The following is a 227,282-nucleotide window of genomic DNA, read 5'->3' as shown; positions in this document are numbered from 1 at the left end:
GGTCCCGGACGCCCGGCCCTCACTGGTCAGCGCTTCAGACGCATCTGCGCGGTGTACTTCTGACACCGGAACAGGCCGCCTACGAACAAGCCCGACTTCTGGTCAACCAGCGCTTCGACCACATCCGTCCGCAGGCGATCGCCTACCCGGCCGACGCCCACGACGTCGTCGAAATGCTGCGGTTCGCCCGCACCACCGGTGTCTCCCTTGCGCTGCGCTCCGGAGGACACAGCTACGCCGGCTACTCCACCGGACCCGGACTTGTCATCGACACCAGCTCCCTGAGCAGCGCCACGGTCCGCGACGGCCGGGCACGCTTCGGCGCCGGCGTCAAAGGCGGGCAGGCCCACCAGACGCTGGCAACGGCCGGAGCCGGCCTGCCGCTGGGCCGCTGCCCCACCATCGGCCTGGCCGGCCTCACCCTCGGCGGCGGACTGTCCGCCTTCACCCGAGCCTGGGGACTGGCCTGCGACCACCTGCAAGAAGCCGAGATCGTCACCGCTGACGGCCGCATCCGCCGCGTCCACGCCGACTCGCCCTGGCCCGACGACGGCCTGTTCTGGGCTCTGTGCGGGGGCGGCGGAGGCAACTACGGCGTCGTCACCGCTCTTCAGTTCGCCACCGAGGACATCCGTGACCTCGCCTTCACACGGTTCCTGGCCAGCTGGCCCACCAGCGCAACCTCGGCAGTCCTGAGGGGCTGGACGCTGTGGAACGCGGACCCGGCCACACCACGGACGATCACCTGCGCCTTCGAGCAGCTCAGCGACTCCGGCATGCCCGCGCAGCCCACCGTGACCGGAACCTTCATCGGAACACCAGACGACCTCGATCCGCTCCTGGACCGGCTGACCGCCACGGTAGGCCGGCCCGAGACCGGCCGGGTGACCGTTCCCTGCGACTACCCGCGGGCCGCCTGTGAAGCGGACCGCTGGGGCGCCGGCACCTTCGGACCGCGCGTCGCCTTCGCCGCCAAATCCCACATCGTGCGCCAGCACCTGAGCCCGGCAGCGGCCACCGACATGGCCTCGGCTCTCGAGCAGCTGCACGCCTTCACCGGCGTGGGCGGCGCCAGCGGCCTGCTCATCGACGCCCTCGGCGGCGCCGTCAACGACCGGCCCCCCGAAGCCACCGTGTTCCCACACCGCAACGCCGTCGGCGTCGTCCAGTACCACTCCTACTGGCACCAGCTCACCGACCGTGCCCATGTCGATCGCAGAACCGGCTGGCTACGCGACGTCCACACCGCCATGCAGCCCCACCTCGGAGCCGGCGGCTACACCAACGGCATGGACCCCGAACTCACCGACTGGCCCACCGCATACCACGGCCGCAACTATCCGAAAATGCAGCACGTCAAGGCCATCAGCGATCCGGAAGGGCTGTTCACGTTCCCTCAAGCCGTCACCGGACCATGACCACGGATCGGCCGCGCGGCAAGCCGACAGTCCGCGGCCTACGGGCAGTCTCTGCAACACAGCCACAGGTCGGCGCATCGATGCTCCAGACCAGCGGTCGGTCGGCGACGCCGACAAGCCATCGATCACCGGCGGCAATCCGTTCTCTCACTTCTCTCACGTACTCACGTCTCCCGATCCGCAGCACGGGAGCGCGGCGAATTCGTGCGTCGCGTCCCGCAGCGCTCGCAGGGCACTGCGGGACGGCCCCCGCCGCACGGCGGATTCGCTCCCAGGCTCGTGACCGGCGAAGCTGGTCGGACAACGTGGCCATCGTGGTGGTCGGGGCGTCCTTCGTAGCCACGGCACCGTAGCTGGCCAGGGCGGGCCCGTTCCTGGTGCGCGGGATCGTGCCGTAGCCCTCGGCCGGTGGCAGGTGAACCGGCATCGTGCAGCGGGTGGTGCGTTCCACGAGCGTACCGATCGCCGACCGGTTCAGCCCGATGACCAGGTCACCTTCCCAGCGGCCGGGCACCGCACGGTCGGCTGCTCCAGCGGGCCGCTGGCTGATCGTCACCTCCGTGGTGTCGCGGCCACCCGGCTTGTTGCGCGCGCTCACCGACGTGGATCCTCCCCCAGTTGGACGTTCCGGAGGTCTACTCCTCCCACGTGCGCGACGTCTCTGCTGCCGTTCCGGTCGTCGGACCGGGTCTGTTCGCACGGCGAGGCTCCCCCGCGGGGAACTTCCCGCTGCTCATACCAGCGGATCGTGGTTGACCCAGATCACCTTGTATGGGTGGCGGGACTGCCAGCGCTTGATGAGGTCAACGGCCCCCGGCATCGTGAAGGTGGCGTTCAGGGCGTCGAGGTCGGCCAAGCGCAACTGCACGACAGCGGAGGCGACGGCAACCGGAGCATGGTCGTCCCCCGGGACACGGATGTGAGGCTGGGCCGCGACCGACTCGACCAGGCCGGAGCCCATCACGAGATCCTCGAACTCGGTCAGGTACTGCTTCAAGTCACTGTCAGGAATCGGATTTTCGAACGATACGATCGTCGTGTGGTGAATCATGCATTCAGTGAACAGGTATTTTCTGGGCGCGTCCAAGATCTACTGGATCTCGTTCGATGCCTGGGAGGAATGGATTGCGCGATAGGCTCAGAGCATGGCCGATCTGGAGACCCGCGAGCTGGAGTACTTCGTCGCCGTGGCCGAGGAACTGCACTTCGGTCACGCGGCAGCCCGCCTGGCGATAGCGCAGCCAGCCCTTTCCAAGGCAGTGCGGCGCCTGGAGAACCGACTCGAGGTCAAGCTGCTGGAGCGCTCGAGCAGGAGCGTCCGCCTCACTCCAGCGGGCGAAGCACTTCTGGAGCACGGTCGACATGCGCTCAATGCCATCGGCGCGGCCGCCGAGAAGACCCGACGGGCACCCGACCGGCAATCCCATCTGCGTCTGGTGATCAAACCCGGTGGTGACGCGAACCTGTTGTCCGCCATCCTGGCCGCCTATGCCGGCCGGCCCGAAGCCCGCCAGGTGGACATCGTCTTCGGCGGAGCAACCGACCGGGCCGACTACGTCCGGGACGGCCGCGCCGACCTGGGACTGCTTTACGTTCCGTTTGACGACATGACCGGCCTGGACCACGAAACCCTCCAGGTCGAAGGACGGGTGGCAATCCTCCCGCCGGATCACCGGCTTGCCTCTCAGACAGCGGTCACCCTCGCCGATCTCACCCGTGAAGCTCTGCCCCGTTGGAAAGGCGTGCGTTGGACCGGAGTACCCGAAACGGAAGGGGGGCCCGAGGTCGCGGATCTGGCCGAAGCCCTGCAAATGATCAGGCTGGGACGCACGATCGCGGTACTTCCCAACTCACTGGCGCAGCCCTTGCAACCCGACCTCGTCTACCGGCCGGTGACGGACGCCCCCCACAACGAACTCGTGCTTGCGTGGTCGCAGGACGACCGCCGCCGCCTGGTTGCGTCCTTCGTTACCGCCGCCGTGGACGCGGCGCGTGCCGCAGGAACGACATGAGAACCGCGCCCCAGGTCGCCGCCCGAATCTCCTCGCTGGAGGCCCTGTCCCGGCCCGCCGGGCCGGGACCAGCGGTGATCGCACGACGGCTGGCTGCGGCACGGAGCGGACGGTATTGCTCCCTGCTCAACTGACAGGCCACCGTACAACTGTCCGAAGTGGAAGGGCAGTTCCACCCCAGAGGGTGCACGGTGACCTTGCCCCAGCATGATCTACTTCGCCTGCTTGAGTCAGTACGTTCGGTCGATGGTCTTGGACTCGTCCGCGAGGTCGCCGAGCGGCTGCTGCAGGAACTGATCGAAGCCGAGGCCACCACAAAGATCGGCGTCGCGTAGGGGGGAGGACACACAGACGCCCGCACCACCTGGCGCAACGGGCGCTGGGAGAAGACGGTGACCACGCAGGCCTGCGCTTGTGGCTGCGGGTGCTTGCCTCTCCGCAGGACGCGGTGTTGATCACGCGGAAGGAGAGAACTGTTCGCGCACTTATCCGGGACCGAGGGTGGTGTGTGGCTGGCCCGCCGCGACAACGGTCGGCACGGTCTCGTTGCCGTCGTTGGCTGCTCTCACCGCTGCGGCTCCTGCCGTGTCGCGCCAGATGTTGACCCAGTGCGACTGGCGGGCGCTGCGGCCCAGCCGGATGCGCAGTCGTATGCAGCACTTGCAGCCCGGCCGCCAGAAGACGACCGGTCGGCTGTCAGCACCGTGGTCGACGTCGTCCGGGTACCGTGCGAGGAGCGCTCCCACATAGCCCGTGATGCGCGACACCAACGCTGCGACGGCCGCGTCCGACTCCGGGTAGTGCTCGTAGAAGTGTTCGTAGACCGCGCCCGTTCTCGCGCACCAACTCGTAAGCGGCGAGAGCGCGGCAGGTCTCAGAACGCGTGATTCAATGCCCGCATGGAGGCGAACGGTACACGGTTGGGACCCTTGGAACTGGTCAGTGGGCGTTGGGCAGTCGGGGATGCCGCACGCCCGGACACCCATTGGGTGGAGTTGCGCCCAGACGGGCTCCACCAGCGCGAGCCGGGCTCCGAGGGGCAGTTGATCCCGTGGTCAAGGATCATGACCGGCATCTGGCTCACTTGGGGCAAGCACTCCCGGAACACGAACACCAGGGGCATGTACACGGTCAAGGGAATGGTTGCTGAGCGCGACGGAGGCTGGATGCACATGACGCTTCGCCACCCGTACGAGGACCACCAGTTGCGCTTCGACCAGCACGCGCGCCCCTACCGGGCGGTGGATGCCCTCCGGCTGGAGAGTCTGCTGCGGCAGCTCATCGACGAGGGGCAGCTACACCTCCTCGGCGACCCAGAGTGGGTGGGCCGCGCTGTGGCCCACCTGACCGGCGGGAAGAACAGCTGGCTCACGCAGCGTGGGCTGCGGCGGGTGGCGACCGAGGCCATAGCAACAGCCGGCCCAGGCAGCGTCTGACGGCCCGCCGTCGCCAACGGCCTGACCTCCCAAAGGGGGAGCATCAGGGCCGCCGGCGGCCATCTGCCGGTGTCGGCGGCCCTGCGGGTCCCGGCCGGGGGGTGGTGGCCTACGGGCGCTGCTTCACCCGGTCGACGATCCCCCAGTCCACTACGTGCGACAGCTGGATGTACTTCTTTCCGGAAGTCGAGGTCCGCTCGTCGCGGAATCCCAGGAACTCGTAGGACACCGGGTCGAAGATCAGGTACTTGTTTTCGTAGGACCCACGCCCGGTATGGGCGATCCCCACCCCGGTCCGCCCGGCGGAGTCCTTCACTCCCGGGATGGTCTTGACGCCGGGCACACGGGCCAGCGCCTCGTACGCTGCGGGGCGCAGCCCCTGGGGCAGCAGCGGGTTCTTCAGGAGCTCACCGAGCAGCCAGTAGGCCTCGTACCGCTCGAGCTTGTCGAGATCGCTGATCGACCTGCCGTCGGGACTGGAACCGAGGGAGATGATGGCCATGACGAGCTGTTCCGGGTCCTGGGGCAGCGTCTTCAGCTCGGTCCACTGCCGGGGCGGCCACACCCCGCCGCCCTTCTCCGCGGGCTGCTCCCACATCTCGCGGCCCAGTTCCATGGCCAAGGAGGGCTTGGAGACGTCCACCGAGTCCCACATCTCGTCGGTGTAGGTCTTGACCTTGCCGGTCTTCTGCTCCGTCTCCTTGATGATCCGCTTCGAGTAGATGAACTGGTCACCGCGCGGCGCCACCGGCTGCTTCTCCTGCTCGCGTTCCCACGCCGCCGCACCGTTCAGCACCGTCGCGGCGGCGTTCTCCACCCGCAGGGTGCTCGCGCCCGGCGTGCCGTCCTCGCCGGAGCCGTTCGTGCCGAACAGGACCGCAGTCCCCGTGACGGCCGTGGCGACCACTGCGGCCGCAGCGAGACGCAGTGCATCGCGGCGACCCGGGTCGGCGGTGACGCGCTGGTCCGCGTGGGCCATCGCGTTGAGCAGCTGGTGCCGGGCCCGGTCCCGGGCCGGACCGGTGAGGGGGGCCGCGTCCGCGTCCCACTTCCTCAGGAGTTCGAGTTCGTCATTCATGGTCGGATACCTCTCGCAGTGCCGTCGGATCGGATCCGCCCAACGCTTCGCGCAGTTTGCTGCGAGCCCGGTGGAGCCGTGATCTGACCGTGCCCACCGGGATACCGAGGGCCTGGGCAGCCTCCCCGTAGCCGAGATCCCCCCAGGCCACCAGCAGCAGCACGTCCCGGTGCCGAGCGGGCAGCGCGGCCAGCGCAGCAGCCAGTTCGCGGCGTACGGCCCTCGCCACCACCCGGTCCGCAGCCCGGTCGGCCAACGGCTCGTCGTGATCGGCGAGGGCCGGTACCCGGGCCATGGCCCTGAACCGGCGGGCCTCAGCCCGCCGGTGCCGGCCGACCAAGTTCGTCGCTATGCCAAGCAGCCAGGGCCGGGCATCGGCGCCGGCGCTGCGGGCCGGGTCGTAGCGATGCCGCTGCTGGAACGCGGTGGTGAAGGTCTCCGCCACGAGGTCATCGGCGACCTCACCGCCGAGGCGGCGGGCCACATAGCGGTGCACGGCGTCGGCGTGCCGGTCGAAGAGTACGGCGAACGCCTCGGGGTCATCCCGGGACCGCGCGATCACTGAGGCGTCGCTCTCCGCATCGGCACGCGCGGCGCCGATGCCGACGCCTGGTCCGACGGTCATCGGGGCTCCTCTCGTCCAACGGACGATGCTCGAATACTCGGGCTTTCACCAGTCCTTCGCCCTTCGCGCCGAAGCGGTTCCCTCAGCGCCCCGGGGCGACACCATCGCCTGCGGTCACATCCACATGCCGATCGTCCTCCTCGCCCACGGCCGGCTGGTGTGCAACCGCTGGCAGCATCGGCAATGCCCCACGGACGGACCGGAACGCACTGGGATCTGCTGGGTCTGGGCATCGAACTCCGCACCACGCACTTCGACATCGAGGCCGCAGCTACCCGACTCGCGCCTCACCGACGGAAAACGGACTCGGCGCAGGTAGGCGGCGCGTTTGCGGAGCGGCCAGCGAGTGAAGGGCTGGCCGAGCTCGGCGGGGCGGGTGGCGGCCGTCTGGATGACGTGGTTCTCGTCGGCAGGGGTGAGCAGGCGGGGCGGCCTCCCGCCCCTCGAGGGTCTGCACGGACGCGTCATCCACATCGGCCGACAAGCCTTACGGTGCCTGCTCCTGCGCTGCGGCATCACCTTCCAGCCCACCTAAACCTGGAAGAAGTCGTCCGACCCCAACCCCGACCCCGAGCGCGACGCCAAACTCGACCGTATCGAGCAGGTGCTGAAACGCTTCCCGGACCGGATCTTCACCTTCGACACCTTCGACGAGTTCGGGCAGTTGGGGATCCGCCCTACCGCAGAGTCATGCTGGGCCGAACGCGGCAAGCCCGACCGGCTCCCTGCGTCCTGCCATCGGACGCACGGCGTCACCTACTTCGACGGCTGTTACTCCTCGGCGACGACCGTCTGTGGGGCGCTAACCGCCGTCGCAAGGGCACCGACACCCTGGCCGCGCTGAAGTCGATCCGTGCCGCCCGACCCGACGGCGCCACGATCTGCGTCATCATGGACAACCTTGGCGGCCTCCAGCGTGGCCCTCCGCAGGCGATGGCCTATCTGGTCGGCGGGCTGCGGGACCATCGCACCTATACCGCGTCAACGGAAGTGCCCACGGAATGAGCGGAAAGAGTACACGCGATCCGCAACAACGGACGCAGCGCGGGTTCCTGGCCTACCGAGGTCGCTCCGCGGGATCGGGATTCCAGCCATGACCGCCTCAAGAAGGCTGGCGCGTCGCCAGCCTGCCCCGTGGTGACGTGAACGGACAGAGGTCGTGCCTGGTTGCCGCTGGCCACGCAAATCTTAGTACCCAAGCCACCGCGGGAGCGTCCGAGCGCGTGATCCTCGGGCTCAAACCGGCCGGGCGTCCCTTTTCCTGGCACCGACCGAATGCTGGTGAGCGCGGCAGACGGTGGAGGCCACCGAGTCTGTCCAGCCCACCTCCTCATCGGCATCCACGACTGCAAGGACCACTGCGAGGACCCGTTGCCATGTGCCGTCCACACCCCATCTGATCAGGCGTTTGTGTGCAGTCTAAAAGGGTCCGAGCTCCTCTGGCAGGTCGCGCCAGGGCGAGCAGGTGCGGTACTTCCACGCGCTGGCTTCCAGGGGCCGACGGCGGTCGGCCGCCGTCGTCCGAGGTGTACGGTCGACTCCTCGCACGTCAGGGACACAAAAGAGGGAGCCCGACAGGTCCCTCGCCGGTTGACCGGGGCCGGGCCGATTCGGAGCACCATCTGATCACCGACGGGCACGGCCCCCGCTCGCCGCTCTAGACGAGTCATTCCGATGTGATCAGTGGTCGTAAGCGATCAGAGACCGCCTGACCGGCTGTCCGGTCTTGTGGTTGTCCCAGATCGCCGCCGCCAGCGCGAGGACACGCTGGGCAACGCGATCGGCGACGCCCTCGAAGGTCCGGCCGCCGTGCTGTTCCAGGTCGAGCTGGCCCTTGAGGGTGTCGTTCACCGACTCGATCAACTGCCGCACCGACTTCAGCAAGGACTCGCCCTTGCGACGCTTCTCCCGCTTGAACGACGGCCGCAGCAACACCGCCCCGCCCAAGGCCAGGTCGGCCTCGAACTTTTTGGAGGCGAAGCCCTTGTCTGCGATCAGCAGTAGCCCGGGCCGGTCGGTGACCGCGTCCGGCTCGCGGTCCAGCATGGCCGTCAGCACCTCGCGCTCGTCCAGCTTCGGGTTCGCCAGGGCCCACAGGATCGGCATCCCGGTCGGGGTGCACACCAGATACAGCCGCAGGCCCCAGAAGAACCGTGAACGATCTTGGACGCCCCGTCTGCGTTCTCGGATGTGACTGAGCAGCACAGTTGGCCACCGCGCTTGTGAGTTGGCCAAGCTGAGTATGCATGACAGCGGTCTTACTGGTCGGTCACGAGGTTCGATGGAGCGCACGGCACCCCAGCCCTCGTTGGGCACGTCGGCAGCGGAGGGGGATGGGCACGCTCGTACTGCTCGTGCCAAGCAGTGATCGTGAAGATCAGTGCAATGGCTGCGATGAGCAGTTGGACCGCTCCGGCAAACGGATGCGCCAAGTACAGGACGATTCCGGCGATCACGAGTACGGCCAGTGTGAACCCGCCAAGCCAAAGGATCGGAACCCAGTCCATGGGGGGCGTCCCGGCCCGCTCGTCTGCACGGCCCCATCCGCGGATTCCCAACGTCAGCGCCAGCAGGAAAGCGACCGGGATCTCGATGAGCAGCGCGATCAGGGTCAGGCAGCCACCCGCGAACCCGTCACCTCGCGAGTCCGGAGGCTGCCCGGACTGACAGCCGTTACCTGGCATGCGCGGTGTACGCGAACTCGGCTCGAAGGGCATGGTCACACGCTCGTACGACGCGCCGTGCAGTCCTTGCGGCGTCCGCGACGACGCTCGGCGTGGCTTACGCCGACGATGACAGCACGCCGGCAGCCCCGGCTGCGGCCACCGACGAGATGCCCCATGCCGTGGAGGACTTCAACTACCCTGGCGCATCCCGAATTCACGAGGAGACGGGTGCCCTCCTCAAGCGCGGTGACGGTCACATCGTGATGACTTCCTGCGACGGCAGTGAAGATATCTGGATCATGAGCCGGACTGGGCAGCAAGATTTTTGCTTCGACATCACAGCCAAGCCCGCCTTCCTCACCGTCGAGATACCCAAGGCGCACGGAATCTGGACCTCGGCCGACCCGGTGAAGACCACTGTGCGTGAAGACGACGGCACCACTACCGTCATCAACGCCCCCGCCAATGACTTCACCGGGTATGGAGAATCCGGCGCCTCTGGGGAACCAACCATGCTCATCGAACTGCGCATCAGCTAACCTCTGTCATCCTGAATACCTTTCAGCCAAACCGCGACGAGCGAGGCCCCCGGGCTGTTGGTCGAGATGTCTGACATCTCCATCACGCTGTTCGGGGACCTCGTCGGCGACCGGCCAACCGGCCGGCATGTGCGTCCCGGTTCCGGCGATTGGTGTGGTCGCGGGCCGCCTTCCGGGCTCAGCTTCCTGGGCCTGGGTCCCCAGCCGCACACGCCCGAATGGGGGACCGTGCTCTCCGGGGGGGTCCACCTGGCGCGCAGTCCCGGGCCGCTTATCGGCTTCCTCCTCCAGGACGCCTGGCCTCCCTCGATCCGCTGCGCCGCGTCGGCGCCGAGATCGCCGAGCCCGTGCGCACCCACCGGTTGCCGCCCCGCGCGGAACTGGGGCCCCGCGTCCGGTCATTGCTCGCCGACGCCGGATGCCACAGCTCCAGGGACTCCGGGGCGCGCTGTTGGGGCCGCGGCGCGCGAGCACCTTCGTCCTGTCTGTGTCGATCCCCGTGCAATGTGCGCGGCCTTGCCGGCAGCCGTCCCCGCCCAGAGCTCGAGCACCCGAGCCGCCCTCGCCGATCGGCTGACTGGTCTCTGCAGACGAAAACGCCGACGTGCCCATACAGAACGACCTCCGTTCGTTCATTCCAATGAGCGGCCGAGTCGTCGCAGGGCACTGGGTAGCCAGTCGGTCAAAGCCACGACCACGGCCTGAACGAGCCAAAGGCACCCCCAGGCCCCTGGGTCTCCCGATTGTGCGAAGGACCGCAATCGGCCCGCCAACAAGTTGGAGGGGCTTGCCAGTTGGACCCTAGGAGCGGCAGGTGGCCCGATGGGGGCGAACGCTGGTTCTGTCCGGTGAGCTTCCGCAGGGGGTGTTGTCGGTGGGTGCTGGCAGAGTGCGTGTATGACGGGATAGCGAGAGCGCCCGTATGCCGCGGACCCTCAGGGGGTTGCCGGCAGTGGCGCAAGAACTGCTGTTGGATACGGACTGGGCTTCTCACCAGCACGCCTACGGCTCGGGCGAGGACATACCAGTCTCTCTGTGCTCCCTCGTGGACGAGGATGCCGAGGTGCGTTCCCGGGCGCTGGCCGCGTTGGACATGAGCGTGCTGCACCAGGGCTCGCTGTACACGGTCACCGCGCCCGCGGCACTGTTCGTCGCCGCGATCCTCGACCATCCCATGGGCGTCACCGAGCACGAGGGACACTTCCCGTGGGCTGACGGGCCGCCGCGTAGTTTGCGCGCCGCTCTGCTCGGCTGGCTGGGTCAGGTGGCTGAGTCGGCGGCCTACGGGGAGGATCCGGCGCGGGATCGAGCCAACTGGGAGTGGCAGCCCTGGGACAAGGACCCGCGCGGCGAGCGCGACCCCGACGAGCTCGCCGCGCTGCAAGCGTGCCGGGACATTCGACCCGCCCTGTACGACGCCGTCGAGCCGTTCCTCTCCTCCTCCGACCCCCACGTCTGTGAGACCGCGCTCGGCGCGGCGATTCCGCTCCTGTACGCCCCGGCCCTCGCCGACCGGATACCGCGTGCCGCCGCGCTACTGAGGGCCCGGCTGGGCTCCATGACGGGCCGACGGGAGCGAGCGGCCGTAGCGCGGGCGCTGAGCCTCTGGGGGACGGACACCTCCGACCTGCTCGCCGACTCCGACCCGGCCGTGCGGGTCTGCGCAGCGCTCGGTCCCGTCCGCATCGATCGGCCTCGCGCTCTCGCCGTGCTCCTCGACGCGCTGAAAGACCCCCGCACGACAGACGGATGGTTCCCGGAGCCGCTGCGGGGGGTCGACGGGCGGTTCCGGTTCACCGTGCTGCGTTCCGCGCTCGACCTGGCCTCGTCGTTCGAGGAGGTCGCGCCCGTGGCCATCGCCATGGTGACCGGCGGCCACAAGTCCATCGTCGACCATGAAAGCGGGCCGATCCTGTTCAGAGCCTTCCCCGGGGGCTACGACCCGACCCGCTCGCTCACCTCCGCCCAACGTGCGCTGCTGCGGGCGTTCGTGCACACCGACGAGGCGACGGGCAGCGTCCGCGGCAACTGGTTGTGGTTCCGCGCGACGGGGCTGCCAGAGAACCGGGAGGGCATCGCTGCGTTGCTGTGCGGGGACCGCCGCCGCTCCACATACCCATGACCTCCCCGCCTGACGCTGAGCACCGAAGCCGCCCACCCGGGCCGCCTACGGGGCTCAGTCACAGTGGCCTTGTCCGCGAGGCGACGAATGCCGTGTGCCGTCCGCGCTGATCTGGTCAATCTCTACTGTTTCGGTCCGCGCTCGGATATCGGACATCGGAAGGGCTCCGCCGCAGACAGGTCGCCGAGTCCGGAACAGGGCGTGGCCGCCCTCGCCCTCAGGGACGAACTCCTCGTGGTCGACTTTTAAGCCCGCCTGCGCCAGCCATGGGCGCGTCGTGGAGGTGTGTCCCGGGGGCGGGCTCCACCCCATCGGGTCGCCCCCCGAGCGGCCGATGCCGCGCCGGCGTTGTGCGGGGGCGAAGACCCTGCGCAGTTCGGCCACGCCGGTGAAGGTGGCCGACGCCGGTTCGGAGTCCAGGTTGCCGGCGTCCGCGAGGAGGCGGGGCGATGGTCGTTTTCCCGATGCAGTCCTGTCCGACGACGCCTTCCAGCTGGGTGGGGCGCAGGCGGTCGGCGAGTGTCCGGGCAGGCTCGTCGTCGAAGAGCGGCAGGGTCGCTTCGGTCGGTTCCGTCGGTCTCTCGGATCCGGGAAGGGCGGCGGAGGCACAGGTGTGTGTACGTGGGTTCGCGAACGGGACGCTGTCCGAGAGGAGTTCAGCCGTTCTGCGCGCTCATCGGGCTGTGGGGCGGTCGCGCCGGGGCAGCCGCCCGACGGCCAGGTCGTAGGAATCCTCGACCGCGTCGGTGACCAGCCGCTTGGTGATGCCAGGGCCGGGACCGAGCGAGATCCAGTGTCGTTTGTCGAGGTAGCGGCCCGGTGTGATCGAGGCATAGCCGTGTTTCAGCGTGCGGGAGTGTTCGGGTTCGCTTTTGACCGTGATGATCTGTTCGTCCGGGTCGTCGGTGACGATCAGGAACACTCTGCCCGCAACCTTGTACACGTCGAGTCCGGGGGTGAAGGGGTATCCGTGGCTGACGTCGGGGAGAGCGAGGGCCGTCCGGCGGGCGGTGTCCTGGAGCCGGTCACCGGCCGCGCTCACCGGGCCGCCCGCATGCCGGTGCCGTAGGTGTGCGGGTCTACGGGCTGTTCCGCCTTGGGCAGGAGGACGACGACGAGCCGGTAGGAGTCGGTGACGAGCTCCCTGACGAGCTCCATGTCGACGCCGTCCCCGCTCTCCAGCGTGATCCAGTGCTTCTTGTTCATGTGGTAGCCGGGGGTGATATGGCTGTACTGCTCCCGCAGGGCGTGAGCCTCGCCGGGGTCCGCCTTGAGGATGACGACGGGACGCCCGGGGACCTCGGTCATCAGCATGAACACCTTGCCGCGTACTTTGAAGACCTCCCAGTCGTCGCCGAAGGGATGCTCAAGCTGGGCTCCGGGAAGCTCCTCGGCGCAGGCGGCTGCGGCCCTGTGCAGGGTCGTTCCGTTCATGGACGTCTCCTCCCTCAGATGGGCGCGGGCTGGGCACCATGTGACGCGAGCGCGCCGCGCGGTCGCGGCGGCACCTCCCACTCTCTCCCCGAAACCGAAATGAGGCGCGTTAGACTGCGGACACGTGATGGTCGACAAGCGACACCTCAGCCTGAGCGGTCAGGCGGGACCCGCCACGGTTCCGCTGTACGCTTTCCAGCCCCCGGTCGGCACTCCGTACGGCCTGGAGGTGAACACCATCGAGGATTTCTTCGTCCAGCACGACGACTGGCCGTGGAACCCTCCCCGGCCGGGCCGCGCCACCTTCCACTACCTCATCGCGGTCACCGAGGGCGAGCTGCGGCACGATGTCGACCACGTCACGCGGACCGTCGCCCCCGGCCAGTGGCTCTGGGTGCGTCCGGGACACACGCTGTGCTGGCATCCGCCCGGCTCCGCCCGGGGCCCGTTCATCCTGTTCGAACCGGATGTACTACGGCCGGACATCGCCCGTCTGCTGGCCCCGCTCACCGCGCATGACGCCCCGGCCGTGCTGAGCCCGCACGCCGGTGACTCCGCCTGGCTCCAGCAGTCGGCGTTCCAGCTCCTGGACGAACACCGCGCACTGGGGCGCCGCCCCCTCGACATCCACCACGCCCTACGCCGCAGCCTGCTCGAATCCCTGCTGCTGCGCCTGGCCAACGCCCCGGGCATCGCCCCGACCGGCACAGCCACGACCGGCACGAGCCGCACCGACAGGTACGGACGCTTCCTGGACGCCCTGGAACTGCACTTCCGTGAGCTGCACCACGCCGCGGACTACGCCGAGTTGCTCGGCTGTTCGGTCCGCACCCTCAGCCGCGCCGCCCGGGACGCCACCGGCAAGGGGGTACGCGAACTCATCGACGAACGACGCCTCCTTGAAGCTCGGCGCCTGCTGGGAGGTGCCCGGTGGGAAGCCCGGGCCGTGGCCGCTCACCTCGGCTTCACCGACCCCGCGAACTTCGGCCGCTTCGTCCGCGACCGCACCGGTCTCGCCCCGGCCGCCTTCGCTGCCCGCGAGGCGAGGACCGGCGCGTGACGCGAACGCGGCGGACGCCCGCTCGCCCGTCAGGAGGCGATGGCTGTCGTCGCCGCCCGCGGGAACGCCCAGCGGGAGTACCCGATGTGTCACTCGCCGTCGAGCGCCGGAACACCTTGGTGGCGTTCCAGGTGCGCAGGTGCCGTTCGTTGCCGTCGGCGGCGAGAGCGTAGGTGTTCGGGTCGTAGGCCAGGAGCGTGAATTCACCACTGCCGGTGACGCTCATCGCCGGGTTGAGGTACTTGCTGCGGACGATGCGCGGGTTCGAGCGGAGCGAGTCGCTGTGTGCGATGGCCTTGCCGCTTGTCGCGTCACACGATCGGTTCTCAGCCGTCCACGACGACGACGTGCTTGCCCGGCATGGTGCCTGACTCGAGGTCGGCCTGGGCGTCACGGACCTGTTCCAGGCCGTGGTAGACCTTCGCGACCGGAACCTTGAGGTGTCCTGCGGCGATGGCCTGGAGCTGCTGGGCGAAGACGTCGGCCGGGAGGTCGGCGGCCTCACCGCCGTAGGAGGTGAGGCGTACCCCGCCCGGGATCATGAACGGGGTGAAGTCGGGGATGGACCACTGGCCCGCCAGGGCTCCGGTGAAGCAGACCGTACCGTGCAGGCGGACGGTGCGGAGGGTGTCGGCGAGGACCGAGCAGCCCACCAGCTCCAGTGCGGCGTCCACTCCGTCCGGCACCAGCTCGCGCACCTGGCCGGCGAGGGTGCCGTCGTCGACGAGGGGATGGTCGACGCCCGCTGCCCGCAGTTCTCCGGCCCGGCCGGGGCTGCGGGTGGTGGACAGTACGGTCGCTCCGAGGTCTTTTGCGATCGTGGCCGCGCTCAGCCCGACCGTGGAGGTGCCGCCGCGGATCAGCAGCGTCTGCCCGGACTTGAGGTCCAGGCCCCGAGTGAGGGATCCGTAGGCGGTCTGGAACATCTCGGGCAGTGCGCCGACCACGTCCCACGGGAGGGCGGTCTCGAACGGGATGACCTGCGCCTCCGGGACGGTGACGTACTGGGCGTACGCGCCGTCGTAGGAGCGGCCCATACCGCCCATCATCGTGGCTACCTGCTGGCCCGGCCGCAGTCCGCTGTCCTCGTCGGCGACATCGACCACGCCGACGCCCTCGATGCCGGGTACACGCGGGTAGGTGACCACCGCGTCCGACTCGCCCTTGCGGGTGATGACCTCGGACTCGTTGACGCCGAACGCCTTGACCTTGATCCGTACCCAGCCGGGTTTGCGGACGGGTACCGGCACGTCCTCGATCTGAAGTGCGTCCAGGCCGCCGGGCCGGGTGACGATCACGGCCCGCATCGTCGCCTGTGCGGCGCCGCCGGCTGCTGACGACTGACTCATGTGACTCATGCCGAGTTCCTCACTCTGTTCGTCCCCCTTGGTGCGCTGTTCCGTGTCGCCTGCCGGCCGTCAGGGGCGCTCGATGCCCGCCCACAGGTCCAGGGCGGCCTGGTAACGGGCGGTGATCCCGAAGGGAGGATTGCCGACCGTTCCGAGGTGGGCCGGTCCGTGACGGCGGGCCACCGGCGGAAATGCTCGCCGGTGGCGAAGTCGAGCACGATGTCGCGGATACGGCCTGCTCCGCGCTGCGGCCAGGCCGTTCTTCGCCGACCAGGGCGTACATCTCAGTGCCGTGTGCGGCGGGCGCGGCCTCGGCGGGACCGATCATCAGAAGACGGGCACCGCCGCCCGCGGCGGCGTGGGCGAGGGCACCGCGGGCGGTGGGGAGCGCGAAGAGGTAGTCCGGTACGAGCGCGGCACGGACCTCGGTCGGAGTGCGGCCGTCCTGATGGTAAGCGTCGATGAGCCTTCTCGCTCGGGAGCGGGGAGTGCGCCACCCCGCGACCTCGTCGACTGCTTCACCCACCGCCACGCTCGAGGGCGTAGCGGAAGACGCCCGGACTGGTGCCGTGTGGCTCGCTCGCCTGTCTTCGCGATCACGGGGCCGATGCCTCGCTGCCAGGGCGGGCGACGGTACGTGTCGTGGTCGTAGCCGCGGTCGGCCAGGAGTGCGTCGGGGCGTCGGCGGGAATCTTGTCGAGGAGCGGCACGAGTTGGGTGAGGTCGTCCGCGGTCTACTCCGGTCAGCTCCGGTCAGTGACACCGCGAGTGGGATGCCCTGCCCGTCGACGATGTGGTGGTGTTTGCCCGGCCGTGCGCGGTCGATTCGCCCAGCAGCAGCTGGTGGAGCTGGCACGCCGGCGTCGTTCCAGGCGGCGAGGCGCCGCCAGTAGGTCATGCCCGAGCCGAGGCCGACAGTTTCATGATCAGCAGCTTGCCGAGGCTGGTCGGGTCGCCCTGCCGGGCGCGGTGGCCTCCGCGCACAGAGCGACAGCCCGCAGAACGGGTTACGGCAGGCTGAGGCCCTTGCGCGAGCACCCGGACCACCCGCGCGTCCTCGCCACCTTCTTCAACCATGCGCCCAGTGGGTCACGAGCTGCTGCCGAAGAACGTCGAAGGCAGCCGCGCCAAGCTGAAAGGGCTGGTCAAGCTCGACATTCTCGCCGACGTCGGCACCGGCAACTTCATGAGGAGGTCATGGCCGGACATCTACGGCCGGCAGTCTCTGGCCACTATCTGGTGTGCGTACTGGTCGTCAGGACCGATGTCTTGGACTGCCTTCTGGGCTTCTTGCACCCGACCCGTCTCGCACATCAGTCGAACGAGGACGTACAAGGCGCCGCGGTCGCCGTCTTCGGCGCGGTCACGCAGCGCCGCCTCCATGCCCCGCTCTCGAAGCGATCTGTTGAGTCTTCGACGTGCGTGGCTATCGGTGAGGGCGCGCTCCGTAAGCTCTGCTACCCGTTCCGCCCGGGCCAGCAGGTCCATATGCCACAGATGATTGTCGTGCATGTCTGGATCGTCGGAGAAACACTCGGCGTGGGCGCTTACCAGCGCGATCGCCACATCCCATTCTGGGAGCTGTTCCGCCGCCCGAGCTCGCTCCAACCAGTCCACAGGACCAGTATCCCCCGTCGCCCCACCGGACAGCGCGTTCGAAGTAACCGCTGATGAACACCAATTCAAGGCAAGTCACGGCCCAAGGCTCCCAAACCGACCTCTCAGGGGCGCCTTTGCTACGAAGCGCGGCGAGAGGGGGTGGGGATCGTGGCTGCCGTGTCAGCCGGCCGGTCCCTGCGGTCCGCATGGAGGTGGCAGCACCAGGACACCCGCCGACTCGTAGCCGGGGTATGTCCGCACCCGTGATTGCCACCGTGCATCACACACCCCGCCGGACGGAAGGCCGCGCCCGTCCGGCTCCCATCAGGCACTGGCCGTGATCCGGTCACCGGCAAGGAGGTCACCTGCCGCAGCAACGGCCCTCACTCCATGTACGTCTGCATTGTCGGTGCCTGCCACGGTTGTCAAGTAAGGTCCGGGACAAGACCCGTATCCTTACTCTATGGATACACCGAGTGTAGTCCTTGAGGTTCACGTCAGACCGTCACTCAGCGCGCTCTGGTTCCACCGGATGTTCACCAGGCCAGTGGTGCAGGTCGACGCGCAGGAGCACACCGGGAGTTGGGGTGTGATCGAGGTCCCTGTAACGGCCGGGGGACATAGCATCAACGTCTTCTTCCGCTATCGGGGGCAGAGCCGGACTCGACTCGGCGAGGGCAGCCGGGAGTTCGCTGTCGGGCCGGGTGACGGACGCTTGGTCATCACAGCCGTGCTTGGCCCACTCAACGGCAGCAACTTCCGTATCGCGGAGCCCGTCTCTTCCTGATCCTTGCCGTGGGTGACGCCGTCCTCGCGGGCGGATGAGATGTGCAGGTCGTCGGCTGCTGCGAACGAGCGCAGCTGGGTCTGGGTCCAGGTGCTCATGATGGTCTCCGGTACGGGGCGGGGGTGACCCGGCGCGGTGGTGCGGTGAAGCGTGTGTGCCGCGTCCCGGGCCGGGCGCCCCCGTTGGGGGGGGTTCAGTGGGTGGTGTATCCGCCGTCGACGGGCAGTGCGACGCCGATCACGAAGCTGGCTCCGGGGCTGCACAGCCACAGCGCAGCGGCGGCGACCTCCTCGGCCTGGCCGAGGCGCCCGATGGGCTGCTCGTTCATGATCGCGGCCATGGCCTCGGCCTGCCCTTCGAGCATGTCGGCGACCATCGGGGTCTCGATCACGCCGGGGCAGACGGCGTTGATGCGGATGCCCTTGGGCGCGTACTCGACCGCGGCGCTCTTGGTCAGGCCGATCACACCGTGCTTGGAGGCGTGGTAGGCGGCGCGTTCGGGCAGGCCGACCAGTCCGCCGAGGGAGGAGCAGTTGACGATCGCGCCGGAGCCCTGGGTGCGCATCTGGCGCAGTTCGTGCTTCTGGGCGGCCCACACGCCGCGCAGGTTGACGCCGTTGACCAGGTCGAAGTCCTCGGCCGTCTCGTCGGCGGCGTCCGAGGGCGGGACCTGGATACCGGCGTTGTTGAAGGCCATGTCCAGGCGGCCGTAGGTGTCCACCGCGCTCCGGACCATGGCGGCGGCCTGGTTCTCGTCGGTGACGTCGCACACCACACCGATGGCCTGGTGTCCGGCGTCGGTGAGCTCCTTCGCCGCCGTCTGCACGGCGGCCTCGTTCACGTCGGCCAGTACGACGGCTGCGCCGGCCTGGGCGAAGGCACGGGCGGCGGCCAGTCCCATGCCGGAGGCCGCGCCGGTGACCAGGGCGACCTGGCCTTCGAAGTTGTATTGCGGGTTCATGCTCAGGGTTCCCATCTCTGTGGCAGGCGGGCCCGACGTTCGGGGAACCGCCTCGTGCGGGGGGGGTGTGTGACAGTGCGTTCTCGCCACGCCGGAAATGCCCGCATGCTCTCTTCCGTAGGCGCGGGAGGGTGTGCGGGGGCTGGATGGTTCCGGGCGCCCCGGCGAATGTCAGGAGGTACGGGCGGGGCGGCGCTTCGGGCTGCTTGTCCTCCGCCATCACTGACTCCTTTCCGCGCGAAGGCCCGGCTCGTTCCCGCACTCGCAGGGAAGGGCACCGCCTTCCATTTCGCCTTCCCTGTGCGGTGTGTGCCACCTGACGCAGAGGCGGCCGTCTGCTGGCTTGATTTCGATGAAACGGCAGGTCACGCGTGTGCGGAAGGGCCCGCTGTTACGTGTACTGGCAGGGCACCCCTCACTTGCTGCGATCGTCGTAGCCTCGAAGACATGGACAACCGCAGCGAGGTCCGCGAGTTCCTCACCAGCCGTCGTGCGAAGATCACGCCGCAGCAGGCGGGCCGGCCCGCCGCAGGACACCGGCGGGTCAAGGGGCTGCGCCGCGAAGAGGTCGCGATGCTCGCCGGGGTGAGCGCCGAGTACTACGCCCGCATGGAACGCGGAAACCTCTCCGGCACCTCCGAGGCCGTCCTGGACTCCCTGGCACGGGCGCTGCAGCTCGACGAATCCGAGCGCGCCCACCTCATGGATCTGGCCCGGACCGCCGGCACGACCCGCCGGCCCGCACGCCGCCGCACGGCACAGCCCATCCGGCCCCGCCGGTCAACATGGCCCGCTACCAGTTTCTCAACCCCGGCGCCGCGCAGTACATGTCCGAACTGGAGCAGCAAAGGCCGCGGCCGCAGCTCTCCTGCGCACCGAGGCCGGGCAGGATCCGTACAACCGTGACCTGAGCGACCTGATCGGTGAACTCTCCACCCGCAGCGAGGACTTCCGTTCGCTGTGGGCCGCGCACAACGTGCGCCTGCACCACACTGGCGTCAAGCGCTTCCGCCACCCCGCCGTCGGCGACCTGGTCCTCGCCTTCGAAGCCCTGCCCGTACCGACCGATCCGGGTCTGACCCTCACCGCCATGAGCGCCGAACCCGGCACGACGTCGGCCGACGGACTCAAACTGCTCGCCAGCTGGGCCGCCACACTCGACGGGGCCCACGAACCGAAGGGCGAACCCAGCCACTGCCAGGACGCCGCATGCCGGCCCTGAGCACTCGCCCGGCAGCAAGATGGGAGACGCCGGGGCACGACCACGCTCCGCCATGCCTCGATCCTTCGCCTGGATCGCCGGCGAGCGCTCCAGGTACCGCACGGGACCGTCCCAGGGTTCGGCTCCGCGAGGGCCTCGACGAGGACCGCCGGTAGGCCGTGCCCACGCCCACGCCGGTGTAGTGGGCGACGTCGTTGAGCGTTGCCTCGAGCCCGCTGTCTCAGCCGGCTTCCTCGCCCTCGCGGTCGGACTCGGCCCCGTCGGGCTGCTGACCCGGATCGTCTCCGACCTGCGTTTCGGCTGAGCCTTCAGCCGCGCTCCGTACCGCGCGGCGGGTCCTCACCGGGGCCCTTGAGGTCGAAGGCCGTCGAGGAGGATGTCCAGGAGGCGATCGGCTGTGACCGCAGGGCCCGACTGGTGCGCGACGGTGAAGATCCCGATGAGGCTCGCTGCGATCTCTTCGGCGGTGACGTCGGGCCGCAGGTCTCCGGCGGCGCGACCGGCGTCGAGGATCGTCGATATGGCGTTCAGAAGGTTGTCCCTGGTTTGGGCGTGGCCGACCGCGCCGGACTCGATCAGGGTCAGCAGGGTGTCGAGCATGCCGTTCTTCGTCGCGATCCAGTTGCCGAAGAGGTCCATCCAGCGTCGCATCGCAACCGCAGGGGTCTCGGCCGCGAGCAGGTCCTCGGCGCCGTTGGTGAGGCGGACGACTTGGTCGCTGTAGACGGCCTCCACGAGGGACTCGCGCGTCGGGAAGTGGCGGTAGAGCGTCGCGATACCGACACCGGCCTCGCGAGCGATAGCGCGCATGGACGTCTCGGCGTCGGCCGAGGCGAGCATGCGGGTGGCGACCTCGAGCAGTTGTTCGCGGTTGCGGGCGGCGTCGGCCCGTGTCGCACGCGACCTGGGACTCGTCAAACGGATCACGCTCCGGTTATGCTGGATGTCATAAACGGAGCATAGTCCGTTTGAGGTGGCTCACGAACACGACGAAACGAGTAGGACATGCAGCGACATGGCGACACACTCCGAGACGGCGCGAGCAGGGCTGTCCTGCTCGACTCGTTCGGCGGCCCGGAGGTCCTGACACTCAAGGACGTACCCGAACCTCAGGCGGGCGCCGGTCAGATCCGTGTCCGCGTGTCAGCGGCCGGGCTGAATCCCATGGACTGGTTCATGACCGCCGACCCCGAGACGGCGGCACGGTTCGGCCTGAGCCTGCCCTGCGGCTTCGGGACCGACTACTCCGGAGTCGTCGACCAGGTCGGGGCCGACGCGAGCGGCTACGCATTGGGCGACCGCGTGTTCGGCACGGCCCTGTCCCGGGCGGTCGCCGACCACATCGTCCTCGACGCGAACGGGAACATCGCCAGCGGCATCGCCCACCGCACCCCGGACGGCGTCGACGACCGTACCGCCGCCACGCTTGCGATCGCGGGCAGCACCGCGTCCGCCGCCCTCGACGTCCTCGGCCTCGGTCCGGGCGACACGGTCCTGATCGGCGGCGCGGGCGGCGGGGTCGGCGTGTTCGCCGTGCAGCTGGCACGCATCGCGGGCGCGCGTGTCATCGGTACCGGCTCGCCGTCGTCGGCCCAGTACCTGCGAAGTCTCGGCGCCGAACCGGTCGCTTACGGCGAGGGCCTGGCCGGCAGAGTCCGCGACCTCGGTGCGGGCACTGTCACCGCGGCCCTGGACCTGCACGGCACGGACACGGTGCACGTCGCACGCGAACTGGAGGTCCCGGACGACCGTATCTGCACCATCGCGGGCCAGGTCCACGGCATTCCCGCTGCCAGCGGCGCCAACGCCGCGCCCGGCGCCCTGGAGAGCATCGCGCGCCTTGTCGAGGCAGGCCGCCTGCGTGTACCCATCGCGGCGGCCTACCCCGTCGAGGACATCCGCGCGGCCGTCGAACTCCAGGCAGCCCGACACGTCCGCGGCAAGGTCGTCATCGACCTCTGAGGTGCCCGGCTGCGGGCATCCGGCGCAGGGTGAGAACGTACGTCGTGGGGCCGCCGGTCGCCGCCGCTGCACGACGACTGCGGTCCGGGGCGGCTGAACGCCGTCACGCGCGCACGGCTCCACCGGAGGAAGCCCCGGCACCGGAGAACCCCCGCGATGATCGTCGTGAGAGGGCATCGGCGGCGGCCCTTCGCGATCACCGGGCAAAATCCGCGCGCCCTACCCGAACCCGCCCTCTACGATCACCTGGCACGACTGCTGGAGGGGCGGTAATGCTTGACGACATCGAGAACGGCGCAGCGGCAGCGACGCGGCTCGCGGGAGGTGCGCCGCTTCACAGCACGCTTGACGTCGCCAGCCCCGCCGACTGGCTCGCGCTGGACGCGGGAGTGCGCGAGGTGACCTGGCACCACGCCCGGTTCCTGCCCGGGTGGGGGTACTCGGCCTCACTGCCCGCGGACGTCCCTCAGCTCGGCGAGTCCCGGCTCGCACTCGCCCTCTGCCACCGCGACGGGCGGATCCGCGGACCCGGATGCGAAACTGCGCACCTGGGCCGCGCGATCAGCACAGCGCTGGCATCCGTCGCCGGTCGCGTCGCACGGCAACGCGGAGGTGCGTGAACTGCTCGACCGGAGCCAGCACCTCTTCAGCGACGACACGCTGCGCCGGCGCAAGTGGGAAGCCGGGCTGCACAGCTGAGACCGCACCACGTGGCAGCACTCTGCTCGACGCTCACCGCCCGGCAGTCCGGGCGACAGCACGCCTGCCATGGCGACAACCATCGTGCGCCGGTTCGTTCTTCGATTCCGGTGATCGGCCGGGACAGGGTCCGGTCGGTCTGGGCGCACTGGCACGCGTGCCGACCGCAGCGGGAACGCCCGGCGGGATCAGATGCCCATGGAGGCCATCTCGATCGGGGAGCGATAGTTGGCCGCGGCGGTGACGACGCACGCGCGGTACGTCCGGTCGTTCTTGACTACGAGGAAGTAGTCGCGCAGGTTCTTCCAGTAGTTGACCAGATAGCCGAGTCCGGGCACGAAACCGGCCGGGCGCGGCACGAGCGCGAACGCCTCGCTGCACTTGAGGATCTCGCCGGTGGCCGTGGACAGGACGTCGGCCACTTCGGCGTTCATGTTCCAGCCGGCTGCCAGTTCGGGCGTCCAGATGGCGCCGGCGATCGCCCGCAGTTGCTCCTGCTCCTCGAGGCTCGGGTCGCTCAGCGCGATCGCCCGCGCGGTCACCGGCGCACTGGCCGACGGTCTGTCGGCGGCTGCCGCGGCCGGTCCCGTCCAGGCCGCCGCGACCACGATCGCTGTCAGCACGACTGCGACCCGGGTCTCTCGGCTTCCTCTGCGCCCGCTGCCTGATGTCACCATGTGCCCCTCCCGTGGGATGAGTGCCCCCGGCGCGGGGCCGTACGAAGGTGACATGGAACAGACAAGACGGTCAACGGTGACAATGCGCCACGCGGCTTCGCTCACGTCGACACGGTCTGCCTGGACTTCCCGCGCGGCGACGGACGGCGTCACCCATCCCGAACCGGTCGACCTCGCCTTCGGCACCCGCACCTCGCTGCGCTCGGCGTGCGGGCCGGCGTCTCGATCGCCGAACGGAACCGCCGCCGGATGGCGACGCTGAGGCCGTTACCAGCAGCCGGAGGCGGTTCGAGCCGACCCACCGGCCCACGGGTCGCGGCCACCGGTTCGGTGCGATCACCGCCAGGATCGCAACGGGTCCGCCCGCCACCGTGGCAGGCGTAGTCCCCTGCCGGGCAGACCAGGGCGCGTCGGTCCGTCAGGTCCGGGTTGTCGCGGTCACGGCTCGTCCAGCCGCTCGCTCCACCGCTGAGACGCCGTCCCTCATCGACACGTTGCCGTCCGACAGCACGGCGACGAGGTAGTGGTGTCCGTCCACGGTGACCCGGCCGACGCTGTTGACATCCCAGAGCCCGGTGGTCGTGCGCTGCAGCCAGCCGTTCTTCAACGCGTAGTCCGATCGGGAGACCGCCGAGACTCCCCACGCCTGATCGTCCGCGACGCGGGTCATCAGGGTCCGGATGTAGGCCCGGGAGTCCTTGTTCAGCGGAGAGTCGGTCTTGGGCTTCGTGGCACCGTCGAACACGGAGAACAAGAGCCTGATCTGGTCACTCGCCGTTGTCTGGGTCAGCCCCCACTTCGTGCCGGGGCCGCCCTTGGTCGAGGTCAAACCTATGCGCTTGTTGGCCTCTCCGAGGCCCGAGGCCCCGCCGATCTCGCGCCACAACGTGTTCGTCGCCGCGTTGTCGCTGTTCCGGATCATCGGTTCGGCCAGTGCACGTTCTGGGGCGGTGAGGTGCCTGCCCTTGTCCTGGGCCTGCAGCAGCAGTGTCGCCAGAATGTCCACCTTGACGATGCTGGCGGTGTCGTACGGGGCGTCCTCGCCGTCCAGCAGCGGCTTCCGGCTCCCGCCGTCGAGACTGAGGGCCGCCGCTGTCACGCGTACCTTGCTCGGGCGCTGCTTCGTGGCGTTCACACCGGCCGTGGCGTGGGACTGCGCCGACGGCGAGGGCGCGGGCGCGGCGACCGCCGGCGCCACGTGCATCCCGCCCAGGGAGACGAGGGCCGTCACCGAGGCCAGAAGCACGCCGGCGCAGGCACCGGCACGGCTGCTGGCCCTTGACACGCACTTCGAACGCGGAATGTGACGCGGATACGACATCGCAAGCAGACCTCGGCAATTGGATCACAGAATTGAATTCAAATGCCGAGAATATGAGAAATTCGGGCCATGAGAAGTGGCCCCGGTCACTGCGATCCGGTTGAGCACGGAATTGTGAGCAAGTCCATAGCGTCCTGTCCGGCGTCGACGCGGCCGCCGGGGCGTCGTCCACCGACTACGTGGGCAGCTCGACGCGGCGCGAGCCGCGGTGACACAGATCGTCAACTGATCGGTTCTCACGGGGCTGGTCGCCGCGATCTTGCTGCGTAGGGTTTCAGGCAGGCGGGGTGCGGCATTCGCTCACTCCGCCCGCTGTCGCGCCGAGTGTTCAGGCGCATCCCCGAGTGGAGGAATCACATCCATGCGCGCCCTTGTGGTCGATCACGGCGAATCCGGCCCCGTCCGCTTCGCCGATGTCGATGACCCAGTGCCGTCCAGTGACGAGGCGTTGGTCGAAATACGGCACATCGGTCTCAACTTCGGAGAGCTGAATTACGTGGACCAGTGGCCGGCCGGCGCTGTGCACGGTCATGACGCGGCCGGCGTCGTGGTGCGCGCCGCGTCCGACGGGTCGGGGCCACCGGAAGGTACGCGTGTCGCCCTGGGGATGACTTCCCACGCGTGGGCGGAGCGGGTGGCGGTCAGCCCCGCCTCGCTCGGCACGGTCCCGGAGTGCGTGGATCTGGCGGACGGTGCCGCGCTGGGGATCGCCGGGGCCACGGCACTGCGGGTGCTGCGCAAGCGTTCCCTGCTGGCGCGCGATGTGCTGGTCACCGGTGCCAGCGGGGGCGTGGGGCACTTCGCCGTCCAGTTGGCGGCGCTGGCGGGTGCCCGGGTGACGGCCCTCGTGGGTTCGCCGAACCGGGCTGCCGGGCTCCGCGAACTCGGGGCTGACAAGGTGTTGTCCGACCTGGCCGAGGTCGAGCACCGGTTCGACCTCGTCCTGGACACGGTCGGCGGGCCGCTGGTCGCCCGCGCGTGGAACCTCCTCGCCGAGGGCGGCACCGTCCATCTCGTCGGCTACTCCTCGGGGCAGGACACCACGTTCCCGTCAGGGGCCTTGTTCGGCTTCGGAGAACCCCGCAGCATCGCCACCTTCGGCGACATGACGCCGACCAGCGAGGAGCTGACGGACCTGCTGGACCTCATGGCCGCCGGGAGGCTCTCGGCACCGGTCGGACTGCGAGGCGACTGGCGGGACGTGGGCGACGCCGTCCAGGCGCTGTTCGCGCGGAGGGTGCACGGGAAGATCGTTCTTGACGTGCTCTGACGCGCGTCGACGAGGATGGGGCGATGGACGTACTAGCAAAGGCCCTGCGTGTATCGGGTGCGCGAGGTGCGCTCGGGGTCGTGCTGAAGGCCGGAGGAACCTGGGGGCTGCGGCTGGACCCCTGTCACGGAGCGGCACTGCATGTGGTATCCCGTGGCACGATGTGGCTCCATGTCCCGGGTGAGGAACCCTCGAAGGTGCAGACGGGAGACGCCGTCCTGTTGTCGCCGGGCACCTCCCACGGGATAGCCGGCGGCTCCGGTGCGACGATGGGTCCCTGTGACCAGGAGGCGACGATCCGGGCCCTCACGGACGGCAGCGCCCTGCAGTTGGGCTCGTCGCCGGCGCAGACGGAAGTGCTCGTCCTGCGCTACGAGCAGGATCCGGAGGTGAGTACACCGGTGCTCACCTCCCTCGCCCGGCCGATGCACGTGACGAGCCGGGAGAACGCACAGTTCAGAAAGACCGTCGAGCTTCTCACGGCGGAACTCGCGCAGCCGCAGATCGGCACCACCGCCGCCGTCAACAGCATCGTCGATCTCCTGCTCGTCCAGTTCGTACGCGTCTGGTTGGCCCGCCACCCGGAGAAGCGGTCCGGCTCATGGCTGGGCGCGATGCGTGATCCGGTCGTGCGCGACGCCCTGGCATGTGTCCACGCCCGGCCGGAACACCCCTGGACCACCGAGTCCCTGGCGGCCGCGACGGCGGTCTCCCGGACTACGCTGTCCAGGCACTTCCGGTCCGCCCTCGGACAGACCCCGGGCGCGTACGTGACGCAGTGGCGCATGGACCTGGCGTCCGTCCGGCTCCGCGACACCGACGAGCCGGTCGAGTCGATCTCCGGCGCGGTCGGCTACGCCTCTCCGCACGCGTTCAGCCGCGCCTTCCGACGCGCCCGCGGCCTGCCCCCGGGCGAGTACCGTGCTCGACTGCGCGCGTCGTCGCGGGTACGCGATCACCGACAGACCTGAGCACGAGCGCGGGTCGGGGGGCGCGGCCATGCTTTCGTCGGACAGCTCGGACGGCACGGACATGGCGGTGATCAGGCGATGTCACGGTGTTGACGGTGCGGTGGCGCGCAGGAACGCGTCGGTGAGGATCTCGCAGGTCGCATCGAGGTCGGGCAGGTCCAGCTCGGACGACTGGCCCAGGGTGGCGCGGACCATCAGGTGGAAGACCAGTGGCCCGATCATCTGGTGCAGGAGCAGGGGGATGGGCAGCTCGCGCAGGCGGCCGGCGGCGATCTGCCGATGCCGGCGACGCCGATCAGGGATTCCAGGCCCAGGAAGGTGTCGGCGCCGTCGTCGCCATGTTCCTGGGCAACCCGCTCTCCGGCCTGACCTCCGGCCCCCACTGGCTGCCCGATGCCTGGGCGACCTTCGGGCAGCTGCTGCCCCGGGCGCCTCGGGCAGCCTCCTGCGTGCCAACGCCTTCTTCGACGGCACCGGCGCCCCCTCCCCCGCGCTCACCCTCGCCGCCGGGGTCGCCTTCGGTCTGCTAGTCATCCTCGTCGCCGACCGCCGCGGACTCCGCTCCTCCCGCCCCGTCGACCACAACTGACTCCTCCCGGGGGCCGCTGGCTGCGGCCGCCCGGGAAATCACCGTCGCACCCATCCGTATCGGTGGATGCTTGCCAAGAGCTGATGAATCGGAGGTTCCTGCGGTGAGCGAGCAACTGCCCGGCGGCACCGAACTGTCGCCCGACGAGGTCGAAGCCCTTCACACCAGGTGGTCATCCTGCTGGACCCCGAGTCGGGTCGCGCAGCAGTTGGCCGGGATCGGCACACCCTGGTACGTGGCCGCGGGATGGGCACTGGACCTGTTCCGCGGTCGGCAGACACGCGCGCACGGGGACATCGAGATCGCGATTCCGGCCGCGAGCTTTCCCGAGGTGCGCGATCGCTTCCCCGGGTTCGTTCTCGACGCGGTGGCCAACGGCCGGATCTGGGAGGACGCGGCACCGCAGGTGCTGGGCGCCGTACACCAGACCTGGGTACGTGATCCCGCCACCGGCAACTACCTGCTCGACGTGTTCCGCGAACCGCACGACGGCGACACCTGGATCTTCCGCCGCGATGAGAGGATCCGGCTCCCCTACAGCGAAATCGTCCACCACACCCAGGACGGCATCCCGTATCTCGCACCCGAACTGGTCCTGCTGTTCAAGGCCGGGCACCCCCGCCCGAAGGACCGGGCGGACTTCGACGCGTCCGTCCCGCACATGACCTCGACCCAGCGCGAGACCTTGGCCGCGCTGCTCGCCCGAACACACCCGGGGCATCCCTGGCTCACGGACCTGTAGATCCCGCTTCCATCGGCTGACGGATCGAGTCGCGGCCGGATCTGAAGTCGCCGCACGCGCTTCGGTCCGGTCCTGTGGCAACACCGGCCTGGCCCCCGGTTGAAGCCGATCCGCTCCTACGACCGCGGGGTGCTGTCCGAGCGCCACGCGGTGAGACGAGGGTGCCCCGGCAGTTCGGCGCGGCCGGTGGCCCACAGCAGGGTGAGCCAGGGGTCCGCGCCGACCGGAGCCTCTGGAAACAGACGGGCGAGCAGCCGCGAGCAGAGCGCGGAGGGCGGGCTCCAGGCAAGCCCGAAGCCTTCCGCCACATCGTGCATGTGCACCAGTGTTTCCTGCAGCCCCAGGGCCGCGAAACCTTCGGGGTCGGACACCCCGGCGGCGTGGTGGGCGCGGACCCGGGCCGGCGTCGTACGCACCATGGCGACCAGCAGCGCGCCGCACGCCTCCAGCACCTGCACCAGGCCGGCCGGGCCCGCGTCGCGCTCCGCGTGGACGAAGACCGGGGGGCCGTCCGGCCTCTTCCGGCTCAACGCGAAAGGCACATGGGTGTCCAGAGGCGGGCTCTGCGGTCCCAGTTGCACGGCGTAGTACAACAGGTCGTTGGCGAGGTGCTCGACGGTCTCCCAGCAGTCCCACTCCAGCGAACCTGCCTTGCCGTCCCATCCGTTCGGGGGTGCGTCCCGAAGGACGCCCACGGCGAGCCGCACGGCGAGATCGACGTCGTCCGCGGTGACGGGAGACACGACTGATCCGGAATCGACTGATCGAGACATGACAGCACCGTATCGCGAGGGGGATGGCACCGAGCACCGTGTCGGCCGGTGTCAGCCCCAGGTCTTGGCTGCCGGTTCCTTGATGGTGCGGTTGATCCGGTTGAAGAAGTTGGTCAGCGCGATCTCCAGGTTGATCGCGCCGAGCTGCTCTTCGGTGAAGTGGATGGTGGCCCCGTCCCAGATCTCGTCGGTCACGCCCGGCGCACCGTCCTGCAGCCGCGTGGCGGCCTCGGACAGTGCCAGGGCCGCGCGTTCCGCGTCGGTGTAGAACGGTGCCTCGCGCCACGCAGCGACATGGTGCAGCCGCTCGTCGGTGTCACCGGCCCTCTTCGCACCGGCGACACTGGCGTAGACGCACGCCGAGCAGCCGTTGATCTGACTGACGCGCAGGTGGACCAGCGCGAGCAGCTTCGGGTCGACGCCTCCGGCGGCGATCGCCTTCTGGAGGTGCTGGATCGCGGTCCACACGTCCGGGTTACTCGGGTTCTTGTTCTTGAGGCGGTTTTCCATGGGGAGTGTTCTCCTTCATCCAGTTACGTCGCCACGCTCGTGCGCGTCATCCCTATGACGGAGCAGCTTTCACGGAGGTAACAACATGGCCGGCACTCATCCCACGGACCCGATCGTCGATGCCTTCGAGTCCCACCGTGACCGGCTCCGCTCCGTCGCCTACCGCGTGCTCGGGTCGCATGCGGATGCGGAGGACGTGATCCAAGAGGCGTGGCTGCGTCTGTCCCGCCAGGACGCCGACACCATCGACAACCTCGGCGGCTGGCTGACCACCGTGGTCGGCCGCATCAGCCTCGATGTCCTGCGGTCGGGCCGGACTCGTCCAGAGGTCTCCTTCGACGCCCGGCTGCCCGAATGCGTCGTGACGCTCGACGACGCTCCGGGTCCGCAGGATCTCGCGGCACTCGGGGACTCCGCCGGCCACGCTCTCCTCATGGTCCTCGACGCGCTGCGTCCCGAGGAGCGACTGGCGTTCGTGCTGCACGACGTCTTCGCCGTGCCCTTCGCGGAGATCGGCGGCATTCTCGGCAAGTCCGCCGACGCGACGAAGATGGCCGCCAGCCGCGCCCGCAGGAAGGTACAGGCCGCCGAGCGGCCGGCAAGGGCGGGGCGGCAACAACGTGAGGTGGTGCGGGCGTTCCTGGCGGCGGCACGCGACGGCCGGTTCGAGGAGTTGCTGCGACTTCTGCACCCGGACGTGCGCTTCACCGTCCGGACTCCGGAAGGCACGTTCGTCACGCTCGGGGCCACCGAGGTCGCCACCCGCGCGCGCGTGGCCGGCAGCTCGGCACGAGGACATGCGGCGACCGTCAACGGCCGCCCCGGCGTGCTCTCCTGGAGCGAGGACGGCACTCCGCTCTCCCTTCTTGTCTTCACGGTCACCGACGCCCGCATCACCGGGATCGCCGCCGTGGTCGACCCGGCCGAGCTGGCTCTCATGGGGCTGCCGGATCCGGTGTGACGCCTTCGGCGGGCTGCGACCCGGAGGGTCGCACCATGAGCAGGGGGCGTCCAACCGGTTGTACGAAGCGGCATTTCCTGCCCTCGTCCAGGGGCCGCTACGGTCCGATTCATGGATCAGACTCTTCCTACCGCAGAGGACATCACGGCCGCCTTGCGTGCCGGTGAAGTGACCTCGGCAGAAGTGACCGACGAGGCGATCGCCCGAATCGAGCGGGACGACAAGGCGATCAATGCCATCTGTGTACCGGACTTCGACCGTGCCCGGGCCGCTGCGCGCCGCGCCGACCAAGCGCGCGCCCGGGGGGAGGACAGGCCACTCCTCGGCGTTCCGGTCACGGTCAAGGAGTGCTACGACATCGCCGGGATGCCGACGACTTGGGGCATGCGGCAGCACCGGGACTACATGCCGGCCGAGGACGCGGTGCAGGTGTCACGGCTCAAGGCCGCGGGTGCGGTGGTGCTCGGCAAGACCAACGTGCCCTTCGGGCTGCAGGACATCCAGAGCTTCAACGAGATCCATGGCACCACCAACAACCCGTGGGACCACGGCCGCACCTCGGGTGGATCATCCGGCGGCTCGGCGGCGGCCCTGGCATCCGGGTTCGGCGTACTGTCCATCGGTTCCGATCTCGCCGGTTCGCTGCGGACACCCGCACACTTCTGCGGCATCTACGCACACAAGCCGACGCTCGGACTGGCGGCGACCCGCGGGATGGTCCCGCCGCCCGGGCCGGCCCTCCCGGTCGAGCACGATCTCGCCGTCGTCGGTCCGATGGCGCGCAGTGCCCGCGACCTCTCCCTCCTGCTCGACGTCATGGCCGGACCGGATGCGCTGACGCTGGGCGTGGCGCACGACCTGGCCCTGCCGCCCCCGCGCCACGAACACCTCCGCGACTTCCGGGTCCTCGTCCTCGACGAGCATCCGTTCATTCCGACCGGGTCTGCCGTGCGGGCGGGCGTGCAGCGCGTGACCGACGCGCTCGTCGACGCCGGCGCCCGCGTCGAACGGCACAGTCCGCTGCTGCCCGATCTGACCGAAGGGGCTCTGCTCTACACGCAGTTGTTGTTCTCCGGTTCCGTTGCGCGCTTTCCCGTCGAGTCGTACGAGCAGTTGCGGGTGCGGGCCACCGGACTGAGCGCGGACGACCTGAGTCTCGACGCGGCACGGTTGCGGGCCATGGTGTTCAGCCACCGTGACTGGATCGAGGCGAACAGCCGTCGCGAGGTCCACCGCCATGGCTGGCGGCGGCTCTTCGGGGAGTTCGACGCCGTGGTGTGTCCCATCACGCCCACTCCGGCGTTCCCCCACGACCACAGTCCCGATCCGCGAGAGCGCCGGATCGACATCGACGGCGTCGAGTACCCGTACTTCGACCAGCTTGTCTGGGCCGGTGTGGCCACCATGCCCGGCCTGCCCGCCACCGCCGTACCCGCGGGCCGGTCGCCCGAGGGGCTGCCGGTGGGGGTGCAGCTCATCGGCCCGATGTTCGAGGATCGCACCCCGCTGCGGCTGGCCGAACTGCTGGAGCACGAGATCGGCGGCTTCCGGGCGCCGAGGTAGGGCGTAACCACCTCGCCGGTCCTCGCGTGCGATCGCCGCCGTGCCGGCTCGCACGGCCAGCACGGGCTCGGCCGAGGCAGGCTCCGACTCCCCCACCGGGTCCGCGACGAACCGCATCAGGTCGGCGACCGCGAAGGCACCGACTCAGGCGACCGGGCCGGGCCCCCGTGGCCAGCACCCTGGTACGGGTCCGGTGCGGAACGTCGGGATGGCCGACCGGGGTCCGGGCGGCCGTCCGGGCGGAGACCCCGGCGAGCCGAGCGGTCCGGACGGGGTCAGTCGTGCCGGGCTGCCCACGTGCGACGGTGTCGTCGCTCGGAGTCCAGCCTGGCAAGACCCATTGGCATCGATAACATCCTCTGCCATAGTTCCCGCCAACACCTACCTCGAGTGAGCGGATCTCACTCGCCCATGCAGTAGCCGACATCGAGGAGACCGAGCGGCAGCGGGATGGCAGCGATAACACCTCGCGGAGGAAGGCGTCGGGAACCGGACGCCGGAACCGTAGGCGTGGTGCCGCTTGTCAAGCGCTCGGCCCCTCGTGACCCGGTACCTCATCCCACCCGAGGAGGAAGTCAGCCAGTGGACACCAAGGCACCCTCGCCCTCTCGCCCACCCGGACGCACCGGCCGCAGACGAGTGCCCCATCCCGGCGCCGTCGTCGCGGCGCTGGGCCTCACCATCGGCATGCTGTCGACCGCCGCCGTCCCCGCGGGCGCGGCCCCGCCCCGAGCCGTCTCCGCCCCAGCGCCGGCCGGGACGCCGGTGGAGCTGAGCCGGGGCGACCTGACCGTCACGGTGGCGAAGGAGTTCCCCCGGATCATCTCCTACCGGTTGGGGCAGCGCGCTCTCGGCGGTCAGGCGACCGCGCTGGACAGCTTCACGGTCAACGGCGAGGTCCACCGTGCCTCCACCACCATGAAGGCGGAGGGCAGCAGGGCGACCTACACCTCGATCTTCGAGGACCTGCCCGGTCTCACGATCACCTCCACGATCACCGTCACGAAGGACACGACGGTCGTCTTCGCCGTCGAGAAGGTCTCCGGCAAGGCCGCTTCGACCGTGCGCACCCTGGCGATCCCCGGTCAGTCCCTGGTCTCCGTGGACTCCTCCGACCCGGGCGCCAACCTCGCGCGGACGAAGATCTCCACGGATTCGACGACGACCGCCGACCGCTTCATCCCGATCACGGCGGACACGTCCCCGGACAAGGAGCCGGTCGGCACCCCGTACGCGTTCGTCGGCAACACGCAGCTCTCGGCGGGCATCATCACCAACGCGACCGAGGACTCGCCGCAGGACGACAACACCAACTGGAACACCCGACTGCAGTCCCGCATCGTCGACGCGGGCGACGGCCGGCGCCGGGCGGAGCTGTCGGTCGGCACCTACACCTACCACCCGGCCGGGGCCACCGACCCCCGGGTCGACACCTACGAGCTGCCCCGGGCCACCGTGGTCCTCGCCGCCGACGCCAACAGGGACGGCTCGGTCGACTGGCAGGACGGCGCCATCGCCCACCGGGAGCACATGCGCGGTCCGCTCGGTGCGGAGCGGGTGCCCGAGCGCGTGGTCCAGCGGATCCCGTTCAACTTCGCCAGCCAGGCCACGAACCCGTTCCTGAAGACGCTGGACAACACCAAGCGCATCTCCATGGCCACCGACAACCTCGGCCAGTGGGTGCTGGAGAAGGGCTACGCGAGCGAGGGTCACGACTCCGCCCACCCGGACTACGGCGGCAACGAGAACGTCCGCGCGGGCGGCCTGGAGGACTTGAACCGGCTCACTCGGACCGGCGCGCACTACAACGCGGACTTCGCCGTGCACGTCAATGCCACGGAGGCCTACGCACAGGCGAAGACCTTCAGCGAGGACATGGTCGCGGGACAGGCCGACGGCTGGGACTGGCTCAACCAGGCCTACCACATCGACCAGCGCAAGGACTTGGGCACCGGCGCCGTCCTCGACCGGTTCAAGCAGCTCCGCAAGGAGTCGCCGGGCGTGAAGACCGTCTACATCGACGCCTACTACTCCAGCGGCTGGCTGGCCGACGGTCTGGCCGCCGGACTGCGCAAGATGGGCTTCGAGGTCGCCACCGAGTGGGCGTACAAGTTCGAGGGGTCCTCGGTCTGGTCGCACTGGGCCGCCGACAAGAACTACGGCGGCGCCACCAACAAGGGCATCAACTCGAACATCATCCGGTTCATCGCCAACGCCGACCGCGACGTGTGGAACATCGACCCGCTGCTCGGCGGCGCCAACGTCGTCGAGTTCGAGGGATGGACCGGTCACGACGACTGGAACGCCTTCTACCGCAACATCTGGACCGACAACCTGCCGACCAAGTTCCTCCAGCACTACCAGGTGATGGACTGGGAGCCCGGCACGTCGGCGAAGCTCACCGGTGGTGTGGGCGTGGTGTCCGTCGACGGTGAGCGGCGGATCTCCATGGGAGACGCCGAGGTCCTCCGGGGCGACACCTACCTGCTGCCCTGGGGCGACTCGAAGAAGGACGACGGCACTTCCTCGCCCGGCGACGCCGACAAGATGTACTTCTACAGCGGCTCCGGCGGAGAGCACACCTTCGAACTGACCGAGCAGTTCGCGGGCAACAAGAACTTCACCCTCTACGAACTCACCGACCAGGGACGGGCGGAGAAGACCCGGGTGAAGGCCCGCGACGGACGGGTGACCCTCACCGCCGACAAGGGGCAGCCCTACGTCCTCGTGCCCAACGGCGGCAGGGCGCCGCACCGCACCGCCCACTACGGCGAGTACACCGGGCTGTCCGACCCCGGCTTCAACGGCGGGAATCTGGACGACTGGAAAGCACGGGGAGGCGCGGAGATCGTCCGGGCCGACAACGGCGACAACGTGGTGCGCCTCGGCGACGGTGCCTCCGGCATCTCGCAGCGGGTCCGCGGCCTGACCCCGGGCAAGCGGTACTCGCTCGGTGCGGACGTCGAGATCGGCCCCGGGGAGCGCCGGGCCACGACGCTTCGGGTGCGCGGCGGCAAGGACACGGCGACGAGGACCTTCGACATCACACCGGCGCGCAACAGAATGGCCGCCGACGAGAAGCGGGACACGTACTCCCAGCGGGCCTCGGTCTCCTTCACCGCGCCGCGCGGTGGCACGGTCACCGTGGAGCTGGGCGCAGTCCCGGGCAGCGCCCCGGTCGTGCTGGACGACGTACGCGTCATGGCGGACACCACCGCGCCCCTCCCCCGCGGCAAGGACGGCACCGTCATCGCCCACGACGACTTCGAGGGCAACCAGCCCGGCTGGGGTCCGTTCGTCAAGGGCGACGCCGGGGGCGTCACCGACCCGCGCACGAGCATCAGCGACCTGCACGCGCCCTACAGTCAGAAGGAGTGGAAGAACACCTACTCCCCCTACGACTCCGGCACGTTGAAGGGGAAGGCGGTCGACGACGTACTGGCCGGCCGGCACTCGCTGAAGTCGCACTCGGAGAACACGGGGCTGGTCCACCGCACGATTCCCGCCACGGTGCCGTTCGAGGAGGGTCACACGTACCGGGTGTCCTTCTCCTACCAGACCAACATCGAGGGACAGTGGGCCTGGGTGACGGGCGCGGACCGGGTCGCGGACGGCGCGACCACCTCCCGGGACATCACCCGTGACGTCCTGGATCCGGCGCTGGACACGGCGGCCTACTCCCGTGAGATCGTCGCCGGCTGCGGGGACACCTGGGTCGGGCTGCGCAAGCTCGGCAGTGCCCGGGGCACCGACCTGGTCATCGACGACTTCACCGTGACCGACCTGGGCAAGGCGGAGACCGGGCCCGCCTGCGCCGGTCTCACGGCATCGGAGGGCGCCGAGCTGAGCCCGGGCGTACCGGGCGAGTACGTCACGACGTTCACCAACCACGAGTCCGCCGACGTCGTCAACGTCGGCATCGCGATGAAGGGCCTGCCCGAGGGCTGGAAGGCCGAGGTGAAGGAGAAGGACGGCAACCTCTTCGAGGGCGTGAAGCCGGGCGCGACCGTGCGCACAGCCTGGCTCCTGACCCCGCCGGCCGGCTCGGCGGAGACCTCCCCCGCCTGGAAGGTGACCGCCGCCTACGCCCACGGTGGAGACACCAAGACCGTCTCCGCCGACGCGCGGGCCGCGGTGACCGACGAGCCCGTCGTCCCACCGGGGTCGACGACCGCGACCGCCGACTCGGAGAACACCTCCTCGGGGGACGGCGAGGGGCCGGTCTCCAACGTCCTCGACGGTGACGCCGGCACCATCTGGCACACCGACTACACCGCGTCCCAGGCGCCGTACCCGCACTGGGTGACGCTGAAGCTCGACGGCGCCGCCGACGTCGACGGGTTCGGATACCTGGGCCGGCAGAGCGGCGGGCAGAACGGACGCGTCGGCGACTACGAGGTCGCCGTGTCGGACGACGGCAAGGACTGGACGACGGTGGCCGACGGCACGCTGAAGGACGTCCCGCAGACACAGCGGGTCTCCTTCGACCGGGTGCGCACCTCCTACGTCCGGTTCACCGCACTCAACGCGCTCAACGCTCAGCCCTACGCGGCCGCGGCGGAGATGCGCGTGTACGGGGTGCCCGTGGACCTTCCGACGGGCTACCCGCCGGGCGAACGCCCCGCCGACAACCGCTAGTCGACGACCGCAGGCCGACGGCGGTGCGCTCCCCCGAGGCAGGGAGTCGCACCGCCGTCGGCCGAGGTTCCGGGCGGGGCGGAGACGTCAGTCGAAGGTCTCGACGTACTCCTCGGGTGGTCCGAGCTCCGGGCGGTCGTGGAGGGTGACGCGGTCACCGAGGCGTTCGAGTTCCAGCACGGTCAGGGTGTTGTCACCTGGCCCCAGGAGCGGGCCGGGCAGGTAGAGGGTGGTCTGCGGACCGATCTCCCAGTAGCGGCCCAGCAGGGTGTCGTTGACCCAGAGGAAGCCCTTGCCGAATCCGGGCAGGGCGACCCACGCGTCGGCCGGTTCGGTCACGGACAGGACCGCGGTGGCGAAGCCCGCCCGGCCGTCCGACGGGGCCGCGGCCGCGGCGCGGGCGACATCCCGTGACGTCCACCGGTCGAGCGGCAGCGGGCGCATCGTCCAGCCGTGCACCAGTCGGCGCTCCACCCGTACGCCGCCGAGGATGCCCTTGCCCTGGCCGAGCAGCGGACCGTAGTTGATCCGCCCCTGGTTCTCCACCAGCAGGGCCAGCCGGACGCGTGCTCCGGTGCCGGGGACGGTGAACGAGGCGCTCTCACGGTCCAGTACGGCGACGGGGGCGTCGTCGACGAACACCTGCGCGCGGTCGTGCAGGCCCGTGACGGTCAGTTCGTGGTGTCCCGGCGGCAGCAGCGGTGTGGCCTCGTAGAGCACCAGGCCGGAGGCCAGGGAGAGTTCCTCGAAGCTCAGGGGCAGGGGTGCGTGAACCGGCCGGGCCGTCGCGCGCAGCGCGCCGAGCAGGGACGCGTGCCGGGCGACCGGGAGTTCGCGGGACGTCAGCAGCGGCGGGTCGGCCGGCAGGGGGCGCGGGGTTCCCGCGCCGTCGAGCGCGGTCAGCTTCTCCCGCAGGGCGAAGAACTTGGGTGTCAGCGCGCCGTTCTCGGCGATGGGGGCGTCCGAGTCGTAGCTGGTGACGGTCGGCTGGATGCGGTCGCCGTCGTGGTTGGCGCCCGCCCACAGGCCGAAGTTGGTGCCGCCGTGTGCCATGTAGAGGCTCACCGAGCCGCCCTCGTCGAGGATGTCGCCCACGGTCTCCGCCGCGCCGGGCGCCGGCCGGACGTGGTGCTTCTCGCCCCAGTGGTCGAACCAGCCGTTCCAGAACTCCGCGCAGAAGAAGGGCTCCCCGGGACGGCGGGAGCGCAGCAGTTCCGCGGCCTGGGCGGGGCGCGAGCCGAAGGTCGCCGCGGCCAGTTCGCCGGGCAGCGCGCCGCCGTCCTGCATCAGCGGAGTCGGCCCGTCGGCGGTGTAGAGCAGTTCGCGGACGCCTCGGGCGACGAGGGCGTCGCGCACGTGGCGGACGTAGGCGTGGTCGTCGCCGTAGCTGCCGTACTCGTTCTCGATCTGCACCGCGACGACCGGTCCGCCCCGGCCGGCCTGGAGGTCCGCGATGCGCGGGATCAGCTCGTCGAACCAGCGGTCGACCGCTTCCAGGAACGGGCCGTGGGAGGCGCGCAGGCGCATGCCGGGGGTTCCGGTCAGCCAGGCGGGCAGGCCGCCGTTGTCCCATTCGGCGCAGATGTAGGGGCCCGGCCGCACGACGACGTCCAGGCCTTCCTCCTGGGCGAGCCGGACGAACCCGGCCAGGTCGCGGGGGCCGTCGAAGCGGATGTCGCCCTCGGTGCGCTCGTGGAAGTTCCACGGGACGTAGGTGTCGACCGTGTTCAGGCCGAGGGCCGCCAGCCGCCGGAGCCGGTCGGCCCAGTGCCCCGGATGGACCCGGAAGTAGTGCAGCGAGCCCGCCAGGAGGCGGTGCGGGCGTCCGTTGCGCAGCAGGGCGCCGTCGGCGTGGGTCAGGGCGGCCGTCGCGGGCGCGGCAGCCGGAGAGGACGTGGTCATTTGACGGCTCCAGCGGTCATGCCCGCGCGCCAGGACCTCTGGAGCGCGAGGAAGGCGATCAGGAGGGGGACGACGGACACCAGCGACCCGATGACGACCAGTGGCGGCGGCACCGCGACGTGGCTGGCGTTCCAGCCGACCAGGCCCACGGTAACCGGCTGCAGGCGGTCGTCGCCGAGGACCATCGCGGGCAGCAGGTAGTTGTTCCAGATTTCCACGAACTGGAACAGGAAGATCGTCACCAGGGCGGGCAGCATCATCCGTACGCCGATGGTCCGGAAGATGCGGAACTCGCCGGCCCCGTCGAGCCGACCGGCCTCCAGGACCTCGTCGGGCACGGTCTGTGCGGCGAAGACCCGGGAGAGGTAGACCCCGAACGGGCTGACCACGCTGGGCAGCAGGACGGCCAGGGGGTTGTCGATGAGGCCGACGCCGGAGAACATCAGGTAGAGCGGCAGCGTGAAGAGCACCTTGGGGATGAGCACCGCCGCCAGTACCACGCCGAACAGGAAGCCGCGGCCGGGGAAGCGGTACTTGGCGAGGGCGAAGCCGGCCAGCGCGGAGAACGCGGTGCCGAACAGGGCGCCGACGCCGCAGTACAGGACGCTGTTGAGCATCCAGCGCCAGAAGATGCCGCCGTCCTGGCTGCTGAGGCGGGCGATGTTGTCCAGCAGGCCGAAGCCGTCGAACCACAGGCCGGTGCCGGTGAACTGGTCGCCGAAGGGCTTGGTGGCGGACACCAGCAGCCACCACAGGGGGAAGAGGAAGTAGAAGGCGGACAGGACGAGAAGTGTCGTGACCGTCATCCGGCTGGGCAGGTCGGTGTCACGCCGTGCGCGGGCGGCGGGCGTGCTGGTGCTCTTCCTCGTGCTCGTGCTCGTGCTCGTGCTCAGGAGGCTCATTCCTGCTCTCCCCGGCTGGTCAGTTTGAAGAACGCGAACGACACGACGCCCACGAGTACCGCCAGCAGCACCGACTGGGCCGCCCCGTACGGGTAGTTGCCGGCCGCGACCGCGTTCTGCGCGGACATGATCGGGGTGAAGGCCGACGACACGGCACCGTCGGAGACCGGCTGGAGCACCGCCGGCTCGTTGTACAGCTGGGCCGAGCCGATGATGGAGAACACCGAGGTGAGCACGAGCGCGCCGCGCACGGCGGGCACCTTGATGCTCCAGGCGATCCGGACGGCCGAGGCCCCGTCCACCTTGGCGGCCTCCAGCACCTCCGCCGGGATCGACTGCAGCGCCGCATAGATGATGATCATGTTGTAGCCGGTCCAGCTCCACGTGACGATGTTCGCCACCGACCACAGCACCAGATCGCCGTCGAAGAACGGGATGCTGATCCCGACGGGATCCAGCAGCCGGTTGATCGGGCTCGACTGCGACGAGTACATGAACGACCAGACCAGCGCGGCGCTGACGCCGGGGATCGCGTACGGCAGGAAGCTGGACAGTCGGAAGAAGCCCTTGCCCCGCGCGGACCGGGAGTCGATGAGCAGGGCCAGCAGCAGCGCCGCGCCCAGCATGAGCGGCACCTGGACCACGCCGAAGAGCGCGACGCGGCCGAGGGAGTCCAGGAAGGCGCCGTCGTCGAGGGCGCGCGCGTAGTTGGCGAGCGGGTCGAAGACCTTGGTCGGCGCGGTCAGCCCCAGCCCCGACCTCTTCACGGTGTAGAGGCTCTCGAACGCCGCGTAGACGATCGGTGCGATGTACATGGCGGCGAACAGGACGACGAACGGGGCGCAGAAGAGGACCGGGCTCAGCCACGGTCGTGAACGGCGCCGCGGGTGGCGCGGTTTCCCCTCCGGCGGCTGTGTACCGGTCGGACGGCTGCTGCTTCGGGAGTCCGCCAATGCGGCGGCGTTGGCCACGGGTGCTTCCTCACTGTGGTGCGGTGGGGCGGGATTCGGGCCGGCCGTCCGGCGGTCCGGCCCGATGCGGGGCGACTACTCGGTGATCTGCAGGCCCTGCTTCTTCATCTCGCTCACGGTCTTGTTCTGAGCGGTGCCCAGGGCGGCGGTGATCGTTCCGTTGCCGGCCCAGGCCTTGCCGAGCCCGTCGTTGAGATCGGCGGTCGTCTTGGTCATCAGCGGGCCCCAGGTCCAGGACGCGTTGACCCGGCCGGAGGCCTCGGCGAACACGCCGTAGATCTTCTGGCCGCCGAAGTACGGGTCGGCGGCAGTGAGTTGCGGCAGATCGAGGAGGCTCTTGGCGGCCGGGTACAGCGCGGCCTTGTCGACGAGGCCGCCGAACGTCTCGCGGTCGGTGCCGAGCCAGTGGGCGAACTCCCAGGCGGCTTCGGTGTTCTCACAGCCCTTGAGGACCGCGGTGGACGACCCGCCCGCATTGCCGACCTGCTTGTCCCCCTTGCTCCACTGCGGCAGCGGCGCGACCGCCCACTGCCCGGACCCGCTCTTGGCGCCGCCCTTGATGACACCGGCCTGCCACACGGCACCGACGACCGTGGCGATGTCGCCGTTGCCGAGGCCCGTGTACCACGCCTGGTCGTACATGGGCGCGTCGCTGATCAGCCCCTTGCCGACCAGGCCCTGCCAGTAGTCGGCGACCCTTTTGTTGGCCTCGGAGTCCATGGTGACCTGCCAGGCGTCGCCCTCGGTGCCGAACCAGGACGCGCCGGTCTGCCAGGCGAGGCCCGCGTAGTCGTAGTCGAGGTAGGGCGCCGAGACGTACCGCTTCGGGTCCGACTCGTGAATCTTCTCGGCCGCCGTCTCGTACTCGTCCCACGTGGTGGGGGGCTTCAGGCCGAGCGAGTCGAAGACCTTCTTGTTGTAGAAGAGGGCCATCGGGCCGGTGTCCACGGGCGCCGCGTACACACGGTCCGCCAGGGTGACCGACTTCCAGGCGGCTTCCTGGTAGTCGTCCTCGTCGGCGGCGGCGTGATCGGTGACGTCCGTGAGGGCACCCTGCGCGGCGAAGCTGGGCAGCGTCTCGTACCCGACCTGGGCCAGGCACGGCGCGTTGCCCGCCTGGACCGCGTTCAGCATCTTCTCGTAGCCGCCCTTGGCTCCCGGCTGAACGGACTGGTACGACACCTTGATGTCGGGGTGGGTCTTGTTGAAGGCCTCGACCGCGTCCTCGTAGCCCGGAGCCCAACCCCAGAATGTTATCGATGCCTCGCCGGACGACGAGGCGGAGTCCGAACCGGAGTCCGAGCAGCCGCTGACGGCGAGCGACAGGACAAGGGCGCCCGAAACTCCCATGAAACGGGCGGTGGAATGCTGCACAGCTCCTCCTTGAGCAAGGGTGGCGCGGAGGAGACTGGTCTCCGCACAGCCGAGAGGTCGGCGACACGCAGTCACCGCGGGAACCCGGGTCGACTGTCGGTAGCTGGAACTATGGCAGAGAATGTTATCGATGCCAATGGTTGGCCGCGGAGTTCGTCACCGCTTGTCGGCGCCCCCGGGGCACCGTGCGAGAGGATTCAGTGCGGCCCATGATCCAGCCGTGCCCCCACCCGCGCCGCCGTCTCCCGCAGCCAGAGGTGCGCGGCGTCGTGCGTGTGCACCGGATGCCACCACAGCGCCTCCTGCAACGGGACCGCCTCGTACGGAGGCTCCACGACCCGCACGGGGGCGATCGGCGCGAGCAGGCGGGCGAGCCGGGACTGGACCATGGCGATGCGCCGGGTGCCGGCCACCAGCAGCGGCAGCAGCTGGAAGCTGTCGACGGACACCTCCGCGCGCGGCTCCACGCCGAGCATCCCGAGCTGGCGCACGGCGGGTGCGTCGTACGTCCGCTGGTAGGTGACCCACGGCAGGTCCGCCAGGTCCTGTCGGGTGAGCCGGTCCGAGACGGACGGGTGGTCGTCGGCGACCACGAACACCCAGCGGTCGTCGTAGAGGTCGGTGGCGGGGAAGCCGCTGATGACACCGTGCGGCATGAGCAGCCCGTCGACGGCACTGAGCAGGGTGGCGGTGTCGTCGACCACGGTCGGCGGGGTCTGTGCGAAGCGCAGCCGGATCCCGGGGGCCTCCTCGTGGACGACGCGGGCGAGTTCGGCGCCGAAGACGGAGACGGCGTAGTCGGAGGCCACCAGCGTGAACTCCCGGCTCTCCTCGGCCGGGTCGAACTCGGCCTGGCTGGAGAAGAGGCGCTCGAGGACGTCGTAGGCGGTCGACGTGCGGTCGAGCAGCACCCGGCCGAGGGCGGTCAGCTCGTAGTGGCCGCCGACACGGGCGAGCAGGTCGTCGTCGAAATGGCGGCGCAGCCGGGACAGCGCGGCGCTCATGGCGGGCTGGCTGAGTCCGACGCGCTGCCCGGCGCGCGTGACGTTGCGCTCCTCCAGCAGGGCGCGCAGGGCGACGACGAGGTTGAGGTGCAGGCGCGCCAGATTCACCGACTTCTCCTTGCTGTACGGCGCCGGGCGACGCCGACCAGGAGAAATCCGTCTCGTGGATGGCCATTATCCACACAATCGATTTCCCTGATCACCGGGGGCGGGTCCAGATTAGTCCCACCGCAATCAGGAGGACATGTCCGTGAAACCAGCTCCCGCGCCCGCGCCCTTCGCCGGTCCCTTCGCCCTCGCGACGCTCTCGGCTCCGGGCGGGCCGGCGTTTCCCGCTCTGGTCACCGCCGACGGGCTCGTCGTGGACCTGCGTGTCGCCCTCGACGACGATCGGCTCACCGTCCGGCGGCTCCTGGAGGGCTGGCCGGAAGTGCTGCCGCGGCTGCGCGCCCTGGCCGAGGACAGCGACGTGGGGCGCGGGGTCCTGGCGGAGTTCCGGGTGCACGCCCCGGTCGAGCCGCGCCAGGTCTTCCAGTCCGGCGCCAACTACCGCCAGCACGTCATCGACTTGCACGTCGCCCACCGTGCGGCCGGTGACGACCGCCCCGAGGACGAGCGTCGCGCCGAGGCCGCCGAGATCATGGACCGGCGGGCGGACGAGGATCTGCCGTACGTCTTCCTCGGCCTGCCGAGCGCCGTCACCGGTCCCTACGACGACGTCGTACTGCCCTCGTGGGCGGAGAAGCCGGACTGGGAGCTGGAGTTGGCGGCCGTCATCGGGCGCCCGGCGCACGGTGTCCGCGTCGAGGAGGCACTGGAGCACGTCGCCGGCTACACGATCGCCAATGACCTGACCGACCGGGCGGCCGTCTTCCGCCGGGACATGCCGCAGATCGGCACGGACTGGCTGCGCAGCAAGAACGCTCCCGGATTCACGCCGCTGGGCCCGTGGATCGTGCCCGCCGAGTCGGTCGCCGACCCGGGCGATCTGCGTCTGGTGCTCAAGCTGAACGGCGACACCATGCAGGACGAGTCCACCAAGGACATGATCTTCAACGTGGCACGCATGGTGTCCTACGCCTCCCAGAGCGCCCGCCTGCTGCCCGGCGACCTGGTGCTGACCGGCTCCCCGGCGGGCAACGGCATGCACTGGGGGCGCCTGTTGCGCGACGGCGACGTGATGGACGCCTCCATCACCGGCCTCGGCGCACAGCGCACCCGGTGCGTGGCGGAGGTGACGTCTTGACCGCCGGGTCCCTGGACCGCGACGACCCCGAGGGCATGATCGCCGAGGCCGCCCGGGCGTACTCGAACTGGGGCCGGTGGGGCGAGGACGACCGGTTGGGCACCCTCAACTTCCTCGACGCGGCCAAGCGCCGCGCGGGCGCGGAGCTGATGCGTCGGGGCGTCAGCTTCTCCCTCGCGCAGCGGTTCGACATGGACGGCCCGCAGCGGGGCTGGCGGCGGCGCACCAACCCGGTGCACACCATGCTCGACACCGGCACCGACGCGGCCCTCGGCAACCAGGGCTTCCCGCACGGGCTCGGTGGCGCCGACGACGTCATCTCCATGCCCCTGCAGTGCTCCACGCAGTGGGACGGGCTCGGCCACATCTTCGATCACGGCAAGGCGTGGAACGGGCGCCCTGCCGAACAGGTCGTCACCTCCGACGGCGACCTGGTCACCGGCATCGAGCACATGGCCCCTCACGTCGCCGGGCGCGGCGTCCTCCTCGACGTGGGACGCGTCGTGGGCGGGGACGGCGAGCTGCCGGACGGCTTCCCCATCACCGAGGCCCATCTGACCGCGACGGCCGAGGCGCACGGGCTGACCGTCGGCCGGGGCGACATCGTTCTCGTGCGGACGGGCCGGCTCAGCCGCGCCCGGCGCGAGGGCTGGGGGGAGTACGCGGGCGGTCCCGCACCGGGTCTGTCGTTCACGACGGCAGGCTGGCTGCACCGTACCGAGATCGCCGCGATCGCCACCGACACCTGGGGTTTCGAGGTCCGGCCGAACGAGTTCGAGCACGCCTTCCAGCCACTGCACCAGGTGGCGATCCCCAACATGGGGCTGCTCATCGGCGAGATGTGGGACCTGGACGCGCTGGCCTCGGACTGCGCGGACGACGGCGTGTACGAGTTCTGGCTCACGGCCGCTCCGCTGCCCATCACCGGCGCCGTAGGCTCGCCCGTCAACCCGATCGCCGTCAAGTAGTCCTCACCCTCCTCGAGGGGCAAAGGAGTTCTTCCATGAGCACACCCCGCACCGTCCTGGTCATCGGCGGTGGCGCCGCCGGCAACGCCGCCGCGATCCTGCTGCGCCGCGCCGGAATCGCGGTCGATCTGATCGAGGCGAAGGACGACTGGAACGCCACCGCGGGCTCCGGCATCACCCTTCAGGGCAACGCCCTGCGCGTGCTGCGCGAACTCGGCGTGTGGAACCGGGTGGAGAAGTCCGGCTACGGCTTCGACGCGGTCGGCATCACCGCCCCCGACGGCACCGTCCTGCACGTCGCCGAGGACCTGCGCACCGGCGGCGACGACCTGCCCGCCACCGTCGGCATGCGGCGCCCGCGACTGCAGCGCATACTCGGGGACGCCGTCCGCGAGAGCGGCGCCGACGTCCACCTGGGGGTGCGTGCCACCTCCCTGGACCAGTACGGCGACGGGGTCGCCGTCCGCTTCAGCGACGGCACCGAGTCCCGCTACGACCTGGTGGTCGCCGCCGACGGTCTCGGCTCCACCACCCGCGCGGCCATCGGCATCGCGGACGCGCCGGAGCCCACCGGCATGGCCATCTGGAGGATCGAGGTGCCCCGGCCGGCCGGTGTGACCCGCACCGACCTCGCCTACGGCGGCCCCGCCTACATCGCCGGCTACTGCCCGACCGGCGAGAGCACGCTCTACGCGTACGTCGTCGAGGCCCACCGCGACCGGTCCTCCATCCCGGCCGGCTCCTACGCCGACGAGATGCGCGCCCTGGCTCAGCACTACGGCGGCCACTGGCCCGAGATCACCGCGCACATCACCGACCCGTCCCGGGTCAACTACACGTGGTTCGACCGGATGCTGGTCGAGGGTTCCTGGCATCGCGGCCGGGTCGTCCTCGTCGGTGACGCCGCGCACTGCTGCCCGCCCACGCTCGCCCAGGGAGCGGCCATGTCGCTGGAGGACGCCTGGGTGCTCGCCCGGATGCTGTCCGCCACCGACACCTGGGACGACGCCCTCCTTCAGGGGTACTACGAGCGACGCGTCTCGCGTGTGCGTCCCGTCGTGGAGGCCTCCGTCCAGATCGGCCGGTGGCAGCTCGACGGCGTCCGGGACGCCGACGTGCCCGGCCTGATGGGCCGCACCATGAACATGCTGCGGGAGCTGCCGTGACGACACCGCCCACCGTCGACGTGCACGCCCACGTCCTGCTGCCCGGGATCGAGGCGCTGGTGGACGGCCAGCCGGCCCTGGCCGGGGCGCGAGCCCTGGACGCCCGCCGCAACGGTCCGGACGCGTCGCGGGTCAACGGCCCGATGATCGGGGCGCGGATCCCGCGCCTCACCGATCCGGCGGTCCGGCTCGCGGCGATGGACGCCCAGGGTGTGGACGTCCAGTTGGTCAGCCCCTCCCCCTCGCACTACCACTACTGGGCCGACGAGGAGACGGCCGAGAAGGTGTACCGGCTCGCCAACGAGGCGACGGCGTCGCACTGTTCGGCCGACGCCGACCGGCTGCGGGGGCTCGGCCTGGTCCCCCTGCAACACCCCGGGCAGGCGGCGCGCGCCCTCGACCACGCGCTCGAGCAGGGCCTGGCCGGCGTGGAGATCTCCAGCCACGCCCCGGGGCGCGAACTGTCCGACCCGGACTACGAACCTCTGTGGGCCAGGGCGGCGGAGGCCGGGGCGATCGTCTTCCTCCACCCCTTCGGCTGCACCCTCGACGAGCGCCTCGACCGGTGGTACCTGTCCAACTCCGTCGGCCAGCCCACCGAGAACGCCGTCGCCCTCTCCCATCTGATCTTCTCCGGTGTCCTGGACCGCCACCCCGGCCTTCGGATCGTCGCGGCGCACGGCGGCGGCTACCTGCCCGCCCACATGGGACGCGCCGACCACGCCTGGAAGGCCCGCTCCGACGCCGGGTCCGGTTGCGCCCGCCTGCCCAGCAGCTACCTCAAGCGCCTGTACTTCGACTCCCTGGTCCACGACCCGGACGTCCTGCGGGAGTTGGTTCGCGTGGCGGGCGCGGACCGGGTGCTGCTCGGCTCCGACTTCCCCTTCGACATGGGCACCGAGGACCCCCTCGGCGCGCTGAGCGCCGCCCACCTGTCCGACGCCGACTTCGAGGCCGTGCGCGGCGGCACCGCGGCCGCCCTCCTCCGAAAGGACTGATCCGTCATGAACAGCCGTCTGCTCACCCACCTGCGGCACGTCGACCTCGCCGTGCCGGACTACGACAAGCAGCTCGACTTCTACTCCGGCGTCTGGGGCCTGACCAAGGTCTCCGAGGACTCCGGCATCTCCTTCCTCGCCGCCGAGGGAAGCCCGGAGAACTACGTCGTCCGGCTGCGCAGGGCCGACGAGAAACGTCTCGACCTCGTCTCCTACGGGGCCGCGTCCGCCACCGACGTCGACACCCTCGCCGAGCGGCTCCTCGCGGGAGGAGTCCAGCTGATCTCGCGGCCGGGCACGGTGGACACCCCCGGTGGTGGCTACGGCTTCCGGTTCTTCGACGTCGACGGCCGCACGGTCGAGGTGTCGGCCGACGTGGAGGTGCGCCGGCATCGCAGGATCGAGGAGAAGGAGTCCGTCCCGGTCAAGCTCTCCCACGTCGTCCTCAACTCCCCCGACCTGAACCGGACCCGGCAGTGGTACGAGCGTCACCTCGGGTTCGTCCTGTCCGACACCCTGTCGTCGCCGCACATGGGCGAGGTCATGCACTTCATGCGGATCTCGAACCAGCACCACTCCATGGCCGTCGCGCAGGGACCGCACACGTCACTGCACCACGTCTCGTTCGAGATGCGCGGTCTGGACGAGTACATGCGCGGCTCGGGGCGGGTGATGCGCGCCGGGCACCGGAAGATCTGGGGTCCCGGCCGGCACATGGCGGGCGACAACACCTTCACGTACTTCCTCGACCCCCACGGCAACACCGTGGAGTACACGACCGAGCTGGAGCTGCTCGACGAGGACACCTGGCACCCCCACATCTACGACTTCTCGCGGCCCGAGGTCACCGACCAGTGGGGCACCGCCAACCCGATGAACGAACTGGTCGCCAAGGAGTCGTTCAACGACCCCGACCGGGGCGTGTTCGTCGCCCCGCCGGTCTGACCCCCGCCCGTGCCCGTGTCCTGGAGCCCACATGCGATTCGCCACCTACGAACACCAGCACCGCACCCGCGCCGCCGTCGTCGAGGCGGACGGCACCCTCCACCCGCTGGCCGGCAACACATCGCTCACCGAGCTGGTGCGCTCCGGCGGCGGTCTGCCCGCCCTGCTCGCCGCGGGGACCGCCGCGCTCGGCGTCCCGCCCGGTCCGCACGTCTCCCAGGTGCGGCTGCTGCCGCCGCTCCAGCCCGCCTCCGTACGCGACTTCGTCACCTTCGAGGAACACGTGGAGGGCGTGCGCCGCTCGGTGGACGGCGTCAGCGGCGTACCCGACCAGTGGTACGCGGCCCCCACCTTCTACTTCACCAACCCGCACGCCATCTACGGGCCCGGCGACGCCGTTCCGATGCCGCCCGGCTCCGCAGTCCTCGACTACGAGCTGGAAGTCGCCGCCGTCATCGGCCGCGAGGGTCACGACCTGACCCCCGGGCAGGCCCGCGACCACATCGTCGGCTACACCGTGTTCAACGACTGGTCCGCCCGCGATCTCCAGTCCGCCGAGATGAAGGTCGGCCTCGGCCCCTGCAAGGGCAAGGACACCGCCTCCACGCTCGGCCCCTGTCTGGTCACCGCCGACGAACTGGAGCGGTACCGGGACCCCGACGGCTTCCTGCGCCTGGCGCTCACCGCCGAGGTCAACGGGCAGGTCGTCGGCGAGGACCTGCTCTCCCACATGAGCTGGACCTTCGAGGAGATGACCGCCTACGCCTCGCGTGGCACCCGCGTCGTACCGGGCGACGTCCTCGGCTCCGGCACCTGCGGCAACGGCGGCTGCCTCGCCGAGCTCTGGGGCGTACGCGGCGAGGGGGCACCGCCGCCGCTGCGGCCCGGCGACACCGTCACCCTCACGGTCGAGGGCATCGGGGCGGTCTCCAACACGGTGACCACCGGCGTCGACCCGGTGCCCCTGCCCACCGGGCGGCGCCGCTCCCGGGGGCGGCCGTGACCGGCCCGCACCCGGGAGGCGGCCCGGGGTGAGCCTGGGCTCACACGCGGTCGGCCGCGATCAGGACGTACTGGAAGGAGCCGTCGCGGTAGGACTCGATGAACGCCTCCTCGATTCCGGTGACCAGTGAGGACGTGGCCCGCAGCTCCCAGTAGGGCAGTGTGTCCGGGGTGAGGTCGACGATGGTGTGCGGCACCAGCCGGTTGTCGGCCATGGCGCGCAGGTACTCGCGGCGGGAGTGGATGTTGCACTCGAAGTGGGCGTTGATCTGGGAGACCCACTTCGACGGCTGGCCGTAGCGGGGGTTCCAGCAGCCGGTGATCGTCACGTACCGGCCGCCGACCTTCAGGAAGCGGGAGTGCTCGCCGAACAGGTCGTGGAGGTCGACGTACATGGTCGACTCGTTGTTCCAGGAGGCCGTGACGCTGCCCTTGTCGAAGGGCGTGTCGAGCATGTTGCACACGCGGGAGCGGACGTGGTCGTCGATGCGCAGCTCTCGAGCGCGCCCGTTGCCGAAGTCGGCCTGGCCGGTGGACAGGGTGACTCCCTCGACCCGGCAGCCGAAGCGGCGGTGGGCCATGACCATGGATCCGCCCCGTCCGCAACCGGCGTCGACGAGGGTGTCGCCGGGGCCGACCGGGCCGAGGTGGTCCATGAGGAACTCCGCCTGTGCGGACTCCAGCCGGTGCAGCTCCGCGACGACCTTCTTCTCGTACTCGCTGTGCGCCGGGTCGCCGAGCGCGGCGTGGTCCACGGCACCGATGCCGTAGTGGTGGTGGTAGAGCCCGTCCACGTCACCGAGGCGGAGGTTGACCGGCCGTGCCTCGTTGTTCCAGTAGCGTGCGATGTCCTCCTGGTAGGGCGTCGCCGGGGCCGGGATCTTCGCGGTGGCGGTGGGGATGGAGGTGGTCTCAGTGGTCACAGATATGTCCGTTCGTTACCAGAAGTCGGGCAGGCTGTAGCGGTAGGTGTTGGTCCGGTGCCAGTCGTGGTTGCCGTCGACCCAGGCGGCGACTCCCTTGAGGAAGCGCAGCACGGGGGGCAGGGGGCAGGCTTCCGCGAGATCGGCCGCGGCGGCCTCGAAGGCGTGCTGGAGTTCGTTGTGGACCTCGACGGCCTTGAGGTAGGCGTCGCGTTCGCAGAGCTGCTCGCGTTCCGCGATCACCACCGGAAGGTTCAGGTGGCGGCCCGGGCTGTTGAGTTCCTTGGTGTAGGAGTAGAGGTCGTTGACGATGGTGGTCGCGTTGCCGGCGAGGGCGATCACCCGTTGCATGTCCGGTTGGGCGTGCAGGTCCGCGGGCAGTTCGTAGCCCCCGACGCTGTCGGTGATCGTGGGGCAGGGGCGGAAGTTGTTGAACTGGCGCATCGCCAGGTACTCCCACACCTCCGGCACGTGTCCGGTCTGCGCCCAGGCGGCCTCGGCGAGGTAGCCCATGTGCAGCCGGGCCATGTCGTGCCGGTAGCGGTCGGCCTGGGAGGGGGTCGCCGCGCGGACGAAGTAGTCCATGGCGCTGTCGTAGGCACGGCGCGGAGCGTCCGAGCTGAGGGATTCCCGCCAGGCCGGTGTGTACTCCGCGGTGGTGTGGAAGTGGTCGATCGCCGTGTGCGCGAGGAGGAGGCGCCCGCCGAGCCCGACGGGTGACCCGCCGTGGTCCTCGCAGTAGCAGTCGTCCACCGCGTTTTCCGCGACCATCAGCCGGGTGGCGAGCATCAGGTGGTCGACGGTCGGGGCGTCGGGATGGCAGCCGACCATGTAGCGGCCGACGGAGAAGCCGTCGAACTGCCCCTCCCACTCCTCGGGGTAGAGCTGGACCTCGTCCTCGGCCCAGCGCTTGATCCGGTGGCTGACCTCCTCGACGCGGACGGGGTCGGGCTCCGGGACGGGGTGGTGGTAGAGGCCGGGGACGGCGCGTCCGGCGGCGGGCGGAGCGGCTGCCGGGGGCGCCGGGTCCGGTCGCTGTCCGTAGGTGTCGGTCAGGGCGAGCGAGGTCGTGCCCGGTCCGGTCGGTCCGCGCAGGATCCGCTGGAGGGCGGAGTCCGCCGCGGTCGTGTCCGGTGCCGCGGGGGCGGGCGTCGGGGACGGTGCCGGGGGTGGTGTCGGGTCGGGGATCGCGACCGGCGGGTGCAGTGCGGCCAGGAAGTCGGAGGCGGCCGACGTGGCCGAAGGGCCGGGGGGCGCCGGGGCGGGGATGTCCGGTGTGGCTGTGGGCGGCGTCGGCCCCTGCTCAGGGGGCGATGTTCCGAGGGGCCCGGGCTCGGGCATCGGCGGCTCCTTGCTGCGGTGGGGTGGGGGCTCTGTCGTACGTGGGGCGTGCCGGACCTGTCCCGCGGGAGCGGTTCGGGGCGTCAGCGCCGCACGGGGGCGGCGATCTGTACGTTCTCCATCACGCCGAGGGCGTCGGGGAGGAGCACCGCGGCGGAGAAGTAGGTGCTGACGAGGTAGGAGATGATCGCCTGCTCGTTGATGCCCATGAAACGCACGGCGAGGCCCGGTTCGTACTCGTCCGGCAGTTCGGTCTGCCGCAGGCCGATGACGCCCTGGTTCTTCTCACCGGTGCGCATCGCGATGATGGAGCTGGTCTGTTCCCTGCTGATCGGGATCTTGTTGCAGGGAAGGATGGGGACGCCGCGCCAGGCGGGGACGGATTGCCCGCCGAGGTCGACGTGGTCGGGGTAGAGACCGTAGGCGTTGAAGCCGCGTCCGATGGCGGCGATGGTCCTGGGGTGGGCGAGGAACAGCTTGGTGCCGCGTCGGCGGCAGAGCAGTTCGTCCATGTCGTCCGGGGTCGGCGGGCCGGAGCGGGTCTGGATGCGCTGCTTGAAGTCGGCGTTGTGCAGCAGCCCGAACTCGCGGTTGTTGACGAGTTCGTGTTCCTGGCGTTCCCGCAGGGCTTCGACGGTGAGCCGGAGTTGCTCCTCGCTCTGGTTCATCGGACCGTTGTAGAGGTCGGCGACCCGGGTGTGGATCCGCAGAACGGTCTGTGCGACGGAGAGCTCGTACTCGCGGGGGTGCGGTTCGTAGTCGACGAAGGTGCCGGGCAGGTCGGGTTCGCCGACATGGCCGGCCGACACGGCGATCTCGGCCTCGCCGTGCTTGTTCTGCCGCTGCCGCGCACGGGAGTCGAACTCGTCCACCTGTGCCCGCAGTTGCGGGGCGGAGTCCCGGACCGCCGCGAAGTCGGCGCGGGTCAGGGTGAGGAGGGTGCCGGAGGTCTCGGCGGTGTAGGTGGAGTCGTGGCGGGCGTCGGGGTCCGACAGCGCGTTCTCGCCGAAGTGGCCGCCGTCCGAGTGCACCGCGATGGAGGTCCGTCCGCCGTACTTGCCCTCGGAGGTCTGGCTCACCCGGCCGTGGGCGATGAGGTGGATCCGGTCCGCGGGGCTGCCGCGTTCGGCGAGGACTTCGCCCGCCGTGAAGTCCCGCTGGGTGCAGCGGTCGGCGAGGGCGGTGAGGACGTCCGTGTCCGTGAATCCGCGCAGCAGGGACAGCTCGGTGAGCTCCAGGGGGATCACCCGGACCGTGGCGCCCTCCTGGACGAACTCGACGCGCCCGTCGCCGAGGGTGTGGCGCAGCCGTCGGTTGACCCGGTAGGCGCCGCCCGCGGTCTCGACCCAGGGCAGCATGCGCAGCAGCCAGCGGGAGGTGATCTCCTGCATCTGCGGCACGGACTTGGTGGTGGTGGCGAGGTTGCGGGCAGCGGCGGTGCTGAGGGCCTGCTGCGGCGCCTCGGGTGGGGTCTGGGCTTCCGGGACGCTGTCGACGGACATCGGGAGGCGTTCTCCTTGCACGACGGGTCGACCGACGCACACGGGTGCGCCGACCGGGAGACAGGGAGGAGTGGACATCGGGCCGCCGGAGGATCGCGGGATCGCTCCGCCCGCAGAAAGCTAACTGTTGGACCGGCTGTATCCACCAAGGTGCCGTGATGCTTACCCCGAAGCAGTGACAATCGGTTGAATGTGGTTTATCGGCCGCCTGGTGCCATCGCGTTGGCAGCAGCGGAGGGGCGGCCGTTGTCCCCTGTGTTGAGAGACTTCAGCCATGGGATCTTGGGGAGCCTTGGGGCCGGCGTTGTTGTCTCTGGCCGGTGTCGCGCTCGGCGCGGGCGGATCACTGTTCGGTCAGTACCTCGTGTCGCGAGCAGGCGCTCGCCAGTTCGAAGCACAGGCGTCGGCCGCGCACCGGGCGGAGGTCAAGAGTGCGGTCCTGAAGTTCCTGGGAGTCGCGGCGCAGGTGGAGAAGGCGGCCCTCGCCGGCTCGCGAGTTGCAGGTGCCGCGGCCGATGCCGATGCCGAGCTCGGCCGGCTCGTCGATGATCTGTGGCTGGCGCAGGCGGAGATCGACCTGGCGGCCAGGGGCGAGTCCCTGCGAGGCGCCGCCTACCGTTATGCGGCCCCCCTCGCGGAGGCGGCCAGGGACGGGGTGTCCGACGGGTCCGCGCTGCGCGGGCCGCAGGCGCGGTTCTTCGATGCGGCGTACGACGACATGTGGCCCGGTCGTCAGCGGGAGACCGGTGGTTCCGCGGCACCTCGGTGAGCGGGTGCGGGGTACGGGGTGCGGCGGATGGAACGGCCTGTCGTGACGACCGGTGTGAGGGACGAGAGCAGGGACTCAGCGATCCTCCGGAGGCTCCGCGGGAGTCTTGTCGGAGACGGGAACGAGCGCGGCGAGGAAATCGTCGAACGCCCGATCGGCTCGCGGAACATCTCCTGTGGTCTCGATGTCCATGATGAGTCCGCGGACGACGGCGAGTACGAGGGTGGCGAGTTCGGGACGGCCGACGCTGCGCATGCCGTCCTCCAGCGGCTGCAGCCAGTCCGTGGTGGACTCGCGGCGGAAGTCCGGCCAGAGCTGCTGCTCGGCGTCCTCGCGGAGTCTGCCGAACATGGTGAGGTACGGCCGGCCGGACGGGCCGGTCATGACCTGCCAAGCCCGTCGCAGCGTGCTCGGATAGGGCTCGCCCGGCCGCGGGGCGACCAGTTCGCCGAAGAAGTCGCGCTGGCGTCTGCGTGCCCGTCCCAGGGTTTCCCGCAGCAGTGCGTCCCGGGACCCGAAGTGGTAGATCAGCATCCGGGCAGAGGTGCCGGAGGCCGTCACGAAGGGCTCAAGGCGGTGGGGAAGCCCGTGCGTGAGGGCGTGGTCGACGCAGGCGTCGAGGATTCGGTCGCGTATCTCGGGCTGCTTGTGTCGACCCATCGCCGCACTTTTTCACGTAACCAACGTTACGTCTACCGTGGAGGCGAGGAGCTTGGCACTCGGATCGAGGAGCAAGAGATGCGTATTGTGTTCGTGCATGGAGCGTGTGTTCGTGACGGGTCGTGGTGGTGGCACCGGACCGCCTCGGTACTGCGGGAGCACGGCATCACCAGTGTTGCCCCGGCGCTTCCGAGCTGCGGCGAGGGTGACCGGCCGGCCGGGCCGGAAGGTCCCGGGCTGCCCGAGGACGTCGCCGCGCTGCGTGCGGTCCTCGTCGAGGGGGACGAGCCGATCGTGGTGGTGGCGCACAGCTACGGCGGGATCGTCGCCGCCGAGGCGGCGGCGGGTGTGGAGACGGTGCGCCACATGGTGTTGGTGTCGAGCTACTTGCCCGAGCCCGGCGAGTCCCTGTCGACGTTCGGAGCCGACGCGCCCCCACCGTTCCTGGACTTCGATCCCGACGGCGGTACGTTCGGCGCCCGGCCGGAGCTGTTCGCCGAGACGTTCGCCCAGGACTGCCCGGCGGACATCGCCCGCGACGCGACGGCCCTCCTGGTGCGGCAGACGCTCGCCGTGACCCAGCAGCCCGTGCGGGCGGCGGCGTGGCACGACGTGCCCACGACCTACGTGGTGTGCACCGAGGACCGCGGTACCCCGGTGGCCGCGCAACGTGAGTTCTCCCGCCGCGCCGACAAGGTCGTCGAGGTGGAAGCGGGCCACCACCCGTTCCTGTCGCAGCCGGGGGCCGTCGCCGACATCGTCGCGAACCTGTCGTCACCGTGACGGCGGGCCTGGGACGTGCCGCCCGGATCGCCCGCCGGTTCGCCGCCGAGGCCCCGCGCCGAGGAAGGTGGGCCACAGCGGTGCCGTTGCCCGGGGTCTCTGGTCAGGCCGGGGGGAAATCCGCGGTGAGGTGGGCCAGCAGTCGGCCGGGGGCGTCCTCCTGGAGCAGGTGGCCGGCGCCCTCGATCCAGTGGAGTTCGGCGTGCGGAACGCGTTCGTGCAGCCACTCGGCGTACTGGGGAGGGAGGATGCGGTCCTCGCGGCCCCAGACGAGCCTCACCGGAAGCGTCATTGTGCCCAGCAGGTGCTCGTACGCCGCGGTGTCCGACTGCCTGATCTGGCTGTACTGGCGGTAGAACGCGGCCTGCCCGGCACTCCCGCGCCACGGTGCGAGGAACATGTCGAGGACTCCCGGTCGCAGGCCCACGTGCGTGGCGTGCCGCAGGTGACTGGCGACGAGCGCTTCGTGCGCGTAGTCCGGAAGTCTCTCGAAGACGTCCCGGTGCTCCAGGAAGAGCCGGAAGAGGCCGCGCTCCCACGCTCCGCCGCTCACCGCGTCGAAGAGGGTCAGATCCCGAAAGCCCCGCTGCTCCAGCAGCAGGGTGCGAAGTGCCACCGCCCCGCCGATGTCGTGGGCGACCACGCTGGGGCGGGGCAGTTCCCAGTGGTCGAGGAGCCCGGCCAGATTTCTGGCGTGCGCCGCCAGGCTGAGGTCCTGCCCCTCGCGCTGGTCCGACTGGCCGAAGCCGAGATGGTCGAAGACGTACACCGTGCGGGTACGGGCGAGGGCCGGGGCGATGTCCCGCCAGAGTAGGGACGAGTACGGGGTTCCGTGCACCAGGACGACCGGGTCTCCGCTGCCGAGGACGCTCCAGCGCACCACCCCGTCAGGCGTCTCGAATTCCTCGCCGAGTGTCCAGTCCGTCCCTGGGCTGCTCTTCTGCCTCATGAGGAGCATGTTTCCCCCGGGCCACGCCCTATGCCTCTCCGCCCGCCCGCGCGTGGTGCCGGTCGACGACGGCGTCGACGATGGCGGCCACGTCCGCGCGGTCGGTGGGACGGGAGTCGACGGAGTTGTGGATGGAGAGTCCTTCGATCAGGGCGTCGAGGGCGCGTGCGGTCAGCGGGTCGAAGTGTCTGGCCAGGGAGTTCCGGCTGGCGCGCATCCAGGACCGCATGACGGCGCGCACCTCGGGATGGCGGGTGGCGAAGGCGTAGAGCTCGTAGCTGAGCAGGAGGTTGTGGTCGGTTCCCCAGACCTTGCCGCAGATGATCTCGACGACGGCCTCCTGAGCCTCCTGGCGGGTCCGCGCGGCCTCCAGCAGGGCGCCGTAGCGGGTGGAGACGGACTCGGCGTGCCGGGTGAAGGCGTCGGTGAGCAGGTGCTGCATGTCGTCGAAGTAGTAGGTGAGTGATCCGAGCGGCACGCCCGCCGCCTCGGCGATCTTGCGGAAGGTCACTTTGATGGCGCCGTGCTCGGCGATGACGTCGAGCGCGGCGTCGAGGATGCGTTCGCGGCGCCGGGGGTCGTTGGGGCCGCGGGTGCTGCCTGTCATCGCCGTCGTCTGCCCTGTCTTCTCGGACTCCCACCGGGTGTGTACATTTGTGCATACTCGGTGGGTGCGGATTCGTTGCCTGCTTGCCCCTCCATTGTGTTGCCCCTCCATTGTCCCCAACGCCGGCGGAGCCCCTCCTTGACAGACCGCGCCATACGCCGACGCCGTCGGGCACTGTTCCTGTTCTTCTTCCTCAACGGCATCGCCATGTCCTCCTGGGTCACACGCACGCCGGACATCCGCGACCATCTGGGCGTGTCCACCGGGCAGATGGGGCTGGTGCTCTTCGGCCTGTCCGTCGGCTCGATGTCCGGCATCCTGTGTTCCGGCCGTCTGGTGTCGCGCTTCGGGACCAGACCCGTGACGGCACTCTCCACCCTGTTGATCATCGCGAGCGTGGTCGTCGTCGGGGTGGGCAGCGCCCTCGTCTCCGCCTCACTGGTCACCGCAGGGCTGTGTGTGTTCGGCGCGGGGATGGGCGCGGGCGAGGTCGCGATCAACGTGGACGGTGCCGACGTGGAACGGCTCACCGGCTCGGCGGTGCTGCCCACGCTGCACGGATGCTTCAGCCTGGGCACCGTCGTCGGTGGCCTGGCCGGCATGGCGGCCACCGCTGCGGCGTTCCCGGCCCACTGGCACCTGTTGGCCGTGGCGGCGGTGGCGGCCGCGATCTTCGCGTACGCCATCGGCGCCGTCCCCGCCGGGACCGGAACCCGCACCGCGTCGCCCGCTTCCGACCCCGCGCAGCGCCCGAGGCCGCGCCTGTGGAGGGACCGGACGCTTCTGATGATCGGAGCCGTCGTCCTGGCCATGGCGCTCGCGGAGGGCGCCGCCAACGACTGGCTGCCGCTGCTCATGGTCGACGGCCACGGGCTCGACGCGACCGCCGGCTCACTCGTCTACGTGGGGTTCGCCGCGGCGATGACCCTGGGGCGCTTCAGCGGCACGTTCTTCCTCAGTCGTCACAGCCGGGCCACCGTGCTGCGGGCCAGCGCGCTCTCCGGAGCCGTCGGCCTGGCCCTGGTCATCTTCTCCGACAACACCGTCGTGGCCGCGGCCGCCGTCCTGTTCTGGGGACTGGGCGCGTCCCTGGGCTTTCCGGTGGCCCTCTCGGCGGCGGGCGACTCCGGACCCGACGAGACCGCCCGGGTCGGCCTGGTGGCGACGATCGGCTATGTCGCCTTCCTGGTGGGGCCGCCCACTCTCGGTTTCCTGGGCGATCACTACGGGCTGCGCGCGGCGATGGTCGTGGTGCTGGCGTTCGTCGCCATGGCCGCCCTCGCGGCCCCCGCCGCCGGCCGCCGCACGTCCCGGCGCCGTGCAAGCAGTGCCGACCTGCCCGTCGAACTCGCCGTGAAACAGCCGAGTCGGAGCCCCGAGGAATGATCCTTTGACCAGCTCACGTCGGCGAACCGAGCGACTCGGCCCGCTCCTCACCCGGCTGGGACGGCCGGTGCCCGCGGCCGTGCTGCTCGCCGCCGCGCTGCACACCACCTGGATGCTGCTGCTCGCCAACGGCGGCGGTGACCTGGCGGCCCAGGACGCCTGGACCGCGTTCGCCGCCAACCACCCGGACTCCGCCTACAACTTCGCCTGGTTCGGCGGCATGCATCCCGCCTCCTACAGCGTCCTGTCCCCGTACGTGATGCATCTTCTCGGCGTCCGCACGACCATGGCCGTGTCCGGCACGGTTTCGGCCGCCCTGCTCGCCCTGCTGCTGGTGCGCAGCCGGGGGGTACGCCGGCCCCTGTGGCCCGCGCTGTACGGCGCCTTCGCCCTCACCTGCAACGCGGTGTCGGGCCGGGCGACGTTCGCGCTGGGCACCATGTTCGGTCTCGCGGCGCTGCTGGTCGTCTTCGGCGACGACTCCTCGGGGGCCGCGACGTCCCGGCGGCCGCACCGGGTCGCGGCGCTGCTCCCGGCAGCGCTGCTGGCCGCTCTGGCGACCATGGCCAGCCCGGTGGCCGGTCTCTTCGTCGGGATCGTCGCCGGGGCACTGTGGCTCACCCGGCGGCGTGCCGTTGCGTACGCCCTCGGGGTCGCGCCGCTCGCCGTCGTCGGTCTGACCTCGTGGCTCTTCCCCTTCTCCGGGGAGATGCCCATCAACGGGTGGACAGCGGCACTGTCCCTGCTGTGCGGTCTGGCGCCGCTGGCCTTCGTGCCGGCCCACTGGCGCACGGTCCGTGTGGCGGGGGTGCTGTATGCCGGGGCAGTGCTGGGCGCTTGGCTGATTCCCTCCCAGGTCGGCAGCAACATCACTCGCCTCGGCATGCTCTTCGCCGGCGTCGTGTTCCTCGCCGCGCTGCCGGGGATCCGGCTGCCTCGCCCGGCCGCGCTGCGTACGACGGCGCGCAAACGCGTCGCGCTGATGGCGGCGATCTGCGCGGCGACGGTCTGGCAGGGCACCGGGGCGGTGGCCGATGCCGTGCGCACCGCGCCCACCGAGGCGTGGTCCGAGGACCTCGAACCGCTGTTGCACCAGTTGGAACGCGTCGAGGTGCGGAAGAAGGGAAGACTCGAAGTCGTGCCGGCCGGCAGTCACCGGGAGGCCTCGGCGCTCCCCGAGTACGCGCACCTCGCACGCGGCTGGAACCGCCAGGCCGACCTGGGACGCAATCCCGTCTTCTACGACGGCACGCTCACGGCGGACAGCTACCGCGCCTGGCTCGACCGGTGGGCGGTTCACTACGTGGTCCTGCCGTCGGGCCCGCTGGACTCGGCCGGCGGGCAGGAAGCGCGACTGATCCGGCAAGGGCTGCCCTACCTGAAGCAGGTGTGGTCCGACGCGAACTGGAAGATGTACGCCGTGCGGAAGCCGACCCCGCTGGCCGAACCGAACGCCACCCTCGCGGACGCCGCCCAGGACCACGTCACGGTCACGGTGGACCGGGCGGGACCGGTGCGGCTGCGAGTCCCCTACTCGCCCTGGCTGGTCCTGGTCGACAGCCGTGGCCACCGGATCGAGGGGACGGATGCCGCGGAGGGCACCGGCGGACCCGCCCGCACCGGGGGTTGCCTGAAGAAGGAGGAGCAGGAGACCGACGGCGGCGGGCCCCAGGACACCTGGACGGTCCTCCTCGCGCCCCGGGCCGGCACGTACCGCATCGAGGCCGACTACGCACTCCCCCGCGGCACCCCCTGCCCCGAGGAGTCCGGAACCGGGTGAGTGCCGCCACGGCGTGCGGACATGGGCGAAACCCCCGGCCCAGGCGCTTCGCAGCGGTGGGGTGTGCACGGTCGCTGTGGACGGCGCGGCGCTCGTGCGGCTAGTCCACGTCGGGCAGGTGATGCGACTCCAGGGCGTGCATGGCGTGCGACGCGTTGAACGGCAGGATCGTGACCGCGACGTGGGGCAGTTGTTCCAGCGTCCTCGACATCTTCTCGCCGGTGCCGCGGTGGAGGAGTTTGCCGAGGGCGTTGGCGTACATCCGCCGGGGCACGAGCACCGTCAGGGAGGTGTCACCGTCCTGGGTGGTCCGGACGGCCAGTTCCCGCATCGCGTGGCGCAGCCGCCGGTCGGGGCAGTCCACCAGTTCCAGTTCGACCGAGGTCGCGGACGTCGACGCCCAGAGGGCCGACAGCCGGCGGGCGTGGGCCTCGTCGATGGCGAAGTGCACCGCGCGGACGGTGTCAGGTCTCAGCTCGTGGGCGTACCGCAGGGCTTTCAGCGTGGCCAGGTCCAGTGTCTCGACCAGGACGAACACCTGGTGGCGGCGGGTACGCGGCCGGTCCGCGCCGGTGGGCAGCCGCTCCAGGGCGGCGGCCTCGCGCCGGTACTCGCGGTTGATCCGGATCAGGGTCCAGACTCCGAGTGGGAAGACCACGACGACCAGCCAGGCGCCCTCGGTGAACTTCGTGACGGCGAAGACCAGCACGACGGCGGCGGAGACGACCGCCGCGAGTGCGTTGACCCCGATCTTCACCCGGCGCAGTGGCTCCCGTCTGCGCAGGTGGTAGGCGGTGAGGCCGGACCCGGCCATGGTGAAGGCGGTGAACACGCCGATCGCGTAGAGGGCGACCAGCTTGTCCACGTTGGCGCCCGTGACGAGCAGCAGGGCCAACGACAGGGCGGAGAGCGTGACGATGCCGTTGGAGAAGGCCAGCCGGTGCCCGCGCCGGGTGAGCAGCCGGGGCAGGAACCGGTCCTGTGCGACGAAGCTGGCCAGGAACGGGAAGCCGGTGAAGGGGGTGTTGGCACCGGTGTAGAGGACCAGCGCGGTCGCCAGCTGGACGAAGACCAGGCCGGCCGTCCCCAGCGTGTCGTTCCCGAACGCGAGTCTCGCCTCCTGCGCGATGACGGTCGGGGTCCCGTCGGTGTACGGGACGGCGTGGGTGTAGTGGGCGAGGGCGGAGACGCCCAGGACCAGGACGGCGAGCACGCAGCTCATGGCGACGAGGGTGTGCCGGGCGTTGCGGCCCTGGGGTTCGCGGAAGGCGGAGATCCCGTTCGAGATCGCCTCGAGCCCGGTGAGGGACGAGCCGCCGTTGGCGAAGGAACGCAGCACGATGAAGAGCGACGCGCCGTGGAGCCAGCCGTCGCCGGGAGTCCCCGAGGGCACGACGCCGGGCGCGTTCAGGTCGGCGTGCGGCAGCTCGCCCGTCAGTCCGCGCACCGCGGCGACGAGGAAGACCAGGCTCATCGCGGCGATGAAGAGGTACGCGGGCAGCGCGAACATCCGGCCGGCCTCGCGGACTCCGCGCAGGTTTCCGTACGCCAGCAGGACGATCACCGCCACGGAGACCGGCAACTGGAGGTGGTCGAGCCCTGTCCAGCCGTTGCCGACCAGGTGGGCGAGCGAGATCAGCGCGCTCGTGCCGGCCGACACCTGGACGGCGACGGTGACGACGTAGTCGACCAGCAGGGCCACGGCGGCGACCTGCGCGACGTTCGGCCCGAAGTTCTCCCGGGCGACGACGTAGGAGCCGCCGGCCCGGGTGTAGATCGTGACGACATCGCTGTAGCAGAGCGTGAGAAGCAGCAGCACCAGCAGGATCGCACCGGTCACCGGGATGACCATGGTGAAGGCGGCTGCTCCGACGACCGGCACGAGGACCCGCAGCATCTCCTCGGAGCCGTAGGCCGACGAACTGATGCAGTCGGACGCGAGTACCCCGAGGGCCGTCCGGTTGTCCAGCTTCTCCTCGCCGGCCCGCTCGGTGGTGAGCGGTGTGCCGAGGAGTCGCCGCTTGACGCGGTACATCGGCCGATCAAGAGTCATGCGTCCATGAGAACGGGCGGCTGCTGCCGAACTGGGCAGCCACCGCCGACGGGTACCACGCATGCCCGCGGGACCCCGCTTTCCGCGTGGCACGGTGAAGGCCCCGACCGGTGGGTCGCATACCGGTCGGGGCCTTCGCCGTGCGGGGCGGGCGGCTCAGCGGGTGGGCAGGGCGTCCGCGCCGTGACCGGTGTCCGTGGTGGCGGTGCCGGCCGGGGCCGGCGGCCGGTTGCCGCGGGCCCTGCGTACCGCGTAGGCGAGCAGGACCACGGCGAGGCTGCCGATGCTGGTGAGCAGTTGGGTGCGCTGGTCGCCGATGACGGCCATGGCCACCAGGACGGCGGCGAAGCCGGCCATCACCACCCAGGTCAGGTAGGGGAAGAGCCACATGCGCAGGGACAGCCGTTCCGGGGCCTCGGCTTCCAGCCGGCGGCGCATGCGCAGCTGGGACGCGCCGATCATGAGGTACATGAAGATGGCGATGGCGCCGGAGGAGTTCACCAGGTAGGTGAAGACGGTGTCCGGGGAGAGATAGGCGAACAGCACCGAGACCCAGCCGACGACGGTGCCGGCGAGGATGGCGCGGGCCGGGACGTTGCGCTTGTTCGTCGCCACGAGCCAGGCCGGTGCGTCGCCGTGCGTGGCGAGGGCGCGCAGCATGCGCGAGGAGACGTAGACCGAGGAGTTGAGCACGCTCAGCACCGCGGTGAGGATCACGACGTCCATCACGACGCCCGCGCCGGGCAGACCGATGATGTTCCAGGCGGCCACGTAGGGGCTGGCGAGGACCTTGGCGCTGTCCCACGGCACGATGGTGACGACCAGGACGATCGAGCCGACGTAGAAGAGGATGATCCGCCAGATGATGCCGGTGGTGGCGCGGGCGACGGAACGTTCCGGTTCCTTGCTCTCGGCCGCGGCGATGGTGACGATCTCCGCTCCGCCGAAGGCGAAGATGACCACGACGATCGCGGAGAAGATCGCGGTGAAGCCGTTCGGGGCGAAGCCGCCGTGCGCGGTCAGGTTCGAGAAGTCGAACGACGCACCCGGCCAGCCGCCGAAGACGTGGAGTCCGCCGACGACGAGGAAGGCGACGATCGCGGCGACCTTGACGGAGGAGAACCAGAACTCGAATTCGCCGAACGACTTCACCGACAGGAGATTGGTCGCGGTCATCACGACCATGAGGCCCATCGCCAGCACCCAGAGGGGCAGTCCGATCCACGCGTGCAGGATCGCCGCCCCCGCGACGGCTTCGACGGCCACGATGATGACGTAGTAGTACCAGTACAGCCAGCCGATGGTGAAACCCGCCCACGGTCCGATGGCGGTGCGCGCGTAGTCGGCGAAGGAGCCCGAGGACGGCTTCGCCACGACCATCTCGCCGAGCATCCGCATCGTGCACAGGACGAGGGCGCCGGCCAGGCAGTACGACACGATCGCGGCGGGTCCGGCGGTCTTGATCACCGAACCGCTGCCGACGAACAGGCCGGCGCCGATCGCGCCGCCGATCGCGATCATCGCCATGTGGCGGTTGCGCAGCGAGCGGCTGAGTTCCGGTTGCGCGCTCTGCGGCTCTCGGTGCGGTGCGGGGGATGTCATGGCAGCTCCAGTCCTGGGCAACGGGTGAGGCGGGCGCGGAGGGGTCCCTCCCGCAGAGGGGGTCCGGCGGCGGAGGTGGTGGGTGCGGCGGTGGCCCGGTCGGGGCCGCCACGCCGTGGCGTCACGTCCAGTCGCCCTCGCGGCCGCCGCCGATCACCCAGGTCAGCGCGCGGAAGCGGCGCAGCGCCTCCCGGGCGTCGGGGGTCTCCATGCGGACGGTCCGGGGGCCCGCCTGTTCGACTCCGGTCAGTGCGCAGGCGCGTTGGACGAGGTGTCGGCTGTCGACGTCGACCTCCACCACGTGCGGCGTCGGGCGTGCGGTGGGGCGGGGCGGGGCGGCGGAGAGGGCCGCGGCCGCCTCCCCGCGGATGTCGGCGGTCGTGGCGGCCGGCGTGCGGCAGATCGCCGCGTGACGCGAGATGGCCGTCTTCACGGTGACGGTCCGGCAGCCCGGGGCGTACCGGGCGGCGTCGTGGCAGGTCACGTCGTCGCCGGTGACCAGGACCACGGGAGAGCCGGACTCGGCGGACACCAGGGCGTTGAACTCCCCCTCGCCGACGGGTTCGCCGTCGACGCGCACGCCGAGGACGCTGTTCGACAGGTAGGTGTGGGCGAGGACGCCCTCCTCCCCCGCGCCGGTGTGGTAGCCGACGAACGCCACGGCGTCGACGCCGGTCTCCAGGCCCTGCATCATGCCCAGCGGCTTGTGCCGGCCGACGATCAGGACCGCCCGGGGGTCGAGTTCCTCGATGAGTATGTTGTCCATGCCGCAGTGCGCGTCGTTCACGACGACTTCGTCGGCACCGGCGTCGGCGAACCCCGCGACGGCGGCGTTGACGTCTGGGTGAGCAGTCGGCGGAACCGTTCGTAGCGTGGCGTTCCCGCCTCGACGTCCGCCGGGAGGACGGTGCCGGTCGCTCCTTCCATGTCGGCGGATATCAGGACGCGTGTCATCCGGTCACCTCCTTCGGCGCTGCCGCGGTGCTGCCTGAGCACAGCGCCACCAGGGCGTTCGCCTGGGAGAGCCCGCTCTCCTCGACCACACCGCGCACGCTCTGGGCCTCCCGCACGAGCGCGAGGGCGATCTGGCCGCCGGAGTCCGTCCGATAGCCGTACACAGCGGGTCGCGGCAGGGAGTTGTAGGAGAAGTGCGAGGAGAAGTAGTACGCCCCGGTGTCGTACAGCGCCACCACGTCGCCCGGTTCGACGGCCGGCAGTTCGCGCCCGGTCGCGGTCAGGTCGCCGGCGAAGCAGCACGGGCCCGCGATGTCGACGATCTCGGTGGGGCCCTGCTTGGGCCGGCCCTCGGCGTCGAACACTCCGACGCGCAGCGGCCAGGCGTCCGGCATGAAGACGGTACGGGTGGCTACCTGGGCGCCGGCGTGGGTGACCGCGATCCGCCGGCCGCCGGCCGACTTGGTGTATTCGACGACCGAGCCGATGGTGCCGCTCTTGGCGAGCAGGGAACGGCCGAACTCGGTGATCAGGGCGTAGCGGCCGTCGAAGAGCCCGGGGGCGGCGGCGCGCAGCTCGGCGACGTAGTCGGCGTACGTCGGGCGGTCGTCCTCGCTGTCGAAGTTGACGGGCAGGCCGCCGCCGATGTCGAGTCCGGTGATCTGGGCGCGGCCCAGTTCCGTGTTGATGCGCTCGGCCAGCTCGTACGCCGCCCGCACCCCCTGGGCGATGAGGGGCAGCGGGCAGCCCTGGGAGCCGACGTGGGCGTGCAGCCGGTTGAGCCACGGCCGGCGCGCGAAGGCCTCGATCACCGCGTCGACGGCTCCCTCGTCGCGCAGTGCGACGCCAAACTTCGATGTGGCGGTCGCCGTGCTCATCGCACCGATGGCTCCCGCCCCCACCTGGGGGTTCACTCGCAGCCCGATGGGACCGGCGGGCTCCCGGCCGGCCAGCAGGCCGTCGACGCGGGCCATCTCCTGGAAGTTGTCCAGGTTGATCGCGATGCCGTGGGCCAGGGCGAACTCCAGCTCCTCGACCGTCTTGGCGGGGCTGTCGAAGACCAGTCGGTCGTAGGTGAATCCGGCCGCCAGCGCCTGCTCCAGTTCTCCGGGCGAGGCCACCTCGCAGCCCATGCCCGCCTCGGCGAGCAGCCGCAGCACCGGGACCAGCCCGCACGCCTTCGCCGCGAACGTGTGCTGCACCGCCGCCGGTCCCTCGAACGCCTCGTTCAGTGCGTCGACGGCGGCCAGCACGCCGTCGACGTCGAGGAGACCCACCAGGGGCGCCTGCGGGCCCAGCAGGCCGTCCTCGACGGCTCGTGCGAGCGCGGCCTCACGGGCCGTGCCGCGCTGATGGGGGGAACCGGAAGTCACTGCACCACGCTCCAGACGCGTCGGTCGTGCCCGGCGCTCGTCGAGCGGCCGGGCGTTGTCCTGTGTCACAGCTTCGGTCCGCGCGGCCCGCCACGTCTTCGTCCCACACGACCATGGATGAGTTCGCTTCCTGTGTGACACGACAATCAAACGATCTTGAACGTGGGTGGGGCCGCCGCGCCCAGAAAGACCGATGCGCTCACTCCGTGCGTCGCGCGAGCCTCAGTCCGATGTCCGCCAGGAGCCGCAGCGTGGGGTCGGCCACGTCGACGCCGAACAGCTCACGGGCCCGCCGCAGCCGGTAGCGCAGGGTGTTCGGATGCACGTTCAGCCGCTGGGCGGCCGTACCCGTGTCACCGAACGCGTCGATGTGGGCGGCGACCGACGCGCCGTACTCGGAGCCGTGCGCGCGGTCGTGCTCCAGCATCGCGTGCACCGGACCCGACAGGCTCTCCCACAACGGCGCGACACGGTCGAGCACCCGCAGCACCGACACCTCGGGGACCAGTTCGCCGAACGCCGCCACCGCGGAGACCACCTCCGCGGCCGGCAGCCGTGCGGCCCGCTCCCGCAGCACCCGCACCACCAGCTCGGCGGCCTCGCGCGAGGCGGGCAGCCCCGACAGGTCCGCGGTCACCGGGCCGACGCCCGCGAACACCACGCCGCGCGGCACCGAGCGGGCCGTCGCCAGCAGGGCACGCGCCGGGTCCGCCTCACCGTCCCCCGCCGGGAGCAGCACGTACAACCGCCGTCCCGACCGCGCCGTCACACAGCCCGGCCGGTACGCCGCCGCCTGCAGCGCGAGTACGTCCAGCACCCGCTGCTCGGCGGCGCCCCCCGCCGCCGGGGCGGGCACCACGTTCAGGTCCCGGCTGTCGTACGCCTCCGCGACCATCACCGTGTACGGGCGGTCCGGCGCGACCCCGGCGTCATGCGCGACGCGAGCCGCCTGTCCGCTCCCGTCGAGAAGTGCGTGCACCGCGCCCTCCCGGGCCCTGGCCGCGGCCCTGCCCCACGTCTGGTGGTGGGACAGATGCGGCACGGCGGCACGGGCCGCCGTGTGCAGCGCCGCCGCCGCGTCCTCGGCCAGCGGCCGGCCGTCGGCGGCGGCCCAGAGCGATCCGAGGATCTCCGACCCGTGGCGCACCGCGACGGCCAGCCGTTCCGCGTACCGGTCGTCCGCGGGCAGCCGGACCACGCCGTCGGTGCTCCACAGGGCCTGGAAGAAGCCGCTCTCCCGCAGTTCGTGCACCCGCCAGCGCGGGACCTCCTGCCCGAGGATCGTCAGCCTGCGCATCGGGTCGGGCTCATGGTCCATCCGGGAGTAGGCCAGCACCCGCGAGCGCGGGTCCTCGATCGTGATCGCGCCGCCGACCAGGGACGCCACCGTGTTGGCGAGCCCGGGCAGGTCGCCCAGCCGCAGCCCCTCCACCCCGGTCGTGCCGGTCGGGGCGCTGTGCGCCAGAGCGGTGCGCAACTGGCCGAGCACCTCCGTCCACCCCTGCCCCGGCCGCCGGGTGAGCAGCGCCGTGCGCCCCGAAGCGGCCGCCTCCAGCAGCGCCGTCCGCGGCCCGTGCGCACCCCGCCTCAGCACCACCGCGGCGGCTCCGGCCCGGTCGGCACCGCGCAGCACGTCGAGCGCGTCCGGGGAGGCGACGTCCACGCCGACCGCGAGCAGGATGAGTCCGGACGCCGCCCACGCGCCGTCGTCCCGCTCCTCCCCCGGGTCGTGCAGCACCACGTCGGCCACCGGCACACCGGGGCCGCGCGGCGCCACGACGACATCGAGCATCCCGGGGGCGATCAGGCCGAGGATCTGCTCCAGCGACGGCCCGCCGTCCTGCCGGACGGGTTCCTGTGTTGCCATGGGTCCATCATGGTCGCCCGCCGGCCGCTGCGGTCGCCCGCCCTCGGCGGGTGGTCGTGCGGCCGGGCCGGAGTCCTTCCCATTCCGGCCCCGGCCTCCTGCCGCGCCCCCTAGACTGCTGCCCCACACGGGTGCCGGCCGGAGGGGAAGCTGTGCCACGGTCCGACGCGGCGGTCAGGACTCGTACCCGCCTGCTGCTGATGTACAACCTCACGCCGCAGGCGCGCGTGCCCGACGACGCGCTCCGTCCGCTGACCGAGGCGCTCGGCCTCGGCCGGTTCGCCACCCACGTCGAGGCCGCCGGACAGCTGCTGCCCCGGCTGGTGCTGCACGAACGTGTCTCCGAGATCACGTTGCCGCCGAACGCGGCCCGGGTCGACGGTGCGACGGTCACCCTGGCCGTCACGCCCCGCAGGGACCCGCTGCTCTTCGTGGACGTCGAGATCGCCGAGGGCGCGGACGACCCGGACGTGATCGCCGAGACCCTGTACGCCACCTGGCAGGACCGCTCCGCGATACGCGTCGCAGGGGTGCCGATGTGCGCATGGCTCGACGAGCGTCTGCGCGCGTACGACGGCGCTGACGACCGGCCCGCCGGCCGGCCGGCGCTCGAGTTCGGCCGCAACGTCCACCAGAGCGTCTTCCCCGGAGCGGCACTGGCACGAGGGCTGTTGGCCGAGCACAGAGTCGGCGACGCGGTCGGCCGGGAGGTGGTGACCATCGTGCTGCGCGGCACGCTGGACAGCGGCACCGGCGCCACGCTGGGCATCCGGCGGCCCGAGACGTTGAACAACGCCGGGCAGACCATGGTCGCGCACGGCAGAGGCGTGTCGTTGATCGTCGGGTACGCGCCCGCGACGGAGAACGCGTTCGCGCTGGCCGCTGCCGGCATCCTCACCGCGGTCGCGTCCGTGCACCGCGTCCGGCGGCAGGCGTTCGAGGCGCTGGAGCTCGACCGGGACGCGGCGGTCGAGACGACGGACGACGCCCGTGCCCTGGTCGCGCAGCTCTCGCGCAGACTCAATGATCTCCAGCTCGACCTGAGCTTCAGCGTCGAGGCGTACGCCGACACGATCCTCATACCGGAGCTGCTGGTCGAGAGCTTCCACTCCTCCTTGCGCGACGTCTCGTCGCTGGCGGACGCGCTGGCCAACACGTCCCGCATCGTCGAGCGCGTGAACGCGGTACTCGCGACGCGCCGCGTCGATCTGGAGACGGCGTCCCAGCAGTACGCCGAGGACCGGGACCGGGTACTGGCCGCGGTGATCGCCGTCGGTTCGCTCCTCGCGCTTCCGCCCGCGCTGCTGCTGGCGTACTTCGGCGTCAACAGCAGCGACGTGGATGCGCGCCGGTCGATCCTGGACCTGCACCATTACGGTGTCGCGTACGCGATCGCCTGGTTGCCGTTCCTGCTGCTGATCGTGGTCGGCCTGGTCGCGCGCCGCCGCATATCGCTGCGCCTGTCCGCCCCCGGCGCCGTCACTCCCGAGCGGAGGCGACGGCGTTCCCCCTTCGGACGGGCCCGGCGACGCGGCAGGTGACGGGGGCGCGGTCAGGCGGCGCAGTCCGGGCAGATGCCGCGGTACGTCACTTCGACCTCGGAGACCGTGAAGCCGAATGACTGGGAGGGCGGGAGGTCCGAGAGCGGGTCGCCCGTCGGGTGCACGTCGCGGATCGAGCCGCAGCGCGCGCAGAGCAGGTGATGATGGGGGCGGTGCGCGTTCGGGTCGTAGCGCTTGGCGCGGCCGTCGGTCGACACCTCGAGGACCTCGCCGCGGTGCACCAGTTCACGCAGCGTGTTGTACACCGTCGCCCGGGAGATCTCGGGCAGCCGCTGCGCCGCTCGGGCGTGCACCTCGTCGGCGGTCAGGTGGACGTGGTCCCCGTCGAGGACCTCGGCGACCACGCGCCGCTGCGCGGTCAGGCGCCAGCCGCGTTCGCGAAGCCGCCCCAGGAGATCACTCATGCGCAGCACCTTAACAGTCTTCGACGTCAGTTCAAGAGCGGATATCGCTCTAGATGGCACCTTGCCTTAGATCGAGTCCAATGTAGGGTGGTGCCGGAACACGCGCGGGGCGGCTTCGCCCCGGGCTGTCGGCCGGCCGGGACCGTCAGGCCCTGAGCGCATGCGAAGAACCACACCGAGGAGCAAGCCTTGCCTGAGAACAACCAGAAGCCGCTGACCACGGTTGCCGGTGCACCGGTTCCGGACAACCAGAACTCCCTGACGTCCGGCCCGCGCGGACCGATGCTGCTGCAGGACGTGTGGTTCCTGGAGAAGCTCGCCCACTTCGACCGCGAGGTCATCCCGGAGCGCCGGATGCACGCCAAGGGCTCCGGCGCGTTCGGCACCTTCACGGTCACTCACGACATCACGCGCTACACGAGCGCGAAGATCTTCTCCGAGATCGGCAAGAAGACTCCTCTGTTCACCCGGTTCTCCACGGTCGCGGGTGAGCGCGGCGCCGCCGACGCCGAACGCGACATCCGCGGTTTCGCCGTCAAGTTCTACACCGAGGAGGGCAACTGGGACCTCGTCGGCAACAACACCCCCGTGTTCTTCTTCCGCGACCCGCTGAAGTTCCCGGACCTCAACCACGCGGTGAAGCGCGACCCGCGCACCAACATGCGCAGCCCGGAGAACAACTGGGACTTCTGGACCAACCTCCCCGAGGCGCTGCACCAGGTCACGATCGTGATGTCGGAGCGCGGCATCCCGGCCTCGTACCGGCACATGCACGGCTTCGGCTCGCACACCTACAGCCTGATCAACGCCGAGGGCGAGCGGTTCTGGGTCAAGTTCCACCACCGCACCCAGCAGGGCATCAAGAACCTCACCGACGCCGAGGCCGAGGCCCTCGTCGGCAAGGACCGCGAGTCCCACCAGGGCGACCTCTTCAACGCGATCGAGGACGGCGACTTCCCGAAGTGGAAGCTGTTCATCCAGGTCATGCCGGAGGCCGACGCGGAGAACTACCGCTTCCACCCCTTCGACCTCACGAAGGTCTGGTCGAAGAAGGACTACCCGCTGATCGAGGTCGGCGAGTGGGAGCTCAACCGCAACCCCGACAACTACTTCGCGGACGTCGAGCAGGCCGCCTTCAGCCCGGCCAACGTGGTCCCGGGCATCAGCTTCTCCCCCGACAGGATGCTGCAGGGCCGGCTCTTCTCCTACGGTGACGCCCAGCGCTACCGCCTCGGCGTCAACCACCACCAGATCCCGGTCAACGCCCCGAGGAACCCGGTGAACTCCTACCACCGCGACGGCGGCATGCGCGTCGACGGCAACCAGGGAGCCACCCCGGGCATCGAGCCCAACTCCTACGGACGCTGGCAGGAGCAGCCCGCCTACCGCGAGCCGAGCCAGGCCGTGGGTGCCGTCGCCGACCGGTTCAACTACCGCGAGGACGACGACAACTACTTCGAGCAGCCCGGCAACCTGTTCCGGCAGATGAGCTCCGAGCAGCAGCAGGTTCTCTTCGAGAACACGGCGCGCGCGATCAACGGTGCCTCGGAGCAGACCATCGAGCGGCACATCCACAACTGCACCCAGGCCGACCCGGCCTACGGTGCGGGCGTCCGCAAGGCGATCGAGGCCCTGGCGGCCGGCAACCTCTGACCCGGCCGGTCAGCGAGACGCGGTTCGCCCGTACCGCGCCGGCGTGGGCACACGTGATGTGCCCACGCCGGCGCGGGCGTGCCGCCACGGAGAGACTTCATGGACATGCACAGCAGTGGTGGGCTGACTCCCGAGCAGACGGAGCGCGTCGTGGCCATCGCCATGGATCTGGCCCGGGAGGGCAGCACCGAACAGCTGGCGGAGTTCCTGGCGCACGGGCTGCCCGTGGACGTACGCGACCCGGCGGGCAACACCCTGCTCATGCTCGCCGCGTACCACGCTCACGCCGACACCGTGCGGGCCCTGCTCCGGCACGGCGCCGACCCGGACCTCCGCAACGACCGGGACCAGTCCCCCATCGCCGGCGCCCTGTTCAAGGGCGCGGACGACGTGGTGACCGTGCTGCGCCGGGCCGGCGCGGACCTGGACTCCGGTACGCCGACCGCGCGGGCAGCCGCTTCCATGTTCGGCCGGGAGCACCTGCTCGCGTCCGCGCAGTGATCGCCACGCACGCGAGCGGTGCCCACGCTCAGGCCGACCGCAGGCAGAACGGGTGGCCGGCGGGGCTGGCGTAGACCCTGCCGCCCTTCCGTACCGCGGGGTCGACGTCCTCGGTGGGATCGAGCCGGCGTGCGCCGGCCGCGAGCGCCGTCGCGTCCGCCGCCGCGAGGTCGTCCGTCGTCAGATCGACGTGCATCTGCTGCGCGCCGCCCGCCGGCCATGTCGGCGGCAGCTGCTCGGGCGCCCGCTGGACGACGATCACCGGGAAGCCGTCCGCCCGGAGGAAGTGATGGGTCTCGGTCCTCGTGACCGAGCCGCCCAGCATCCGGTGCCAGAAGGCACTTTCGGGTTCCGGTTCGGCCGCGTCGATGATCACGGCGCCGAGGCTGATGTTCATGGTCGTCTCCGATGTTCGATGTTGGTTGTTCGTCGTTCGTCGTTCGCTGTCCGGGCGGGGCTCACACGACCGGGATGATGCCGCCGTCGACCCGGAACTCGGCTCCCGTCAGCCACTTCCCGCGCCCGGACGCGAGGAACGCGATCATCTCCGCCACGTCCTCGGGATCGCCGGGCCGGCCCATCGGCACGTTCAGATGGTCCGCGATCTGCTGTTGGACCTGCTCCAGCCCGGTGCCCTGCTGGTCGGCCATCGTCTGAAGATGCCGGACGGCACCCTCGGTGGCCACGAAGCCCGGCAGGACGCACACCACGCGCACTCCGTGCTCGCCCACCTCGGTCGCCAGCTCGCGGCTGTAGGCGTTGAGCGCCGCCTTGGCCGCGGCGTAGGACGCCTCGGTGCGCTGCGGCAGGCGGCTCGCGATCGACGAGACGTGCACGACCACCCCGGAACCCCGCTCGACCATCCCGGGCACCAGGACCCGGTCCAACCGGACGGCACTGAGCAGGTTCATCGCCAGGTCCGCGCGCCACGACTCGTCCGACCGCCGCAGGGTCGGCGCCGGGGCGCTCGCGGCACCCGCGTTGTCGACCAGGACGTCCACCCCGCCGACGCTGTCGAGGACGCGTCGGCCGAGTTCCGCCACGCCTTGCTCGGTGGCGAGGTCCGCGGGGATGTACGTGGCCGGCAGGTCCTGCGGGGGCGCGCTGCGCGAGGCCGTCAGCACCGTCGCGCCCGCGGCGGCGAACCGGCGGGCGGTTGCCTCGCCGAGCCCGCGGCTGCCACCGGTGACCAGCACGCGCAGGCCGTTGAGCCCTTCTTCCACGACTGTCATGGGAGTACCTCTCCAGTAAAGTGAACCTGACTCCGGATACTCTAACCTGAACCTGGTTCACCATAGGGAGGCCCCCCTTGCCGTCATCACGTCCGCTGCGCTCCGATGCGCGGGGCAACCGCGAGGCACTCCTCACCGCGGCGCGGGAGGCGTTCCTCACCGGGGACGCCGACGCCCACGTGAAGGAGATCGCCCGGCAGGCCGGGGTGGCGGTCGGAACGCTCTACCGCCACTTCGACACCCGTGAGGCCCTCGTGGAGGCCGTCTACCGCCAGGAGGTCGACGAACTGTGCGCCGCCCCGGGGGAACTGCTCGACCGGCACGCCCCGGACGAGGCGCTGCGTCGCTTCCTGCTGCTGCTCGTGGAGCACGCGGCCGTGGGCAAGGGGATGGCCGTGGCGCTGGAGAGCATCATGGCGACGGATTCACCGGTCTTCGACGACGCCCGCACGCAGATGGAGAAGGCACTCGACCGGCTCCTCGACGCGGGGACCGCGGCCGGCACCCTCCGTCACGACGTCGGCGGACGCACCCTGCTGCGCGCGCTGGGAGGCATCTGCGCGATGCGCCCCACCGAGGGGTGGCGCGACGAGGCCGCGCACATCACGGCGATCCTCTTCGACGGCCTGCGCTTCGGCGGGCCGGTCCGGCCGGCGGCCACGTGAGAGACTCCCACCGCGTACGGAAGGGAGTCCGATCACCATGGCAGCGCACAAGCTCCGCCCGCACCAGCGCGAAGCGGTGGACGCGGTGCTGCGAGCGCTCGATCTGCCTCCCCGGTCGACGGTCCCCGAGCGGGGTCTGCGGACACAGGCCGTCATGGCGACCGGAACCGGCAAGACCCTCGTCGCCGTGCGCGCCGCGGAGGAGCTGCGGGCCGGCCGGGTGCTGGTGCTCGTCCCCTCGCTCGACCTGCTCACCCAGACCGCGGCCGGGTGGCGTGCGGGCGGCCGCACCGGCCCCGTGATCGGAGTCTCGTCCCTGCGCGGCGAGGACGCGGCCTTCCCCAACACCACGGACGCGGGGGAACTGGTCGACTGGGTGCGGCCGTTCCGCAGGATCACCGTGTTCGCCACCTACGCCTCCCTCGGGCTGGGCACGCTGGAGCGCGCGCACCGGGCCGGCCTCCCTGGGTGGGACCTGATCGTGGTCGACGAGGCGCACCGGACGTCGGGACGGCTGGGCAAGCCCTGGGCGGTCGTCCACGACAACACCCGCATCCCGTCCCTGCGCCGCCTGTACATGACGGCCACCCCCCGCCTGTGGCAGCTGGGCGAGGACGCCGAGGGCGCACCGGGTGGGCTGGTCGCGTCCATGGAGGACGATCCGGACGGGCCGTTCGGCGCCCGCTGCCACACGCTGACGCTGTCGGAGGCGATCGACCGGGGGATCTGCGCGCCGTACCGGGTGGTGTGCGTGGACATCACCGACGCTCAGCTCCGGGCCAGGCAGCTCGCGGGTGCCGAGGACCGCTCGGACGAGGTGCGCGGGGCCCGGCTCGCCGCGCTGCAGACCGCCCTGGTGAAGGCGTCCTCGCAGGAGGGGTTCCGGCGCACGTTGGTCTTCCATCACGTCGTCAAGGAGGCCGAGGCGTTCGCGGCCGGTCTTCCCGGCGTCGCCGCGCGGCTGCACAGCGTTGATCCGGAGCTGTACCCGAGGACCGTCTGGGCCGACTGGCTGTGCGGCGAGCACCGGCCGGGCCACCGGCGGCGGGTTCTCGACGCGTTCGCGGCCGGGATCGCCACGGACGGCACCGCCATGGAGAAGGGCTTCCTGGGCTCGGTGAAGGTCCTGGGCGAGGGCGTCGACATCAGGAGCTGCGACTCCGTCTACTTCGCCGACGTACGCGGCTCCATGCCGGACCTCGTCCAGGCCGTCGGCCGGGCGCTGCGGGTGCGGCCCGGCGAGGGCAAAGTCGCCTCCCTGGTCGTGCCGGTTCTGCTCGGGCCCGGCGAGACGGCCGACAACATGCTCACCAGCCGCGCGTACGGCGGGTTGGCGAAGCTCCTGGAGGCGCTGCGGGCGCACGACGCCCGAGTCGTCGAGCAGCTCGCCGAACAGCAGGCGCGGAGCGACGTCCGGGGGGTGCAGAGCCGTAACGGGGTGGACGGTGAGGACGGCCGGGGCGACGGGCTGTCGGTGCCGGCACGGGAGTTGTTGAAGTTCTCCACTCCCCGTGATCCCAGGCAGCTGGCCGCGTTCATCAGCCTGCGCGTGCTGAACCCGGAGCACGCCCACTGGCGACGCGGCGTCGAGGCCGCCGGCCTCTACAGCCGGCTCCACGGTGACCTGAAGGTGCCGTTCACCTACCGCGTGCCCGCCGTCGGGGGCGGCCCGGCGGTCGAGACGGCGGAGGCCGGGGAGGCCGACGAGAGCGCTGCGTGGCCGGCCTCGCTCGCCGGCTTCCCGCTGGGGCAGTGGATCGCCGACGCCCGGCGTTTCCACGCCCGCGGCGGCATGGACGCGGACCGCGTCGAGCGGTTGGAGGCGTTCGGCATGGTCTGGTCCCACTTCGACGTCGCGTGGGAGGAGGGTCTCGCGGCGGCCCGTGGCTGGGCCGAGGCGAACGGGCACCTGCTCGCGCCACTGGACGCCACCCACCAGGGCCACCGGGTGGGTGTCTGGCTGAAGAACCAGCGGGCCGCCGCCCGCAGGACGCCGGAGGCCGGGCAGCTGCGGGCCGAGGGACTGCCGGTGCGGTCGGCGGCCGGGGGGCTGTCCGAGGAGCGGCGCGAGCGGCTGGCGGACATCGACCCCGCCTGGTGCCCGGCCTGGCCGGTGGAGTGGCAGCGCGCGTTCCACCTCGTCCGCGGGCACCTGGAGACCGGCGGGGCGCTGCCGGTGGAGCCGGGTGCGGTCGTGCGCCAGGGTGAGGATCTCGGCCGGTGGGTCCGGTCGGTCCAGCTCGGTTGGGACCGTCTCACCACCGTGCAGCAGTGGATGTGCGAACAGGTCCTCGGGATCGCGCCCGCCGCCGAGGACGAGAAGCCGGCCCCTCGTCGTACGCAGGCGGACAAGTGGGCGATGAACTACGAGGCCGCCCGGCAGTTCTTCGAGCGTGAGGGGCACCTTCGGGTGCCGAGGAAGCACGTGGAGCGGATCGCCGTCGGCGAGGGCCCGGAGGAGCGCGGGGTCAACCTGGGCGCGTGGATCGGCAACCAACGCTCGCGGGCCGCGGCGCTGTCCCCGGAGCGGATCGAGCGGCTCTCCGCCCTCGGCATGCGCTGGACGTAGGGTCGGGTGACGACATGGCCGGTCGGTGTCGACGCAGGCGCCGACATGGCGTACCCGGCCCAGAACTCTCGCTCGGTACGGGACGCGAGGTAGCGGGCGTGGGGGAAGGTGGGGACCCACTCGCCTTCGGCTTCCCGTGTGTTCCAGCCGTTCCTTGCCGTTGCCGACGCCGGTGTCGACCAGGACGCGCAGGCCGTCGAGGGTGAGGGCGAAGCTGTGGCTGTCGACGCGGAGGATGCCCTCGGCGTCGGCGAAGTGGGGGTGCGACCGGTCCTCGGCGGTCACGAGGCCGGGGGTGGCGCCGGGCAGCGGCCACGGTCCGGTCCCGGACGGCGGAGGAGTCTCGTCGACGCGGTGGACGGTGACGCCGCCCACGGTCCGGGAAGAAGGGGGGGCGGCGGCCGGAGCTGTCCCGAGAACCTCGCGGAAGCAGCTCCGACCGCGGCGCTATGCCCTCTCAGCCGTCGCCGAACAGCACCCACGTCGCGAGGAGTGCCACGAATCCGACCACCGCCAGCGCGGGAGCGCCGAGTATCGAGGCGACCACCCACCACCGGGTCCGCCCTCGCGGCGCCCTCGTCGCCACCTGCTCCTGCGTACTCTCCTGATGCCGTGTCACGCACTCGCCTCTCTGTTCGTCACCACCACGAGGGCCCGCCCGGCGGTCCGGCCCCGGCCCCTATTGTGGCCAGGTGCCGCGTCCTGCTACCGGCCGATCCCGTCCAGTTCCGCGAGGTCCCTCTCGGAGAGCGGAAGTCCCGCGCCTGCGACGTTCTCGCGCAGGTGGGCCACCGACGAGGTGCCGGGGATCAGGAGGATGTTCGGCGAGCGCCGCAGCAGCCAGGACAGGGCGACCGCCATCGGGCTCGCTTCCAGCCGGGAGGCCACGGCCGAGAGCGCGGTGGACTGGAGCGGAGTGAACCCGCCGAGCGGGAAGAAGGGGACGTAGGCGACTCCCTCGGCGGCCAGGTCGTCGATCAGTTCGTCGTCCTGGCGGTGCGCGAGGTTGTACATGTTCTGCACGCACACGATCGGCGCGATCGACTGCGCCTCCGCCACCTGTTCCGGCAGCACGTTGCTCACCCCGAGGTGCCGGATCAGGCCCTGGCGCTGGAGCTCGACGAGGGTCTCGAAAGGCTCGGCGAGAGACTCGGGCCGGGGTCCCTGAGCGTCGCCGAGCCGGAGGTTGACCACGTCGAGCACGTCGAGGCCGAGGTCCTCGAGGTTCTCGTGGACGGCACGGCGCAGGTCGTCGGGGCGCCGGGCGGGGGGCCACCCGCCCTGCTCGTCACGGACCGCGCCGACCTTGGTCACGATGCGCAGCGTTCCGGGACGGGGGTGCAGCGCCTCGCGGATCAGCCGGTTGGTGACCCGCGGCCCGTACGCGCCGGCGGTGTCGATGTGGTTGATGCCGAGAGCGGCGGCCTCGCGCAGGACGGCGAGCGCGCCGTCGTGGTCGGCGGGCGGGCCCATGACCCCGGGACCGGCGAGTTGCATGGCGCCGTAGCCGAAACGGGCGACGGTCATGTCGCCCAGGGTCCAGGTTCCGCCGGGCAGTGACGCGGGAGTTGTGTTCATGCCGTGGTGTCTTTCCTGCTGGGTCGAATCACAGAGGGTTGCTCGTCGTCTGGTCCGCCGTTCGCCGGGGGCCCCTTGTTCGCCGGGGTCGGCGGCGCGGACTCCGTTCCGCTCATGCCGTCGATGTTCGCCCGTCGGCCGGCGGCGCGGCCAATACCGATGCGGTGCCCTGTCATACCCGGCAGGTATCACCGAGTTACGCTCTGGCCATGGACACCTTGGAGATCCGCGAGCTGAGGTACTTCCTCGCCGTCGCCGAGGAGCTGCACTTCGGCCGTGCCGCCGAGCGCCTCGGCATCGCCCAGCCTCCGCTGTCCCGGGCGGTCCAGCAGCTGGAACGGCGCCTCGGTGTCCGCCTGTTGGACCGCGACCGCCGGAGCGTCTCGCTGACCGTCGCCGGGGAGATGCTGCTCCACGAGGGCCGCGCCGCCCTGGACGCGACCATCGCCGCCGCTCGTCGCACCCGGCGTGCCGGTGGTGCGGATCGGCCGGGTGGCCGCCGCGACCACCTGGTGCTGGCGGTGAAGGCCGGCGCGTCCCACGAACTGCTGCACAAGCTCCTCGACGCCTGTGCGGCCGAAACGGACGGCGCCGACGTCGAGGTGCTGCCGAGTGGCACCTGTGACCAGGAGGAGATGCTGCGCGACGGCCGTGCTGACGCGGCGCTGATGCACGCTCCGTTCAACTCCCTCGCCGGGTTCGACAGCGAGGAGCTGATGACCGAGGGGCAGATCGCCGTCCTGCCCGCCGGTCACCCCCTCGCCGCCCGCAGGACCCTCTCGGTGGCCGACATCGAGGACGTCCCCGGTCTTCCGCTCGCCCGCTGGGCCCGCCACGGCACGTACCCGCCCGGCCCGGGGCCGGAGATCCACGATCAGACCCAGTTGGCCCAGTTGATCGCCCTCGGCCGTACGGTGGCGGTCTACCCGGACTCGGCCCGTGCCTGGCTGTGGGCGGAGCACGCCGCCGTCCCCCTGACCGACGCGCCTCCCGTCGTCACCCACCTCGCCTGGCCGGCTCACAGCCGCTCCCCCGCGCTCGCCGGACTCGTCCGCACGGCGACCCGGCTGTGAGCGTCCCCGCCGGGGGGCGTTCCGGGGCGTCGCGGCACACCGCCCCGGCCGCGGGCCGGCCCACCGCTCAGTCGGTGCGGCTCACCGCTCGCGCCTCCGGGCCCGACGACAGCGTCGCCCCGCCGTGCGCTTCCCGACGTCCCTGCCGCCGTTCGACGACCACGGCGGTCAGGCAGAGAAGCGCCGCGAGGACGGAGAAAACGGGGAAGATCGCGGTGTCGCTCCACACGGTCGCGCCGAGGCCGACGAGCAGGGTCGGCGTGATGAGCGCGCCGTAGGCGAGCAGGTAGAACGCGGACATGACGGCTCCGCGGCGCTCGGCGGGGATGTGCGCGGTCAGGTGGCGCAGCGAGCCGCCGAAGGCGAGTCCGTACGCGCCGCCCTGGAGGGCGACGGTGACGGTGATGACGACGGCGTTGCCGGTGGCGAAGCCCGCCACGCCGGCCAGCATGAGGGCGGCGAGGGCCGTGTCGCCGACGAGCGCGACCGTGCGTGCGGGGTAGCGGCCGCCGATCACCTGCGCGACGGCCGCGGTGAGGGTGACGGCGGCGATGATCACGCCGCCGAAGAGCGGTCCGTCGATGTGCGCGGCACGGGAGGCGATCGCGGGCTCCAGCGAGAAGCAGACGCCGAGCACGGCCCAGGCGGCACCGGCTCCGATCACGGCGAAGGTGAAGCGTTGGCGGATCTCCTTGGGGACCTGCGGACGCGGGATGCCCAGGGGCGCGGCACCGACCGACGGGTGCGGCTCCCGCATCACCGCGAGGAGGACGAGCAGGGCGACGGCGACGAGTCCGTCGGCGAGGTAGGGCACGAGAAGGGGGTGGAATCCGGTCTGGGCCAGGGTCGCGGTGCCCAGCGCGGCTACGGCGATGCCCACGTTGAACGCGATGGCGGTGAACGTGCCGCTCCGCGCGGCCCGCTCCGGGCTCACGTCCAGCAGGGCGGCCCCGCCCACGACGACGATGGCGCCGATCCCCAGTCCGTTGAGCATCCGTGCCACGACGAGGTAACCCGGCCCCGCGGCGAAGGTGAAGACGGCGAGCCCGGCCAGGAGCAGCAGGACGGCGACGAGGAGCACGGGCCGACGGCCGTAACGGTCCGACAGGGGCCCGGAGACGAGGATCGCGATCACCGCCACGGCCCCGTACGCGGCGAAGACGACCGTGGTCAGGAAGGGCGGGTAGTCCCACTTCTCGGCGTACAGGGAGTAGAGCGGAGACGGAATGGCGGAGGTCGCCTGCCCCAGAATGAGGAGGGCGAGGAGTGTGGCGTAGCTCCATGGCTGTGGACGGCGGGCAGAGAGAGGGGACCGCACGAGGGCTCCTGGTAAGTTTGATGAAGGTCGTACTTCAGGGATGCTAGGGAGAAGTACGATGAGCGTCAAACTTGGAGTCGCGTCATGCCGTCCTGGGAGATCCCGTCGGACCAGTTGCCGCCCGTCGGCCACGTCCAGAAGCTGCTGCGTGCCCTCGCCGACCCCGTACGCCTGGAGATGGTCCGACGTCTGACGGTGCTCTCCCCCGCCGAAGCGGCCTGCTCGGACCTGTACGAGGGCCTGAGCAAGTCCACCGCGACCCACCATTTCAAGATCCTCGTGGAGGCGGGCATCCTCCATCCGGTCATGGTCGGCACCTCTCGCGGCCACCGGCTGCGCGGCGCCGACCTGGAGGATTCGGTGCCGGGCCTGCTGGAGTCGCTGACGGACGCCCTGGAGCGGGAAGGGCGCTCCGGCTGACGCGTGCTCGGCGAGGGCGGCCGGGGCGCGACCGCACCGCCCCGGCCCCGGTCGCGGCCCCGACCGCTCGTCGGGGCCTGTCCGTCCTCCGCTCCCGCGATCAGTCGGCGGGTTCGCCGAACCAGCGGGAGAGGTGGTCGTCAAGGTCGCTCTGGTCGTCGCCGATCCAGGCGACGTGGCCGTCGGGGCGCAGCAGGACGCAGGGAACGTCCAGTGCCGCGGTGGGGTCCGCGAGGTGGTCGACCCGGCCCGCCCAGCCGCCCACGGTCAGGTGTGCGGTGCGGTCGAGGAGCAGGCCGCGGCCGCGGTGCAGCAGTCCGTACAGGCGGCCCTGTGCCAGGTCGATGTCGGGCAGGCGGCGGCCGAGCAGGTCGGGGCCTTCGCCGAAGTCGTACCGGATGCCGATCGCGGTGATCTTCTCCGTGAGGCGGCGGTTCACCTCGTTGAGGTCCATCAGTTCGGTGAGCAGTCTGCGCACGGCTCGGGGGCCCGGCTCGGTCGAGTGCAGTTCCATCTGGGCGCGGGTGTTGTCCAGTACGTCCTCGGCGACCGGATGGCGTTCGGCATGGTAGGTGTCCAGCAGGGATTCCGGCGCCCAGCCGCGGATCCGCGCGGCCAGCTTCCAGCCGAGGTTGAACGCGTCCTGGACACCCAGGTTGAGGCCCTGTCCGCCGGTGGGCGGATGGATGTGTGCCGCGTCGCCGGCCAACAGCACCCGTCCGACCCGGTACCGTTCCGCGAGCCGGGTGGCGTCCCCGAAGCGGGACAGCCAGCGTGGGGAGTGCACGCCGAAATCGGTTCCGGCCAGGGCGCGCAGTTGTTTCCTGAAGTCGTCGAGGGTGGGCGGTTCCGCGCGGTCACCGACTCCGGCGGCGGGGACCACGACGCGGTACGCCCCCGCGCCGAAGGGCCTGAGTTGGATTCTCCTGGCGGCCGCGCCGACTTCGGCCAGCTTGGCGGCGATCTCCTCGTGCTCCACGCCCACGTGCATCTCGCCCATCAGCGTCTCGGTGCGCGCGGGTTCGCCGGGGAAGCCGACGCCGAGCAGTTCGCGCACCGTGCTGTGTCCGCCGTCGCAGCCGACGAGGTAGCGCGTACGCAGCCGTTCGCCGTCGGCCAGCTCGACGGTCACCCCCTCGTCGTCCTGTTCGAGACCGGCCACGGCGCAACCACGCCGGATCCGCGCGCCCAGTTGGGCCGCGTGTTCTTCCAGCAGGCGGACGACGACCGGCTGCTGGATGCCCAGCAGGTAGGCGTGCGCGGAGTCCAGGCCCTGGGGAACGGGTGCGGCGATGGCGGCGAAGAGCCCACCCGCGGGGCGCTGCCTTCCGTGTTCGCGCAGGCGGTCCAGCAGTCCGCGCATCGCCATCAGTTCGAGGCTGCGCATGTGCAGGGCGACGATGCGGACGAAGGACGCGGGCTCGGTGTCCTTCTCCAGGACGAGTACCCGCACACCGTGCAGCCGCAGTTCGGCGGCCAGCGTCGCGCCGGTGGGTCCGCACCCGGCGACGATCACGTCGAAGGCGGGTGTGCGGTCGGCGGCGGGGCCCTGCGACCGTCGGGGGGTGTCGCCCGCGAGGGCGTGGTGCTCGGCCGTGTCCTGCGACGACGGCTCGGCGATGGGCTGCGAGGAGTCCATGGGTGTGGCCTTCCGGGAGTGCCTTGGATGGAGGCGCTCCCGGCGAGACCTACGTCAGTCGCCGACCGTGACGGAAAGGGGGAGCACCCACGTCGATACTGCGTTCACGGGTCTCACCTCCTCGGGCGGCGTCACGATCTTCCACCGCAAGCTACAAGCCCGCGCGTCACCCCGTCCACCGCGTTTCGTCGGCGGGCAGCCGGGCCCACTCGTCGAGGGCGCGGGCGAAGACGGGTTCGGCCTCGTCGTGGGTCTGCAGCCAGACCGCACGCAGGCCCGCTTCGGTCCTGGCCAGGCGCAGGAGGGCGCCGACGTCGGGGCCGGGAAGGGCGGCGTCGGTGGCCCACAGGTGGTCGAAGGCGTCCGGCAGGGGACGGTCGGGGTCCCAGTGCCTCGGGGTTTCGGCGATCGCGTCGACGCCCGTCGACAGCAACGGCCGTACACGGCTCTCCCCGGTGGCGAAGTAGCACCGGACGGTCCGTGCCGACACCCCGACCGCCTGTCCGACTGCTCGCCGACGGCGTCACGGCGTTCTTCCGCGGCCTCTGTCCGGCCTCTCCCCGGGCCTCATGCCCGGGCGCGTGAGCGGGCGGACCGGTGGCCGGCCTCAGCCGATCCGGACGCTCGTGCCCGGGGCCAGCCGGTGGTAGCGGGCCGGAACCCCGGGGCCCCGCTCACCGAGGAAGCCCTCGACCATCGCGGTGCCGACGTCGTTGAGGGCGCCGTCGTGCACGGCGTAGGCGTCGTGGGGGGCGACCTCGCGCACGTAGTCGATCAGGTTTCCGACGGTGGACCAGGGGGCGTGTACGGGCAGCAGCAGTGTGCCGACCGGGCCGTCGGGGACGGTCAGGGCGTCGCCGGGGTGGAAGAGGGTTCCGTCCACCTGGAATCCGATGTTGGAGATGCGCGGGACGTCCGGGTGGATGACCGCGTGCCAGGTCCCGTGGACCCGGACGTCGAAGCCCGCGACGGTGAAGTCGTCCCCGTCCCCGACGGCGGCGACCCGTGTCCCGAGACCGTCCAGTCGCTTCGCGACCGAGGAGTTGGTCCAGATCCGAAGACCCGGGCTCGCCGCGGCCGCCCGGCGCAGCACCTCCTCCGAGAAGTGGTCGAAGTGCTCGTGCGTGACGAGTACGGCGTCGGCGCCCTCCAGCGCCCCCGGATCGCTCAGACCGCCGGGGTCGATGACCAGGCGACGCCCGTCCTTCTCCAGCCGCACACACGCATGACCGAACTTGGTGAGTTCCATGAACGACACGTCCTTCCGACTCCACTCGAAGCCTGCCTGAAATCTGTTTGTACAACTTAACTGTACAACTCGACTCCGTGAGCCCGGATAGGATGCCCCCATGGACGAAGACGCGCTGGCCGAGGAACTGCGGCACTCGCTCGGTGAGCTGGTCCGGGCGGTACGAACGGTGGACACCATGCCTCCCGGCGAGGCCGCCGTCCTCGGATTCCTCGACCGCGGCGGCCCGCTGACCACGGCCGACGTCGCCCGCCTGCGCGGGGTCACCCACCAGTCGGCGGCCAAGTCGGTCAAGGACCTCACCGCGGAGGGCCTGGTCCGCGGTGAACAGCACCCCGAGGACGGCCGCAAACTCCTGCTGCACCTCACCGACGCCGGTCGCGCCCGCCTCCAGCGCGAACGCACCGGCCGCGCGGGCGTGCTCGGCGCGGCCATCCGCGAGACCTTCGACGCCGAGGAGAAGCGGCGGCTGAGCGAGTCCGTCACCCTGCTGGCCCGCCTGACGGCACGCCTCACCCGGGGCTGACCCGGCCGACCGGTCCCGGCCCGCCGCCGGGTCCGTGTAGCGCGCGTCGTGCCGGGTAAGCGGAGCTACCGGATCATTTGATTCCGCTTCTGTATCTGTCGTCGTGTGAAGCTGGAGAGAGACCGTGAACAAGCCGATGCGACACCTCAGGATCACCGGCATGGTCGCCGCGGCCGTCGGAGGCGCCCTTCTGGTCGGCGGCGGCCCCGCGATGGCGGCCTCCCCTCAGCAGCCCGGCGGGCACACCGACCGGCCCGCCACCGTGACGACCTCCGCACCGCAGGCGCACAGCCCCGCCTCGCACCGGCGCGTCGACCCGTGGGTCCTGGACCAGCTGCGGCAGTTCGACCCCGCCGCCGCTCAGCGGCTCGCGGTGTACGACCCCTGGGTCAAGGACCAGCTGACGCAGTTCGCCGCGCAGGGGCACTGAGCCGGGGGCGGACGGTGCCGTGCCGCAGGCCCGGGTGCGCGACGCTTGATCCCTGCCCGGCCGACCGGCCGTGTCAGGGCGTGGGGATGGCGGCGCCGGTGGGGTCGTCCGGTCCCGGAGTGCCGGGCACGGGTCCCAGGGATTCGCCCTCCCACAGCAGTGTTCGCCATCCCCCCTCGGGCGAACCCGTGAGGACGACGATCCCGGTGTTCGCCAGGGCGTGCTGCGCGGCATGGGCGACGTCCACATTGTCGGCCCGCGCCGCCACCCACATGCGGATCGCGGCACCGTGGCTGATCATCGCCACCGTCTGCGCACCGCTGCCGTGCGCCTCGGCGACAACGGCGTCGAACCGCCCGAGTGCCTCCTCGCCGTTCTCACCCCCGGGCATGCGGAGCCGCACGTCCCCTGCGGACCAGGCGAAAGCGGTGTGCAGGTAGGTGTGGGCCGCCTCGTCGTCGCCGCGCATCTCCAGATCGCCCGCGGTCAGCTCCCGGATCCCGGCCCGGATCCGGACCTCCAGCCCGGTCGCGGCGGCCAACGGTGCGGCGGTCAGCTGGGTGCGTACGAGCGTCGACGCGTACAGCGCGTCGATCTTCTCCGACTCCAGTGCGGCGGGCAGGGCCGCTGCCTGCTCCTGGCCGAGGGCGGTCAGTCCGGGGCCGGGCTCCGCCGTGTCCAGGAGGTGCTTGAGGTTGGACGGAGTCTGGCCGTGCCGGATGAGCAGGAGACGCATACGAAGGGGCCCTTCTCGGGGACAACGGGGCATCTCCACTCTGCCACGCTCCGTCGCCGCCCACCGGTTCCGTCCGGGGTTCGGGCCCGAGGCACGGCGGCCCCGGGCCCTGGTGCCGGACGGGTGGCGTCACGTGATGACGACGGTCCGGTCCGCGACGATGCGTTCTCGGCCGGCGCCCGATCGTTCGCCGCCTTTGCTCACCCGGACACGCCCGCGGTCAGGTGGTCGCCCGCGATGCCGGACTTCTCGGGCCGGTAGTAGTCCCGGATGCCGTCCGCCCAGGTGGCCACGCCGATACGGTCGGCCTCGTCCGGCCCGAAGGCGTCGAACAGCGCCCCGATGTTGCGTCGCTCGAAGCCGATGGCGATCATCAGCGCGACGAACTCGGGGCGGGCGACGAGCCCGTCGCCTTCCGGGTCGCCCATCGCGGCGAGTGCCTCGGCGAACTCGTCCACGGCGGCGTCGAAGCGCTGCGGGTTGAGGACGACGGAGGCGAACTCCTCGGGGCTGATCCGTCCGTCGCCGTTGGCGTCCAGTTCGGTCAGGAGCGTGTCCCCGTACCGGCGGAACGATGCGGCGAGCCGCTCCTTGACGGCGTCGCCGGCCGACGGCACGGCCGCCACGACGCGGTCGCTCATCAGGGCGAAGTCCGCGGACTCCAGGTAGCCGTTGCCATCGGCGTCGAACAGGGTGAAGACCAACTGGACGCGGTCCGTCGCCTCTTTGGTGGGCGTCATGGGGCACCTCGAACTTTCCGGGTGGAGTACTGCCGTCGGAGCACGCCGGGCTCATGACCGGCGCCGAGCCCACTATCGGCCCGTTTCCGCGGTTCCGGGCGGAAAGCCGAGCCCGTCCACACGAACGGACGGAATCCGCGCGACCGCGCATGAAGTACCGCCCTCCTGGAAACCGCCACTTCCGGTCAGGGCCAGACCGTGGCCTGTGTCCGGAACGTCTCGGCGTCGCTCTCCACCGGCAGGACGCACAGCACGTGACCTCCGGGGGCCCGCAGCACGCGGCACTCCTGCCAGTGCGCGATCTCCTGAGCGCCCAGGGCGGTCAAGCGGGCCGTCTCCGCCGCCACGTTGTCGGTCTCGAAGTCCAGGTGCGTGCGAGGGGCGTCGTCGACCGCCTGGACGGCGGTGATCAGACCCGGAAGTGCTCCGTGGAGCGTGGTGAAGTGCGGTGCCGGCGGGAAGGGGGCGGCGGTGGCTCCCAGGGCTGCCGCCCAGAACTCCGCCGCCCGGGCGGCTGTCGACTCGGGGACATCGATGATCACGGCGTACACGCGGCTTCGGTGCATGGCAGATTGTCCCTCTCGACGACGTCGCCCTCAACAGCGGCTCGAGATCCGATGTCCCACCGGCTTCCGCTGTGAGCGGTCGTCAGTCCCGCAACCCGTAGAAGCGGATCGGTGAGTTCGGGCGGAGTCCGATGCGCGGGTACACGGGTGCCCCGGCCTCCGTGGCGTGCAGGGTGGCGCGGGTCAGACCCGTGGCCCGCGCGCCCTCGTGCAGCGCCTTCCTCGTGACGGCTTCGCCGTAGCCCCGGCGCTGCCACTCGGGGGCGGTGGCGACGAGCGCGACGAAGAGACGGCCGTCGGCCGGCACCGCCGCGGCACACGTCACCGGGACGCCCTCACGCAGCCCGAGGTACGCGTACGCCTCCTGTCTCCAGAGTGCGGATCCGGCGAGCCCGTCGCGGCCTTCGTCGAGGCCGAAGCCGTAGGCGCGTGAGTTGAGGTCGGCGTAGGCGGTCAGCTCGTCGTCCGACCTGACGCGCGCGAAGGTCAGGTCGGGGTGGACGGGACGCGGCAGGGGCAGTACGTTCCCGGCCATACCGGTGCCGGGGAAGGCGAGTTGGAGGCCCGCTCGCCCGGCCGCGTCGTCCAGGGCCGATCGCGCCCCGGCGTCCAGGAGGTCCTCGAAGAGCCAGAGGAAGCCGGGATGCCGCTTGGCGCGCATGATGTCCGCGGCCTGCGCCAGACGCCGCTCCACGAGCGGCGCTTCGGCCTTGACGTCGGTCAGCGTGACGCAGTTCCAGAAGGCGAACCGGCAGTCCGCCCAGCGGACGGCGATGCCCGGAAGGTCACGTACGTCTGCCCCCGGATCACGGTCGAGGACCACGGCCCGCCAGACCGTGGCGAGCTGCTCCATCGATTCCACCGAGTCCGCCGGATCCTTCACCGAAACTCCTCGAACAGTCGCCTGCGCGGAATGCTGTCGCAGGGTTGAACGAGGGGAGGGGGCGGAAGGTTCACGCGTCTGCGCGCCGCCGGTGGGCGGCGCGCAGACGCACCGTGATGTGCGAGGTGTCAGCGGCGGTGACCGGTCAGGCCCAGCAGCCGTTCACCGTCGCGGCGAGGCCGTCCATGGCGTCCTTGATGTCGCTCGGATCGGCCGTCGAGTTGTTCTCGATGAAGGAGAAGATCCTCCAGTCGCCGTCCTCGGTCTGTGTGACACCGCTGAGGGCGATGGCACCGGTGAGGGTGCCGGTCTTCGCGTGCACCTTGCCGACGGCGCACTCGGAGTTGGGGTCGTCGAAGCGTCCCCACTCCGGGCCGAGGCTGGCACCGGCCTCACCAGCGATCGGCAGCCCCTCCAGGATGGAGCCCAGGGCGGGGGACTCGGTGATCGCGTCGAGGAGCTGGGCGAGCGTCGCGGCCGGGATACGGTCGGCACGGGAGAGGCCGCTGCCGTCGTACATCTCGAAGTTGTCGAGGGAGATCCCGTACGAGCTCAGCACCTGGCGGACGAGTGCGGTGCCGCCTTCGAAGGTGGCCGGCTTCCCCAGCTCTGCGGCGGACATCCGCAGCAGGGTCTCGGCGATGTTGTTGTCGCTCGTCTTGAGCATCTGCTTGACGATGTCCGACAGCGGCGCCGACTTGTGCTGCGCCACCGGTACGTCGGACTGCTTCGTCGTCGCGCGGCTGACGTCGCCGTCGACGGCGATGCCCTGCGCGGCGAGCTTCTCGGCGAAGACGTTGCCGGCGTTGATCGACGTGTCGTCGACCGCGGCGCCGTCGACGACGAGTGAGCGGACCGGCGTCACCTCGGTGGGGTAGTAGCCCTCGTTCCAGCCCTTGGCGAGACCGGGTTCGGCGAAGAGGCTGTCGTCCACCCGGACCTTGACGTCGGTCCGGCCCGCCGCCTTGAGCCCGTCGGCGGCGGTCTTGGCCAGCTCGGCCACGTCGTCGCTGGTGAGGGTGCGGTCACCGCCGCCGACGAGGGTCAGGGTGCCCTCGCCGTACACGACCTTCGTGGTGAACTCGTGGTTCGCGCCCAGCAGCGTCAGCGCGGTGGTCGCCGTGGCGAGCTTGGCGTTCGAGGCCGGCATGAGGGCGGTGGAGCCGTTGTGGTCCCACAGGGCGGTGTCCGAGTCGGCGTCGAGGACCACGCCGCTGACGTCGGAGCCCAGGCGCTCGTCGGCGAGGCGCTCGTTCAGGTTCTTGACCAACTGCGCGTCGTCGGCCGCGAGGTCGTCGACCGAGATGCCCTGGGGCTTCGCGGCGCTGTCGTCGGCGGCGAACGCCGAGGTGCCGGCCAGCGTGGCGGAGGCCACCGGCACGGCCATCGCGAGCACGACGGCTCGTCGCGCACCGATGCGGCTCACTCTTGCCTTGCGGTGCCGACGGCGTCCGCCCGGGGCGAAGGTGTTCGTGGGGGTTTCGTCTGGCGTACCAGTCATAAAGTGGATTCCAAGGATCGGGTACTTCGTTCTGTGGGGGTGGAACGGCGGGCACGTTACCAGCCGTCATGTGAGTGACTGGGACGAACAATGACCGGGTGTGAATATCTCGCGGCTGTTTATGACCGTCTCGTGAGGGCGTTGCCTGGATGGCCCTTCGCACAGGGACTTTCGAGGCTTTCGAATGCCTTCCCACAAGGGTCGCTTCGGTGCCGTACGGGCAGGCGGACTGCCCTTTCACGCACGTGGCGGGAACCGCGGAGTAGCCGCGACGCCTCGCCCGCTGTCCCGCCACCGGATCGGTGGCGGTACAGCGGGCGAGGGACGGGTCAGACGCGGACGCCGAACTGGAAGGAGCCGATGGTGCTCATCGACTCGTAGCGCACCGAGGTGCCGGGGTACGGAGCGTGGAGCACCTGACCGTTGCCCGCGTAGAGGCCCACGTGGCCGAGGCTGTTGAAGAAGACGAGATCGCCGGGCGCCAGCTGGCTCCTGCCTATCTTGGTGCCGTCGTTCTGCTGGGTGTAGGTCGTCCGGGTGAGCTGGACGCCGGCCTGGGCGTAGGCCCACTGGGTCAGGCCCGAGCAGTCGTAGGAACTGGGGCCGGTGCCGCCGGAGACGTAGGGCTTGCCGATCTGGGTGGCCGCCGCGGCCAGGGCGGCGGAGCCTCGCTGGGACGCGGGGGCCTCGTTGCCGAGCTCGACGCGGTCACTGGCCGAACGGCTGGCCCGCTGATCCTTCTCGGCGAGTTCCTGGCGCTCCTGCGCCGTCAGCGTGTTGAGCAGCTTCTGCGCCTGCGCGAGCTTGCCTTGGACCTTCTCCTTCTTGTCCTTCAGCTCGGTGCGGGTGTCCGCGAGGTCGGTGAGCTTGCCGGAGGCCTCCTCGCGCTGCTGCGCGAGGGTGCGCTGCTTCTGCTGGATCGTCTTCAGCGTCTCGACCTGCTGGCCGCTGAGCTGGTCCAGGGCGGAGGCCTTGTCGAGGTAGTTGTCCGGGTCGGAGGAGAGGAAAAGCTGCAGGGAGGGATCGATGCCGCCGGAGCGGTACTGGGCACTGGCGAGCGAACCGAGGCTGTCACGCAGTGCGTTGAGGTCGGCCTGGCCACGGGCGACCTCGTCCTGGAGGTCGTCGATCTGACCCTCGAGCTTCTCCTGCTTCTCCTTGGCCCCGTTGTACTTGTCGGTGGCCCTCTCCGCCTCCTCGTAGAGCTTGTCGACCTTGGACTTGACCTCGTCCTTGCTCGGCTTGGGGGCGGCCTGGGCCGCCTGGGACGTCAACGCCACGGCTGCGGCGGCGGTCGCGGTGATCACGGTCACACGGGCACGGCCGGGCTGCTTGGGCCGACGGTGAGAGGCCACGTGGGCAGTCCTCTTCTCCTCCAGCCGCCTGCCGGTCACGACGGGCGGTGCGCCTCCACCGTCACCCCCTGCGGGTGATCCCCGAGTGGGGTGCCAGGCAGACCCTAGTGACCATCTTGTGATCGGCTCAAATCCTGATCAGACAAAAGCTGCACAGTATGCGCACATTGACGAATCAACTGGATCGCGCCAAAGGCACACTGACCGGTCGTCACGGCGACGGCCTGCTCCCGGAGGGGTGTTCGGCGCAGCTCGGGGCGGCTGCCGGCTGCACCGGGATGCGCACCGGGTGGGGGGCCGGCTGGAGGGAGGGCAGGGTCAGGTGCCACCAGTCGGAGAGGCGGCCGGTGAGGGCGTGCGGCCCCTCGAGCGCCTCGGTGAGGGCGCAGAAGCCGAAGAAGGCGCGGACCAGGGTGCGGGCGGTGGGAGCCGGGCGGATGTGGGCGGCCAGGTGACCGCTGCTCCGGGCCTGGGCGAGCAGTCGCGTCGCGGCGGCCGTCCAGAGGACGAAGGGGTCGGGGATGTGCACGTTGATGGTGCCGCGTTCGGCCCACAGACGCGCGCCCGCGCGGGTCAGGGGGTCCTCGGACAGGGCGCGGGCGATCTCGTAGCTCAGCGAGACGAGGCGCTCGAGGGGCGGCACGGTTCGGTCGTCGTACCGTGTGGCGAGGCCGGGCCAGGTGGCGAAACCGTCCCGGACGACGGCGAGGGCGATGCCCTCCTTGCTGGTGTAGTGGAAGTAGACGGAGCCGCTGGTCCGTCCGGACCGGGCGCTTATGTCGTTGACGCTGGTCCCCACGTATCCGTGCTGGGCGAAGAGGCAGGCTGCCGCCTCGAGAAGTGATCTGCGGGTTGCTCTGGCCCGTTCCTGCAAGTTCTCGTGCACCTCGGCTCGGGGTGGAATGGACGACGGACAATGTAATGCGCCCGCGTACGCCTGGAGCAATCAGACGTCAACTGCGCGCGGTCATTGAACATTTCTTTCGAATATGCACGCGCGCGAGTGGCTTGTGGCCGTTCTGGGCACCGCTCCCGGCCGATCGGCGCTCGGCGCCGTCACTCAGGACCGGGCGACAAGGGCCTCACGCCGGGGCCCAACTCGTGTTACCGGCAGTTGCAGTGACGGAGCATCAGCTCCGTCCGGCGATTGCCTCTCGCCGGCCGTTACACCCTGAACGCTCAGCGGTCGAGCACTCGAAGTAGTGATTGCGCCGCGTTTCGGATCAGAAATAACGTAGCGGTCGCAATGTTTTCCTTTTGCGGCTGATACCCCGAATTGCGAATCGTCCTGGCCGGTGGAACCGGCGAGGGCAGCGGTGGCGGTCCTCATGTCCGTCAGGGGAGGCCGCATCACCTCACTCCGCGATTCCGCGACCCGCGTGATCGCCCGCCCCCCAGGAGGCCACCGTCATGCCTATGTCAGGTTTTCTGCCGAACTGGTCACCCGAGGCCGTCGTGTTCGACTGCGACGGGACCCTGATGGACACCGAACGTCATTGGCAGGAGGCTCGCGGCAGGTCCTTCCGTGACTTCGGACTGCTGCCTCCGCCGGGGTTCGCCGAACGGGCCCAGGGGGTGCACTACGTCGACTGCGGACGCCTCATGGCCGAGGAGACGAACAAGCCGGACCTGGCCGCGGACCTCGCATCGGCCCTGCTCGGGCACTTCCTGGCCCTCGTCGCGGAAGACCCGGTGACGATGCCGGGCGCCTCCGAGTTCGTACGCCTGTGCTCGCGCCGGCTCCCCCTGGCCGTGGCCAGCAACTGCCCCCTGGAGGTCGTGGACGAGAGTCTCGGCCGCGCCGGACTGCGCCGGTACTTCCGGCACGTCGTCGTACCCACGGAGTCACCTGGAGAGCCCGCCGGGGCCGAACCGGCGACGGACGGCGAGCAGGAGCCGGTGGTCCGGCCGAAGCCGTGGCCGGACGTCTACAGCACGGCCGCACGCCTGTGCGGAGTCCCGCCGCAGGCCGCCCTCGCCGTCGAGGACTCCCTCACGGGGGTCGAGTCGGCCCGGCGCGCGGGCCTGCGGGTGCTCGGTGTGGGGCCGCTGCCCCACCACGGCGACAGTGGCCGGGCGGACACCTGGATCACCGGGCTGGACTCCGAGGAGGTGCTGTCATGGGCGCGGGAACGGATGCCGTCCTAGGCACCGGGCGCGACACCGGCCCAGGAGGGCCACAGAGCCGGGCAGGGGTCGTAGCGGTCCTCGCCGGCCCGGCCGTACGACCGTGGTAGGCAGCCCTCCCCCGACGGGGCGGCCGGTGCGGTCCACGCACCGGCCGTCCGACTCACTGCGGCCGGCCGCAGAAGCCGTCGCGCGGCGGGGTGCGTCACTTCTTGAGCGCGACGCCGCAGAAGGAGACGTCGGCCGTGGACTCCTCGGCCTGCTGCGCGTCCGGGCGCCAGGAAGCCGTGGACACGATCCCGGGCTCCACCGGGTCCAGCCCGGCGAAGAAGGCGGCGATCTCCTGCGGTGACCGCAGGTGGTAGGTGTTGGCCGACTGCCCGTTGTACGCCTCGACCGCCCTGTTGAGCGCCTCGTTGCCGTTCGTGCCGTCGCTCAGGGCCAGGTAGCTGCCCGGAGGCAGCCCCGCGAGCAGCGTGTTCACCAGTTCGGCGGGGCGCTCGGCGTCGGAGATCTGGCCCATGATGCCCAGCATGGTCAGCGCGACGGGGCGGTCGAAGTCCAGGGTCTTGGCCGCTTCGGCCAGAATCCGTTCCGGGTCGCGGACGTCGGCGTCGATGTAGGCACAGGCGCCCTCGTCACTGCTGGTGAGCAGGGCCTGGGCGTGGACGAGGACGAGGGGGTCGTTGTCCACGTACACGATGCGGCTCTCCGGCGCGATGCGCTGGGCCAGCTCGTGGGTGTTGTCGGCGGTGGGCAGCCCGGTGCCGATGTCGAGGAACTGGCGGATGCCGGCCTCACCGGCCAGGTGACGGACCGCGCGCGCGAGAAATCGTCGTTGCAGGCGGGCGACGGCGGCGAACTCCGGGAACGTCGTCAGGATGACGTCGCCGGCCTCGCTGTCGACGGGGTAGTTGTCCTTGCCTCCCAGCAGGTAGTTCCAGACACGGGCGGAGTGCGGGCGGTCGGTCTGCAGCCTCGCCCTGACTTCTTCTCGCGGATGACTCATGGGCAAAGCTTCACACAGAGCTGCACGTTCGTGGGTCAACTACTGCGAACCTTCCGGCTGGTGGCCTCGCCGGACGGCCGAGGAGCCCCCGACGCGGCGACGGAGCCGGGCCGTGCACCACGCCCGTACCCCTCGGTGCGGCCGGGTGACGTGCCTCGGCGGGGGCCCGGTCAGGAAGTGGCGGCCTTGCGCTCCGCCTCGCTCAGGGGCGGCCCTTGCAGGCGCGGCTTCCTCGGGCCGAAGAGCATCGGCACGACCATGTCGGGCGAGAACAGCCGGGCAGGGGATCTCTCCAGGCTCATCACGTCCAGCAGGGCGCCCAGGGCGCGGGGGTTGGCGGCACCGGTCTCGACGGCACGGTCGACGTACCGGGCGAGGAGCCGTTCCGCCCCGGTGAGCGGGGTGTCGGTCGCGCCGGGGTAGAGGGCGTCCTGCCCCACCGCCAGGTCCCAGGCCGCGCTCACCGGACGGGCGGCGGCGCGCTGGAGGCGTCGTGCGGTACCGGGCGCGGTCAGCTCCGTGGTCCGCAGGACGGTGCGCAGGGCGAGCGCGCACTGTGCGGCGACGGTGAGGCCGTGACCGTACACGGGGTTGTAGCTCGCCGTCGCGTCACCGAGGACGACGAGGCCGTCGGGCCAGTGCCCGGCCTTCTCGTAGTAGCGGCGGTGGTTGGCGGTGGAACGCGTGGTGACGACATCACCGAGTGGTTCGGCGTCCTTGAGGAGCTCACCGATGACGGGGTCGCCCAGGCCGAGTGCGAATTCCATGAAGGCCCGGGGGTCGTTGCCGGGTTCGCCGTTGCGGGTGCCGGAGAGGGTGACGATCCACTGGTCGTTCTCCACGGGCAGGATGATGCCGCCCCGGCCGGGCGGCTTGGCCGGGTTGGCCTGCACGTTCACCAGGGGGAAGGCGATGTCGGCGGCGGAGCGGGGGGCGCGGAAGATCCGGGTGGCGTAGGTGACGCCGGCGTCCACCTGTCGTTCGGCGGCTCGGGGCAGGCCCATCTCCTCGAGCCAGCGGGGGGTGCGTGAGCCGCGGCCGGAGGCGTCGACGACCAGGTCGGCCGGCAGTGTCGTTTCCTCGTCGCCGCCGCGGACGCGGACCGCGCGAACACGCCTGCCGACCCGCTCCAGTCCCAGCGCGGTGGTGTTCTCCCGCACGGTGATGCGCTTGTCCGCGAGCACGTGTTCCCGCAGGACGGCGTCCAGCAGGTTGCGGGAGCAGACGAGATTGCGGTGGTGGGTGGACAGGAAGCGTCTGAACCAGACCTCGTTGGGTGCCCGGGAGACCATGTCGCCCATGATGTGCGCGAGCCGTCCGCCACGGGCGACGACCTCGTCGACGCTGCCGGGGAGCAGGTCGTCGAGGGCGCGCACGCCTCCGCTCCAGACGAGGTGCGCGTGCCTGGCCTGCGGTATGCCGCGGCGGGCCGTCGGGCCGTCGGGCAGGAGGTCGCGCTCGACGACGACGACGTCGGCGAACTCGGTGAGCGCGGCGGCGGCGAACAGGCCGGTCGCGCCGGCCCCGATGACGACGGCGGTGGGCCGACTGGTGCTAGGAGGCATCTGTGTTGACGCTTTCTGTGCTGGTCGCTCGTCGGCGGATGCTGTCGATGTGGCGGGGGTGGCGCAGGGCCTGCGAGATCGCGTCGATGTGGTCGCTGAGGTCGGCGCCCCACTGCTGCGTGTCGGAGCCGGCCCGGGCGGGCCTGTCGACGCGGTGGGCGTCGATGGCGGCGCGGACGGTGACGGCGCCGGCGACGCCCCGTGCGGTGTCCTCGCCGAGGCCGTCCGGTACGAGGTTCCGCGCTCGCCGGAAGAGGTCCTGGTCCAGGTGGGGGGCCAGGATGCGCAGGGCGTCGTGGATCCTCTGCTGGCGCTGCACCAGGCGCAGGCCGAGCGGCATCCGACGGCCCGACGAGGGAGGGACCGGGGAGGGCACGACGTCGCGGACGGCCCACCACAGAGGACGCAGTTGCCGGTACTCACGCCGCTCGCGCGCCCGGTTCTGCAGCGAGGGCCCGACCTGGGGCACGATGAACCCGACGGCGACGAAGGCCGCTTCGAGGAGAGCGAAGGGCGGCGCGGCCCGGGTGCTGAGGACGTCCCAGTCGTGCCCCGACCACCGGGCGCCGAGCGCGGCCAGCTTCGCCGCGTCGAACACGAGCCCCGAGGCGAAGCCGGTCTGCAGGCAGACGACGCCCCACTTCAGCCACCGGTTGCCGATCTCGGGGAACCACTTCCACAGCATGTAGGTGGCGACCAGGGACGACACCATGTGCGCCGACAGGTACAGCAGGATGTGCTCGCGCATCCAGGGGGTGCCGGCGTAGTAGGTGTCGAGGTCGTAGATCCGCGGCTCGGGTACGTGGGCGAGCAGGAACGTGGCCCACAGGGCGACCACGATCCCGGCGTAGATCCAGTAGACGTTCCGCATCCGGCGCCGGCGCCGCGGGGACGGTTCCTCCCGCCAGCGCATGATCATGGTCAGTCCGGTGGCGCAGAACGCGGTGAGGAAGCTGTACGCCCAGGGCGAGGCGATGTTCGGCACTCCGGTCAGCCTGTTGAGACGGTCGATGTTGACCGGGGTGATGACCACGAGTACGGCCGTGGCGAAGGTCAGCAGGAGCGCGGTCGCGCGGACGTCGGGGTCGCGCCAGGCTCTCGCCAGGGTGGGGAACTTGAGGACGAGGGCGAGCAGCAGCAGTGCGGTGGGGACCGCGTAGGGGATGTGGAGGTGCGGGCTCACAGGATGTGTCCACCGCGATGGAGGAGGGAGAGGTTGATGCGTCCTTCGACGGTCGCGGCACTGACCGGCCCCCGCGCGTAGCGGCCCTTGGTCCAGGGGCGCACCTCGCGGCCGAAGAGCAACCCGAAGGTCTCCGCGTCCACTTCGTGCTGCGAGGCCGACTCCGCGCGTGCCGCCACGGTGAGGACGGCGTCGGGCGGCACTTCCCGCAGGGCGAGGATCTGTTCGACGGCCCGGCGGACGGCTTCGGGGTGCTGCTCGGCGGTGAGAGTGCGGGCGGCTCCGTGCAGCCCGGCTATGTGATGCCCCCTGTCCTCCTCTTCCTCGTGCCAGAGTTCGTGGCCGAGTATGACCAGTTGGGCCAGGGGGGCGGTGTCCTCCTCGACCACGATGACGGACCGGTTCCCCAGGTCCAGGCGTGCCCCCGACACGTCCACGTCGGCCAGGTCCTTGGGGAACCTGCTGAACCGGAGGTCGACGGGGCGTCCTTTGCGCACGCTCATGGCCCGGCAGAACGCCTCCATGACGTCCCGCGGGTCGGCGGGCCGGCTGAGCGTCCTCGATGCCTCTTCGCCCAGGGCGCTCAGCAGTGACCTCATGGCTCTGGAGCTCATCGCCCGTCGTCTCCCCCCTGAGGCAGCACCGACCTCAGTACTCCCTCCAGGAAGAGGGGCTCCCCACCCTCCACGCGGAAGAACCCCGCCGAGCGGTGCGGGAGTTCCTCGTTCGGCACCTTCTTGCCGTCGCGGGCGGCGCGGGCCCGCACGCCGGAGGCTCCGGTGTGCGCGGCGGCCCCGGCGGCGAGGGTGTGCACGGTTCTGCCGCGGCGTCGCGGGCACGAGTCGCCGAGGGCCTTCCGGAGCGTCCGGCCCGGCGAGGTGTGCGACTCCAACGATCTGCTCCCTGGACCGAGGCGCGTCGGCTGCGTGTGCGTGGCAGCGTACGCAGATCTCCCCCGGGTGACAACGATCGTTTATCGGCCATCGGCGATCGTCGACCTGCGCGGAGCGGCCGGCACGGTCAGCCGGTCGTGTCCGGTGTCAGCCCTTCAGGGCGACCAGGACGCAACTGTCCCCGACCTGCCACACGGGTGTGACGTGGCGGAACCCCGCGCGATGGAGCAGTTCGGTGTGGGCGTCCACGGAGAGGTGCCGGTTGCCGCCGCCCGAGGACGAGCGGCTTCTCTCGCGCTGCTCGAACAGGCCGGTCAGCTCCGGGTCGGCGGCCGCGGCCCGCCACCACGACTCCCAGTCCTCGTCCGCGTGCCCGTGTGCGCCGGTCCGCTCGGCCCGGCGGCGCCCCACGTGGGCGGTCAGGTCCGAGCAGGGCGAGTCGTCCGGAGGGAAGTGGTCCCCGTTGACCAGCGCGCCGCCGGGACGGAGGAGGTCGGCGAGGCCCCGGTAGGTGCGCAGCAGAACGGCCGCGGGAAGGTAGTGCAGGGCGGTGGTCGAGACGGCGGCGTCCACGGTGCGGTCCAGCTCCAGCGCGTCCGTCCAGCCGTCCTCGCCGATCACCGCGTCCACGTACCGGGCGGAGTCCGAGTGGTGGGTACGTCCGAGCTCCAGCAGTACGGGGTCCATGTCGACGGCGACGATCTCCGCCCGCGGCAGGCGCCGGGCGAGCCGGACGGACAGGGAGCCGGGGCCGCAGCCCAGGTCGAGCAGGAGCGGCCGGTCGCGTCCGGCGCAGAGGTGCTCCGTGACGTCCGCGATCACCGCGAACCGCTCCTCACGGTCCACGGCGTAACGCTGCTGCTGCCGCTCCCAGCGCTCCACCCACATGCTGCCCGTTCCCATACTCACGCCCATCCGGCCGTGTCACCTCGTCCGTCTCTCACCCGTCGTGACTACCACGCAATCTACAGGTGGAAACGGTTATCAATAGCCGTTCACTCCAGTGAGCCCAGAACGGCGAGCAGGTGATCGATCTCCTCCTGTGTGTTGTAGACGTGCAGGCTGACCCGCACGGATCCGTCCCGGTCGTCCGCACCGGCCTGGCAGAGGCTGTCGGCCCGGACCATGAAGCCGTGGCTGTAGAGGATGAAGCCCAGGTCGTCGGAGGGGATGTCGCGGTGCCGGAAGGTGACGATGCCGTGCCGTCGCTGGGCGGCGGGCAGCGCGCTGTCGGCGGCGAGGCCGGCCGGGCAGCCGAGGATCTCGTAGCGGTCCAGGCGGTGCAGCCGGTCGGTCAGGCGCGTGGCCAGCCGGGTGAGATGGCGGTCGATGCGTTCGGGGCCCGCCTCGTCCAGCCAGTCGAGCGCCGCGAGCAGCGACACGACTCCGACGGTGTTGGGGGTGCCCTGCCAGCCCTCGGGTCTCAGTTCCGGTCCACGGGTGTTGCGTGCCCAGACCGCTCCGGTGCCGGGCAGCGCCAGCGCCTTGTGGCCGGAGAAGACGACGAAGTCGACGTCGAGGTCCGGGTCGTCGACGCGGACGGGCAGGTGGCCGACGCTCTGCGCGGCGTCCAGGCAGATCGGCACGTCGGGGCCGACGGCCGCGCGCAGGCGGTGCACGTTCATGTCGCCGCCGTAGACGTGGTGGACGTGGGTCGCCGCGACGAACCGGGTGCGGGGGCCGACCACGTCGGCGAGCGCGCGGTGGTCGTAGTCGCCGGAGGACTCCTGCCGGGGCAGGGCCCGCACCCGTACGCCGACACCGCGTTCGGCGAGCAGGCGTCGGGCCTCGAGCCAGGGTTCCAGGTTGGCCCGGTGGTCGGCGTACGGGACGAGGATCTCGTCGCCGTCGGCGAGATAGGGCACGAGCCAGTCGCGGGCGACGGTGCGCAGGCCCTCGGTGGTGCCGCTGGTGAAGTGGACGGTGGAGCGCCGCGGTCGCCCGTCGCCCAGGAACTCCTTGACGCGTTCACGGGTCCGCTCCACCAGTTCCGTGGTGCGGTTGGCCCAGGGGTAGGTGCCGCGGCCGGCGTTGGCGTTGGAGGTGGTGAGGTAGGTTTCCACGGCTTCGAGGACGGCCCGCGGTTTCTGCGAGGTCGCCGCGCTGTCCAGATACGTCAGGTCCGGGTGCGCGGTGACGATCGGGAACTGCGTCCGCAGCTTCCGCTGCCAGTCGCCGTCCTGGTCGGGTACCCGCTCGGGGCCCGCGTCGTCCGGCATGGTGTTCACTCCCTCACCAGCGGTGCGCCGGCGTCCCGCCAGGCCACGATCCCGCCCGCCAGGCTCCTGACGTCCGGGTGGCCCATGCGGGACAGCAGAGCGGCGTGCCGCAGCGACTTCTCCCCCACCGGGCAGGCCAGCAGGACCGGGGTGCGTTTGCTGAACGGCAGTCCGCCGCGGACCAGTTCCTCGAAGAGTTCGTCGACGATGTTGACCGAGCCCTCGATGTGCAGGGCGGCGTAGGCGTGCGGGCCGCGGAGGTCAACGACCAGGGGACGCGGGTCCCCCTCCGCGATCCAGCGCCGTGCGTCGTCGACGCCGACCACCCGGGCCCGCGCCCTGACCTCGTCGTCGGTGAGGGACGACGCCGACTGCCCGCGCCGCATCTTGCCCAGCAGCTCGGGGCGGCGTTGACGCACGTAGCTCAGATAGCTCTCGGCCCGGTCGCACACGATGAACACGGCGCTCTCGCGGCGGCCGGTGCCCGCCAACTCGGCGTCGACGGACGCCAACTGGTGAACGGCGCCCTGGTAGGCGGCGCCGCCGGTCGGTCCCGACAGCAGTCCGCAGCGGCGGATGAGGGTGACCATGCCGTCGATGGCCTGCTGCGAGGTGACCGGGGCCAGCACGTCGTAGGTCGCGGGATCGAACAGGCCGACCTGGTGCACCTCGTCGATGGTGCGGATGCCGGGGATGAAGTCGGACTTGTCGGCGACCAGGCCGAGCACGCGTACGTCGGCGTCGTGCTCGCGCAGGACGCGGGCGACGCCTGTGGAGGAGCCGGCCGTGCCGACGCAGGCCACGAACCAGTCCGGTGCCCGGCCGTCGAGGTCCTTGACGATCTCGGGCCCCGTCCCGGCCGCGTGCGCCTCGACGTTGCGCGGGTTGAAGTACTGGTCGGTGTGCAGATAGGTGTTGCCGGGCTCGGAGAGTGCCTGGTGGAAGCGGGTGAGCGGGTCGTCCGTGTCGGTGGGGTCGAGACACTCGCTCTGTCCGGGCAGTTCCTCGATCTCCGCGCCGAGGAGCAGGAGCAGTTCCTTGATCTCGGGCACACGCATCCGGTTGGTCACGCTCTTGAACCGCAGCCCGTGCATTCCGGCCAGCAGCGCGAGCGCCTTGGCGGTGTTGCCGCTGGACAGCTCCACGACCGTCCCGTCGCCCCCGGCCGCGCCCTCCAGATGGGGGCGGGCCATGTGCCAGGCCGGCCGGTCCTTGACGGACCCGAACGGGTTGAGCATCTCCAGCTTCGCGTAGAGGTCGATGTGGCGCAGCCCGTGCACGGACGGGTCGATGCGGACCAGCGGCGTGTTGCCGATGGCCTCCGTGATGCTGTCGTACCTCATGACGGCACTCCCTGCGGGTGTGTGAGCGGCCAGTAGTTCTCGTCCGGGCACCAGCGCCAGGGCCCGCCCGCCCCGTCGTCCCGCGTGACCGCGACCGTCCGTGCGGACGGCTGGTGTTGCGCGTGGTGGGCGTGGAAGTCCATGACGTATCCAGCGGTGTTGACGAAGGCCAGCAGGTCTCCCGGCCGGGGCAGGCGGGGGAGGAACACCAGGCGCCGGGTGATCAGGTCGGCCTCCAGGCAGAGGTTCCCGACGAGGTGGACCCCCACCGGGGCGTCGTCCGTCGGTCCGTGCCCGGGGTCGCCGCGCGGCAGCAGGACGGGGTCGACGAGGACCCCGTGCTCCTCCAGGCTCACGTCGCCGGCGTTCATGCCGAGGCGCACCAGGTACCGGTCGGGGGCGTCGCCCGCGGGCCGCACCTCCAGCACCCGCGCCAGCGACAGTCCGCACTGGTCGACGAGGGCGCGGCCGGGTTCGATGAAGAGGTCGTGGAGGTGCTCCAGGAGCAGCGTGGCGGGGGGCCGGCCGAGGACGGGCGCCGAGCGGGAGAGGAGGGCGTCGAGGTAGTCGGGGCCCGCGGTGGGCCGGTGCGCGGGGTAGAGGGCGGCGGTACCGCGCACCGTGCCGGCCTCGTTGCGCAGGCCGTACCCGTGGCCGCGCCAGGTCAGGGGCGGGCGGATGCCGAGGACGGCCTCGCTCAGCGCGGTCGTCCAGCGCTGCCACTCGCCGGCGTCCTCGACGTAGCCGACCCCGAAGCCGCCGCCGATGTCCACCGCGCGCGGTGCGAGGCCCCGGGCGCGGCACTCGTCCATGAGCAGCACACAGCGTTCCAGGGCCCGCCCCTTCTCCTCCAGCCCCGTGGTGTCCAGGTGATAGGCCAGACCGACGAGTTCGACGCTGTCCGCATGTCGTTCCAGCGCCCTCCAGAGCCCGTCCGCCTCGGCGGCCGGCGTGCCGAAGCGGCTGCGGCGCGACAGCAGCCGTGTGCCCGCGCCGCCGGGGCCGGTGTCCGACTCGAATCCGGACAGACGCACCAGCACGTCGGTCCGGGCCAGTCGGTACTTCCGTACGAGACCGGCCAGTTGATCCAGTTCGGTGAGCGAGTCGAGGTTCACCGTGGCACCGACCCGGGCGGCCAGCCACAGGAACTCGGCGTCCTTCGGGCCGGTGGCCATCACCCGGTCTCCGGTGAAGCCGCAGCCCAGCGCGTGCCGCAGTTCCTCCAGGGAGGCCACGTCGACACCGACGGCGGCCGGGTCGCAGGCCGCGAGTCTGCGCACGAGGGCACTGGAACGGTTCGCCTTGTGGGCGAAGTACACCCGCCCGGCGAGATGATGACGCCGGTAGACGGACCGGAAGCGTTCCGCGTTGCCCGCGACGACCTCCGGGAGCAGCACGTTCAGCGGTGATCCGAGTGCGTCGGCCAGGGAGTGCAGGAACGGCGCGTCCTCCAGCAACGAAGCGAGCGGCGGGTCGATCCGCGGCCTCAGGTACAAGGGCGCGTCCTTCACGAAGTACCTCCCGCGTCGGTCGATCATCGCGTCTCCCCTCGATGATCAGTTCGTGATAATCGTTTCCAACTACCTACGCCGTTAAGCCTCCTTCTCCGTGCGGTGGCGCCACGCGGCGCCCTCACCGGTCGAAATCGGCCGTACGCGGCCACGCGCTTCGGACCGGTTGCCCGACTGCCGGCTGTCGGAGGTGCACGACGCTCCCCTCGGCCTGTTCGGTTGGGGTGGCCCGCCCCTGGGGCTGCCGTGGAACTCGGAGTGGCCACTCGGACAGGTGAATGGGGAAGCCGTCGTGCCCCGCGGATGAGCGCCCTGATCACCGGTCCCGCGCGGGCCTCTGCCGGGGATGGCCGAATGAGTGACTGTCGTCCGGTTTACCGGCTGTCAGGGAAGGCACTCCAAGAGTGTTTCTCACCCCCCGCCCAGGAGAGCCCGATGGCCCAAGCCGCCGACTACGTCCTCCAACGCCTGTCCGAGTGGGGCGTCCAGCGGGTGTACGGCTATCCGGGTGACGGACTCAACGGTCTGCTCGGCACCTTCGACCGTGCCGACGGGGACCCGGAGCCCGTCCAGGCCCGGCACGAGGAGATGGCCGCGTTCATGGCCCGCGCGCACGCCACGTTCACCGGCGAGGCGGGCTGCCGCGTCGCCACGTCGGGACCCGGCGCGGTCGGCATCGCCGCCAGGGGTGTACGCCGGAAGCTCACCGAGTACACCGAGTACACCGAGCGTCTGCCCGGGCGCCACTGATGCGGCAGGACGCGACCTCGCTGGAGGCGTGCACGGTCGACGCCGTCGACGTCCACGCCTTCGAGATCCCCACCGACGGCCCGGACGGCAAGGAACAGGACGGCACCCTGGAGTGGGACTCCACGACACTCGTCCTCGTCCGGGTGCACGCCGCCGGCCGCACGGGGCTGGGCTACACCTACGGCGACGTCTCGGTCGCCGCGTTCGTGCGCTCGAAGCTGGCCCCGCTGATCGAGGGTGCGGGCGTCTCCTCACCGGCGGCGCTGTGGCACCGGATGGGCGCGCGGATCCGCAACGCCGGCCGTCCCGGTGTCGGGGCCATGGCCCTGTCCGCCGTCGACGTGGCGCTGTGGGACCTCAAGGCACGGCTCCTGGACCTGCCCCTGGTCCACCTCCTGCCGGCCCAGCACGACCGGGTGCCGGTCTACGGCAGCGGCGGCTTCACCAACTACCCCCTGGACCGCCTCACCGACCAGCTCGCCGGATGGGTCGGACAGGGCATCCCCCGCGTGAAGCTGAAGACCTCGCGGCACCCCGAGCGCGACGCCGAGCGGCTCACCGCCGTACGCGAGGCGATCGGCGCCGCACCGGAACTGTTCACGGACGCCAACGGTGCCCTCGGCCGCAAGGAAGCCCTGTACTGGGCGCACCGGTTCCACGACGAGTGGGACGTGCGCTGGTTCGAGGAGCCCGTCGGCTCCGCGGACCTGGAGGGGCTGCGGATGCTGCGCGAGCGGGGCCCGGCCCGGCTGGAGGTGGCGGCGGGCGAGTACGCCTTCACCGCGCAGGACTTCGCCAACCTCGTCGTGGGCCCCGGCGGGCCGGTCGTCGACTGCCTCCAGGCGGACGTCACCCGCTGCGGCGGCATCACCGGGGTTCTGGAGGTCGCGGGGCTGTCGGCCGTACGGCACCTCGACCTGTCCGCGCACTGCGCCCCCGCGGTCTCCGCCCACGCCTTCTGCGCGGTGCGCCGGCTGCGGCACCTGGAGTACTTCCACGACCACGTGCGCGTCGAGAACCTGCTGTTCGACGGCACCCTGACACCCGACGGCGGCGCCCTGCGCCCGGACACCGGCCGGCCCGGCCTCGGACTCGACGTGAAATGGGCCGACGCGGAGCCCTACCGCGTTCACGGGACGCGGCCATCCTGACCAGGCCGGCAGAGGAGACACCCTGGACGCCGACGGCTTCTCCTGCAAGACCCGGATCGAGGACGCGGGTACCGGCCGCCGAGCGCTGCACCTCGCCGAAGTGATGCGGCTGGCCCGCGAGCCGGGCACCCGTGACTCCGCCGGACGGCCCGAGCGGGACGCCGCGCCCAGGCCGGCCCCGCCGTGGCGGGTACGGGCGCTGCGCCTCTCGGCCGCGGCGGCCCTGGCGGCGGCCGTCACCGCCGTCGGCGTGCGCGCGGTCCGCCGCTGACCTCCCGGGGCGGTCCGCCGGCCGACCGGTGCCGGATCAGGGCCCGTCCGGTGCCGCCAGCGACGTCACCGCGCCGGTGGCCAGGCGGACCGCCTGCCGGGTCACGGCCTCGAAGTCGTCGCCGGACTCCACGGCCGTCGTCGCCGCGTTGACGAAGCCCTGCAGCAGTCGCGCCGTGCGGTGCGGGGCGTCGTCACCGAGGTCGGTGAGCGCGGTGATCAGGGGCTCCAGGATCTGTGCGTGCGCCTCGGCCGCGCCCTCCCGGAGCACCGCCGCGTCCCGGTCCCCGGCGAGCGCCTGCGCGATGCGGTGCTCCCCGTCCCGTACCAGGATCAGCTGCGCCCGTACATAGGCCGCCACCGATTCCTCCGGGGTCCGGGCGGTCGCCATCTCGGAACGGATCCGGGCGGTCCAGCGGGGCGTCGCCTCGCGCACCACCTCCGCCAGCAGTCGGCCACGATCCGTGAAGTACTTGTAGACGCTGTTGCGGGCCAGTCCCGTACGGGCGGCCACCGCGGAGAAGGTGACGGCCGAGGCGTCGCCCTCCTCCAGGAGTTCCCGCGCCGCGGCGACCAGCGCGGCGCGCTGCTGCGCCCGGTGGTCGGCGACGGAGGCTGCACGGATCTTCGGCACGTCGCCAGTGTAGGAGCCGGTCGGCGCCGGGAGGGGACGGCCCCACTCGGGGCCCGGCCCGGGACACCACTCGGCACCCCACTTGGGGACGCCATGTCGCCATCTTCTATGTTGGGGACACAGTGTCCCCAACATTCTCCCTGGGAAGGCTCCTCCCGTGTACTTGGCTCTGCTCGAACTGAAGGCGGCCCGTGGCCGCTTTCTCCTGATGGGTAGCGTCGTGGTCCTCGTCGCCGCGCTCGTCGGCATCGTCAGTGGTTTCACCACCGGACTCGGCGACGACACCATCTCCGCGCTGCGCAGACTCCCCGCCACCCATCTCTCCTTCGCCCGCGGAGCCGACTCCGACCAGTTCGCCCGCAGCCTGGTGGACGGCGCGGAACTGGACGGCTGGCGGGGCCGTGACGGGGTCGAGGCCACTCCGCTGGGCGTCTCCATCGCCCGCGGCACCACGGACCGGAAGGTGGAGGTGGACTTCGCCGCCTTCGGCATCGAACCCGGCTCCTTCCTCGACCCCGCAGCCGCGTCCGGCACCGCGCTGTCGGCCGCCGAACCGTTCGGCGTGGTCGTCTCGCAGCAGCTGGTGAAGGACGGCGTACGCGTCGGCGACACCCTCGCCGTCGACCGGTTCGGCATCGACCTCAAGGTGACCGGCACCACCGAACGGTCCTCGTACGGCCATGTTCCCGTCGCCTACCTGCCCGTCGAGACCTGGCAGCGCATCCGGTTCGCCACCCCCGGCACGCGGGCCGCCGACACCGAACCGCCGCGTCAGTACAGCGCGGTGGCCCTCAAGGCAGGTGCGCAGGCGGACCTCGCCGGGGCGGACCGGGCCCTGGCCACCCGGACGGTCACCGTCGAGGACGCCTACGCCGCCGCGCCCGGCTACACCGGCGAGCGCCTGACCATGACCTCGATCCAGGCGTTCCTGTACGCCATCGCGCCGCTCGTCGTGGGCGCCTTCTTCGCGGTGTGGACCGTGCAGCGCCGCCCCGAGCTGGCACTGCTGCGGGCCATGGGCGCCTCGCGGGCGCGGCTGCTGGGGCACACCCTCGCGCAGGCCGCGATCGTGGTGACGGCGGGGGCGGCGGTCGGCGCCGCGCTGGCCGCGGCACTGGGCGTGGTGGTGGGCTCCGAGGTGCCGTTCAGTCTCCCCTCGGGGTCGCTCGCCGCGACCATGGCGACGGTCGTGCTCGTCGGACTCGCCGGCACCGCCGTCACGCTCCGCAAGGTGACCACCGTAGACCCGATGACCATGCTGGGAGCCGGCCGATGAGCCTCGAACTTCTCGACGTCACCGTGCGGCTGGGCCGCGGGGAGTCCCGCACGACCGCGCTGCGCGAGCTGACCGTGGGCTTCGCGCCGTCCGCCCTGACCGCGCTGGTCGGCCCCTCCGGGTCGGGCAAGTCCACGCTGCTGGCCGTCGCCGGCGCTCTGCTGCGGCCCGACGAGGGCCGGGTCCTGCTCGGCGGCACGGATCTCGCGCGGCTGTCCCCCGCCGAGCAGGCGCGGGTGCGCCGTGAGCGGATCGGCTACGTCTTCCAGAGCGGCAACCTCCTGAGCGGGCTCACCGCGCTCGAACAACTGCTGGCCGCCGCGTCCGTCACCGGCCGCTCCCCGCGTTCGGTGCGCGCGCGGGCCACCGAACTGCTCACCGAGGTCGGGCTGGGGCACCGGTTGCGGCACCGGGCCGACCAGATGTCGGGCGGCGAACGGCAGCGCATCGCCATCGCCCGTGCCCTGCTGCTGGAGCCGGAGGTGCTGCTCGTCGACGAGCCGACGGCCGCGGTCGACCGTGAACGCGCCGCCGACCTCGTGGAGTTGCTCATGTCGACGACGCACCGGCACGGCTGTGTCACCGTGGTCGCCACCCATGACCCGGTGGTGGTGGAGGCGGCCGACCACGTCGTCGACATGGCCCTGCTGCGCGCCGGGTCGGACAGCGCGCGCTGACGCCGGCGGGGCCCGCCGCTCACCTGGGCGGCGGGCCCGCGGCGGTCACGTGTCGGTGACCGGGGCGGCGGACATGCGGACGTTGTCGACGGCCCAGTACCAGTTGTTGCCCGCACGGAAGATCCGGAAGGCAGCCTTCGCCGAGGTGGCACCGGCCGGGACGGGACAGGAGAGGCGGACGAGACGGTTCTCCTGGTGGCGGCCCTGGTTGTCGTTGCCGGAGGCGGCACTGCTGTAGTACAGCAGCCGCACCTTGTCGCCGGAGTCGAACTCGACGGTGACCTCGGCCTCCTGCGGACTCTCCTGCCGGTAGTGGGAGTCGAAGGCCAGGTACAGGGTCGAGGTGCCGGGCGGGAGGGGCACCGCGGGTCCGCTCAGGGTCGAGTCGAAGCTGCCCCGGCCCGAGGGGCCGCCGGTGTCGTCCCAGTCGTCGGGGTCGGCGACGGCGACGACGCCGAGCGCGCGCTCGAAGCCGGGGCGGTTCTGCCCGGCGGGGAACCAGAACTGCTTGGACAGGAACGTCCAGCCCTGCAGTTCCCGTGTGCCCTGGGGCATGTCCGGCGCGTTGTCGACCGTCCAGCCCTCGGGGGCCGTCCTGGTCCAGCCGAGCAGGCCGGGGCGGTCGAGGTCGGCGGCCGGGGCGAGCGCGGGGGCGGTGGACTCGAAGTCCTCCGCGAGGAGGTGACCGGTCATGACGGGGCCCGTCCTGACCGGCAGGGACGCGGCTGCCTTCCGGTCGGCACCGCTGCCGGTCCGCCCGGCGGTGACGGTCGCCCCGAGCGTGGCGGAGACCCGCGCGGCAGTGGCGGGGGCGACGACCTCCCAGGCCAGCTCCACGTCCGAGCGCGCCGGAACGGTCTGCGGTGCCGTGCCCCTGGCCTCGGCCCGCCAGCCCTCCGGGAGGTCGGGCGCGGCGGTCAGACCGGTGAGGGGTGTGCCGCCGGCGTTGGTGACGGTGGCCGTCACGGTGGCCGGTCGTCCCGGCGACAGGACGGCGCCGTCGGTGCCGGGCGAGCTTCCCGGGCCGGACAGCGCGACGCTCAGGACGGGGGCGACCTCGCTGCGCACGCGGGCCTCGGCGAGCCGGAGCAGCCCGTCGCCGCGGGCGTGCGCGGTGACGAGCAGCCGGCCGGCCGTGGCGTCCTCGGCGGGCGTCACCGTGAAGCGCACCTCGGCGGATCCGCCCGCACGGAGGGTCCGGGGGCCGGTGCCGTCGCGTTCGACGGTCCAGCCGGGCGGCGCGGTCAGGGCCGTGTCGAGGCCGTCGAGCCGGTCGTCGCCCCGGTTGCGTACGGTGACGACGACGTCGGTGGGGCTGCCCTGTGCGAACGGGGTGTTCAGGGCGGGCGGAGCCGCGGGCAGGCCGATCGTCGCGGCCAGTACCGGGTCGGTGCCGGTCGCCGGGTCGGTGACGCCCGGCCCGTCGTGGGCGAGGCGGCCGGTCATACGGCGCAGGAACGCCGGGTCGTCCCGGTCGACGACCACGATGTCGTACCAGCCGTGGTCCGCCAGGCCGAGCGGCACCGTGCGGGAGGTGCCGGGCCGGAGGGTGACGGCGCGCACCCCGTCCCCCCGGCCGCGGCCCCGGGAGTGGACCGACTCGCCGACGAGGAGCCTGCGGGTGCGGGAGGACGGGTTGGAGCACACGATCCGCACCTGGCCGGTGTTCCGGTGGCCGGCGAGGTGTGCCTCGGCGCCGACGCCGGTGCCCCGCAGCTGCCACACGGACCAGCCGGGCCCGTGCACCTGGAGGTCGTAGCCGTCGGCGTCGTACGGGACCGTGTGGTCGGCGCTCGCGTGCCCGGGGACCGTCCGGGTCTGCGGAGCGTCGCCGTCACCGGGGTAGGCGGTGAACCATGCGGCGGTGGTGCCCGCGTTGCCGAGCCGGAGGCGGACGCCGGTGCGGGTGACGTCGGCGCTCAGGGACAGCCGGTAGGGAAGGGGGCGGGTCCGGCGGGTGCCGGTCTCCTGCCGGGGGAGCGACTGGTCCGTCGGCGGTACGGGGCTCCAGCGGCCGACCGCGTCCGGCACCGGGCCGGGCTGCTCGACCTCGGGTTGCCGGTGGGCGCGGTGGAAGTCGAAGGCGGAGGTCAGGTCGCCGAAGACACCGCGGCGCCAGGCGCTGATGTTGGGCTCGCGCACGCCGGTCCACTTCTCCAGGAACCGCAGGACCGAGGTGTGGTCGAACGCCTCCGAGCTGACGTGGCCGCCGGCGGTCCAGGGCGACACGATCGTCATGGGGACGCGCGGCCCGGGACCGAGGGGTCTGCCTTCGACCCAGTCGTCGTCGTTTCCGGAGGCGGGCCGTGGCGCGGTCGGGGCGGGCACGTGGTCGAAGTAGCCGTCGTTCTCGTCGAAGTTGATGAACAGCACCGTCTTCGACCAGGTCTCGGGGTCGCTCGCGACGGCGTCCAGGAGGTCGTAGACCAGGTTGGCGCTGCCGACCGGGGTGGAGCTGCTGGGGTGCTCGGACAGTGCCGCCGTCGGAACGATCCAGCTCACCGCCGGGAGCGTGCCGTTGTCGATGTCGGACCGGATGCGCCGGACGAGGGTGTCGGGTGCGGAGCGGTGGGCGCCGCGCAGGAACAGCCGGCGCTCGGCGTCGGTCAGCGCGTCGACCCCCTGCTGGAAGTCGGCCAGCGCGGCCCGGCGCTGCTCGGGGGTGCGGTTCCACAGGCTGTCGTAGAACTGCTCGGTGGTGGTGTACGCGCCGCCGACCCTGGAGAGGATCTTCCGCCCGATCTCCTTCCAGGGCCGGAAGTACTCCACCGCGTTGTCGGTGAAGTTGTCCCACTCCTGGTAGATCTGCCAGGAGACGCCCGCGGCCTCCAGGCGCTCCGGGTACGTCGTCCAGGTGTAGCCGGCGTGGCGGTGGTCGTAGGCGGCGTTGGTGACGGCCCGGCCGGAACCGTCCGGTTCGTAGCCGGTGGTGCCGGTCCACAGGTAGTTGCGGTTGGGGTTCGTCGAGCCGTAGATCGAGCAGAAGTAGGAGTCGCAGATGGTGAAGCGGTCGGCCAGTTCGTACTGGAGGGGGATGTCGCGCCGGTCGTAGTGGGCCATGGTGCTCTGGGTCTTGGCGGCGACCCAGCCGTTCCACCAGCCGTCGGCCCGCGCCTGGACGGCGTCGGGGTAGCCGTGCGGCAGCGAACCCAGGTACTGGATGTCGCTCGCCGGGCGGCCCGCGTCCAGAGCCGCCCGGCGGGCCGAGAAGGGCAGCACCTCGCCGCCGCCGGGCCGCGGCTGCCGGAAGACGTCCGCACCCGGGGGCAGGCGCAGGGGGGTGGGGTCGCCGAAGCCGCGCACCCCCTTGAGGGTGCCGAAGTAGTTGTCGAAGGAGCGGTTCTCCTGCATCAGGACGATCACGTGCTCGACGGCACGCAGGCCGCCGCGCGGCATGGGCGTGGCCATCGCCGCGTGCAACGACGGGGGCAGGAAGGAGAGCGCGGCTCCACCGGCGAGGGTGCCGAGGACCTTGCGGCGGGAAACGTCGGACATGCGGGGGACGTTAGGGCGCACCCACCGCACGGCATAACCCCGGGTGGCGGTTTTTCTCCGGCCGTTCACCGGGTGACATCGGCCGTTCCCCTGTTCGTCCGCCCGGTCGCTCGGGGTGTCGCGGGCGTTCGGCCGGCGGCGACCGGCCGCTCAGGACCCGGGTGTGGGCTTTCGGGCCTGTTCCAGTTCACGGACGACGGCGCGTTCGTCCTGTCCCTTGACGTCCTCCTCGAGGCTGTCGTCGTCGAGGCGGGAGAAGCGCTCGCCGAGGGCCACGTCGTCCTCGCTCAGCACCCGCCCGCACCACTCCCCCCGGCCCGCCGTACGGTCGTCGAAGGGCACCGCGGCGCCCTCTCCGAGGACCACCCAGCGGTCGGACTCCCAGCGCAGGGCCAGCACGTAGGTGTGACCGGGCTCCAGTCGGGGCGCCGCGGCGGTGGTTCTCTTGATTCGCGTTCCGCTGTTCCGGTACACCGACCAACCCGCGGCCTCCATGTCGAAGTCCTTGTCCAGGGTGTGCCGGGGGCGCTGCGCGGACCACAGGACGGCGTCGGCCCGGAACGTCACCGTCCGGGAGACGACGAACTGGACCGGTCCGCTGTCGATCTCACGCTTGTCCGCGTCGCGTTCCGCGGTCGTCGTGGCCACGACGACGTGGTCGGCGTTGGTGACCCAGTCCCGCGCGGTCCGTGACGGGTAGTCGTCGGCCGGGCTTCCGCAGCCGACCACGGTGTCCAGACCCCCCTGTCCGACCAGGACGCCCGAGGCGATTCCCACGAGGGCGACGACCGCGGCGATCGGACGGCCGGGCAGGCCGCCGGAAGGTATCGTGCGCACGTTCTCCGAAACTCCCATTCGATGTTCAGGCCGGGGCGTTGGCGCGTTCGGCTGCCGCGCGGCACGCGGGCGCTCCCGCCCCTCCCCGGCGCGGAACCGTCCCGGCGGCCGGCCTCCTCAGCCCCCTCGGCCTCTGTGGCCTCCCCCGACACACTGATCATTTCAGATGAGTTGAGATCAGTGCCCCATACACGCCGATCATGGTCACTCAACAGTCGAACACCGACCAGCAGATGTCGTTCCGCAAGCGCTGGTCGTCGAGTACGAGTGCGCGAATCGCCGCCGGGAGCCGGTCACGCTGCCACCGGCATTCGAGTCGTCCCGCGGCCTCGCTCTCGCCCTCGGGTACGGCGGCGCGGGCGGCCTTGATCGCGTACGCGGCCGCCCCGAGTTCGTGCGCGGCGACGTGCGCGACGACCGCGGCCTGGCCGGCGGCGTAGGCGGCATGCCGTGCCGCTCCGCGCAGATCCCGCGCCGCACCCATCGCATGCCCGCCGGCAGCGCGGGCCCGCATCATCCCGACCTCGCCGCGCGCCCAGGCGCGGCCGTGCTCGATCGCCCGGCGCGGACGCGGGTCCTCGGGCCGAGCCGTCTCGAAGAGGTGCAGGACGTGCTCCGCGCAGGCCGCGGCCCAGAGGGCGAGCAGGTGGTGGTCCGGATCAGTGAGGGTCCCGCCGCGGCGGATCGTGACGAGGCGGGGGTCCCTGATCTTCGGGAGGATCACGGTCGGCCGTTCCTTCCTGCTCGTGTCCGGCTCGCACCGGCCCGCGGTTGCGGCAACTCTCCGCCGAACTTCGGGGTCCTGTAGGGGTTTTGCTCCGCCCGGCGCGGTCGAAGAACTTACCTTGTCGTTAGGATCGGCGAGCGTGACGATTACGGGGAGAAGCCTGCCATGGTCGAGAACAGTGACTCTCTGTGGAACGACGGTGTCGGCGCGGAGGACTACCGCGACGCGAAGGCCGCCTATCACGCGGCGGTCTTCGAGCAGTACAAGCTGTGCGTGGAGATGGCCGACCGGGTCAGCTCCCGGCGCAATCTCGCCAACACCTTCTTCCTGACCCTCCACACCGGCCTGGTCGCCTTCCTCGGCACCTGGTTGTCGCAGGGGCACCACCGCGACATGCCGGCGGTCCTCGCGGTCGCGGCCCTGCTGGTCCTGCTGGGCATGTGTGTCGCCTGGTGGTTCACCGTCCGTTCCTACCACCAGTTGAACCGGGGCAAGTTCGAGGTGATCGGCGCGCTGGAGGAGCGGCTGCCGGCCCGCACCTTCGTGGCCGCCGAGTGGCGTGCTCTCGGGGAGGGCCGGGACTGGCGGGTCTATCTGCCGCTGAACCGGGTGGAGCGGTGGATTCCCCTCCTCTTCGCCGGGGCCTATGTTCTGGGGTTCGTCGCCGCGGCGGCCGTATGACACCGACACTCTCCGCGGCCCGGTGTCCCGTCTGACGGGTGGGCATCGGCCGGGACGAGGCCGAGGGTGTTGACCAGGGCGGTCGGCAGGAACCCGACGAGGAACCAGGGAACCGGCCACGGGACGTTCGGGCGCCGGGCGGTGTGCGGCCGTCCGGCGCCTCTTGCCACGGCCACGGCGAGCACGGGGAACGACCGGATCGGCCGGCTCCTGCGAAGCGCGGGCCGGGCCCCGCAGGGGCGGGCCTACGTCCGGCGGGAGCCGGGCCTCACGCGGGCGGCCCGGTGAGTCTGGCGGCCACACCGTCGAGAACCCAGTCCAGGCCGGTCGCGAAGGTCACCTCGGCGTCCACGTGCGTGCCGTCGTAGACGAGCTTGGCCAGCGCCGGAAAGCGGCCCGTGGCCAGCATCCTCGTCACGTGCGGGCCGCGGGCGCGCTGCCAGTCGCTCTCGGACAGACCCGTGGCGCGCTCGGCCCGCAGGTTCGCGATCTCGCGCCTGATCGCGCCGGTGGAGTAGGCGCTGACCGTCTCCACGGCACGCATCACCGTGTCGATGTCGGCGACGCCGTCGAGGGCGGCCAGCGTGGCCTCGCTGACGGCGAGACCGTTCGGGCCGAGGGCCGGACGGCCGCCGAGGAGGTCGGCCAGCCATGCGTGGCGGAGCGCGGCCTGCCTGGTGCGGTGCGCGAGGCCGTGCAGTGCCTCCCGCCAGTCACCGGGCCGCTCCTCGGGAAGGATCTCGGCGTAGACCTCGTCCACCATGAGGTCGAACAGCTCCGCCTTGGTGGAGATGTAGCCGTACAGCCGCATCGGACCGGCGTTCAGCCGGGCGGCGACCTTGCGCAGCGACACCGCCTCCAGCCCGCCCTCGTCGGCCAGTGCGACGGCGGCGGCGACGATCCGCTCCCGGTCGAGCGGTGCGGGGCGAGTCGGCGGCTCCGGCCGGTCCCAGACAGTCATGGGCACACCGTAACCCTTGCCATGCGTCGTATCACAGAAATACAGTGTATCGATATGAGACGACGTATCGCCGTGGTGGGTGCCGGCCCCGCCGGACTGACCTTCGCCCGTGTCCTGCACCGCCATGACCACCCCGTCACCGTCCTCGAACGCGATGCCGCTGCCGACGCCCGCCCGCCGGGCGGCACACTCGACCTGCACGAGGGGCTGGGCCAGCGGGCGCTGGCCAAGGCGGGGCTGCTCGCGGAGTTCCAGGTGCTGTCCCGTCCCGAGGGGCAGGCCATGCGCATCCTGGACGTCGACGGAACCGTCCTGCGCGACTGGCGGCCACGTCCGGACGAGCGGGCCAATCCCGAGATCGACCGCGGACAACTCCGCGACCTGCTGCTCGGCCCCCTCGACGTGCGGTGGGGGCACGGCGTGACCCGCGCGGCACCGGGGTCCGGGGGCGGCACGGCGGTTCATTTCGCGGACGGGCGAGAGGAGACGTTCGACCTCGTCGTCGGCGCGGACGGCGCCTGGTCCCGGGTCCGCCCGGCGGTCTCACCGGTGACGCCGCGCTACACCGGCGTCACCATGGTCGAGTCCTCCCTGGACGACGTCGACGCCCGCCACCCCGACCTCGCACGCCTGGTCGGCGACGGTTCCGTCGCGGTGCACGGAGTGAACCGAGCGCTCGTCGCCCAGCGCAACAGCGGCGGCCACGTCAAGGTGTACGCCCAGTTCCGCGCCCCGCTCGACCGGCACACGCGAGTGGGCCCGGCCGACGTCGAGGCCGTGCGGTCGGAGCTGTTGACGCTGTTCGAGGGCTGGGCCCCGCACGTCCTCGACCTCCTCCGCCACGGCACCGCCTTCGCCCGGCACCCCCTCCACGCCCTGCCCGCCTCCCACACCTGGGCCCACGTCCCCGGGGTGACCCTGTTGGGCGACGCCGCCCATCTGATGCCTCCGTTGGGCGCGGGCGCGAACCTCGCGATGCTGGAAGCCGCCGAACTGGCCGAGTCCGTCGCCGCCGGGCCCGAAGACCTGGACGAGAGTGTGCGTGCCTTCGAGCAGCGGATGTGGGCGCGGGCCGGCCGCTGGGCGCAGATCACGACGGCCGGCCTGGAGCGCCTCGTGAGCCCCGACCCCCGCGAAGCCCTCGCCCTCTTCGACCGGGTTCAGCCGTCCTGACCGGGCAGCACGCTGCGTCGCCCACCGGTCCTGCGCCGCGCTCCGGATGCACGACCGTGCTCAGCCGCGGCGGCGGTCCAGCCACTGGGCCAGGGCGGCCGCCTCGCTGTGGTCCGCGTCCTTGGTGGCCGTGAGCAGGGTGACCTTGCCGTGTGCCGCCATGTCGCGCAGACGGTGCAGCGCGGCCTCGTGGCCGGCGTCCTCCAGTTCGGCGAAGTAGCGGCGCCGGAACTCCTCGTAACGCTCGGGATCGTGGTGGTACCAGCGGCGCAGATCGGCCGACGGGGCGACGTCGCGCAGCCACTCGTCCAGCTCGGCCTTCTCCTTGCTCATGCCGCGAGGCCACAGGCGATCGACGAGCACGCGCTTCCCGTCTTGCGGTGTGGGGTCCTCGTAGATTCTCCGGTACTCGACCCGTACAGCCATGACCCACCTTCCGAGCAGGGAATCGGACAGCATCCCGTGGCCTGCGCGCCGGGTGATCCGCCCCGGCGCGCTCAAACACACGAGGCCCTCGCGGGCAGCCCCGTTCCGTGCCCCTCCGGGGCGCGTGCGGGCGCATAGGTGCGAGTCGCCCACTTCTGGAGGTGCGGTGCCTGGGCCAGCAGGTTGCGGTAGGTGCGCACGGCATGGTGGTGAAGGGCCTCGACCACCGCCGCGTCGACCAGTTCGCGACGCCAGACGAGCAGGTGCCGCTGCCACAGGGGGTCGCCCGCCAACGGCTTGACCAGGACCCCTTCGACGGGACGCACCGTGGGCTGGACGGCGGTCACCCCGAGCCCCTTGGCGATCATCGACTGCAACTGGTCGAGGACGTGGAACTCGTGCGTGCCGGCCGGTGTGAACCCCGCGGACCGGCAGGCGTCGTAGAAGGCGCCGGGCCATCCCACGCCGTCGTCGGAGGCGACGAACCAGGTGTCCTCGGACAGTTCCTCCAGCGGGACCTCGATGCGGTGCGCCAGCGGGTGGCCCGCGTGGATGGCCACGAAGATCGGGACGGTGTTGATGGCGCGGTGGGCCAGGGCGGAGGAGTGCCGCACCGGCAGCCCGGGGTAGTCGACGCCCAGCGCGGCGTCGAGTTCACCGGCCTCCAGGAGTTCGAGGAGGTGACCCGTGGCGTACACGCTGCTGACGGAGACCGTGAGGTCCGGGCATGCCTCGCGCAGGGCGTCCAGGAGCATCGGCACCACCGGTGTGTTGGTGACGCCGAGCCGCAGTGCGCGGGCCGCCGCGGGCGGGCGTGGGGCGTGCCGTCGTCCGAGAGCGTCGGCGCGGATCAGGATCTCGCGGGCCTGGCTCACGACCTCCGCGCCGTAGGCGGTCAGCTCCACACCCGTACTGCTGCGCACGAACAGTCCCTCGCCGAGCAGCCGCTCGACGCGGCGCAGCTGTGTGCTCAGCGCGGGCTGGGTGAACCCGAGCGCGGCCGCCGCCCGGCCGACGCTCCCGGAATCCGCGATCGCGCACAGCACGCGCAGATGGCGCAGCTCCAGTTCCATCGGTACACCTCGCCGGGTCGCGGAATCGGGGGTCCATTATGCGCGTGGGCGCGGTTCCGTCGACGCTCGGTGATGCCACTCGCCCCGGACGAGGGGTACGGCTCCCCCGTCGGCTCCCGGCCGGGAGGGCGCCGGCGTTATGCATGCCCCGCACGTTCTCTTATGCCCGCGCCCGTTGTCCCGGCGGAACCGGTCGTGGAAATCTCGGCCCAGCGACGCCGTGTCCGCGAGACGGACGCGACGCGCGAGGAGGGTTCGATCACCGTGCGGTGAACCATGACAGGGGGATGCCCGGATGGAAGAGCGGGACGGCCTGCTCGGCAGGAGCAGGGGCGATGACGAGCCGCCGGCCGCGGAGAGCGGCCCCTTCCGGGGAGGGTGGGCGGACACGGACCGCAGGCTGCCGCTCCTGACGGGAGCGGCGTACGCGTCCAAACGGCGCTCGACGGTGTCCGAGCGCTTCCCCGGAGAACGCGTCGTCGTCCCGTCGGGCGGGTTGAAGGTCCGCAGCAACGACTTCGACTACGCGTTCCGGCCGCACTCCGCGTTCGTCCACCTCACCGCGGAACTCGGGACGCAGGCGGTGCCCGACGGCGTCCTCGTCCTCGAACCCACCGGAACGGGGCACACGGTGACCCTGTTCACCCGTCCGCGGTCACCGCGTGACGGCGGGGCGGACAGCGCGGAGTTCCACAGCGACCGGCGGTACGGCGAGTTCTGGACCGGTCGGCGCCGGACGCTGCCGGAGACGTCGGCCACACTCGGCGTCGAGGCCGCCGCACGTACCGACCTGGAGCGGGCCCTTCGCGGGAACGTGCCGACCCGGGTGCTGCGCGGTGTGGACGCGCACGTCGACGCCATGGTGACACCGGTCCCCCGGGCCGACGCCGAACTGGAGGCGTTCCTGTCGGAGTTGAGGCTGGTCAAGGACGAGTGGGAGATCGGGGAGCTGCGTTCGGCCGTGGACTGGACGGTCGCCGGATTCCAGGACGTCGTCGGTGAACTGCGCCACGCCACGCGCCTCGCCCGCGGGGAACGCTGGATCGAGGGCACCTTCAACCGGCGTGCCCGGCTCGGAGGTCACGGGCTGGGCTTCGAGACGATCGCGGCGGCCGGGTCACACGCCTGCGTCCTGCACTGGACGCGCAACGACGGCCCGGTACGGGACGGGGACCTGCTCCTGCTGGACGCGGGCGTGGAGGCCGACTCCTTCTACACCGGCGACGTGACGCGGACACTGCCGGTCAGCGGCCGCTTCACCGATGTCCAGCGCCGGGTCTACGACCTGGTGTCGGCCGCGCAGTCGGCGGGCATCGCCGCGCTGCGGCCCGGTGCCCGGTACGGCGACTTCCACGATGCCGCGATGCGGGTCCTCGCCGAGGGACTCGACGCGTGGGGGCTGCGGCCGCACGGCAGGACGGCCTCGACCTCCGAGTCCGACCTGTACCGCCGGTACACCGTCTGCGGCTCGGGCCACATGCTGGGGCTGGACTGCCACGACTGCGCCGGTGCCCGCAGGGAGACCTACCTGGACGGCGTGCTCGAGACCGGTCACGTCCTCACCGTCGAGCCCGGTCTGTACTTCCAGCCCGACGATCTGACGGTGCCCGCCGAACTGCGCGGCATCGGCGTACGGATCGAGGACGACTTCGTCATCACGGCCGACGGTCCCGTGTGCCTGTCGTCGGAACTGCCCCGCGGCGCCGACGAGGTGGAGACCTGGATGGCGTCCCTGCGCTGACCGCCGAACCGTCAAGGCAACGTGACATTGTATAGTGGGAGGTCATTGGCTGGTCCGGCGGAGGAGCAGGGATGCCTCATCTCAAAACCCAGGCGATCTCCGTCCAGACCCATCTGCGCGACCAGGTCGCCGACGCCCTCCGGGCCGCCCTCATAGCCGGCGACCTCCGTCCCGGTGTCATCTACTCCGCCCCCACGCTGGCGGGGGAACTGGGCGTGTCCGCCACTCCGGTGCGCGAGGCCATGCTGGACCTGGCCAAGGAAGGCCTGGTCGAAGCGGTACGCAACAAGGGGTTCCGGGTCACGGAGATGACCGAACGGGATCTCGACGAGTTCACCGAGATCCGGACCCTGATCGAGGTCCCCACGGTGGGACGCGTCGCCGCGACGACGCCCGCCGAGCAGTTGGAAGCCCTGCGGCCCCTGGCTCAGCGGATCGTCACGGCGGCCCGGGAGCACGACGTCCTCAAGTACCTCGAAGCCGACCACCGGTTCCACCTCGAACTGCTGACCCTGGCCGGCAATCGCCACCTCGTCGAGGTGGTGGCCGATCTCCGCAAGCGCTCACGTCTGTTCGGGCTGGGCAGCCTGAACGGGGCGGGGCGGCTGGTCGCTTCCGCCCAGGAGCACGTCGAGTTGCTGGACCTGATGGTGGCCGGCCGGGTCCACGAGGCGGAGGAGTGCATGCGCCGCCATCTCGCCCATGTCCGCACCCTCTGGGCGGACGGCCGGGCGGACACCGAGGACCAGGAGCAGGCTCTGCGCGTCGGCAGCTGATCGGCACTCGCCGAGTCCCAGCGGACACGCTTCCGCCACGCGCCCAACTCCAGAAGTTCTCAAGCCAATTGGCAACCTCAAGGTTCGGTCGGACGACTTCCCTGAGCCATGTCACCTGTGCAATGGTACATGTCACAGGTCGTGGTCATGCCAATCTCGGCATCGGTCGTCGTGCGCCCGTCAGGTGAGCGGCACGGCCCTCCCCGTTCCACGGCCTTCTCATCCCCCATGGGCCGCGCGTCGCGTGGTCCCCACCCTCATGGGAGGCACAGTGAGAAAGTCACTCGTCCGGCGACGTCTGGGCGCGGCCCTGCCGCTGGCCCTGACCGTCGCCATGGGCTTCGGCCTGCTGGCGCAGCCTGCCGACGCCCGGGCCGGGTCCCCGGTGTCCGTCGCGGAGCCCGCGGCCGGCGGCGACGAGCACGCCGGTCCCCCGCCGGTGGCCCAGTCCCCCACCGCCGACTCCGAGCACGTGGGAAGGGGACGTCTGAAGGCGTCCTCACTCCCGCCGCTGGCAGCGAGCAAGGAGGCTCTCAAGGAGTCCTACGGACGGCACGACGAACCGCCTGCTCCGCCCTCCCGGTCGGCAAACTCGCCGGCCGACGGCAGGGCCGCAGGGAAGGCCGCCGCGGCCACCGCAGCCGCCTGCGACGTCGCCGACTTCACCTCCCGCACCGGCAGCGCGCTGGTGCAGCAGATCAAGGCGTCGACGACCGACTGCGTCAACACCCTCTTCGACCTGACCGGGAGCAACGCCTACCAGGCCTTCCGCGAGGCGCAGATGACCACCGTCGCCTACGCGCTGCGCGACGGCTCGGCGTCCTACCCCGGCGACTCGAGCACCGGCATGCCGCAGCTCGTGCTCTACCTGCGCGCCGGCTACTACGTGCACTACTACAACGCCGGCACGGTCGGCTCCTACGGCAGCGCGCTGCAGTCCGCCGTGCGTGCGGGGCTCGACGCCTTCTTCGCCGCCCCCCGCTCCCGCGACGTCAACGACGCCAACGGTGAGACCCTCGCCGAGGCCGTCACCCTCATCGACAGCGCCGAGGAGAACGCCCGCTACATACCCGTGCTCGAGCGGCTGCTGGCGGCGTACGACTCCACCTGGAACTCCTCCTGGTGGATGCTCAACGCGGTCAACAACGTCTACACCGTGACCTTCCGCGGCCACCAGGTACCCGCCTTCGTGGCCGCCGTCCAGTCGGATCCCGGTCTGATCGACGCGCTGTACGGCTTCGCGGCCGGTCACCTCTCGCTCCTGGGCACCGACCAGTCGTACCTCACCTCCAACGCCGGACGTGAACTCGGCAGGTTCCTGCAGCACTCCGCCCTGCGGAGCAAGGTCCGCCCCCTGGCCTCCGGTCTGCTCGACGCCAGCTCCATCAAGGGCACCACCGCCCCGCTCTGGGTCGGGGTCGCCGAGATGACCGACTACTACGACAAGGCCAACTGCTCCTCCTACGGCACCTGCGACCTCCAGGGGCAACTGACGAAGGCGGTGCTGCCGGTGACCTACACGTGCAGCGCCGGCATCACCATCAAGGCCCAGCAGATGACCTCGGGCGAGCTGTCCGCCAGTTGCGACAGCCTGCGCGGCCAGGACGCCTACTTCCACGGCGTCGTCCGTGACGGCGGACCCGTCGCCGGGGACGGCAACGCCACCATCGAGGTCGTGGTCTTCGACTCCAGCACCGACTACCAGACCTACGCCGGCGCGATCTACGGGATCGACACCAACAACGGCGGCATGTACCTGGAGGGCGACCCTTCGGCGGCCGGCAACCAGCCACGCTTCATCGCCTACGAGGCCGAGTGGGTGCGCCCGGACTTCCAGATCTGGAACCTCAACCACGAGTACACCCACTACCTCGACGGCCGCTTCGACATGTACGGCGACTTCAACGCCAACATCACCACCCCGACCATCTGGTGGATCGAAGGTTTCGCCGAGTACGTCTCCTACTCCTACCGCGGAGTCCCCTACACGGAGGCGATGACGGAGGCCGGTCGCCGTACGTACGCCCTGAGCACCCTCTTCGACACCACGTACAGCCACGACACCACGCGCGTCTACCGCTGGGGCTACCTCGCCACGCGGTACATGCTCGAGAAGCACCGCGCCGACCTGGACAGGGTGCTCGGCCACTACCGCGCCGGGGACTGGAACGCCGCCCGCACCTACCTGACCGGCACCATCGGCACCCGCTACGACACCGACTGGTACACCTGGCTGGCGGGCTGCGCGGCCGGTGACTGCGGCGGGGGCACCAACCCGCCCGGCAACCAGGCCCCCACCGCCGCCTTCACCACCGCCGTGCAGGACGTGCGGGTCACCTTCACCGACCGGTCCACGGACGCCGACGGCACGATCGCCTCCAGGTCCTGGGACTTCGGTGACGGCACCACCTCGACCGCCACCAACCCCGGCAAGACGTACGGCACCGCCGGCACCTACTCCGTGAAGCTGACCGTCACGGACGACAAGGGCGCCACCGCCTCCGCCACGAGGACGGTCACCGTCGGCGGCGGTACCGGGACCGAATGCACCGGCAGCGATCCCAGGGAGCTGGGCCAGAACTGCCGGCGCGGCAACCAGTCGGCCACCACCGGGAACTACGCCTACCTGTACCTCTACGTCCCCGCCGGCACCACCCGGCTGACGATCACCACGTCCGGCGGCACCGGTGACGCGGACCTCTACTACAGCGCCAACGGCTGGCCCGGGACCGGCAGTTACACCCAGCATGCCACGGGCACCGGCAACGGCCACACCCTGACCGTCGACAACCCCGCGGCCGGCGCGAACTACCTCGGCCTGTACGCCGCGAGCGGGTTCAGCGGAGTCACCGTCAGTACCGCCTACTGACCGGCGGACACCGACGGGGCAGGGCTCGGCAACGGCCCGGGGCGGACTCCTCCGCCCCGGGCTCGGGGCTCCCGGCGGCTTCAGCCGGACGCCGGTGCCGCCGCTCCCCCGCCACCGGGCCGCAGCGTGCGGGCGAGGAGGGGCAGCAAACGCTCCCAGTGGAGCCGCAGCGCCGCGGGGTCGAAGGCGTCGGTGTCGGACATGGTGAAGCCGTGGACGGTGCCGGGATAGATCTCGGAGGTGTGGTCGACGCCCGCGGCGTCCAGGGACTGGTTGAGTCCGGCGAGTGCCTCGGGTGTCAGGTCGCCTTCGGCGTGGCCGAAGTGCACCTGGGCGGTGAGCCCGGAGAAGAGCTCGGGCCCGGCCGCGCCCACCGGACCGTGGAACCCGGCGACGGCGGCCACCCGCCCGGGGTGGGCCGCGGCGGTGCGCACCGCGAGAAGGCCGCCGATGCAGTATCCGGTCACGGCGACCGGTCCGGGGGCGACCTCGGGTCGCGTGGCGAGGAAGTCGAGGTAGGCGTGGGCGTCGCTCAGGGCGCGTTCGACGGTGTGCGCCTCGATCATGGGCATCAGCCGGGCGAAGACCGCGGGCCGCTCCTCCTCTCCGATGTGGGCGGGGAGTTCGAGAACGGGTGCCGGGCCGTGCCGGTAGAAGGGATGGGGAACGAGGACGTAGTACCCGTGCCCTGCCAGTTCGCGGGCCAACTCCCGCAGCACGGGCCGGATCCCGAAGCCGTCGGGGTACATCAGCACCCCTGGGTGCCGCTCATCGCCGTCGGGGTGGGCGGCGAACGCGTCGGCACGGCCGTCGGCGGTCGGAATGTGCAGTGTCTCGGTGGGCATCGCTTCTCCTGTCGTGGTTGACGTGTCGAGCTGTGATCAGCACGACAGGAGGCGGAGCCCGGGCGGCGCTCAGTGGAGCACCGGGTCACCGATCCGTGTGTGGCGCGAGGCCGTCCCGGTAGTCATCGCCGCACAACCTAGTCCACCGGTCGGACCGACGCCATCCCCCACGGCGGTGCGCAGTCCGCTCGGCGCACGTCTCATCTCCTTTCCCTACGCACCACGTGACGCTAGTGTCCGGGGGAAGCGAGTCATCCTTCGAGGAGTTGCAGCCATGGTCGGTCGTCCGAGCGCGCGTTGACGTCGAGGGCCTGTCGGCCCGTCATCGCGTGCTGCCCTTGATGTCGCGGCACAGCGAGCCCCCTTTCCGCCCGAACCGTCGGCGCACCTGTGGTGTGCCCGCCGGACGGGCCTCGTTGCCCGCGACCCGAGGGATTCCCGTGCCGTCCGCCTCCTCCGCTTCGTCCGATTCCGACCGTCCCGCTCCGTCGAGTGTGTGGCGGGACAGCGACTTCCGCCGACTCTGGGCCGGGCAGACCGTGTCCCAACTCGGAGAACACACCGGGCTGGTGGTCCTCCCCCTTCTGGCCGTCCTGACACTCGACGCCAGTGCCGCCCAGCTGGGCGTCCTACGCGCGGTGGGCCAGGCGCCGGTCCTGTTGCTCGCGCTCTTCGTCGGCGCGTGGGTGGACAGGTGGCGGACCCGCACGGTGCTGGTGCTGACCGACATCGGGCGCACGCTTGCTCTGGGTGCCGCGGCCCTGGCCTGCTTCTTCGGGCTCCTCGGCCTGCCCGCGCTGCTCCTGACCGCCTTCGTCGTGGGAGCGCTGTCCGTGTTCTTCGACGTCGCCTACCAGGCGTCCCTCGTGCGGTTGGTGCGACCCGAGCAACTCGTACGGGGCAACAGTGCGCTTGAGGGCAGCCGGTCCGCCGCGCAGATCGGTGGTCCGGCCCTCGGGGGTGCGTTGGTGTCGCTTCTGTCGGCGCCGGCCGCCGTCGCGTCCGGTGCGGTGTGCTTCGCGCTGTCGTTTCTTTCGATCCGCCGGATCCAGCGAGCGGAGTCCGCCCCGGTACACCTGGAACGTCCCGGCCGGGTCTGGCGACGCATCCACGAGGGGCTGCGTTTCGTCGTCCGCGACACCACGCTGCGGGCCGTGTGCCTGGCCTCGGCGGCCTTCCAGTTCTCCTTCGCGGCCACGATGACCGTCTACCTGCTCTTCCTGCCGCGGGACCTGCACCTGTCCGCGAGCCAGGTCGGGCTGGTGCTGGCGGCGACGGGGCCGGGTGCGCTCCTGGGCTCCGTGCTGGCCGCCCGTCTGCCGGGCCGGTTCGGCTACGGGCCGGTGCTGGTGGCCGCGGCGGCGCTCGGCGACGGCGTCTTCCTGTGCGTCCCGGCACTGCACGGCTCCACCGCGGTGACCGTTCCGGTGCTCGTCGCGGCGAACCTCGTGTTCGGTGCGGGCGGCCAGTTGGTGAACGTGGCGGTCATGGCCGTACGGCAGACGGTCACTCCGGACGGGTTGCAGGGCCGGGCGGCGGCGACGATCACCTTTGTCGGCATGGGGATGTCGCCGTTGGGTTCCCTGCTCGGCGGCTTCCTGGCCGAGACGTGGGGTCCGCGTGCCGGCCTCCTGGCCACGGCCGCGGGCATGATGCTGTCTCCCCTGGTGATGATCTCGTCCCCACTCGCGCACCTGGGCCGCACGCTCTCGGCCGAGTCGCGCTGACCCCTGCCCCTCGCCCGTTCGACCGGCCCGCCGCAGCGGTCGAGATCAACGCCAGCACCACATCAACCAGGCGCGGTAGTCCGGCGGTTGCAGGAACCACAGCCCTACCGCCGCGGTCGTACCGTGAGTTCAACCCGGTGCGGGACGACCGGGTGCCGGTGCCGACCGTACGTTCTTGGCCCAGCAGCACCGCGGAGCTGATCGACCGTCGGCACCGCGTCAACGGCACCAAGGGCCAACTCGGGGGAACCAACAGGGGGACCCGGCCCGTGACCGGGAAGGAAACCGACCCGATGAACATGCGCAAGCGCTTCGCCCTGTCCGTGGCCGCCGTGGCGGTGGGCTCCGGCCTGGCCTTCGCCCCGACGGCCTCGGCGGCCCCGCAGTCCGCTGCCGCCGCCGGCTGCGCCTACCCGTACGTCTGCTTCTACAAGGGCTCCGCGAAGACGGGCCAGTTCAAGGACGTCACCAGCGGCTGGCAGTCCCTCGGTTCCAGCAAGGGCGCCACGAAGATGGTGAACACCCGGCACGACGACATCGTCTACACCCACTTCACCAACGGCAAGACCCACTGCACCCCGCCCGGCTACGTCACCACGTTCGGCTCCTGGGTGGTCGACAAGGTGCGGATCAGCTCCGCTTCCAGCTGCTGACCCGCGCCACGACAGCGGCGGCCCGCACTCACCTCGGGGTGAGTGCGGGCCGCCCGCCGTGCGGGGGCCACGCTGCTCGTAGGATGACTCGATGCTCAAGCCGATTCGAACGAGCCGCCGTATGCGGGGTGTCGCGTGGGCCGCGCTGTGTGCGGCCGGCGTCGGTGCGGTGACGGCCCTCGCCGTGGACGACCCGTCGGAGCCGGAGCAGCGGCCCGCGCCGCCGCGGGTGTACTCCTCCTGCCTGGCGGCCGACACGAAGCCGTCGGCTGCGGGCGACGACCCCTGCGACGGCCGTTGAGGCAGCTTGCCCTGTGGACGGGTCAGGACGGAACACGGGCCCGGAATCGATCAGACCTGTTCGAAGTGGAACGACTTGATGAAGCAGTCACGGGGCTGGGACACGGCGAACACGATGCAGTCCACCAGTGACTGCGCGGTGAGGGCGGCCGTGGCCTCGCGCGGTGCGGTCTCCCATTCGCCGGAGAGCGGGTCGGGGTTGTCGAAGTCGGGCGGGTAGAGGGAGATCACCCGGACTCCCTGGGGCCGCAGACGCTTGGAGAGGATCTCGGCGAACCCCGCCTGCGCGCTCTTGGCCGCGTAGAAGGCGTCGTGCGCTTCCGAGCGGTGATGTCCGGCCGTTCCACAGGCGGAGACCATGGTCACCAGGTCCGGCTTGTCCGAGTTGAGCAGGAGAGGGAGGAAGCTCTTCACGGTCAGGACGGTGCCGGTGGCGCCGGAGGCGATGGTGTCGACGATGTCGTCGTCGGAGGCGGACCGCAGATCCGGACCGTCGAGGTAGCGGGAGCCGTTGTTGATCAACAGGTCGACGCGGTCGGTGTTCCCGGCGACACCGGCAGCGAAGTCGCGGATCGAGGCCGGGTCCGTCAGGTCGCAGGCGAAGGCGTGGACCTGCTGTCGCCCTCGGCCCCGAATCTCGTCGCGGACGCGTTCCGCGGCGGCGAGGGTGCGCGCGGAGAGGAAGACTTCGGCACCCAGGTCCGCCAGTCGGACGGCCAGAGTACGTCCGAAATCACGGCCTGCGGCCGTGATGACCACGCGGTGGTCGTCAAGTCTCACGCGGGCACTCCCGGTCCATGGATCGCAGACGGTGCTGAAGTATGGGGCCTGCCTCGACAGCATAGGCGGACGGGACGGCATCGCCGCGGCTTCCGCGGGGTGTTCGGGACGCCTGTGCGTGACAGTGCCCTCCGGTACAGCCTGATAGCCTGCGCTCTTCGCCGGCCCCCGGCGGAGAGGACGGGCAACGGTATGCGACGGTGGCAGAGACGCACGACCCCGGCCTGCCTCGCCGTCGCGGTGCTGACGGCGGCGTCGGCCTGTGCTCCTCGGGACCTCGGCCCGCTGCCCCCGCGTTTCTCGGGTGCGCCTCTGCCCGCGGACACGGTGGTGTCGGAGATGCGGTCGATACTCGCGGCGGAAGGCATCGGGGTGGAGAGGAGGCGGCCCCCCTTGGAGCTCGGGGAAGGTTGCCTCGAACAGCTCTCGGGACGGCATGCGCCCGAAACGGTCGACGCCGCGCTCAAGGCGGCCTTCGCGCGGGCCCGTTCCCAGTACGGCTGGCAGCCGGGCCCCGACATGGGCAGCGGGACGCTCGTCCTGGAGAAGAACAACTGGACGGCGACGGTCGCCCTCCCCGGCACACCGGCCCAGGGCCTGCAGGCACCCGTAGGCGTCTCGCTGGTGTGCGTGGACGCCGACAGCGCCGGTGCCCCGTCTGCCACCGGTACGCCCGGACGGTCTGCCGTCGGCCCCTCGTGACGCGGCCGACCGCGCCTGCGATCGGTTGTGCCGCCGGGTCAGCGCGTGAGGAGACCGACGGCGACCTCCAGTCGCTCGAGGTAGAAGTCCCGTGACACGGCCTGGTGCTTGAGGCCGATCGACACGCTGATCATCGTCCGTGCGACGGGGAGGGCCGTCTCTCGCCCCGACTCGACGGCGATCGCCTGCGTGATCAGTTCCTCGAAGCGTCGCGGCGCGGTGTCGACGATGTCCCCGAGAAGGTCGGGATGGTCCTCGACGACGGCCGCGACATCGCGTGCCAACGGGCCGACGTAGCGGCCCGCCCACTGGTCGAACGCTTCGACGAGACGCTCCGCAAGAGGGCGGCCGCTGTCGGCCAGGGCATGTTCGACCGCGGTGATGTCGCCCTCCAACGCCTGGGTGACCGCCTCACGGAACAGGGCCTCCTTGGAGGAGAAGAGGAAGTAGAGCCCGGGCCGGGAGATGCGCGCCGCACGGGCCACCTCCTCCATCGAGGTCTTCCTGTAGCCGAAGCGGGCGAAGGTGGTCATGGCGGAGTCCAGAACCGCGGTGCGGCGGTCGGCGTCGGCGGCCGGCGACGGAGGGCGGCCGGCATCGGGGCTGCTCATGGCACGAGCATACGAGCCGCCACCAAGCTATACAACTTGTGTCCAGCGCGTATAGTCGCCCCATGAGCACTCGCGTCCCCCTCTCCACACCCTTCTCCTCCGCCACCACGGCTGACGAAGCTCTGCGCGGCGCCCACCTCACCGGCGTCCGTGCGATCGTGACCGGATCCTCCTCCGGACTCGGAACCGAGACGGCTCGCGTGCTGGCCACGGCCGGGGCGGAGGTGACCCTCGCGGTCCGGAACACGACCGCGGGCGACGCCGCCGCCGAGACGATCGCGAAGTCGGCGGGCGCGGTCCGACCGCGGGTCATGCGGCTCGACCTCGCGGACAGGGTCTCCGTCACCCGCTTCGTCGACGCGTGGCGCGGGCCGCTCCACCTGCTGATCAACAACGCGGGCGTGGTCACCGGCGGCCTCGAACGGACGCGTGACGGCTGGGAGTTGCAGTTCGCGACCAACCATCTCGGTCACTTCGCCCTGGCCGTCGGCCTGCACGACGCACTGGCCCGGGGAGCGTCCGACCGCGACGGTGCACGGATCGTCTCGGTCAGCTCGACGGCGCACATGCGTTCCGGCATCGACTTCGACGACCTTCACTTCGAGCACCGCGACTACGACCCGCAGATCGCCTACGCCCGGTCGAAGACGGCGAACTCGCTCTTCGCCGTCGAGGCGACCCGGCTCTGGGCGTCCGACGGGATCGTCGCCAACGCGGTGAATCCCGGCGGCGTCGCCACGGGACTGCAGCGGAACTTCACCGCACGGCAGAAGGAGTCGCTGGACGCCGCCGAGGCCGCCGGGGTCTTCACGTACAAGACGGTCGAGCAGGGGGCCGCCACCAGCATCGTCGCGGCCGTCGCCCCCGAGTTCGCCCACTCCGGAGGTCACTACCTCGACGATGCGCGAGAGGCCTACACCGTGCCGAACGACGCCGACCTCGCACAGCACCCGCACGGCGTCAAGGAATGGGCACTCGACCCCGCCACCGCCCGGCGTCTCTGGGCCGCCTCCGCCGACCTGCTCCGCAGCTGACCGCGCGGAGGCGTGGCGGGGCGACTTCCGCCGTCCACGTCGCTACCTTCTAGGGAAGGCTACACAGGGCATAAGCGGCATATCGGCGGCGTGCAGTGACCCACCGGGACGGCTCCGCGCCTCGCTCGCCGTCGACAAGGAGGCGTGTCCGTGATGCATCATCTGGCCGCGGCGCCGTGGCCGGTCGTCGCGCTGGCCGTGGACAAGGTGTCCGAGGGCGACCTCGCCGCGGCCAGGGCGCAGATGGGATTCTCCCTCGCCTGGCACATCGTCGTCGCGTGTCTCGGTGTGGGCCTGCCCGCGCTCACGCTGATCGCCGAGTGGTACGGCATCCGTACCGGCAACCCCGCCCACCGGTTGCTGGCGCGCAGGTGGGCCCGCGCGATGGGGGTGCTCTTCGCCGTGGGCGCCGTGTCCGGCACGATCCTCAGCTTCGAGATGGGGCTGCTGTGGCCGGGCCTGATGGGCAGGTTCGGCCAGGTGATCGGGCTGCCCTTCGCGCTGGAGGGCATCGCCTTCTTCATCGAGGCGATCTTCCTGGGAATCTACCTCTACGCCTGGGACCGGCTGCCGCCCCGACGGCATCTGCTCACCGGCCTGCCGATCGTGGTGGCGGGCGTCGCCTCCGCGTTCTTCGTGGTCTGCGCCAACGCCTGGATGAACCAGCCCCGCGGCTTCGTGCTGCGTGAGGGGAGGGTCGTCGACGTGGACCCGTGGGCAGCCATGCTCAACCCCGCGAGCCCGCCGCAGACCGTGCACATGATCCTCGCCGCCTTCATGGTGGCGTCCTTCCTGACGGCCGCGGTCTACGCGGTCGCCCTGCTGCGGGGCCGCCGGGACGCCTATCACAAGGCCGGGTTCTACATCCCCTTCACCCTGGGAGCGGCGGTGACGCCCTTCCAGCTCGTCGTGGGGGACTGGGCGGCGCGGTTCCTGGCGGAGTTCCAACCGGCGAAACTGGCGGCGATCGAGGGGGTCTTCACCACCGGTTCCCACGTACCGCTGACCCTCGGGGGAATCGCTCGGGACGACGCGCTGCGGTACGGACTGGAGATCCCCAACGGCCTGTCCCTGCTGGTCGGCTACTCACCGAGCACCGTCGTCCAGGGCCTGGACACGGTGCCACGCAGCCAGTGGCCGGCCGTGACGGGGGTGCACTGGGCGTTCGACATCATGGTGGGTGTCGGGCTGTTCCTCCTGGCCCTGGGGGCCTGGCTGCTGCTGTCCTGGTGGCGCGGGCGCGGGCGGCAGGGCGAGCTGCTCGACCAGCGCGGGTCCCGGCTGTTCCTGGGGCTCGCCGCCGTCGGCGGTCCCGCGTCGGTGGTCGCGCTGGAGAGCGGCTGGTGCGTCACGGAACTCGGGCGGCAGCCCTGGATCGTGTGGGGGATCATGAGCGTGCGTGATGCCGTGAACCCGGCACCGGGCCTCATGACCGGACTGTGGCTGGTGCTGGTCGTCTACACCGGCATGACCGTCGCGACCGTCTACGTACTCCGGCGCCTGGCCAAGGGCACTGCCGTGCCGCTGGCACCGCAGGAGCAGGACGTCGAGAGCTACCCCGTCGTATGACCGGCGCGCGGCTTCCCGGCCCTCCGCGCCGTCCGCACCGCCCGGGGCGCTCCCCCGTTCGGTGCTTCCCCCACCCGAACCGCTTCTCGCGCCGCCCAGTCGGCCAGCACCGGAGGTGACCGTGCTCGCAGACACGGCTCTTGCTGTCATGTGGGTGGGCCTCACCTGCTACGCCCTGTTCGGCGGGGCGGACTTCGGCGCGGGTGTGTGGGACCTGCTCGCCGGCGGGTCCCGGCGCGGACTGCCTCAGCGCCGCCTGATCGAGCACAGCATCGGCCCCATCTGGGAGGCCAACCACGTCTGGCTCATCTTCGTGATCGTGCTGCTGTGGTCCGCGTTCTCCCCCGTGTTCGCCGCCGTCATGTCCACGCTCTACCTGCCGCTGACCTTCGCGGCCCTGGGCATCATCGCGCGGGGGGCCGCGTTCGCCTTCCGCAAGGCGAGTACCGAGTTGTGGCAGCAGCGTCTGTTCGGCGCGTTCTTCGCCCTGTCCTCCGTGATCACGCCGTTCTTCCTCGGTGCCGTGGCCGGGGCGGTCGCCTCCGGGCGGGTGCCGCCCGGTCTCGCCGCAGGCGACGTCATCACCAGTTGGCTCAATCCCACCTCGGCCCTCGGCGGCGTCCTGGCCGTCACCACCTGTGCTCACCTCGCCGCGGTGTACCTGTGCGCCGACGCCGCCCGTGACGGCGAACGCGCGCTCGCCTCGTCCTTCGCCCGGCGCGCGATCGTCAGCGGTCTGACCAGCGGCGCCGTCGCGGGCGCCGGTATCGCCGTGCTGCACGCCGACGCCCCCGAACTCTTCCACGGGCTGACCCGTCGCGCGCTGCCCCTGGTCGTGCTCAGTGTCGTCGCCGGTCTCGTCGCGCTCGTCCTGCTGAACCGTCGCCGCTTCGTCCTGGCCCGTCCCGCCTCGGCACTGGCGGTCGCCGCGATCCTCTGGGCGTGGGGCGCGGCGCAGTACCCCGCGATGCTGGTCGGTGGGATCTCGGTCGGCCAAGCCGCCTCGGACCCGGCGGTCCTTACGGCCTGTCTGGTGGTTCTGGCTGTCGGGGCGCTCCTGCTGGTCCCCTCGCTGTGGCTGCTGTACGCCACGTTCCAACGGCGCCCGCCGGCCTCCGTGTCCGACTCCCCGACCTCGCGGGACGCGTGAACTCAGTCCCATTCCCACTCGAGCCCGTACACCCCGGGCGGGCACTTGGCGGGGAGCAGGTGGGCGGTGTGGGAGGCGTCCAGTTCCACCCGGTGGCGTTGGCGCGGTTCGTCGCCGAGGCGTGCCCGGTAGAAGTAGTGGCAGCGCGTCGGCAGGGCCGACGGGTGGAACCGCACGTGCAGGAGATAGGTGCGCAGTGGATGCCGGATACGGCGCTCGTGAGCGTGCGAGGGCGTGGGTGTGGGTGTGCGCCCGATGCGAAGGGTGTAGTCGACCACCGCCGTCTCGTTGCGGGCCAGCGGCCGGCCGAACGAGATGTCGGCCATGACGCTCCGCAGGTCCGGCACGACGTGGCTGCCGGTCATTTCGCCGTTGCGTACGACGATGTCCACGCCGTCGGCCGGCAGTTCGTCCAGGAAGTGGACGACGGTGAGCTGCCGGGCGCCGTCCCTGACGGCCCGCAGGACGCTGGTGACCGCGATCTCGCGGGTGGAGCGGTGCTCGTCCAGTGTCATGGTCTCGTGTGCGACGAGCAGTTGGGTGTCGGTGTTGAACGCGTCGAACGCCTCGCCGAGGGCTTGCTCGAGGTCGGATTTGTCACCGTAGACGCAGCGAGTGGCGGCGGGGTCCTGGAACAGGGCACGGCCCCGGGGGCGGTGGGGTCCGAGCAGCGAACGCAGTGTGCGCGGTTCGAGGCCGAGTATCGGCTCCAGTGCGTCGACGGCCTGCAGTGACCGCGACCGCTCGGGCTGGCTGCGGCCACGCTGCCAGTGGCTGAGGGTGGCGACGCTCACGTTGATTCCCTGGGCGTGCAGGCGGCCGCATACGCGCTCCAGGGGCAGCCCGCGGCGCCGCAGTGCGTCCCGGAGGGCGAGGGCGAAGTTCGTTTCGGGTCGACTGTGTTCGTGGGTCGGGCTGGTCGGCATGACTTCTTTCCACGGGGGGCGCGGCACGGGCCCCTGCCGGCGGTCGCGTCGCACGCCGAAGGGACCGCCCACCGTAGTTGGTGAACGGCCCCTGGTCAGCCGGGTGGGCGGGAATCAGTTGGTGTTCAGCGTCAGGCCGTAGTAGCTGAGCGCGTCGTCGAGGGGCTGGAAGTAGGAGGAGCCGCGGGAGTTCACGCCTCCGGTGCACTGCTGGCCGGTGGGGCCGCCGGATGTCATGCCCTGGGCCTGGTTCCCGGAGATGTAGGCACCGCCGCTGTCACCGCCCTCGGTGCAGACGGTGGAGCTGGCGAGGCCGGTCACCACGGTGTCGGGGCCGCCGTGCTGGTCCGTGTACGTCACGCTGACGTTGTACGAGCCGACCTTGCCGCAGGTCCAGCCGGTGGTCTGGCCGGACTTGCACAGCGCGGCCCCCGAGGCGGCGCGGCGACTGCCGCTGACGGCGACCGGGCTGCTGTTGCCCCAGGTGCCCACGCTCGTCGCGACGGAGTTGCCGGCGTCGATGGCGGCGACGCCCATGTCGACGCTGCGGGATCCGAGCGCGAACCTGGTGTGGGTGGCCCGGGCGAAGCGCACGTTGTCGTAGGACAGTACGGGGAGGTCCTCGACGCAGTGTCCGGCGGTGACCAGGTACTCCTTGCCGTTCCTGTCGTGGGCGCCGTAACCGACCGAGCAGATGTAGCCGTTGAAGGTCATCCGGCTGCCCGGGTAGATCACCGCCTGCGGGACGAGTTCCTGCCGGCCGCGCACGACCTTGACCGCGGAGCCGTACTTCCCGGCCTCGGCGAGGAAGGCCTTCGCGGCGGGCCCGCGGTCGCTGTTGACCTCGACCGTGACGGTGTCCGACGCCAGGTCGACGCCCCAGGAGGCCACGCCCGTCGGCACGCGCTGGGCGGCGAGGGTGTCGAGCTTCGCCTTGATCCGGCCCAGCTCGGCCTGGCCGCGGGAGGGGACGCGGGCGGTCAGGCCCGCCCGCTCCACCTTCTCGGCCGCCGCGGCACTGTCGGTGTTGACGGTCAGCTTGCCGGCTGCGTCGAAGAAGGCTCCGTCGGCCGGTATCCCGCTCTTGGCCAGGCCTGCCAGTCTGGCCTGCTGTGCGTCCTGCTGGTCCAGGCGCTGCTCGGCGGCGTCCTCGGTGACGCCGAGTGACGCGGCGAGTGCCCGCACCATCTCCGGCTGGTACCTCGGGGCCGGGTCGCCGTTCTGGGCCTGGGCACCGCCTACGGCGGACACCGAGAGAAGGACGCCGGCGGCTGCGACGAAGGCATACTTACGCGAAATGCGCACACTGATTCCTTCCGGTAGCAGGCAAGTTCGCACAGGTGGCGGCACTTGCCCGGCGGCGAAGGTTGGGGGGATGTTCGCCGCGCCCCGACTCTGGCCGAGGCCCCACGGCTCATCAAGGCCTGCGGCGGCGAGGGTTTTTAACAGAGACGCCGCAAAACTGTAAAGACCCGCGAACGCGCACCATGGCGGCCGCAGTCAGCCGGTGGACACCGGCCCATTCCCTCGGCACCACGGCCTGCTGCCTCGGGTCCGAGGCGTCTTGCGACCCGTGGCGGGCCGGGGTCGTCCCCGCCGGTGTGGGCGGCTCGCCCCGTCGGCCGCGGAGCAGACCGGATGCGGCACGGGTCCCACCGCTCCCTACGGGGACGCAGCCCGGGCGGGCTCGGGATGGCCTACGCGGCGTGTGAACCGGCCGGCCTCGCGGGCGCCGTCGACGCCCGCACGACGGCTTTCACCATCGCGCTCCGAACACACCGCTGATCACCGGTTCCGAATCCCCCTCTGTCGCTATAGTCACCTTCGCGGCGATATGTCTGCGTGTGACATGGGAACCAACCTGTGTCTCCGGGTCGATGTCCGCGACAGCAGGGCGACGGCGCGTAGGCCTGGGCTCGGACGACGGGAGGAGGCTTCCGCATGCCGGTGGCCCCCGGACCGGTGGCGGCACGACGCACAGGCGTGCGCCGGTCCGCCGTCGATCCGGCCGAGGTGCGGTTCGCCGGTGGGACGGGGCCGTGCTGACCGGCACGAGGCAGCGAGTCGTGCGCGCCCTGGGCGGTGCCGACCGCGCCAGAGCCGTTCTCGTCCTCGGCGCGGTGCTCGGTCTGGACGGCGCGGACAAGGGCACGGTCTCCGCGATGGCCGGTCCGCTCAAGGACGCCTTCGACGTCGGCAACATCGAGATCGGGCTGCTGGCCACGGTGGTCTCACTGGTGGGCGCGGCGTGCACGATCCCGGTGGGGGTGCTCACCGACAGAGTGAACCGCGCCCGCCTGCTCGCGTGCAGCACGGCGCTGTGGGCCACGGCCACCGCCCTGTCCGCGCTGGCTCCCTCGTACCTGTGGCTGCTGATCTCCCGGGCGGCTCTCGGCGCCGTGACCGCCACGGCCGGACCGACCGTCGCCTCCCTCGTCGGGGACTACTTCCCCGTGCGCGACCGCGCCCGGATGTACGGCGCCGTCCTCGGCGGGGAACTGGTGGGTACGGGACTGGGGTTCGCCGTCTCCGGCATGGTGGGCTCCGCGCTCGGCTGGCGGTACGCCTTCTGGTGGCTGGTCGTCCCCGGTGCTCTGCTGACCTGGGCGGTGGCCCGGCTGCCCGAACCGGTTCGCGGCGGCCAGGGGCACCTCCGGACGACGCCGGAGAACTCCCGGCGCGGGCGTTCGGCGCGTTACCGGGCCGAGGACGACGCATCGGCCGTGGAACGGAACCCGGCCGCGCTGGCCGCGCGATCGAGGGGTGTCGAGCCGGACGAAAACCTGGTGCTCCGCGACGATCCCCGCAGTCTGCCGCTGTGGCGGGCGGTCGGCCACATCCTGCGCGTGCGCACCAATCTCGTACTCATCGTGGCTTCCGCGCTCGGCTACTTCTTCTTCGCCGGCCTGCGTTCCTTCGCGACCTTGTTCGCCACCCACCAGTACGGCGTCAGCACCTCCGTCGCCGGCACCCTGGTGCTGGTGGTGGGGCTCGGCGCCCTGGTCGGCGTGCTGCTCGGGGGGCGTGTGGCGGACCGGCTGCTCGACCGCGACCGGGTCAACGCGCGGGTCCTGGTGCCCACGGTGTGCCTGCTCGCCCTCCCCGTGCCGGCCGCACCCGCCTTCCACAGCACCTCGCTGCTGGTCGCCCTGCCTCTGCTGATCGGCGCCACGGCGCTGCTCGGAGCGGCCAACCCCCCTCTGGACGCCGCCCGGCTGGACATCATCCACCCCTCCTTGTGGGGCAGGGCGGAAGGCGTGCGGACGATGCTGCGAACCCTCGGAGAAGCCGCGGCCCCCACGCTGTTCGGGTGGGTTTCGGCTCGGGTGTTCGCGGGTGACGACGGGTTGCAGTACACCCTGTTGCTGTTCCTCCTCCCGCTGATCGCCGCCGGACTCCTCGGACTGGTGGCGCTGCGCACCTATCCCCGGGACGTCGCGACCGCCGCCGCCTCCGCCCGGGCCGTCACGAGGGAGGGCCACTGACACGACGCCGGAGGCGAGCACCAACGACGACACCGACGACACCCACGAGAAGGGAAGGCGGCACGAGGTGCGGTACGCACAGGTGCACGGAACAGGAGCGGAACCGCCATGGTCTACCTCTTCGGGCTGATCTCCGCCTGTCTGCTGGGCGCCGGCTTCGTGCTGCAGCAGCACGCGGCCGAACGGGCCCCCGTCAGCGACATGCTCTCGTTCCGCCTGCTGTGGGATCTGGTGCGGGTACCGCTGTGGCTGGGCGGGATCGGCTGCATGGTGGCGGGGCAGGTCCTCAGCGCGGTGGCGCTCAGCAAGGGTGATCTGTCCAAGGTGGAACCGCTGCTGGCCACCAACCTTCTCTTCGCCATGGCCCTCGCCCGCAGGATGAGCGGTCAGCGGCTGGGCGGCTCGGGCTGGGCCGGGGTACTGCTGCTCAGCGGCGGGGTGACGGTGTTCATCGTCGCGGGCCGGCCCACCGGCAGCGACACCGAGGTCAGCGCCTTGCGGCAGTGGCTCGTCATCGGTCTGCTCGTCGGCCTGGCTCTGGCGGTGATCGCCGTCGCCCGCCACCTGCCGTTCTTCGAGGAGCCCCCGCTGCTGGCTGCCGCGGCCGGGCTGCTGTACGGGCTTCAGGACGCCCTCACTCGTGTCTCCAGCCAGATCGTCGGTGAGCACGGGATTCCCGGCCTGCTGACGCGCTGGGAGCCTTACACCATCGTCGCGCTGGCCGTCACCGGGCTGATGCTGGTCCAGAGCGCCTTCGAGGCGGGCCCGCTGCGCATGTCCCTGCCCGCTCTGACCGCCGCCGAACCGCTCGCCGGCATCGCCTGCGGGATCGGCTTCCTCGGCGACCAACTGCGCACCGGCCCTGCTGCCCTGGCGGGCGAAACCGTCGGACTCGTCGCAGTGGTCGCCGGCGTCTACGTGCTCGCCCGCCATCCCGCCATGCCCGGATCGGTGACCGGTTCGGGCCCCGGAGAAGAAGTCGCTCGCCGACGATGATTTCACGCCGGAGCAGGAGTCTCCTCAGGGAGCGGGAGTGCCCCGGACCGCCCGGTGACCGTCCGGGCCGGGGCAGCACAGACCACGATCCTTGAGGAGCCCAGTCCGTATGACCGATCCGGCCATGACAGCAGACCGCAATCGCGAGACCGGGCTCTGGCCCTTGATCCGTGCCGAGCGGGCGGCGCTCGCCGCCGACCTCGCGGATCTGACGGACGAACAGTGGGCCACGCCCTCGCTCTGTGCCGGGCTGACGGTGCGCGAGGTGCTGGCGCATCTGACCGCGGGCGCCAGTCTCAACACCGTGAGCTGGCTGGCGGGCGTCGTCCGCTGCCGGTTCGACTTCGACAAACAGGTGGCCGTACGGCTGGCCGAGCAGCTCGGCGCGACCTCCGGCGAGACCCTCGATCGCTTCCGGGCCGTCGTCCCCAGTACGACCAAGCCTCCCCTGCCCGCGATCGCGATGCTGGGCGAGGTGATCGTGCACGGAGAGGACATACGGCGCCCGCTGGGCATCCGCCGCGACCGGCCGATCGGGGTCGTCACGCGGGTGGCCGAGTACTACCGGGGGTCGGACCTCGTGGTCGTCGCCAAGGGACGCATCGGTGGCCTGAGGCTCGTGGCGGACGACGGCCCGTTCGCGACGGGTGCCGGGCCGCTCGTGTCCGGCGGCACCCTGGCCCTGGTGATGGCCATGACCGGGCGTGCGACGTACTGCGACGACCTCGAAGGCGACGGTGTGGAGCTGCTCCGCGGTCGCCGCGGCGCGGCCTGACACGGTGTCGCGGCGTGCGGCGCGGGCCGACAGGGCCCGGGCCGCCGACCGCGGCGGGTGGGCCCGGACGGTGTCGTCCGGGCCCGGCACGGGGTCGGGAGCGTCAGCGCTTCATGAGGGCGAAGACGCCCCAGCCGAGGTACTCGCGGATGCCGCGCGCGTAGCGGGCGGGTTCCGTGGTGAGTTGCTCCCGTACCTCGGGAGCCATGCCGTCGTCCGGGTTCCGGTCGAGCCAGCGGCGCATGTTGAGCCACTGCGCGGCGGTGTACCGGTCCCAGCTGTCCTGGTCGGCCAGGGTCATTTCCACGACGTCGTACCCGAGGTCCTGGAACTGTCCGATCAGGTCCCCCAGGGGCAGGAAGTCGGTGACGGCGGTGGCGTGGCAGGCCGTGACGGTCTCCTCGTCCGGAGGGGTCCGCCGCCAGTACGGCTCGCCGATGAGCATCAGCCCTCCCGGGCGCAGGCTGCGGTCGAGCAGTTCGGTGGTCCCGGCGACGCCGTTTCCGATCCAGGTGGCGCCGACACAGGCGGCCAGGTCGACCGGTTCGTCCGCGACGTGCCCACAGGCGTCACCGTGGACGAACCCGACCCGGTCGGCGACGCCGAGTTCGCCGGTGCGGGCCCGGGCCTTCTCGGTGAAGGCGGTGCTGATGTCCACCCCGGTGCCCTTGATCCCGTGATCGCGGGCCCAGGTGCACAGCAGTTCGCCCGACCCGCTGGCCAGGTCGAGCGCCCGGGTCCCCGGGGCGAGGCGCAGTGATGCGCCCAGGGCGGCGAGCTGGGCCGAGGTCAGCGGGTTGTGGATGCGGTGGCTGCTCTCGCGGATGGTGAAGATGCGGGGAAGGTCCATGACCAGGTTCCTTTGCGTCATGCCTCGACGTGCGAGGACGGCTTGAGGGCCTGCCGAACGGCAAGGGAGCGGCGGGGCCCGGTCTCGGTCACGTCACCGCGCGGGGCACGTGCGGGAGAGGAGGACACCCATGGGTGTGAAGTGGGCTGGTGAAACAAGGTGGTGACCCTTGAACGGGGGCCCCGCCGGACGACAGGCGTGCCGCGGCCGCTCTACGGCGGAGGGAGGCAGGCGAGGGTCAGGACGAGGCCCGGGAGGTGGGGATGATCCGGGCGCCGCGCGCAGCGGGCGTCTCCACGACGGTCATCAACACACCTCCTTCGGATCTCCGCGAGCGACCTGGTCGTCGCTCCGGCAGGCACGATAGCACCCCGGGCCGGCGGGCTGCTCCGGCCGCCGGTCTTGATCGCCGCCGGGCCCGCTGATTGGCTGGCGGGCATGACCGCACTCGGATCCGTCGCCTGGCCGTCTGCCCCGATCACGACCGAAAGGCTCGTGCTCCGTGAGCCCGAGGCCAGGGACCGGGTGACGTTCATCGAACTGCTCGCCTCACCGGAGGTGCACACCTATCTCGGCGGTCCCCGGCCGCGTGACGAACTCGAGCGCGAGACGCCCGAGGTGCCCGAGCGGTGGCCCGGCAGCTTCGTCGTCGCGCTCGACGGGGCGATGATCGGCCAGATCCTGCTCAGGAGGGCGAGCGGGCACAGTCGCCCGGCCGTCGCGGGCAGGGTCGAACTCGGCTACCTGTTCCTGCCGCGTGCGTGGGGATTCGGGTACGCAGCCGAGGCGTGCGCGGCGGCGCTCGGCTGGCTCGCCGCCGCGCTCCCCGGCGAGCCGGTGGTCCTCGCCACCCAGACCGCGAACGCCGGCTCGATGCGCCTCGCGGCGAAGCTGGGGTTCACCGAGGTGGAGCGGTTCGAGGCTTGGGGCGCCCGGCAGTGGCTCGGCATGTGGTCCCCGGCCACGGCGTCCGACTGAGTGGGCGCTCGGCGGCGCCGTCCGCACGCGACGCGACGCGGGGCGTGGGCCGCCCCGGCCACGGCTTCCGGGATGAGACGTCAGGCTCCGTGTGCGGTGAGCACGTATCCCTCCGGGCCCTCGAAGGAGAACATCGGCCCGAACGGACTGTCCGTCATCGGCGTGATGATCTTGACCCCGGCGGCGGCGAGCCGGGCGTGGAGCTGATGGGCGTCCGAGGTCGGGAACCAGACGACCACTCCGAGGCCGGGCCGCGCCACGTCGGCGAGGTCGACGCCCGGGAGGGGCTCACGGAGGGCGAAGGCCGTCGGCTTGGTGTCGAACACGACCGCGTGCGGCGGCGAGAAGGCCGCCCTGCGCAGGCCCAGGTGCTGCTCGCAGAAGGCCGCCGCGGCAGCCAGGTCGCGGACTTGCAGGGCCACGAAGTCGGGGCCGTCGATGGCGACGGACATGGGTGCTCCTTGGTTTCGTGTCAGGACTGTTCGTGTCAGGACTTTGACATCGCCGAGGCTAGGACCCCCGGGGTAGCTATGTCAAAATGCTGACATGGAGCAGAACATGCCGGCCGACCCGCCCCACCAGGCCGAGGACGTCACCGAACACGTGGGCTACCTGCTGAAACGCGCCCAGGCCGCCCTGCGCGGCGCCATGGACAGGACCTTGCGCGAACACGGACTGACCGTCCCGCAGTACTCCACCCTCGAACTCCTCGCCCTGCGCCCGGGCCTGTCCAACGCCGACCTCGCCCGCGCGACCTTCGTCACCAGGCAGTCGGGCAACGTCGTCCTGCGGGGCCTGCAGGACGCGGGGCTGATCTCCCGCCCCGCCACCGCCGACCACGGCCGCGCCCGCCCGGCGCACCTCACCGAGGAGGGCCGCGCACGTCTCGGTGAGGTGCAGGCGGCCGTCTACGCCGTCGAACGGCGCATGGTCGAGGCGGTCCCCGCACACCGGATGGAAGCGCTCCTCGCCGACCTCGACCACATCGCGGCGGCCCTGGAGGAATGACCGGGCGGCGCGGCTCTCCGATCGCGAGCCGGGCGAGGCCCACGGGGCCGGGATGAACGCCGTTCGGTGCCCATGCGGCTCCGTCTGGGTACGGATCCCGGCAACAACGCCTCGACGAGAGACCGGACATGACTGGACATCAGCCCGCCCATCACCCACCGCAACGCATCGGCGTCGTCGCCGAGTCCCTACCAGGAGAGACCCGCGTCGCCGCGACGCCCTCGACGGTTCGCCTGCTGCTCGGCCTCGGCTACGAGGTCGTCGTCGAGTCCGGAGCCGGTGCCGCCTCCGGCTTCGGTGACGAGGCCTACGCCGAGGCTGGAGCGGGCGCCGGCGACGCCTGGGCCGCGGACGTCGTACTGAAGGTCAACGCGCCGTCGGCCGAGGAGATCGCCGCGCTGCGCGACGGAACGACGCTGGTGTCCCTCGTCGCACCGGCGCAGCGACCCGAGTTGCTGGACGCGCTCGGTGCTCGGGGCCTCACCGTGCTCGCCCTCGACGCGGTGCCGCGGATCTCGCGGGCGCAGTCGATGGACGTGCTCAGTTCCATGGCGAACATCGCCGGGTACCGCGCGGTCATCGAGGCCGCGCACGTCTTCGGACGTTTCTTCACCGGGCAGGTCACCGCCGCGGGCAAGGTGCCTCCGGCGAAGGTGCTCGTCGCCGGTGCCGGTGTGGCGGGGCTCGCCGCCATCGGGGCCGCGTCCAGCCTGGGCGCGGTCGTCCGGGCCACCGACCCCCGGCCGGAAGTCGCCGAACAGGTACGGTCCCTGGGCGGTGAGTACCTTCCCGTGGACATGGACCAGGAGGAGAGCGCCGACGGGTACGCCAGGGCGACGTCCGCCGACTACGACCGGGCCGCGGCCGCGCTCTACCGCGAGCAGGCGCGCGACGTGGACATCGTCATCACCACGGCGCTCGTCCCCGGACGGCCCGCCCCGCGCCTGCTGACCGCCGACGACGTGGCGGCGATGAGGCCCGGCAGTGTCGTCGTCGACATGGCCGCCGCCCAGGGCGGCAACGTCGAGGGGACCGTCGCGGGCCGGAGTGTGGTGACCGGCAACGGTGTGACCCTCGTCGGATACACGGATCTGGCGTCCCGGCTGCCCGCCCAGGCTTCGCAGCTCTTCGGCACCAACCTGGCCAACCTGCTCGCGCTGATCACGCCGGGCAAGGACGGCCGGCCCGTCATCGACTTCGACGACGTGGTGCAGCGGACCGTGACCGTCGTCCGTGCGGGCACGGTCACCTGGCCTCCCCCGCCGGTCCCCGTCTCGGCGGCCCCGGCCACCGCCACCACTCCGCCGTCGCCGGCGTCCGCCGCCGCGCCGGTGGCGGGCGGGTCGCCGCGGCTCGCCCCGGCCGGACGCTACGGCCTGATCGGCCTCGGCATGCTGGCGGCCTTCCTGCTGGTCGCCTTCGCTCCGGCGCAACTGGCCGAGAACTTCACGGTCTTCGCGCTGGCGGTGATCATCGGCTACTACGTCATCGGCAAGGTCCACCACTCCCTGCACACGCCGCTGATGTCGGTGACCAACGCCATCTCGGGAATCGTGGTGATCGGCGCGCTGGTGCAGATCGGCCACGAGAGCACACTCGTCACCGTGCTGTCCTTCGTGGCGATCCTGCTGACGAGCGTGAACATCTTCGGCGGTTTCGCCGTCACCCGCCGCATGCTGTCCATGTTCTCGAGAGGCGAGCCCCGATGACGTCCATGACCGCCTCCCGCGCCGCCGACCTGGTGGCGGCGCTGCTGTTCGTCCTCAGCCTGGCCGGTCTGTCCCAGCACCGCACGTCCCGCGCCGGCGTGGTCTACGGCATCGCGGGCATGGCGCTCGCGCTGGGCGCCACCGTCGTGGTCTCGGCGCGGAGCGTCTCCGCCGGTGCGGTCGCGCTGGTGCTGCTCGCCATGGTGATCGGTGCGGCGGCGGGGTTGTGGCGCTCGCGCCGCGTGGAGATGACCCAGATGCCCGAGCTGATCGCGGTGCTGCACAGCTTCGTCGGTCTCGCCGCCGTCCTGGTCGGCTGGAACAGCTACCTGGAGGTCGAGGCCCACGGCTCGCGGGGCCGGATCGCCGCCGAGCTGGTCCGTATCCACCACGCCGAGGTGTTCATCGGCGTCTTCATCGGCGCCGTCACCTTCACCGGTTCCGTGGTCGCGTACCTGAAGCTGTCCGCCCGGATCAGGTCCCGGCCTTTGACACTGCCCGGCAAGAACGCCCTCAACCTGGGCGCGCTGGCCCTGTTCGCGGTGCTGACGGTCTGGTTCACCGTCAGTCCGAGCCTCCCGTTGATGGTGGCGGTCACGGCGCTGGCGCTCGCGCTGGGCTGGCACCTGGTGGCGTCGATCGGCGGCGGCGACATGCCGGTCGTCGTCTCGATGCTCAACAGCTACTCCGGCTGGGCCGCGGCGGCGGCCGGCTTCCTGCTCGACAACAACCTGCTCATCGTCACCGGGGCCCTGGTCGGATCGTCCGGCGCCTATCTGAGTTACATCATGTGCCAGGCGATGAACCGTTCCTTCCTCTCCGTCATCGCGGGCGGATTCGGCGTCGAGGCCCCGCCGGGCGGCGACGCGGAACAGGGCGAGCACCGCGAGATCCGGGCGCACGAGGCGGCCGAACTGCTCACGCGGGCACGGTCCGTGGTGATCACCCCCGGGTACGGCATGGCCGTGGCCCAGGCCCAGCACCCGGTCGCGGAACTGACGCGTCGGCTGCGCGAGAACGGCGTCGAGGTGCGCTTCGGCGTCCATCCCGTCGCCGGTCGGCTGCCCGGGCACATGAACGTCCTGCTGGCCGAGGCGAAGGTGCCGTACGACATCGTCCTGGAGATGGACGAGATCAACGACGACTTCGCGGACACCTCGGTCGTCCTGGTCATCGGCGCGAACGACACGGTCAACCCGTCGGCGACCGAGGATCCTTCCAGCCCGATCGCGGGGATGCCCGTGCTGCGGGTCTGGGAGGCGGGGCAGGTCATCGTCTTCAAGCGCTCGATGGCCTCCGGTTACGCGGGCGTGCAGAACCCGTTGTTCTTCCGGGAGAACAGCGGCATGCTCTTCGGCGACGCCAGGCAGAGCGTCGAGGAGATCCTGCGGGCCCTCGACTCCGGGCCCGGGCGGGGCCCGGCACCGGCCGAACGCCGACGAGGCCTGTCGAGCAGTACGAAGCCGTAGCACCGGCCACACCCGCCCGTCCGGCTAGTCGACCAACGCGTCGGCGGCGATGATCAGCAGCCCGATCAGCATGTCCAGGGCCCCGGCGCGCAACGAGGACAGCCGGCCGAGTCCGGCGGCGCGGGCAGCGGAGGCACCCAGTCCGAAGAGGCAGACGGTGTTGAACAGCAGGGCGGTGCCGGCGGCGGTCTCCTCCGCCCACCACCCGGCCTCCGCTGCCAGCAGCATCGCCACGGTGGGCAGCACGGCGGCGGTCAGCGGCCACTCGACGAGCACCGCCCGCAGTCTGCTCGGCCCGGCCGTCCCGTCGGCGGCCGCGCGCCGGGCGATGACGTGCGCGTATCCGTGGGCCGCGCCCGACGCCAGCGCGGTGAGAAGCACCCACAGCGCGTCCTGACCGGGGTTGGGCCCCTCGCCGGGGACGTCCAGTGCGGCCACCAGGGCGCTTGCCAGCACCAGGCCGTAGATTCCCTTGAACAGCCACCGCTCCGGGCGGTGCCGCAGGATTCCTCTCGGCGCAGGATGGTCGGGGCGGGCGGGGTCGGCTCGGTCGGGCATCGCATCGCCTCGGTGCGCACGGAGGGGTGGGTCAGCACATGCTCACCCGCGGGGCGCCCGGACACGGCGACGCCACGCGCGCGGGTCCGGCTCCGTCCGGTGCGCGGAGGACGTCCTGTGCGTGGTGTCACGAACTCCTGAGGTGGTTGTTGTAGAGGCGTCTCAGATGTTTGGCCGCGGGGCATCTCGCGCCGTCGGCCTCGCATTGACGGCAGCTTCGCAGGTGGTTCTCGTAGTCTTCGCGTGCCTGCTCGAGAAGGTCGTGAGGGGGCTTCATCGGGCTTCCTGTCGCTGGTCCGGGCACCGCGTTCGCGGGCGCAGGGGGGCGCCTGCGCACGGGGTCGCGCGAGGCGCGTCTCAGAATGATCTTGTTACTCGAAGTACAGCAAGCCGCGCCGGACATGCTGCCCGTGCGGTCCGGTCGAGGGTGCTCCGTCCGGGGGCCGCCCGCTTCCCGGTCCTGCCCCGCGGTGCCGGCGAGTCTCCACCTCGCGTTGAGTACGAGCTGAGTATCCGCGCTCATGTCCGTCCACGGGGCGAGGGCCACACTCCGAGGCATGACGAACCTTCCGCCCCCGGCCGAGGAGCTGCGCGTCCTGGATGCCGAGCTGCGGCAACTCGACGCCCGCCGTGCCGTCCTGCTGCGACGCCGCGAGTGGCTGGTCCACACGCTGCGGGCGGCCGCCGCCCCGGGGCCGGGATCCGCTCCGTCGGGGCCGGTGCCCGCGCACGCCGGGGCCGTCGCCCCTCGGCCGGAGGTCGAGGCGCCCGGCGTGCAGAACGTGCTGCTGGTCCTCGGTGGAGTCCTCCTGACGGTCGCCGCGATCGCTTTCACGCTGGTGAGTTGGGGGCATCTGGGGATCGCCGGCCGGGCGCTGGTGCTCGGTGCGCTGACCGCGGGGGCGCTGGGCGTGCCCGTCGCGTTGCTGCGGCGCGGGCTGAGGTCGACCGCCGAGGCCGTGTCCGCGCTGGCGACGGCGCTGACCGTGCTCGACGCCTACGCGCTGCACGAGGTGGCGTTCCCCGGCACCAGCGGTCCGGGGTACACGGCCGGCGCGTCCGCCGTTCTCGCCGCGACATGGGCCGCGTACGGCGTGGGAGCGGGCAGGCTCACGCCGTCCTCGACCGCGCGCTCCGAGCCGTCCGCCGGCGCGGGACCCGCGGCGGCGGACGGCTCGCACGGAGCGGGCGCGCTCCCCGGGCTCCGGCATCCGCTCCCCTCGCCGTGGCGACGGCGCACCTTCCCGCGCTGCTGTGGGCCGTCGCCTTCGGAGCGGGTCCGCACACGCTCACAGCGGTGCTGCTGGCGACCGCCGCGGCCGGCACCGCGGTGGCGCTGCGGACGGCCCTCGCGCCGGTGCGCGTCGTCGCCGTCGTCGGGGCGCTGGGCACGGGCGGCGCGGGAGTCCTGACGGCCGCCTGGCTCTGCTGGAGCGCGTCGGGTCCGCAGGCGGCCGCGCGGGCGGCGCTGCTCCTGGTCCTGGCGGCGGCGGTCGCCCTGGTGACGGGGCGATTCGTCCCGCGGGCCGGCATCGCGTGCGGCGCGGCCCTCGTCGCGGGGCTGTGCCCGGTCACCGGCGCGGGTGGGGTCCTTCGGGCGGCGCTGCCCGGCGAGTGGACGGTGCCGGGGTGTCTGGCCTGCGGGATCGCCCTGCTGGCGGCCGTCCGGTCGCCGCTCCCCCGGCCGGTGCGCCAGGGGCTCGTACGGGCCTCGCTGACCGTGCAGGGCCTCGCGCTGCTGTGGTCGGTGCCGTTGGTCGCCGGGAGCCTTCTCGGTCCGGTGGCGTGGAGTGCGCGGTCCTGGTCCGGGGCACCGCAGGACATCCGGGACGCGGTGTTCAGTCAGGCGCCGTGGCCTCCGTACGCGGGCACCGTACCGCTCGTGCTCGCCGTTGTGGCCGGTGCGCTGACGGTGGCCGCGCGCCGCGGGGACCGGCATCCTGCCGCCGCGGTGGGGGCGCTCGTCCTGGGCTGGGCGAGCCTGTTCGTGCTCCCGGCGGTGCTGGAACTGCCCTACGGGGCCGGTCTGGTGGCACAGGCGGTCGTGGTCGCGGCGGCGCTGGGCTTCGCGCAGTGGTCCTTCCGTGCCCGAAGGGGGCAGCGGCTTCTGCCCCTCACGGCCCTCCTGCTGGCCCTCGTCACCGCCGTCGGCCTCGCCTTCCTCGCGCTGGCCTCCGAGACCGCGACGATCGGTGTGCTCGCCGCGATGACGGCCCTGTTCGGGGCGGCGGGCTTCCTCCGGGAGGTCGCGCCGTGGGCCGCGCCCGCCGCCCTCGGCCACGCCGCGGCGCTGGCCTGCGCGACCGGTGCGTCCGCCGACTGGCCGCCGCACCGCACGGCGCTGCTGGTCCTCGTGGTGCCGGTAGTCGCCGCCCTGCTCGCGGCACGTCGGACGACCGGCCCGCGCGCGACCGTGGGCGTGGAGGTGGCGGGTACGGCCGCGGCACTGCTCGCCCTCGCCCTCGCCGTGACGCACCCGCCGATGCTGGCCGCGGTGCTCTCCGTCTGCGGTGTCGTCGCGGCCGGAACCGCGCTGCGCCCCGAGCGGCGCCCGGCCGTCCACGCGTCCGCCGCGCTCTTCCTGCTGGCCGCCTGGGTGCGCCTGGCGGCCTGGGACGTCACCACGCCGGAGGCGTACACCCTGCCGGTGACCGTGCCCGCGCTGGTCGTCGGTCTTCTGGCCCGGCGTCGCGACGCCGGGCTCTCCTCCTGGACGGCGTACGGCGCCGGCTTGTCCATCACTCTGGTGCCGAGTCTGTTCGCCGCCTGGCGCGACCTGGACTGGACGCGGCCGCTGCTGCTCGGCACCGCGGCGCTCGCGGTGACCCTGACGGGTGCTCGGTACCGCCTCCGGGCACCCCTGCTCCTCGGCGGGGGCGTGCTCGCGCTGGTGACGCTGCACGAACTCGCCCCGTACCTCGCACAGGTCGTCGGCGCGCTCCCGCGCTGGGCGCCCCTGGCCCTCGCCGGTCTCGTGCTGCTCGTGCTGGGCGCCACCTACGAGCAGCGGCTGCGGGACGCACGGCGGCTCCGGGACGCCTTCGGGCGACTCCACTAGACCGGCGGGCGGACGCCCCGCTCATGCAGCCGGCAGGGAGGCGCTGTCGAAGCCGGCGATCATGTCGAATCGGTGCAGCTTTGCGGTCGGGGTCATGGAACCCGGACGAGGGCACACATTGTGCCGTGGGCCACTGGTCAACTCCGTGATAACACGAAGTGATCCATCTCGAAAGGGCCTACGACTCATGGGTATCTTCAACCGTCGCCAGACCGCCACCGCGGAGCCGACGCCGCCTGCCGGACCCGGCCGGTCCACCGCCTCGGCCACGACGTCGACGGCCACGCTCGACCCGGCGCTGCGCGCGCTGACCGGGCGGTGGACCATCGACCGCCCCCACAGCCGGATCGGGTTCTCCGTACGGCACGCCATGGTCACCACCGTCCGGGGGGCCTTCACCGAGTACGACAGCATGCTCCACTTCGACGGCGCCCGCCCCACCGAGTCCCACGCCGAGATCGTCATCCGCGTCGCCAGTGTCGACACCGGGGTGGAACAACGGGACGCGCACCTCGTGGGCCGGGACTTCTTCGACGTGCGCCGCTACCCGGACATGACCTTCCGCAGCACCTCCACCCTGCAGGAGAACGCGGAGAGCTTCCGCATGACGGGAGACCTCACGATCCGTGACACGACCCGGCCCGTCGAACTGCAACTGGACTACCTCGGCTCGGTCATGGATCCGTTCGGCTTCGAACGGGCCGGGTTCGACGGCACCACCACCATCGACCGCAGGGACTGGGGCCTGGTCTACAACCAGCGGCTCGACGCGGGAGGCAGCATGGTGAGCGAGAAGGTCCGCCTGCAGTTCGACATCTCCGCGATCCGAGCCTCCTGAGCGACTCGGTTCACTCACGACCCCGCCCTGCCCGCGAACACCCACCGATTGCCGGCCAGCGCGTCGTTCGGTTCCGGCAGCGGGCCCCGTCCGTGCCGGCGGGTGAAGTCGAAGGGTGTGTGCACCGTCGTGGTCCAGCCGTTGGCCTCCAGACCGGCCGCGGAGTCGGGCCGGGGTTCCAGACTGAACAGGCTGAGCAGGTCGATGCCGATCTGTCGGCGCGTCGCGGTGTAGAGCGGGCTGTCGCGGTAGGCCAGCAGGTCCTTCTCCAGCTTCACCTCGTACGCCAGCGCGCTCCCCCGTGCGCTCAGCCGGTCCACCGTGTTCACGAGGTAGGTCTCGGCCGCGCCCGGCAGGTAGAACAGCAGGCCCTCGACCAGCCAGGCCGTGGGCGCCGCCGGGTCGAAGCCGGCGTCTGTCAGCGCGCCGGCCCAGTCGGCGCGCAGATCGGTGGCGACCGGTACACGTGTGGTCCGCGGTATGGCCGACAGTCCGTCGAGCACCTTGTGCTTGAACGCCAGTACGCCTTCCCTGTCGATCTCGAAGACCACGCACCCGGAGGGCCATGCGAGCCGGAACGCGCGCGTGTCCAGTCCGGCTCCCAGCAGCACCACCTGCCGGACGCCGTCCGCGTGCACCGCGCGGAGGAGGAAGTCGTCGAGAACCCGGGTCCGCAGTCCGAAGTAGCGCGCGAACCGGCCCCACAGCGGGTTCGCGTCGCCGTCCGGAACCTGCCACATGCGGACCGGCCAGCCCGCGGACGCCGGTGCGGCGAGGACGAAGTGTTCCGCGTGGACGTCCTGGGCCAGGCTGTCGGGGCGGTAGGTCTCGATCGCCCGGGCCGCCGCGACCAGGAGGGCGGTCCGGCCGACGCCGCCGTCCACACCTTCCACACCGGAGTCTCGACGTGCGGTGTCGGCCATGTGTTCTCCCTCGGGGTGAGTGGCGCCGTCGTCGTCATGCGGGTGGGGGCCGGTCCGGGATCAGTACGGGTTTGACGACGCGGCCCGCGTCGCAGTCCTGTTCGGCCTCGTTGATGTCGGCGAGCGGATACGTACGGATCAGTTGGTCGAAGGGGAACAGCTCGGCCCGCCACAGCTCGGTCAGCCGCGGGATCAGCAGTCCGGGGACCGCGTCGCCCTCGCAGATGTGGGAGACGCTGCGGCCCCGGTCCAGTGTTCCGGGTTCGAGCGGCAGCGTGGCGCCGAGCCGTGCCACCAGGCCGAGGCGACCGGTCGGGCGCAGGGACCGGAGCGCGTCGTTGATCAGCTCGGCGTCGCCCGTGGTGTCCAGGGCGTACCGCGCGCCGCCGCCGGTCAGCCGCCGGACACGGGCGGGCAGGTCGGCCGACGCGGCGTGCACGGGGACCGCGTGGAAGCGCTCGGCGAGGGCCAGCCGCCCGACGTGCCGGTCGACGGCCACGGTCACCGCCCCGGCCGCGGCGGCCGCCATCACCGCGGCCAGGCCCACCGCTCCCGCGCCGAACACCGCGAGGGTGTCGCCGGGGCCGGCGCGGAAGGAGTTGAGGACCGCCCCGGCTCCGGTGAGGAAGCCGCAGCCGAGCGGGCCCAGAAGTTCCAGGGGCAGCGCGGGGTCGACGCGCACGGCGTTGCGGGCGGGGACCATCGCGTACTCGGCGAACGAGGACTGGCCGAACCAACGGGGGGCCAGTGCGCCTCCGGTCGCGTCGGTGAACCGCGCGGCGTTCTCCGCGCGCCCGCCGAAGAGGTTCAGCGCGGCGAAGGAGTCGCAGTAGGCGGGGGCCGCGCCCAGGCAGGCGTGGCAGTGTCCGCAGGAGTCGAAGCTCAGCACGACATGGTCTCCGACGGTCAGGCCGGTCCCCGCGCCGCCCGTCCGCACCACGACTCCGGCGCCCTCGTGACCGAGTACGGCCGGCAGCGGGGAGCGGCCCGCCGAACGCCGGACCGCGAGATCGGTCCGGCACATTCCGCAGCCCGCGATCCGGACCAGGACCTCCCCCTCGGCGGGCCCCGTGTTCAAAAGGACGTCCTCGACGGCGAACCGGTCCTCGTACGAGCGCAGTACCGCCGCACGGAACCTCATGTCAGTCCCCCTCCCGACGGTGCACGACGAAGGGTCTGAGGTTTCCGTACAGGCCCCACGGGCCGCCCGCGACGCCGACACCGCTCTCCTTGGCGCCCGCGAAGGGCTGGGCGAGGGAGAGTTCGGCGTGGTGGTTGACCCATGCCGTCCCGCACTCCAGGCGGTCGGCCACGGCCTCGGCCCGCTCCGGGTCGGTGCCCCACACCGAGCCGCCCAGGCCGAATCCCGTGTCGTTGGCCGCCTCCACGGCGTCGTCGAGGTCGTCGTACGGCAGGACGGGCAGGACCGGGCCGAACTGCTCCTCCCGCACGACGGGGCTGTCGGGCGGCACGTTGGTCAGAATGGTCGGGGCGAAGAAGTAGCCCGGCAGGTCCAGGCGGTGTCCGCCGGCCGCGGCCAGGGCGCCGTCCGCGAGGGCCCCGGCCGCGAGGTGCTCGGTCCGGGCCAGTTGGGCCGCGTTGTTGAGCGGCCCGAGTCGGGAGTCGGGGTCGAGCCCGGGACCGACCACGGTCGTCTTGGCGCGGTGGGCGAGGGCCTCGACCACGTGGGCGTGGAGTCGGGCCGGGGCGTAGACGCGCTTGACCGCCATGCACACCTGCCCGCAGTTGCGGAACGCCGCCCAGAAGAGCCGGTCGGCGATCCGGTCCACCTGGACGTCGTCCAGCAGGACGGCGGCGTCGTTGCCGCCCATCTCGAGGGTGACCCGGGCGAGCGAGGCCGCCGCGCCCGACGCGACGGCCCGTCCGGTGGGCACCGACCCGGTGAAGGTCACGTGGCGGATCCCGGGGTGGGCCGCGAGCCCGGCGCCGAGGGGTTCTCGGCCGGTGACGACCGTCAGTACGTCCTCGGGCAGGGCGTCGGCGACGACGGACGCCAGGAGCCGCGTGGCGAGGGGTGTGTACGGGGACGGCTTGAGGACCACCGTGTTGCCCGCGGCGAGCGCCGGGGCGAACTTCGCCGACGCCAGTTGGAGGGGGAAGTTCCAGGGCACGATCGCGGCGACGGGTCCGAGCGATCGCCAGCGGACCTCGCTGCGTACCGGCCGGCCGTCCGTGATCGGCTGTACGCCCGGGTCTAGTTGGGCGAAGTAGCGCATCCGCGCCGCCGTACGGGCGACCTCCGCGTACGACTCGGCCAGGGGCTTGCCCTGTTCGCGGGTGAGCAGCGCGGCGAGTTCCGCTTCGGCCGCCTCCACGGCGTCGGCGGCGGTCAGGAGCGCGGCGGTTCGGGCGGCGGGGTCGGCTCGCCAGCCGCGCCAGGCGGCGTGGGCCCGCTCGACGACGGCGTCGAGTTCGTGGGGCTGTTGGTCCGGGGCCTCGTCGAAGGCCTCGCCCGTCGCCGGATCGACGACGGCGAAGTGTCCCTCGTGGCTTCCGGGCACGCCGCAGGAGCGCTTCTCCGGCATGGTGGCGGTCAGTTCGCGGGGGCGGGAGTCGCGTGTTCCCGGACGTGCCGGTCCATCTCCGCCCGGAAGGCGGCCACCAGGTGCGGTTGGATGCGGCCGGAGTCGCGGTCGCCTCCCTCGCACACCGCGCCGCGCACGCCGACGATGTCCGTGCCGATGCGCGCCAGCTCGGCGAGGTCGCCCGCCTTGACGCTGCCCGCCAGGGCGGCGAGGAGTCCGGCCGCGTGCGCGCGTCGTACGAACTCCGCGCAGACGTCGGCCGGCAGGTGGTCGAACAGGCGCGTTCCGTCCTTCACCGCGGTGTCGAGCATGGCGGCGTCGGAGCCGGAGCGGCGGGCGATGTCGGGCAGTGCGAGCGGGTTGACGCAGCCGATCCGGTGGGCGTCGGCGTAGCCGGAGGCGACGACGAACGCGTCCGGCCGGTGGTCCTTCACTGCCCGGACGACCCCCCGCATGACGTCGACGGCCTGCTCGGGCGTCGTGCACCCGTAGAGGCCGACCTTGATGTAGGTGGCTCCGGAGACGGCCGCGCCGAGCGCCGCCTGGGCCACCGTACCGGGCTTGTACGGTACGTCTCCCACCGTGGCGGACACCGGCTTGTCCGCCGGGACCGCCGCGCGGATCTCTCTGATGACCCAGGGGTAGTTGGCGCCGAGCGAGCCCTCGTCGGGCTTCTTGACGTCGACGATGTCGAGGTACTGGGCCGCCTTCGCGCACTCGAGGGCTTCCTCGACACTGTCCGGAGATATGAGAAGCAACAAGGTGGGATCCTTCCCCTGCCTCTGTCCACCTGCCCCGTGGCAGGTGCGCGGATTCGCCTGTCTCACGGGCGGTCCCGCACATCATTTCCGGGGCCGTCGGGCCCCGGCAGGGCGCGCGGAGTGACGAAAGGGTCACTGCCACGCTCTGCCCGCGCCCCGCTCAACGCGCCGTCTGCGCCGAGCACACCGGGAGTGGGGCGGGCGGCTCCCCTGCTAGGGTGCGCGGATGTCGACGATCAGGCACTTCCAGGTCACCTTCGACTGCGCGGAGCCCGAGAGGGTCGCTCGCTTCTGGTGCGAGGTGCTGGGGTACACCGTCCCGTCGCCGCCGGAGGGCTTCGCCACGTGGGACGACTTCGACCGCTCCCGGGCTCCCGAGGAGCAGGGGGCGCGGTTCGCGTGCGGTGATCCCTCGGGGGTGGGACCGCGGCTGTTCTTCCAGCGCGTTCCCGAGGGCAAGGTCGTCAAGAACCGGGTGCATCTCGACGTGCGGGTCGGCACCGGACTCGTGGGGGACGAACGCCTGGCCACGCTCGAGGCCGAACGCACACGGCTGGTCGCGCTCGGCGCGGTGCACGTGCGCACCCTGTACGCCGACGAGGACAACGAGTCGTGCATCGTGATGCAGGACGTCGAGGGCAACGAGTTCTGCCTCGACTGAGGTTCTCCCGGAACTCCTAGCCGTCCAACGGCAGTTCGGCGAGACTCCGCCAGCCCTCGGGGGTGAGGGCCACCACGTGCAGGGTGCTGATCGCGGCCGTGATCGGCAGCGCGGCGGCGGCCCGGTCGGCGATGTCGGCGGCGGCCGCCGGATCCGCGTCCAGGGCCACGGTGACGTGCACCGGCGGGTTCGGGCCGAACCGGCCCCCGTAGGGGACCCGCGCCGGGAAGGCGGAACGAACGGCCGCCGCCACGCCGTTCAGTCCGGGCACCGGGACTCCGACGAAGCCGCCGGATCGTTCGACGGTGGACAGGCGTACGGAGAGCGGTCCGGTCGGCAGCACGGCCCGGAGCCGGTGCAGTTCCGGGGCACCGACCTCGTCGGCGGCCAACCACGGGTAGAGCAGCGCGGCGTGCGCGGGCACGCCCGGTCGTACCGCGTGCGCGTCCACCCCGGCGGCCAGTTCCAGCAGCGGTGCGGCGTCGGGCAGCACCGCCAGCACCGCGGTCGTCCCCGTCCGTGCCAAGGTCTTCCTCTCTCCGTCTCCCGGTGCCGCCGGATGCGGGGGACTCACGGCTTGCGGGCCAGTCCGGCGGCGATGAGCCGCTCCCAGACGGTCAGTTCCCGCTCGTCGTCGCCGTCCCAGGGGCCGTCGGCGGCGGTGGACGCGGGCCGCCACAGGGACGCCGGCACTATTCCCGGCTCGAGGATCTCCAGCCCGTCGAGCAGGGTCTCGATCTCCCGGTCGGTCCGCCACCGGCCGCGGCCGAACGTCGCCTGGAGGACCTTCTCGGCCTCCGCCGTCTCGGGGTTGTTCCCGCAGCGGAAGTGGCTGACGAAGAAGTAGCTGCCGGACGGCACGTGTTCGCGCCAGTAGCGGACGATCCCGGCGGGGTCCTCCTCGTCGTTGACGTGGTGGAGGATGGCGCTGAACATGACGGCGACGGGGCGGTCGAAGTCGATCAGCTCAAGGGTGTCCGGGTGACCGCGCACCCCTGCGGGGTCGCGTACGTCGACGGGTACCACCCGCGTCCGGTCGTTCTCCTCCAGCAGCGCCCGGCCGTGGACCAGCACCTGGGGGTCGGTGTCGACGTACACGACCCGGGTGTCCGGCGCCCGGCGTTGCGCGACCTGGTGCACGTTGTCGGCCGTGGGGAGACCGCTGCCGAGGTCTATGAACTGCCGCACCCCGGTCGTCGTCACGATCTGCTCCACCGCCCGGGTCAACGCCGCGCGGTTGGCGAAGGCGATCGCCACCGAACCGGGAAGGTCGCGTTTGAAGACGTCACCGATCTCCCGGTCCACCGCGTAGTTGTCCTTGCCTCCGAGCAGGTAGTCGTAGACGCGGGCGATGCTGGGCCTGGTGCAGTCGATGGAGGAACTCTGTCCCGTCATGGCAGCCATCCTCTCCCGCGACGTGCCGTTCGGGCCACGGCTTCGGGAAGGATCACCACCGGCACCCCGGTGTTCGACGTGCCGCGCCTCGTCGCAGCGGTCACGGCTTGACCTTGACACGGTGACAGGGCCTTCACTGTGGGCCGAGGAGGTGGTCTCCATGACCACGGCGAGGCAGAACGCCAACACGGACACGGACACGAACATGAGCACGGGCGCTGACGGTGACGCGGCAGGTGTGCTCCGGGGCCTGGCGGACGACCGTTCGTCCGTGCGGCTGCGAGCGGCGCTGGCGGCCGGCACGTCGCCCAACCCGCGTTTCGTCGACGCGCTCGTCGAGCGATGCGCGAGCGAACCGGAGTTCTTCGTCCGCGAGATGCTGACCTGGGCGCTCACGCGTCACCCACCGGCCATGACGCTCCCCCCTCTGATGCGCGAGGTCCGCTCGAAACGCCCGCAGGCACGGAGCCAGGCGCTGCACACACTGTCCAAGGCCGGGGACGGGCAGGCGTGGCCGGCGATCACCCGCGCCGTCCTGTCCGACACCGACGACGAGGTGGCCCGCAGCGCCTGGCGGGCCGCGGTCGTGCTCGTGCCGGAAGGCGGGGAGTCCGCCCTGGCCGAGGTACTGGCGACACAACTCGGGCGCGGCGACCGGGAGACGCAGCTGAGTCTCAGCCGGGCGCTGGTCGCGCTGGGCGAGTCGGCCCAGGCGGTCCTCCTGACCGCGACGACCGCCCCCGACCCGGTCGTGCGCACGCACGCCCTGGCCACTCGGCGGTTGCTGCGCGAACCCGACACCGGATTCGAGTTCGCCGTCGAGGAGGCGAAGCGTGGCGTGGCCCTCGGCGGACCGGGCCAGGAGGGACGATAGGACGTGTTGATCGGTGAGGTGGCTCGACGGTCCGGGGTCAGTGCCCGCATGCTCAGGCACTACGAGTCACTGGGCCTGGTGCGGCCCTCCGGCCGTACGGGCTCCGGTTACCGGGAGTACTCCCAGGGCGACATCCGGCGGATCTTCCACATCGAGAGTCTGCGGTCGCTCGGGCTGTCGCTGCGTGAGATCGGTCGCGCCCTCGACGAACCGGGCTTCACCCCCTCGGCTCTCGTCGACGACCTCGTCCGCCAGACCCGTGAACGCATCGCGGCGGAGCAGGAGTTGCTGACACGGCTGCGGCGGATCGACGCCGCGGACCCCGCCGACTGGGAGGACGTCCTCCAGGTCGTCGCGCTCCTTAAGGGTTTGGGCTCGAAGAGCGCCGACGCCCGCCAGCGCGCGGCCCTCTCCTCGGTCCACGAGGTCGCGGTGCCGGTGGAAGCCCTGGTCGAGGCGGCCCTGAGCGAGACGGAACCGAACGTCGCCGGAGCCCTTCGATGGGCGCTGGCCCGGTCGGACGACGCCGGTACGGCACTGCTGGCCGAGGGCCTCGGCTCACCGGTGGCCGCGGTCCGGGAACGCGCGGTGCAGGCACTCGCCGAGCTGCCCGGCGAGGAGGCCACCGCGCACCTGCGGCAGGCCCTCGCGCACTCCGACGCCGTGGTCCGCGGCTACGCGGCACTGGCGCTCGGGGCGCAGGGCGTGGCCGACGCGGTTCCCACGCTCGTCGGCATGATCGTGGCGGGCAGGAACGACACCGACGCGGCCGACGCGCTGAGCGTGCTGGCGACCGACACCGCGATGGCGGACCGGATCGCGAGCAGGCTCCTGGGCCGGCTGTCCGACCACGCGACCGGGGCACCCGCACGCGGACGGCTGACCCAGGCGCTGGCCGGCGTCCCGGGGGCGAGGGCGTCCCGTGCCCTTCTGGAGCTGTCCCGGGACGAGGACCGTGCCGTCGCGGTGACGGCGACGTACCTGCTGCGGCTGCGCGAGGGACGGTGACGCCCGCCTCCGAGCCGGTGGGGGCGCCGGCGGGTAAATGCGTCGACAGCGCCCTTCCGCACCCGGCAGAGTGACGCCCGTGACGAGCAGCGAGCTGTGGACCCGTGCGACCGCCGACCGCTACGACGCCGAGGAGACGGAGATGTCCTCTGCCGCCGTGCTCGGACCGACTCTTGCCTTCCTCACCGAACTCGCCGCGGGCGGACGAGCCCTGGAGTTCGCCGTCGGGACCGGACGCGTGGGCGTGCCTCTCCGGGAGAGCGGTGTGCCGGTGGCCGGAATCGAGCTGTCCGAGCACATGGCGGCGGTCCTGCGGCGCAAGATCGGCGAGGACCGGCTGCCGGTGGCCATCGGCGACATGGCCACGACCGTCGTCCCCGGCGAGTTCACCCTGGTCTACCTCGTCTACAACACGATCTCGAACCTGCTCACCCAGGACGAGCAGGTGGAGTGCTTCCGCAACGCGGCCCGCCATCTGACGCCGGGTGGCCGGTTCGTCGTCGAACTGGGCGTGCCGCCGCTGCGGTTCCTGCCGCCCGGGCAGGTGGCGGTGCCGTTCGACGTCTCCGGGCACCATCTCGGTTTCGACACCTTCGACCTGGTCGAGCAGGTCCTCGTCTCGCACCACTTCACCCGGGACGGTGACGCCGGCGGCTACCGCCGCGACAACTCCCGGCACCGTTACGCTTGGCCGGCGGAGCTGGACCTGATGGCACGGATCGCCGGGCTCGAACGGGAACGCCGCGTCGGGGACTGGGACGGATCACCGTTCACCGAGGACTCGGCGAAGCACATCTCCGTCTGGCGCAAGCCGGAGGCCGCTGCCGGACGCGCGTGACGGAGCAAGGATCGAAGAGGGGGAGTTCGCGTGACGACGTCCTGCGTCATTCTCGACATCGGCGGGGTACTGGAGATCACGCCGGCGACGGGGTGGGTGCCACGCTGGGAGGAGCGGTTGGAGCTGCCGCCCGGCACGGTGAACGAGCGGATGGGCGACGTGTGGCTTGCCGCGAGGATCGGCCGCGTCAGCGAGCGTGAGCTGCGGGAGCAGGTGGCGGTCCGTCTGGGGCTCGACGCGTCACAGGTCGAGGCCTTCATGGCGGACCTCTGGACGGAGTACCTGGGGACGGCGAACGAGGAACTCATCGCCCATGTCCGTGGGCTTCGTGGGCAGTGCCGGCTGGGCATCCTGAGCAACAGCATCGTGGGCGCGCGGGAGCGGGAGACGGAGCTCTACCGTTTCGACGAACTGGTCGAGCGGATCGTCTACTCGCACGAGATCGGCGTCCAGAAGCCGGACGCCCGTGCGTTCGACGCCGTGTGCGCGAGCCTGGAGGTGCGGCCGGAGAGCTGCCTGTTCGTCGACGACCTCGCGGTCAACGTCGAGGCAGCCCGGGCGGCGGGCATGCAGGCGCACCTGTTCGAGGACAACGCCCGCACGATCGCCCGCATCGCGGCCCACCTCGATCCGAGCCCCCGTCCGGCCCCGCTCGCGTAGGAAACGACGCCGCACCGACGGCCAGCCGTTCGCGGAGAAGGTCGTCACGGGCGTCGCGCCGGGGCCGTCGGACGCCCGGGGCGACGGCTTCGCTCGTACCGGCTCCCCAGCCATGCCGCCGTCACCGCGAGGGCGGGGAACACGGCTGCGACCGCGTGCAGCCACCGCTCCACCAGGGTGAACGCGACGGCGCCCAGCACCAGCAGTCCCATCGTGACCAGGACCTGCCGCTGGGGACGCCGCTCGGTCACCGCCTCGACGACGGCCCGGGTCAGCAGGCCGGTCAGGTACGCGGTCGTCACCCGGCCGCCCATGGCGACGCGTACGCCGGCGTTCTGGCACCCCATCGCCGCCGCCACCGTGCCCAGCATCACCGTGCGTGCCCAGCCGCTGGGGTGACCGCCCGTCCCGAGCCACCACGCGGCGACGACCCACAGGAGTACGAGTTCGAGGAACAGGAAGTCGGTCGTGAGGGCCCGCGCGCCCCGCTCGGCGCGGACGGCCGACCAGCCGCCGCCGGCCGCGCCCAGCACATAGCAGAGCACCGCGAGTCCGGCCAGTCCTCCGAGTACCGGATCGACACTCCCCAACCCGATCCCGAACATGGCCGAGTTGGCGGTCACCACGCTGGTGAACACGCCGCCGAGGGAGAGGAAGCCCCACGCGTTGACCGCGCCCGCGGAGAACGTCAGCAGCCGCGCGGCCCGCACGTCAGACCGCTGTGGTGAACGCACCGTCGCGTCCCGACCCCCGCCGTGGTGAGCGCTGTCCGCACCGACCCGCCCTCACCGCGCCCGCCCCCGTTCGCGGGTCCCCTCGGCGACCGGTACCGGCATCGCCAGGTGGGCGAGGTCTCCCGGCGGGGGCGTACTGACCGGCCACAGGGGGGCGGGCGTGCCGTCGGCGACCGCGGCGGGGGCGTCGGTCAGCCGCATGCGCTCCCGCAACCGTCCGTAGAAGTCCATGGGGCCCAGCCGCACCGCGCGCAGTCGGCGGGGAGCGGCGTACACGCCGAGCCAGTCGCCCGGATCGAGTACGCCCCGCACCTGCCCGTCGAGGCTCACGGCGGCCCGGCCGGACCGTTCGAGGATCCGCAGTCCGACGGGCTCGTCGGGCGCGGTGACCACCGAGCGGTCGAACGTCATGTGCGGGGCCACCGCGGTGAAGACGAGTGCTTCCGCCCGGGGAGAGACGACCGGGCCGCCCGCGGCGAAGCTGTAGGCGGTGGAGCCCGTCGGGGTGGCCACCAGCAGTGCGTCGGCGGAGTACGAGGCCAGCAGCCGGCCGGAGACGTAGACGCCGACGGAGATCTGCCGGTCCCTCGACAGTTTCTCGAGGACCACGTCGTTGAGGGCCGTGACGTTCAGGGCGATGCCCCACTCGTCGCCGCTCTCGCAGTCGGTGCGCACCCGAGGTGGCGGCAGCAGCGGGCCCCGCCCGTAGCGCAGGAGCACTTCCATCTCCGGCGGGACCTCCAACGGGCGGGAGGCACGCATGGTGAGCAGCATGCGGCTCTCGGGTTCCAGCCGGTCGTCCCGGACGGCGTCGAGGGCGGAGCGCACCGCCGGCGCGGGAACCTCGGTCAGGAAGCCGACGCGCCCCAGGTCCACGCCCAGGATCAGAGCGTCGTTCTCCGCCGCCAGCCGGGCGCCGCGCAGGAAGGTGCCGTCACCGCCCAGGGTGACGACGAGGTCCGGATCGCCCGCCGCGTCCACCTCCTCGCGGGCGCTGCGCCGGCCCGGACCGCTCCACACGTCGATGTCCGTGCACACGACGGCGTTCGCGGCGCACCACTGCCGGACTTCCCGTGCGGCTTCCGCGGCGCCTTCGCGGCCACCGTGGACCACGAGTCCGACCCGCTCGATCGTCACCACTGCCTCCCCGCCGCTCGGGCCCGGGCGTCCTCGGAACCGCGGACGACGAAATCCTCGCCGACGGTCCCGGCGAGGCGGGCCGCGACATGCCGGGGCGGACGTCCCCGCTCCGGTGAGTCGCACATCAGGTACCGGGTAGGTACCATGCCCGTATGCCATCACTCAACGTGACCTTCACCGAGGAAGAAATGGAAGGCGTGCGCGCCGCTGCCGCGGCCGAGGGCAAGAGCCTCAAGCAGTACATGCACGATCTGGGGGTCCGCGAGATGCAGCGCAAGCGGTTCGTCGCCGGCGCCGCCTCGTGGGCGGACAGGCTGCGCGCCGAGTTCGACGAGGCGTTCCCGGACGAGATCCCCCCGTCCCAGCGCGGCGAGGGGGCCACCGCCGCCTGATGAGCGATCCCCTGTACATCGACGTCCCCTGGCTGCTGGACGTCCAGGACGCCGCCCTCGACAACGAGGACGTGTCGGTCACGGACTACTCGGCCCTGGTCGCGGCCGTGGCACGCCACAGGACCCGCATGCCGACCCTGGCCGCGTCCAACCCGGACAACGCGTGGCGCGCGGCGGCCCTCCTGCACACCATCGTGCGTCTGGAACCGCTCCCCCACCGCAACAGCCTCTTCGCCGCCTTCGTCACCGGTCAGTACATGGACCAGTCCGGGGAGGGGATCGACCCGCCCTACGGTGCCCTGTCGGATCTGATCAGGAAGGTCCGCGACACCCGGCTCAGCATCTACGACATCGCCGGCACCCTGCGTTCCTGGCGCATCTGACGCGGCCGGGCCGTCACATTCCGCGCCAGATGTTGTCGAACGCCGCTTCCTCGATGCTGCGGCGCTGCCTGATGGCGGCCAGCTCGACCACGGCGTCGTGCACGGCGGCGAGCACGACCGCGGTCTCGTCGTCCTCGGGATCCCCCACCTGCTCGGCTGCCTCGTGCCGGATTCCCACGGCTGCCGCGAGGCCCACCAGCACCGGATCGCCCAAGGCCCAGCGGCCGGTGGCCCGCTCGCGGGCCGAGGGGTCGACCGTGGGCTGCCGGTCGGCGGTACGCCGCAGCGTCCACCGCGGACGCCCGCGACCGCCGTCCTCGGCCCCCGCGGCGGCGAGGTACTCCGCCGCCAGGCCCTCTCCCCGGCGCCAGAGCCAGTCCTCCACGGACTCGGCGGGCTCCTTGCCGACGAGGGACGCCGCCGCGTCGAGGAGCCGGTCGCCGGACCGCTCCGCCGGCTCCGGACGCAGGAGGGCTCCGTCCAGCGCCACCGCCCCCGCTTCCAGCAGGTCGACGAGTTCGGCCCCGGCCAGGGCCAGCGAGAGGTCGCCGCGCTCGACGGGGTAGTCGGAGGGCACCTCGAGCGAGACGATCGTCAGGTCGTGCGCTGTGGTCATGGTGAGATCTCCGTATCTGTCAGGTGGGTTGAAGGGACCGCGTCCGTCGAAGGCGTCACCGGGTGCCCGACCCGGTCCACGGCCGCAGCTTCTCCGGGTTGCGGACCACCCAGATGCGGCTGACACGGCCTTCGGCGACATCGAACGCGGCCACGGTCATGACGGCACCGCCCTGGCGGGCGACGAGGCCGGGGGCGCCGTTGACCGACCTCTCCAGGAGTTCGAGCCCCGGCGCCCGGTCGGCGACGGCGAGCATGTACTGGGCGATGCGGGCCCCGCCTTCGACCGGGCGCGGGACGGTACTGGCCCTGCCGCCGCCGTCGGCGGTCATCACGGCGGCCGGGTCGAGGAGATCGACGAGGGCCGCGATGTCCTTGGTCTCCCACGCCTGTTTGACCTGCCGCACCACGTCGGCCCGCGCGGCCGCCGTCACGGGGGCCGGCGCGAGGGGGACCCGCCGCCGGGCCGAGGCCGCGAGCTGCTTGCAGGCCGCGGGGGTTTTGCGCAGGACGCGGGCGATGTCGGCGAAGGGGTAGCGGAAGACGTCGTGGAGCACGAAGGCCACCCGTTCGGCGGGGGTCATCGACTCCAGGACGACGAGGAAGGCCATGGTCACCGACTCGTCCAGGACCAGTTGCTCGGCGGGGTCGGCGGGACGGGCGGGGTCGGTGCCGCGGCCGTGGCCCCATTCGGCGCGGTCGGGCAGCGGGTCGGGCAGCCAGGCGCCGACGTAGCGTTCACGCCGGGCCCGCGCGGAACCGAGTACGTCCAGGCAGATGCGGCCGGTCACCGTGGTCAGCCAGGCGCCCGGGGACAGGACCTGCTCCTGCCGGCTCCGCGGCAGCGCGTACCAGCGGGCGTAGGCCTCCTGCACGGCGTCCTCGGACTCGGCCAGTGATCCGAGCAACCGGTAGGCGACATTGATGAGTTGGCGTCGCTCGCCCGCCGCTTCGTCGATGCCCGTCGCTGCCGTCCCCATGCCCCGACCGCCCCCCTCGCCTTACCTTTCGCCGGCCCGCGTCGTCGGGCTGGTGAGACCTTACCGATCCACTGCCCCCGGGGGCGGAAATGGGGACCACGCATGGCAACCCAGGCGACGGCGCAGCACCGATTCTCCTTCCTGCGGATCGCGATCGCCCTGCAGACCCTGACCATCTTCCTCCAGGCGGTCTCAGCCGGACTGCTGCTGACCTCGTCGTACGGGGAGACACTGCACAGTGCCGGAGCCCGCGTGATGTACGGGGCGTCGATGCTGTACGTGCTGGCGGCGGTGCTGGCGTGGAAGCCGGGCGGCGGCTCGCCCCGGCCTATCCGGCACGCCTGCGGGTTCCTCGTCCTCGCCTCGGCCCAGGTCGTGCTCGGCATCGCACACGTGCCGTCGGTCCATCTCCCCCTGGGTGTCCTGATGTTCGGGCTGAGCCTGCTGGCGCTGGCGCGGCGCTGAACGCCGCCGTCCCGGGCGCGTCGTCCTACCGGGCGGTGGCCGTCCGCCCGGCCCGCTGCCGGGAGTGGTGGAGACAGGAGGCGGCCACCACGAAGGGCCACACCGACTGCAGGGCGGTCACGACGCGTTCCGCGACGCCGGCGTCGCCGTGCCGTCGCAACTCGATCAGGAACCACACCCCGCCCGCGGCCATCGCGGCCGTCACCATGAGCGAGGGAGCGAGGCGCAGCGCCCAGGGAACTGCCGGACCGCCCTTGACTGCCAGCACCGGCCACACCGCCAGGAGCGTGAACCCGACGACCACCACCGCGCCGTGGTGCAGGGAACCCCCGCTGCTCGGCGCGGGAAGCGCCACGACGAGGAGCGCGGCGAGTCCGCCGCCGGCCAGCGCCACGCGGCCGGCGGTCGCGGCCGGCCGCAGCCCCCAGGCGGTCAGCAGGTGGCAGACGCCAAGGGCGAGGAACGCCGTCGTCATCACCCAGAATCCGGCCGCACCGTAGGACCCCAGCACGCTGATCGTCTGGGTGACGGGGTTGTAGGACGCCCCTTCGCACAGCGCGGCGCCGGTCCAGCCTGCGATGAGCACGACGGGGGCACACCCTGAGGAGAGCAGGACCCAACCGGGAACAAATCGCATCAGGCAACCATAAAGCGTACGGCCGCGTATGGCCGTGAAGGTCTTCCCGGTCGCCTCCGCCCGGGGTTCGGGAGGCCGCGCTCACTCCGGCGGGTTGAGCTTCCGGAAGTACGTCCAGCTCGTCTCGTTCGGCTCGCTCCACTTCTCCGGGGCCCGGGCGAACTCCGGGTGGTGGTCGGCGATGTGGCCGCGGGTGCGCTCGGGCACCTCGGTGTACGAGCCGAGCTTGCGGCCCCGACAGTGGTAGGTGAGGCCGCCGGGCCGTTGGCCGCGGGCCATCCACGGGGCCCAGGGGGACATCCGCGTCCAGGACATGGTCGCCGGGACGCTGGGGGCGGCGCCGGCCAGGTCCGCGCGGCGGGCGAAGAACTGGAAGAGCTCCAGGGCCCTGTACGTGTCGCCCGCCGAGTGGAGCGGGTACTGCGCCACCGGCAGCGGCGACGGGTAGGCGAGCGGGATCTCCAGGCTGAAGCAGACCTGTCCGCCGAGATCGGTCGTCGGGATCGGGAAGGGACGCCACTTCTGGTTGGCGGGGTCGTTCCAGATGTGCACCACCGGCAGGCCCCGCCAGGTCTCCAGGATCTCGCCGGTGACGGGGTCGAGGTAGAAGGCGGCCTCGCGGGTGAGCAGCCGGTAGGAGTCCGGGCCGTCCCCGGCGTCCTGGACCAGGCGGGCGACGTTGACGCCTTCGAAGCCGAAGGCGCGCTCGTAGGGCTCGTCGGGGGACCAGGTGTACACGCTTCCGGACCACCAGTACGTGACCTCCTCGCCGTCGAGGGAGGCACGGGTGCGGGCGAGGGAGCGGAGCAGCTCCGCGGGTGTCGTCATGGGACGTACTCTGCGCGGCCGGCGCCGCGACGGGTGGCGAACACCCGGGACGGGGCCGGAAATCGGCCGGAAGCGGCGGTGGGGCACGCGCCGGAGGCGGCGGTCCTCACCGCGGGTGACGACGACACCCGCCCCTGGCGCGGGCCGGGCGCCCCGGAAATCATGAGGCATGCGATCGGACGCGTGGCACCTCACCGAAGACCTCGACGACTTCCTCGCCCGGGCATGGGACTTCCTGCGCTCGCGCCCCGCCCTGCACACCACGCCGCTGACGGCGGTCGAGAAGCTGCGCACGCGTGGCGCGGACGCGTTCGGTCCGGGAGCCACCGTCTTCGGCCGGCTGGAGTCCGGCGGTGAGGTCCGCGCCGTGTTCCTCCGCCCGCCCACCCGACGGCTGACCCTCACCTTCCTCTCCCCCGAGCAGGCCGACTCCCTCGCCGCCCACCTGGCCGGCCTCGGCCGCGGTCCCTCCGGTGTCCTCGCGGACCAGGACACCGCCACCGCGTTCGCCGAGGCGTGGCGGCGCAGGACCGGCGCCGCGCCGGTGCGCGTCTGGGGAGCCCGCCTCCACCGGCTCGGCACGCTCACCCCGCCCGAGCCCGTCGCGGCGGGCCGGGGCCGGGTCGTCGGCGAGCGGGAGCACGAGCAGCTGATGCGCTGGTGCCGTGAGTTCGCCGCGGACGTCGGCGAGACCGTGACGATCGACGCCGCGTCCTGGGCGAACACGCGCTTCGCCGAGAAGCGCTACACCTTCTGGGAGACCCCGGACGGTACGCCCGTCTCCATGGCGGGGTCGAACCCGCTGGTCGGCGGGCAGGTCCGGATCGACCCCGTCTACACCCCCGCCCGGTCCCGGGGCCACGGCTACGCGGGAGCCGTGACGGCCGAGGTCAGCCGGGCCGCACGGGCCGCGGGCGCGGCGGAGGTGGTGCTGTTCACCGATCCCGCCAACCTCACCAGCAACGCCCTCTACCGGCGCCTCGGTTACCTCCCGCTGGCCGACTTCACCGGTTACCGGTTCACCCGCGAACCCTGCCGTTGACGGGCGGGTGCCGCGCCCCTACGGTGCCCTCACCGCGCGACCCGCGAGCGGCGGTCCCGGGGCGTCCCGAGGGGATGGTGGCAGGGCTGTGAGAGCAGTGGTCCAGGAGCGGTTCGGCCCGCCGGACACCCTGCGGCTGCGGGAGATCGAGCCGCCTCGCGCCGGGGACGGCCAGGTACTGGTGCGCGTGCACGCCGCCGCGGTGAACCCGTACGACTGGCACATGCTGCGGGGCGACCCGTACGCGGCGCGACTGCTGGGCGGCATGGGGCTCACCCGGCCGAGGTGCCGGGTGGCCGGGGTCGACGCGGCCGGGGTGGTCGAGCATGTCGGCGCGGGGGTGCGGGGGCTGCGGCCCGGCGATCCCGTACTGGGCTTCTGTCCGGGGGCCTTCGCCGAGCTCGCGCGGACCACCGAGCACCTGCTCGTGCCCAAGCCCGACGCCCTGACCTTCGAGCAGGCCGCGGCCGTTCCGATGGGCGCCGTGACCGCCCTGCGCGGTATCCGGACCGTGGGCCGGGTCCGGTCCGGGCAGCGGGTGCTGGTCAACGGGGCGGGCGGCGGAGTCGGCGCCTTCGCCGTGCAGATCGCGGCGGTCCTGGGCGCGGAGGTCACCGGAGTGTGCAGCGCCCGCAATGCCGATCTGGTGCGCTCGCTGGGTGCCACTCACGTCGTCGACTACGCCCGCGAGGACTTCACCGACGGACGTGTGCGCTACGACGTCGTCCTGGACAACGTGGGCAACCACCCGCTGGGCCGGCTGCGCCGGGTGCTCACCCCGGCGGGCGTCCTGGTGGCCAACGGCGGGGGCTCGCCCGGCCGGGTGTTCGGGGCGGTCGGCGCGATGCTGAGGCTCGCGGCGGTCGACGCCGTCGTCCGGCACCGGCTGCGTCCGATCCTCCCGGCGACCCCGGACGGGCCGGCCCACGAGGACCTGCTCGCCGTGACCGCGCTCGTCGAGGCCGGGCAGCTCACCCCGGTGGTCGGCCGGACCTACGCGCTGGCCGACGCCGCGGAGGCGCTACGGCACGTCGAGGAGGGCCACGCCCGCGGCAAGACCGTGATCACCCTGCCGTAGGCCGGCGGCGGAGCCGGTCCGCGCCCTTCAGCGAAACCCCGTGCGAGGAGCCGTTGCCTCGATGGTGTCCTTCACGAGGGCGAGGGCCGCTCCCAGCGGGCTCGACCGTCCGCCGCTGACGGTCACGTCGCCCGCGTCGGGGCAGCCGAAGACCACGGCCTTCTCGGGACCGGCCAGGGCGTGGAGCGGGTCGCCGGGTTCGGTCTCCTCCAGTCGTACGCGTACGAGGAGGGGTTCGTCCGCCGACGCGACGGCGACCGCGCGCAGGCGCCGGGAGCGCGAGCGGGCGTCCACCGCCCGGCCGGCGGTGCCCGCGTCGACCGGCTCGGCCCGCACGCGCACCGTCGCCGGGTCCCAGCCCCAGGTCAGCGCGGCCAGCAGCCGTACCTTGGTGGCGGCGTCCTCGCCCGACAGGTCCGCCGAGGGATCCGCCTCCGCGATCCCCCGGAGCCTCGCGGCCCGGATCGCGTCGTCCAGCGAGTCGCCCCGGGCGAGACGGTCCAGCACGAAGGTGACGGTGCCGTTGGGGCACGCCCGGATCGTGCGGCAGTCCAGCCCGCGCAGCGCCGTGCGCGACAGGTCGCCCGCGGGCAGCGCCGCTCCGGTCGCACCGGAGATCCTGATCATGGCACCGCCGGACCGGGCGGCCGCGTCGAGTTCCCGCCAGTGCGTGAGCAGGTGGCTCTTCGTGGCGGTCACCACGTGGATTCCCCTGCGCAGCGCGGTCACGGCCTCCAGCGCTGCGTACCGCCGCAGTTCGGGCGAGGACGGGACGGCCTGCACGAAGACGCGCGCGCCGGTTTCCTCGAACGTCTCGTCCAGGGGCTGCCGTGGACCCCAGCACGGGCGCGGCGGCAGCGATCCGTCGCTCTCTGGCCGGCACTCGGCCGAGCTCGCGCGCACGGCGGCCACGCGCGGCCGTACGCCGTAGCGGTGTGCGAGTGCGTCCCCGTGCCGGGCGAGCCGGTCGACGAACGCCTGCCCGACCGGTCCGTACCCGGAGAGGACCACGTCGGCCCCGGTCTCTTCATCCGTCGCTTCGCCCATGGGCCTGGGATCCTCTCACATGTCCCCGGTCACCAGGTGAGCCCGGCCAGGTGGGCGGCGACGCGCGTCCGGTCCCAGGCGCCGTCGGCGACGACCACGCGGTAGGAGCGGGCGAGGGTCTCGCCGGGCGGCAGGACGAGTTCGTCGTGGAAGGCCCAGGAGGGGGCGACCGCGGCGAAGGGTGCGCTGCGTACGAACCAGTGTGCCGGGTGGGTGCCCTCCGTTCCCAGGTGGTCGTTGGAGGGGGCGTGTTCGAAGACGAGGGTGGCGTGGCCGTCCCGCCCGTCGTGCTCACCGACGTAGGCCAGCCAGGCGGCTTGGGAGCCCATCGGACCGGTCTCGGACGACTGGGGCGACTCGGGCGGCACGGCGGGCTCCGCCGTGAAGACGCGGCCGTCGCGGAAGGCGCGGGGGCCGCGCCAGAACAGTCCGGTGTATCCGGCGGCGGGGCGCCCGTGGGTGGTGGGGCTGCCGAACCGCAGTGCTTCGTCACGGCGGTTGGTGACCGCCGACGTCCAGGTGAGCGTCCAGCTGCCGGTCCCCGGGTCGACGTCGCGGGCCTCGATGCGGCGCTCCTCCTCCGCCCAGAGTTCGCCGCCGTGCGGGTGCCAGGTCAGCTTCTGGGCGATGACGGCGCGGTCCGCTGTGGCGTCGACGTTCCCGAAGCCCGCGTGGGCCATCGAACCGACCCTTTCGGGCAGGGCGAGGTAACCCTCGCCGCGCACATAGGTGTTGCCGCCCCACAGGTTCTGTCCGGAGAGGTGGGAGGCGGTCAGCTGGAGCCCCTTGTGCCAGCGGTGGTCGTGGGGCCGGTAGTCGGTGACGACCGCGCCGGACAGGGTCCGGAGCGGGTGGAGGTACGGCTTGGGCGCCTCCCAGTCGGCTTCGGGGCGGTACACGTAGGAGAACAGCTCGGTTCCGGCCGGCCCGTGGGCCACGGTGATGCGGTCACCGTGGACGTGGGTCAGGGAGAGCGTCATGCGTGGTCCTCTTCTCGGAGCGGCCGGCCGGTGCCCTCGCGGGGGGGCATAGCAACCGCTTGCTATCACGGCGCCCCACGTTGTTACCGGCACGCGACCGCGAGGTCAACCCCGGCAAGGCGTTCGGCGGTTCGAGGTAGCCACCGGGCCGCGTGGGCACCGGCGGGGGCAACGAGAAGTGCCCTCGCCGAGAGCGCTCCCGCTCGACGAGACCCTGTGACGCGCACCACGCCGCCCTAGGCTTTTCGACCATGGAAATTCCGAGACGTCTCATCGAACTCCGACGTGCCGTCGAGGCCGCGGACGACCGCTACCGCAACAACCGCGGCGAGAACGCCACGGTAGCCCTCGCGGTCTGGTCCGACGCCACCGCCGCACTCGCCCAGGGCGTCGCCGCCTTCGCGGAGGAGAACGGCCTCTCCCGCCAGGAGGTGGAGTCGGCCGTACGGCGTGCGGCGGAACGACGCTCCCCCGCGGACCGCGGGCTCCGGCCACCCCGTTGACAGCGTTGGCTAATGGCAGTAGCTTTTAGTTAATGCTATTAGCCACACCGGGGAGTGACATGACCGAGTACCTTGCCGTCGACGGCGGCACCCTCGCGTACGAGGTGACGGGTTCGGGACCGCTGATCGTGCTCGCGCACGGCATGGGGGACAGCCGCGACGCGTACCGCGCCGTGGTCCCGCAGCTGGTGGCGGCGGGTTACCGGGTCGCCGCGGTCGACCTGCGCGGCTGCGGCGAGTCGAGCGTCGACTGGCCGGCCTGGAGCCGCACCGACATCGCCGGTGACCTGATCGCCCTGATCCGGCATCTCGGCGGTCCGGCCGTACTGGTCGGCCACTCCGTCTCGGGCGGCGCCGCCACCATCGCCGCGGCGCGGGAGCCCTCGCTGATCACCTCGGTCGTCGAGCTGGCGCCGTTCACCCGCAAGCAGTCGGTCCGACTCGGCGACCTGCGGGTGAAGCGGTTCCGGCAGGGCATGTTGCGCCTGCTCGGCGCGGGAGTGTTCGGCAGTCTGCCGCTCTGGCTCTCGTACCTCGACGTGGCGTACCCGGGCGTGAAGCCGGCCGGCTGGGCGGAGCGGCTCGGGCGGATCGAGTCCCGGTTGCGCGAGCCGGGCCGGATGAAGGCCATGCAGGCCATGGGCCGCAGCGCGCCCACCGACGCCGGCGCCCAACTGGGCAACGTCCGCCGCCCGGTCCTTGTCGTGATGGGCACACTGGACCCCGACTGGGCCGATCCGCACGCCGAGGGGACGGCGGTCGTCGAGGCCCTGCCGTCCGGGCTCGGCCGTCTCGAGATGATCGAGGGCGCCGGCCACTACCCGCACGACCAGTTCCCCGACCGGGTGGTCGCGCTCGTGCTGGCCTTCCTCCACTCGGACGCCGCCCGTGCCTAGGGCGGGCCTGGATCCGGCGGCCGTGGTCCGGGCCGGCGCGGCCCTGGCCGACGAGGTGGGGTTCGCCAACCTGACGATGGGCCTGCTGGCCGAGCGGGTCGGCGTGCGCACCCCCTCCCTGTACAAGCACGTGGGAGGCCAGGACGACCTGAACCGGCGGATCGCGGCCCTGGCCCTGACCGAGGCCGCCGACGCCGTCGGCGGCGCGGTCCAGGGCCGTGCGGGCCGTGACGCACTGGCGGCCGCCGCGCGTTCCTTCCGCGCCTTCGTGCTGGAGCATCCCGGCCGGTACGCCGCGACGATCGGTGTGGAACCGTCGGGTCCGGACGACCCGCTGGCCCGTGCCGGGGAGCGGTTGCTCGTCGCGTTCACCGCGGTCCTGCGCGGCTACGACATCGAGGACCGCGACGTGAACCACGCGCTGCGCCTGCTCCGCAGCCTCTTCCACGGCTTCGCCACGCTGCAGGCGGGGCACGGCTTCCAGTGGAGCACCGACGTCGACGAGAGCTTCGAGTGGCTCATCGCCTTCGCGGACCGGGGCCTGCGCACCCTGTGACCATGCTGCCGCCGGGGCGAGGCGACGGGTCCGGCGTCAGCCGAGCGGGACGTCGGCGGAGCGGCTCCGCACGGCGTCGAGCGCGGCGAGCGCCTCCCCGTCCAGGGCGATCCCGCCCACGGCGATGTTCGCGTCCAGGTGGCCGGGGTCGGCGGTACCGGGGATGAGCAGGACGTTCGGGGCGTGGCGGAGCAGCCAGGCGAGCCCCACCTGGGCCGGCGTGACGCCGAGGGCCTGTGCCGCGGTGTGGACCGCGGGCTCGTCGGCGACCTTGGGCATGGCGGGGAAGGCGCCGCCGAGGGGGAAGTAGGGCACCCAGGCGATGCCCTCGGCGGAGCACAGCGTGAGCATGTCCTCGTCGTCGCGGCTCACGAGACTGTAGGCGTTCTGCACGCAGACGACGCCCGCGGGGAGGGCACGGCGCAGCCCGTCCAGGGTCACGCTGCTCAGCCCGATCGCGCCGATCTTGCCCTCGTCGCGCATCCGCGTCAGCACGGCGAGCTGGTCGTCGAGGGCGACCACCTGGTCGCCCTCGGCGCGCAGGCCGGGGCCGGTGTCGAGGCGGCGCAGGTTCACGACCGCGATCCGGTCGGTGCCGAGGCTCCTGAGGTTGTCCTCGACGCTCGCCCGCAGTTCCTCCGGCCGCTGCGCGGGGCGGAGCGGGAGGGGGCCGCCGGGGTCGGGATCGGCGCCGACCTTGCTCACGACGACGACGTCGTCCGCGGGGCGCAGGGCTTCGCGGATGACCTCGTTGACGAATCCGTCGCCGTAGAACTGGGCGGTGTCGAGGTGGTCGACGCCGCGTTCCACCGCACGGCGTACGAGGGCGACGGCGGCGGCACGGTCGGAGCGCAGGCGTTCGAGCTGCATCGCGCCGTAGCCGATCCGTGAGACGGTGCGGCCGGCGAGCTGTCCCGCTCCGCCGGGGCGAGGGGTCCCGGCGGCCGCGAGAGGGGAGGAGGGGGTGCCGGTTGACGTCATGGGATGTCCGTCCTCGTGGGAAGATGACAGAAGCGGAGGACCCTCCGCCAAACCGACTGTAGCACTACCGGAGGACCCTCCGCTTTGAGTCCGGACCAGGAACCGAACCCTGCCGCCGATCGGCCCGACCGGCTGGCCCCCGCCGCGCGCCCGCTGCGCGCGCACGCGCGGCGCAACCGCGAGAACCTCGTCGCCGCCGCACGGGCCGCGTTCACGGCGGCGGACGACACCGTCCCCCTCGAGGGCATCGCCCGCGAGGCGGGCGTCGGCATCGGCACGCTCTACCGGCATTTCCCCACCCGCGAGGCGCTGGTGGAGGCCGTCTACTCCGCCGAACTGGACGACGTCACGAACGCCGCCGCCGCGCTGCTGGACGAGTTGCCGCCCGAGCGCGCCCTGCGCGCGTGGCTGCGGCGCTACGCGGCGTTCGTCGCGACGAAGCGCGCCATGCTCAACACCCTGCACAGCGGCTGGGCCTCGGGACGCGTGGCGACGGCCGCCACCCGCGAGCGCATCACCGCCGCGATCGGCTCGATCCTCGCGGCCGGAGTGCGGGCGGGCTCGCTCCGCGCGGATGTCGCGCCCGACGACGTCACCGCGATGCTGCTCGGCGTGTTTCTCTCCACGGCCGCCGACGACGAGCCCGAGCGTACCGACCGCCTGCTCGCCCTCGTCGTCGACGCCCTGCGCCCGCAGAGGAGTTCATGAGCCGGACGGGAGCCTCACCGGCGGGCCGACGCCGCCAGCATCGGTAGCGAGACGATGTCGGCGAGGGCCTGCTGGCCGGCGATGTTGGCGTGGACCCCGTCGCCGGTGTCGTACGGCGGGTTGATGCTGTTCGGCCGTACGGGGTCTTCGAGCACCTGGTCGAAGGGGAGGACTCCGTCGCAGGTGCCGCCGCAGCTGTTCCACTTGGAGACGAACGTGCCCACGGCGTGCCGGTCGCGGTTGTTCTGGTCGGTGTAGCCCGGGCGCGGGGTGATGGGCGTGACGTACACCTTGATCCCGGCGGCCCGCAGCCGCTGGAAGACGTCGCGGTAACTGGCCTCGATCCGCGCGGCGTCGCAGCCGGCCGGGAGGTCGTTGGTCCCGTAGTAGTACAGGACTCCGGTCACTCCGTGCAGGGACAGGACGTCGCGTTCCAGCCGGGCCGACGCGTCCAGGCCGCGGACGGCGTCCCCGATGCCCGGGCAGGTCGCGGCGCTCGTGGTGCCGCCGATCCCCGCGTTGGCGACGGCGAACTGCCGTGCGGCGGGGAGCTCCGACGTGATCCGGCGGGCGAGGTCGTCGGTCCACCTCAGGTCGGCGCCCGGACGGCTGCACCCCGGGCCGCAGTCGGTCGACCCGGTGCCGTCGACCACCGAACTGCCGTAGGCGACGAGGCTGCCCCGCAGGCGCGGGTTGCGCACGTCGACGGCGCTGACCAGGTAGGTGGAGCCGGTCGTCTCGGTGAACGCGGTACCGGCCGGGTCGCCGGTGTGGTCGCCCGAGCCGGGCGGGGTCAGGTAGTTGGTGCGGAAGGCGCTGTCGTGCCGGCCCGGAGCCACGGTGCCGGAGACGGAGAGCGACACCGCGATGTCGTCCTGCGCCGACGTCCTGAGCGCGGCGGTGTCGCTCCACACCTCGCCGCCGGGTGGCACGACGACCTCGCGACGGCCGTCGAACGTGACGGGACGCGGGCGGTCCTCCGTCGCGGCGTCCTCGCCGCCGCTGTGCGCCACCGTCGCCGCGTCGACGGTGAGCGGTGTCTCGCCGAAGGTGTTCTGGACGCGTATGCGGATCGCGTCACCCCCCTGGCTCAGGTGGGTGATCATGCGCATCGACTGGTCGCGCAGCGGGGTGGGCGCCACGCTCTGCTGCGAGGCGGCCCAGGACGTGAACCAGGCGCCCGCTCCCGGGCGGCGGTCCGAGCCGCTGTCCGCGGGAGCGGCTGCGCTGCCGGCGGACGCGGCGAGGACGGAGGACGCCAGGGTCAGGGCCAGGACGGCCGCGACCCCTCGGGCCGGGGGCGCCTGGGCACTACCGAGTACTCGGGCGAGAAGACGGTGCATGGACGATGCCTGCCTTTCCGACGTGACGGCACGGGTGCAGCACTGGATCCTTCCCCGGCGCTGCCCCGCCCCACGCCACTCGCGGCGCTGCGGTGCCACGCACACCTCGCGCACCAACCCCGCTCCCCCGAGGGCGCGTTGCGGAGGGCGGCCGTCGGCGCGGCGGTCGCGGCAGACCGCACGGGGCGGAGCGGTGTCGCGCTTGCGACATGTCCCACCTGTGCCACGGGAATCGCATGACTTCCCGACTTCCGCACGTTCATTCTGGCCAACGCGTGGACCAACGCGGGACCAACGCGTGAACGCGCATCCGACGCATGGGAAGGCAGCGCACTGATGAGACGGATCCGCCTGTTGTCAGCGATATCGGCAGGTCTGGCGCTGGCCGCCGGCGCCGTGGCACCCGTACCCGCGTGGGCGGCCGCGCCCGGTCGGGACGCCGTCACGAGCCCGTCGGAGCCCGGCGCGGCGACGGTGAAGCTGATCACCGGTGACAGTGTGACGGTCACGCGGACCTCGGACGGCCGCCAGGCCGCGTCCGTCGCACCGGGCCCCGGCAGGCGGGGCCTCCTCTTCCGGACCCTGGAGCAGGACGGCCACGTGACGGTCCTGCCGTCCGACGCCGACGCCCTGGTGGCCGCCGGGCGGCTGGACCGGGACCTGTTCGACGTGACGGCGCTCATCGCCCAGCGGTACGACACCGCGCACACCGACGCGCTCCCGCTCATCGTGGAACAGGCCCCCGGAGTGGCGGCCTCCTCAGTGAACGCCCTGACCGAGCTGGCGCACGACGCGCCGGTCCGCGAACTCGACAGCATCGACGCGCGTGCGGTGCGGGTCGGCGACGACGACCTCGGCCGGTTCTGGAAGCAGCTCGTCACGTCCGCCGGGCCGCGGGCGAAGGCCGCGACCGGCGCCCCGCGGGTGTGGCTGGACGGCCGGGTGGGCGCGTCGCTGGACCGCAGTACGGCCCAGATCGGCGCCCCGGACGTGTGGTCGGCGGGCTCCCGCGGCGAGGGGGTCAAGGTCGCCGTCCTGGACACCGGGGCCGATCAGAGCCATCCCGACCTCGCCGGGCGGGTCGTCGCGGCCGAGGACTTCTCCGGCAGCTCCGGCACCGGGGACGTCTTCGGGCACGGCACGCATGTCGCCTCCATCGTCGGGGGCAGCGGAGCCGCGTCCGGCGGAAGCCGTCAGGGTGTCGCGCCCGCCGCGCGGTTGCTGGTCGGCAAGGTCCTCGGCGACGACGGCTTCGGCAGCGAGTCGCAGGTGATCGCCGGCATGGAGTGGGCGGCGGACCAGGGCGCCGACGTCGTCAACATGAGCCTCGGCTCCTCGGGGGCCACCGACGGCACCGATCCCATGAGCCGGGCCCTGAACGACCTCAGCGCGAGGACCGGCACGCTCTTCGTCGTGGCCGCCGGCAACGAGGGTGAGCAGGGGCCTCGCACCGTCGGCTCGCCCGGCGCCGCGGACGCCGCCCTGACCGTCGGGGCCGTCGACCGGGACGACTCGCTCGCCCCGTTCTCCAGCCGCGGCCCCCGGCTCGGCGACGACGCGGTGAAGCCGGACGTGACGGCCCCCGGGGTGGGCATCGTGGCCGCACGCGCGGCCGGTTCCGCCATGGGCGACCCGGTCGACGAGCACTACACCGCCGCCTCGGGGACCTCGATGGCCACTCCCCATGTGGCGGGCGCGGCGGCGCTGGTCGCCCAGCGCCATCCGGACTGGACCGCCGCGCAGTTGAAGGACGCCCTGATCAGCACCGCGGTCACGGTGGACGGCCAGAAGGTCACCGAACAGGGCGGTGGGCGCATCGACGTGCGCGCCGCCGGGCTCGGCGCCGTGACCGCCACCGGCACCCTCGTCATGGGCCCGTTCACCTCGCAGGACACCACGCCCGTGACCTCCCGGGTGACGTACACGAACTCCTCGGACGAGGACGTCACCCTCTCGCTCGCCGTCGAGCTGGCCACCGAAGGGGGCAAGGCGCCCGCCGAGGGAGCCGCGCGGCTCGGTTCCGGCTCCGTGCGCGTGCCGGCCGGCGCCTCGGCCGAGGTTCCGCTGACCGTCGATCCCGCCCGTGCCGGGCAGGGCAAGTTCTACGGGTACGTCACCGCCAGGGCGGCCGACGGCTCGGTGGCCGCGCACACCACGGTGAGCCTCGTGGTGCACGGGCCCACGCACCGGATCACCGTGAAGACGATCGACAAGGACGGCAGGCAGGTCGCCGATCTGCCGACCATCTGGGGCGCGGAGGGCTTCGTCGGCTACACCGACCCCGCCGCGGCGGTCGCCGAGGTCGAGGAGGGTGTCTACCAGCTCAACACCAGCTGGACCACGTCGGCCGGGGACGGCCAGGAACTGCGCCACGTGGTGCTGCCCGAGGTGAGGGTCACCAAGGACATGACCGTCACCCTGGACGCCCGCAGGACGGTTCCGGTGGAGATCCGCACGCCCCGGCCCGCGGAGCAGCGCGGAATCCTGAGCTACCAGACCTACCGTGAGATCGGGGGCCGCAGCCTGACGCAGGGCACGATGTACTTCGACATCGCCAAGCGGCTGTACATCAGCCCGACGTCCGAGGTCACCGAGGGCACCTTCGAGTTCGCCTCCCGCTGGCAGCTCGTCGCCCCGCTCGTCCGGGCGCAGGTCTCCCGTACCGGGTTCGACCTGGGTGCCTACTACATGCCCTCCTCGCCGCTTCTGCCCGAGCGCGGCGCGACCCTGACCGCGGTCGACGCGGGTGACGCGGCGAACGCCGACTTCAGCCGTGCCCGCGGGAAGGCCGCGGTGGTGGACAACCCGAGCGGAGCCAGTGAGCGGGCCCTCGTCGAGCGGGCGGCCGCGGCCGGGGTCCGTGCGGTGATCCTGATCCACTTCAACGACACCGGCTGGACCCGCTGGCGGCCGACGGGCGACCGTACGGCCCTGCCCACGCTGCGCATCGGCAGGGGCACGGGCGCCGAGCTGCGCGCACGCATCGCCCGCGGCTCGACCTCGGTCGAGTTCACCGGCACCGCGCGCAGCCCGTACCTGTACGACGTGATGCAGGTGTCCGAGCAGCAGGTGCCCCGAAAGGTCGTGCACACGGTGTCCGCGCGCAACAGCGCGGTCGTTCGCGCCGGTTACGCCGACAACGGTGTCACGGGGTGGGCGAGTGAGCAGCGCTTCGGCTGGCGGCCGTACCAGAACACGGCCTGGCTGCAGTACACCCGGTTCGTGCCGCTCGGCTTCGAGCGCACCGAGTACGTGAGCGCGGGCGACACCGCCTGGCAGCACCTGGTGCACCACACCACGACGTTCGACGTGGACCAGCCGCTCGTCGCCGGCATGCGCGACGCTCCGCGCACCTACCGGGCCGGCGTGCGGCCCCGGGAGACCTGGCAGGGCGCGGTCGTCCGGCCGTCGATCCCCGCCGGCACCACGACGCCCACCGTGCGGGACGGCAACGTGCTGCGGCTGAGGGTCCCGGCGTTCACCGACGCGCAGGCCGGGCACTGGGCGCCGCTCGCCGGCGGTGATGCCGCGAGCGCCGTGCTGTACCGGGACGGCAAGCGGGTGGACGAGGTCGGGAGCGCCTGGCAGAACGTGGCGGTCCCGGCCGAACGCGCCCGCTACCGGCTGGACATGGAGACCTCGCGCCGCTCGGACGACTGGACGAGGGGCGTGGCCACCAGCACGTCCTGGTCCTTCGAGTCGGGCCGGACGGGCACGGCCACACCGCTGTCGCTGCTCCAACTGGACTACGACGTGCCCGTCGACGTGTCCAACACGGTGCGCGGCACCCGTGCGCACCGCGTCGACGTGCGGGTCCGCGCCCAGGACGGGCTCTCCGTTCCGCGGGGCGTGAGCGTCCGGGTCGAGGCGTCCTACGACGACGGCCGCACCTGGACGACGGCGCGCACGCACGGGCACGGCCGCAACGCCTTCCGGGCCTCGATCGCGCCGCCCGCCCACCAGGACGCGTGGGTCACACTCCGCGTCACGGCGCGGGACGCGGCGGGCGACTCGGTGCGGCAGACGGTGCGCCGCGCCTACGCGGTACGCCGGTAGCGGCGCCCGTCCGGGCAGGGGTGTACGGCCGGCCGCGCCGTACACCCCGCCGCGCCCTCCCCGCCTGTGCAGTACGGTGTTCAACCGTCACGGCCCAGGATCCGGGGAGGGCGTTCGTGGTGCTGGAGATCGCGGGGCTGTCCGCCGACGAGGAGTCGGTGTACGCGCTGCTCGTGGGCTTCGGCCGGGCCGGTGCGGCCGACCTGGCGGAACGCGACGGCCTGCCGGTCGCGCGGGTGGACGCCGTCCTCGCGTCGCTCACCGCGAAGGGACTGGCCAGCCCCACCGACGGCACGCCCCGGCTCTACCAGGCGGCTCCGCCCGATGTCGCCCTGCTGCCCCGGCTGAAGCGCAGCGCCGACGCGCTCGACCTGGCCCAGCACGAGGCCGCCCGGCTGATCGAGTCCTACCGCGACACGATGCGCAGGCGCGACGCGGGGCAACTCCTCGAGGTGATCACCGGCGCCGAGGCCCTGCGGCAGCACCTGAGGCAGATCCAGACCAGCGTGCGCGAGGAGATGCTCTGGTTCTGCAAGGCCCAGTACGTGGCCATGCCCTCGGGCAGCAACACCGAGGAGTTCGACGCGCTGGCCCGGGGGGTCCGCTACCGGGTGCTGTACGAGAAGGCGTTCTTCGACGACGAGGGGGCGGTCGACAACGTCGTGGCGGGTGTCCGGGCCGGCGAGGTCGCCCGCGCCGTGCCGGAGTTGCCGCTGCGTCTGGCGATCGCGGACCGGGCCGTGGCCGTCTTCCCCCTCGTCGCCGGCGGGCCGCACGGCAGTCCGGAGGAGCCGACCACGGCACTGGTCAGGGACAGCAATCTCCTGGCGGCCCTGATCGCGCTGTTCGAACGGTACTGGGAGGACGCCGTCCCGCTGGACGTCGACGACACGGGCGAACTGTCGGGGACGGACGGGCCCGCGGCGCCCGACGCGCTGGCGCCCACCGACCGCAGGCTGCTGTCCCTGCTGGTGGCGGGAGTGGCCGACAAGGCGATCGCCTCGCAGATGCAGCTGAGCCGCCGAACGGTCCAGCGCCGTATCCAGGGCATGATGGAGCGCGCGAACGCGGCGACCCGTATGCAGCTCGCCTGGCAGGCGGCGCGGCGGGGATGGCTGTGACCGACGGGGCGGGCCGGTTCGGTGCCCTCGGGCTGGTGGCGGGGGGAACCGTGGACAGCCACCGACCCGCTGTGATGTGATCCCTGCGGCGGCAGGTCCTCGGCCGCCCGTTGCGCCCGCCGGCCCGCGCCGCGTCGTCACGACGAGCGGACGGGTCCGTCCCCCCAGGCCCGAAAGTCCCGTACACATGCAGAAGACCAAGGCCGCACTCTGGGAATTCCTCCAGGGGCTCGGCAAAACGTTCATGCTCCCCGTGGCCCTGCTCGCGTTCTGCGGCATCATGCTGGGCATCGGCTCCTCCCTGTCCAGCGAGGCGGTCACTGACAACGTTGCCTTCCTGAAGGGCGAGGGCTTCCACCTCGTCTTCACCTGGATGGCCAACACGGGGCTGGTCGCCTTCACGTTCCTGCCCGTGCTGTTCGCGATGGCCATCCCCCTCGGTCTCGCCCGGGAGGACAAGGGCGTGGCCGCGTTCTCCGGCTTCGTCGGCTTCGCCGCCATGAACCTCGCGGTGAACTTCTACCTCACCGCGAAGGGCGTCGACTTCGAGGACGAGGGGGCGATCGAGCACTACGGCATCGCCGACGTACTGGGCGTGCAGTCCATCGACACGGGACTGCTCGGCGCCGTGGCCGTCGGCATCGTCGTCAGCCTGCTCCACCGGCGCTTTCGCACCCAGCGGATGCCCGACGCGCTGGCCTTCTTCGGCGGGCTGCGCTTCGTCCCGATCGTCTCGGCCCTGGTCCTGAGCGTGCTGGGTCTGCTCATCCCGCTCGTCTGGCCGACCTTCAACGGCTGGATCACCGCCGTGGGCCGCGGCATCGGACACACGGGTGTCTTCGGGCCGTTCTTCTTCGGCATGGGCGAGGTCCTGCTGCGCCCGATCGGCCTGCACCACATCCTCGTCGCCATGTTCCGCTTCACCGACGTCGGCGGTTCGGGGGCGGTGTGCGGCGAGCACGTCTCCGGCGCCCTGAACATGTTCTACGCCCAGTTGGACTGCTCGGCGGCGCCGAACGCGGCGGTCACCGACGCGACGCACTTCCTCTCGCAGGGCAAGATGGCGGCCTACCTGGGCGGTCTGCCCGGCGCGGCGCTCGCCATGTACCACTGCGCCAAGCGCCGGATGCGCCCGGAGATCAAGGCCCTGCTCGTCTCGGGCGTGGTGGCCTGTGTGGTCGGCGGCATCACGGAGCCGCTGGAGTTCCTGTTCCTCTTCGTCGCCCCGTGGCTGTACGCCATCCACGCGGTGCTCGTGGGTCTGGGCTTCCTCACGGCGGCCGTGCTCGGCGTCTACATCGGCAACACCGACGGAAACGTCATCGACTGGCTCGTCTTCGGCGTGCTCCAGGGCTCGACGACCAAGTGGTACCTGGTGCCGGTGATCGCGGCGGTCTGGTTCACCGTGTACTACTTCCTGTTCCGCTGGGCCATCACCCGCTTCGACCTCAGGACGCCCGGGCGCGAGGACCCGCCGGCCGACGACGCGCAGGGCGAGGAGAAGGACGGGGCGGCCGACGCGGACCAGGGCGGGGACGGGCAGGACGCGGAGGCTCCAGAGCCGCCGCGCGAGCTGGTCGCGGGGAAGTACGACGCGGTCGCCATGCTCCAGGCGATCGGCGGCGCCGGCAACATCCGGTCCCTGGACAACTGCATCACCCGCCTGCGCATGACGGTGGCGGACGCCGAACAGGTGGACGAGGCGCGGCTGAAGAAGCTGGGCGCCGTGGGCGTCATCAAGCTCGACGGGCAGAACGTGCAGGTCGTCATCGGCCCGCAGGTCCAGTCCGTGAAGGACGCCATCGCCTCGATGATCCCGGTGGGCCGATCATGACCCCGCACGCCCCCGCGTCCTGGCCGCCGCCCGCGCCGTACGACTTCGACACGCCGGTGGACCGGCGCGGCACCTGGTGCACGCAGTGGGACTACGTGCAGGACCGCTTCGGCGTGCCGGACCTGCTGCCGTTCACGATCTCCGACCTGGACTTCGAGACCGCTCCGGAGATCCTGGCCGCGCTGCGCCGCCGTCTGGACCACGGGGTGCTGGGCTACTCGCGCTGGCGCCAGGACGACTTCCTCTCCGCGATCGTGCACTGGTACGGGTCGCGGCACGGGACGGAGGTGGACCCCGGGTCGGTCGTCTACGCGCCGTCCGTCGTCTACCAGGTCTCGCGGTTGCTGAGCCTGTGGTCGCGGCCCGGGGACGGGGTGGTCGCCCACACCCCGATGTACGACGCGTTCCCCAAGACGGTGTCGGCGGGCGGCCGCAGGCTGCTGGAGTGCCCCCTGGACGACTGGGCGGAGCTGGAACGGCTGCTGGCGCTCCCCGACACGGCGGTGCTGCTGCTGTGTTCGCCGCACAACCCGACGGGCAGGGTGTGGTCGGCCGGCGACCTGGACCGGATGGCCGGGCTGTGCGCACGCCACGGCGTCGCGGTCGTCAGCGACGAGATCCACTCCGACCTGGCGTACGCCCCGCACGTCCACCGGCCCTGGGTACGGCACGCCCGCGACGGCCGCTGGGCCGTGGTCACTTCGGCGTCCAAGTCCTTCAACATCCCGGCGCTGACGGGAAGCTACGGGATCATCGGGGACCCGGCCTCGCGCGATGCCTACCTGCGCCGGCTCAAGGAGGCGGACGGGCTCTCCTCCCCCGCGGTGCTGTCGCTGGTCGGCCACATCGCCGCGTACCGCGAGGGGGCGCCCTGGCTGGACGCCCTGCGGACGTACCTCGCGGGCAACCTCGCGATGGTGGCCGGCCGTCTCCGCGAGGAGTTCCCGCGGCTGGACTGGGAACCGCCGCAGGCGGGCTACCTGGCGTGGATCGACCTGCGCCCGCTCGGCGTCGACGACGACGTACTGCAGCGCGAACTGGTGGAGGTGGAGAAGGTGGCGGTCATGCCCGGGGCGGCCTACGGCGCTCCGGGCCGGATACGGCTCAACGTCGGCTGCCCCCGGTCGAAGGCGGAGGCGGGCGTGGAGGCTTTGGCGCGCGCCCTGCGGCGGCTCACCGAGGCGAGTTAACAATGAACACCATTTTCATGTAGCGTCGGGGTCCGGATCTCCCCCGGCTCCCTCGACGGACGCCCGGGGGCCGTCGGCCGTCTGTCGAAAGGACCCCTGCCATGGCCGTTCCCAAGCGCAAGATGTCCCGCAGCAACACCCGTCACCGCAGGGCTCAGTGGAAGGCGAGCGTGCCGAACCTGGTACCCGTGACCGTGGACGGGGTGACACTGCGGGTCCCCCGCCACCTGGTGCCCGCCTACCGGCGCGGCCTCCTGCGCCCGCAGGACTGACTCTCCCCCGCGTTGCGGGCGTGCGGGCCGCGGCGGAGACTGGCCGTGGACGACATCGGCCGGAGAGGGCCTGGGTGATGGGCGACTACGCGGACCTTCCCGGCGTCAGGACCTGGTAAGAGACGGAAGGGGCCGGCGAGCCGCTGGTCCTGCTGCACGGCGGCCTGTGCACCAACGACACCTGGGGGGCGCAGCGCGCCGATCTCGCCGCCGCGCACCGCCTGTTCCTGCCCGAGCGACGCGCGCACGGGCACACTCCGGACGTCGAGGGCCCGCTCACGTACCGGGACATGGCCGACGACACCGTGTCGTTCGTCGAGACCGTCGTGGGCGGGCCCGCGCATCTGGTCGGCTGGAGCGACGGGGGCGTCGTCGCGCTGCTCGTCGCCGCCGCCCGGCCCGGCCTGGTGCGCCGGGTCGTGGTGATCGGTGCGAACTTCCGTCCCGCCGCCGAGTGCTTCGTCGAGCCGGGCATGCTCGACGCGATGACGCCCGAGGGACCGGACCTGGCGTTCTTCCGCGAGATGTACGAGGCCGTCTCGCCGGACGGAGGAGAGCACTGGCCGGTGGTGGCGGCGAAGGTGCTCGACATGTGGCGCACCCAGCCGACGCTCACCCTCGACGAGTTGGCCCGCGTCCAGGCGCCCCTCCTCGTCATGGCCGGAGACGACGACATGATGACGCTGGAGCACACCACCGCCCTGTACCGCGGCGCTCCCGACGCGCGGCTCGCCGTCGTCCCCGGCGCCTCCCACCTGGTACCCCTGGAGAAGGCGGCCCTGGTCGACGAGCTGATCCTGGATCATCTCCGGCAGGGCGCCGTCGAGACGATGATGCCCGTCCGGCGTGCGCCCGCACCCGGGACGCGGTCGGCGCGGTGACGCGGCCCGACCCGACCGCGACCGGGCGAGGGGACGTAGCGGACGTCAGTTCCCTGCGACCGGGTCCAGCGCGAGCGCGGCGAAGGTCGCCAGCCAGTGGTCGGTGGTGAAGTCGCCGCGTTCCACGGCCGGCAGACCGGCCGCGAGGTGTGCCTCGGCCGCGTCGCGCAGGCGGGCACGGACCGGGCCGTCGGGCAGGGCGTCCGCGAGGGAGCGCAGTGCGGCGGCCCTGCTGAGCGCCAGGCCGAGCAGATGGCCGATCTGCGGGTCGGCGTGGTCGGAGACCACCGGCACCTCCAGCAGCGCGCAGGGGGCGCCGGTCCCGAGCCCGGGCAGGAAGCGGTCGAGCCACGCCGCGAGCCGTTCCGGTGCGAGGATCCTGCGCATCGCGTCGGCCTCGGTGAGCGCCGGGGACAGGAAGTCCTGGCCCGACGGTTCCCAGTGCGCGGGCGCGTCGTGGTCGTCGGTGAACCAGCTGAGCAGGCGTTCCCGTACGGCCCGCTCGGTGGCGGGCGACAGTTCGCCCGAGTCGAGCGCGAGGCCGAGCGCGAACGCGCTGTTGGGGTGGTTGCCGTGGCGTACCGGGTAGGTGGCCTTGGGCAGCCAGTCGGCCAGCAGGTCGTCGACGGTGTCGACGGCCGGCTTCAGTGCCCCGGCCCAGCGGTCGCCCTCCGCTCCGCCGTGCGCCCGGCACTCGGCGGCGAGCGCGAGCAGCCACGCCCAGCCGTAGGGGCGTTCGAAGGACGGGCGGTCGCGCAGATAGGCGGCCTCGGTGGCGAGGTTCTCGGGGGTGAGGTTGCGGTCGAGCGCGGCGACGGCCGCCGCGGTGTCCGGCAGTGCGGGGGTGCCGCCGTGGCGGCGGAGCAGGCGGACGAGCAGCCAGTGCATGTGCACCGAGGAGTGCCAGTCGTAGGCGCCGTAGAAGGCGGGGTGCAGTGAGCGGGGTTCGAGGTGCTCGTCGGCGGAGGTGATCAGGTGGGCGGGGAAGTTGGGGTACTCGCGGGTGATGTTCGCCCGGGCCAGCTGGGCGAAGGCGGCCGCGTGGGCGCTGAGCGGCATCAGTGGGTGGCTCCTTCGGTGACCTTGAGGTCCTGCTCGGCGGGGGTGCGGGCGGCGGTGGCCAGCAGGGCGCGCAGGCCGTGGGCGACGGTGGCGGGCGGGAGGGCGGGCGCGGTGCCGTCGAGGACCTGCTCCGGCGCCCAGGGCACGTGCGCGAACCCGCCGCGTATGTGCGGGAACTCGGTGGCGATGAGGTGGCCGAGGCCGTACGCCACGTGGTTGCAGACGAAGGTGCCGGCCGTGTTGGAGACGGCGGCCGGGACACCGGCCTCGCGCATCGCGGCGACGCACGCCTTGACGGGGAGGGTGGAGAAGTAGGCGGCGGGGCCGCCCGGGACCACCGGTTCGTCGATGGGCTGCCCGCCGGCGTTGTCGGGGATGCGCGCGTCGTCGACGTTGATGCCGACGCGTTCGACGGTGACGCCCGGGCGTCCGCCCGCCTGGCCCAGGCAGAGCACCAGGTCGGGGGCCTGGGCCCGGACGGCGTCGCGCAGGGCGTCGAGGGACTCGCCGAAGACGCAGGGCAGTTCGGCGGCGGTGACCGTGAGCCCGGCGGGCGGTTCGGCGGCCACCAGGGACGCCGCCTGCCAGGACGGGTTCACGCGCTCGCCGCCGAAGGGGGCGAAGCCGGTGATGAGGACACGGGTCATGGGCGTTCCTTGCCGTGCGGGTGGGATGGCCGGGATCAGAAGGCGAAGAGCGCCATGATGACGGTGCAGCAGCCGAGCAGTGCGATGCCCGTCGGCAGCTGTGCCTTGATCGGCCCGTACTGGTCCTTCAGTTCGAGCAGCGTGGCGGGGACGATGTTGAAGTTGGCGGCCATCGGTGTGCAGAGGGTGCCGGCGAAGCCGGCCAGCATGCCGATCGCGAGGACGGCGGGCTCGTTGCCGTGCATCTGCTGGATGAGCACGGGCCAGCCGATCGCCGCCGTCATCACGGGGAAGGCGGCGAAGGCGTTGCCCATGATGACGGTGAACAGGAACATGCCCACGCAGTACGCGACGACGGCGAAGTACTTCGAGTCCTCGGGCAGGACCTTGTTCATGATGTCGCCGACCTGGTCGCCGACCCCGGCCGCGGCGAAGATCGAGCCGAGCACGGCCAGGAGCTGGGGCAGCAGCAGGGCGGAGCCCATCGCCTCCAGCATGGAGCGGCCGGAGTGGATCGGGACGGAGACCTTCTTCTCGCCGGTGACGAACATGCCGACGACGAGCGCGGCGATACAGCCGACGCCGAGCCCGAGGAGGGTGGCCTTGCCCGACTCGAAGAGCCCGGACTCGTCGAGGACGGAGGCGCAGACGATGGCGACGAGCGGGATGGTCAGCGCGGGGATGAAGATCTTGCTGCCGAGCCGGGCGGCGGCGGCCTCGCGCTGCTCGCCGGTGGTGGTGACCGGGACGCCCTTGCCGAGGAAGTTGAAGCCGGCGAGCACGATCAGGGCGAGGACGGCGACGCCGAGCGGTTCGGCGGGCAGGGTCCAGCCACCGTTCTCGGCGGTGGCGTTGGCGACGCCCGTGCCGTAGGGGAAGGTCAGTCCGAGCAGACCCCAGAACGCGGCGGACGTCCACCGCTTGGGGTTGCTGCGGTCCATGGCCATCTGCACGGCCATGACGACGAAGACGAGGCCTATCAGCCAGTACAGCCATTCGACCTTGATCACTTGTCGGCCCCCTCGGGAAGCGGCAGGTCGTGCTCGGCGGCGGCCTGCGCCATCTCGCGTTCGAGCTGCTTGTCCATGAGCAGCAGCCGGGCGCCGTGGATGAGGAAGGCGCAGACGGCGAGCGGGATCGCCCACAGGGCCAGCTGGGTCGGCTCGATGTCCTGGTGGTAGGTCGAGTTCACGAAGCCGGTGATCAGCAGGATGGAGCCGATCGCGATGAAGCAGTCCTCGCCGAAGAAGACGCCCACGGTGTCGGCCGAGGCAGAGTAGGAGCGCACCTTCTCGCGCCACTTGTCGGACAGCTTGGCCCCGGTGGAGCGTTCGGCCGCGGCCTCGGCCATGGGTGCCACCAGGGGTCGCACGGTCTGCGCCGGGCCGCCGATGCTGTTCAGGCCGAAGGCCGCGGTGACCTGCCGGACCAGCAGGTAGACGGTGAGGAACCGGCCGGCGCTGAGCTTGCCCAGGCGGCCGATGAGATTGCGGGCCTGCTCGCGCAGACCGTAGCGCTCGAGCAGCCCGATCACCGGGAGCACGATGGCGTAGACGGTGACCGAGCGGCTGTCGGCGAAGGACCGGCCGAAGGCCGCGAGGACCTCCAGCGGGTTCATCTTGCCGAGCAGTCCGGTGACGATACCGGCGACGCCCACCACGAGGACGGGGTTGCGGCGCGTGACGAATCCGAGGATCACCACGACCACACCGAGGAGAACGATCATTCGGTGGCCTTCTTCAGGCATGAGGGGGCAGGGCACGGATCCGGAGCTTCGGAACGTGACTCATCGGTCCCGGGGACCATAGCTCCAGATGTGTGGCAGATGCACGGACACTAGCGATCGTTCAACGATCTAACAAGAGGCGCATCCTCATCGTCCCTGGAGGCCACCAGGCGGACATCTCTTGTCGGATCGTTCAACGATCGTCTACTTTCAAGGGGTGATCGACCTCAACGCAGATCTCGGCGAGGGCTTCGGCCGCTGGACCCTCACCGACGACGACGCCCTGCTCTCCGTCGTCACCAGCGCCAACGTGGCCTGCGGCTTCCACGCGGGCGACCCCTCGGTGATGCGCCGCGTCTGCGACCTCGCCGCCGAGCGGGGGGTGCGGATCGGGGCGCAGGTGTCCTACCGCGACCTGGCGGGCTTCGGACGGCGGGCCATGGACGTGCCCCCCGGTGAACTGGCGGCCGAGGTGGCGTACCAGATCGGCGCGCTCCGGGTGTTCGCCGAGGCCGCCGGGGCCCGGGTGGCCTACGTGAAGCCGCACGGCGCGCTCTACAACCGCACCGTCCACGACGACGGGCAGGCCCGTGCCGTCGTGGCCGGGGTACGGCTGGCGGGCGGCTCCCTGCCCGTGCTCGGCCTTCCCGGGTCGCTGCTGCTCACGGCCGCCGCGGACGCGGGGCTCACCGGCGTCCCGGAGGCGTTCGCGGACCGCGCCTACACCGCCCGGGGCACGCTGGTCCCCCGCCGCGAGGCGGGTTCGGTGGTGACGGACGAGGACGCGGTGGTACGGCGTGCGGTCGCGTTCGCCGTGGAGGGCTCCGTCGAGGCCGTGGACGGTACGGCCGTCGCGGTGGCCGCCCGCTCGCTGTGCGTGCACGGGGACACCCCGAACGCCGCCAGGATCGCGGCGCGGGTGCGCGAGGCGCTGGAGGCGTCCGGGGTGGGGATCGGGGCGTTCGCATGAAGGGCGCAGGGCACTCGTCGCCCTCCCGCCCCCTCACGGCACGCCCGGCGGGCCGGGAGGCCCTGCTCGTCGAGTTGCCCGACGCCGAGCACACCGCCGCCTTCCACGCCGAAGTGCTGCGCCGGCGTGCCGCGGGGACGCTTCCGCCCGTCACGGAGGTCGTGCCCGGAGCGCGGACCGTCCTGCTGGACGGTGTGCCCGACCCGCGGGCGCTGGCCCGCGGGATCGCCGACTGGGAGGTGCCGCCGGTCACCGACGACACCGGCGACCTGGTGGAGATCCCCGTCCGCTACGACGGTCCCGACCTGGCCGGCGTGGCGGCCCTGTGGGGCATCGCCCCCGAGGAGGTCGGCGCCCGCCACGGTGCGTACACCTACCGGGTCGCGTTCTGCGGCTTCGCGCCCGGCTTCGGCTACCTCACGGGCCTGCCCTCCCGGCTGCACGTCCCCCGCCGGGCCACACCGAGGACCCGCGTGCCGGCCGGCGCGGTCGCCCTGGCCGGCCCGTACAGCGCGGTCTACCCCCGGGCCACCCCGGGCGGCTGGCAGCTCATCGGCACGATGCCGGACCCGCGGCCGCTGTGGGACCCGGCACGGGAGCGTGCGGCCCTCCTCACACCGGGGACGCGCGTGCGGTTCGTCACAGTCGACGGCGGTGAGGCGGAGGACGGGGCGTCCGCCGGCTCCCGGGCGGAGGCCGGGGCATGACGGCCACGATCACGACGGTGCGTTCCGGGGCGCTCACGACGGTGCAGGACTCGGGCCGGCCGGGCCACGCCCACCTGGGCGTCCCCCGCTCCGGCGCGCTCGACGCCCCCGCGATGCGGCTCGCCAACCGCCTCCTCGGCAACGCACCGGACGCCGCCGTCCTGGAGACCACTCTGACCGGCTGCGCCCTGCGCCCCGACCGGGACGTCACCGTCGTGGTCGGCGGTGCGCCCTGCCCGGTGACGCTCGACGGCCGGCCGGTCGCCTGGGGCGCCCCGGTGCGGGTCCCGGCCGGCACGGTCCTGAACGTGGGGACGGTGACCGGGGGCGTCCGCTCGTACGTGGCCGTCGCGGGGGGCGTCGCCGCCGAGCGCGTCCTGGGCAGCCGCTCCACGGACCTGCTGTCGGGGCTCGGCCCCGAGCCCCTGCGGGACGGGGACGTCGTCCCGGTGGGCGTCCCCGCGGGGCCGGTACCGCTGCCCGGCGCCGCGCCCTGGACCGCACCGCCTGCCGAACTGGTCCTGCCGGTCCGCCTGGGTCCCCGCGCCGACTGGTTCCCGCCCTCGGCCCTGCGCACCCTCACCTCGGCCGCCTACCGCGTCTCGCCGCACAGCAACCGCATCGGCCTGCGCACCGAGGGGCCGGCGCTCGAGCGGGTGTCGACGGGCGAACTGCCCAGCGAGGGCATGGTCCTGGGCGCCGTCCAGGTCCCGCCGGACGGACGCCCGGTGATCTTCCTGCACGACCATCCGACGACGGGGGGCTACCCGGTCGTCGCGGTCGTCGCGGAACCGGCCCTCGCGGCGGCGGCCCAGGCCGCTGCCGGGACACCGGTGCGCTTCACCCACGCCTGACGACGAGGTACCCGGCCGCCGCGCCGACCGCGTACCAGAACAGGTCCGGTGCGTTGAAGGTGGAACCCAGCACCAGGCGGGCCGCCGTGCTCTCCCGGGCGAGGTGCGCCGGGACGTCGCTGAGCTGGAGGAACTCGACACCCCAACTCAGCGCCAGGGCGGCTCCGGCGGCCTTGGCCGGTGCCGTCCTCGGCGCCACCACGAGGACGAGGGCGAACAGCAGCAGGGTGTACAGCGCGTCCCCGCCGTACTTGGCCGCCTCGCCCGCCGCCACGGCCCTGAGCGTCACTCCGGCGCCGACGATCAGCACCGAGGCCGACGCCGCCGCGAGCCGCGTCCGCGTCGGACCGCCCGTCGGCGCGACCGTCGGGCCACCGGGCGCTCCGGCGCGGGTTCTGGAGGGGTCGGCCATGCGCCCATTGTGCATCCGCCGAGCCCGGAGCCCGGCTGCCGGAGGGTCAGCAGGCGGGCACGCCCGGGAGCCAGGAATCGGCCACGTCGATGAAGATGTTGGAGACGTAGCCGCCGTAGTCGGGCAGGTAGGACCAGGCGTCGTTGCCGTAGCCGTCGTAGTTCACGAGTTGGCCGTGGACCTGGCACCGTACTCGCACGCTCGTGGGCCCGGGCAGGCTCGCCACCCGGGTGGAGTCAGTCGTCGCCTGCTGCCGCACACTCACGTCGGTGCCCCAGGTCGGGAACGACGTGGTGTCGCCACCGCCGTCGGTCCACAGGTAGGTGACGGTCACCCAGCCGTTGTCGCTCAGGCCGACGTTGGAGAAGGTGCCGTCGGCGAGGTCGATGCCGGCCGGGTTGGCGACCTGCCGGCCGAACTCGTCGCGTCCGCCGTTGTAGCCGTCCTCGTACGCGGCCTGCGCCTCGGGAAGACCCTGCGGCAGGTCCTTCCACTGCTCGCGCTGTGCCGAGGGGTTCCAGTGGTCGTCGTGCGTGTTCCAGGGGCCGACGTCCCACACCGGTGCCGTTTCGCAGCGGGCGGGGCCGCAGACCCGCACCGAGTACTGACCGCTGCCTCCCGGCGACAGCGCCCGCCGGGAGGGGAGCGCCACGAAGTGGTCGTTCGCCTGGATGACGTGGCCGTTGGCGGTGGTGTGCCCGACCAGGCCCTCGCGGGTCGCGTAGACGCGTGCCGAGAAGGCGGAGGCGGTCGCCTGCCCGGCGGGTGCGCCGCCGCTGTCGTCCGCCGTCAGGGTCACCGCCCGTACGGCCGCGGTGGGTTCGCCCTTGGCGTTCCACAGGGTGAGCCGGGCCTGGACGTCGAGGACGTCACGGGGCAGTTCGGCCGGGGCGCCGGTCGCGGCCCGCCGCCACTCGGTCCAGGTGCCGTCGGCCGCGCGGCCGCGCACGTCGACCTCGACGCTCGCCGCGTCGGGCACCGTCGCGTCCAGGTCGACGGCGACCCGGTTCACGGGCCGGTCCAGACGGTGCGGGTCCAGTACGGCGGAGGCGAAGCCGCGGTCCCGGTCCAGGGAGGCGGGGCTGACGGAGCCGTCCCGCACCCGCAGGGCGCCCGAGCGGTACCGGACGTTGACGTCGTCGGCGCCGGTGCGGGACAGGTCCGCGCGCCAGGACACCGGGGCGGGCGGGACGGCGGCGTCGGCGGACGGGGCGGGCGCGGCGGCGTCGGCGGGCGCGGCGGAGAGGGCCGTACCGGCGAGGGCGAGCAGGCACACCGTGCCGCTCAGGGCGCGGGTGGTGCGCGGTCTGCGCTGCGGGGCAACACCGCGGCGCCGGAGGGAAGAGGTCAGCATGCGGGCACTCCTGGGGGCCAGGCGTCGTCGACGTCGATGAGGAGGGTGGAGACGCGGCCGCCGCGGTCGTGCGGGGACGACCGGGCGTCGTTGCTGTAGCCGTCGTACTCGACGAGGCCGCCGCGGACCCGCCAGGCCACGCGGACGGTCGCCGGTCCGGGCGGACTCGCCACCCGTGCGGAGTCGGTGGTCGGCCGCTGACGGGCGCTCACGTCCCGCCCGAGGTGGGGAAGGGGAAGCCCGTGGGGCCGTCGTCGCCCCGGACCGGACGGGACCCATGGACAGGGTCCGGTCGCGGTCCCGGTTCCGGCCCGGGGCGCGGGGAGTCCGGAGGACATGTGGGGGTGCTCCGCTCTCTCCGGTGCCCACAGTGGTGGGAGCCGTTCACCTGCGGCCGGGGGTCGGTTCCGGCCTCGACGAGGGCGGCCGCGCGGACACCGGGACGCGCGACCGAGCGGAGGGTGAGCCGAACTCGCCCACGAGGCACGGTGGTTGTCCGTGCACCGGTTCTCGCATCATGAATGCCCCGGCTTGACGTACGCAAGTCACTCCGGCCCAGACGGTACCGAACAGAAGGAGACGACACACCACTCCTCCCATATGTACAGCCAAGGCTGTACAGCTCATCCTGTGGAAGCTAGCCTGGAGGCATGAGCGAGAACCAGAGCCCTTCGCCGTCGGCGGTCCAGGCCTCGCGCGAGGTCCGTGCGGTCATCAGCCGGCTGCGCCGCCGCATCCTCAAGGCGTCCGAGGTGGAGGACATCACCCTGGGCCAGGCGTCGGTCCTGGCCCGGCTGTCCGACCGGGGCGGCGTCACCGCCAGCGAACTCGCCGCCACCGAAGGGGTCCGGCACCAGTCGATGACGGCGACGGTCGCCGCGCTCGGCTCCATGGGCCTGGTGGAGCGGCACCCCGACCCGGACGACGGGCGGCGCCTGCTGATCACGCTGACGGCGGAGGGCGTGCGCCGCGTGGAGGAGGGACGGCAGGCCCGCACCGAATGGCTCGCCGACCGGCTGCAGGCCAGGTGCACGGAGGAGGAGCGCCGTGCCGTGATCGCGACCATGGCGGTGCTGGAGCGACTGACCCGTGACTGACGCGGGGGCGGGCCCGAAGGGCAACACGCGGAAGCCGGGCTTCGACCGCCGGCTGCTGCCGCCCATGCTGCTGGGCTCGGTCCTCAACCCGGTCAACTCGACCGTCATCGCGGTCGCCCTGGTGCCCATCGGCAAGGCCCTCGGCGCACCGGCCTCGCAGACCGCCTGGCTCGTCTCCGCCCTCTATCTGGCCACCTCGCTCGGACAGCCGGTCATGGGACGGCTCATCGACCTCTTCGGCCCGCGCCGGCTCTTCCTGCTCAGCACCGGCCTCGTCGGCGTCGCCGGTGTCGTCGGAGCCCTGGCCCCCGGTCTGGGTGTCCTGATCGGCGCGCGCGTCCTGCTCGGGTTCGGCACCTGCGCCGGCTACCCCGCGGCGATGGCACTGGTGCGCAGCGAGGCCGAACGCACCGGACGGGACAGCCCCGGCGGGGTGCTCACCGCGCTGGCGGTCGCCAACCAGACCGTCGCCGTCGTCGGCCCGCTGCTGGGCGGGCTGCTCATCGCGGTGGGCGGCTGGCGTGCCACCTTCGCGCTCAACGTGCCCCTGGCCGTCGCGGCCGTACTGCTGGGGCTGCTGCGGCTGCCGCGGTCGGAGCCGGCGGCGGGCGATCGCGCACGGCACGGGAGTCTGGTGGCCCGGCTCGACCTGCCCGGCATGGGCCTGTTCGCCGCGACGCTCGTCTCGCTGCTGCTCTTCCTGATGAACCCGCACCTGCGCGACTGGTACCTGCTCGCGCTCTCCGCCGCCGCCGCAACCGGCTTCGCGGCACGGGAGTCGCGGGCGGCCACCCCCTTCATCGACCTGCGGGTGCTCGGCGGCAACACCCCGCTGCTGGCGACCTACGGGCGGGCGCTCGTCGCCTACGTCGTGTCGTACGCGTTCCTGTACGGCTTCACCCAGTGGACCGAGGAGGGCTTCGGGCTGACGCCCTTCCACGCCGGTCTGGCACAGACGCCCATGTTCCTGCTGGCGATCGGCGTCTCGATCGTGTCGGGGCGCAGCAGGGGCGTACGGGGCAAGCTGCTGCTCGGCGCGCTCGGCCAGATCGCCGCCTGCCTGGTGATCCTCACGCTGAGCGGGGACAGTCCGTTGTGGACTCTGCTCCTGGTCGCGCTGGTCTTCGGCGTGCCGCAGGGGCTCAACAACCTGGCCCTGCAGAACTCCGTCTACTTCCAGGCCGATCCGCAGCGCACCGCCTCCTCGGCCGGGCTGCTGCGCACGTTCGCCTACGTCGGTTCGATGGTCGCCTCGTCCGCGACCGCCGCCTCCTTCGGCCGGCACGCCGACACCGTCGGCCTGCACCGGCTCGCATGGGTCATGCTCGGCGCCGGCGTGCTCTACCTGCTGCTCACCCTCTTCGACCGCTCACTGGGGCGCGCGGCGGGGACGGACGGGCGAGCGGCGGCCTGATCCGCCTCGCCGCGCCGGTGCCGCAACCCTCAAGGGGCAGGTCCGGGGGCACGCGGGCTCAAAAACTGTTCCCCGCAAGTCCATTGACCACAACGGCGTTTGTGCCTAACGTCCCCGTCAAGCTCCATTGAATCCTTTCAGAGCCCTGGCCCCACGCTCGGGCGGCCCCACGCGACTCCCGTGCATCCGCAAGACCGCCATGGCTGAACGCACCTGGTGAACCTCTTCGGACGCCGCACGTCGACTCACCGAAAGAAGCACATGCACAGAACCCCCTCACGTCGTGCCTCCGTCCTCGTCGCCGCCGTGTCCTCCCTCAGTCTCCTCACCGCGGCGTGCGGCGACGGCGACAGTCCGGCGGACGGCGACGCCGCCACCAACGGCAAGAACGCCGAGGCGTCCCCCAACGCGCCGACCAAGAAGGGCATGACCGTCGGCTTCCTCCCCAAGCAGGTCAACACGCCGTACTTCGACGTGGCCGACGGGGGCGGGGAGGAGGCCGTCAAGTCGCTGGGCTCGACCTTCAAGGAAGTGGGCACGGACCAGGGTGCCGACGCCTCCGAGCAGGTGTCCCACATCAACGACCTGACCGCCCAGAAGGTCGACGCCATCGCGGTCTCGGCGCTGGATCCCGACGCGCTGTGCGACTCCCTCAAGAAGGCCATGGACCAGGGCATCAAGGTCGTCACCTTCGACTCGGACACCAAGCCGGAGTGCCGCTACGCCTTCGTCTCCCCGGCGAGCGCCGAGGACATCGCCGTACGGCAGTTGGAACTGCTCGGCGAGCAGATCGGCTACAAGGGTGACATCGCGATCCTGTCCGCCGCCCAGACGGCGACGAACCAGAACGCCTGGATCAAGAGCATCAGGAAGGAGCTGGAGGACGCGCGGTACAAGGACATGCGGCTGGTCGACATCGCGTACGGCGACGACGAGGCGGAGAAGTCCTACCGGAAGGCCGAGGAACTGCTGGGGGAGCACCCGAAGCTGAAGGGGATCATCTCCCCCACCACCAACGGCATCAAGGCCGCCGCGAAGTACCTCTCCCAGTCGGACTCCAAGGGAGAGGTGAAGCTGACCGGTCTCGGCGCCCCCAACGACATGCGTCCCTACATCAAGGACGGCACGGTGGAGGCGTTCCTGCTGTGGGATCCGGCCAGGCTCGGCAGGCTGGCCGGTCACACCGCGGTGGCCCTCGCCTCCGGGCAGATCAGCGGCCGTGAGGGTCAGATGTTCCTGGCGGGCGACATGGGCTGGTTCCAGCTGAGCGCGGACGGTGTCATCACCCTCGGCGATCCGACGGTCTTCGACGCCGACAACATCGACGACTACGACTTCTGATCCCGGCTCGCGCGTCCCCGGCGGGGCGGCGGTGACGCGGCGGCGGTGCGTCCGCCGCCGCGTCACGGCTTGTCTCCTCCGGGAGCCCTGGGCGTCCCCGAGGTCCCGGAGGTGCCGGGGCCTCCGGCGTTCAGGTGCTGCAACGCCTCGACCAGTTCGTGGCACGCCCGTTCCACCGAGCGTCTGGTGTTGAGCTGTTCGCTGATCACCGCGGAGAGCAGCAGTGCGGTCAGTCCCAGCGTTCCGTTGAACGCCTGGAGCTTCATCATCGTCTCGACCTCGGTGAGCCGCCCGAAGGAGCCGGCCTCCTGCCGGGCCGCGACGGTGGCCATCACCGAGACGAACAGCGCGCACGGCATACCGCCCGCCAGCTGGAAGCGCAGCGCCGACCAGATCAGGAGCGGGTACGCCAGGAACAGCACACTGACCGAGCTGTACATGATCAGCGGCACCAGGACGCACACGACGACGGTGAGCCCGACGGCCTCGGTCCAGCGCACGGACGGGGGCGGCAGACGAGCGCGGTACAGCAGGAGCAGCAGCGGGGTGACGAGGACGACCCCCATGGCGTCCCCGACCCACCAGGCGAGCCAGACGATCCCGAGATGGTCGGTGGGGAGCTTGTCCGACAGCAGGAGCATGCCGACCCCCGCCCCCGAACTGACCAGCATGGCGGTCAGCGCTCCCAGGAAGACCAGCGCCAGGCCGTCGCGCAGCCGGCTCAGGCTCACGCGGAAGCCCACCGCGCGCAGCATCAGCCAGGCGCAGACCGGGGCGGCGGTGTTGCCGGCCACGATCCCGACGGTCTCGGCGTCGGGAACTCCGAGGGAGACGATGACCAGCAGCGCACCGAGGGCGATGCCCGGCACGCACCACGGCCCGAACAGGAGCAGACAGGCGACCGCCAGTCCGGTGGGCGGCCAGATGGGGGTGACGACCGCCCCGTCGGCGGCCAGCCGCTGCGACAGCCCCAGCCGCCCCGCCCCGTAGTAGCAGCCGGCGACCAGCAGCGTTCCACAGGCGAGGACGACCGGTCGCGGCCATGCTCGGATACCCACCACAGCAGCCATCAGACACCGCTGCCGCCGGGTCAGCGAGGTGAGGGCCGCCCCGCCCCGCCCTACGGGGTAACGGCACGCCCGTCATGGGCGACGACGAGCACGGCCGCGTCGTCCTCGTGTCCGATCAGCGCGGCGTTCTCGAGCACGGAGGCCGCCAGCGCGTGCGCCTCCATGCCGGCGACGGCGGCGAGGCCCGCGAGCCGTACCACCCTCTCCAGGCCGTCGTCGACGCTCAGGGACGGGCCCTCCACGACCCCGTCCGTGACCAGGACGAACACTCCGCCGGTGGCGAGCCGGTACCGGGTGACCGGGTACTCCGTTCCCTCCATGACGCCCAGCGGAGGCCCTCCCTCGTCACCGCACACCTCCGCCTTGCCGTCGGCCGTGGCACGAACGCAGGGGACGTGGCCGGCGCGGGCGCTCTCCAGCACGCCGGTGACGGGGTCCAGACGCATGAAGGTGCAGGTGGCGAAGAGGTCCTTGTTCAGGGAGAGGACCAGCTCGTTGGTGCAGGCGAGCAGGTCGCCGGGCTCGCCGGTCACGGAGGCGAGCGCCCGCAGGCCGACCCGGACCTGGCCCATGAAGGCGGCCGCGTCGATGGCGTGGCCCTGGACGTCTCCGACGGAGAGGCCGATGCGGCCGTCGGGGAGCGTGAAGGCGTCGTACCAGTCGCCGCCCACGTTGAGTCCGGCGTACGCGGGCGAGTAGCACGCGGCCAGGTGGATGCCGGGAACCGCCGGCAGGTCGGCGGGGAGCATGTCGCGTTGCAGGGCGATCGCCAGCTCCACCTGGGAGCGCCTCAGCTCGGCCAGTTCCTTCGCCTGCGTGGTCAGCGAGGCCAGTCGGGCGAGCAGCTCTTCACCGTCAGGTGCGGGACGTTTGCGGAACATCGACCACTCCCGGGCCAGGCCGCCCTTCGCGGCAGGAGCCTCTCGGCACGCCGGACAGTGCAAGTCTGTCATCCGGCACGGAAAAGGTCACGCCGGGGCCGCGGAGACCGGACGGGGCGGGGCGGGGCGGGGGCGATGGCAGCGCGCCGTGGTCGGCGGGGCGGCAGACCGCCAGCACCCGTCGGTGGCACGGCGGACGGACCGCGGCACGCCATGAGCGGCACGGCGGACGGACGGCGGCACGACCGGCGGGGCGGCAGACCGGCAGCACCGTCGGCGGCACGCCATGAGCGGCGGAGCGCACGGCCGACCGACGGCACGGCGGGCGGCGGGACAGCGGGCGGTGTGTGCTCCGCCAGGCCGGGGACGGCGGCCGTTCCGTACCCTTGCCGCATGCGCATGCGCCCCACACTGAGCTGGACCCCGGGAGCGGACCTGCCGCCGGGCACCACGGACCTGGCGCCGGTCATCGACGCGCTGCGCGCCGGCGGTGTGCTGGTGCTGAGCGGGGCGGGGATCTCGACCGAGTCGGGCATCCCCGACTACCGGGGCGAGGGCGGCAGCCTGAGTCGGCACACGCCGATGACCTACCAGGACTTCACCGGCTCCCCCGACGCCCGCCGTCGGTACTGGGCGCGCAGTCACCTGGGCTGGCGCACCTTCGGCCGCGCACGTCCCAACGCGGGGCACCGGTCGGTGGCGGCGTTCGGGCGGCGCGGGCTGCTCGCCGGCGTGGTCACCCAGAACGTCGACGGTCTGCACCAGGTGGCGGGCAGCGAGGGCGTCGTGGAGCTGCACGGCAGCCTGGACCGGGTCGTCTGCCTGTCCTGCGGCACCTTCAGCCCGCGCCGGGACCTCGCCCGGCGTCTGGAGGAGGCCAACGCGGGCTTCGCGCCGGTGGCCGCCGGCATCAACCCGGACGGCGACGCCGACCTCACCGACGACCAGGTCGGGGACTTCCGGGTGCTGCCCTGCACGGTCTGCGGCGGCATCCTCAAACCGGACGTGGTGTTCTTCGGCGAGAACGTGCCGCCGCGGCGCGTCGAGCACTGTCGCGAACTGGTGCGCGGTGCGTCCTCGCTGCTGGTCCTGGGCTCCTCGCTGACGGTGATGTCCGGGCTCCGCTTCGTCCGCCAGGCCGCCGAGGCGGGCACCCCGGTCCTGATCGTCAACCGGGACGCCACCCGCGGCGACCGGCTGGCCGTCACCCGGGTCGCGCTCCCGCTGGGGCCGGCCCTCACGGCGGTGGCCGACCGGCTGGGCCTCTCCGTCGAGGACACGGCGACGGCCTGACCAGGCGGCTCGCGTCCCGCGCCGGGTTCGGAATCTCCTCACGCCACCCCCTTGACCGTGGTCCCTCCACTCCATATGGTCCTCGCACCTCACGAGGTACATCGATTAACCAATCGTTAACCGCTTGGTTGGAGACCACCCCTGTGCGCTCATCGCTGACGCGGCGCGAACTGCTCGCCGCCGGTTCCGGTCTGGCCGCGGCCGCTGCCCTGCCCGCTCTGTCCGGCTGCTCGTCGTTGGCGTCGGCGGACTCCGACCCGGACACCCTCGTCGTCCACACCCAGCTCGGCACCACCGCGCCGGGCTCCCCCACGTACCTCGCGGCCGTGGACCGCTTCCGCGAGGAGCACCCGGGGGTGAAGGTCAAGAACCTGGTCAACGGCGACGACCTCGCGCAGGTCTACGAGACCTCACGGCTGGCCCGCAAGGAGGCCGACGTCGTGATGGTCAACCTCTACGACAAGACGCTGGCCTGGACGGACGTGGGCGCGACCGTCGACGTCGGGCCCTACCTCGACGACTGGGGGCTGCGCGGGCGCGTCCTGCCCGCCGCGCTGGCGGACTGGACCGACGACGAGGGCCGGGTCCGGGCCTTCCCCTACTTCGCCACGAACTGGCCCGTCGCCTACAACCGCGCCCTGCTCGACCGCGCCGGGGTCGGCGCGATCCCCACCACCGGGGACCAGCTGATCGCCGCGGCCCGCAAGCTGCGCGCCAAGGGCATCGCCCCGGTGACCGTGGGCGGCAACGACTGGACCGGCCAGAAGCTGATGGCGCAGATCATCCAGACGTTCCTGTCCCAGGAGGAGGCCCGGCACGTCTACTCCACGGGCGACTTCTCCGGACGCGGCGCACGCCTGGGCATCGAGTACTTCACGCACCTGCGGGACGCCGGTGTGTTCGCGGACAAGGCCCAGGGCCTCACGTCCGACTCGATGACCACCCAGTTCAACACCGAGGAGGCGGCCGTCCAGTCGGCGATGTCCTCGGCCCTGGCCAAGGTGCCCGAGAAGGTGGCCGGGCACACGGAGGTCGGCGGCTGGCCGCTGGCCGACGGGGCGGCGCACGACGGTCCCACCGTCATCCGCGCCTACACCCTCATCGGCTTCTGGATCAGCCCCAACGGCGTCCGCAAGATCGAGCACGTCGAGAAGTTCCTGCGGTTCATGTACCGCCCGGACGTCGTGGCGCGGTTCGTGACGGAGAGCGGCCGGGACATGGCCCTGCGCACGGACGCCGTCTCCACCGACTTCCCGCTGGTCGGCGCGGCCCAACGGCTCGGTTCCGGGGTGAGCCAGGTACTGCTGCCCGACGTGTACGTGCCGCCCGCCGCCGCGCAGCCGCTGATCACCGCGACCAGCACGTCGTTCACCCGGGGCACCGGCCCGGCGCGCGTGCGGGCCGCGCTGGAGTCGGCGTACCGGTCCGTATGAGCCGCCCGTCCGCCCCCGGCTCCGCCGCCCGGCCCTCCTCCGCCCCCCTCCCCCGTTCCACCCGTTCTCCGGGAGTCACCGCATGACGACGCTCACGACGACGCCGGACGGGAGCGCGGCCCGCGGGTCCGCCCCGCCCGCCTCCCCGCCCCGGCCACGCGCCGGCCCCGGCAGGGCGGCACCGTCCTCGCGGTGCCCGCGCTGGTGTGGTACCTGGTCTTCATGGTCGGGCCGCTGCTCGCGATCTTCGTGATCGCGGCCCTGCGCTGGCCGGGCATGCTCCAGCCGGTGTCCTTCGCCGGCCTGGACAACGTCCGGACGGTGCTGGACGACCCGGTGTTCTGGGACGCGGTCCGCAACACCGCCGTCCAACTGGCCGTCGCCGTCCCGGTGATGATCGTCTGCGCGTTCATGCTGGGGTACTACGTCGCCCAGCGGCCGCCCGGTCACCGGGTCATCCGGTACCTGCTCTTCATCCCGGGGCTGATCTCCACCCCCGCGAAGGCGATGGTCTTCTACGCGGCCCTGTCCCCGGACGGCCTGCTGAACGGAGGACTGGAGAGCGTCGGCCTCGGCTCGCTCGCCGACGCCTGGCTGGCCTCGCCGTCGACGGCCCTGGCGTGTCTGATCGCGCTGGACATCTGGGCGGGCATCGGCTTCACCGCCGTACTGTTCGCCGCCCGGCTGGGCAGTGTGCCGGACGAGCTGGGCGAGGCCGCGCAGCTCGACGGGGCGGGGCACTGGCGGACGATGTGGTCGGTCCACTTCCCCGTCATCCGCGACTACGTGGGCGTCGTGACGATGCTGCAGTTCCTGTGGACGCTGTTCGGTTCCGCGCAGCACGTGCTGCTGCTCACGCAGGGCGGTCCGGGCACGTCGTCGACGACGCTGTCGTTCCTCGTCTACCAGAAGGCGTTCATCGCCGCCGACCTCGGCTACAGCCAGACCGTCGGCGTCCTCCTCTTCCTCGCCGGACTCGTCGGGCTGCTGACGATCCGCCGCGTCTTCCGCCAGAACTACTGATCGGAGCAGCACTGATGAAGCTCGGCAAGCGCTGGCTCCCGGCCCACATCCTGGTGTGGACGTACGCGGTGCTGCTCGTCGTCCCGCTGTACTACTTCCTCGCGTCGGCGTTCAAGTCGAACGACGAGATCTTCGCGCACCCCTTCGCCCCGCCGTCCTCCCTGGGGTTCGGCAACTTCCGCACGGCCTTCGAGAGCGCCGACCTCGGGCTCGCGGTCGTCAACTCGGCGCTGGTGACGGTGTTCTCGCTGGCGCTCACCCTGCTGCTGGCGATCCCGGCCGCGTTCGCGCTGGCGCGTTCGACCGGGCGGCTGGCGGGGGTGGTCGAGAAGGTCTTCTCCTTGGGTTTCCTGATCCCGACCTTCGCGGCGCTCTTCCCCACCTTCCTGCTCGCGGCGGCCACCGGGCTGTTCCACACCCGGATCTTCATGGTGCTGTTCCTGCCCGCCACGGCGTTGCCGCTGTCGGTGGTGATCCTGGTGCAGTTCATGCGCACCATCCCGCCGGAGATGGAGGAGGCCGCCCGGCTGGACGGGGCGTCCACGTTCGCGGTGCTGCGGCACGTCTACACGCCGATGTGCCTGCCGGGCATCGCGACGGTGCTGCTGCTGAACTTCCTGACCTTCTGGAACGAGTACCTGTACTCGCTGGTCATCATCGGCCCGGACCCGGCGCAGCGCACCGTCCAGGTGGCCCTGCCCACACTGAAGTCGATCACCGGCACGGACTACGGCGTGCTGACGGCGGGCACGGTGCTGACGCTGGTGCCGGTGTGGCTCGTCTACACGCTGCTCCAGAAGCGCATGCAGCAGGCCCTGGTCAGCGGGGCGGTGAAGATGTGAGCGTCTCCACCGAGCGGGCCGGGCGCCGGCCCACGATCAAGGCGGTCGCGGCGGCGGCCGGGGTGTCGACGGCCGCCGTGTCGCAGGCCTTCAACAACAAGGGCCGGCTCTCCGAGGCGACCCGCCGCCGGATCCTGGACGCCGCGCTGGAGCTGGGCTGGTCGCCGAGCGCCTCCGCCGCGGCGCTGCGCAACGCGCGCACCCGCAGTCTGGCCCTAGTGGTGCGGCGCCCCACGGACGTCCTGGGCTCCGACCCGCACTTCAGTGAGCTGATCACCGGCATAGAGGGCGAGTTGGCGCCGCGCGGCTACGGTCTGCTGCTGCACCTGGTCAGCGGTCACCGCGAGGAGAACGCGCTCTACGAGCGGCTCGCGTCCGAGGGCCGGGTGGACGGCGCCGTCCTCACCGACGCCCGCGACGACGACGCCCGGCCCGCGCTGCTCGCCCGCCTCGGGCTGCCCGCGGTGCTGCTCGGTTCGCCCGACGGCAGGGCCGTCGTCCCGCGCGTCGGGCTGCGCGACCAGGGCGCGGGCATCGCCGAGGCGGTCGCGCACCTGCTGGACCTCGGCCACCGGCGCGTCGCGTACGTCAGCGGGCCGCCCGAACTCCAGCACACCCGTGTGCGCAGGGCGGCCTTCGAGGGTGCCCTGCGCGAGGCGGGCCTGCGGCCGTTCGCGGTCCTGCCGACCGACTTCAGCGAGCGGCACGCCGTCGGCGCCACCGAGGCGCTCCTCGGCGCCGCCGACCGGCCCACGGCGATCGTGTACGCCAACGACTCGATGGCGGTCTGCGGCATCGGCACCGCGCAGCGCGCCGGACTGACCGTCCCCGGGGACCTGTCCGTCGTCGGCTACGACAACCTGCCGCTCGGGTCCTGGCTCCACCCCCGGCTGACCACGGTCGACCAGCAGGTGCAGCGGGTGGGCGCGGCCGCCGCGCGCATGCTGCTCGCCCTGTGCGGCGAGAAGGTCGAGGAGACCGCCCTCGCCGAACGACCCCGCCTGGTCGTACGCGAGTCCACGGGACCCGCCCCCACCTGACCCGCCCGGACGCGGCACGCCGTCGCGGCCACGCACCCTCCGCACCCCCACCACCCGAGAAGGACCATGCGACGCCACAGCACCCAGCTCACCCACCAGCCCGACGTCCTGCCCTGGCTCGGCGCCAACTTCTGGTCCCGCACCGGCGGCCCGCTGATGTGGCGCACCTACGACCCGGCGACCGTCCGCGACGAACTGCGTGTGCTCGCCGACCACGGCCTGAACACGACCCGTTCCTTCTTCTACTGGCCGGACTTCCACCCGGAGCCGGACCGCGTCGACGAGGAACTGTGCGCGCGGTTCGAGGACTTCCTCGACGCCCACGTGGAGACGGGCATGGGGACCATCCCGACGTTCATCGTCGGCCACATGTCCGGCGAGAACTGGGACCCCGTCTGGCGCGGCGGCCGCGACCTGTACGAGGACGTGTGGATGGTCGGCCGGCAGGCGTGGTTCGTCTCCCGCATGGCGGACCGCTTCAAGGACCACCCGGCGGTGACGGGTTGGCTGATCACCAACGAGATGCCCGGGTACGGGCGGATCTACCAGGTCGACCCGCCGTCCTCGGACGTGGTGACCGCGTGGGCGCAGGCCATGTGCAACGCGGTACGGGCGACGGGCGCGAGGCAGCCGGTGTCGCTGGGCGACGGGGCGTGGGGCATCGAGGTGACCGGCCGCGACAACGGCTTCTCGCTGCGGGAGACGGCCGAGTACGTCGACTTCGTCGGCCCGCACGTGTACCGCTCGGACACCGACCGGCCGCGCCAGCACTACCGTGCGGCCTTCGAGTGCGAGCTGGCCTCGGTGACCGGACAGCCCGTCGTGCTGGAGGAGTTCGGGCTGTCCACCGACACCGTCTCGGCCGCCAACGCGGGCGTCTTCTACCGGCAGACCCTGCACAACTCGCTGCTGGGCGGTGCCACCGGCTGGCTCGCCTGGAACAACACCGACTACGACGACCTGTGGGACCAGGCCCCCTACGACCACCATCCCTTCGAGATGCACTTCGGCATCACCGACGCCACCGGTGCGCCGAAGCAGCCACTGCGTGAACTGGCCGCGTTCGCCGAGGTGCTGAAGGCGGTGGACTTCCCGCGCTGCTCCCGGGCGGACGCCGGCGCCGCCCTGGTCGTCCCCGCCTTCCTCGAACGGGGCTACCCCTACAGCCGTCCCGCCGACCGGCCGCTCATCTTCACGTCCCTGCACCAGGGTTACGTCACCGCGCGCGCCGCCGACCTGCCGGTGGCCCTCACCCGCGAGGCCGACGGGCTGCCCGGCGAGGCGTCGCTGTACCTGCTCCCGGCCACCCGGCAGCTCACCACCCGTACCCGCAGGGAGCTGGCCCGCCGGGCCGCCGAGGGCGCCACCGTGTACCTGTCGTTCTGCTCCGGCGAGCACCCGGCCACCCGGGGGCCCTGGTTCGACGACCTCGACGGGCTCTTCGGCGTCGAGTTGCAGCTGTCCTACGGCGTCGCCGAGCCGATCGAGGACGACGTGCTGGAGATGACGTTCACCGAGGACTTCGGCGACCTGCGCGCCGGCGAGGTGCTGCGCTTCCCGGTCGCCGGGAACGAGGACAGCCGCGCCTACCTGCCCGTCGTGCCGCGCGCGGGCCGGGTCGTCGCGGTGGACGCCCACGGCCGCCCGGCCCTGATCGTGAACGAGACCGGGGTGGGCCGCACCGTCCTGGCCACGTATCCGCTGGAGCACATGGCTGCCCGCACGGCACGCGTCAACCCCGAGGTCACACACCGTCTCTACGCCGCGCTGGCCCAGGTGGCGGGCGTGCGGCGGCCCGTCACGGTCGCCGATCCACACGTCTCGGCGGACATCCTCGTCCACGCCGACGGCCGCCGCTTCGTGTGGCTGGTGAGCCAGAGTCCCGAGCCGCTCGTGGTCCGTCCGGCCGCCGAGGGGACGCTGCACGGCCTCGCGGACGGCGCCCCGGTCGAGGACGTGCCGCTCGACGCGTACGGCGTCGCGGTGCTGGAGCTGCGATGACCCTCCCGCGCTACCGCGATCCGGCCGCGCCGGTGCCGGACCGCGTCCGTGACCTGCTGGGCCGCATGACCCTCGCGGAGAAGGTCGGTCAGCTCAACCAGCGCCTGTACGGCTGGGACGCCTACGAGCGCGCCGGGGACGGTCACCGCCTCACGGACGCCTTCCGCGCGGAGGTCGCCGCCTTCGACGGCATGGGCGCGCTGTACGGGCTGCAGCGCGCCGACGCCTGGTCCGGTGTGGGCTTCGCGGACGGCCTCGACGCGACGGACGGGGCGCGGACGGCGGCGGCCGTGCAGCGGTACGTCACGGAGAACACCCGCCTCGGCATACCCGTGCTGCTGGTCGAGGAGATGCCGCACGGCCACCAGGCGCTGGACGGCACGGTGCTCCCGGTGAACCTCGCGGTCGGGGCCACCTGGGACCCGGATCTGTACGCCGACGCGGTGGCCGGGGCGGCCGCCGAACTGCGGGCACGGGGCGCGCACATCGCCCTGGTGTCGGCCCTCGACCTGGTGCGCGATCCACGCTGGGGCCGCAGCGAGGAGTGCTTCGCCGAGGACCCGTACCTCGCGGCGCGGATGACCGAGGCGCTGGTCGAGGGCGCGCGGCGGGCCGGGGTGGCCGTGGTCCTCAAGCACTTCGCCGGGCAGGGCGCCACGATCGGCGGCCGCAACAGCGCGGCGACGGAGCTGGGGCCGCGCGAACTGCACGAGGTGCATCTGGCGGCGGCCCGGGCCGGGGTGGCGGCGGGCGCGGCCGGGGTGATGGCCGCCTACAACGAGTTCGACGGCCTGCCGTGCGTCGCCAACCGGTATCTGCTGACCGACCTGCTCCGTACGGAGTGGGGGTTCGAGGGCGTGGTCATGGCGGACGGCACGGCGGTGGACCGGCTGGTGCGGTTGACCGGGGACCCCGTGTCGGCCGGGGCCCTGGCCCTGGACGCGGGCTGCGATCTGAGCCTCTGGGACGACTCCTTCACGCGGCTGGGCGAGGCGGTGGAACGCGGCCTGGTGTCCGGGGCGGCACTGGACGCCGCGGTGGCGCGGGTCCTCACGCTGAAGTTCCGCCTCGGCCTGTTCGAACAGCCCCTGCCCCCGGCCGCGCCCCAGGGGGGCGGCCTCCCGGACCCCGTCGAGCTGGGCGAGCGCATCGCCCGCGCCTCGGTGACGCTGCTCTCCCACGAGGGCGGGGTGCTGCCCCTGTCCCGCTCGGTGCGGCGGATCGCGGTCCTCGGACCCAACGCCGACTCCCTGGCGCAGCAGATCGGCGACTACACGGCGCCGCAGCGGCCCGGTGGCGGGATCACGGTCCTGGCGGGCGTCCGTGCGGCGGTCGCGCCCGGCACCGAGGTCGTGCACGGCCGGGGGTGCGACCTGGCGGGTGACGACGTGTCGGACGTCCCGGCGGCCGTCGCGCTGGCGGCCGGCTCCGACGTGGCCGTGCTCGTGCTGGGCGGGTCGAGCGCCCGCTCCCCGGACACGGTCTTCGACGCGAACGGGGCCGCCGTCACCGGGTCGGGGCCCCCGTCCGGCATGACCTGCGGGGAAGGGGTCGACCTGGCGGACCTGGCGCTGCCGCCCGCGCAACGCGCCCTGCTGGCCGCGGTGTCGGCGACCGGAACCCCGGTCGTGGTGGTGCTGGTCCAGGGCCGCCCGCATGCCCTGCACGAGGTGGACGCGCCCGCTTCGGCGGTGCTCAGCGCCTGGTACCCGGGGCCGCTCGGCGGGCGGGCCGTGGCCGAGGTGCTGTTCGGCGACGCCGAACCCCGCGGCCGGCTCCCCGTGTCCGTGCCCCGCTCGGCCGCCCAACTCCCCGTCTACTACAACGGCAAGGACCACCGCTACCGCGGGTACGTCGACCAGAGCGCCGGACCGCTCCACGCCTTCGGGCACGGCCTGTCGTACACGAGCGTCGAGTACGGGGCGCCGCGTCTGTCGCGCTCCCGGGTCGACGTGCGCGCCCCGCGTCTGCTGTGCCGGGTCACGGTCCGCAACACCGGCTCCCGCCGGGCCGAGGAGACGGTCCAGCTCTATGTCCGCCGCCTGTCCGGAGGTACGGCCTGGCCGCGCGTGCGTGAGCTGCGGGGATTCGTCCGTCTGAGCATCGCGCCCGGCGCCGAGGCCGACGCCCTCTTCGAGGTCGGCGCGGACACGCTGGCTTCGGTGGGGCGCGACCTTGGCCCCGTCGTGGAACCGGGGGTGGTCGAGCTGGAGACGGGTCCCGCCTCCGACCGGACCCGGGGGGCACGCCTGGAGATCACGGACTCGGAATCGAACGTAACTTAGGCTAGCCTTGCCTACATGGCGAAGGTTCGTCGGCTCACGCCGCAGCACCCCGAGATGTTCCGCGCCCGCGTCCTGCGGACCGAGCGGGTCTCCCCGTCCATGCAGCGTGTCACGGTGACCGGACCGGCACTCGGCGCATTCCCGTGGCTGCGGTACGACCACTGGTTCCGTCTGTTCCTCCAGCTCCCCCACCAACGCGACCTCCGCCTCCCGGAGTTCACCGGCTCCCAGTGGTGGCAGCCGTACCTGGCGATCCCGGAGGACGAGCGCCCGCACTGCGCCAACTACTCCGTGGCCGACTACCGCCGGCGAACGGCCGAACTGGACATCGACTTCGTCGTCCACCGGGGGCCCACCGGCGAGATCGAGGGCAGGGCCGCCATCTGGGCCTGCGCCGCGAAGCCCGGGGACGCGCTGGCCCTGCTCGACCAGGGCGTCCTCTTCGACTGCCCGCCCGACGCCTCCGAGGTCATCGTCGTGGCCGACGAGACCGGACTGCCCGCCACCGCGAGCATCCTGCGCTCGCTGCCCGAGGGCACCGTGGGGCGGCTCATCCAGGAGATCCCCACCGACGACGATCGCCGCGAGCTGGACGCGCCGGCCGGGATGACCGTCTCCTGGGTCGTGCGACGCGAGGGTACCCCGGTCCCCGGGGCCGCCGCGCTCCGCGAACTCCGCCGACTCACCCGCGCCGACGCGCTGGGATACGCCTTCGTGGTCGGCGAGTCGACCCTGGCCACCGAGGGGCGCAGACACCTGCACCGCCTGGGCCTGCCGAAGGACCGCATCACCTTCTCCGGGTTCTGGAAGCACGAGGCGATGGCGGCGGCCTGACCCCGGGCCGTCTCCCCTACCCCTGAGAACCCTTGACGCGCTGGTAGTGGCGTCGGGCCTTCATGCGGTTCCCGCACTCGGCCATGGAGCACCAACGGGCGCTGTTGGGCTTGCTCCGGTCCAGCAGGAAGCGCCGGCACTCCGGGTTGCCGCACGGCTTGAGCCGTCCCGGCCTGGTCTCTTCGAGGCGTGCCCAGGTCAACACCAGTCGCACCGCCAGGTGATGGGCCTCGGGCGCCCGAAGGTCCCACTCCAGCCTGCCGTTCCGGACGGCGGGCACGCTGCTCACGCCCCGAAGGAACGCGTCCAGGCAGTCGGGGCCGCGCCGCCCCCAGACGACGTCCTGCACGGCGTCGCGCACGGCGACCAGGAAGGCGACCTCCTCGTCGGACCCCGCTCCGCCGTGTCGGCGTACCCATGCGCGGGCTCCGTCAGGCGTGCCCAGGGCATCGCTCACCGCGCCCTGCACGACCGGGGTCGTGTTGAGCAGCTCCAGGAGGAGATCCTCCTCGGCCCGGTCGGTCACCACATCCACTCCTCACCGATGCATCGGCATTGGAAGGTTACAGGAGCGCACCACACCCTCACCTAACCATCAAAGCGCACTTGACAGGTTACCCGGAGCGTGCTGAACTCAACCTAACCACCAAAGGATACCTAAGGGGTTACCATGAGCGTCGTCGTCCATCATCGGACCGCCACCGTCAACGGCCTGGACGTCTTCTACCGGGAGGCCGGAGACCCGCAGGCGCCCGCCGTGGTGCTGTTGCACGGCTTCCCGACGAGCAGCCACATGTTCCGCGACCTGGTCCCGAAGCTCGCGGACAGCTACCACGTGATCGCACCCGACATGATCGGCTTCGGGCACTCGGCCATGCCCTCGGTCGACGAGTTCGACTACGGCTTCGACGCCCTGACGGACGTGACCGTCGGCCTCCTGGACCAGCTCGGCGCCGACCGGTTCGCGGTGTACGTGCAGGACTACGGGGCGCCGGTGGCCTGGCGGATCGCCACCCGGACCCCGCACCGCATCACCGCGATCATCACGCAGAACGGCAACGCTTACACCGAGGGCTTCGTCAAGGACTTCTGGGACGGGCTGTTCGCCTACACCGACGACCCGACCCCCGAGACGGAGGCCTTCGCACGGGCGGCGCTGTCCCCCGGGATGGTCCGCTGGCAGTACCTGAACGGGGTCGTGGACCAGAGCCTCGTCAGCCCCGACACCTGGGCTCTCGACCAGGCCCTGCTCGACCGTCCGGGCAACGACGCCGTCCAGCTCACGCTGTTCCGCGACTACCCGACCAACGTCACCCTCTACCCCCGGCTCCAGCAGTACTTCCGCGACAGCCAGGTGCCGCTGCTGGCCGTCTGGGGAGCGAACGACGAGATCTTCGGCCCCGAGGGCGCCCACGCGTTCCGGCGCGACCTGCCGGGCGCCGAGATCCACCTCCTCGACACCGGGCACTTCGCCCTGGAGAGCCACCTGGAGGAGATCACCGGACACATCCGTGACTTCCTCGCACGGGTCGGGGCCCAGCGGCGGCGCCCGGCGTAGCCCCGCCGGCAGTTCGGCGCCGACCGCGCCGCGGTGACACCGCACGCTCAGCGGCCGGCTCCCCCTCGGGAGCCGGCCGAGGGGAGCTTCCAAGGTCAGACGCTGATGGGAAGTCGGGCCAAGCGCCAGTGCCCGGGCAGTTGCATCCGGTGCCGCTCTTCCAGTTCCCCGGGTTCGAGGGCGAGCCGCAGGTCCGGGTAGCGGTCGAAGAGCGCCCCGAAGGCGATCTCCGCCTCCTGCCGGGCGAGGGACGCGCCGAGGCAGTAGTGGATGCCGTGTCCGAACCCGACGTGGTTCTCCGCCTGGCCCGGCGGGTGCCGACGCAGGTCGAGGCGTTCAGGGTCCGTGTAGCGGCGCGGATCGTGGTTGGCGGAGACGAAGACCAGGAGGACGGCGTCGCCGCGTGGGACGCGTGTGCCGGCGATCTCCAGGTCCTCGGCGGCGTAGCGCAGCCTGCTCGTGTGGACCGGCCCGCACCAGCGCATCAGCTCGTGCACCGCGCTGGGCATCGCCTCGGGGTGGGCCCGCAGGTGGGCCAGCTGGTCCGGGTGCGAGAGCAGGGCGGCGGTGCCGTTGCTGATGAGGTGCGCGGTCGTCTCGTGACCGGCGAGGACCAGGGTCACCACGAAGGTGACGATCTCCACGTCGCTGATCTCGCCGTCCGCTTCCGCCTGGCCCCGGATGAGGCCGCTGAGCAGGTCGTCACCGAGGTCGGCTCGGCGTTTGCCGATCAGTTGGTGGGTGTGCTCGATCATGGCCGGGAACGAGGTCGCCAGGCGGTCCGGTCGCATGGTGATGAGGTCGTCGCCCCACTGCTGCCACTTGTCGCGCTCCGGTTCGGGCACGCCCACCAGGTCGCAGATCACCTGGATCGACAGCGGATAGGCGTAGTGCGTGAGCAGGTCGGCGGACCCGTCTCGGGCGTGCTCGGGCAGAGCGTCCAACAGCCTCTTCGTGATGTTCTCTATCCGCGGCCGCAGGTTGAGCACCCGACGCGCGGTGAACTCGCGCAGTACTCGCCTGCGCAGCCTGGTGTGCTCGGGCGGGTCGGTGTCGAGCATGGAACCGAGCAGGTAGGGGCGCAGCTCCTCGGGTATCGCGAGCATGTCCATCATCTTCAGCCGCGGGTCGTCGGACGCACCGGGCACGGAGGCCGGTGTGTTGACGAGCCGGCGGTCGTGCAGCAGCGCGCGGACGTCGTCGTAGCGCGTGACGAACCACGCGGGTGTGCCGTCGAGGTAGCGTCCGTGGACGACGGGGGCCAGTTCCCTGAGCCGTCCGTAGCCGCCGAACGGATCGGTCATCAGGTCGGGGTGCATCGCGTGCGGTTCGGCGTCGAGGTCCTCGTGCGGAACGGCTGGAGGCGTGGGCATGCGCTTCGACTTCTCCTCGTGACGTCAGTCCTCGGCGACGGTGATGGCTTGCACCGGGCAGGCCCGTTGGGCCTCGTGCACCAACGGGTCGTCGGTGCCGTCCGCGCCGCTGGGCAGTACGTGGACGATTCCCATGTCGTCCTGGCCGAACAGCTCGGGGGCGGTCAACGCACACTGTCCGCTTCCGATGCAGCCGTCCCGATCGACGCTGATGCGCATGTGTGCGGCTCCTTCCGCGCTCGCCGTGTTCTTCTCGCCATGCGGCCGGTAACGCCGAATGTCTTGTCCGCGCGCCATTTCCGTCGACTACCTCGGTCGACCACGCGCCATTGTGCGGTAATTCACCGCACCCGTCCCAGCACCCTTCACTCTCATCATGTCCGGGCACCGTGTTCGCGACGCTAGTGCAGCGGGATTCATTCGGGCAAGCTGTCCGTGCTTACCCTCGGGCCGGTTCGACCTGTCCCGCCAGCGGGACAGGTAAATGGCACAACCACGCCACGACCAAGCCCGCCGGCGCGAATTGAGAGGCTGTATTTCATGAGTTCCGGTGAAAGCGTCGTCAGCATTGACAACACGCTCGCCGTCGTCGATTCATGGCTGACCGAGTACATCTCGGCCCGCCACCCCGATATCGGACGCATCGGCCCCATCTGCCCATTCGTCGCGCCCTCGCGCAAGAACAGGACCATGGAGGTCCGGATACGTTTCGTAGGGAACTCGCCGACCCTCGAACTCGTCGAGGAGATAGCGCGGAGCAGCCTGCGTGAGTACGAACTGATCTCATGGCAGGGGCGCAACCCCATGCTGCGGGCGATGGTCGTGGCGATGCCCGACCTGAGGTCGCAGGACACGAAGCTGCTGGACGAGGCGCAGACACGCGTGAAGGACGAGTTCGTCGCGCAGGGTCTCATGGTCGGCCAGTTCCACGAGAACTGCGATGTAGCCGCCGCCAGGAATCCCGACTTCGCGGTGAGCAAGGCTCCGGTGCCGGTCCTGGCGATCCGCGCGATAGCCCTGCACGACATCTTCTTCCTGTCCGAACACCGCCACTGGTTCGAGAAGTACCGGGAGAAGTTCGGGAAGTTCTACACACCCGAGTCCATGGAGATCGACGACCGGTTCCGGGTGGAGCACTACCTGCGCGCGGCGCGGGAGTACGGCTACACCACCTAGGTCCGGACCCGGGCACTGGCCAAAGACACCGAGGCGGCGGGCCCCGATGACGTGGCCCGCCGCCTCGTGTGCGCCCTCCGTCAGGCCAGGCGCCGCAGTGCCTCGCCGGCCAGCCGGTGGATCTCGGAGGCGCCGGGGAGGCGGACGTTCACGAAGGAGAGGAGGTCGCCCTTGACTGCGACCGCCCACGACCCCTCGATGCGGTACTCCTCCGACGTCGTCACCCACCGGGTGACGAACGCGCCGCCGTCATTGCTGCCCTCGAGGGGCTCGACGGCGGCCTTGGTCACGTCGAACTGCATGCCGTCGTTCAGCTGCATGCGATAGGACTCGCACTTGTCGAGGGCGTCGACGAACTCCTGGAACACCCGCTGCGCGGCGCCGTCGTCGAACCGGGTGACGTTGTGGAAGACCACCGAGCCCACGACGCTCGTGTACAGCGCGGACGCGTGGTCGGCCGTCTCCGTGTGCGAGCCGTGCGTGAGCATGTTGATCAGGCCTATGAGCACCCGGCCGGAGTCGTCACCGGAGACGAAGACGGGGTCGTAGGCGACGCTGGGCTCCTCCCCGAAGAACGACTCGTCCAGATCGTCCTCGGTCAGCAGGAGGCTCTCCATCGTGGTGTCACCCATCATGCTTCTCCCATCTGGCGTACGAGGCTGAGCGGGCGCATGTCGGTCCAGTTCTCCTCGACGTAGTCCAGGCAGGACTGCCGGTCGGTCTCCGTGAGGGCCACGGTCCAGCCCGCCGGCACCTCGGCGAAGGCCGGCCAGAGCGAATGCTGGCCCTCCTCATTGACGAGAACGAGAAAGGAGCCGTCGGGGTCGTCGAAAGGATTGGGCATTTCTCTGCTCCCTCAGTAGGGCGGCGGGCACACGCTTCTCCGCGGAAACGGCGACGGCAGGGGAATGACGTTCGATCGGCGTCGGCCGGGCCGCGGCCGACGCGATTGCGGGAATCAGATTATCGGGCGCCGACCGGGCGAGGAAGTTCCTCAATCAGGACCGCGGTCCGGGGCGGCCTGGGCACTTGGCGCCTTTTCGGCTGTCCCGCCGGCGGGACGCGGGCCCGGGCTCGTGGCAAGGGCCGGGTGCGCTCGGCCGACCGGGTAGACGAGTTGCAGCAGCGGGCCGGCCATCGCGGTGGTGACGAGGGCCATCACCACCATGGTGGAGTACAGCTCGCCGTCGAGCGCGCCCAGTTGGAGTCCGACCGTGAGGATGACGAGTTCGGTCAGGCCACGGGTGTTGATGAGCAGGGCCAGCGCGGTCGCCGGCCGGTTCTTCATGCCGGTGGCCCGGGCGGCGAGGAAGGCACCGGCGAACTTGCCTCCCACCGCGACGGCCAGGATGAGGCCGAGTTCCACGAGAGCCGCGCCGTTCATGCCGGACAGATCCACCTTGAGGCCCGCGACGACGAAGAACAGCGGCAGCAGCAGGAGGTCGTTCAGGTAGGAGAGGCGCTCGCGCACCCGGCCGGTGACGTCCGGTGCCGCGCACCGCGCGGTGGGGCGCGGCATGACCGCGCCGAAGATGAACGCGCCGAAGATGAAGTGCAGACCGATCCACTCGGTGAAGGCGGCGGACGACAACAGGCCGACGAGGGTCACCACCAGCGCGCCCGGGTGTTCCGGATCCGCCCGTCGCCGGTGTTCCAGGAAGCGGCGCAGCAGCGGCCGTACGACCGTGAACATCAGGACCACGTACGGCACGAGCAGCAGCAGGAGCCACTGCGATCCACCGCCCGCTCCGATGATCGCCACCACCACCGCCAGCAGCGTCCAGGCCAGGACGTCGTCGATCGCGGCGCAGGCCAGGGCGACCGCGCCCAGCCAGGTGCGTTGCATGCCCCGGTCGGTGAGGATGCGCGCCAGCACCGGGAACGCGGTGACGGACATCGCGGCGCCCATGAAGAGCACGAAGCCCGCCCGGTCGTCGGTCGGATGGCCGGCGTGCAGATGCAGCGCGAGCAGCGCGCCCAGCAGGAACGGCAGGGCGATGGAACCGGCCGCCACCGTTCCGGCCACCACCCGGCGTCCGCGCAGAAGGCCCGCGTCCAGTTCGGCTCCGACGGCGAACATGAACAGGGCCACGCCGATGTTCGCCAGGGCGGTGAGGAAGGGGCGGATGTCCGCCGGGAACAGTGTGTCGGACAGGGCTCCGTTCAGGAGTGTGGGTCCCAGGAGCACACCGAGGGCCACCTCGCCGATGACGGCCGGTTGCCGCAGCCGCCGGGCCAGGGCGCCGGCCGCGTAGGCCAGCAGCGAGATCGACGCCAGTGCTACGAAGAGCATGGACACCTGATGGGTACTCACAGCCGAGCGCTCCCGGTGACAGCGGTCCAGTGGTGCGTACGTCGCGGTGCCGTCCGCGGCGGACGGGTGGCGGCGTCAGGTGATGCGTCCCTTCTCGCGCGGCAGCCGGGTGTGGCCGCCGCTCTCCACCAGGCGTCTGGTCCGGTCCAGCGCGTCCCACACGTCGGTGAAGCGCGTGTACGCCGGAGAGGGTCCGATGCGCAGCCGATCGGGTTCCCGGTAGTCGCAGACGACGCCCGCGTCGTCTGCCAGAGCCCGGCAGATCCGCCAGGCGTCCGCGTGCCACAGGGTGACGTGCGAGCCGCGCCGCTCCGGTTGCGCAGGTGAGGCCAGACGGAAGCCGAGCGGTTGCAGCCAGCGCGCCGTGAGGTCCACGGCGAGTTCGCCCAGCAGCCGCCCCTTGGCCCTCAGCCGGTCGACTCCCGCCTCCTCGACCAGTGCGAGGGCAGGCACCAGCGCGGCCGTGGAGAGCATCGGCGGGGTTCCGGTCAAGAACCGGTCCACCGACTCGACCGGTTCGAAGTCGGCCGCCATGGCGAACTGTTCGCGCTGCCCGAACCAGCCCTGGACCGGTTGCCTCAGCCGCGCTTGCAGAGAGCGGCGCACGTAGAGGAACGCGGGGGAACCGGGGCCTCCGTTGAGGTACTTGTAGGTGCAGCCGACGGCGAGGTCCGCGCCGTCCTCGTCGAGGCGGACGGGGACCGAGCCCGCGGAGTGCGACAGGTCCCACAGGACCAGGGCCCCCGCCTCGCGTGCCATGGCGTTGACGGCGGACATGTCGGTGAGCGCACCGCTGCGGTAGGAGACGTGGGACAGGACGACCAGTGCCACGTCGTCGTCCAGGGCCGCCCGCAGCTCCTCCAGGTCCGGTCCCCCGTCCATGTCGGTGCGCAGGACGCGCAGGTCGAGGCCGCGCTGACGGGCCAGACCCTGGGCGACGTAGCGGTTGGTGGGGAAGTCCTCGGCGTCCACCACGAGGGTGCGCCGGCCGGGGGCGAGGTCGAGTGCGGCCCAGGCCAGCTTGTACAGGTTGACGGTGGTGGAGTCGGAGAGGACCACCTCCCCCGGGCGGGCTCCGAGGACGTGCTCCGCCAGTCGGTCGCCGAGCCCGCGGCTCCAGTCGATCCAGTCGTTCCAGGAGCGGATCAGGCCGCGGCCCCAGCCGCCGCGGACCACGTCGGCGACGAAGTCCGGGGTGTCGGCGGGCAACCGTCCGAGCGAGTTGCCGTCCAGGTAGAGCAGGTCGGGCTCGGCGTGTACGAACCGGTCCCGCAGGAATCCCAACGGGTCCGAGGCGTCGTACTGTTCGGCTTCCTCGCGTGTGCCGTCGAAGCGGCTCGACCGGGATGTGGGAGCGCTCGTGGTCATGCGGTCACCTCCGCGGGCCGTTGGCCGCGCTCGTCGTCGGCAAGGCCCATCTGTTCCAGCACCGCGCGGCCGAGCGGCGTCGACGGGTCCGCGAGGTCGTAGGGCAGGTCGAAGTGGTCACGGTCGCCTTCCACGATGTCGGCCGCCAGGGCACCACGGCGGCGCAGTGCCGCGGCCATGAGGTCGTGCTGCCGGACGTACTCGCCGGTCTCGACGCCGCCGCGCGCCAGGACGACCGGGGGTGCGGTGGCCGGCAGCAGGCCGACGGGGCTGTTGCGGCGTACCGCGTCCTCGTCCAGCCGCAGCGCGTCGTTGACGTAGCAGCGGCTGACCGGTTCGAGGTCGTAGATCCCGCTGAGCAGGGTGACCCCGGCGAGCAGATCGGCTGCGGGGGGCTCGCCGGGCTCTTCCGGGACCATGGTCATCGCGGCCAGGTGGGCGCCGGCCGAGGTCCCGCTGAGGTGCATCCGCCGCGGGTCGACTCCGAGGTCGTCCGCTCGGTCGTGGATCCAGCGGACGCACCGGCGCACGGCGGCCACGATCCCGTCCAGCGGTGTGCCGGGGGCGAGGCCGTATCCGACGGCGGCGAACGCGGCGCCCGCCTCGCAAAACGCCGGCGCCGAGAACGCCGAGCTGCGTTCGGTGAGTTCCTGCCAGTTGCCGCCGTGCACGAAGATCTGCACGGGCGCGGGCCCGGACGGCGCCGGCCAGAAGTCGAGGCGGTCGGCGGCGCCCGGCCCGTACCGCAGGCCGGTCCGCACCCCGGGGGCGCGGCGGGCCTCGGCGCTGCGGGCGGCGTACTCGTCGAGGTAGCGGCCGAGGCTCGGCACCAGGTGACTCGGCGAGTACTCGCGGTCCAGTTCGGCCCGGCTCGGGCGGTCGTCGGGTCCGTTCATGTCGCGCTCCTCGCGCGCAGCGCCGCGGAGACGGCGGACCCGATGTGGGCCAGTGAGCCCGGGCGGGACAGCAGGGTGCCGTGGTCGCCGGGGACGACCTCGGTGCGTACCTCGCCGGTGAGGTACGGCTCCCAGGCGGCGGCGGTGGCCTCCGGGTCCTGCTGGTCGGTGGCGGCGAGCAGCAGGATGTCCCCGTCGAACTCGGCGGGCCGGTAGTCGATCATCAGGTGGTTGTTGTTGGCGGAGATCGCCATGATGGAGCGGAGGCGGTCCTCGTCCAGGGCGCCGAGGGCGCTGCCGCGGGTGCGCAGCAGCTTCATGACCTCGTCGAAGACGAACACGTCCTCGTCGAAGAGGTCCGGGTCGAGGCCGACCAGACGCATCAGGAACTCCAGGTGCGGGCGCATGTTCTGGTCGTCGAGCGGGGGCACGTCGTCGTGGGTCAGTCCCTGCCAGCCGGGGTGGACGTCGATCACCGTCAGCAGTTCCACCGTCCTGCCCCGGCGTTGCAGTTCGGTGGCGAGCGCGTGGGCCGCCAGGCCGCCGAAGGACCAGCCCAGGACGCGGTAGGGGCCCTTTGGGAAGGTCGCCTCCAGGTGGTCGGCGTAGTCGGCGGCCATCTCCGTCATGTCCTGCGGACGCTTGTCCTGCGGCCGTGCCAGGCTGCGGGCCTGTACGGCGTGCACGGGGATGTCCGGGTCGAGGTGGCGCACCAGGGCCATGAACGACCAGCCGATGCCGCCGCCGGGGTGGACGCAGAACAGCGGCGGCTCGTTGCCGGTGGCGCGCAGCGGCAGGACGATGTCGTATCCGCTGTCGGAGTCGTCCATGTCGAGCCGCCCGGCGACCCCGGCGGGCGTCGGCGACTCGAAGAGGGTCCGCAGGCCGACGTCCACGCCGAAGGCGGACTTGATCCTCGCGATGAGCCGGGTGGCGAGCAGGGAGTGCCCGCCGAGGTCGAAGAAGTTGTCGTCGAGGCCCACGGAGGGCAGGCCGAGCAGTTCCGCGAACAGTTCGCACACGACTTGTTCGTGCGGTGTGCGCGGGGCCCTGGCGGCGGTTCCCGGGCGGGGGTCGTGCCGCGGCAGGGCCGCCCGGTCGAGCTTTCCGTTCGGGGTCAGCGGCAGCGCCTCCAGCGGGACGAACACGGAGGGCACCATGAAGGCGGGCAGCTTCTCGCGGGCGAACTCCCGCAGGGACGCCACCAGGGCGGCGTCTTCGCGGGCCGCGGTCGGGTCGTTGGTGAAGCGGGCCACCGGTTCGGGCGCACCGGGTTCCGGGGCACCGGCGGCGAGGGGCGCCGATCCGAGGGTGGCCGGGAGGGGGTCGGGCGCCCCGTGGAGCGCGTCGGCGTCGGCGAACACGACGTCGACGCGGTCGCGGGCGGTGTCCGACCAGGTGACCGCGACCCGGTACGACAGCTCTTCCCCCAGTTCGTACCAGTCGTCGACGGTGCCGTCGGCCTCGGGTGCGGGTGCGGCCTCGCCGGAACGCAGTGCGCCGGCGAGGGCCACGTCGGCGCCGACCCTGGGGTTGGGCACGTCGGTGACGACCAGCGCCTCGGGCCGGGTCGCCGCGAGCCGCTCCGCGACGCCGGTACGGCCGCCGGCGCTCGCCCAGTCCAGGGTCCGCGTGGTCAGGGCGGGGGCTGCTCGGCCGTCCCGTTTGCGCAGGACCACGTCGTAGCGGAAGCGGGTCAGCTCCGTGTCGTGACGGCCGCGCTTGAGGCGCACGGAGACCTCGCCGAGGTCGGGGAGGAGGGCGCGCAGGGCGGTGAAGTAGTCGGGGTCGATGAGGAGTTCGTTCTCGAGCCGGGTCGCCTGGGAGACGGCGTCGCGCAGCACGGCCGGGTCGCGCGAGCCGGTCCGGGCGGCCTGCACCCCGGTTTCGAACGCGTCCAGCAGCCGGAGGTTGCGCACGTCGCCGACGAAGACGGAGCCGCCGGGGGCGAGCGACCTCAGTGCGCTGTCGAGGACTTCGGTGAGGTAGTCGGCGTTCGGGAAGTACTGGACCACCGAGTTGATGACGACCGTGTCGAAGTGTCCGTCGGGCAGGCCGGTGTGTTCGTGCGCGGCCCGGGTGTGCAGTTCGACCCGGCCCGCGAGTGCGGGATCGTCCGCCACCCGCTGCCGCAGCGCGTCGACGACCGTCGGGGAGAAGTCGGTGGCGACGTAGCGCTCCGTCGCGGGGGCGATTCGGGCGAGCAGCAGGCCGGTGCCGACACCGATCTCCAGCACCCTGGCGGGGTTCAGTTCGCGGATGCGTCCGACGGTGTGCTCGCGCCACTCCCGCATCGCGTGGGCGGCGATGGGCTGTCCGTTGTAGCTGCTGACCCAGCCGGTGAAGTCCTCGCCGAGGCCCTCGGCCGCGTCCTCCTCGTGCGCGGAGCCGTAGAGGGAGTCGTGGACCTCCAGCCATTCGCCGACCTGTTCGGCCTCCACCCGGTGGTCGCGCTCGGCGCTGCCGGGTACGACGTAGGCGACGAGCTGGGCCTCTTCGGCGAGGTCGCTGCGCATCACCGCCGCGGCCTGCGCGACCCTCGGATGGTCGAGGAGAACCGTCTCGATCTCGCCGGGTTCGATGCGGAAGCCGCGCAGCTTGACCTGCTGGTCGACGCGGCCGGCGTACTCCAGCACATGGTCGGGGGTCCACCGGGCGAGGTCGCCGGTTCGGTACATGCGCAGGCCGGGCGGCCCGTAGGGGCAGGCGACGAACCGTTCGGCGGACAGCTGGGGACGGCTCAGGTAGCCGCGGGCGACTCCGGTTCCGGCCAGGTACAGCTCGCCGACCACGCCGGGCGGGACCGGTCGGAGGGCGGCGTCGAGCACGTAGGTGCCCATGTTCGCCATCGGCCTTCCGATCGGCACGGACGTGCCGAGCGCGGGGGCGTCGGCGGCGGGCACGGGGTGGTAGCTGGCGAAGGTCGTCGCCTCGGTGGGCCCGTAGCCGTCGACCACCAGCAGCCGCGGATGCGCCTCGAGCAGCCGCCCGACGGACGCGACGGACACCGGCTCGCCTCCGGCCCACACCTGTTCGACGGCGGCGAAGCACTCCGGCTCCAGATCGGCCATCAGGTTGAACAGGGAGCTGGTCAGCCAGAGCGAGGTGATGCGCCGCCGCGCTATGACGTCGGCGAGGGTGCGGGTGTCGAGGTCCCCGGGCGGGGCCAGCTCGATCCGGCCGCCGGTGAGGAGCGGTACCCACAGCTCGTAGGTCGACAGGTCGAAGGCCAGCGGCGAATGCAGCAGCACCCTGCGCTGGGCACCGCCGTGCCAGCAGGGATCGGCGACGAAGTCGGCGATGTTGCGGTGGGTGACGACGACGCCCTTCGGGCGGCCCGTCGAACCGGAGGTGTACATGATGTAGGCCGCGTCGTCCGCGTCGGTGCGTACGCGGGGCGCCGGCGTGACCGCCGGGCCGTCCGGATCGGGGCCGAGCACGAGCACCGGGGTACCGGCGTCACCGAGACCGTCCTGCGAGGCGACGTCCGTCAGCACGAGCGCGGCACCGGTCTCCTCCAGGACGAGCCGCCTGCGGGAGGCGGGGTAGCGGGAGTCGAGCGGGACGTAGGCCCCGCCGGCCCGCAGTACCGCGAGGATGGCCGCGACCATGACGGGTGAGCGCTGCATCAGCAGCGCGACGGCGCCTCCCCGGGTGACACCGTGCTCGGCCAGCCGTGCGGCCAGCCGTGCCGACCAGGCGTCGAGCTGGGCATAGGTGAGGGCCCTGTCCCCGTCCGCGACCGCGACCGCGTCGGGGGTCGCCGCGGCCTGCGCGGCGAACAGTTGCGGCAGTCCCTGTGCGGCGGTCGGTACGGCGGGGCCCACCGCGGCCGTGAGCATCTCGTGCCGCTCGTCGGCGGCGAGCAGCTCCAGCCCGCTCACCGCCCGCTGGGGAGCGTCCAGCGCCGACTCGAGGAGCTGCACCCAGCGGGCGAAGAGATCGCGCACGGTCGCCGCGTCGTACAGGTCGCCGGCGTACTCGACGACGCCGAAGACGCCGTCCGCCGTGCCGTCCGGGCCTCGTTGTTCGGCCAGGCTGAAGAACAGGTCGAACTTGGCGGTGCCGGTGCGTCCGGGGGCGATGTCGACACGCAGGCCCGGAAGCTGGAAGGTGCCCTCCGACGCGTTCTGCAGGGCCAGCATGACGCCGAAGAACGGGTGCCGACCCAGCGAACGCGGCGGGTTGAGCTTCTCCACCAGGTACTCGAAGGGCACGTCCTGGTGGGCGTACGCGGCCAGGGCGGTCTCCCGGACGCGTTCCAGCAGCTGCTCGAACGTGGGGTCGTCGGACAGGTCGGTGCGCAGGACCAGGGTGTTGACGAAGAACCCGATCAGCTCGTCCAGGGTCTGGTCGGTGCGGCCCGCGATCGGGCTGCCGGTGACGATGTCACTGCCGGCTCCCAGTCGGCTCAGCAGCGCCGACAGGCCGGCCTGGAGCACCATGAAGAGCGTCGCGCCGGACTGCCGGGCCAGGTCGGCGAGCCGTTCGTGCAGCGCGGCCGGGATCCGGACCGTGACGTAGTCGCCGCGGTAGGACGCGACCGCCGGGCGCGGCCGGTCGGTGGGCAGTTCCAGCGCCGCGGGGGCGCCGGCCAGCTGTCCCGTCCAGTAGGTGAGCTGGCGCGCGAGCAGGCTGTCGGCGTCGTCCTGGTCGCCGAGCAGTTCGTTCTGCCACAACGTGTAGTCGGCGTACTGGACCGGCAGTTCGTCCCAGCCCGGCTCCGTCCCGGCGGTGCGGGCGGCGTAGGCGCGCGCGAGGTCGGCGGCGAGCGGTCCGAGCGACCAGCCGTCCCCGGCGATGTGGTGCACCACCAGCAGCAGGACGTGCTCGTCCCGGGCGAGCCGGAACAGGTCCGCGCGGATCGGCGGCTCGGTCGCCAGGTCGAACGGGTACCGTGCGGCGCTCTCCAGGGCGGGGCTCAGCTGCTGTGCCGTGACCGCGTGGTCGTGGAGCACCATCTTCGCCGACTCGGCCGGCAGGACCGTCTGGCGCGGTACTCCCCCCTCGTCCGGGAAGACCGTGCGCAGGCTCTCGTGCCGGGCGACGACGTCGGTCAGCGCGATCTGGAGGGCCTGCCGGTCGAGGGTGCCGGTCAGCCGCAGCCCCAGGGGGAGGTTGTACATCCCGCCCAGTCCCTCCATCTGGTGGAGGAACCACAGGCGGCGCTGGGCGAAGGACAGCGGCAGCACCTCGGGGCGCTGCCTGCGCTCCAGTGCCGGCCGGGCCGCGCCACCCTCGTCGAGCCGGGCGGCCACACCGGCCGGGGTGGATGCCTCGAACAGCACACGCAGCGGCAGTTCGACCCCGAACATGGTGCGCAGCCGGGCGATGAGCTGCGTGGCGAGCAGGGAGTGGCCGCCGAGGTCGAAGAAGCCGTCGTGCACGCCCACCCGTGGCAGGCCGAGCACCTGCGCGAACAGGTCGCCGACGATGTGCTCCTGCGGGGTGCGCGCTTCGCGGGACGATCCGCTCACGGCGATGTCGGGCGCGGGCAGTGCCTTCCGGTCGAGCTTGCGGTTGGGGGTGAGCGGGAGGGCGTTCAGCAGGACGAAGGCCGCCGGTGTCATGTAGTCCGGGAGCTGCCCGCGCACGTGGTCGCGCAGGCGGCCGATGAGTGCTCCGGTGTCGCGTCCGGTCAGCGGACTGTTGGTGAACGACGACAGTTCGGCCCGCGAGGACGCGGTGACGGCCGGCCGGTACAGCTGCGCCGGGGGCCAGTGTGCGGTCGCCAGGTTCGACGGGGCGCCCAGGTCGGCGAAGAGGGCCTCCAGGGCGTTGGGGTCGGTCGCCGACCAGGTGACCCACACCCGGTAGCCGTGTGCCGCCGCCAGGTCGTACAGGTCTTCGGTACCGACCGGGGTCTCCGCGTCGCCCGTGTCGCCCACCGGTGTGCCGGGCAACCGGGTGCCGTCGGCGACCGCTCGCGCGAGGGCCGCCTCGTGTGCGATGCGGCCGTTCGGAACGCCGGTGACCCGTACCGCCTCGGGGCGGTCGCCGTCGAGGTGTGCCGCCAGGGCGGCGAGGCCGCCCTCGGGCCAGGGCAGCCGCCCCGGTTCGGGGATCCGGTGGGCGTCCGGGCCTCCCGCCTTGCGCAGCACCACGTCGTAGCGGTACCGGGTCATCTCGTTGTGTGCCCGGCCGCGCTTGACCTGGACGCTGTGTCCGGCCAGTTCGGGGACACGATGGTGCAGCACGGTGAAGAAATCGGGGTCGACGAGCAGTTCCTTCTCCAGGATGACTCCGTGCTCGACCGCCCGGCGCAACTCGTCGGCGCCGTCATCGCCGCGTCCGCGGGCTGCCTGGACGCCCGTGACGAACGTGCGCTGGAGGCGCAGGTTGCGCAGGTCGCCGAGGAAGACGGCGCCGCCGGGGGCGAGCAGTCGCAGCGCCTCCTCGATCACGCGCCGGAGGTACCCGGCGTGCGGGAAGTACTGCACCACCGAGTTCAGCACCACGACGTCGAAGTGCCCCTCCGGGAGGCCCTCGGTGTCGTGCGCGGGTCGCACCAGCAGACTCACCCGTTCGGCGAGCCGTCCGTCCGCGGCGACGTGCCCGCGGAGAGTGTCGATCACCGACGGGGAGATGTCCGTACCCCAGTAGCTCTCGCAGTCGGCGGCCAGGCGCGACAGCAGCAGGCCGGTGCCCACTCCGATCTCCAGCACACGGCGCGGCCGCAGTTCGCGGATGCGCTCGACCGTGTGGTCGCGCCACTCGCGCATCTCGTCCAGCGGCACGGGCCGGCCGTCGTAACTGCTGTTCCAGCTGGCGAAGTCCTCGCCGAAGGACGCCGGGGCGGACGAGGCGTACAGCGTGTCGTACAGGTCGCGCCAGGCGTCGACCTGGTCGTGCGCCAGGGGTTGGTCCGTGTCCGGGGAGGTGCCGTCGGAGTCCGGCACGACGTAGGCCACCAGCCGCCGGTCCCCGGGCCGTTCCTCGCGCACCACCGCCGCGGCCTGTCCGACCTCGGGGTGTCCGGCGAGCACCGACTCGATCTCGCCGAGTTCGATCCGGAAGCCGCGCAGCTTGACCTGGTGGTCCGCGCGTCCGGCGAACTCCAGGTGTCCGTCTACCGTCCACCGCACGAGGTCGCCGGTGCGGTACATGCGTGTTCCGGCGGGGCCGTACGGGTCGGGCGTGAAGCGTTGTCCGGTCAGGGACGGCCGGCCCAGGTAGCCGCGGGCCAGGCCGTCGCCGGCGATGTACAGCTCGCCCAGCGACCCGGTGGGAACCGGCTGCAGCCACTCGTCCAGCACGTAGACGCGGGTGTTGCGGACGGGGCGGCCGATCGCGGTGTCGGTTCGGCCGGTCAGGGCGGCTGCGGTCGACCAGATCGTCGTCTCGGTGGGGCCGTAGACGTTGAGAACGTCGCGGCCGGCCTCCCGCAGCCGGTCGGCCAACGGCTGGGGCAGGGCCTCCCCGCCGACGAGCACGCGCAGTCCGCGCAGCGCGTCGAGGTCGTGCGCGGCGACCATCTGCCACCACGACGGTGTCGCCTGCACCACGCTCACCCGGGCCCGCCGGATCAGCTCGACCACGGCTGCGGGCTGCGCGACGGTCTCCTCCTCGGCGAGCACCACCCGCGCGCCGCTGATCAACGGCAGGTACAGCTCCAGCGCCGCGATGTCGAAGGAGATCGTCGTGACCGCGAGCAGCGCGTCCTCGTCACCCAGCGGGGCGAGGTCCCTCATGCCCAGCAGGAGGTTGGTCAGTGATCCGTGCTCGACGACGACGCCCTTGGGCCGGCCCGTCGAACCGGAGGTGAAGATCACGTAGGCGGCGTCGTGCGGGCCGGTCCGGACCCGCGAAGCCCCTCTCGGCGCGTCCGCGACCGCGGCCCTGAGCTGCGGGGCGTCGAGGGCCAGCGGCACCGTGCCGTGCTCGGGCAGCTCCGCCAGGGTCGCCGAGGTGCCGACGAGGAGCGCGGGGCGTGCTTCCCGAAGGATCAGCCCGGTCCGCGCGGCCGGGTGGGCGGGGTCCAGCGGCACGTAGGCGGCACCGGTCTTCGCGATCGCCAGCAGCACGGTGACGAGGTCGGCCGAACGGGGCAGCGCCACCGCGACCAGGCGGCCCGGACCGGCTCCATGGCCGGCGAGCACATGGGCGAGGCGGTCGGAACGCTCGTGCAGGGCACCGTAGGTGAGTTCCTCGTTCCCGGCCAGGAGAGCAGGGGCGTCGGGTGCCCGTTCGGCCTGCCGGGCGAACAGCTCGGCGAACGTGGACCGCGCACCCTCGGCGCGCGTCGCGTTGCGGTCGTGGAGCAGCTCCCGCCGTTCCGCCGCCTCCAGTACGTCGATCTCGCCAAGGCGCTGGGAGGGGTCGGCGGCGGCCTCGGTGAGCAGCCTCGTCCACCGCAGGAACAGGCCGCGCACGGTGTCGGCGTCGAACAGGTCCGCCGCGAACTCGACTGCGCCCTCGATGCCCGACGGCGCACCGGAGTCGTCACGGTGCTCGGCCAGGCTGAAGAACAGGTCGAACTTGGCGGTGCCGGTGCGGGCCTGGGAGACGGTGACCTCCAGGCCGTCGAGGTCGAACGCGGCCTTGGGCGCGTTCTGCAGCGCGAGCATCACCTGGAACAGCGGGTGCCGGCCGAGCGAGCGGGCCGGGTTGAGGACTTCGACGAGGTACTCGAAGGGGACGTCCTGGTGGGCGTACGCGTTGAGCGCCGTTTCGCGCACTCGGCGCACCAGTTCGTCGAAGGTGGGGTTGCCGGAGGTGTCGGTGCGCAGGACCAGGGTGTTGACGAAGAAGCCGATGAGGTCGTCGGTGGCCTGGTCGGTCCGCCCGGCGATCGGACTGCCGATCGGGATGTCGTCGCCCGCGCCGATCCGGGACAGCAGGGCCGCGAGCCCTGCCTGGAGGACCATGAACAGGGTGGCTCCGCACCGTCGGGCCAGGGTGTCCAGGGCGCTGTGGAGTTCGGCGTCCCACTCCACCGTCAGGTAGTCGCCCTGGTACGAGGCGGCCTCCGGACGCGGCCGGTCGGTTGGCACGGCCAACTCTTCCGGGAGGTTGGCGAGTTGCTGTGTCCAGTAGGTGATTTGTTGGGTGAGGAGGCTGTGGGTGTGGTGGTGGGTGCCGAGGAGGTTGTTCTGCCAGAGGGTGTAGTCGGCGTATTGGATGGTGAGGGGTTGCCAGGTGGGTGGGGTGTGGTGGGTGCGGTGGGTGTAGGCGTGGGTGAGGTCGGTGGCGAGGGGGCGTAGGGACCAGCCGTCGCCGGCGATGTGGTGGAGGGTGAGGAGGAGGGTGTGGTGGGTGGGGGTGTGGGTGTAGAGGTGGGCGCGGAGGGGGTTTGGGTGTGGAGGTGGAAGGGTTGGCGGGCTTGGTGGGTGAGGTGGTGGGGGAGGTTTTGGGGGTGGTGTGGGTGGTGGGCAGGGGTGGGGTGGCTTGTTGGGGGGTGAGGATGTGTTGGGTGGGGTGGCCGTTGGTTTCGGGGTAGGTGGTGCGGAGGGTTTCGTGGCGGGTGGTGAGGTCGTTGAGGGCTTGGTGGAGTGCGGTGTGGTTGAGGGGTCCGTGGAAGGTGAGGGCGAGGGGGATGTTGTAGGTGGGGGTGGGTCCTTGGAGTTTGTGGAGGAACCAGAGGCGTCGTTGGGCGTGGGAGAGGGGAGGTGTTCGGGTCGGGGTTGGGGGTGAGTGGGGGCGTGTGGTGGTGTTGGTGTGGGTGGTGAGGTGGGTGGCGAGTTGGGCGGGGGTGGGGTGTTCGAAGAGGGTGCGCAGGGTGGTTTCGGTGTCCAGGGTGGTGCGGATGCGTGCGGTGAGGCGGGTGGCGAGGAGGGAGTGGCCGCCGAGGTCGAAGAAGTTGTCGTCGGGGTGGGTGTGGGGCAGGCCGAGGGTGTGGGCGAAGAGGTCGCAGAGGATGTGTTCCTGGGGGTGCGGGGGTGCGGCCGGTGGTGGTGGTGAGGTCGGGGGTGGGCAGGGCGGTGTGGTCGAGTTTGCCGTTGGGGGTGAGGGGAGGGCGGTGAGGTGGATGTAGGTGGTGGGGATCATGTGGTCGGGGAGTTGGGTGCTCAGGTGGGTGCGCAGGGTGTGGGGGTCGGGTGGGGTGTGGGGGGTGGGGACGGTGTAGGCGATGAGGCGGGGGTCGCCGGTGGGGGTGTGGTGGAGTTGGACGGTGGCCTGGGTGATGTGGGGGTGCTGGGTGAGGGCGGTTTCGATTTCTGCGGGTTCGATGCGGTGGCCGCGTATTTTGAGTTGGTGGTCGGTGCGGCCGAGGTATTCGAGGTGGCCGTGGGTGTTCCAGCGGGCGAGGTCGCCGGTGCGGTACATGCGCCGGCCGGGGGGGCCGTAGGGGTCGGCGGTGAAGCGGTGGGCGGTGAGGGCGGGCTGGTTGAGGTAGCCGCGGGCGAGTCCGGGGGTGTTGGTGTAGAGCTCGCCGGGGGTGCCCGGGGGTACGGGTTGGAGGGTGTCGTCCAGGAGGTAGACGCGGACGTTGTCGACGGGCCGGCCCAGGGGTGGGGTGAGGGGCCAGGTGTCGGGGTCGGTGGGCAGGGTGTGGGCGGTGAGGACTTGTGCTTCGGTGGGGCCGTAGTGGTTGTGGAGGGTGCGGGGGGTGTTCCGGTAGAAGCTGCGGGTGCGGGTGCTGGGGGTGAGGGCTTCTCCGGCCTGGGCGATGTGCCGCAGGTCGGGCAGTGGCTGGTGGGTGTCGAGGGCGGCGTCGGTGACGGCTTCGAGCACGGTGTGGGGGGCGAAGAGTTCGTTGACGCGGTGCTCGGCGAGCCAGGCGGTGAAGGCTTCCATGTCGCGGCGGGTGTCCTCGTCGGGGACCATGAGGGTCTTGCCCGTCAGGAGGGTGGACAGGACTTCCTGGACCGACACGTCGAAACTGATCGCGGTGAACTGCGCGGTCCGGGTCCCCGGGCCCCCGCCGAACTGGTCGTGGTGCCAGCGCAGCATGTTCACCACGCCCAGCCCTGTCATCTGCACCGCCTTGGGCCGGCCCGTCGACCCGGACGTGTAGATCACATACGCCGGACTCAGCAGCCCCAGCACCCCCGTCCGCTGCGAAGCGGTGGGATTGGACTGCGGGCACGCGTCGATCAGTGCCGCCGTCTCCGCATCGTCCAGGGCCAGGAGAGGGGTTGCCTCCGCCCGAGGCAGGTGCTCTGCGATGTCCTGGCTGGTGAGGCAGAGGGCGGGGCGGGCGTCGTCGAGCATGAACCGGATACGCGCGGCGGGATGGCCGGGGTCCAGGGGCAGGTGCGCGGCACCGGCTTTGAGGACCGCGAGGATCGCGACGACCTGCGCGGGTGAACGCGGCAGGGCCAGAGCGACCGTGCTCTCCGGACCCACCCCGCGGGCGATCAACGCGTGCGCGAGACGGTTCGCCCGCACGTTCAGCTCCCGGTACGACAACACCTGGGACCCGAAACACACCGCCGGCTCCCCCGGCGTGGCCGCCGCCTGCGCCTCGAACTGATCCGGCAGCAGCACCAGATCACCGGCCCGCCCGGTCCGGTTGCGCTCCTCCAGCAGCAGACCACGCTCCGCCGCACTCGTCACGTCCACGCGGCCCGTCAGAGCCTGAGGACGCTCGGCGATCTCCCCCAGGACCCGCTGGAGACGCTCCAGCAACGCGCGAGCCGTGTCCTGACCGATGAGATCGTCGCGGTAGTCCAGACGCAGATACAACCGCTCACCCGGCGCCACCACCAGCGTCAGCGGATAATGCGTGGCATCCCTGCCCCGCTCCAGCAACGGCCTCACCACCACACCGCTGCCGAGTCCCGCCGCGACATCCCGCGCCGGACCGTCCCACGGATAATTCTCGAACACCATCATCGAATCGAACAGATCCGGGACACCCGCCACCCGCTGGATCTCCGACAGCCCCAGATGCTGGAACGGATCCAACGCCGACCGGCTCGCCTGCAACCCGCCCACCAACTCCGCCAGCGACTGCGACGGCACCAACCGCACCCGCACCGGAACAATATTGATGAACAGCCCGACCATCGACTCCACACCCGGCACCTGCGGACTGCGCC

Annotated in this window: 197 protein-coding genes and 16 pseudogenes (2 of these 213 cut by a window edge); 102 read left to right on the top strand and 111 right to left on the bottom strand. The window is 71.8% G+C overall.

The features are described from left to right. A protein-coding gene (locus BJ961_RS17705; protein ID WP_271413804.1) for a terpene synthase family protein crosses the window boundary here: on the top strand, positions 1-1,418 show its end. It extends 2,395 nt beyond the left edge of the window; the window shows 1,418 of its 3,813 coding nt (coding positions 2,396-3,813); the start codon falls outside the window, past its left edge; it ends in the stop codon at positions 1,416-1,418. Between the two features lie 265 nt (positions 1,419-1,683). On the opposite strand, the pseudogene BJ961_RS36290 reads toward BJ961_RS17705, so the two are convergent. Together BJ961_RS36290 and BJ961_RS17695 are read right to left on the bottom strand one after the other, a co-directional pair. Further along, positions 1,684-1,977, bottom strand: a pseudogene (locus BJ961_RS36290) (IS30 family transposase); the annotation flags it as partial. Between the two features lie 174 nt (positions 1,978-2,151). Beyond that, complete coding sequence (locus BJ961_RS17695; protein ID WP_271413803.1) at positions 2,152-2,469, bottom strand: hypothetical protein; 318 nt, start codon at positions 2,467-2,469, stop codon at positions 2,152-2,154. 94 nt (positions 2,470-2,563) lie between these two features. On the opposite strand from BJ961_RS17695, the gene BJ961_RS17690 reads away from it, so the two are divergent. Both BJ961_RS17690 and BJ961_RS17685 read left to right on the top strand, forming a co-directional pair. Next, positions 2,564-3,430, top strand: coding sequence for a LysR family transcriptional regulator (locus BJ961_RS17690; protein WP_271413802.1), 867 nt, complete (start codon positions 2,564-2,566; stop codon positions 3,428-3,430). Between the two features lie 191 nt (positions 3,431-3,621). Continuing rightward, positions 3,622-3,837, top strand: a pseudogene (locus tag BJ961_RS17685) (transposase); the annotation flags it as partial. A gap of 78 nt (positions 3,838-3,915) precedes the next feature. Here BJ961_RS17685 and BJ961_RS36140 read toward each other — a convergent pair. Then, a complete protein-coding gene (locus tag BJ961_RS36140; protein WP_381161093.1) occupies positions 3,916-4,308 on the bottom strand; it encodes a thioredoxin domain-containing protein in 393 nt (130 codons plus the stop codon). A gap of 21 nt (positions 4,309-4,329) precedes the next feature. On the opposite strand from BJ961_RS36140, the gene BJ961_RS17675 reads away from it, so the two are divergent. Beyond that, positions 4,330-4,866 (top strand): hypothetical protein, encoded by a 537-nt coding sequence (locus BJ961_RS17675; protein WP_271413800.1) that lies wholly within the window; start codon positions 4,330-4,332, stop codon positions 4,864-4,866. A gap of 109 nt (positions 4,867-4,975) precedes the next feature. Here the strand turns inward: BJ961_RS17675 and BJ961_RS17670 are convergent, their stop codons facing one another. Together BJ961_RS17670 and BJ961_RS17665 are read right to left on the bottom strand one after the other, a co-directional pair. Next, a complete protein-coding gene (locus BJ961_RS17670; RefSeq protein ID WP_271413799.1) occupies positions 4,976-5,944 on the bottom strand; it encodes a CU044_5270 family protein in 969 nt (322 codons plus the stop codon). Beyond that, entirely contained in the window at positions 5,937-6,569 is a 633-nt protein-coding gene (locus BJ961_RS17665; RefSeq protein ID WP_271413798.1) for an RNA polymerase sigma factor, read from the bottom strand. Before BJ961_RS17665 ends, BJ961_RS17670 begins: the two co-directional genes overlap by 8 nt. Before the next feature lie 442 nt (positions 6,570-7,011). Between BJ961_RS17665 and BJ961_RS17660 the strand changes: the two are divergent. Continuing rightward, positions 7,012-7,472 (top strand): annotated as a pseudogene (locus tag BJ961_RS17660) (IS630 family transposase); the annotation flags it as partial. 18 nt (positions 7,473-7,490) lie between these two features. Here BJ961_RS17660 and BJ961_RS17655 read toward each other — a convergent pair. Further along, a pseudogene (locus BJ961_RS17655) lies at positions 7,491-8,081 on the bottom strand (IS5 family transposase); the annotation flags it as partial. A 12-nt stretch (positions 8,082-8,093) separates the two neighbouring features. Between BJ961_RS17655 and BJ961_RS17650 the strand changes: the two are divergent. Continuing rightward, positions 8,094-8,212, top strand: a pseudogene (locus tag BJ961_RS17650) (IS5/IS1182 family transposase); the annotation flags it as partial. A 37-nt stretch (positions 8,213-8,249) separates the two neighbouring features. Here BJ961_RS17650 and BJ961_RS17645 read toward each other — a convergent pair. After that, positions 8,250-8,726: pseudogene (locus BJ961_RS17645) on the bottom strand (transposase); the annotation flags it as partial. 101 nt (positions 8,727-8,827) lie between these two features. Further along, positions 8,828-9,286, bottom strand: a complete 459-nt coding sequence (locus BJ961_RS17640; RefSeq protein WP_271413797.1) for a DUF6234 family protein — start codon at positions 9,284-9,286, stop codon at positions 8,828-8,830. 59 nt (positions 9,287-9,345) lie between these two features. Between BJ961_RS17640 and BJ961_RS17635 the strand changes: the two genes are divergently transcribed. Both BJ961_RS17635 and BJ961_RS17630 read left to right on the top strand, forming a co-directional pair. Continuing rightward, positions 9,346-9,774, top strand: a complete 429-nt coding sequence (locus tag BJ961_RS17635) for a hypothetical protein (RefSeq protein ID WP_271413796.1) — start codon at positions 9,346-9,348, stop codon at positions 9,772-9,774. Positions 9,775-10,837: 1,063 nt separating this feature from the next. Next, positions 10,838-11,896 carry a hypothetical protein gene (locus BJ961_RS17630; protein WP_271413795.1) on the top strand — a complete coding sequence of 353 codons (1,059 nt, stop codon included), beginning with the start codon at positions 10,838-10,840 and terminating at the stop codon, positions 11,894-11,896. A gap of 673 nt (positions 11,897-12,569) precedes the next feature. Here the strand turns inward: BJ961_RS17630 and BJ961_RS17625 are convergent. Continuing rightward, positions 12,570-12,938 carry an MmcQ/YjbR family DNA-binding protein gene (locus BJ961_RS17625; protein WP_271413794.1) on the bottom strand — a complete coding sequence of 123 codons (369 nt, stop codon included), beginning with the start codon at positions 12,936-12,938 and terminating at the stop codon, positions 12,570-12,572. Beyond that, positions 12,935-13,330: an MmcQ/YjbR family DNA-binding protein gene (locus tag BJ961_RS17620; RefSeq protein ID WP_271413793.1), complete on the bottom strand. Its 396-nt coding sequence runs from the start codon at positions 13,328-13,330 to the stop codon at positions 12,935-12,937. Before BJ961_RS17620 ends, BJ961_RS17625 begins: the two co-directional genes overlap by 4 nt. Positions 13,331-13,454: 124 nt before the next feature. On the opposite strand from BJ961_RS17620, the gene BJ961_RS17615 reads away from it, so the two are divergent. Next, positions 13,455-14,390 (top strand): helix-turn-helix domain-containing protein, encoded by a 936-nt coding sequence (locus BJ961_RS17615; protein WP_271413792.1) that lies wholly within the window; start codon positions 13,455-13,457, stop codon positions 14,388-14,390. A 326-nt stretch (positions 14,391-14,716) separates the two neighbouring features. Here BJ961_RS17615 and BJ961_RS17610 read toward each other — a convergent pair whose 3' ends face one another. The 3 genes from BJ961_RS17610 to BJ961_RS17595 form a co-directional block, all read right to left on the bottom strand. After that, on the bottom strand, positions 14,717-15,739 hold the full coding sequence (locus BJ961_RS17610) for an alcohol dehydrogenase catalytic domain-containing protein (protein ID WP_271417073.1): 1,023 nt from the start codon (positions 15,737-15,739) through the stop codon (positions 14,717-14,719). A gap of 1,209 nt (positions 15,740-16,948) precedes the next feature. Continuing rightward, positions 16,949-17,305, bottom strand: a complete 357-nt coding sequence (locus BJ961_RS17600) for a hypothetical protein (protein WP_271413791.1) — start codon at positions 17,303-17,305, stop codon at positions 16,949-16,951. 1,013 nt (positions 17,306-18,318) lie between these two features. Beyond that, positions 18,319-19,086, bottom strand: coding sequence for a glucose 1-dehydrogenase (locus BJ961_RS17595; RefSeq protein WP_271413790.1), 768 nt, complete (start codon positions 19,084-19,086; stop codon positions 18,319-18,321). Positions 19,087-19,191: 105 nt separating this feature from the next. On the opposite strand from BJ961_RS17595, the pseudogene BJ961_RS36285 reads away from it, so the two are divergent. From BJ961_RS36285 to BJ961_RS17585, 3 genes and pseudogenes are all read left to right on the top strand, one after another. Continuing rightward, positions 19,192-19,728: pseudogene (locus BJ961_RS36285) on the top strand (helix-turn-helix domain-containing protein); the annotation flags it as partial. A gap of 64 nt (positions 19,729-19,792) precedes the next feature. Then, entirely contained in the window at positions 19,793-20,308 is a 516-nt protein-coding gene (locus tag BJ961_RS17590) for an MmyB family transcriptional regulator (protein ID WP_456300707.1), read from the top strand. A gap of 181 nt (positions 20,309-20,489) precedes the next feature. After that, complete coding sequence (locus BJ961_RS17585) at positions 20,490-20,612, top strand: hypothetical protein (RefSeq protein WP_271413789.1); 123 nt, start codon at positions 20,490-20,492, stop codon at positions 20,610-20,612. Positions 20,613-20,647: 35 nt separating this feature from the next. Here the strand turns inward: BJ961_RS17585 and BJ961_RS17580 are convergent, their stop codons facing one another. Next, the gene (locus tag BJ961_RS17580; RefSeq protein ID WP_271413788.1) at positions 20,648-21,226 is read right to left on the bottom strand and encodes a TetR/AcrR family transcriptional regulator; all 579 of its coding nucleotides are present in this window, start codon (positions 21,224-21,226) and stop codon (positions 20,648-20,650) included. Between the two features lie 87 nt (positions 21,227-21,313). On the opposite strand from BJ961_RS17580, the gene BJ961_RS17575 reads away from it, so the two are divergent. After that, positions 21,314-22,270: an NADP-dependent oxidoreductase gene (locus tag BJ961_RS17575; RefSeq protein WP_271413787.1), complete on the top strand. Its 957-nt coding sequence runs from the start codon at positions 21,314-21,316 to the stop codon at positions 22,268-22,270. Between the two features lie 887 nt (positions 22,271-23,157). Here BJ961_RS17575 and BJ961_RS17570 read toward each other — a convergent pair. Together BJ961_RS17570 and BJ961_RS17565 are read right to left on the bottom strand one after the other, a co-directional pair. Beyond that, entirely contained in the window at positions 23,158-23,592 is a 435-nt protein-coding gene (locus tag BJ961_RS17570) for a hypothetical protein (RefSeq protein WP_333782082.1), read from the bottom strand. A 472-nt stretch (positions 23,593-24,064) separates the two neighbouring features. Beyond that, positions 24,065-24,967 (bottom strand): serine hydrolase, encoded by a 903-nt coding sequence (locus BJ961_RS17565; RefSeq protein ID WP_271413785.1) that lies wholly within the window; start codon positions 24,965-24,967, stop codon positions 24,065-24,067. A gap of 361 nt (positions 24,968-25,328) precedes the next feature. Here BJ961_RS17565 and BJ961_RS17560 point away from each other — a divergent pair, with 361 nt between their 5' ends. Both BJ961_RS17560 and BJ961_RS17555 read left to right on the top strand, forming a co-directional pair. Then, complete coding sequence (locus tag BJ961_RS17560; protein ID WP_271413784.1) at positions 25,329-26,237, top strand: zinc-binding dehydrogenase; 909 nt, start codon at positions 25,329-25,331, stop codon at positions 26,235-26,237. Positions 26,238-26,260: 23 nt separating this feature from the next. Then, entirely contained in the window at positions 26,261-27,208 is a 948-nt protein-coding gene (locus tag BJ961_RS17555; RefSeq protein WP_271413783.1) for an AraC family transcriptional regulator, read from the top strand. Between the two features lie 81 nt (positions 27,209-27,289). Here BJ961_RS17555 and BJ961_RS17550 read toward each other — a convergent pair whose 3' ends face one another. Beyond that, positions 27,290-27,430, bottom strand: a complete 141-nt coding sequence (locus BJ961_RS17550) for a hypothetical protein (RefSeq protein ID WP_271413782.1) — start codon at positions 27,428-27,430, stop codon at positions 27,290-27,292. A gap of 95 nt (positions 27,431-27,525) precedes the next feature. On the opposite strand from BJ961_RS17550, the pseudogene BJ961_RS17545 reads away from it, so the two are divergent. Together BJ961_RS17545 and BJ961_RS17540 are read left to right on the top strand one after the other, a co-directional pair. Further along, positions 27,526-27,797 (top strand): annotated as a pseudogene (locus BJ961_RS17545) (hypothetical protein); the annotation flags it as partial. Between the two features lie 103 nt (positions 27,798-27,900). Then, positions 27,901-28,539 (top strand): nucleotidyltransferase domain-containing protein, encoded by a 639-nt coding sequence (locus BJ961_RS17540; protein WP_271413781.1) that lies wholly within the window; start codon positions 27,901-27,903, stop codon positions 28,537-28,539. Between the two features lie 116 nt (positions 28,540-28,655). Here BJ961_RS17540 and BJ961_RS17535 read toward each other — a convergent pair whose 3' ends face one another. Together BJ961_RS17535 and BJ961_RS17530 are read right to left on the bottom strand one after the other, a co-directional pair. Continuing rightward, on the bottom strand, positions 28,656-29,312 hold the full coding sequence (locus BJ961_RS17535; protein WP_271413780.1) for a hypothetical protein: 657 nt from the start codon (positions 29,310-29,312) through the stop codon (positions 28,656-28,658). 51 nt (positions 29,313-29,363) lie between these two features. Further along, on the bottom strand, positions 29,364-29,822 hold the full coding sequence (locus tag BJ961_RS17530; RefSeq protein ID WP_271413779.1) for a carboxymuconolactone decarboxylase family protein: 459 nt from the start codon (positions 29,820-29,822) through the stop codon (positions 29,364-29,366). Between the two features lie 85 nt (positions 29,823-29,907). On the opposite strand from BJ961_RS17530, the gene BJ961_RS17525 reads away from it, so the two are divergent. The 3 genes from BJ961_RS17525 (at position 29,908) to BJ961_RS17515 (ending at position 36,984) form a co-directional block, all read left to right on the top strand. Further along, a complete protein-coding gene (locus BJ961_RS17525) occupies positions 29,908-30,783 on the top strand; it encodes a sigma-70 family RNA polymerase sigma factor (protein WP_271413778.1) in 876 nt (291 codons plus the stop codon). Positions 30,784-30,894: 111 nt separating this feature from the next. Then, positions 30,895-32,346 carry an amidase gene (locus tag BJ961_RS17520; RefSeq protein WP_271413777.1) on the top strand — a complete coding sequence of 484 codons (1,452 nt, stop codon included), beginning with the start codon at positions 30,895-30,897 and terminating at the stop codon, positions 32,344-32,346. A 582-nt stretch (positions 32,347-32,928) separates the two neighbouring features. Next, a complete protein-coding gene (locus BJ961_RS17515; protein ID WP_271413776.1) occupies positions 32,929-36,984 on the top strand; it encodes an endo-alpha-N-acetylgalactosaminidase family protein in 4,056 nt (1,351 codons plus the stop codon). Between the two features lie 87 nt (positions 36,985-37,071). On the opposite strand, the gene BJ961_RS17510 is transcribed toward BJ961_RS17515, so the two are convergent. The 5 genes from BJ961_RS17510 to BJ961_RS17490 all read right to left on the bottom strand — a co-directional run bounded on the left by BJ961_RS17510 (position 37,072) and on the right by BJ961_RS17490 (position 43,245). Next, the gene (locus tag BJ961_RS17510; RefSeq protein WP_271413775.1) at positions 37,072-38,886 is read right to left on the bottom strand and encodes a glycoside hydrolase family 35 protein; all 1,815 of its coding nucleotides are present in this window, start codon (positions 38,884-38,886) and stop codon (positions 37,072-37,074) included. Continuing rightward, complete coding sequence (locus BJ961_RS17505; protein WP_271413774.1) at positions 38,883-39,788, bottom strand: carbohydrate ABC transporter permease; 906 nt, start codon at positions 39,786-39,788, stop codon at positions 38,883-38,885. Before BJ961_RS17505 ends, BJ961_RS17510 begins: the two co-directional genes overlap by 4 nt. Continuing rightward, the gene (locus BJ961_RS17500) at positions 39,785-40,603 is read right to left on the bottom strand and encodes a carbohydrate ABC transporter permease (RefSeq protein WP_271417072.1); all 819 of its coding nucleotides are present in this window, start codon (positions 40,601-40,603) and stop codon (positions 39,785-39,787) included. Before BJ961_RS17500 ends, BJ961_RS17505 begins: the two co-directional genes overlap by 4 nt. A 231-nt stretch (positions 40,604-40,834) precedes the next feature. Further along, positions 40,835-42,133, bottom strand: a complete 1,299-nt coding sequence (locus BJ961_RS17495) for an ABC transporter substrate-binding protein (RefSeq protein WP_271413773.1) — start codon at positions 42,131-42,133, stop codon at positions 40,835-40,837. 197 nt (positions 42,134-42,330) lie between these two features. Continuing rightward, complete coding sequence (locus BJ961_RS17490) at positions 42,331-43,245, bottom strand: LysR family transcriptional regulator (protein ID WP_271413772.1); 915 nt, start codon at positions 43,243-43,245, stop codon at positions 42,331-42,333. Positions 43,246-43,381: 136 nt separating this feature from the next. Between BJ961_RS17490 and BJ961_RS17485 the strand changes: the two genes are divergently transcribed. The 6 genes from BJ961_RS17485 to BJ961_RS17460 are packed head-to-tail and all read left to right on the top strand — an operon-like array spanning position 43,382 to position 49,463. Next, positions 43,382-44,383 (top strand): fumarylacetoacetate hydrolase family protein, encoded by a 1,002-nt coding sequence (locus BJ961_RS17485; RefSeq protein WP_271413771.1) that lies wholly within the window; start codon positions 43,382-43,384, stop codon positions 44,381-44,383. A gap of 35 nt (positions 44,384-44,418) precedes the next feature. Further along, on the top strand, positions 44,419-45,351 hold the full coding sequence (locus BJ961_RS17480; protein WP_271417071.1) for a cyclase family protein: 933 nt from the start codon (positions 44,419-44,421) through the stop codon (positions 45,349-45,351). A 35-nt stretch (positions 45,352-45,386) separates the two neighbouring features. After that, complete coding sequence (locus tag BJ961_RS17475; protein WP_271413770.1) at positions 45,387-46,517, top strand: FAD-dependent oxidoreductase; 1,131 nt, start codon at positions 45,387-45,389, stop codon at positions 46,515-46,517. Further along, positions 46,514-47,515, top strand: coding sequence for an amidohydrolase family protein (locus tag BJ961_RS17470; protein WP_271413769.1), 1,002 nt, complete (start codon positions 46,514-46,516; stop codon positions 47,513-47,515). Before BJ961_RS17475 ends, BJ961_RS17470 begins: the two co-directional genes overlap by 4 nt. Before the next feature lie 6 nt (positions 47,516-47,521). Beyond that, positions 47,522-48,460 (top strand): VOC family protein, encoded by a 939-nt coding sequence (locus tag BJ961_RS17465; RefSeq protein ID WP_271413768.1) that lies wholly within the window; start codon positions 47,522-47,524, stop codon positions 48,458-48,460. 31 nt (positions 48,461-48,491) lie between these two features. Beyond that, complete coding sequence (locus BJ961_RS17460; RefSeq protein ID WP_271413767.1) at positions 48,492-49,463, top strand: fumarylacetoacetate hydrolase family protein; 972 nt, start codon at positions 48,492-48,494, stop codon at positions 49,461-49,463. A gap of 40 nt (positions 49,464-49,503) precedes the next feature. On the opposite strand, the gene BJ961_RS17455 is transcribed toward BJ961_RS17460, so the two are convergent. The 3 genes from BJ961_RS17455 to BJ961_RS17445 all read right to left on the bottom strand — a co-directional run bounded on the left by BJ961_RS17455 (position 49,504) and on the right by BJ961_RS17445 (position 53,228). Then, the gene (locus tag BJ961_RS17455; protein WP_271413766.1) at positions 49,504-50,385 is read right to left on the bottom strand and encodes a geranyl diphosphate 2-C-methyltransferase; all 882 of its coding nucleotides are present in this window, start codon (positions 50,383-50,385) and stop codon (positions 49,504-49,506) included. A gap of 15 nt (positions 50,386-50,400) precedes the next feature. After that, entirely contained in the window at positions 50,401-51,726 is a 1,326-nt protein-coding gene (locus BJ961_RS17450; RefSeq protein ID WP_271413765.1) for a family 2 encapsulin nanocompartment cargo protein terpene cyclase, read from the bottom strand. Between the two features lie 83 nt (positions 51,727-51,809). Then, a complete protein-coding gene (locus tag BJ961_RS17445) occupies positions 51,810-53,228 on the bottom strand; it encodes a family 2B encapsulin nanocompartment shell protein (RefSeq protein WP_271413764.1) in 1,419 nt (472 codons plus the stop codon). A 274-nt stretch (positions 53,229-53,502) separates the two neighbouring features. Here BJ961_RS17445 and BJ961_RS17440 point away from each other — a divergent pair, with 274 nt between their 5' ends. Further along, complete coding sequence (locus BJ961_RS17440) at positions 53,503-53,997, top strand: hypothetical protein (protein ID WP_271413763.1); 495 nt, start codon at positions 53,503-53,505, stop codon at positions 53,995-53,997. Positions 53,998-54,072: 75 nt separating this feature from the next. Here the strand turns inward: BJ961_RS17440 and BJ961_RS17435 are convergent, their stop codons facing one another. Next, positions 54,073-54,657, bottom strand: coding sequence for a TetR/AcrR family transcriptional regulator (locus BJ961_RS17435; protein ID WP_271413762.1), 585 nt, complete (start codon positions 54,655-54,657; stop codon positions 54,073-54,075). Positions 54,658-54,735: 78 nt separating this feature from the next. Here BJ961_RS17435 and BJ961_RS17430 point away from each other — a divergent pair, with 78 nt between their 5' ends. Further along, positions 54,736-55,440, top strand: coding sequence for an alpha/beta hydrolase (locus tag BJ961_RS17430; RefSeq protein ID WP_271413761.1), 705 nt, complete (start codon positions 54,736-54,738; stop codon positions 55,438-55,440). 103 nt (positions 55,441-55,543) lie between these two features. On the opposite strand, the gene BJ961_RS17425 is transcribed toward BJ961_RS17430, so the two are convergent. Next, entirely contained in the window at positions 55,544-56,389 is an 846-nt protein-coding gene (locus BJ961_RS17425; protein ID WP_271413760.1) for an alpha/beta fold hydrolase, read from the bottom strand. Between the two features lie 28 nt (positions 56,390-56,417). Then, positions 56,418-56,996: a TetR/AcrR family transcriptional regulator gene (locus tag BJ961_RS17420; protein WP_271413759.1), complete on the bottom strand. Its 579-nt coding sequence runs from the start codon at positions 56,994-56,996 to the stop codon at positions 56,418-56,420. A 138-nt stretch (positions 56,997-57,134) separates the two neighbouring features. Here BJ961_RS17420 and BJ961_RS17415 point away from each other — a divergent pair, with 138 nt between their 5' ends. Then, positions 57,135-58,382, top strand: a complete 1,248-nt coding sequence (locus BJ961_RS17415) for an MFS transporter (protein WP_271413758.1) — start codon at positions 57,135-57,137, stop codon at positions 58,380-58,382. A 4-nt stretch (positions 58,383-58,386) separates the two neighbouring features. Then, complete coding sequence (locus BJ961_RS17410) at positions 58,387-60,162, top strand: MFS transporter (protein WP_271413757.1); 1,776 nt, start codon at positions 58,387-58,389, stop codon at positions 60,160-60,162. A 100-nt stretch (positions 60,163-60,262) separates the two neighbouring features. On the opposite strand, the gene BJ961_RS17405 is transcribed toward BJ961_RS17410, so the two are convergent. From BJ961_RS17405 to BJ961_RS17385, 5 genes and pseudogenes are all read right to left on the bottom strand, one after another. Next, positions 60,263-62,215, bottom strand: coding sequence for an APC family permease (locus BJ961_RS17405; RefSeq protein ID WP_271413756.1), 1,953 nt, complete (start codon positions 62,213-62,215; stop codon positions 60,263-60,265). 156 nt (positions 62,216-62,371) lie between these two features. Then, positions 62,372-63,817 (bottom strand): amino acid permease, encoded by a 1,446-nt coding sequence (locus tag BJ961_RS17400; RefSeq protein WP_271413755.1) that lies wholly within the window; start codon positions 63,815-63,817, stop codon positions 62,372-62,374. Between the two features lie 121 nt (positions 63,818-63,938). After that, positions 63,939-64,771: pseudogene (locus tag BJ961_RS17395) on the bottom strand (M55 family metallopeptidase). Then, a complete protein-coding gene (locus BJ961_RS17390) occupies positions 64,768-66,144 on the bottom strand; it encodes a type III PLP-dependent enzyme domain-containing protein (RefSeq protein WP_271413754.1) in 1,377 nt (458 codons plus the stop codon). The pseudogene BJ961_RS17395 and the gene BJ961_RS17390 overlap by 4 nt, the downstream one beginning before the upstream one ends. A gap of 199 nt (positions 66,145-66,343) precedes the next feature. Continuing rightward, complete coding sequence (locus BJ961_RS17385; protein ID WP_271413753.1) at positions 66,344-68,011, bottom strand: PucR family transcriptional regulator; 1,668 nt, start codon at positions 68,009-68,011, stop codon at positions 66,344-66,346. A 152-nt stretch (positions 68,012-68,163) separates the two neighbouring features. Between BJ961_RS17385 and BJ961_RS17380 the strand changes: the two genes are divergently transcribed. Next, positions 68,164-69,552, top strand: a complete 1,389-nt coding sequence (locus BJ961_RS17380) for a hypothetical protein (protein ID WP_271413752.1) — start codon at positions 68,164-68,166, stop codon at positions 69,550-69,552. An 11-nt stretch (positions 69,553-69,563) separates the two neighbouring features. Here BJ961_RS17380 and BJ961_RS17375 read toward each other — a convergent pair whose 3' ends face one another. Beyond that, positions 69,564-69,977, bottom strand: coding sequence for a Fur family transcriptional regulator (locus tag BJ961_RS17375; protein ID WP_271413751.1), 414 nt, complete (start codon positions 69,975-69,977; stop codon positions 69,564-69,566). Between the two features lie 189 nt (positions 69,978-70,166). On the opposite strand from BJ961_RS17375, the gene BJ961_RS17370 reads away from it, so the two are divergent. Further along, positions 70,167-71,630, top strand: coding sequence for a catalase (locus tag BJ961_RS17370; protein ID WP_271413750.1), 1,464 nt, complete (start codon positions 70,167-70,169; stop codon positions 71,628-71,630). Positions 71,631-71,729: 99 nt separating this feature from the next. Next, complete coding sequence (locus BJ961_RS17365) at positions 71,730-72,131, top strand: ankyrin repeat domain-containing protein (RefSeq protein ID WP_271413749.1); 402 nt, start codon at positions 71,730-71,732, stop codon at positions 72,129-72,131. A 28-nt stretch (positions 72,132-72,159) separates the two neighbouring features. Here BJ961_RS17365 and BJ961_RS17360 read toward each other — a convergent pair whose 3' ends face one another. Further along, positions 72,160-72,528, bottom strand: a complete 369-nt coding sequence (locus tag BJ961_RS17360) for a VOC family protein (protein ID WP_271413748.1) — start codon at positions 72,526-72,528, stop codon at positions 72,160-72,162. A 61-nt stretch (positions 72,529-72,589) separates the two neighbouring features. Further along, positions 72,590-73,363: an oxidoreductase gene (locus BJ961_RS17355; protein WP_271413747.1), complete on the bottom strand. Its 774-nt coding sequence runs from the start codon at positions 73,361-73,363 to the stop codon at positions 72,590-72,592. Positions 73,364-73,440: 77 nt separating this feature from the next. On the opposite strand from BJ961_RS17355, the gene BJ961_RS17350 reads away from it, so the two are divergent. Both BJ961_RS17350 and BJ961_RS17345 read left to right on the top strand, forming a co-directional pair. Next, entirely contained in the window at positions 73,441-74,028 is a 588-nt protein-coding gene (locus BJ961_RS17350; protein WP_271413746.1) for a TetR/AcrR family transcriptional regulator, read from the top strand. 37 nt (positions 74,029-74,065) lie between these two features. Then, the gene (locus BJ961_RS17345; RefSeq protein WP_271413745.1) at positions 74,066-76,597 is read left to right on the top strand and encodes a DEAD/DEAH box helicase; all 2,532 of its coding nucleotides are present in this window, start codon (positions 74,066-74,068) and stop codon (positions 76,595-76,597) included. Between the two features lie 44 nt (positions 76,598-76,641). On the opposite strand, the pseudogene BJ961_RS17340 reads toward BJ961_RS17345, so the two are convergent. The 3 genes and pseudogenes from BJ961_RS17340 to BJ961_RS17330 form a co-directional block, all read right to left on the bottom strand. Next, positions 76,642-76,972 (bottom strand): annotated as a pseudogene (locus BJ961_RS17340) (MBL fold metallo-hydrolase); the annotation flags it as partial. Between the two features lie 82 nt (positions 76,973-77,054). Further along, positions 77,055-77,216, bottom strand: a complete 162-nt coding sequence (locus tag BJ961_RS17335; RefSeq protein ID WP_271413744.1) for a hypothetical protein — start codon at positions 77,214-77,216, stop codon at positions 77,055-77,057. Between the two features lie 86 nt (positions 77,217-77,302). Continuing rightward, positions 77,303-78,175 carry an aldo/keto reductase family oxidoreductase gene (locus BJ961_RS17330; protein ID WP_271413743.1) on the bottom strand — a complete coding sequence of 291 codons (873 nt, stop codon included), beginning with the start codon at positions 78,173-78,175 and terminating at the stop codon, positions 77,303-77,305. A gap of 209 nt (positions 78,176-78,384) precedes the next feature. Between BJ961_RS17330 and BJ961_RS17325 the strand changes: the two genes are divergently transcribed. After that, entirely contained in the window at positions 78,385-79,248 is an 864-nt protein-coding gene (locus BJ961_RS17325; RefSeq protein WP_271413742.1) for a LysR family transcriptional regulator, read from the top strand. Between the two features lie 67 nt (positions 79,249-79,315). Here the strand turns inward: BJ961_RS17325 and BJ961_RS17320 are convergent, their stop codons facing one another. Beyond that, positions 79,316-80,566, bottom strand: coding sequence for an MFS transporter (locus tag BJ961_RS17320; RefSeq protein ID WP_271413741.1), 1,251 nt, complete (start codon positions 80,564-80,566; stop codon positions 79,316-79,318). Between the two features lie 84 nt (positions 80,567-80,650). Here BJ961_RS17320 and BJ961_RS17315 point away from each other — a divergent pair, with 84 nt between their 5' ends. Continuing rightward, entirely contained in the window at positions 80,651-80,986 is a 336-nt protein-coding gene (locus BJ961_RS17315) for an ArsR/SmtB family transcription factor (protein ID WP_271413740.1), read from the top strand. Between the two features lie 100 nt (positions 80,987-81,086). Here the strand turns inward: BJ961_RS17315 and rox are convergent, their stop codons facing one another. The 3 genes from rox to BJ961_RS17300 form a co-directional block, all read right to left on the bottom strand. Further along, complete coding sequence (rox, locus tag BJ961_RS17310) at positions 81,087-82,625, bottom strand: rifampin monooxygenase (RefSeq protein ID WP_271413739.1); 1,539 nt, start codon at positions 82,623-82,625, stop codon at positions 81,087-81,089. A 166-nt stretch (positions 82,626-82,791) separates the two neighbouring features. Further along, a complete protein-coding gene (locus BJ961_RS17305) occupies positions 82,792-83,115 on the bottom strand; it encodes a hypothetical protein (RefSeq protein WP_271413738.1) in 324 nt (107 codons plus the stop codon). A 117-nt stretch (positions 83,116-83,232) separates the two neighbouring features. Then, positions 83,233-83,874, bottom strand: a complete 642-nt coding sequence (locus tag BJ961_RS17300) for an MBL fold metallo-hydrolase (protein WP_271413737.1) — start codon at positions 83,872-83,874, stop codon at positions 83,233-83,235. 100 nt (positions 83,875-83,974) lie between these two features. Between BJ961_RS17300 and BJ961_RS17295 the strand changes: the two genes are divergently transcribed. Together BJ961_RS17295 and BJ961_RS17290 are read left to right on the top strand one after the other, a co-directional pair. After that, complete coding sequence (locus tag BJ961_RS17295) at positions 83,975-84,400, top strand: MarR family winged helix-turn-helix transcriptional regulator (protein ID WP_271413736.1); 426 nt, start codon at positions 83,975-83,977, stop codon at positions 84,398-84,400. A 124-nt stretch (positions 84,401-84,524) separates the two neighbouring features. Further along, positions 84,525-84,830 carry a hypothetical protein gene (locus BJ961_RS17290; protein ID WP_271413735.1) on the top strand — a complete coding sequence of 102 codons (306 nt, stop codon included), beginning with the start codon at positions 84,525-84,527 and terminating at the stop codon, positions 84,828-84,830. A gap of 73 nt (positions 84,831-84,903) precedes the next feature. On the opposite strand, the gene BJ961_RS17285 is transcribed toward BJ961_RS17290, so the two are convergent. The 7 genes from BJ961_RS17285 to BJ961_RS17255 all read right to left on the bottom strand — a co-directional run bounded on the left by BJ961_RS17285 (position 84,904) and on the right by BJ961_RS17255 (position 91,497). Further along, positions 84,904-85,566 carry a histidine phosphatase family protein gene (locus BJ961_RS17285; protein ID WP_271413734.1) on the bottom strand — a complete coding sequence of 221 codons (663 nt, stop codon included), beginning with the start codon at positions 85,564-85,566 and terminating at the stop codon, positions 84,904-84,906. Positions 85,567-85,766: 200 nt separating this feature from the next. Beyond that, positions 85,767-86,306 (bottom strand): EF-hand domain-containing protein, encoded by a 540-nt coding sequence (locus BJ961_RS17280; RefSeq protein WP_271413733.1) that lies wholly within the window; start codon positions 86,304-86,306, stop codon positions 85,767-85,769. Positions 86,307-86,491: 185 nt separating this feature from the next. Beyond that, positions 86,492-86,872, bottom strand: a complete 381-nt coding sequence (locus tag BJ961_RS17275; protein WP_271413732.1) for a VOC family protein — start codon at positions 86,870-86,872, stop codon at positions 86,492-86,494. Positions 86,873-86,954: 82 nt separating this feature from the next. After that, on the bottom strand, positions 86,955-87,725 hold the full coding sequence (locus tag BJ961_RS17270) for a GNAT family N-acetyltransferase (protein WP_381161098.1): 771 nt from the start codon (positions 87,723-87,725) through the stop codon (positions 86,955-86,957). A gap of 175 nt (positions 87,726-87,900) precedes the next feature. Then, the gene (gene dacB, locus BJ961_RS17265) at positions 87,901-89,256 is read right to left on the bottom strand and encodes a D-alanyl-D-alanine carboxypeptidase/D-alanyl-D-alanine endopeptidase (RefSeq protein WP_271413730.1); all 1,356 of its coding nucleotides are present in this window, start codon (positions 89,254-89,256) and stop codon (positions 87,901-87,903) included. Positions 89,257-89,585: 329 nt separating this feature from the next. Next, positions 89,586-90,611: a C40 family peptidase gene (locus BJ961_RS17260; RefSeq protein WP_271413729.1), complete on the bottom strand. Its 1,026-nt coding sequence runs from the start codon at positions 90,609-90,611 to the stop codon at positions 89,586-89,588. Positions 90,612-90,822: 211 nt separating this feature from the next. Continuing rightward, positions 90,823-91,497: a ScbR family autoregulator-binding transcription factor gene (locus BJ961_RS17255; RefSeq protein WP_271413728.1), complete on the bottom strand. Its 675-nt coding sequence runs from the start codon at positions 91,495-91,497 to the stop codon at positions 90,823-90,825. Between the two features lie 524 nt (positions 91,498-92,021). Between BJ961_RS17255 and BJ961_RS17250 the strand changes: the two genes are divergently transcribed. Next, a complete protein-coding gene (locus BJ961_RS17250; RefSeq protein ID WP_381156074.1) occupies positions 92,022-92,759 on the top strand; it encodes an HAD family hydrolase in 738 nt (245 codons plus the stop codon). A 184-nt stretch (positions 92,760-92,943) separates the two neighbouring features. On the opposite strand, the gene BJ961_RS17245 is transcribed toward BJ961_RS17250, so the two are convergent. The 9 genes from BJ961_RS17245 to BJ961_RS17205 all read right to left on the bottom strand — a co-directional run bounded on the left by BJ961_RS17245 (position 92,944) and on the right by BJ961_RS17205 (position 102,488). Beyond that, on the bottom strand, positions 92,944-93,747 hold the full coding sequence (locus BJ961_RS17245) for an SAM-dependent methyltransferase (protein ID WP_271413726.1): 804 nt from the start codon (positions 93,745-93,747) through the stop codon (positions 92,944-92,946). A 170-nt stretch (positions 93,748-93,917) separates the two neighbouring features. Then, positions 93,918-95,312: an FAD-dependent oxidoreductase gene (locus tag BJ961_RS17240; RefSeq protein WP_271413725.1), complete on the bottom strand. Its 1,395-nt coding sequence runs from the start codon at positions 95,310-95,312 to the stop codon at positions 93,918-93,920. After that, on the bottom strand, positions 95,302-96,495 hold the full coding sequence (locus tag BJ961_RS17235) for an MAB_1171c family putative transporter (protein ID WP_271413724.1): 1,194 nt from the start codon (positions 96,493-96,495) through the stop codon (positions 95,302-95,304). The genes BJ961_RS17240 and BJ961_RS17235 overlap by 11 nt, the downstream gene beginning before the upstream one ends. Continuing rightward, positions 96,492-97,109 carry a toxin gene (locus BJ961_RS17230; RefSeq protein ID WP_271413723.1) on the bottom strand — a complete coding sequence of 206 codons (618 nt, stop codon included), beginning with the start codon at positions 97,107-97,109 and terminating at the stop codon, positions 96,492-96,494. The genes BJ961_RS17235 and BJ961_RS17230 overlap by 4 nt, the downstream gene beginning before the upstream one ends. Then, a complete protein-coding gene (locus BJ961_RS17225; RefSeq protein ID WP_271413722.1) occupies positions 97,106-97,387 on the bottom strand; it encodes a hypothetical protein in 282 nt (93 codons plus the stop codon). The genes BJ961_RS17230 and BJ961_RS17225 overlap by 4 nt, the downstream gene beginning before the upstream one ends. A 148-nt stretch (positions 97,388-97,535) precedes the next feature. Beyond that, positions 97,536-98,303, bottom strand: coding sequence for a class I SAM-dependent methyltransferase (locus BJ961_RS17220; RefSeq protein WP_271413721.1), 768 nt, complete (start codon positions 98,301-98,303; stop codon positions 97,536-97,538). An 80-nt stretch (positions 98,304-98,383) separates the two neighbouring features. Next, positions 98,384-99,607 carry an aminotransferase class V-fold PLP-dependent enzyme gene (locus tag BJ961_RS17215; RefSeq protein WP_271413720.1) on the bottom strand — a complete coding sequence of 408 codons (1,224 nt, stop codon included), beginning with the start codon at positions 99,605-99,607 and terminating at the stop codon, positions 98,384-98,386. 5 nt (positions 99,608-99,612) lie between these two features. Further along, positions 99,613-100,950, bottom strand: a complete 1,338-nt coding sequence (locus BJ961_RS17210) for a pyridoxal-phosphate dependent enzyme (protein ID WP_271413719.1) — start codon at positions 100,948-100,950, stop codon at positions 99,613-99,615. Then, a complete protein-coding gene (locus BJ961_RS17205; protein WP_271413718.1) occupies positions 100,947-102,488 on the bottom strand; it encodes a Y4yA family PLP-dependent enzyme in 1,542 nt (513 codons plus the stop codon). The genes BJ961_RS17210 and BJ961_RS17205 overlap by 4 nt, the downstream gene beginning before the upstream one ends. 408 nt (positions 102,489-102,896) lie before the next feature. Between BJ961_RS17205 and BJ961_RS17200 the strand changes: the two are divergent. The 3 genes and pseudogenes from BJ961_RS17200 to BJ961_RS17190 all read left to right on the top strand — a co-directional run. After that, a pseudogene (locus BJ961_RS17200) lies at positions 102,897-103,133 on the top strand (thiamine pyrophosphate-binding protein); the annotation flags it as partial. Between the two features lie 77 nt (positions 103,134-103,210). After that, positions 103,211-104,362: an enolase C-terminal domain-like protein gene (locus BJ961_RS17195; RefSeq protein WP_271413717.1), complete on the top strand. Its 1,152-nt coding sequence runs from the start codon at positions 103,211-103,213 to the stop codon at positions 104,360-104,362. Between the two features lie 103 nt (positions 104,363-104,465). Then, positions 104,466-104,633, top strand: a complete 168-nt coding sequence (locus tag BJ961_RS17190) for a hypothetical protein (protein ID WP_271413716.1) — start codon at positions 104,466-104,468, stop codon at positions 104,631-104,633. Between the two features lie 36 nt (positions 104,634-104,669). Here the strand turns inward: BJ961_RS17190 and BJ961_RS17185 are convergent, their stop codons facing one another. Next, complete coding sequence (locus BJ961_RS17185) at positions 104,670-105,266, bottom strand: TetR/AcrR family transcriptional regulator (protein ID WP_271413715.1); 597 nt, start codon at positions 105,264-105,266, stop codon at positions 104,670-104,672. 157 nt (positions 105,267-105,423) lie between these two features. Here BJ961_RS17185 and BJ961_RS17180 point away from each other — a divergent pair, with 157 nt between their 5' ends. Then, positions 105,424-106,542, top strand: a complete 1,119-nt coding sequence (locus tag BJ961_RS17180) for an ABC transporter permease (protein ID WP_271413714.1) — start codon at positions 105,424-105,426, stop codon at positions 106,540-106,542. Beyond that, the gene (locus tag BJ961_RS17175; protein ID WP_271413713.1) at positions 106,539-107,219 is read left to right on the top strand and encodes an ABC transporter ATP-binding protein; all 681 of its coding nucleotides are present in this window, start codon (positions 106,539-106,541) and stop codon (positions 107,217-107,219) included. The genes BJ961_RS17180 and BJ961_RS17175 overlap by 4 nt, the downstream gene beginning before the upstream one ends. A gap of 45 nt (positions 107,220-107,264) precedes the next feature. On the opposite strand, the gene BJ961_RS17170 is transcribed toward BJ961_RS17175, so the two are convergent. The 3 genes from BJ961_RS17170 to BJ961_RS17160 form a co-directional block, all read right to left on the bottom strand. Continuing rightward, positions 107,265-110,714 (bottom strand): phosphocholine-specific phospholipase C, encoded by a 3,450-nt coding sequence (locus BJ961_RS17170; RefSeq protein ID WP_271413712.1) that lies wholly within the window; start codon positions 110,712-110,714, stop codon positions 107,265-107,267. A 150-nt stretch (positions 110,715-110,864) separates the two neighbouring features. Beyond that, the gene (locus tag BJ961_RS17165) at positions 110,865-111,551 is read right to left on the bottom strand and encodes a hypothetical protein (protein ID WP_271413711.1); all 687 of its coding nucleotides are present in this window, start codon (positions 111,549-111,551) and stop codon (positions 110,865-110,867) included. A gap of 208 nt (positions 111,552-111,759) precedes the next feature. Continuing rightward, positions 111,760-112,275, bottom strand: a complete 516-nt coding sequence (locus BJ961_RS17160; RefSeq protein ID WP_271413710.1) for a putative immunity protein — start codon at positions 112,273-112,275, stop codon at positions 111,760-111,762. A gap of 168 nt (positions 112,276-112,443) precedes the next feature. Between BJ961_RS17160 and BJ961_RS17155 the strand changes: the two genes are divergently transcribed. After that, positions 112,444-112,959, top strand: coding sequence for a RipA family octameric membrane protein (locus BJ961_RS17155; RefSeq protein ID WP_271413709.1), 516 nt, complete (start codon positions 112,444-112,446; stop codon positions 112,957-112,959). A 268-nt stretch (positions 112,960-113,227) separates the two neighbouring features. Here the strand turns inward: BJ961_RS17155 and BJ961_RS17150 are convergent, their stop codons facing one another. Further along, positions 113,228-113,920 (bottom strand): TetR/AcrR family transcriptional regulator, encoded by a 693-nt coding sequence (locus BJ961_RS17150; protein ID WP_271413708.1) that lies wholly within the window; start codon positions 113,918-113,920, stop codon positions 113,228-113,230. A 54-nt stretch (positions 113,921-113,974) separates the two neighbouring features. Here BJ961_RS17150 and BJ961_RS17145 point away from each other — a divergent pair, with 54 nt between their 5' ends. After that, positions 113,975-115,093, top strand: coding sequence for an FAD-dependent oxidoreductase (locus BJ961_RS17145; RefSeq protein ID WP_271413707.1), 1,119 nt, complete (start codon positions 113,975-113,977; stop codon positions 115,091-115,093). A 60-nt stretch (positions 115,094-115,153) separates the two neighbouring features. Here BJ961_RS17145 and BJ961_RS17140 read toward each other — a convergent pair whose 3' ends face one another. Both BJ961_RS17140 and BJ961_RS17135 read right to left on the bottom strand, forming a co-directional pair. Then, the gene (locus BJ961_RS17140) at positions 115,154-115,519 is read right to left on the bottom strand and encodes a DUF488 domain-containing protein (RefSeq protein ID WP_271413706.1); all 366 of its coding nucleotides are present in this window, start codon (positions 115,517-115,519) and stop codon (positions 115,154-115,156) included. A 71-nt stretch (positions 115,520-115,590) separates the two neighbouring features. Beyond that, positions 115,591-116,592 carry a LysR family transcriptional regulator gene (locus BJ961_RS17135; RefSeq protein WP_271413705.1) on the bottom strand — a complete coding sequence of 334 codons (1,002 nt, stop codon included), beginning with the start codon at positions 116,590-116,592 and terminating at the stop codon, positions 115,591-115,593. 295 nt (positions 116,593-116,887) lie between these two features. Between BJ961_RS17135 and BJ961_RS17130 the strand changes: the two genes are divergently transcribed. From BJ961_RS17130 to BJ961_RS17120, 3 genes are all read left to right on the top strand, one after another. Next, on the top strand, positions 116,888-118,333 hold the full coding sequence (locus BJ961_RS17130; RefSeq protein ID WP_271413704.1) for an aminopeptidase P family protein: 1,446 nt from the start codon (positions 116,888-116,890) through the stop codon (positions 118,331-118,333). 71 nt (positions 118,334-118,404) lie between these two features. Continuing rightward, positions 118,405-119,109, top strand: coding sequence for a GntR family transcriptional regulator (locus BJ961_RS17125; protein ID WP_271413703.1), 705 nt, complete (start codon positions 118,405-118,407; stop codon positions 119,107-119,109). Positions 119,110-119,380: 271 nt separating this feature from the next. Further along, positions 119,381-121,978, top strand: a complete 2,598-nt coding sequence (locus BJ961_RS17120; RefSeq protein ID WP_271413702.1) for a collagenase — start codon at positions 119,381-119,383, stop codon at positions 121,976-121,978. Between the two features lie 80 nt (positions 121,979-122,058). Here the strand turns inward: BJ961_RS17120 and BJ961_RS17115 are convergent, their stop codons facing one another. Then, on the bottom strand, positions 122,059-122,823 hold the full coding sequence (locus tag BJ961_RS17115) for a dienelactone hydrolase family protein (RefSeq protein ID WP_271413701.1): 765 nt from the start codon (positions 122,821-122,823) through the stop codon (positions 122,059-122,061). 440 nt (positions 122,824-123,263) lie between these two features. Here BJ961_RS17115 and BJ961_RS17110 point away from each other — a divergent pair, with 440 nt between their 5' ends. The 3 genes from BJ961_RS17110 (at position 123,264) to BJ961_RS17100 (ending at position 125,504) form a co-directional block, all read left to right on the top strand. Continuing rightward, the gene (locus BJ961_RS17110; RefSeq protein WP_271413700.1) at positions 123,264-124,550 is read left to right on the top strand and encodes an MFS transporter; all 1,287 of its coding nucleotides are present in this window, start codon (positions 123,264-123,266) and stop codon (positions 124,548-124,550) included. A 269-nt stretch (positions 124,551-124,819) separates the two neighbouring features. Further along, positions 124,820-125,203, top strand: coding sequence for a hypothetical protein (locus BJ961_RS17105; protein WP_271413699.1), 384 nt, complete (start codon positions 124,820-124,822; stop codon positions 125,201-125,203). 121 nt (positions 125,204-125,324) lie between these two features. Then, on the top strand, positions 125,325-125,504 hold the full coding sequence (locus BJ961_RS17100; protein WP_271413698.1) for a hypothetical protein: 180 nt from the start codon (positions 125,325-125,327) through the stop codon (positions 125,502-125,504). A 50-nt stretch (positions 125,505-125,554) separates the two neighbouring features. On the opposite strand, the gene BJ961_RS17095 is transcribed toward BJ961_RS17100, so the two are convergent. Next, positions 125,555-126,283 (bottom strand): SDR family oxidoreductase, encoded by a 729-nt coding sequence (locus BJ961_RS17095; RefSeq protein ID WP_271413697.1) that lies wholly within the window; start codon positions 126,281-126,283, stop codon positions 125,555-125,557. Positions 126,284-126,676: 393 nt separating this feature from the next. Here BJ961_RS17095 and BJ961_RS17090 point away from each other — a divergent pair, with 393 nt between their 5' ends. Continuing rightward, on the top strand, positions 126,677-126,985 hold the full coding sequence (locus BJ961_RS17090) for a hypothetical protein (RefSeq protein WP_271413696.1): 309 nt from the start codon (positions 126,677-126,679) through the stop codon (positions 126,983-126,985). Between the two features lie 38 nt (positions 126,986-127,023). On the opposite strand, the gene BJ961_RS17085 is transcribed toward BJ961_RS17090, so the two are convergent. Then, complete coding sequence (locus BJ961_RS17085) at positions 127,024-127,596, bottom strand: TetR/AcrR family transcriptional regulator (RefSeq protein ID WP_381156089.1); 573 nt, start codon at positions 127,594-127,596, stop codon at positions 127,024-127,026. A gap of 62 nt (positions 127,597-127,658) precedes the next feature. On the opposite strand from BJ961_RS17085, the gene BJ961_RS17080 reads away from it, so the two are divergent. From BJ961_RS17080 to BJ961_RS17070, 3 genes are all read left to right on the top strand, one after another. Continuing rightward, entirely contained in the window at positions 127,659-128,630 is a 972-nt protein-coding gene (locus BJ961_RS17080) for an SDR family NAD(P)-dependent oxidoreductase (protein WP_271413695.1), read from the top strand. A 153-nt stretch (positions 128,631-128,783) separates the two neighbouring features. Further along, positions 128,784-130,199, top strand: coding sequence for a cytochrome ubiquinol oxidase subunit I (locus BJ961_RS17075; protein ID WP_271417069.1), 1,416 nt, complete (start codon positions 128,784-128,786; stop codon positions 130,197-130,199). A 121-nt stretch (positions 130,200-130,320) separates the two neighbouring features. Then, positions 130,321-131,349, top strand: coding sequence for a cytochrome d ubiquinol oxidase subunit II (locus BJ961_RS17070; RefSeq protein ID WP_271413694.1), 1,029 nt, complete (start codon positions 130,321-130,323; stop codon positions 131,347-131,349). 2 nt (positions 131,350-131,351) lie between these two features. Here BJ961_RS17070 and BJ961_RS17065 read toward each other — a convergent pair whose 3' ends face one another. Further along, complete coding sequence (locus BJ961_RS17065; protein WP_271413693.1) at positions 131,352-132,275, bottom strand: helix-turn-helix domain-containing protein; 924 nt, start codon at positions 132,273-132,275, stop codon at positions 131,352-131,354. A gap of 114 nt (positions 132,276-132,389) precedes the next feature. After that, positions 132,390-133,580 carry a S1 family peptidase gene (locus BJ961_RS17060; protein WP_271413692.1) on the bottom strand — a complete coding sequence of 397 codons (1,191 nt, stop codon included), beginning with the start codon at positions 133,578-133,580 and terminating at the stop codon, positions 132,390-132,392. A gap of 734 nt (positions 133,581-134,314) precedes the next feature. On the opposite strand from BJ961_RS17060, the gene BJ961_RS17055 reads away from it, so the two are divergent. The 3 genes from BJ961_RS17055 to BJ961_RS17045 all read left to right on the top strand — a co-directional run bounded on the left by BJ961_RS17055 (position 134,315) and on the right by BJ961_RS17045 (position 137,531). After that, on the top strand, positions 134,315-135,760 hold the full coding sequence (locus BJ961_RS17055) for an MFS transporter (protein ID WP_271413691.1): 1,446 nt from the start codon (positions 134,315-134,317) through the stop codon (positions 135,758-135,760). A 108-nt stretch (positions 135,761-135,868) separates the two neighbouring features. Continuing rightward, the gene (locus BJ961_RS17050) at positions 135,869-136,756 is read left to right on the top strand and encodes a DMT family transporter (protein WP_271413690.1); all 888 of its coding nucleotides are present in this window, start codon (positions 135,869-135,871) and stop codon (positions 136,754-136,756) included. Positions 136,757-136,865: 109 nt separating this feature from the next. Then, positions 136,866-137,531 (top strand): maleylpyruvate isomerase family mycothiol-dependent enzyme, encoded by a 666-nt coding sequence (locus BJ961_RS17045; protein ID WP_271413689.1) that lies wholly within the window; start codon positions 136,866-136,868, stop codon positions 137,529-137,531. A gap of 103 nt (positions 137,532-137,634) precedes the next feature. On the opposite strand, the gene BJ961_RS17040 is transcribed toward BJ961_RS17045, so the two are convergent. Further along, positions 137,635-138,381: an SAM-dependent methyltransferase gene (locus BJ961_RS17040; protein ID WP_271413688.1), complete on the bottom strand. Its 747-nt coding sequence runs from the start codon at positions 138,379-138,381 to the stop codon at positions 137,635-137,637. Positions 138,382-138,819: 438 nt separating this feature from the next. Between BJ961_RS17040 and BJ961_RS17035 the strand changes: the two genes are divergently transcribed. Then, positions 138,820-139,359: a GNAT family N-acetyltransferase gene (locus BJ961_RS17035; protein WP_271413687.1), complete on the top strand. Its 540-nt coding sequence runs from the start codon at positions 138,820-138,822 to the stop codon at positions 139,357-139,359. Positions 139,360-139,439: 80 nt separating this feature from the next. Here the strand turns inward: BJ961_RS17035 and BJ961_RS17030 are convergent, their stop codons facing one another. Then, on the bottom strand, positions 139,440-139,811 hold the full coding sequence (locus BJ961_RS17030) for a VOC family protein (RefSeq protein ID WP_271413686.1): 372 nt from the start codon (positions 139,809-139,811) through the stop codon (positions 139,440-139,442). A gap of 94 nt (positions 139,812-139,905) precedes the next feature. Between BJ961_RS17030 and BJ961_RS17025 the strand changes: the two genes are divergently transcribed. The 3 genes from BJ961_RS17025 (at position 139,906) to pntB (ending at position 143,545) form a co-directional block, all read left to right on the top strand. Continuing rightward, entirely contained in the window at positions 139,906-140,367 is a 462-nt protein-coding gene (locus tag BJ961_RS17025; RefSeq protein WP_271413685.1) for a MarR family winged helix-turn-helix transcriptional regulator, read from the top strand. Positions 140,368-140,495: 128 nt separating this feature from the next. Continuing rightward, entirely contained in the window at positions 140,496-142,076 is a 1,581-nt protein-coding gene (locus BJ961_RS17020) for a Re/Si-specific NAD(P)(+) transhydrogenase subunit alpha (protein ID WP_271413684.1), read from the top strand. Continuing rightward, positions 142,073-143,545 (top strand): Re/Si-specific NAD(P)(+) transhydrogenase subunit beta, encoded by a 1,473-nt coding sequence (gene pntB / locus BJ961_RS17015; RefSeq protein ID WP_271413683.1) that lies wholly within the window; start codon positions 142,073-142,075, stop codon positions 143,543-143,545. Before BJ961_RS17020 ends, pntB begins: the two co-directional genes overlap by 4 nt. A gap of 24 nt (positions 143,546-143,569) precedes the next feature. On the opposite strand, the gene BJ961_RS17010 is transcribed toward pntB, so the two are convergent. Next, positions 143,570-144,103 (bottom strand): hypothetical protein, encoded by a 534-nt coding sequence (locus tag BJ961_RS17010; protein WP_271413682.1) that lies wholly within the window; start codon positions 144,101-144,103, stop codon positions 143,570-143,572. A gap of 557 nt (positions 144,104-144,660) precedes the next feature. On the opposite strand from BJ961_RS17010, the pseudogene BJ961_RS17005 reads away from it, so the two are divergent. Together BJ961_RS17005 and BJ961_RS17000 are read left to right on the top strand one after the other, a co-directional pair. Next, positions 144,661-147,161, top strand: a pseudogene (locus BJ961_RS17005) (SCO7613 C-terminal domain-containing membrane protein). A gap of 187 nt (positions 147,162-147,348) precedes the next feature. Further along, entirely contained in the window at positions 147,349-147,999 is a 651-nt protein-coding gene (locus BJ961_RS17000; protein WP_271413681.1) for a YceI family protein, read from the top strand. Positions 148,000-148,013: 14 nt separating this feature from the next. On the opposite strand, the gene BJ961_RS16995 is transcribed toward BJ961_RS17000, so the two are convergent. Genes BJ961_RS16995 through BJ961_RS16980 form a run of 4 tightly spaced genes read right to left on the bottom strand, consistent with a single transcriptional unit; the run spans position 148,014 to position 152,229 of the window. Beyond that, positions 148,014-148,922 (bottom strand): class I SAM-dependent methyltransferase, encoded by a 909-nt coding sequence (locus BJ961_RS16995; protein WP_271413680.1) that lies wholly within the window; start codon positions 148,920-148,922, stop codon positions 148,014-148,016. A gap of 34 nt (positions 148,923-148,956) precedes the next feature. Next, positions 148,957-150,063: an alcohol dehydrogenase catalytic domain-containing protein gene (locus BJ961_RS16990; RefSeq protein ID WP_271413679.1), complete on the bottom strand. Its 1,107-nt coding sequence runs from the start codon at positions 150,061-150,063 to the stop codon at positions 148,957-148,959. A gap of 1 nt (position 150,064) precedes the next feature. After that, positions 150,065-151,444 (bottom strand): aldehyde dehydrogenase family protein, encoded by a 1,380-nt coding sequence (locus BJ961_RS16985; RefSeq protein ID WP_408648680.1) that lies wholly within the window; start codon positions 151,442-151,444, stop codon positions 150,065-150,067. 32 nt (positions 151,445-151,476) lie between these two features. Continuing rightward, positions 151,477-152,229 carry a (5-formylfuran-3-yl)methyl phosphate synthase gene (locus BJ961_RS16980; RefSeq protein ID WP_271413677.1) on the bottom strand — a complete coding sequence of 251 codons (753 nt, stop codon included), beginning with the start codon at positions 152,227-152,229 and terminating at the stop codon, positions 151,477-151,479. 226 nt (positions 152,230-152,455) lie between these two features. Between BJ961_RS16980 and BJ961_RS16975 the strand changes: the two genes are divergently transcribed. Beyond that, on the top strand, positions 152,456-152,890 hold the full coding sequence (locus BJ961_RS16975) for a VOC family protein (RefSeq protein WP_271413676.1): 435 nt from the start codon (positions 152,456-152,458) through the stop codon (positions 152,888-152,890). A 16-nt stretch (positions 152,891-152,906) separates the two neighbouring features. On the opposite strand, the gene BJ961_RS16970 is transcribed toward BJ961_RS16975, so the two are convergent. Beyond that, positions 152,907-153,416 carry a 2'-5' RNA ligase family protein gene (locus tag BJ961_RS16970; protein ID WP_271413675.1) on the bottom strand — a complete coding sequence of 170 codons (510 nt, stop codon included), beginning with the start codon at positions 153,414-153,416 and terminating at the stop codon, positions 152,907-152,909. A 44-nt stretch (positions 153,417-153,460) separates the two neighbouring features. Continuing rightward, on the bottom strand, positions 153,461-154,285 hold the full coding sequence (locus BJ961_RS16965; RefSeq protein ID WP_271413674.1) for an SAM-dependent methyltransferase: 825 nt from the start codon (positions 154,283-154,285) through the stop codon (positions 153,461-153,463). 160 nt (positions 154,286-154,445) lie between these two features. On the opposite strand from BJ961_RS16965, the gene BJ961_RS16960 reads away from it, so the two are divergent. From BJ961_RS16960 to BJ961_RS16945, 4 genes are all read left to right on the top strand, one after another. Beyond that, a complete protein-coding gene (locus tag BJ961_RS16960) occupies positions 154,446-155,159 on the top strand; it encodes a HEAT repeat domain-containing protein (RefSeq protein ID WP_271413673.1) in 714 nt (237 codons plus the stop codon). 3 nt (positions 155,160-155,162) lie between these two features. Continuing rightward, the gene (locus BJ961_RS16955; protein WP_271413672.1) at positions 155,163-156,167 is read left to right on the top strand and encodes a MerR family transcriptional regulator; all 1,005 of its coding nucleotides are present in this window, start codon (positions 155,163-155,165) and stop codon (positions 156,165-156,167) included. A gap of 79 nt (positions 156,168-156,246) precedes the next feature. Continuing rightward, a complete protein-coding gene (locus tag BJ961_RS16950; protein ID WP_271413671.1) occupies positions 156,247-157,005 on the top strand; it encodes a class I SAM-dependent DNA methyltransferase in 759 nt (252 codons plus the stop codon). A 30-nt stretch (positions 157,006-157,035) separates the two neighbouring features. Further along, positions 157,036-157,665, top strand: coding sequence for an HAD family hydrolase (locus BJ961_RS16945; protein ID WP_271413670.1), 630 nt, complete (start codon positions 157,036-157,038; stop codon positions 157,663-157,665). Between the two features lie 44 nt (positions 157,666-157,709). Here BJ961_RS16945 and BJ961_RS16940 read toward each other — a convergent pair whose 3' ends face one another. Both BJ961_RS16940 and BJ961_RS16935 read right to left on the bottom strand, forming a co-directional pair. Then, positions 157,710-158,375: a YoaK family protein gene (locus BJ961_RS16940; protein WP_271413669.1), complete on the bottom strand. Its 666-nt coding sequence runs from the start codon at positions 158,373-158,375 to the stop codon at positions 157,710-157,712. A gap of 75 nt (positions 158,376-158,450) precedes the next feature. Continuing rightward, positions 158,451-159,536, bottom strand: coding sequence for an NAD(+)/NADH kinase (locus tag BJ961_RS16935; protein ID WP_271413668.1), 1,086 nt, complete (start codon positions 159,534-159,536; stop codon positions 158,451-158,453). A gap of 155 nt (positions 159,537-159,691) precedes the next feature. Between BJ961_RS16935 and BJ961_RS16930 the strand changes: the two genes are divergently transcribed. Further along, positions 159,692-159,931, top strand: a complete 240-nt coding sequence (locus tag BJ961_RS16930) for a hypothetical protein (protein WP_189743006.1) — start codon at positions 159,692-159,694, stop codon at positions 159,929-159,931. Beyond that, positions 159,931-160,314: a toxin Doc gene (locus BJ961_RS16925; protein ID WP_271413667.1), complete on the top strand. Its 384-nt coding sequence runs from the start codon at positions 159,931-159,933 to the stop codon at positions 160,312-160,314. The genes BJ961_RS16930 and BJ961_RS16925 overlap by 1 nt, the downstream gene beginning before the upstream one ends. Positions 160,315-160,327: 13 nt before the next feature. On the opposite strand, the gene BJ961_RS16920 is transcribed toward BJ961_RS16925, so the two are convergent. Together BJ961_RS16920 and sigJ are read right to left on the bottom strand one after the other, a co-directional pair. Next, positions 160,328-160,930: a GPP34 family phosphoprotein gene (locus BJ961_RS16920; protein WP_271413666.1), complete on the bottom strand. Its 603-nt coding sequence runs from the start codon at positions 160,928-160,930 to the stop codon at positions 160,328-160,330. Between the two features lie 55 nt (positions 160,931-160,985). Then, entirely contained in the window at positions 160,986-161,909 is a 924-nt protein-coding gene (gene sigJ / locus BJ961_RS16915) for an RNA polymerase sigma factor SigJ (RefSeq protein ID WP_271413665.1), read from the bottom strand. 102 nt (positions 161,910-162,011) lie between these two features. On the opposite strand from sigJ, the gene BJ961_RS16910 reads away from it, so the two are divergent. Beyond that, positions 162,012-162,374 carry a hypothetical protein gene (locus tag BJ961_RS16910; RefSeq protein WP_271413664.1) on the top strand — a complete coding sequence of 121 codons (363 nt, stop codon included), beginning with the start codon at positions 162,012-162,014 and terminating at the stop codon, positions 162,372-162,374. Between the two features lie 25 nt (positions 162,375-162,399). On the opposite strand, the gene BJ961_RS16905 is transcribed toward BJ961_RS16910, so the two are convergent. Both BJ961_RS16905 and BJ961_RS16900 read right to left on the bottom strand, forming a co-directional pair. Beyond that, positions 162,400-163,011 carry a DUF998 domain-containing protein gene (locus tag BJ961_RS16905; RefSeq protein WP_271413663.1) on the bottom strand — a complete coding sequence of 204 codons (612 nt, stop codon included), beginning with the start codon at positions 163,009-163,011 and terminating at the stop codon, positions 162,400-162,402. A gap of 81 nt (positions 163,012-163,092) precedes the next feature. Then, positions 163,093-163,839, bottom strand: coding sequence for a DUF1838 family protein (locus BJ961_RS16900; protein ID WP_271413662.1), 747 nt, complete (start codon positions 163,837-163,839; stop codon positions 163,093-163,095). 169 nt (positions 163,840-164,008) lie between these two features. Here BJ961_RS16900 and BJ961_RS16895 point away from each other — a divergent pair, with 169 nt between their 5' ends. Beyond that, positions 164,009-164,881: a GNAT family N-acetyltransferase gene (locus tag BJ961_RS16895; protein ID WP_271413661.1), complete on the top strand. Its 873-nt coding sequence runs from the start codon at positions 164,009-164,011 to the stop codon at positions 164,879-164,881. A gap of 88 nt (positions 164,882-164,969) precedes the next feature. Next, entirely contained in the window at positions 164,970-165,959 is a 990-nt protein-coding gene (locus BJ961_RS16890; RefSeq protein ID WP_271413660.1) for an NAD(P)-dependent alcohol dehydrogenase, read from the top strand. Between the two features lie 27 nt (positions 165,960-165,986). Here BJ961_RS16890 and BJ961_RS16885 read toward each other — a convergent pair whose 3' ends face one another. Next, positions 165,987-167,006 carry a homoserine dehydrogenase gene (locus tag BJ961_RS16885; protein ID WP_271413659.1) on the bottom strand — a complete coding sequence of 340 codons (1,020 nt, stop codon included), beginning with the start codon at positions 167,004-167,006 and terminating at the stop codon, positions 165,987-165,989. A gap of 29 nt (positions 167,007-167,035) precedes the next feature. Continuing rightward, the gene (locus BJ961_RS16880; protein WP_271413658.1) at positions 167,036-167,986 is read right to left on the bottom strand and encodes a DUF6807 domain-containing protein; all 951 of its coding nucleotides are present in this window, start codon (positions 167,984-167,986) and stop codon (positions 167,036-167,038) included. A gap of 251 nt (positions 167,987-168,237) precedes the next feature. Here BJ961_RS16880 and BJ961_RS16875 point away from each other — a divergent pair, with 251 nt between their 5' ends. The 3 genes from BJ961_RS16875 to BJ961_RS16865 are packed head-to-tail and all read left to right on the top strand — an operon-like array spanning position 168,238 to position 169,941. Then, positions 168,238-168,489, top strand: a complete 252-nt coding sequence (locus BJ961_RS16875; protein WP_271413657.1) for a hypothetical protein — start codon at positions 168,238-168,240, stop codon at positions 168,487-168,489. Positions 168,490-168,548: 59 nt separating this feature from the next. Continuing rightward, the gene (locus BJ961_RS16870; RefSeq protein WP_271413656.1) at positions 168,549-169,385 is read left to right on the top strand and encodes an alpha/beta fold hydrolase; all 837 of its coding nucleotides are present in this window, start codon (positions 168,549-168,551) and stop codon (positions 169,383-169,385) included. A gap of 22 nt (positions 169,386-169,407) precedes the next feature. Further along, positions 169,408-169,941: a TetR/AcrR family transcriptional regulator gene (locus BJ961_RS16865; protein WP_271417068.1), complete on the top strand. Its 534-nt coding sequence runs from the start codon at positions 169,408-169,410 to the stop codon at positions 169,939-169,941. A gap of 36 nt (positions 169,942-169,977) precedes the next feature. Here the strand turns inward: BJ961_RS16865 and BJ961_RS16860 are convergent, their stop codons facing one another. Next, positions 169,978-170,922, bottom strand: coding sequence for an aldo/keto reductase (locus BJ961_RS16860; protein ID WP_271413655.1), 945 nt, complete (start codon positions 170,920-170,922; stop codon positions 169,978-169,980). An 84-nt stretch (positions 170,923-171,006) separates the two neighbouring features. On the opposite strand from BJ961_RS16860, the gene BJ961_RS16855 reads away from it, so the two are divergent. Further along, positions 171,007-171,630 (top strand): TetR/AcrR family transcriptional regulator, encoded by a 624-nt coding sequence (locus tag BJ961_RS16855; RefSeq protein ID WP_271413654.1) that lies wholly within the window; start codon positions 171,007-171,009, stop codon positions 171,628-171,630. Positions 171,631-171,644: 14 nt separating this feature from the next. Here BJ961_RS16855 and BJ961_RS16850 read toward each other — a convergent pair whose 3' ends face one another. Beyond that, positions 171,645-172,973, bottom strand: coding sequence for an SGNH/GDSL hydrolase family protein (locus BJ961_RS16850; RefSeq protein WP_271413653.1), 1,329 nt, complete (start codon positions 172,971-172,973; stop codon positions 171,645-171,647). Positions 172,974-173,309: 336 nt separating this feature from the next. Between BJ961_RS16850 and BJ961_RS16845 the strand changes: the two genes are divergently transcribed. The 6 genes and pseudogenes from BJ961_RS16845 (at position 173,310) to BJ961_RS16820 (ending at position 182,327) form a co-directional block, all read left to right on the top strand. Further along, complete coding sequence (locus tag BJ961_RS16845; protein ID WP_271413652.1) at positions 173,310-177,029, top strand: S8 family peptidase; 3,720 nt, start codon at positions 173,310-173,312, stop codon at positions 177,027-177,029. A gap of 116 nt (positions 177,030-177,145) precedes the next feature. Next, positions 177,146-178,150, top strand: a complete 1,005-nt coding sequence (locus BJ961_RS16840) for a helix-turn-helix domain-containing protein (RefSeq protein WP_271413651.1) — start codon at positions 177,146-177,148, stop codon at positions 178,148-178,150. 187 nt (positions 178,151-178,337) lie between these two features. Next, positions 178,338-179,984, top strand: coding sequence for a maltose/glucose-specific PTS transporter subunit IIBC (gene malX / locus BJ961_RS16835; protein ID WP_271413650.1), 1,647 nt, complete (start codon positions 178,338-178,340; stop codon positions 179,982-179,984). Then, positions 179,981-181,174, top strand: a complete 1,194-nt coding sequence (locus BJ961_RS16830; RefSeq protein ID WP_271413649.1) for a MalY/PatB family protein — start codon at positions 179,981-179,983, stop codon at positions 181,172-181,174. The genes malX and BJ961_RS16830 overlap by 4 nt, the downstream gene beginning before the upstream one ends. Positions 181,175-181,275: 101 nt before the next feature. Continuing rightward, the gene (gene rpmF / locus BJ961_RS16825) at positions 181,276-181,446 is read left to right on the top strand and encodes a 50S ribosomal protein L32 (protein WP_271413648.1); all 171 of its coding nucleotides are present in this window, start codon (positions 181,276-181,278) and stop codon (positions 181,444-181,446) included. 77 nt (positions 181,447-181,523) lie between these two features. Further along, positions 181,524-182,327 (top strand): annotated as a pseudogene (locus BJ961_RS16820) (alpha/beta fold hydrolase). 45 nt (positions 182,328-182,372) lie between these two features. On the opposite strand, the gene BJ961_RS16815 reads toward BJ961_RS16820, so the two are convergent. Genes BJ961_RS16815 through BJ961_RS16800 form a run of 4 tightly spaced genes read right to left on the bottom strand, consistent with a single transcriptional unit; the run spans position 182,373 to position 185,762 of the window. Continuing rightward, positions 182,373-183,386 (bottom strand): DUF2891 domain-containing protein, encoded by a 1,014-nt coding sequence (locus tag BJ961_RS16815; RefSeq protein WP_271413647.1) that lies wholly within the window; start codon positions 183,384-183,386, stop codon positions 182,373-182,375. Then, the gene (gene pcp, locus BJ961_RS16810) at positions 183,386-184,036 is read right to left on the bottom strand and encodes a pyroglutamyl-peptidase I (protein ID WP_271413646.1); all 651 of its coding nucleotides are present in this window, start codon (positions 184,034-184,036) and stop codon (positions 183,386-183,388) included. Before pcp ends, BJ961_RS16815 begins: the two co-directional genes overlap by 1 nt. Positions 184,037-184,071: 35 nt before the next feature. Then, positions 184,072-185,046, bottom strand: a complete 975-nt coding sequence (locus tag BJ961_RS16805) for a DUF979 domain-containing protein (protein ID WP_271413645.1) — start codon at positions 185,044-185,046, stop codon at positions 184,072-184,074. Next, positions 185,043-185,762: a DUF969 domain-containing protein gene (locus BJ961_RS16800; RefSeq protein ID WP_123627969.1), complete on the bottom strand. Its 720-nt coding sequence runs from the start codon at positions 185,760-185,762 to the stop codon at positions 185,043-185,045. Before BJ961_RS16800 ends, BJ961_RS16805 begins: the two co-directional genes overlap by 4 nt. Positions 185,763-185,979: 217 nt before the next feature. On the opposite strand from BJ961_RS16800, the gene BJ961_RS16795 reads away from it, so the two are divergent. Genes BJ961_RS16795 through BJ961_RS16785 form a run of 3 tightly spaced genes read left to right on the top strand, consistent with a single transcriptional unit; the run spans position 185,980 to position 188,293 of the window. Further along, positions 185,980-186,732, top strand: a complete 753-nt coding sequence (locus BJ961_RS16795) for a LamB/YcsF family protein (RefSeq protein ID WP_271413644.1) — start codon at positions 185,980-185,982, stop codon at positions 186,730-186,732. Further along, positions 186,729-187,439 carry a 5-oxoprolinase subunit B family protein gene (locus BJ961_RS16790; protein ID WP_271413643.1) on the top strand — a complete coding sequence of 237 codons (711 nt, stop codon included), beginning with the start codon at positions 186,729-186,731 and terminating at the stop codon, positions 187,437-187,439. The genes BJ961_RS16795 and BJ961_RS16790 overlap by 4 nt, the downstream gene beginning before the upstream one ends. Continuing rightward, positions 187,436-188,293 carry a 5-oxoprolinase subunit C family protein gene (locus BJ961_RS16785; protein WP_271413642.1) on the top strand — a complete coding sequence of 286 codons (858 nt, stop codon included), beginning with the start codon at positions 187,436-187,438 and terminating at the stop codon, positions 188,291-188,293. The genes BJ961_RS16790 and BJ961_RS16785 overlap by 4 nt, the downstream gene beginning before the upstream one ends. On the opposite strand, the gene BJ961_RS16780 is transcribed toward BJ961_RS16785, so the two are convergent. The 3 genes from BJ961_RS16780 to BJ961_RS16770 are packed head-to-tail and all read right to left on the bottom strand — an operon-like array spanning position 188,280 to position 190,271. Next, positions 188,280-188,705, bottom strand: coding sequence for a ribosomal maturation YjgA family protein (locus BJ961_RS16780; protein WP_271413641.1), 426 nt, complete (start codon positions 188,703-188,705; stop codon positions 188,280-188,282). The genes BJ961_RS16785 and BJ961_RS16780 overlap by 14 nt on opposite strands. A gap of 46 nt (positions 188,706-188,751) precedes the next feature. Further along, the gene (locus BJ961_RS16775) at positions 188,752-190,059 is read right to left on the bottom strand and encodes a hypothetical protein (RefSeq protein WP_271413640.1); all 1,308 of its coding nucleotides are present in this window, start codon (positions 190,057-190,059) and stop codon (positions 188,752-188,754) included. Continuing rightward, the gene (locus BJ961_RS16770) at positions 190,053-190,271 is read right to left on the bottom strand and encodes a hypothetical protein (protein WP_271413639.1); all 219 of its coding nucleotides are present in this window, start codon (positions 190,269-190,271) and stop codon (positions 190,053-190,055) included. Before BJ961_RS16770 ends, BJ961_RS16775 begins: the two co-directional genes overlap by 7 nt. A 438-nt stretch (positions 190,272-190,709) precedes the next feature. Between BJ961_RS16770 and BJ961_RS16765 the strand changes: the two genes are divergently transcribed. The 3 genes from BJ961_RS16765 to rhaS all read left to right on the top strand — a co-directional run bounded on the left by BJ961_RS16765 (position 190,710) and on the right by rhaS (position 193,911). Next, on the top strand, positions 190,710-191,156 hold the full coding sequence (locus BJ961_RS16765) for a MarR family winged helix-turn-helix transcriptional regulator (RefSeq protein ID WP_271413638.1): 447 nt from the start codon (positions 190,710-190,712) through the stop codon (positions 191,154-191,156). A gap of 64 nt (positions 191,157-191,220) precedes the next feature. Continuing rightward, positions 191,221-192,570: an MFS transporter gene (locus BJ961_RS16760; RefSeq protein WP_271417067.1), complete on the top strand. Its 1,350-nt coding sequence runs from the start codon at positions 191,221-191,223 to the stop codon at positions 192,568-192,570. A gap of 261 nt (positions 192,571-192,831) precedes the next feature. After that, positions 192,832-193,911, top strand: coding sequence for a rhamnose ABC transporter substrate-binding protein (gene rhaS, locus BJ961_RS16755; protein ID WP_271413637.1), 1,080 nt, complete (start codon positions 192,832-192,834; stop codon positions 193,909-193,911). Between the two features lie 62 nt (positions 193,912-193,973). Here rhaS and BJ961_RS16750 read toward each other — a convergent pair whose 3' ends face one another. Together BJ961_RS16750 and BJ961_RS16745 are read right to left on the bottom strand one after the other, a co-directional pair. Further along, entirely contained in the window at positions 193,974-194,981 is a 1,008-nt protein-coding gene (locus BJ961_RS16750; RefSeq protein WP_271413636.1) for an MASE1 domain-containing protein, read from the bottom strand. Positions 194,982-195,031: 50 nt separating this feature from the next. Then, a complete protein-coding gene (locus BJ961_RS16745; RefSeq protein ID WP_271413635.1) occupies positions 195,032-195,862 on the bottom strand; it encodes a PP2C family protein-serine/threonine phosphatase in 831 nt (276 codons plus the stop codon). 393 nt (positions 195,863-196,255) lie between these two features. On the opposite strand from BJ961_RS16745, the gene BJ961_RS16740 reads away from it, so the two are divergent. The 8 genes and pseudogenes from BJ961_RS16740 to BJ961_RS16705 all read left to right on the top strand — a co-directional run bounded on the left by BJ961_RS16740 (position 196,256) and on the right by BJ961_RS16705 (position 206,613). Beyond that, the gene (locus tag BJ961_RS16740; protein ID WP_271413634.1) at positions 196,256-197,155 is read left to right on the top strand and encodes an NAD-dependent protein deacetylase; all 900 of its coding nucleotides are present in this window, start codon (positions 196,256-196,258) and stop codon (positions 197,153-197,155) included. Positions 197,156-197,298: 143 nt separating this feature from the next. Continuing rightward, positions 197,299-198,588, top strand: coding sequence for an ABC transporter substrate-binding protein (locus BJ961_RS16735; RefSeq protein ID WP_271413633.1), 1,290 nt, complete (start codon positions 197,299-197,301; stop codon positions 198,586-198,588). 82 nt (positions 198,589-198,670) lie between these two features. Then, a pseudogene (locus tag BJ961_RS16730) lies at positions 198,671-199,611 on the top strand (carbohydrate ABC transporter permease). Between the two features lie 14 nt (positions 199,612-199,625). Beyond that, positions 199,626-200,453 (top strand): carbohydrate ABC transporter permease, encoded by an 828-nt coding sequence (locus BJ961_RS16725; protein ID WP_133884699.1) that lies wholly within the window; start codon positions 199,626-199,628, stop codon positions 200,451-200,453. Beyond that, positions 200,450-201,493, top strand: a complete 1,044-nt coding sequence (locus tag BJ961_RS16720; protein WP_271413632.1) for a LacI family DNA-binding transcriptional regulator — start codon at positions 200,450-200,452, stop codon at positions 201,491-201,493. The genes BJ961_RS16725 and BJ961_RS16720 overlap by 4 nt, the downstream gene beginning before the upstream one ends. Positions 201,494-201,559: 66 nt before the next feature. After that, positions 201,560-203,494 (top strand): glycoside hydrolase 5 family protein, encoded by a 1,935-nt coding sequence (locus tag BJ961_RS16715; protein ID WP_271413631.1) that lies wholly within the window; start codon positions 201,560-201,562, stop codon positions 203,492-203,494. Next, positions 203,491-205,779, top strand: coding sequence for a glycoside hydrolase family 3 N-terminal domain-containing protein (locus BJ961_RS16710; protein WP_271413630.1), 2,289 nt, complete (start codon positions 203,491-203,493; stop codon positions 205,777-205,779). Before BJ961_RS16715 ends, BJ961_RS16710 begins: the two co-directional genes overlap by 4 nt. A gap of 15 nt (positions 205,780-205,794) precedes the next feature. Continuing rightward, complete coding sequence (locus BJ961_RS16705) at positions 205,795-206,613, top strand: siderophore-interacting protein (RefSeq protein ID WP_271413629.1); 819 nt, start codon at positions 205,795-205,797, stop codon at positions 206,611-206,613. Positions 206,614-206,629: 16 nt separating this feature from the next. Here BJ961_RS16705 and BJ961_RS16700 read toward each other — a convergent pair whose 3' ends face one another. Next, the gene (locus BJ961_RS16700) at positions 206,630-207,139 is read right to left on the bottom strand and encodes a CGNR zinc finger domain-containing protein (protein ID WP_271413628.1); all 510 of its coding nucleotides are present in this window, start codon (positions 207,137-207,139) and stop codon (positions 206,630-206,632) included. Between the two features lie 144 nt (positions 207,140-207,283). On the opposite strand from BJ961_RS16700, the gene BJ961_RS16695 reads away from it, so the two are divergent. Continuing rightward, entirely contained in the window at positions 207,284-208,171 is an 888-nt protein-coding gene (locus tag BJ961_RS16695; RefSeq protein ID WP_271413627.1) for an alpha/beta fold hydrolase, read from the top strand. A 95-nt stretch (positions 208,172-208,266) separates the two neighbouring features. On the opposite strand, the gene BJ961_RS16690 is transcribed toward BJ961_RS16695, so the two are convergent. After that, a complete protein-coding gene (locus BJ961_RS16690; protein WP_271413626.1) occupies positions 208,267-209,544 on the bottom strand; it encodes a cytochrome P450 family protein in 1,278 nt (425 codons plus the stop codon). 24 nt (positions 209,545-209,568) lie between these two features. Then, on the bottom strand, positions 209,569-209,763 hold the full coding sequence (locus BJ961_RS16685; protein ID WP_271413625.1) for a ferredoxin: 195 nt from the start codon (positions 209,761-209,763) through the stop codon (positions 209,569-209,571). 321 nt (positions 209,764-210,084) lie between these two features. Here BJ961_RS16685 and BJ961_RS16680 point away from each other — a divergent pair, with 321 nt between their 5' ends. Next, complete coding sequence (locus BJ961_RS16680; protein WP_271413624.1) at positions 210,085-210,720, top strand: DUF6875 domain-containing protein; 636 nt, start codon at positions 210,085-210,087, stop codon at positions 210,718-210,720. A gap of 80 nt (positions 210,721-210,800) precedes the next feature. Here the strand turns inward: BJ961_RS16680 and BJ961_RS16675 are convergent, their stop codons facing one another. The 7 genes and pseudogenes from BJ961_RS16675 to BJ961_RS36135 all read right to left on the bottom strand — a co-directional run. Next, positions 210,801-211,352 (bottom strand): hypothetical protein, encoded by a 552-nt coding sequence (locus tag BJ961_RS16675; RefSeq protein ID WP_271413623.1) that lies wholly within the window; start codon positions 211,350-211,352, stop codon positions 210,801-210,803. Next, the gene (locus BJ961_RS16670) at positions 211,352-211,564 is read right to left on the bottom strand and encodes an MbtH family protein (RefSeq protein WP_271413622.1); all 213 of its coding nucleotides are present in this window, start codon (positions 211,562-211,564) and stop codon (positions 211,352-211,354) included. The genes BJ961_RS16675 and BJ961_RS16670 overlap by 1 nt, the downstream gene beginning before the upstream one ends. Before the next feature lie 150 nt (positions 211,565-211,714). After that, positions 211,715-213,013, bottom strand: coding sequence for a cation:proton antiporter (locus BJ961_RS16665; protein WP_271413621.1), 1,299 nt, complete (start codon positions 213,011-213,013; stop codon positions 211,715-211,717). A 96-nt stretch (positions 213,014-213,109) separates the two neighbouring features. Further along, positions 213,110-214,402: a kynureninase gene (locus tag BJ961_RS16660; protein WP_271413620.1), complete on the bottom strand. Its 1,293-nt coding sequence runs from the start codon at positions 214,400-214,402 to the stop codon at positions 213,110-213,112. After that, positions 214,399-215,298: an alpha/beta hydrolase gene (locus tag BJ961_RS16655; protein WP_271413619.1), complete on the bottom strand. Its 900-nt coding sequence runs from the start codon at positions 215,296-215,298 to the stop codon at positions 214,399-214,401. Before BJ961_RS16655 ends, BJ961_RS16660 begins: the two co-directional genes overlap by 4 nt. Next, positions 215,295-224,576, bottom strand: a pseudogene (locus BJ961_RS16645) (amino acid adenylation domain-containing protein); the annotation flags it as partial. The pseudogene BJ961_RS16645 and the gene BJ961_RS16655, both read right to left, overlap by 4 nt. A gap of 121 nt (positions 224,577-224,697) precedes the next feature. Next, positions 224,698-227,282 (bottom strand): annotated as a pseudogene (locus tag BJ961_RS36135) (non-ribosomal peptide synthetase) (its annotated part continues 88 nt past the right edge of the window); the annotation flags it as partial.

Origin of the sequence: Streptomyces lienomycini, from assembly GCF_027947595.1 — a bacterium.
GTDB lineage: Bacteria > Actinomycetota > Actinomycetes > Streptomycetales > Streptomycetaceae > Streptomyces > Streptomyces lienomycini.
Note: the sequence above shows the minus strand (reverse complement) of the source record. Positions and strands in the feature narration are given on the sequence as shown.

Coding starts and splice junctions, on each gene's coding strand:
- BJ961_RS17695 (WP_271413803.1), bottom strand. CDS start 2,469: ATGATTCACCACACGACGATCGTATCGTTCGAAAATCCGATTCCTGAC.
- BJ961_RS17690 (WP_271413802.1), top strand. CDS start 2,564: ATGGCCGATCTGGAGACCCGCGAGCTGGAGTACTTCGTCGCCGTGGCC.
- BJ961_RS17675 (WP_271413800.1), top strand. CDS start 4,330: ATGGAGGCGAACGGTACACGGTTGGGACCCTTGGAACTGGTCAGTGGG.
- BJ961_RS17670 (WP_271413799.1), bottom strand. CDS start 5,944: ATGAATGACGAACTCGAACTCCTGAGGAAGTGGGACGCGGACGCGGCC.
- BJ961_RS17665 (WP_271413798.1), bottom strand. CDS start 6,569: ATGACCGTCGGACCAGGCGTCGGCATCGGCGCCGCGCGTGCCGATGCG.
- BJ961_RS17640 (WP_271413797.1), bottom strand. CDS start 9,286: ATGCCCTTCGAGCCGAGTTCGCGTACACCGCGCATGCCAGGTAACGGC.
- BJ961_RS17620 (WP_271413793.1), bottom strand. CDS start 13,330: ATGAACGGAACGACCCTGCACAGGGCCGCAGCCGCCTGCGCCGAGGAG.
- BJ961_RS17610 (WP_271417073.1), bottom strand. CDS start 15,739: ATGAGTCAGTCGTCAGCAGCCGGCGGCGCCGCACAGGCGACGATGCGG.
- BJ961_RS17595 (WP_271413790.1), bottom strand. CDS start 19,086: ATGAACCCGCAATACAACTTCGAAGGCCAGGTCGCCCTGGTCACCGGC.
- BJ961_RS17575 (WP_271413787.1), top strand. CDS start 21,314: ATGCAGCGACATGGCGACACACTCCGAGACGGCGCGAGCAGGGCTGTC.
- BJ961_RS17565 (WP_271413785.1), bottom strand. CDS start 24,967: ATGTCGTATCCGCGTCACATTCCGCGTTCGAAGTGCGTGTCAAGGGCC.
- BJ961_RS17560 (WP_271413784.1), top strand. CDS start 25,329: ATGCGCGCCCTTGTGGTCGATCACGGCGAATCCGGCCCCGTCCGCTTC.
- BJ961_RS17555 (WP_271413783.1), top strand. CDS start 26,261: ATGGACGTACTAGCAAAGGCCCTGCGTGTATCGGGTGCGCGAGGTGCG.
- BJ961_RS17550 (WP_271413782.1), bottom strand. CDS start 27,430: ATGATCGGGCCACTGGTCTTCCACCTGATGGTCCGCGCCACCCTGGGC.
- BJ961_RS17535 (WP_271413780.1), bottom strand. CDS start 29,312: ATGTCTCGATCAGTCGATTCCGGATCAGTCGTGTCTCCCGTCACCGCG.
- BJ961_RS17530 (WP_271413779.1), bottom strand. CDS start 29,822: ATGGAAAACCGCCTCAAGAACAAGAACCCGAGTAACCCGGACGTGTGG.
- BJ961_RS17525 (WP_271413778.1), top strand. CDS start 29,908: ATGGCCGGCACTCATCCCACGGACCCGATCGTCGATGCCTTCGAGTCC.
- BJ961_RS17520 (WP_271413777.1), top strand. CDS start 30,895: ATGGATCAGACTCTTCCTACCGCAGAGGACATCACGGCCGCCTTGCGT.
- BJ961_RS17510 (WP_271413775.1), bottom strand. CDS start 38,886: ATGACCACGTCCTCTCCGGCTGCCGCGCCCGCGACGGCCGCCCTGACC.
- BJ961_RS17505 (WP_271413774.1), bottom strand. CDS start 39,788: ATGAGCCTCCTGAGCACGAGCACGAGCACGAGCACGAGGAAGAGCACC.
- BJ961_RS17500 (WP_271417072.1), bottom strand. CDS start 40,603: ATGTACATCGCACCGATCGTCTACGCGGCGTTCGAGAGCCTCTACACC.
- BJ961_RS17485 (WP_271413771.1), top strand. CDS start 43,382: ATGTCCGTGAAACCAGCTCCCGCGCCCGCGCCCTTCGCCGGTCCCTTC.
- BJ961_RS17480 (WP_271417071.1), top strand. CDS start 44,419: ATGATCGCCGAGGCCGCCCGGGCGTACTCGAACTGGGGCCGGTGGGGC.
- BJ961_RS17475 (WP_271413770.1), top strand. CDS start 45,387: ATGAGCACACCCCGCACCGTCCTGGTCATCGGCGGTGGCGCCGCCGGC.
- BJ961_RS17465 (WP_271413768.1), top strand. CDS start 47,522: ATGAACAGCCGTCTGCTCACCCACCTGCGGCACGTCGACCTCGCCGTG.
- BJ961_RS17460 (WP_271413767.1), top strand. CDS start 48,492: ATGCGATTCGCCACCTACGAACACCAGCACCGCACCCGCGCCGCCGTC.
- BJ961_RS17450 (WP_271413765.1), bottom strand. CDS start 51,726: ATGCCCGAGCCCGGGCCCCTCGGAACATCGCCCCCTGAGCAGGGGCCG.
- BJ961_RS17445 (WP_271413764.1), bottom strand. CDS start 53,228: ATGTCCGTCGACAGCGTCCCGGAAGCCCAGACCCCACCCGAGGCGCCG.
- BJ961_RS17440 (WP_271413763.1), top strand. CDS start 53,503: ATGGGATCTTGGGGAGCCTTGGGGCCGGCGTTGTTGTCTCTGGCCGGT.
- BJ961_RS17435 (WP_271413762.1), bottom strand. CDS start 54,657: ATGGGTCGACACAAGCAGCCCGAGATACGCGACCGAATCCTCGACGCC.
- BJ961_RS17430 (WP_271413761.1), top strand. CDS start 54,736: ATGCGTATTGTGTTCGTGCATGGAGCGTGTGTTCGTGACGGGTCGTGG.
- BJ961_RS17425 (WP_271413760.1), bottom strand. CDS start 56,389: ATGAGGCAGAAGAGCAGCCCAGGGACGGACTGGACACTCGGCGAGGAA.
- BJ961_RS17420 (WP_271413759.1), bottom strand. CDS start 56,996: ATGACAGGCAGCACCCGCGGCCCCAACGACCCCCGGCGCCGCGAACGC.
- BJ961_RS17405 (WP_271413756.1), bottom strand. CDS start 62,215: ATGACTCTTGATCGGCCGATGTACCGCGTCAAGCGGCGACTCCTCGGC.
- BJ961_RS17400 (WP_271413755.1), bottom strand. CDS start 63,817: ATGACATCCCCCGCACCGCACCGAGAGCCGCAGAGCGCGCAACCGGAA.
- BJ961_RS17385 (WP_271413753.1), bottom strand. CDS start 68,011: ATGGCAACACAGGAACCCGTCCGGCAGGACGGCGGGCCGTCGCTGGAG.
- BJ961_RS17375 (WP_271413751.1), bottom strand. CDS start 69,977: ATGAGTGATCTCCTGGGGCGGCTTCGCGAACGCGGCTGGCGCCTGACC.
- BJ961_RS17365 (WP_271413749.1), top strand. CDS start 71,730: ATGGACATGCACAGCAGTGGTGGGCTGACTCCCGAGCAGACGGAGCGC.
- BJ961_RS17360 (WP_271413748.1), bottom strand. CDS start 72,528: ATGAACATCAGCCTCGGCGCCGTGATCATCGACGCGGCCGAACCGGAA.
- BJ961_RS17355 (WP_271413747.1), bottom strand. CDS start 73,363: ATGACAGTCGTGGAAGAAGGGCTCAACGGCCTGCGCGTGCTGGTCACC.
- BJ961_RS17345 (WP_271413745.1), top strand. CDS start 74,066: ATGGCAGCGCACAAGCTCCGCCCGCACCAGCGCGAAGCGGTGGACGCG.
- BJ961_RS17330 (WP_271413743.1), bottom strand. CDS start 78,175: ATGAACACAACTCCCGCGTCACTGCCCGGCGGAACCTGGACCCTGGGC.
- BJ961_RS17325 (WP_271413742.1), top strand. CDS start 78,385: ATGGACACCTTGGAGATCCGCGAGCTGAGGTACTTCCTCGCCGTCGCC.
- BJ961_RS17315 (WP_271413740.1), top strand. CDS start 80,651: ATGCCGTCCTGGGAGATCCCGTCGGACCAGTTGCCGCCCGTCGGCCAC.
- rox (WP_271413739.1), bottom strand. CDS start 82,625: ATGGACTCCTCGCAGCCCATCGCCGAGCCGTCGTCGCAGGACACGGCC.
- BJ961_RS17300 (WP_271413737.1), bottom strand. CDS start 83,874: ATGGAACTCACCAAGTTCGGTCATGCGTGTGTGCGGCTGGAGAAGGAC.
- BJ961_RS17295 (WP_271413736.1), top strand. CDS start 83,975: ATGGACGAAGACGCGCTGGCCGAGGAACTGCGGCACTCGCTCGGTGAG.
- BJ961_RS17285 (WP_271413734.1), bottom strand. CDS start 85,566: ATGCGTCTCCTGCTCATCCGGCACGGCCAGACTCCGTCCAACCTCAAG.
- BJ961_RS17280 (WP_271413733.1), bottom strand. CDS start 86,306: ATGACGCCCACCAAAGAGGCGACGGACCGCGTCCAGTTGGTCTTCACC.
- BJ961_RS17275 (WP_271413732.1), bottom strand. CDS start 86,872: ATGCACCGAAGCCGCGTGTACGCCGTGATCATCGATGTCCCCGAGTCG.
- BJ961_RS17270 (WP_381161098.1), bottom strand. CDS start 87,725: ATGGAGCAGCTCGCCACGGTCTGGCGGGCCGTGGTCCTCGACCGTGAT.
- dacB (WP_271413730.1), bottom strand. CDS start 89,256: ATGACTGGTACGCCAGACGAAACCCCCACGAACACCTTCGCCCCGGGC.
- BJ961_RS17250 (WP_381156074.1), top strand. CDS start 92,022: ATGCCTATGTCAGGTTTTCTGCCGAACTGGTCACCCGAGGCCGTCGTG.
- BJ961_RS17245 (WP_271413726.1), bottom strand. CDS start 93,747: ATGAGTCATCCGCGAGAAGAAGTCAGGGCGAGGCTGCAGACCGACCGC.
- BJ961_RS17240 (WP_271413725.1), bottom strand. CDS start 95,312: ATGCCTCCTAGCACCAGTCGGCCCACCGCCGTCGTCATCGGGGCCGGC.
- BJ961_RS17230 (WP_271413723.1), bottom strand. CDS start 97,109: ATGAGCTCCAGAGCCATGAGGTCACTGCTGAGCGCCCTGGGCGAAGAG.
- BJ961_RS17220 (WP_271413721.1), bottom strand. CDS start 98,303: ATGGGCGTGAGTATGGGAACGGGCAGCATGTGGGTGGAGCGCTGGGAG.
- BJ961_RS17215 (WP_271413720.1), bottom strand. CDS start 99,607: ATGCCGGACGACGCGGGCCCCGAGCGGGTACCCGACCAGGACGGCGAC.
- BJ961_RS17210 (WP_271413719.1), bottom strand. CDS start 100,950: ATGAGGTACGACAGCATCACGGAGGCCATCGGCAACACGCCGCTGGTC.
- BJ961_RS17205 (WP_271413718.1), bottom strand. CDS start 102,488: ATGATCGACCGACGCGGGAGGTACTTCGTGAAGGACGCGCCCTTGTAC.
- BJ961_RS17195 (WP_271413717.1), top strand. CDS start 103,211: ATGCGGCAGGACGCGACCTCGCTGGAGGCGTGCACGGTCGACGCCGTC.
- BJ961_RS17190 (WP_271413716.1), top strand. CDS start 104,466: ATGCGGCTGGCCCGCGAGCCGGGCACCCGTGACTCCGCCGGACGGCCC.
- BJ961_RS17175 (WP_271413713.1), top strand. CDS start 106,539: ATGAGCCTCGAACTTCTCGACGTCACCGTGCGGCTGGGCCGCGGGGAG.
- BJ961_RS17170 (WP_271413712.1), bottom strand. CDS start 110,714: ATGTCCGACGTTTCCCGCCGCAAGGTCCTCGGCACCCTCGCCGGTGGA.
- BJ961_RS17155 (WP_271413709.1), top strand. CDS start 112,444: ATGGTCGAGAACAGTGACTCTCTGTGGAACGACGGTGTCGGCGCGGAG.
- BJ961_RS17150 (WP_271413708.1), bottom strand. CDS start 113,920: ATGACTGTCTGGGACCGGCCGGAGCCGCCGACTCGCCCCGCACCGCTC.
- BJ961_RS17145 (WP_271413707.1), top strand. CDS start 113,975: ATGAGACGACGTATCGCCGTGGTGGGTGCCGGCCCCGCCGGACTGACC.
- BJ961_RS17140 (WP_271413706.1), bottom strand. CDS start 115,519: ATGGCTGTACGGGTCGAGTACCGGAGAATCTACGAGGACCCCACACCG.
- BJ961_RS17135 (WP_271413705.1), bottom strand. CDS start 116,592: ATGGAACTGGAGCTGCGCCATCTGCGCGTGCTGTGCGCGATCGCGGAT.
- BJ961_RS17130 (WP_271413704.1), top strand. CDS start 116,888: ATGGAAGAGCGGGACGGCCTGCTCGGCAGGAGCAGGGGCGATGACGAG.
- BJ961_RS17125 (WP_271413703.1), top strand. CDS start 118,405: ATGCCTCATCTCAAAACCCAGGCGATCTCCGTCCAGACCCATCTGCGC.
- BJ961_RS17115 (WP_271413701.1), bottom strand. CDS start 122,823: ATGCCCACCGAGACACTGCACATTCCGACCGCCGACGGCCGTGCCGAC.
- BJ961_RS17100 (WP_271413698.1), top strand. CDS start 125,325: ATGCGGGGTGTCGCGTGGGCCGCGCTGTGTGCGGCCGGCGTCGGTGCG.
- BJ961_RS17085 (WP_381156089.1), bottom strand. CDS start 127,596: ATGAGCAGCCCCGATGCCGGCCGCCCTCCGTCGCCGGCCGCCGACGCC.
- BJ961_RS17080 (WP_271413695.1), top strand. CDS start 127,659: ATGAGCACTCGCGTCCCCCTCTCCACACCCTTCTCCTCCGCCACCACG.
- BJ961_RS17075 (WP_271417069.1), top strand. CDS start 128,784: ATGCATCATCTGGCCGCGGCGCCGTGGCCGGTCGTCGCGCTGGCCGTG.
- BJ961_RS17065 (WP_271413693.1), bottom strand. CDS start 132,275: ATGCCGACCAGCCCGACCCACGAACACAGTCGACCCGAAACGAACTTC.
- BJ961_RS17050 (WP_271413690.1), top strand. CDS start 135,869: ATGGTCTACCTCTTCGGGCTGATCTCCGCCTGTCTGCTGGGCGCCGGC.
- BJ961_RS17045 (WP_271413689.1), top strand. CDS start 136,866: ATGACCGATCCGGCCATGACAGCAGACCGCAATCGCGAGACCGGGCTC.
- BJ961_RS17040 (WP_271413688.1), bottom strand. CDS start 138,381: ATGGACCTTCCCCGCATCTTCACCATCCGCGAGAGCAGCCACCGCATC.
- BJ961_RS17035 (WP_271413687.1), top strand. CDS start 138,820: ATGACCGCACTCGGATCCGTCGCCTGGCCGTCTGCCCCGATCACGACC.
- BJ961_RS17030 (WP_271413686.1), bottom strand. CDS start 139,811: ATGTCCGTCGCCATCGACGGCCCCGACTTCGTGGCCCTGCAAGTCCGC.
- BJ961_RS17025 (WP_271413685.1), top strand. CDS start 139,906: ATGGAGCAGAACATGCCGGCCGACCCGCCCCACCAGGCCGAGGACGTC.
- BJ961_RS17020 (WP_271413684.1), top strand. CDS start 140,496: ATGACTGGACATCAGCCCGCCCATCACCCACCGCAACGCATCGGCGTC.
- pntB (WP_271413683.1), top strand. CDS start 142,073: ATGACGTCCATGACCGCCTCCCGCGCCGCCGACCTGGTGGCGGCGCTG.
- BJ961_RS17010 (WP_271413682.1), bottom strand. CDS start 144,103: ATGCCCGACCGAGCCGACCCCGCCCGCCCCGACCATCCTGCGCCGAGA.
- BJ961_RS17000 (WP_271413681.1), top strand. CDS start 147,349: ATGGGTATCTTCAACCGTCGCCAGACCGCCACCGCGGAGCCGACGCCG.
- BJ961_RS16995 (WP_271413680.1), bottom strand. CDS start 148,922: ATGGCCGACACCGCACGTCGAGACTCCGGTGTGGAAGGTGTGGACGGC.
- BJ961_RS16990 (WP_271413679.1), bottom strand. CDS start 150,063: ATGAGGTTCCGTGCGGCGGTACTGCGCTCGTACGAGGACCGGTTCGCC.
- BJ961_RS16975 (WP_271413676.1), top strand. CDS start 152,456: ATGTCGACGATCAGGCACTTCCAGGTCACCTTCGACTGCGCGGAGCCC.
- BJ961_RS16965 (WP_271413674.1), bottom strand. CDS start 154,285: ATGACGGGACAGAGTTCCTCCATCGACTGCACCAGGCCCAGCATCGCC.
- BJ961_RS16960 (WP_271413673.1), top strand. CDS start 154,446: ATGACCACGGCGAGGCAGAACGCCAACACGGACACGGACACGAACATG.
- BJ961_RS16930 (WP_189743006.1), top strand. CDS start 159,692: ATGCCATCACTCAACGTGACCTTCACCGAGGAAGAAATGGAAGGCGTG.
- BJ961_RS16925 (WP_271413667.1), top strand. CDS start 159,931: ATGAGCGATCCCCTGTACATCGACGTCCCCTGGCTGCTGGACGTCCAG.
- BJ961_RS16920 (WP_271413666.1), bottom strand. CDS start 160,930: ATGACCACAGCGCACGACCTGACGATCGTCTCGCTCGAGGTGCCCTCC.
- sigJ (WP_271413665.1), bottom strand. CDS start 161,909: ATGGGGACGGCAGCGACGGGCATCGACGAAGCGGCGGGCGAGCGACGC.
- BJ961_RS16910 (WP_271413664.1), top strand. CDS start 162,012: ATGGCAACCCAGGCGACGGCGCAGCACCGATTCTCCTTCCTGCGGATC.
- BJ961_RS16905 (WP_271413663.1), bottom strand. CDS start 163,011: ATGCGATTTGTTCCCGGTTGGGTCCTGCTCTCCTCAGGGTGTGCCCCC.
- BJ961_RS16900 (WP_271413662.1), bottom strand. CDS start 163,839: ATGACGACACCCGCGGAGCTGCTCCGCTCCCTCGCCCGCACCCGTGCC.
- BJ961_RS16895 (WP_271413661.1), top strand. CDS start 164,009: ATGCGATCGGACGCGTGGCACCTCACCGAAGACCTCGACGACTTCCTC.
- BJ961_RS16885 (WP_271413659.1), bottom strand. CDS start 167,006: ATGGGCGAAGCGACGGATGAAGAGACCGGGGCCGACGTGGTCCTCTCC.
- BJ961_RS16880 (WP_271413658.1), bottom strand. CDS start 167,986: ATGACGCTCTCCCTGACCCACGTCCACGGTGACCGCATCACCGTGGCC.
- BJ961_RS16875 (WP_271413657.1), top strand. CDS start 168,238: ATGGAAATTCCGAGACGTCTCATCGAACTCCGACGTGCCGTCGAGGCC.
- BJ961_RS16870 (WP_271413656.1), top strand. CDS start 168,549: ATGACCGAGTACCTTGCCGTCGACGGCGGCACCCTCGCGTACGAGGTG.
- BJ961_RS16860 (WP_271413655.1), bottom strand. CDS start 170,922: ATGACGTCAACCGGCACCCCCTCCTCCCCTCTCGCGGCCGCCGGGACC.
- BJ961_RS16850 (WP_271413653.1), bottom strand. CDS start 172,973: ATGCACCGTCTTCTCGCCCGAGTACTCGGTAGTGCCCAGGCGCCCCCG.
- BJ961_RS16845 (WP_271413652.1), top strand. CDS start 173,310: ATGAGACGGATCCGCCTGTTGTCAGCGATATCGGCAGGTCTGGCGCTG.
- malX (WP_271413650.1), top strand. CDS start 178,338: ATGCAGAAGACCAAGGCCGCACTCTGGGAATTCCTCCAGGGGCTCGGC.
- BJ961_RS16830 (WP_271413649.1), top strand. CDS start 179,981: ATGACCCCGCACGCCCCCGCGTCCTGGCCGCCGCCCGCGCCGTACGAC.
- rpmF (WP_271413648.1), top strand. CDS start 181,276: ATGGCCGTTCCCAAGCGCAAGATGTCCCGCAGCAACACCCGTCACCGC.
- BJ961_RS16815 (WP_271413647.1), bottom strand. CDS start 183,386: ATGCCGCTCAGCGCCCACGCGGCCGCCTTCGCCCAGCTGGCCCGGGCG.
- pcp (WP_271413646.1), bottom strand. CDS start 184,036: ATGACCCGTGTCCTCATCACCGGCTTCGCCCCCTTCGGCGGCGAGCGC.
- BJ961_RS16800 (WP_123627969.1), bottom strand. CDS start 185,762: ATGATCGTTCTCCTCGGTGTGGTCGTGGTGATCCTCGGATTCGTCACG.
- BJ961_RS16790 (WP_271413643.1), top strand. CDS start 186,729: ATGAAGGGCGCAGGGCACTCGTCGCCCTCCCGCCCCCTCACGGCACGC.
- BJ961_RS16785 (WP_271413642.1), top strand. CDS start 187,436: ATGACGGCCACGATCACGACGGTGCGTTCCGGGGCGCTCACGACGGTG.
- BJ961_RS16780 (WP_271413641.1), bottom strand. CDS start 188,705: ATGGCCGACCCCTCCAGAACCCGCGCCGGAGCGCCCGGTGGCCCGACG.
- BJ961_RS16775 (WP_271413640.1), bottom strand. CDS start 190,059: ATGCTGACCTCTTCCCTCCGGCGCCGCGGTGTTGCCCCGCAGCGCAGA.
- BJ961_RS16765 (WP_271413638.1), top strand. CDS start 190,710: ATGAGCGAGAACCAGAGCCCTTCGCCGTCGGCGGTCCAGGCCTCGCGC.
- BJ961_RS16760 (WP_271417067.1), top strand. CDS start 191,221: ATGCTGCTGGGCTCGGTCCTCAACCCGGTCAACTCGACCGTCATCGCG.
- rhaS (WP_271413637.1), top strand. CDS start 192,832: ATGCACAGAACCCCCTCACGTCGTGCCTCCGTCCTCGTCGCCGCCGTG.
- BJ961_RS16750 (WP_271413636.1), bottom strand. CDS start 194,981: ATGGCTGCTGTGGTGGGTATCCGAGCATGGCCGCGACCGGTCGTCCTC.
- BJ961_RS16745 (WP_271413635.1), bottom strand. CDS start 195,862: ATGTTCCGCAAACGTCCCGCACCTGACGGTGAAGAGCTGCTCGCCCGA.
- BJ961_RS16740 (WP_271413634.1), top strand. CDS start 196,256: ATGCGCATGCGCCCCACACTGAGCTGGACCCCGGGAGCGGACCTGCCG.
- BJ961_RS16725 (WP_133884699.1), top strand. CDS start 199,626: ATGAAGCTCGGCAAGCGCTGGCTCCCGGCCCACATCCTGGTGTGGACG.
- BJ961_RS16715 (WP_271413631.1), top strand. CDS start 201,560: ATGCGACGCCACAGCACCCAGCTCACCCACCAGCCCGACGTCCTGCCC.
- BJ961_RS16710 (WP_271413630.1), top strand. CDS start 203,491: ATGACCCTCCCGCGCTACCGCGATCCGGCCGCGCCGGTGCCGGACCGC.
- BJ961_RS16705 (WP_271413629.1), top strand. CDS start 205,795: ATGGCGAAGGTTCGTCGGCTCACGCCGCAGCACCCCGAGATGTTCCGC.
- BJ961_RS16695 (WP_271413627.1), top strand. CDS start 207,284: ATGAGCGTCGTCGTCCATCATCGGACCGCCACCGTCAACGGCCTGGAC.
- BJ961_RS16690 (WP_271413626.1), bottom strand. CDS start 209,544: ATGCCCACGCCTCCAGCCGTTCCGCACGAGGACCTCGACGCCGAACCG.
- BJ961_RS16685 (WP_271413625.1), bottom strand. CDS start 209,763: ATGCGCATCAGCGTCGATCGGGACGGCTGCATCGGAAGCGGACAGTGT.
- BJ961_RS16680 (WP_271413624.1), top strand. CDS start 210,085: ATGAGTTCCGGTGAAAGCGTCGTCAGCATTGACAACACGCTCGCCGTC.
- BJ961_RS16675 (WP_271413623.1), bottom strand. CDS start 211,352: ATGGGTGACACCACGATGGAGAGCCTCCTGCTGACCGAGGACGATCTG.
- BJ961_RS16670 (WP_271413622.1), bottom strand. CDS start 211,564: ATGCCCAATCCTTTCGACGACCCCGACGGCTCCTTTCTCGTTCTCGTC.
- BJ961_RS16665 (WP_271413621.1), bottom strand. CDS start 213,013: ATGCTCTTCGTAGCACTGGCGTCGATCTCGCTGCTGGCCTACGCGGCC.
- BJ961_RS16660 (WP_271413620.1), bottom strand. CDS start 214,402: ATGACCACGAGCGCTCCCACATCCCGGTCGAGCCGCTTCGACGGCACA.
- BJ961_RS16655 (WP_271413619.1), bottom strand. CDS start 215,298: ATGAACGGACCCGACGACCGCCCGAGCCGGGCCGAACTGGACCGCGAG.